Source organism: Pseudoalteromonas thalassia (assembly GCF_049257215.1).
Lineage (GTDB): Bacteria > Pseudomonadota > Gammaproteobacteria > Enterobacterales > Alteromonadaceae > Pseudoalteromonas > Pseudoalteromonas lipolytica_C.
Genome location: NZ_JBMMUE010000002.1, coordinates 57,672 through 288,357 on the forward strand (window position 1 = coordinate 57,672; position 230,686 = coordinate 288,357).

The following is a 230,686-nucleotide window of genomic DNA, read 5'->3' on the forward strand; positions in this document are numbered from 1 at the left end:
CCCAGCCATCTTCACCTTTGGTGAAATCATCAATAGATGGAAGGGGAACTAAAACTGTCTTATCTTCTCGAGCTAATGCTGTGTTATTAAAGGTAGTGTGTATGAACAATAAAACGGCTAAATATATGAATTTTTTCATGGTACTTATTCTGTTTATTAAATGGGTTGTTACATAAACAATTTTACGAATTCGCTTAGGATATGGTTCATAACTACTTTTACCTTTTTTCTTCTAACCCGGCAGCAAACTCGTAGCAGCACATTTACACCCCGTCATAACCTCTTTTATCGCATCTCGCTAATTGCTACCCACAAAAAAGCAGCCATAAGGCTGCTTTGAAGGGAAATCACATTTTAATGATGGGCATTAAATGTGGTTATTACACTTAAAGTGCTTTCCATACATCCGCGACACCTGGCTCGTCTCCTTGAGTCCACCATTTCGCTTCGTATTTATTGCCTTGGTGAGTGACTTGGTCGCCACCGTTGTAGATACCCGCCGCTTGCCACACAACATCACCATTACCGTCGGTTGGTTGTGAACTTGCTTCCCATGGGCCACCTAAATCAGGGCGATCACCTTGTGTCCACCACTTAGCTGTGTACTCTACGCCGTTGTACGTTACTTTATCACCACCTACATAGATTGCAGTATCACTCCAGCTGGTTTCACCATCTGGCGGAGTTGTTGTGCCAGAATCTGTCACGGTGACATTAAAGCTCACTGCTGTTGCAGTTTGACCATCACTTACCGAAATCGATACAACATAACTAGTATCAGCATCAACGCTGCCCGCTTGTAAACTCACATCAGCTCCTGAGCCCACTAACGTTAAGCCTGCAGGCACTGTCCAGCTGTATGAAAGCGCATCGCCATCAGCATCAGATGCCGAAACCGCTACAGCCACACTCGCCTCTTCTGCCACGGTTTTATCTGCAATTGCCGCAACCACTGGTGCTTGGTTCTCGCCTGTTGTTGGTGCTACAACATTCACTGTAACGTTACGGCTAACAGTTGCCTCGCCATCGCTCACAGTCACAGCAACCGTGTATTGCGTATCAGCAGTCACTGATGGCGCTGTGATAACAAGGGTATTTGAGCTTTCACCCGTTACTGTTAACGCGCTGTCAGCGGTCCAACTAAAGCTTAGCGGATCGTTATCCGCATCAGTTGCCGATGCACTAACAGATACACTTTCACCAGAGTTAACAGATACTGTGTTTGATACAGATAGCACTGGTGCTCTATTACTAGGCTCTGTCACTGTACCGCCTAACCCCTCGTGCATTGCGTTTAGGATATCACCATTATCAGCATCAATTTCCCACGCAAATAAGCCGCCTAAATTATGCTGATTCACATAATTACCTTTAGCAATAACTGATGCAGGGCTGTCATATGTTATGAGCTTACCTGTTGAACGGTTCCATACATACGCACCTTTTGCTTGCTGATCATAACCCACTTCAAAGCCATTAATCCCGGTACCTGACGCACCAATCATATTTGCTTTAATGCCTTTATAATCAATAACACCATCTTCCCAAACACCTTGCGCAGTGCTGCCTTTTAGTGGGCCGGTCCCTGTTGCTGTCATTGGATTCCCATCAATGCTTGTGCCTGTTGGATAAACGCCTTCCCAACCACGGCCATACATAGCAGCACCTACCACGATTTTCTTCGATGGTACGTTTTGCGCTAACAATAACTGAACTGCATTATCGGTTGTATAAGCAGGGCCTTTATATGGAACACCTTCTTCATCGACACCCGTGCCATCACACTGACCAACGCGGAAATGCGATGAACAATAAAGCGCTGTTTGGTGACCCGTCACACCACTCCATGCACCATAAAAGTCATATGTCATGGCAAAGATATAATCCATGTACTGACTTGCGGCTTGATAATCAACATCTTCAATTTTGTCGTAACCTGCACCAATCGCTGATGTTAACTCATACTCACGGCCTGTCTCGGCTTCGAGTTTATCAAGCATCGCGCGCAGCTCTTGCATTAACGCAACGTATGCAGGGCCATCAGCAACTGGGTCGCCTAGATTTGGATTAGCACCATCACCACCTGGGAACTCCCAGTCAATATCAACACCGTCGTAGAACTTCCACGTTCTTAAAAACTCTTCCATTGATGCCACAAACGTGTCGCGATTGGCTTTATCGGTAAAGTAAGCAAATGGATCTGATAAAGTCCAACCACCTACTGATGGTAAAATTTTCAGATCAGGATAACGCTGCTTTAACGCCATTAACTGCGAATACGTACCACGAATTGGGTCATTACTATCAACACCTGGTAGCGCTTTTTGAATCGCAGCCCATGGGTCGTGGATCACCACTTCAAAATCTTGCGAGCCTGCACAGGCAGTATTTAGCGCGTTTTTAGGACCGCCTGTTAACGAGTCATTAGGTCCACAAATTGGAATAAATCCATATAAGATATGACTGAGGTTTTGCGCTGGAATATTGGTTACATCATAGTCACGGCCATAAATACCCCACTCAACAAAGTAGGCACCGGTTACAAGACCGTCTTTGGTGCCAATATCTTGGTTATTTGGATCATAATCCATCGGTAATGGCGCTAAGTGACCGCCATCTGTATCGGCAATAACAATTGGCTTACCTTCACTGCGAGCACAGGTAGTACCGCCTTCACATAGTTCTAAATATAATGTGTGACGACCCGCTTTATCATACGGAAAGCTAATAACACCACTTTTAGTGCCTGCTGCAAGTGACCCTTCATTAACCAGCATATCATCGAAATACACTTTGTAGCTGTCGCCGCCATCCCCACTCCATGCGTTCCATTCAATGCTGATGGTGACTTCATCAACGCGGTTCACCAAACTCTTATATGAACCAGTACCCTCAAGATCAACCTCAACAAATGAGTACTCTTGTGGCTCCCAAATAATGGTTGGTGTTGAAGGTGCTGCATTCGCTGCACTTGCAAAGAGTGCAACACCAATAGCTGCGCTTAATTGTTTTATATTCATGATTCTCTCTTATCTGTTTTTATATAGCGTTACGCTGTTATTGATAAAGTTTGAACTATACAACTTTAGATTTCTGTCCATACTTGGCTGGCACCCGGTACATCTCCTTGGGTCCACCACTGCGCTCGATAGCGCTGTCCTTGATAGGTTACTTCGTCGCCGCCTTGATAGGCTTTGCCGCTGTTCCACTCGATTGATGCACTGCCAGATTCAAGCTGCCATGCATCACTACTGTCTGGTTGTGCGCCTTGGTTCCACCATTTCGCACTGTAGATTCCGCCGTTAAAACTCACTTTATCGCCCGTGTTGTATTGGCTTGTGCTATTCCAAACAGGCACGCTCGGATCAATGGGATCAGGCTCGATTACAGTGCTATTAAGTACAGTCACGGTAAAACTTACTTGGCTTGTAAGCTCGCCATCAGACACAGATACACTCACGGTGTAACTTGCATCAGCATCCACAGCAGGGGCAGTTAGCGTGATGTTGGCATCGCTGCCCGTAAAGCTCAGTGGTGCAGGAATATCCCAGCTATAAGTTAATGTGCTTTGTTGATCATCAAAGGTGTGCAGGTGTATCGCGGTGCTGCTGCCCTCTTCGACTTGAAGGTCATCTGGTTGATGAATAATCGGCGCGGTATTGTCAGGTGCAGCTTGTACGCTTAGTGCAAAGCTGTAATTTGTATTCGTTGTAAAGACTTGATTTATCAATAAATCTGTAGCATCAAAGGCAATATCTCCAGCGCTATTTTGCACGCCAATATTAACTAAGTGCGCGTAATTAAGGTTTAACAGCGCTGCAAATTCAGCCTGCCAATTAGCTTGATTATCAGTTGTGATCTGCATTTGTTGAGTAAGTAACTCTTGGCCATTTTCATCAAATAACCGAGCTGACACACTACCGCCAACCTCGCCGTTTTGCCCTTGACGAACAAAGTAGCTAATAGCTGTCCAATCGCTTGGCTCTGTCGGGGACGCATCGTTGACAATATTAATATCGCTACAGTTGTAGAAGCCTTCGCCACCGGCATCATCTCGTTGCCAGCGCGTGTATAAAATGGCATCGCCACTGCGTCCTTGTGGAATCGACACCCTCATTTCATAGTAACGGTCGTTGTTAGCATCAATGCTAAAATCAACATTGCCGTACTCTTCAACAAGCTCTAGGTCATCCCAAGTAAGCACTTGAGTCGCACTATCAAAGCCCGGTTTTGTTAAATAAAACTGCCAGAAACTTGGGTTATGCGGCGTACTCGCTAAAAAGCGCACTAAAATATCGCCATTTGTATTAGGAATAACCTCACTGCGTTGCCAATGCGCTGAAGGTAAATCCATACCGCGTTTTTCAGGGTCGCCTGCTGCACATAACCGGCCGTCAGGTACACTTTGTTTTACTGCATCAAGGTTTGTGTATTCAATGGTATTAGCTGAAAATTCAATGTCTTGCACAAATTGCACATGCCCTGCTTCAACAAACGCTGCGCGACAAGCAAGATTAGGGATCCCCGTGCCATCCGCAGGCCACCAGTAACCGCCATCGGCATTACAAAATGCTTGGCGTGCCTTCGGGCTTTCTAAGAATCCGTGGGCATTCACATGGCTTGATGCACAGGCAAGCAGCATGCTGGTTGCCACTGCCGATAAAGACAATGCCTTTGATTTCATTATTTTCATTGTTGTTCTCGCTGTAGAAATGCGGAGCAAAGTCCTTGCTCCGCTTAGTTGGTTAAAGCGTGCAACTCACCGTCCAGTCAGCCGATGTGCCTGGCTCTGTGCTCGTCCACCACTTTGCTTCGTAAATCACATTGTTGTGATTCATTAAGTCGCCGCCAACAGCATGGGTTGGGTTACCAGCCCAGTCAGTTTGCGGCCAATTTGGATACACAGGGATGCTTGCTACATCAACACCATTACAGCTTCCCTCGCCCCCCGTATCACCACCGGTGTCACCGCCAGTATCACCACTGCCTGCAGTGCCATCTGGTAGCATTGGGTATTCGTATTTAAAAGCGTAGGTTTTGCCATTTTTCTCAATGGTGAAGTTAGTTGGCCCCGTAATTGGCATGTAGTACATAACTTGGGCCTCAACGGTTTCACCTGTGTTAAATGACTTTTCGATACCGCCCCACTCATTCACTAAGGTGATTGAAAAACGATGGAACTCATTTTCAAAGCCGCCGATATTATCGCCAGCCGCATTAGAGCCATTCGCTTCAACAGCCATACCGAGCTTTTCTTGTGCATTCCAATTTGATTTGAAAATTGCAGAGGTAGAAACGGGCACATCAAAGCTGATTTTTGCGCCGCTTAAGTCGATATCTGAGTTATTGGTGAATGCGAATGTAGGTGAAATCGGGTAGTTATCATCACCAATTGGGAAGTCTTTCACCGTAAAGCTTACGTCAACCGCTTCGCTTGGAATGGTAAAATCGACATTACCTTGATGAGTGTTATAAGCCACACCACTTTGGTTAAATTTATCGTAAGCAAGTGTGGTTAAGCTTGAGCCCATGAAGTACTCACCTTTCGCTGAGTCATAATCATAGTCACCGGCAAGCTCCCAAAACATGATGCCGCCAAGGCCATTGTTGATAACATAATCAACTTTGGTTGCCATTGATTGCTCATCTTCAATTGATAAGAAAACCTTTTTCTCTGCATTCCAAAGCCATGGAGCAACCGCCACATCATCGTAGTAACGTGTGTAAGTACCCGTTAATACATCGTCTGCATCGGTTTCTGGCGTTAGACCATAGATTTCAAGGTAAGATGGATTAATACCATTTTCGAGGTTTTTCGCATGCCATAGCGGGTTTGAACCAGCTGGCATTTCTTCACCAACATCGTTCTTATCGTGCCATAGATTATCGATGCCAAGTGCGCCATTACCGCATTGGTTTTTCTCACCAACGCCGGTTCCTTTAGCACATTTTGATTGATCGGGTAGCGCTGCTTGGCCCCATAAACCATTGGTACCACCCGACACATCTTTAAAGCCACGGGTGTAGTATGGAATACCAATATTGATTCGACCTGCAGAGACCGCGCCACGGAAGTAACGCACAGCCCAATCCGTATTTAAATAACCAATTCCTTCAAACTCAGCAGTGGTATAAACGCCCCATTGCGCTAATTCAGAATCAAGACCAGTATCAAGCAAGGCTGCGTTGTGGCCAACATGTGAATTCCATGCACCGTGTAAGTCATAAGACATAATGTTAACGTAGTCGAGATACTTCACGCTTTGGAATGTTTCCATGCCACGTAATAAGTAACCTGAAGATGGCGAAGCAATCGTTAATAAGTAGTGCTTGCCTGCTTTTTCACCTGCAATATCAAGTTCTTCACGAAGTTTTTGCATCAATACGCGATACGAGGCATTAAGACCTGCACGACGTGCATTAGAGATAGGAAAATCATCAGGGTGGCCTGAGTCATTCATTGACGATGGGTATTCGTAATCAATATCGACACCATCAAAGCCGTAGGTTTCAATAAATTCAACGGCACTTTTCGCAAAGGCATCAATTCCCGCTTGATTCACGGAGCCATCGGCATTGGTTGTCATCGTGTAGAAACCACCGCTATTTACGCGAGTACCGTCTTCACCAAAATAACCGCCGGTTTCAGCCCAGCCACCTACAGAGATTAAGGTTTTTACATCTGGGTGTTGTTTTTTAAATTTATTGAGTAAGTTAAAGTGACCTGTGTAACTAAAGCTTGGATCCATTTCAGCGCCTGTAACGCCCGGCCAAGTCATGTTTGTCGCAGGGTTGCCAACTGCATTTGGATCACCAATCGAGACCTTGTTATTACCATCAACATGCGCAAAGGCATAGTTGATATGGGTGATCTTGTCCCAAGGAATATCATTCACTAAGTAGCTTGGCTGACCATTGGCACCATTTCGCCAACTCGTAAAATAACCAATAACTCGACGTGGATGATCGGCGCCCATTTTCTCACGGCCATTTTCATCATACACGCTACAGTATGGGGTATTCACACCCGGTGTTTGGTATAAGCCTTGCGGTTTACAATCGCTATCAGGTTCTGTAGCTTCAACAACATTCACAACTTTGCTTTGTGTACCTGTCGCGCCTTCGTTATCTGTCACCGTTAAGGTAAATGAAAATTGTCCAAGTGCTGGAGCCTGCCACGTATAACTTGAAGAAGCGGCACTGGCTTGATGAACTTCAGTGCTGTTTTCAGTTAAAGATAACGCAGTTACTTGGCCATCGCTATCAGTGCCAGAAAGCGCAAACACCACACTGTCACCCACCGTTACTTGTGATGGTAGTGAGCTAAATTCAATGCTCGCCACGGGCGCTTGGTTAACCGGCTCAACGTCATCAGATACACTCACTGAATGTGCGACCGCTGTAGAGGTTAGCCCTAAATCATCCGTTGCGACCGCACTTATCACATGGCTGCCTTGCGTTGCTTGCCAGCTCGCTGAATAAGGTGCGCTTGTCACAACACTCAGCGATGTACCATCAACAAAAAACTCAACACTTGCCACGCTACCATCCGGATCCGCAGCGACTGCATTTATGACAACGCTGTCACCAATAGTAAATAAAGAACCTTCTACTGGTGTTAAGCTGCTAATTTGAGGTGCTTGATTTTCGCTGACAACGCTGTCACAAGCGCCCAATAAACGCCACTCTTGATCGACACCAGAGGTCTCCACAGGATTGGTTTGCGTCCACCACTTCGCTTCATAAGCGCTACCTTGTGCTTGAACCTGATCACCACCAACATGAGTTTGCCCTTGTTGCCACACTTCTAAGTTGCTGCAATCAATCGCAGCCTGTGCTGTAAAGCCGTATAAACCTAGCGACAGCGCACTCAGTTTAAAGGCATTTTTTATTAATTTATGCGAGCTCATTCGCTCCCTCCGCCCAAAGTTTTGATAACATTTATTTTACAAATCCAACTTTAAAGTAACACAAAGCACTATCACGTCAAGCTCAAAATTACCTACAATCGGTAAATTACCAGTTATTTTTTATGTGTAATTTAATGAAAAACACTAAAAAAGAATTAATTATTTATATCAAACAGCAAAAAACAAACTGATTCTACAAGGCAAAAGTGAACATAAAATTAACAATAAATTAACCACAGGAAGTGCAGTACATCTGGATTGTATGAAAAACAAGCAAAGCTTGTGTGAGGAAAAACAAAAATAATTGAAGTATCTATTTTAGGTATATAACGAATAAATTAGTTTTTAGATAAAAATTTCTAAAAAAATTGACTTAAAATTATTCTTAACGCGAATTTTAGGCAAAAAAAAGCAAACACTGAGTGTTTGCTTTTCACAAAAATCCTATTTGATCACAACTTAATTAAGCAGCGATTAAATAGGACTCTCGTCCTGCATGTTTTGCCTTACGTTGATAAGCACCTTTACCTTTTTTTGGTTTCTCTACTTTTGCTGTAAACAGCTTAGATGTCACCATTGCGGCGTACACATTGTCGTTAATTACACCGCGACCAGTATCAACTTGGCCTTGTGTGCGTTGTTTCTTTTTGCTCATTTTTTGCTCCTATTAAATGTGTTGCGAGTATATACCTAGCCAAACTCTACGCAAGCGATTTTTAAGAAAAACAATGTTTTTTACCCCTCACTTTGTCTTAGGCGCTTTTACTAAACACCATGCCTTGTTGTCATTTTATAGACTAAATTCGCATTTTGATTGCATTCACTACCTAACTGCTGGCAAAACTAGCAAAAACAACCATAGTTAATTAAAAAAACAGGATTACGATGACTGACTTTCTCTTAATCGCCTACATTTTTCTTCTGGCCGGCATTATTGCCGTACCTATTGCAAGTAAATTAGGGCTTGGCTCTGTGCTTGGCTACTTACTCGCAGGTATTGTTATTGGGCCAACACTGACATTTTTAAATGTTGATGTGATTGCCATCCAGCATTTTGCTGAGTTTGGTGTGGTAATGATGCTATTTATTGTTGGTTTAGAGCTTGAACCCAAAGCACTTTGGTCTATGCGAAAACAGCTTATTGGTCTAGGTGGTGGACAAGTGATTTTATCTGCTGCCGCCTTTACAGGTATAGGCTTAGCGTTTGGCCATGCTTGGCAAACAGCTCTTACAATAGGCTTAATATTATCGCTTTCATCTACTGCGATTGTGCTGCAAACGCTTTCAGAGCGTGGGCTGTTAAAGTCAGATGGTGGCCAAGCCTCATTTAGCGTATTACTCACTCAAGACATAGCCGTTATTCCTATGCTTGCGTTTATTCCATTGCTTGCTTTACCAGAATTAGCACACGCCATTGCAGATACAGCCCATGCAAGCGAAGACGCGCATGCTGGTTTAAGTTTAGTGGCAAATCTTGAGGGCTGGCAAGCTGCGCTGGTAACCTTGGGTATGATTGCTCTAGTGATCTTTGGTGGTAACTACTTAACAGCACCGATTTTTAGATTTGTCGCACAAGCACGGCTTCGCGAACTATTTACCGCAACGGCTTTATTCTTCGTGATTGGTATCGCTTTGATGATGTCATTAGTTGGCTTATCACCTGCGCTTGGCACTTTTTTGGCAGGTGTTGTGCTTGCAAATTCACCTTATAAACATGAACTCGAAAGCAATATCGATCCCTTTAAAGGGCTATTACTAGGTCTATTTTTTATTACCGTTGGTGCCAGCATCAATTTTCAATTACTCGCTGATAACCTCGCTACTATTGTGCTATTAACTGGGGCACTGATTGTAACTAAAACAGTTGTGTTGTTAATTTTAGGCCGTATTTTTGGGCTTAGGGGCGCATCACTTTGGTTACTAGCGCTGGGGCTTGCGCAAGCTGGTGAATTTGGTTTTGTATTACTTGCTTACAGTGTATCTAACAATGTATTAGCAGCAGCCCTTGCCGACCAGTTATTACTAGTTGTGACCTTATCAATGCTGCTCTCACCGGGCTTATTCATTCTGTATCAACGTGTGATAGCACCTCGCTTTATTTGTGAGCAAGCCAAGCGAGATGAAGAAAAGTTTCCTGATGATAGCCATGTGATCATTGCAGGCTCAGGCAGAATGGGTGGCCTTGTTGACCGTATTTTGCAAGCAGGTGGATATAACACCACCGTAATTGATTATAATTATAAACAACTTGAAGCACTTGAACATGTTGGTATTCGTAACTTCTTTGGTGATGCAACTCGTCCAGATTTACTCAGTGCAGCTGGCATTGAGGATGCAAAATTACTGGTTGTAGCACTTGATGATGCCGAGCAAATAACTAAACTCGTGCGTTATGCTATGCAAAATTACCCGCATTTACATGTTGTTGCCCGTGCAGTATACCGTCACCATGTGTATGAATTATGGACATACGGTTGTCGCGATATTATTCGCGAAACGTACGACAGCACTATGCGGATGGGCCGTTCTGCTTTTGAAGCGCTTGGTATTGAGCGAGAAAAAGCCCAAGAAATGGTCGATATCTTCAGTGAATTTGATAAAGAGATGCTTAGAGAAGCAGCAGACGCTTACGAAATAGGCGTACCGTTTGAAGAGAACCAAGCCTATATCGATTGCATTAATAAGCTGTTTGAAGAAAAAGAGCCTAAAATTAAACAACAAATGCGCGAGATATGCGAGCGAGTTGTTAGTCGTTCGAAATAGCAAAAATATTACAATTATGGAGGAGGTGTTTTCACTTCCTCTTTTTCTTCTCATTAACTTCTCTTTGTGAAAATAATTTGACCCAAGAGAACACAGAGGCGCTTCGCGCTACACAGAGCAAACAAATACTCTCAAAGAGACTGCATTGAATAGGATAAAACGCGATATAAAATCGCTGCTACAAACTCGCATCTCGCAAACTTTACCCTTTACCCTCGCCAACTAACTTAAAGCTTTACAGCCAACCGATTTGGATAGAAAAAGTCTTTGCTATCAATGCATTTTATTTTGCTTATATCTGTGTGCAATGGATTAATTAAAAAATTGTATTCGTCGGGGCATAAACTAGAAGGAACTTGCAACACGGCTGCTTCCATCGATGCTAGCCAATCAGAACCTAATGCCTGAGTGTCTGTAATATAGGGGTGATCATCCCATGCTTTTGGCAGTTCGCTCGCTACTAGCCTAATAACCTTTAGATCATCAGGTATCTGTATAGTGGTGATACTCAAGTTTTTACTTAATATGTCGGTTGTGTCATTCACTAATCGCTCAAGCATTGCTAAAGAGCGCGAGCTCGCCGTATAAACAATGGGTTTACCAACAAAATGCCACCGCCCCTGTGCATATAAACCACCATGCCCAGATAACGCATTAGCCATGTCATTATGAACTTTCGGTGCTATTCGGTAGCAAATCATTAAGCTGTGAACCCGTACTCAAGCCCCATTATCACTCGCTTTATCAGTTCACGGCCACGGATAGTATGGATCACTGACTTTGGCTCTTGATTCGCAAATTGAATGTTGGGTGTATTAAGCCACTCATTCCAACGTTTAACGTCACCAAAGTAGGCAATGCCTTGCGATGAAATACGTGCAATCTCTAAAGCATTTTCGCTCAGCTTAGCACTTAAACGTTTTCGGTCTTTACTGTAGCGCTCAAGTGTACGGGTCGTGGTGCCAATGGAGGTTGCTAAAATGTTGGCATCCCAATTCAGCTCTTTAGCGAGTGATTTAATCGCACTGACAGTTACACCTTGTGTTGCAACATTAATCTCATCAATTGTATTAGAATGAATTGTTACCCTGCCATCAGTAACAACACCTAAATAATCAGTTTCTACAGCATTCATTTTACACCTCGTCGAATTCGACACTTGTCATTTATTATAGTGACAAATGTCGCATACTACAATTAAACAAAAAAATAGCGCCGTTAGGCGCTATTTAAGCTTCATTTCAACTTAGGAATTAAAAACTAAAGCTTAGTTTTGCGTAGTAAGTCATACCATCAAAACCATAAGGCAATGCACGTACAGGGTACTTAAATGCTTTATTAGTAATAAAATCAAGCGCTTCATCTTCGCCTAACTCGTCTGGTGTTACATCAAAGATATTATCAATACCTGCCGATAGCATCAGCTCGTCAGTTAGCTGATAACCAACATTAACATCAACTAATACTGCTGACTCAACCGTGCTTGTGTCTTTAAACTCACCAGTAGGCGATAACTCATCAGGTAAACCTATGTGGTCATTACCAAAGTATTTAACGTCTGTTTCGCCGTAGTAGTTAAAACGTAGCATGCTGTTGAAATCGCCACGATCGTATTCAAATGTTAGTGTTCCACGCTCACCTGGTTGACCATCCGTTAAGAAACTACGTTGTAAATCATCAAGAGCGATTGACTCAGGAACACCTTCTGGCGCATTCACATCATCAATTTCGGTTTCGTTAATGTTACCTGCAAAGGTTGCTGAGAAGTTACCGTCATACAAATCAGTGCGGTATGAGGCAATAATATCAACCCCTTTGGTGGTTGAATCAACCGAGTTTGAGAAGTAGTTAGCTTGCTGTGCACCTGTTGCATTAAGTGCCGCCACCGCTTCGGCGCTAAACGAAACATCGTCCGCCGACATTAAGCTGCCAAGGGTAATTCTGTCTTTAATTGCAACATGGTAAAAATCAACGGTCAGTGATAAATCGCTTGTTACATTATAAACAAAGCCCGCACTTAAGTTTTCTGAGCTCTCAAGTCCAAGACTATCAACGCCAAGGGCTGACGGGAAATCAGATCCCGCTGTTGCAGTGAATGATTGCAATAACACGCCACCAGCACCTAAGTTTGTGGTGTAAGCTGTATAGGCACTTTGTTGCAGTGATGGTGCTCTAAAGCCAGAAGAAATCGCACCACGAACAGCAAAATCATCGGTAATTTCATAGCGCGTTGCTAGCTTTCCAATGATGTCATCACCAGCATCAGAGAAGTCTTCATAACGAAGCGCTGTACTTACCTGCCATGCGTCCGTGATCAGTGTTTCGGCATTAACATAAAATGCATAGCTGTGACGGCTCTCTTTGTTTGACGCTTCAGGACGTAAACCGTTATAAGCTTGGAAGCCACACTCAGCAAATACGCTGCTGTCGTTAACCGCAGGGTAGGAGGTATCTGAATTTGCTAAGCCACACGCATAAGACGCTTCTTCGCCCGGCACGATTTCGTAATTTTCTTTACGATATTCAGCACCCACCGACACATAAACAGGTTCACTGCGACCAATATCAACAATACCATTTAAATCTACATTTACTGTTGTTTGATCAAATCTAAAACCACCTGAGTAACCACCTGAAGGGCCAGCATTTGCCGCAATATCAGCATCACTTGCACCTGGGTTATTCGCCACATATTCAGCAGCATACGAGGCATTAAGAGTATTTTTTGAGGTGAAATCATAGCTATTTTCACCATATACGGCTGATACATCATAGCTCCAATCTGGGTTTAGCTCACCGCGCAGCCCAAGTGAAAACGAAATATCTTCGGCTTCGTTGTCGATGCGAGGTAAAAAACCATCGCCATATACTTGCACCACGTTCTTCGCTGCTTGGTCAAAGTTACGGTAAAAACCATTGCCTAATGCCGTACGGTTTGAGTATCCGCCAAATGAGTAAAGTTCGCTCTCGCCAAGTGGTAACGCCATGTTATAAAACACAGACGTAAATTCGCTATCTGCGTTACCTTGCCCCCAACGAACTTCGTCAGACAGCGTGCCGGCTGGTACATCAACTGAGCCACCGATATCACGCTGTGCGCGGTTGGTGCCATCAGCATCACGGTATTCTAAAGAAAAGTTAATGAAGCCGCCTTCATCGCCTAAATCAAAGCCACGGTTTAAACCCATTGATAGGGTGTCACCATCGCCTTCACCTGTGCTACCTGCTTGCACATAACCCGTTGTAAAACCTGTTGAATCGTTTAGCGATAAGTTGATAACACCGGCTATCGCATCAGAGCCATACTGCGCCGCAGCACCATCACGAAGTACTTCAACGCCTTTTAAAGCGGTAAGCGGAATCGCGTTCATATCAGTACCCGCAGCACCGGCACCGACAGTACCATTTAAACCAAAAATAGATTGATTATGACGGCGCTTACCATTGATTAGAACTAACGTTTGGTCTGGCTGTAAGCCTCGAAGAGTTGCAGGTCTAAATAAGTCAGAGCCATCTGACACTTGCGTACGAGAAAAGTTAAATGAAGGAGCCGTCGCTTGCAGGCTTTGGCCAAGTTCAGTGAAACCACCTTTGTTTAAATCGTCAGCATCAATCAAATCAACCGGCGATGTTGATTCGGTAGCCGTACGATTGGCAACTCGTGAGCCTAATACAGAGATTTGTTCGATATTTTTATCTGCTTTTACGCCAGATGCTTGCTCAGCTGCCTGCACTGAAGTCGCAGAAACAGCCACACTGACCGCTACGGCCAGCATACTTAAAGAATGTGTTGTCATGTGTATCCTGTTGATATTCTGGCTTTTCTTAAATCAAAAAGACGCCCCTTTGGAGAAGTTAAGGAAAAGCACTAAGCACGTAATGTTGATTTTAAAAATCATAAAATTGAAAGCTAACTCAAGCCTGCGAGTTACCCCTTGGGAAACATCCTATCAACAAAAAAATGAAATGAAAGAAAAATTTGTTACGACTTAGGTATAATTTTTTCTATTTGTATGATTAATAGATTTTATAAGGGAGGAATTATTCAATAAATAGTAGAAATAAGCAAATTAATGCAACCATTTACTTATCTCTACCAACTAAATCTATTTATTGATCTTGCTCTAACATCGCCAGCTTTTCATCTTCGAGCATTAAGGCCATGGTGGCTATTTCGGCTAAACTCTCGTCTAATGCAGCAAAAAAAGTCGCAAACCCTTCACCCAATTTTTCTGGCTCTGGGTGATTAGCAAGTGCTTGATCCCACATTGCAAAAGTAGTTAATAAATCGAGTGTAGCTTCAAAGTTATCAATGAAAAGCTGCCCTTCTTCACTGGCTTCTTTTTGCTCATCAGCTTGCAGTAAAAACTGTAAGTCACTGTGCCAAATATCTTGATTAACTATGTATGCAGCAATGTAACCGCTGCAAAAGTCTTGTAATGCTTGGCTAGGTTCATTTGCATCAGCATCATTGGAATATAAATGAGCAAGTATTTTCTTTTGCTCAACTTGAGCTTCTGTCACATTATCAAGTAACTCAATCATTGCATCGCGCGGCTCTGAATCGGTCATTAATGTATTGAATATTGATTCATCGTTATCAGCGATATAATTTGCAAGCTCTGACTCACCAAAAAACTCAGAGCAGGCAAGCAGTCCAGCCATAAATCCAATGACCTGATCTAAACTAACTTGATTCGTCTCACTTTGACTTGCGAGATAGTTTTTCAATACTTCCGAGCTTTCTGTGTTAAACATAGTGTGCCTTTATATCTAATGTTGGTCAGTACTTAGTCTTACACTATCGAATCTACAGCGTTTTGCAACAACTTAAATTGTGTCAATTAGTTAACCACATCTCTAACGTGACTTTGCACTGGAAATACACAACTAATGCGCGTGCCCGTTCCCTCTGTGCTTTGTATTTCAATAGTGCCTTGATGATCATGCACAATCGCATAAACCATGGTCATTCCCATTCCAGTGCCTTCTCCTACCGGTTTGGTCGTGTAGAAAGGATCATATATTTTAGCGATAGTTTCTGCTGACATCCCCACGCCATTGTCTTCAACATCAATATAAATATGATGTTGAAGTTCATAGACCGACACAGTGATCTGCGCTTTTGAGCTACTCGCATCACAAGCTTGCTTTGCATTTATTAATACATTCACAATCACTTGACTGATAGCAGCTAAATTACACCAGCTCTCAGAAATCGTATGGTAGTCAGTTTGTAAATCGCATCCTTTAAGTTGATTCGCTAATAACTTAACTGCACTTTTTACCGCATCAGTCATATCAGCAAACTGTTTGTTATGGCCCTTTGGTCGAGAGAAATCGAGCAAATTTGCAACTATCTTGCTGATCCTTTGTAAACCTTGCGCTGTGTCATTTATTAAGTCAGGCAAATCATCTGCTAAATAACGAACAGAGTGTACTTTGTTTAAATCGGTTAATTGCTGACAAAACGCCGCTTTATCCATTTCACTACAGGCAAATTCATCACATTTAGCTAATAATGCACTGAAATAATTGCAATACTCCTTAAGGGTATCGACATTACTAATGCTATAAGCAAGGGGGTTGTTAATTTCATGGGCAACCCCAGCGCATAGTGTGCCCAAAGTCGCCATTTTTTCTGCTTGAATAAACATTGCTTGATGACGCTCTAAGTCTGCAATTTTTTGTTCAAGCTCACTGTTTAATGCAACAAGAATACGGCTCTTGTCTGCTAACAGTTGCTCTGCCTCTTCCCTAGCTGCTTTTTCTAGTAAATAAGCTTGCTTAAAGTCATTCATTTTTCTCTCAAACTTTAGCCTGTATCACTTAAAACCTAGCACAAGCCTAGATTTAAGGCTATGTTATTGATTAACGATGGTTCACTGTAAATCGCTATGGCAGAAAAAGTAAGCAAAGAGCATATTCAAGTATTATGCATTGATGATGACGAAATTGTTTTACGCACTTTATTAAGGTTGTTATCTGCACATAATATCTCAGCAAAAGCGACAGCAGATCCGACAGAGGGTCTTACGCTATTAGCGGCTTATAATTTTGATGTGATTATTTGTGACATGCGCATGCCACAGATGGATGGCGCGGAGTTTTTTGCTCAAGCACTTAGTATTGCACCAGACCCACAACGTATTTTATTGACCGGTTACTCAGACATCGACAACACTATTGCCGCAGTCAATAAAGGTAAGATCCATGCTTATATTCAAAAACCTTGGCAGAACGAGTTACTGCTTCGCAATATTAGTGATGGCATTGAAAAAACCTCTCTTAAACGAGAAAACAAACGCCTTGAACAGCAAATTAAAGCACAAAATGCGCAACTAAAAGAGCTCAACAATAACCTTGAGCAAATGGTCGAAAAGCGAACTCTACAAATTCGTAAAGTGCTTAAACAGCTCGAAGAAGTAAACGAGCGTGAAAAACACGAGCACCGCACAACCTTTGAGATTTTATACAACTTCATTAATGCAAACCCTTATCTAGACGGTATGCAAGCACAAAACATTGCCACTACCAGCAAGCAAATTGCAGAGCAACTTGGTTTAGATAAGCAACACATCGAAATGGCTGAAATGGCTGGATACCTTGCGCAGATAGGGCTGCTAGCAATGGAGCCAGAGCTTTACAAAAAGCCAACCAGAGAGCTTACAGAAAACCAAAAAAAGTTATTTTATACTCACCCAAGTACAGCCCAGTTAATGCTTATGCCTGCACCACATTTACATGATGTTTCTGAGGCTATTTATTATCAATTTGAACACTACAATGGCTCGGGCATACCCAAAGGCTTAAAAGGTAAAGAAATACCGATTACCGCAATGATTTTAGCGGTGGCTAGAGACTTTTGGCAAACAATCGCACATATAAATGTGCAAGACAACAGCAAGTTTGAAAGTGCGCTTGACCAATTGCAATTATACAGTGGCACCTACTACCACCCGAAGATTTTAGAAACCCTCGGCAGTTTAAAAATAACCTGTGCCAGTGATCAGCAAGTTGGCACTATGAAAATTATCTCTGCTCAACAACTAAAAAATGGCATGGTTTTAGGCCACGCACTAAGAAACTACGATGGAATTCTTTTACTACCAAAAGGGCATGTATTTGGCCCTAAATCAATTAGCAAGCTACAACAGCTTGAAGCTAAAAAACCAAGTCCTTTCAGGATCATGATCAAAAATTAGCGAATAAAGTGATCACATATTCAGGTTAGTTCGTTACAATACAATTTATATAACGTTTACTTCATAAAGGAGCGCTCAGTGTCGCGATTTTCCGCTATAACCGATAACCCGCATGACGGCCGATTCAATAAAAAAACGGGTATTTTATTGACCAACTTAGGGAGCCCAGAAGCACCAACAACAGCGGCACTTAGAACTTACTTACGCGAGTTTTTATCTGATCCACGTATCGTCGAGATCCCTCGCTTTATTTGGATGATTATCCTGTATTGCTTTGTTTTAACGCTGCGCCCGAAACGTTCAGCAGCACTTTACAAAAGCATCTGGACTGAAAACGGCTCACCACTAACACACATTACGCGAGAACAAAGTAAACGCCTTGCAGCACTATTAAAAGATAAAGGGCACCACGACACTGAAGTGGTTATGGCAATGCGCTATGGTAACCCATCGATTGAAGCAGGCCTTGAAGAGCTTCGCGACAAAGGCATCACTCGCGTTATCGTGCTGCCTATGTATCCGCAATATTCAAGCACCACCATAGGTTCAACGTTTGATGCAGTATCAAATGTGCTTCGTAAATGGCGCTGGGTGCCAGAGCTTCATTTTATTAATGGTTATCACAATAACCCAACTTATATTGATGCCCTCGCCGCTAGCATTAGTGAAGACTTAAATGCCCATGGCACACCACAAAAACTGGTGTTTTCGTACCACGGTACACCTAAGCAATTTTTAGAAAATGGTGACCCTTACTACTGCTTTTGTATGCAAACTACCCGATTAGTTGCTGAAAAGCTGGGTTTTGAGAAAGACTTTGCTGTAACAACTTTCCAAAGCCGCTTTGGTAAAGCTGAGTGGTTAAAACCTTACACCGATGCCACACTTGAAAGCTATCCAGAGCAAGGTATTAAGGATATAGCGATTATCAGCCCTGCATTTAGTGCCGATTGCCTAGAAACCTTAGAAGAAATTGAAGGCGAAAATCGTGAAATTTTTGAACATGCAGGTGGTGAAAAGTACCGATACATACCAGCACTCAATACCCGCAGTGATCACATCAATGCGATATTTGAAGTGATAAAACCATTACTGAAATAACAAAAGGCCCCAGTAAAACTGGGGCTTTTTTTGTTATACACTGCCTTGCGATTCGATAACCAAAATTCGCGCTTCTCCCTTGGGATGCGCAACATGCTCCGTGCCAACACTGGCAAAAAAGATATCCCCTGGATTAAGAAGCTCAGCACATACTTCACCATGCTGTTTATAAAGCATTTCAACCTGACCACTTAACACCACAAAAACCTCTTCGCCATTATTGATGTGCCATTTGTAAGGTTCATTCGTCCAGTGCAAACGAGTTGTAATACCATTCATATTGGCAATATCTAATGCTCCCCAAGCTCGTTCAGCTGTAAATTCGTGGCTTCGTATAACTTGCATCGTTTCAAGTCCTTCAATCTTTACGTGTCATAACCAAAGTCACCGTGCCAGCAACAATCCCCCAAAACGCAGAACCGACCGAGAATAAGGTTAGGTTAGAAGCTGTGACCAAAAAGGTCACTATAGCGGCTTCGGTATAATACGCCTCAGTTAAAGCTTGCTGTAAGCTACTAGCAATGGTGGCGAATAACGCAATACCCGCCAACGCTAAAATAAGAGCTTGCGGCAAACTTGCTACCAAACCAACTAGCGTTGCAGCAAGGAGCGCCATAATAATGTAAAACACACCACCCGCAATGCTTGCCCAATAACGCTTGCTTGGGTCTTTATCAGCCTCAGGGCTCATGCAAATTGCCGCAGTGATGGCAGCAAGATTAATTGCATAACCACCAAAAGGCGCAATAAACACATTTAAAAGTCCCGTTACATTTAACGCCGCCGACACAGGGGCTTTATATTTATGCGCTTTTAACACGGCGATGCCAGGTAAGTTTTGCGATGTCATCGTTACTATAAACAGCGGTAAACCAACACTGATCATGGCATTAATGTCGAACACTGGCGCTATATAAGCAAACTCGCTCATTTTCCACTGCCAGCTAGAGGTATCGATTTGCCCTGTTATGCCTGCCATTAAAAAGCCAGCCACAACAACCGCAAGCATTGCAAAGCGCGCAAAGTAACGTTTTCCGCATAAATACACCGCGACCATTAAGCCAATTACTAATGGCAGTTCGTTCATAAAATTAAATACATCAATGCCAAAATTCACCAGTACACCTGCAAGCATGGCACAAGCCAGTTGGCTTGGAATTTTGTTCATCATTTTTTCGAACACGCCGGTAATACCAGATAAAAACACCAGCGCTGCAGAGAACATAAACGCGCCAACAGCTTGGTTTAAGCTATACCCTTGAGCACTTGAAATAAGTAATGCCGCTCCGGTTGTTGACCACGCGATAAGAATGGGCACTTTGTAGTAATAAGACAAAGCAATTGAGCTCACGCCCATAGCAAGACCAAGCATTAACACCCAGCTGGCAACTAAATCGGGGGTGCCACCTAACACCATCACAACCTGATAAATAAGCGCGATTGAGCTGGTAAAGCCGATAATAACAGCCACTAAACCCGCAGTTGCTCGACTGATGAGCTGACTCATGTACACACACTCCTTGCCAATAAAAAAATCTACCTTATCCTATGATTTGCTAATTAGCACTGTACACTTTTGTAGTATTTGTAAGTTTATTTACTATACAGATGACACAAAAAAGGCGTGTTATATACACGCCTAACCTACTTTTAACTTACTGGATGCACATAATAAGTATTTTATTACTTCTGTTTTACAATAATAGATAACGCATCAGCGACTGCTCTCTCACCTTTATTATCAGACGGGATTCCTGTCAAACGGCCATTAACAACCATTGAAGTTGATCCACCACCATCCAAATTTATCGCATCAACCACACCTTTACTCTTCATGAAATCAGCTAGCTCTGTCAAACCCATTCCCTGACTTAAATACGGGTTTCTTCCGTAAACAGCAAAAATAAACATATTTCCTTTAGCATCAATACCGACAGAAGTTCTAGGGTGTTCCCCATATACCCAACTTGCATAAAAGCTACTACGATCTAAAGTTTCATCTGATTCAAAATCTGTTGTATCTTGCCCTTCGATTGCTGTTTTATGACTAGAGATATGCCAACCTTGCTTATACCAATTCGCTAAAGGAATTTGCGAATTCAGTAATAAAGTGGGGCCACCTCCAATAATAAAAAGACCTTCTCGTAATCTGATTTCATTTCCATCCGCATATACCTGATAACTAACAGATACATCCTCACCTTTTTGGCTGTTTATAAAGACATCAAACTTCCCTTTAGTGCTACCTGTTGCTAAAAATAAAGTTTCGTCATCCTTGAGTATATTTGGATAGCCACTAATTTTAGACAGGCTGCTATTATTGTCATTTAAAATATAGAATTCAGCTTCAATCTCATCTAAAAGATTGAGTGGACCAAATTCTTTTGTAAAAGCGACAATTTCATTGTTGTTTGTACAAACAACATCATGAGTAGGAAATTGAAATTCGCCATTTTGCAAATTACCACAATTGAGTATTTTATTAGGCAAGCGGTTTAATCCGTGAATGGCTAGCTCCTCACTCCCCTTTCGTAAAACTATTTTTGTATTTGTACTATGTGCAATAGTAGCCTTAATTTTACCTTTATTATCTATGATTAAAGCGGGTCTATCATTAACAGCTTCACTCAATAACTTCCCATTCTCAACTGCAATACCAGAAATATCTCCAGGTAAACCTAATTTAGGATGCATCACAAAAAAGTTACCATTCACACTCACTAAAGAATTATTTGACTCACTAATTTCACTAACCGTTGCTAACCCACTAACAGACTGAGTAGCTAAACTAGAGATTACCTTTCCACGAAAAAGGTTAGGATCAATTTTCACTACACTGATCAATTGATTTGTTTCACTTTTACACTTAGAGCATCTGAGTATTTCCTGAGCTTGAATACCCTGCTCTAAAAGTTGCATTAAAAATGATTTAGCATCATCAAGGCTGTAAATTGGCGTAATAGAGAACTTTTTAAAAGGTACTTGATTACCCAAATAATCAGGAAACTCTAATTCATGGGTGACCATTGATAGATGATGTTTAGCTGAAAAATCAGCGAGAATTTTTTCTACTTTTTTACTCCTTGCCAAATGATACGGCTGAGTTTCAATTAAAAAACTTACTTCATCAGATGTTCGAATAACTATCTCTTCAAAATACACACCTTTAGAGAGCTCAATCATTGAATTAGCATGTGAGGGTTGTAATGTTATTAACCCTAAAATGATGCAATTAAATAATTTAAACAAAGTTAACTCCACTTTTCATAAACCAATCAAACAAAAAAGTAGACTGGCGGGCAGGCCAGCCTACTTAAACTGATAATAGGGAAATCAATTATTATCAGTACTTCTAGAAGCTATATCGAACACCGAACAACACACGGCGATCAAGCTCACTAACTCCATATGGCAAGTAGCGAGAAGTTGCTTGATTTATCATTTGTTCATTAGTTAGATTCAAAATTTGCATTTGAAGTTGCAGATCATCATTCACTCGATAATTTGCAGACAAATCTAGCTGACCAAAATCGTCAATAAACCTTGGAACACCAAAGTCATCTGAGAACTGAGCAAGATAGCGTTCACGCCAAGCGTAAGAAAGTCGCATATCTAGCGCACCGTCATCATAATAAATAGATGCGTTATAACTTAACTTTGATAACCCTGGTAGACCGCTACTTCTCACATCGTCTTCAGTATTAAAATCTGCTGCGCTCTCAGTAATAGTTAAATTAAATAGTCCACCGAAATTTTGCCAAATACCTTCAGGTAAGAAAGTAAATGGTTTTTGGAAGGCAAATTCAGCACCTTTAACACTTGCATCAACACCGTTAGCAGGCTGGGTAAATATAATAGGTGCAGAGACAATTACACCGTCAGACTGCCTAGGGAATGAACGCACTTCTGTAAATGAAGTCGTATCTATAAGACCTTCTATGTCTTTATAGAATATATTGGCAGCTAGCAATGCTTCTTCTTCAAAATACCATTCCATACCGAGATCAAAATTTGAAGATGTGAAAGGTTGTAGCTCTGGGTTACCCTTTGCACCTGTACCACCCCCTTCGTCAATACCACGGATTGTCTCAGATGGTGCAAGTGCAGGTAAGTCTGGGCGCGTCAACGTAACAGAATAAGCAGCTCTTAAAAGTAAATTGTCGTTCAGTTCATGTCTTAAGTTTGCGCTGGGTAAGTACTCTGTATAACTATTTGATACAGTAATTGGCGTAATGCGCTCAGTAGGTTGGAATTGATTTTCAACTGTGTTACCGGAGGCTGTTTGATCTGTTTTAACCAACCTTAGCCCAACATTGAGTAGGGTGCTTTCAAAATCAAAGTTAGCTTGAACATAAGCATTGAAGGTATCTTCATTTACTTGCCAACTTTCTGATGCACCAAATCCAGGTAATGGCCTTATAAAAGCGCCTGAAACAGCATCACCTTGAGGATAAAAAACACTTCGTATTAAACGAGGGTCAGCAACTAGTTGTGAGTTTGGTGCCGATGAACCATCGACTTCAAAAGGCATCGTCATCGCAACACTCGCTAAACTAGGCATATCTTCAATGCCTGTTTCAGGTAAACGTTGAAGTCGCTCCTGAGTTTGAACTCGTGTTTTTTCACGTTCTGAATATCTAAAGCCAAAATCAATGCTGGTTAATGCCCCATCATCAAAGTATCGGCTGAAATCAAGTTTACCCGTTATTTCTTCATCCTCATCAACCGATGGACGTAAGATAAAAACATTGAATAAAAAATCTTCGGGGTTTGACGTAAAATCAGTGTGGGATGACTGAAAATCTACAAAGTCACCTCTAACATCATAAGAAACAGTACCAGGATCAAATTCACCATTCTCAGCTAATCGAAATGAATAAAGGTCAAACTGACGTTTAGCATCGCGTTTTGAATAACCAATAAATGGGCGGATTTGCCAATAATCGTTTAAGTCCCACTTTGTATCAAATGTAACTTGCGTGAACTCTTCATCAGTAGTTAAGTAGTTTGTTCCAACACGCTGCTGGACACCACTAAAAGATGCTGAATTTACGATACCGTTCTCAGAGCTAAAATTAACAGTCTCACCAGGGTTTTCTACTGGCATATCATTTCTATTTGCCAGCCTTTCACTGTCTGATGTTGCATAAAGCACAGAAAGCAACATTTCAAGACTATCTGTAGGGCGGTATTGTGCACTAAACGTCGAACCAAGTGTGTCTCTTTGTTCATCAAAAATATAATAGCGAGTGCCGTTAGCAATGAGATCATCCGAATCACCACGACCCACTACATTCATTGGTCGCCAGACACCACTTTCCACGGTATTAGACTGAAAATGAGTGTCTGAATATGCAAGACTTGCAGAAAAGCCAAGTGTATTGTCTATATTATGGCTAAAGAACACAGACCCTCTAGGATCAGCCTCTTCTAAAACTTCACTATAATTCCCTTGCGCTGATACAGTGAACTTAGTCCCTTCATAGCTCAGAGGTTTAGGTGTTTCTAGCGTTACAACACCTGCCATACCACCCTCAGTTTGTTTTGCAGTGGGAGTTTTCTTAACTGTCACATTAGAAAACAGTTCTGCTGCTAAAAGTTCGAAGTTAAACCCTCGTCCTCCAGAACTTGTAGCAAAACGTCCCCCACTACCATTTGAGGTACCCGACATTCCATTCACTTCAACACGTGTAAACTGTGGACCCAGTCCCCTTAAGTTAATTGCTTGACCTTCGCCATTACTGTTCCTATTTAAAGTTACTCCAGGAACACGTTGTAGAGATTCTGAAATATTTAAATCAGGAAACTTACCTAAGTCTTCAGCAGAGATTGAGTCTGTAACTTCTACAGATTCTCTTTTTTGACCTAACGCTCTATTAAGGCTTGCTCGTACCCCCTGGACCTCAATTACCTCTAATTCAGACTCACGCTCATCACTACTGGTGGATTGAGCGTGCGCATAATGCCCCACTAGCAAGCCAATTGAAGCAAGTGCAGTAGTGGATAAATTAAGATGAAACTTGTTTATTTTTTTCATTTTATCTCCTGTTGAATCATTAATTATGTACCCGTCAATTAAATCACATTATGTTATTTAATCCGATATTGGAAGTAAAAAGTCAAAAAACTTGCTACAAAAATGATCTGGTAATGACTAAAAAACGTCAATTCAAAGACTTAAATGTGAAGATAGTTAATCATTAAATTTATTAATTAACTTTTAGTTATTTAATGTGTAATATTACAGTCATATTTACTGTTAAGTTCAATGGTTTTACCTATGAGTCTGATTAATTTAAATAAAAATGAAAAATTTATTCTTAGCTACTTGAGACGCAAACATAAAGCGAGCCGAGTTGAACTTGCCAAAGTTATGGGTGTGTCAAACCAATCGCTGACAAGATTAACTAAGTCGCTATTAGAGCATGAGCTAATTGAACAACAATCAAAAACATTAGGTTCAAGAGGTCAGCCTGCTATCAATATCACCATCAAACCGAATAAACTTTATGCGGTTGGAGTCGTTTTCGCTAACAGCAAACTCATAATTAGATTAGATGACTTATGTGGCGACCATATTGCCGAAATTTCAAAAAAAATTGATTTATCAAACCCTAAAGAGTGTTTAGAAACAGCTGAAAGTACGCTAAAGAGTGTACTAGACAGTATGGCTATCGCCGATCAAATTATAGGTATTGGCGTCGCAATCTCTGGTTTTTTTGTATCATCTAACGCTGTTTGCAATAAATACAATGTTGATGAGTGGACAAAATTAGACTTAGCCTCTTTTTTTGAAGTCGCATTTAAAGTTCCCTGCTACATTGAAAACGATGGGAACGCAAACGCTGTTGGTTATTCACTATCAAATCGAGGCAGTGATCTAGAAAGTGCTTTTGTACTTACTTTAAGTGAAAACATTGGTGGTGGATTCATAACAAAACAGCAACTGTTAAAAGGACATTCAGGTAATGCTGGAGAGGTTGCGGCACTATTTAGCCCAGACCCAGAAGAAGTTCGTCCCTGTTTAAGCTCGCTGAGTTCTTACTTAAAAAAAAGCAATATAGAAAGTTGGCAAGATTCGCTGGATCCAAGTTCTGTCGATCACCAGCATTATTTGGATTGGCTTGATAGTGCTACTAATGCACTTGAACAACCTCTTCATTTTATCCAAGTCCTTTTTGACCCAAGCGCTATTGTTATTTCGGGAGATCTTCCCTATCAAGTTAGAAAGACAATTGCTGATACTGTGAAATTTAAAGCGTTAAATTATAAACATACAGAAGCTAAAAAAGCTGAGTTAATTATTGATAATGAGCCTTCACCATTAAGCAAAGGTGCAAGCACTTTGGCCATTTACCACTTTTTAGGCACCCTATACTAATAATGCAATATATATGAAATGATTTATATTTATCTTACCTAAAAAACTCAGGGCTCATTGTGCATTTGTGGCTTTTCTTGATTGGCTCTCTATTAGTTGTATTGTGGTTATGGCTAAAGAGCAACAAACAATCTTCAGACTCATTAATAACCGCCAATAAAAATGTACCATGGTATCTAGCGGGCTCATCAATGAGTGCTACAACACTCTCTAGTGATACGCCGATTATAGTAGCTGGACTAGTATATAGCTTTGGGATAAGCGGTAATTGGATATGGTGGGTTGGTATTCTAAGTTTGCTGTCTACTGCTTTTTTCTTCAGCAAATACTGGTATCGAAGTGGTATAAAGACAGAAGTTGAGCTGTACGAACTTCGCTATGGAGACTCCTCACACACACGTTTTTTAAGAAAAGTTAAAGCTATTTTTGAAGGGGGTATTCTTAATGCAATTGTCTTAGCAAGTCTGACGTATGCTTTTTCAATAATCTTGTCTGAAGTACTCATTCAGCATCCCATTTTGCACTTTACAGAACTTCAAATTCAGCTCTGCATCTTTGTCGTATTTCTTATTGTTGTAATGTACACAGCACTGTCTGGATTAAAAGGAGTAATAATTACCGATATTTTCCAGCTTTTCTTTGCTGTCGGTATTTCATGGGTCGCCTTGTATTTTATTCTTGAAAGCCAATCTTTAGCTTCGATAATTGCTGAAGTCCCTGAAGAGAAGAAGAATCTATTTTTAGATAATAGTACGTCTAAGAATGAATCAATTTATTTTTGGATTTTTTTAGTCATTGCATGGATATACAAAGCGCCAGGTTCCGGGCCTTTGATACAAAGAGTGATATCTTGTAAAAGTGAGTCAGACGCAAAAAAAGCGATTCTAATGCATTGTGTTATTCACTTTTTTGTCAGAAGTATTCCGTGGATATTAATTGGAGTCGTCGCGATAACCTTAACAAACACCTCCTTAAGCGCAGATCAAGTTTATGCTCATGTGATTATGAAAGTACTGCCGCCTGAACTAATAAATCTCTTTATTTTTTGCTTAATTGCTGCATACATATCGACCGTTGACTCTCATCTAAATTGGGGCGCATCACTCATTACTAATGATTTTTACATAGAGAAAAAGCCAAAACTAAGCAAAAAAAATGTCTATTTTTTATCAGTACTTGCTTTAAGTATAATTAGCTATTTAATCTACCTATTGGGTTTTATAGACAGCTTATTGTTTATTTATCAACTTCATATAGTAATATTTGCAGGGCTTGCACCATTTGCAATTGGTCGTTGGTTTTGGTGGAAAATCACTTTAAATGCAGAAATTTTAGGTTACCTATCTTCAATCACTCTTGGCGTAATATACTTCGTTATCATCCCTAAAGAAGCTATCTACTGGTTTTCAATGCCTATGCTTTTAAACCTATCAAGCTCCCTGATAATATTATTTTTGCTGAAAAGCAAAGCCCAACTACCTGATAAAATACATTTCGATTTTTTCAACAAAATTGGGCTGCCTTTACATAAAAACCACAACCACCGGTTTTCACTAAATAAAAAAGATATCATTAGCGCAGCAAAAGACTGGATAATTGCAGTTATTCTTTTTTCTACCTTAACGATTGGAGTCACAATTGTATTTATTAGCTAAGTCATCAATAAGCTGAATTAAACGGCCTCTAAACAAGGCTCTTCGAGTACTTCGGGCTTATCAAAAATACCCAGACGAATGCGAATAAAGTGCAAAATCTCTTTGGCTACATCAATCCCTAACGCCCCTTCTAAACCTTCAAAACCTGGGCTTGAGTTTGCTTCACAAATTTTAAAGTGCTGCTCGTCAAATAATAAGTCAATGCCCGCTACATCAAGGTTGAGTACGTTAGCAGTTTGAGTTGCAAGCCATTCGATTTCAGGTGTAATAGGAAATGACTTACCTGTTCCTCCGGCACTTACATTGGCTTTAAAGTTTTTACCCTGTGAGTTACGCTCCATACACGCAACAGCACGCCCACCGATAGTAAGCACTCGCAAATCTCGACCATGACTCGACTTAACAAACTGCTGTAAAATGATATTTGCCTGTGGATTTGCCGCTTCAATAAGTTGCATTAAGTCATCAAACTCATCTTTTGATTTTGATAAAAATACGCCACTACCCTGCGAGCCCGATAACGTCTTTATCACGACAGGAAAACCAATCTGTTTTTCCACTAAATCAATGTTCACCGGAAACTTAACCAACATGGTATTCGGGGTTGGCAAATTACATTCTGCTAAAATTTGCTGTGCAAATAATTTGTCTTTTACCGTTTCAATTGATTGCGAGCTATTTACACAATACACACCTAAACGTTCCAAGTGACGAATAATTGCCAACGCAAAATAGCTTGTGCTTGCACCCATTCGTGGAATAACGAAGTCTGGTAACGCAACTGATTGCCCATCGATTAAGATGCTTTTGCCATCTTCGCGAGTAATTGTTAAATCAAACTGATCAGGCGAGTAAACATGTAAGTCGATGCCTTCTTCTTTTGCAGCAGCAAGCAAGCGCTCTACCTCGTAGGTCTCTTGCTTTAGCAAACCTTGGCTATCTTTATAAATAATCCACCCGCGCATACTCGTTACCTCTAATCTTGGGTTTATGTGACAAAAAAACGCGGATTATGCTGAGCATTGCAAACTAAGTAAAATTAATTAATTTTATCGTCACGACAATTATTACCGCAACTTACTGATTATCTATTGACCAAGATGTTAACTTAAGGTAAAAATCAACATTAAGTTAACATTAAAACCCGTAAGAGAAACATGTGAACAGGACGCTTGCATTAATCTTCATTTTGCCACTCACTGCATTTGCATTGAATGAATGGCATATTCAAAGTGATGGTTTTACATCAAAACCAGACACACAACCGAATGTTGCAACTTACAATTCAGAGCAACAGGTGCTACCTCAGCAACCTACTGTTAATTTAACAGCACCGCTAAATCAGCTTTCAAACAAAGCCCATGAATTTCTCTACAAACAAGGTCGTTTGCCCGAGAAATTAAGTGACACAGCGTTTAGTGAATTCGATTTAGATACCCTAAAAACACTTCAAGCGGGTGATAACTTGATTTTAGCTGTTGATGAAAGCCGCACTTACACGCTAGAAATAAGCAATATTATTGAAGCGAGCAATGGTGATCGGAGCGTATTTGGTAAAGTCACTGATGATGACAAGACTAGCCATCAAGCAGTGATGACCGTAACAAAAAATACTCTGCAAGGGCAGCTTAACACTCACACTGACAGCTATAAATTTATAAGCCACGGAGAATACGGCTGGGTAACGAAGTTGTAAGAGTTACAAGGGGAAAGTGGAAGCTAGCGAGATACAAGATACAAGGGTAAAGTTACGAGATGCGAGTCTGTAGCGGCGATTTAACATCGCGTCCTAGTGCCTTTACTCTTTCTAACTTAACTCTTTTCCCTAGCAACTTTCCCCTCGCTAACTCAAAGCTTACTGCTTCCTAGCCGGCCATAAACTTGCGCCATCGCTATCGATTGGGCTTAAGATCTCAAGACCGAGTATTTTGGCGATGAGCGGGTACACATCTAAATTACTTACTTCGTCTAAGCGCGTGCCTTGTTTAAAAGCAGGGCCTTCGGCTATGAAGGTGGCGGCCATATCTTCGCTATAGGCATAACCATGAGTGCCTAAATAGCCTGCCATTTTACTATCGGTAAACACGCGGGGCGCTTCGGTTTGCAAAATAATATCGCCAACTCGCGGGCCTTTATCATAGTGATAATCGTGCTTTTGCTTCTCACTTAATACGATGTAACGACCTTCAGCGGCTTTAGCAAGCTTTTTGCTGAATCCGCTGATATCTGCTTTGCTATCTGGTTTTGCATAATATAAGACGCGAGGGCCTGTGTTTTGCACTATAAAGTTTTCGTCTTGTGGCAGGCTATCAATTTTGATGCTAAGGCTTGGATCAACAGACGCCATACCATGATCAGACACAATCACTAAGTTAATGTTTTCATCAAGTGCTTTTAAACGACTCGATAAATCAGCCATTAAACTGTCGAGCTTTTGTACTGCATCATAGGTTTCTTTGGCATCTGGGCCAAACTCATGTCCCATACTATCCACCAGCGAAAAATAACTAATCACCAAACGTGGTCGCTGTGCTTTTGGTAAGCTCAACCACTGAATAATTTGGTCAACGCGTCTTTGGTAATCACTGTGTTTTGAATAATGGTAAAAATAATCAGGTAACATACCGTTAAAACGCGCATCTGACTCTGGCCAAAAATAGGTGGCTGCTTTTAAGCCCTGCATTTGTGCTAAATTCCAAAGCGGAATGCCGTTAACCCAAGTGCTATCGTCTTTACCTTTTCCCATTTTGTAGCAGTCGTTGCGCTCAGTATCACAAAAGCGGTTCTCGACAATGCCATGATTAACAGGCAGCAAACCGGTAATAATCGAAATATGATTCGGAAAAGTTTTGGTTGGGTATACAGGGCGCATTTTGGTTGCTCTTACGCCCTGCTCACTGATTGCTTTTAAATGTTTCGCCTGATGTTTTTCAATGTAATCCCAACGAAACCCATCTATCGAAATAAGTACCACCGATTGCTCTTGGTCAGCTTTTACACCCGAACTGAAAAGCAATATCCAAGCTAAAACTAGTTGCCAAATACGCATAGAAAACCCTTTCGTTTAATTTTTAATTTGCTTAGAGACTTTAGCAAATAGTTTTGAAAATTTTGTGATAATGACTGCTAACTTTTTATATAACGTTTTACTAATTAGCTTTATGCATGCCACCGTAAAAATGGTTGCCAAACATCCAAAAGACCTTACTTTATATCCCAAGGTAGGAGATAAGTATGTAAAAGCAAATAATATATGAATAAGTGGCTTAATTTAAAGTAAGACATTAATAAAAAAAGGATATTTAAATTTTGGATACAAGCTGTTAGATTAAATTTAATTATGGCTAAGTTTTGCTAACAACTCTCAACTGCGCGGCTTATATTGCTTTGTGGGAAAAATAAATGATCGATTTTGGTAAGAAAATCACCCCTGCACGCGAAATGCGTTCAACCAATAACTTGCATACTGCGCTTGAAAGTGATCGAGGTCGTATTATTAATAGCGCTGCTATTCGTCGCTTACAACAAAAAACCCAAGTTTTTCCGCTTGAACGCAATGCTGCCGTGCGCTCAAGGCTTACTCACTCTCTTGAAGTACAACAAGTGGGTCGCTTTATTGTACAAACAATTTTTAATAAGTTGAGCGATGCCAAGCAAAAAGAATATGGTTTATTGGGGCTTGAACGGCCTTTAGAAAGCCTCGTCGAAATGGCGTGTTTAATGCACGACATAGGCAACCCACCCTTTGGCCACTTTGGCGAAGCAGCAATCAACCAATGGTTTGCTAAGCATCTAGATGCATTAACTCCTGAGCGCTGCAAAGGCATTGGTATAAGTGTTATTTTTAAACACCTCGCTGAGGATATTAAAAATTTTGAAGGTAATGCGCAGGGGATCCGCATTATCCATTCATTGCTATCACTTAATTTAACTTACAGCCAAAGTGCAGGTATTTTAAAGTACACACGCCCAGCCAGTATGCTCAAGTCAGATATTCCACAAGACAAAAACTACTTAATGAAAAAAGTCGGTTACTACTTCAGCGAAAAACCATTTGTTGAAGCACTACAAACCGAACTTGATATAGAGCAATATTGTCGCCATCCAATCAGCTATATTATGGAAGCAGCCGACGATATCTCATACTGTCTAGCCGACATAGAAGATGCCGTAGAAAAAGGCATTATTAGCGTAGAGTCGCTCTGTGAAAAACTCAAAGAGCAATACAGTCGCACACTTACTAACCTCACAATTGACGATACTAAGCATAGTGACTTTGCCGAAAAAGCCATTGATTATGCGCTAAGTAAGGCTCAAGAACAGCCTTACAATTTTAATAGTGAGTTTTTCATCTACTTACGTGTCACTTTATTGCACCCGTTAGTGAGTTATGCAGCTGAGCGCTTTATTAATAATATCGAAGCTATTTACCACGGCGACTTTAATCAAGCGTTATTAGAAGATCGTAGTCACTTACATGCTGTCACACTTACCTTAAAACAGGTTGCACTAAAACATGTTTTTTGCCACAAAGAAGTGGAGCGTTTAGAACTACAAGGTTACCGCATTATTAGTGGCCTGCTTGATTGCTATAAACCATTACTTGCTCTTGAAGCTGATGCGTTTAAGCGTGTGTTAAAAGGCGACCAAAATTACTTAATAGAAACACGACTAGTAAAAAAACTCTCAAATAAACATTTGAACAGCTATCAAAAGGCGATTGATGCGTTAAAAGCAGAGCCCGATCACTTTGCTGCCTATGAGTTTTATTATCGTTGTCGATTAATTCAAGATTATATTAGCGGTATGACAGACCAATTTGCCTATGACGAATACCGCGCACTCATGGTGATAGATTAAGCGATTGTGGATAAATTGCCGGTCTGAGCTTAAAATTAATTAACTACTTGGGTAACCAGATTAACCTTACTGGTCAGAGAACTATGCCAATAAAAAAACTATCTATTTTGCTGTTTCTTATAAGCATGAGCTTTGCAACTAAAGCACAATACAATGAAGCAATGTGTATTTTGTTAAAACAGCAAATGCATGAGTTTCGTTTTAACACCAGCAACAAAAATTATCGATCTGCTGCTAGAAGCTTTGAAAAAAATTGCCAGAATCCAACGCCAGTGCATAACGAAGCGGCGCTTGAAAACATTGCTGAGCAGACAATAGACTCCCCCCCCGTTTCGGTTAATAAAGTGAATCGCTCAAACGGCCACTCAGGTGCTATTTTAGGCACCCCTGAAGAAACTACAGCACCAGAAGCAAATGCTATTAACGAAAGCGAGCAAGCTGAAACAACAGCTGAACAAGCAATACTAACAAATAGAGTGAACGACGAGCCTGCTGCACCAGAAACTCCTCAGGTTGAGAGTATCCCTAGCAATGATTTAGCAACAACGACGGAACAACCTAAGCAAAGTGCTGCAGAGACTGTTGTTGAGCCGGTAATTGAGGCTATTAAAGAACCTACTGAAATCTCGCCTGAGTTCGAGCCACAAACACCAGTACAAGAGCCTGTTGCAACAGAAACAGATAATGCGCAAACAAATAACACTCCTATTCCCGAGCCAACACCAGCGCCGGTTCAGAATAATGAGGTTAGCTCATCAAGTTCACTGTTAGTGCCAAGTTTAATCGTTTTACTCATTTTGCTTATCGCAGGATTAGTTATTGTTCGAATTCGTCAAAGTAAACAAAACGATTCAGATTCAGAGTTAGCACAAGATTTACTCCATGCTCAGGCTATAAAAGCTGCAGCTGAGGCTAAAGCACAAAAAAATCAAAACGACTCAGACTTTTTAGCTCCTGAGCCAACACCAGAATTAAACAGCTCTTCAGCTTATGACAGTAATACTTCTGCGCCGTATGATTCATTTTCTGCCTCTGAAAATCAGCAACCAGAAAAACAAGAAGACGATTTCGCGAGCTTTAATGCAACAACAGAAGAGCAAGCTCCAACTGATGATACGTGGGCTGATCTAAATTACGCGCAAAACAAACAGAGCACGGCTTTAATAGATGATGAGCCAGAGCAACCTGAAGAAAGCGAGCCTGAAGAGCCACGCTTTAGCTCATCGTCATTTGGTTTTGATGAATACAAAGCACCAGTTACTGATGATGAGCCAGCACAAGAGCAACCTGAAGAAAGCGAGCCTGAAGAGCCAAGCTTTAGCTCGTCATCATTTGGTTTTGACGAATACAAAGCACCAACTACTGATGATGAGCCAGCACTAGAGCAACCTGAAGAAAGCGAGCCTGAAGAGCCACGCTTTAGCTCATCGTCATTTGGTTTTGACGAATACAAAGCACCAACTACTGATGATGAGCCAGCACTAGAGCAACCTGAAGCAAGCGAGCCTGAAGAGCCACGCTTTAGCTCATCGTCATTTGGTTTTGACGAATACAAAGCACCAGTTACTGATGATGAGCCAGCACTAGAGCAACCTGAAGAAAGCGAGCCTGAAGAGCCACGCTTTAGCTCATCGTCATTTGGTTTTGACGAATACAAAGCACCAGTTACTGATGATGAGCCAGCACTAGAGCAACCTGAAGAAAGCGAGCCTGAAGAGCCAAGCTTTAGCTCATCGTCATTTGGTTTTGATGAATACAAAACACCAAATGCCGAAGAAAAGCCTAAACATGATGACGTACCCGAGTACGACTTATCATCATTAGTCAATGAGGATCTTTCATTCACTGAAGATTTTAGTAAAACAGATCAAACACCTACACATGAAATCTCTGCAGATGATGATATTAGCGATGATGATTTAGCAAAAGCGTTGCAAGCACTTGAGTTAGAGTTGCAGGATGAGCCTGTAAGCTTTGACGATACCGAGCAAGACGACACCCCCACAATTTCACTAGATGAAAGCCATCAAGGTAAAGATGCTTATTCAGCTGATGAAGAAATGACAGATCAGCAAAAAGAAGATGTACTACCAGACGATGAGCAAACCGATGAAAAACCCAATAACCCATTTGCTAATTTGTCACTAGACCCAGCATGGGATCCAGAGTCAAACGAAAAGCCTGTTATTGAAAACAAAGCAAAACAGCCAAAATCACAAGCTTTAATTGACGCAGAAGAGCGCGCAAAAAAATTTAAAACTGACGATTAAGAACTTACCATGTAGCAAGGTAACAAGGCATCATTCCTTGCTACATGGAATTATTTAATTGACGCTCTTGATTGCATAAGCCAATGATAAACAAAAATTATTGAGAAAAAAGCTGTCAACGCAATGCAGCACAACACGATAATATTCGCTGGTAATATAGTTTCACTTGTACGGCTATATCGCTTTGACTCTTGCTGAGCAAGAATTTTTGCTCGCTCAGCTTTGCTTGGCAAAATAAACTCATGAAATGTGTCTGTTGGTTTTGCTTCTGAGCGGGTTGTTTGTACATTTTTTTGCTGCCATAGCATATCAAATTGCTGAAACTGAATTTGTTTGTTTTCGATACACCAATCTAAATTTTTAAGCTCTAACGCTTTTTCTATACACCGGGTGGGCATTACATAAAAACGCTCCCATGCCGCTTGTTTGCTGCTTAACGCTTGCGCTGTGAGGGGTTGAGATACTGAGCTTTCTAAATCAGAAAAATCTTTACGGTACAAAGCATTAGTTTTTTCAGCTATTTGCTCTTTGGTAAAACATGACTCAGAAATACGTGATGATAAATTATCAATACGTAATTTATAAACACTTATTTCATCAAGCAAATGGGCTTTACGAAGTGCAGATTGCAACTCTTTGCGTTCGGTTTGCATACGTTTACATTCATTCTGAGACTCAGTGGGCTGAGCTAACAAACATGCAGGAATAAACAGAAAAGCTGCAATTAAAATCCTTTTAAACATATATTTACGTCACTGTAAAAATTTAGAGGTACAGCGTATCATTTTGAATTAAAACTGCAACACTTCTTAGCCAATCATCCTAAAGAATTACTTTTTATTTCCCATTAACTTGGCTTGTCGTGATTTATAGTGTTGATCATCATATGCAAATTGCTTCTGCAGCCAGTCTTTAAATAATTGGACTTTTTGCCATTTAAAATGCTCTAAAGGTGCTGCAAGGTAATACTTGTACTGGCAATGGTATTCAAAATCAGGGTAAATCTCTAACTGCCCATGTAAAAGTTGAGACTCAATTAACCGCCGCCTAACCAAAGCAATTCCTTGTCCTGCAAGCGTAGCTTGAATCACCAATGCCGCGTTATCTATCTCAAGCGAGGGCAAAGCATCAGGGCTGACTGCAAGTTCATCAGCCAACTTTAGCCAACCGCGCTCTGCATCTGGACAAATATCTTTTATTAATTTTTGCTCTAACACCTGATTTTTTAGTGGCTTAGAAGTATCTAGTGCCCCTGGTTTATAAGCCAAAAATAAACTGTCGTCACTGATGAGCTCACTATGCAAACCCGGGTAACTGCCTTGACCAAAACGAATACCTAAATCGACCTGCCCCGCTGAAAAGTCAGCAAGCTGATCACTAGGTTCAATACGCACTTTGATATGGGGATATTTGTTTTGAAAGTCACTAATTCGGCCAAGCAACCAACCACTGGCGAACGAAGGTAGCACAGTTAAATTTAACGTATTGGGGTGGCTATCTTGGCTAACTGCCTGCACACCTGCCTGCAAATGGCTAAACCCCTTAAGTACATGGGGTAAAAGCTGTTCACCTTGACGGGTAAGCTCAACATAACGGGTATGACGAGTAAACAAATTACAATCAAGCTGTTGTTCTAACATGCGAATTTGTTGGCTAACCGCTGCTTGGCTAACAAATAATTGCTCTGCTGCAAGTTTAAAACTACCTAACTCTGCCGCGTGCTTAAAATACCAAAGGCTTTTTAATGGAGGTAACTGCATACGCACTTATGGTTAATAAAAACTTAAGTATAGGCAATTTTTAATCGTTTGTCAGTAGTGGTAACACGAGTAATACTCATACAGCCAACCGCGACAAGACAAGGACAACCATCATGAAATACTTAATTATTTTATTGCTTTTATGTGCTTCAAGCTTTAGTTATGCCAACCAGCCATTAATAACACAGCTTGATACCGATGAAGGCTACCCTTATAAAAACTTAATTCAAAAAGTAGAACGAGTAGAAATTCGTTATGTAGAACACCAGCATTCGGTGACCTGCAAAGTCAATGTACAAACACTGCGCAACCAATATATGGGCAAAGAACAAACAGTTTCAGCCAAGCTGTTTGCAAAACGCCCAATGGCCGCGTGTTTAACCCGCAAAAAGGCCAAGCAAATCCTGCATATGCTGTAACCATTTCAACCTTGTTAAACTAGGCTACGAATAGCAGTACTTCCCCAGTAGCCTAGTTTTTTCCTATCAAAGTAAAACGTGTTTCGTGCGTTTAAATGTAGAGACGAGCGGTTTGCTAGATCTTTTTCGAACCACAGAGGACATAGAGAGCACAGAGAAAGACAAGGAGTCTTCTAAAGCGCAGCGCCTCTTATCCTCTTTGTGCATTCAGTTTTCCTCTGTGCAGCGCCTCTGTGCCTTCAGTGGTTCAAATATCTTTATTCACAAAGAGAAGTGAATGAGAAGACAACGAGGAAACCCAAAAAACTTTATCTAGCCTTCTTCTCAGACACAGCCAAGTAACCTATTTATCGAGACTAACTGTTCGCTAGATCTTTTTTCGAACCACAGAGGACACAGAGAGCACAGAGAAAGACAAGGAGTTCTCTAAAGCGCAGCGCCTCTTATCCTCTTTGTGAAATCACCTTCTCTGTGCAGCGCGCAGCGCCTCGGTGCTCTCTGTGGTTCAAATATCTTTATTCACAAAGAGAAGTGAACAAGAAAACAACGAGATAATAGTTAAGCCAATTAGTTATTTTCCTCTAAAGCGCAGCGCCTCTTAACCTCTTTCTGAATATTAAACCTAAAGCTCCTCTACCTTCTCTACCTCAACTGGCTCCGCCAACGCATTTTCATAAAATGCGAACACAGCTTTGGTATAAGGCTGAGCATAATGCTCATCAAGGGCAGCTTGCGATTCAAACTGCTCAACTAAAAACAAACAACGCTGCTCTTTGCTTGCAAACAGCTCAAATCGATTACAACCTGGCTCTGCACGAGTGGCTGCTAATATGCCCTGTAAACGCCCTTTACAGTCATCAAATAATGCCGCCTTTGGGGTAATTTTTGCCACGATATTAATCATACTGACTCCTTATTATATAACTTTAAAACCAATGACCGAATTGGCGGGGCAACCGTAAAAGCCACCACGAAAGCAGCAGGCCATGCATTAGCAAACGCCTTCATCCAACTTAGAAAAAATGTATCGCTCAGCCCTAAGTTGACATAAGTGACCCATGCCGAAAGTAAAAACGACATTAAAAACGAAAATGCCGCAGTAAAAGTAAAATGAATTTTCATATGTCCTCCTTGGCGTTACTATATTTGCACAAGGCAAGTGGCAACAGTCACGAAAATGCAAACTAAGATTGAGGGAGTCGTATGCTGGATGATCTGCATTTATTTATTGAAATAGCGCGCCGTAAAAGCATGAGCCAAACAGCAAAAGATTTAGGACTGAATCTATCAACCCTATCAAGGCGCATTCAGGCATTAGAAGAGAAACTCGCCGAGCCATTACTGCAACGTACAGCCCGAGGCATTGTGTTAACCGCCAAAGGCGAATCACTGTATAACGAGTTAGGCGAGCAAGTGCTTGCTCTTAACAGCCAGCTTGAGCAATTAAATGACTCACCCGCCGCAAAAGAGTTTTACCTGTTGTGCCCACAAAACATCATTGCGGGCCCACTGATGGGGGCCGTTAATCAGTTTGCGATGGCAAACCCTGCGCTAAACCTCCACATTTACCCAAGTAATGCCAACAGCCAACTAAGCCAAAAACGTTTTGACTTAGCTATTCGCATCGGCGAACAACAAGACTCAAGCTACTTTCAAAAGCGCCTAGGCATGATCGCTATAAAGCTGATTAAAAAGAAAGATGCCCCAACATCAAGGCTGATATTGCCCTATTCAGAGTCACAACTACCCAGCGATTTACTTAACAAACTAAAAACCGAGTATGAACATATAAGCTTTTGCTTTGATATTACAATCGCCAGAAAAATGGTTGAAGCAGGCTATGGCATTGGCTTACTACCAATGAGCGAAATTTGCTGTATAGACGATACCAGCCACTTTAGCTATATCGAGTCACCCCAAAGTATTCCCGCAAGGCCAATTTACGCCCTCTGGCCACATTCACGCACACCATCAGCGAATGCCCAGTTGTTGATAGAACAACTCCAAACCAGTATTGCAAACTCACCAAGCTTGCAAGGAGAGGTGTTGGTGCTTTAGTTGCGAGATGCGAGATGCGAGATGCGAGATGCGAGATGCGAGATGCGAGATGCGAGGCATTGTAGGTCGGGCTTTAGCCCGTTTAACAACTCAATCTTTAAACAAACGATAAAGACCAAACACAAACAACATTGCCGCAATGCCAGCCAAGGCTAATTGCCAAATTTTAAGGCCATTGAACTTTGTAGATTGTGGACTAATACTCTCATTTAAAGGAGCCGAAGCTTGCTGAATTGTTGGCTCGGTTATCTGGCTTTTTATTGCAACTTGGCTTGTGGCTTTGTTTGTATTTATTTCTGTAATGGTTGGCTTTACTGAAATAACTACATCTTTGTATTCTGATTTTTGTTTACCGCTCCAAGCCGATTCAAATAGCGCCTTTTGCTCAGCTTTATTTTCGCTACACCATACAAAATCAGCTTGCTGAATATTTTTCGCTCTACAGCGATCCGGTAATTGATAAAATTGCCCCCAAGCATAGCGTTTTTTATCGTCATTATATGAATTTGAATACACCGTAGAGTTATGTACTTTGGTGTTTAAAAGTGCGCTAGGGTTCGAGCGATACGTATAATTACCGCCATTACCAGAACTTATTTTTGGGTGTTTGCAGTGTCTCGCCAGCAGCGTAAAAAGCTCATCTAAACGTTGATTCCAACGTTCACCTTGCTTAGCCGTATAGCTACGATTCATTCTTTTACGAATGCCCTTGCGCTCAGCCTCAATACTATCGCAGCGGCTTTTTGAATATTGCTCTTCAGCAACCGTGTTGAAACTCGCTAGCAAAGTAGCGAGTAATAAAATCCATTTATTCATAACATTACATCTATGTAATTTGGTAGGCCACATTGTACCAGTTTTAGGGTAAGGAAAAAGTGACCATTTAACTATTTATTTAGTTATGTCGCGTTGGTAACGGTAACCAAAGAGAAATAAACACCAAGCTATGAAATGCATTTAATTTCATTACCTAAAATCCATCATTAAGTTTAATATTTAAATTTTGCATTTCGATGGTACCCTATACGAATACATGACAGAACGGACTTCTCATGATTTTAAAAGATAAAGCACCTTCAACCTCACTATCAATCAAGATTAAAGCTGGGGACAAGCAAGAGCTAGATGTCGCATTTTATTTGCGCCGAGCATTCAAAGATCATCCACAAGTGTTCGTATTTAATGATGTTAAATTTAAGCACAATAACGAATCAGCACAGATAGACCACTTAATTGTTTATACATATGGGTTTATTTTAATCGAATCAAAAAGCATAACAGGCGAAGTTGCCATAAATGAGCATCAGGAATGGAGCCGTAGTTATCGAGGAAAATGGCAAGGAATGCCATCACCAATAAAGCAAGTTGAACTCCAACAAGCCTTATTAAAAAGTTTAGTGACGAGTAACGCAGAGCAGTTACTTCCCAAAATGTTTGGCAAATTACAGCAGAACTTCGGAGGACGAGAATGGCATAGTATCTGCGCAATTTCGAGTAATGCCATAATCAATCGAGATAGCATGCCAAAGTCACTTGAAGATCGATTAATTAAATCTGAATTTTTAGCTGATAAGCTTTTAGAGATAATGAAGTTGCCAGCATCAGCCCCTAACGCACTGCACTTTTTTTCAACTAACGTACGCCCATGGTTTAGTGAGGAAAGCCTATCTAAGATTTGTCAGTTTCTTTTAGCTCAAAATATTAAATCAACCGAGCAACCAGTAAACGACGAGTCACCCGTAACCCTTAATGAACCCGAATCAATTTACAAAAGCGAAGTTAAAGAAGAGGTTTTATTAAGTGCTGAGGAACCTAAAATCATACACTTAAAGTGTAAAAATTGTAGTAATGAACACACTCTTGAAGCCCGTTCAGGACGATATGGATACTATGTCAATTGCTCAAACTGTAATACGAATACTCCGATGAAAGCACCGTGTATTAAATGTAATGATCAAAATACGAAAGTTAGTAAGCGTAAAGATACTTACTCATTGATTTGTGATGGTTGTGGTAATAAAGCGCTAATAAAATTTGATAATAATGTCGCGTTGGCGACGGCAACCAAAGAGAAGTAAACGCCGACTTCTCTTTGGAATCTCTCGGCGCCCCGGGGTTCACACGGTCCCCTCAATTTGAATAAATTAAATGAACGTAACCAACATAGATAGGCACAATTACACATCCCTGTACGCACCCAAGCTCGGATATCCATACCCTCTCGTTCAAAGCTTCTCTTTTTCACAGCACTCGCCTGAAACCAAACAATGATCTATTGGTTTTTTCTTTTATTTCAATAAAATATATAAAATTAAAACCTAGACCTTTTAAAAATCATATAAGTGATTTGTCTGCGCGACTAAATCTAACGCGTGGACATTTTTACTTCCCGCCAACTCAAATCTATCTTTTGCAAGCCAGAGTTTTGCGCCATTGCTGCTGGCAACTTGATATGCCCAGTTGCTTACGGCGAGGGATTTATCTACATCACAATGAAAATAGAGAGTTAGTTCATCAGTGAGTAGCTGACTGTGGCGATCTAGGTTTTGATCTTGCCAACGTTCGCGGTGCAACTGGGCTGCTAAAAAGTCGCGCTTACTGTTATTACAACTTCGATGGGCGGCAACAAAATTATGCCCTAAATCGTTAGCGTAGCGAGCAAATGGAATAAAGTGATCAACTTCTATCGCGCTTGTGAGTGGCTTTTGACAATAAAAACACTGGCCTTTTTGTATTTCGACTAAAATTGGTTTTGCTTTGTTTAGTGCTGTACGGTCGAAACCAAATAAAAAGTCATGCAGTTGGCTTTGCGGGCCAATAAGTGCCTGATTGTGCTTGATGCTTTGAATCTTTTGTAGCCATGCATTTTTAGCTAAATAGACAACTAAATCGTAAAAGCGTCTAAAGCAAGCGGCTATGCCTGCGTTTAGAGTAATATAGCTTTTGCCTTTTGTGTGAGGGTACAAAAAGCATTCTTCTTGTTTGGCTAGAATTTGTAAGCGCCACAACGGGCCTGTTTTTAAAGTGTCTAAAGCTGCTTTGTAAGTAGTTTGCCAGTAAGGGCTTAATTTGAGTTGCCGTAAGCTACGAATATTGTTTTGCTGGCACTCATATAACACCGCAATTACTTTTGATTGCGCACCCGAATTTTGTTTTAGTAAAGCACTTTCACCACTATGAGCAGAAGAAAATGGCACTGCATGGTGCCAATAAAGCTCTATTAACTTTTCAGCTAGCTTAGCAAGATCAATGTTTAACTCGCTTGCTTCATACATCATTGGTTGTTCAACACAAACATCAGCCAACGCATGTAATAGTGCAAACTTATATGTCGCACTAAAATCACCTTCCACCAGCATGCGCTGAATGTAAGTAATGAAATCGAGTTGCTGCTGCATGGCCATCATCAATCAAGCCTTAAGTGTACTTTTGAAAGATGCTTTAAAGTTCATGAGCCGTTCCCTGTTTACGTAATCATATTTGCCACTTATGCTCATAACGCATTGTTGTAGCTTGAATATTGGCGATTTAGTTTAGGAACAATCTAGCATGAAAAGCTATTGAAAATATAGGATTTTAGGTAGAGCTATACTCTAAAACCCATACAATATTGGGAGAGTTGCGGTATAGCCTGCTATACCGCGTGTAAACTACTATATCGTTCTTCTATGCAAGATGGCGTTTAGCCATGTTTCTGTGGCGCGCTCTGGACGTTGGTCGGCGCTTTGCCACGACTTGAGGATAAATAGGTCTGTGCCTCTAATAATGCTCTCAAGGGCTTGTTCGTTTAGGTCGGTAAATTCGCGACCGTTGTGTTCGCGCTCGCCGTCGCCGTATTTAAACGATACATACACGATGCCTTGTGGCTTTAATGCGCGGGCAAGGTTGTTGAATGCTTCGGTTAAATCGTTTTTTGCTACGTGAATAAGGCTTGCGCAGCACCAAATGCCGTCGTATTTGGCAACGTGGTTTAGCTCTAGAAAGCTGCTTACAGCTACGTCTTGATTTAAGTATTCTGACGCCAGCTTTGCCATAACTGGGCTGATATCGAATGCATCTACGCTATAACCACGCTCTTTAAAGATGAAAGCGTCGCGGCCAGAGCCACATCCGGCATCGAGTAAAGCGCCTTTTTTTGGGATCAGCGGTAAGAATTCGTCGTAAAGTTCATTGAGGTCTACATCGAGTGTGGCATCTACAAATGCTTGCGCATTTTGGTTGTAGTATTCGACGGTTTTGGATGCCATTTTACTTCCTTTATAGGGGCAAGATTGCTTGGCGCTAAAATACCATTAAAGCTAGGTAACGCAAAGGATGAAATGTGATTTTAGATGCTAAAAATCAACGGTTTTGTAGTCGGTATTAGAAGTTAGTTGGAGGGAGATTAGAGGTAGTAGTTACGAGGTGCGAAGTGCGAGGTTCAAGGTGCGAGGGACGAGAAGAAAAAAGATGACCAATTTTAGTATTGCTTGATTAAAGGCTTTTTATTTTGTTTATAACTGTTTTCATTCGCTTGGCTAATGGTCTATTGCGATGATGGCATGCATATATGTCTTCACAAACGGGGTGCGTTAGCGTGTGTACTTGTATCTTTTCTTGATTATGAAACGCACGAACAGCATGAGCGGGGAGCACTGTAAAGCCTAGCCCTAAGCTTACTGGCTCTAAAATTAAGTTGATTTGATTCGAAAAACCACTGCATTCAAACTGAACTATCGATTCAAACTCAGTAAAGTTCACGCTTAATAACTGTTGTGCATGATGTTGTCCATCTGGGTGATTAATAAAGCCTAATTGGCACAGTTGCTGCCAATCTATGGTTTTGAACTGAGCTGGCGTTATCAATAACAAGGGTTCTCTTGCGATTTTTTGCCCTGTAACCTCATGCATTGTGGGTGCTTGGCTCATAAAGCCAATGTCTATTTGATGGCTCGCTATGGCCTTTTCGACCCCAGAATTAGGCGCAAATGCATACTCTATAAAAAGTTTAGAGTGCTTTGATTGCAAGCTTAATAATTCGTTATAAAACTTTAGCCCACAACTTCCCGGCGATTGTATTTTTACTCTACCTTCAAAAGGTGAATCATTTTTTACTTGTTGCTCCAAAAATTGCCACTCTTTTAATAACTGGCTACCTCTGTTGTATAAGCTTTGGCCCTGCGGAGTAAGTGTAAATTGTTTGCCGTGTCGCTCCAGTAATAAAGCCCCAACTTGCTGTTCTAGCTTTTTAATATGCTGGCTCACGCCTGACTGAGTCATAAACAGTCGCTCTGCTGTTTTTGTGAAGTGATTTACCTCGACTAGTTCACAAAATGTTTTTAACCAAACCGGGTTTATCATAACAAAATATACTTATTTACATGTTAAATGATAATTTAACTTAATAAATGGGTGCTCGTAAACTATAAACTCATTCTTACTGAGGAGAGTTAATTATGAGTAATTCATACCCACGCACTTTTTCGCATATTGGTATTTCTGTTCCAGACCTTGACGCGGCCGTTAAGTTTTATACCGAAGTATTAGGCTGGTATCTTATTATGGAGCCAACTGAGATTACCGAAGATGACAGCCCTATTGGCCAAATGTGTACTGATGTTTTCGGTGCTAACTGGGATAAGTTCCGAATTGCTCACCTATCAACGGGTGATCGAATTGGGGTTGAGATTTTTGAGTTTAAAAACCAACAAAATCCAGAAAATAACTTTGAGTACTGGAAAACCGGCATTTTTCACTTTTGTGTTCAAGATCCTAACGTTGAAGAGCTTGCAGAGCGCATTGTTGCTGCAGGTGGTAAAAAACGTATGGAAAAACCACGTTATTATTACCCAGGTGAAAAGCCATACCGTATGATTTATATGGAAGACCCGTTTGGTAATATTTTAGAAATTTACAGCCATAGCTACGAATTAACTTACAGTGAAGGCGCTTATTAATTTTGCCTATCAATTAGTAATAAGCTAGCCCTTGTAGAAAGTGACGATTTATTTATGCAAATCGTTACTTTTTTGAGCTTACCGGAACGATGAAAAACAAAACTTCGCTATTCTTTAATACTTTCACCGCCTTAACATTGCACAATTGGCAATTTACTAGCACTATTATATATTAAGAAGACTTTAGTCTGAGGTAAACATGCACGACAAGCAAACTCATTGCCAGCCAACAGGTTGCAATAACTGTAAAGACAAACTAGAACTTGGCTTTGATTTCACCATGGCTTTTCAGCCTATCATTGACTGCGCAGCAAAGCAGATCTTTGGTTATGAAGCATTAGTTCGCGGGCCTAATAATGAGTCGGCTTATTCTGTTATCTCACAAGTGAACGATGAGAACCGCTATACCTTCGACCAACTTTGTCGTATCAAAGCTATTTCGCTTGCAGCAAAGCTAAAGCTTGATTCTATTTTGAGTATCAACTTTTTACCTAACGCGATTTACAAACCTGAGCGCTGTATTAGAACAACCCTTGAAGCAGCTAAACAATATGACTTTCCGGTAGAGCAGATTATGTTTGAGTTTACCGAGGTTGAGCAAGTTGAAGACACGAATCACATTAAACGTGTTGTTGAATATTATCAGTCGTTGGGGTTTATTACGGCTACGGATGATTTTGGTTCTGGTTATTCGGGTTTAAATTTATTAGCTGACTTTCAAAGCAATATTATTAAGCTTGATATGGCACTAATTAGAGATATTCATTTAAATAAAACTCGTCAAGCAATTGTGAGCCATTGTATTGCGATGTTTGATGAATTAAATATCACTACGCTGGCTGAGGGTATTGAAACGATTGAGGAATATCAATGGTTATGCCAAGCTGGGGTGAGTTTAATGCAAGGTTATTTATTTGCACGTCCGGGTTTTGAGAGTTTGCCTGAGGTAGATTTTAGTCTGTTGCGTGAGGCTTAAAACTTGCGTCAGCCCGCATCAGATTTATATCAAAAACCTAATTTACAAAGAGATCATAAGACGCTGCGCTTTAGAGGATTCATATAAAGTAGCTGTCTATTTCAAATGCTCATTGTCTTCTCATTCACTTCTCTTTGTGAAATAAAGATTTGAACCACAGAGGTCACCGAGGCGCTTCGCTTTAGAGAAGTACACTTTAATACCTCCGTTTCTTCCTCTGTGCTCTCTATGTCCTCTGTGGTTCAAAAAAGATCTGGCAAACTGTTCTTCTCGATAAATAGGTTACTTGGCTGTGTCTTAGAAGAAGGTTGGTGAAGTTAATTTGGGTTTCCTCATTCACTTCTCTTTGTGAAAAACAATATAGGAACCACAGAGTACACCGAGGCGCTGCGCGCTACACTGAGACACCAAAATTCACAAAGAGGATAAGAGGCGCTTCGCTTAAGAGAACTTTTTGTCTTCCTCTGTGCTCTCTTTGTCCTCTGTGGTTAGAAAAAGATCTATCAAGCTAATATACAATTAACTGATTTACCCTTATTCGCTTCTCTGTGCGCATAAAAAATCCTACGGGCTGATTTAAGATTAAGAGCACTAACAGATGCTTTTAGGCCGCTTTCCAACTTTAATTTGTACCTTTTTCAATTTAAAAATAACAACTTACTGATTGCCGTAATTACAATTTATCTGTAACTTGTGTCGCCCATTTCGCTACGCACTACTATAATATTAAGCGAAATCAACATTTTCATACTAAATACTAGGGATACACAATGAAAAAACTTCCTATTGCATTGGCTCTATGTGCTGCTTTTGTGTCTGCAAACACAATGGCAGAGGTTCGCATAAATGGCTTTGCTTCTATTGTTGGCGGTAAAGCCCTTGACGACGACGCAACGCTTTATGGTTACGATGACGATATTTCGTTTAAAAACGAAAGTATGTTCGCATTACAGCTTTCTGCAGATTTACAAGAAAAACTAAGCGCTACGGCACAAATTGTAGCGCGTGGTAGCGATGATTTTGATGCTGAGTTTGAGTGGGCTTATTTAACCTATGAGTTCAGCGATGAGCTACAAGTGAGTGCTGGTAAAATGCGTGTGCCTTTTTACCGTTACTCAGACTTCTTAGACGTTGGTTATACTTACCGTTGGGTTCGTCCGCCGCAATCTGTTTATAACCTCCCGTTTTCAACGTATGAAGGCCTAAGCCTGTTACACAACACACAATTAGGTGATTGGGATTCAACCGTTCAAGTTATTTACGGTAGCTTCGATGGCAACATTGCTGTGGTATCGGTTAATGGCGATACAGAGCTTAATGATATTGCTGGTATCAACTGGACGATGAGCTACGACTGGTTCAGTGCTCGTGCTGCATACTTTGTAGCAGACACAACAATTGCAATCGAAAACGACACCGATGCAGGTGTTGCGCTTAATGGCCTTGAGCAAACGCTTAGAGCTGCGGGCTTTGTTGATCAAGCTGATGATATTGCTGTTAACAAAGATGATGGCTCTTTCTTCGCTGTGGGCTTTTCGATTGATTACAACGACATTCTATTTGATGCTGAATACACTGAGTTTGAAGTAGAAAACAGCGCCCTTGCTAAACAAACTCAATACTATACCTCTGTTGGTTACCGTATGGATGAGTGGATTGTGCACTTAACTTACGAAAATAACGACGACAAACACGATAGCAACCGCTACAACGCACTACCTGCAGTACCAGCTTTAAACGCAGGTATTAATCAGGTGCTTGAGGGCGTAAAAGCGAAGAGCAATGTGTATACCATTGGTACTCGTTATGACTTCCACCCATCAGCTGCTTTAAAAGTAGATTTCAGCCGCTTTAAAGATGATATTTCAGATACAGAAACCGACGTTGTTGCTGTTGCTGTTGATTTAGTTTTTTAATTGGAGTTTATGATGAAAAAATTATTAATCGCTACAGCACTCACCGTTTGTTCGCACGCTGCATTAGCTGATGTTGCTGTTATTGTAAACCCTGCAAATGGCAATGCTATTGATGAAGGAACAATCAAAAAGATTTACCTTGGCAAAGCAAAGTCGTTTGATGATGGCACCAAAGTAAATCCGGTAAACCAAGACGGTAACAGCGTAAGCGACGAGTTTAACGATAAGGTGGTTGGTAAGTCGAGCAGCCAGCTTAACGCTTATTGGTCAAAACTGGTATTTACAGGTAAAGGCACGCCACCTGAAAAACTAGCAAACGATCAAGCTGTTATTGATTTTGTTGCAGCCAATAGCGACGCCATTGGTTATATCGATGCAGCAAAAGTAACTGATAAAGTTAAAGTAGTAGGTACTTTTTAAGTGCTAGCTTAAATACTCACTACCGTTAATAAAAAACCAGGCGATGCCTGGTTTTTTATGCGCTTAAATTACTCAACTTTAAATTTTGCAGTGGCGTCGAGTAACGAATCAGAAAGGTAATGAAGGTTCTTCGCTACATCACGTACCGCCGAGAGTGAATCCATTGTTTCTTCAAACGACATATGCATATTCGACACGTTCTCAACCACCATACTTGCCACAGATGTTTGTTCTTCGGTGGCTGCGGCAATCTGAGAGTTCATGCCGTTAATTGATAATATCTGCTCAGAAATTTTATCAATAGATTGCCCTGTATTTTCAGCAGCTTCAGCATTGTTTGTAGCCATATCTCGGGCTGAGTTCATAGCAGTTACCGCATCGCTTGCTGCGGTGGTTAGTGTTGTAAGTAGCTCTCTGATCTCGTTAGTTGAGTGTGATGTTCTTGAAGCAAGCTCACGCACTTCGTCAGCAACAACCGCAAAACCACGGCCTTGTTCACCTGCACGCGCAGCTTCAATAGCCGCATTTAAAGCAAGTAAATTAGTTTGCTCAGCAATAGAGGTAATTACATTTAAAATTTGCGTTACATTTTTAGTGTCATTCGCCAGCTGGTTAATTGTCGAAGCAGCTTGGTTAATTTCATCACTTAATGTACGTGACTCACTTACAGAGCGTCGTATTTGCGTTCGGCTTTGCTCTACTTCCCGTTCAGCGGTTTGCGCAGCTTGCGATGCGTTTGCCGCTGAGTGAGAAATATCAGCAACACTTTGACGCATTTCTTCCATCGATTGCTTTACGATTTCGGCATCTGATGTTTGTTTGGTTGTTGCACGCTCTGCGCGTTCCATACCTTGCACAAGCCGAGTTGAGTTTTCCATTAATGGCTCACACACCGCTATTACTTCAAGTACAGCAGCCTTTAGTAGCTGTATAAAGGCATTAAAATTAATTGATACCTGACCTATTTCGTCTTTAGCGTGTACTTCAAGTTGAGTGCTCAGCGAGCCTTTCCCATCGGCTAACAAACGTAAGTTACTTGCCGCAGCACTGGCTGATGAGCCAATTCCACGGGCAATCCAAATCGATGTAGCAATTAGTAACAGTAATGAAACTCCCGAGACAATCAGCATTAAATTAAGCGCATTGTCTGAACGAGCTTTGGTTGCTTGTACAAGCTCAAAAAAGCGATCATCAGCGCGAGATTGAGCACGCTTAAAACCTTCAAGCACGGTTTCGTACTGTTTGGTTTTTTGCTGGGCTTGCTGCTGAATTTTGCTGAAGTCGGCAGTTCCTTCAATCATCGAGCTTGCAATACTCGAAGACGTTTGTGCATAAAGCTCTAACTGTTTTTTTGTATCGCTATTCACGTAGCCATCGTTAATGCTGATGATATCTTGTAGGTTTTCGTTAATCTTTTTATAGGTTTGTGCTGCGCTATCGACTAAATCTGATTCACCAAATGTCACTGCCTGTGTATATAGTTCGTCTAGTTTTTCGAGTAAGGCAACATTGGCGGTAGTAAGTTTTACGACTTGATAGGATGACTTTTCTAATTCATCGAGTGAAATTTTGTTATCGTTCATAGCGATAAAGTTGGTTACCACTATAATCACGAATGCCGTTATGGCAATGCATGTTATGGCATGTATCTTTTTTGAAATGCTTAAGTTGTTGAAAGAGAAACCTGCAGACATTTAATCCACCTTTGCTGTCATAGTCTTAATATTATCGCCCGATTTCCCTAAAGTATTAACTATATTTATATATTTTCAGGTTTTTTTCGTATTTTGTGCCGTTTTTTTAGGATCTGGATGAAGAGCGAGAAGATAATATTCAAAAAGACAAGAGCTTTCAGCCTTCAACTCTGAGATGCGCGAAACAAGTTTCACGCCTACGCGTAGCAGCCGGTTTATCCCGCGTCATCAGGTGCTAGATTTTGGGCACTAGGCGCTAGGACGCGATGTAAAATCGCTACTACCTCGAATCTCGCATCTCATAACTTTCCCCTTTCCCCTTGAAACTTTCTCTTTTTTAATGGCGTTCTTTAGGGCTGATCTGTATAATCCGCGGCCTATTATTTACCCTATTGCTTGTTTATTTTCGCAGTTTCTGCGCCCATAACCCTGTCAGTATTTTTCTAGGAATAATTCGTTGATTTCAACCGCAAATATCACCATGCAGTTTGGTGCAGAGCCTTTGTTTGAGAACATTTCAGCTAAGTTTGGTAATGGCAACCGCTATGGTTTAATTGGCGCGAATGGCTGCGGCAAATCGACCTTTATGAAAATTCTAAGTGGTGCGCTTGTGCCAACCTCTGGCAATGTGTCGATTGCACCGGGTTTAAAGCTAGGTACGCTTAGCCAAGACCAGTTTGCATTTGAGCAATACACTGTGGTTGATGCGGTTATCATGGGTGATGCCGAGCTTTGGAAAGTAAAACAAGAACGCGACCGTATTTATTCACTGCCAGAAATGAGTGAAGAAGATGGCATGAAAGTCGCTGAGCTTGAAAGCGTTTTTGCCGAAATGGATGGCTACACAGCAGAAAGCCGTGCAGAAGAAATTTTGATCCAAGCGGGTATTGAGCAAGAGTTTCATTACGGCTTAATGGCGAACGTTGCGCCGGGCTGGAAACTACGAGTGCTTTTAGCGCAGGCACTGTTTGCAAACCCTGATATTTTGCTACTTGATGAGCCAACCAATAACCTTGATATTCACACAATTACTTGGCTAGCTAACGAGCTTAACCAGCGAAAGTGTACGATGATTATTATCTCGCACGACCGTCACTTCTTAAACTCGGTGTGTACACACATGGCCGATATCGACTACGGCGAGCTAAGAATTTACCCAGGTAACTACGAAAAGTGGATCGAAGCTTCAAGCTTACAACGCGAACAACTGCTTGCTGAAAACGCTAAGAAGAGCGCTGAAATTGACGAGCTACAAGAGTTCGTAAACCGCTTTGGTGCTAACGCATCAAAAGCAAAACTAGCCAGCTCTCGTGCTAAGCGCATGGATAAAATTAAGCTTGATGAAGTAAAAGCATCAAGCCGTATTAGCCCATCACTTCGTTTTGACGAAGGTAAAAAGATGTATCGCCAAGCATTAGAGCTTACTAAACTAGGTCATGGCTTTGAGGGTGAAACCCTATTCAGTGGTGGTGACTTATTGCTAGAAGCCGGTGCTAAGCTTGCGGTTATTGGTGAAAACGGTGTAGGTAAAACCACCCTATTACGCTGCCTTGTTAACGAATTACAAAGTAACGAAGGTGTGGTTAAGTGGTCTGAAAATGCCAGCATTGGTTATTGCCCACAAGACAGCAGCAAAGAGTTTGATAATGACTTAACTCTGTTCGATTGGATGTCGCAGTGGCGCACCGCTAAGCACAACGATTTAATGGTTCGTGCTATGTTAGGCCGTTTATTATTCACTGCAGATGACGCTAACAAAAAAGCACGTAACTGCTCGGGTGGTGAAAAGAACCGTCTATTGTTTGGTAAGCTGATGATGCAAGACATCAATGTGCTAATTATGGATGAGCCAACTAACCACATGGATATGGAAGCCATTGAAGCGCTCAATAATGCTTTAAAAGATTACCAAGGCACGCTTATTTTTGTGAGCCACGACCGTGAGTTTGTATCGTCATTAGCGACTCGTATCATCGATATTAAAGATAAAAAGCTTATCGATTTTCAGGGCACGTTCGACGAATATATGGACCATGTTGCGCAACAAGCGCAGTAAGCTTAAACAGGTTTTATAGCTATTCCCTTTATTTGGTGGCTTTGGTGGTTCTGTTTAGATTTAAACATTGAACCACTAAGGCGCTAAGTGCTTCACAAAGAAACTAAATTCACAAAGAGGATAAGAGACGCTGCGCTTTAGAGGATTCTAATTAAGTAGCTGTCTATTTCGCATACTCATTGTCTTCTCGTTCTCTTCTCTTTGTGAGTAAAGACAATTGAACCACAGAGTACATAGAGGCGCTGCGCGCTACACAGAGAAAACAGTATTTACAAAGAGATTATGGTTTCTCCTTCTCTTACTCTGTGCTCTCTGTGTCCTCTGTGGTTAGAAAAAGATCCAGCAGACTAATATACATTTAATAATTATCTGAAGTACCCTCTTTCACTTCTCTTTGTGAAAAAGATATTGGAACCACAGAGGTCACCGAGGAGCTACGTGCTTCGCAGAGAAACTAAATTCACAAAGAGGATAAGAGACGCTGCGCTTTAGAGGATTTAAATTAAGTAGCTGTCTATTTCGCATACTCATTGTCTTCTCGTTCTCTTCTCTTTGTGAAAAAGATATTGGAACCACAGAGGTCACCGAGGCGCTGCGCGCTACACAGAGAAAACAATATTTACAAAGAGATTATGGTTTCTCCTTCTCTTACTCTGTGCTCTCTGTGTCCTCTGTGGTTAGAAAAAGATCCAGCAGACTAATATACATTTAATAATTATCTGAAGTACCCTCTTTCACTTCTCTTTGTGAAAAAGATATTGGAACCACAGAGGTCACCGAGGCGCTGCGCGCTTCACAGAGAAACTAAACTCACAAAGAGGATCAGAGACGCTGCGCTTTAGAGGATTTAAATTAAGTAGCTGTCTATTTCGCATACTCATTGTCTTCTCTTTGTGAAAAAATATTGGAACCACCGAGGCGCTACACAGAGAAAACAAAACCCAAGCCAGTCCTACGAATGAAAGCATTAGGTTCTGGGTTTTAGGCGCTAGGACGTGATATGAAATCGCTGTTACCTTGTCACTTTGCTCTTTTAACTCGCTAACTTCCCTAAACTAAAAAAGGCTACACATTGTGTAGCCTTTGTACTTAAAGGAATTTTAAATTAAATATCAAAGCGATCGGCATTCATTACTTTTACCCATGCGTCGACAAAGTCTTTCACAAAACGCTCTTTGTTGTCGTCTTGTGCGTAAAACTCTGCGTAAGAGCGTAGGATTGAGTTTGAACCAAACACTAAATCAACGCGTGTTGCTGTCCATTTAGTTACACCCGTGCTGCGATCAATTATGTCGTAATAGCCTTTACCCAGTGGTTTCCACGTATTAGCCATATCGGTTAGGTTAACGAAAAAGTCAGTACTAAGTGTGCCTACGTTATCTGTAAATACACCGTGTAAAGTGCCATTATGATTAGTACCAAGTACACGCATACCACCAACAAGAGCGGTCATTTCTGGTGCAGTTAAGCCCATTAATTGCGTACGCTCTAACATTAGCTCTTCTGCTGAAACAGCGTAATCTTCCTTGAGCCAGTTGCGGAAACCATCATGAATTGGCTCAAGTACGTCGAACGAGTCTGCATCTGTCATCTCGTCCGTGGCATCACCACGACCCGGCGCAAATGGTACAGTTACATCAACACCCGCGGCTTTTGCTGCTTGTTCAACCGCTGCTGTACCACCTAAAACAATTAAGTCAGCTAGGCTTACTGGTTTACTTAAACTCGCTTGTACTGACTCAAGTGCGCTTAATACTTTAGCTAAACGCTTTGGTTCATTACCCGGCCAATCTTTTTGCGGCGCTAGGCGAATACGAGCACCATTTGCACCACCACGATGATCTGAACCACGGTAAGTACGGGCGCTATCCCATGCTGTAGTGATTAAATCAGCTTGGCTTAAACCACAGTTAAGTAGCTTGGTTTTAAGCTCGCTAATTTCGCTGTCTGATAAGGTGTAATCCACCGCAGGGATCGGATCTTGCCAGATCAGATCTTCGCTTGGTACATCGGCACCCAAATAACGTGATTTAGGACCTAAGTCGCGGTGCGTCAGCTTGAACCATGCACGTGCAAACACATCACTAAAGTATTCAAAATCATCGTTAAAACGCTCGATAATCTTACGATAGGTTGGGTCCATCTTCATTGCCATATCGGCGTCGGTCATGATTGGATTTAAACGAATTGATGGATCTTCAACATCAACTGGTTTGTCTTCTTCTTTAATATCAATTGGCTCCCACTGCCATGCACCTGCTGGGCTCTTCTTAAGTTCCCACTCGTAGTTAAGCAGCAAGTAGCAATAACCGTTATCCCATTTGGTTGGGTGAGTAGTCCACGCGCCTTCGATGCCCGACGTCATGGTATCGCGACCAATACCCCGTGAATTGTGATTGTTCCAACCTAGGCCTTGCTCAAACACATCAGCCGCTTCTGGCTCAGGGCCAACGTTTTCTTCACTACCATTACCATGAGTTTTACCCACGGTATGACCACCCACTGTAAGTGCGGCAGTTTCTTCGTCATTCATTGCCATACGGGCAAATGTTTCGCGAACTTGTTCAGCCGTTTTAAGCGGATCAGGATTACCATTCACCCCTTCTGGGTTTACATAAATTAAGCCCATTTGTACTGCTGCTAATGGGTTTTCCATGGTGTCTGGTTTTTCTACATTTGAATAGCGCTCATCACTGGGTGCTAACCATTCTTTTTCAGCGCCCCAGTAAACGTCTTTTTCTGGATGCCAAATATCTTCGCGACCACCCGCAAAGCCAAAAGTTTTTAAACCCATTGATTCGTAAGCCATATTACCGGCTAAGATCATTAAATCAGCCCAAGAAAGTTTGTTACCGTATTTCTTTTTAATTGGCCAAAGTAAACGACGTGCTTTATCTAAGTTAGCGTTATCTGGCCATGAATTTAATGGTGCAAAGCGTTGGTTACCCGTACCACCGCCTCCGCGACCATCTTCTAGACGATATGAACCCGCTGAGTGCCACGCCATACGGATCATTAAACCCCCGTAATGGCCCCAGTCAGCTGGCCACCATTCTTGGCTTTCGGTCATTAAGTTTTTTAAATCGGTTTTAACAGCTTCAAGATCAAGAGATTTGAATGCTTCTGCGTAATTAAAGTCTTTGCCGTAAGGATTCGTTTTACTGTCGTGTTGATGAAGAATGTCGAAATTGAGTGCGTTTGGCCACCAGTCGGTATTTGATTGAGCGGTGACAGTGTTACTACCATGCATTACCGGGCACTGGCCCGTTTTTCCATTACTCATTATGTGCTCCTCATAAGCTAAAAATATGACGAAACGCTAAAAGCTCACTTTTATCCCTTTCGTCATAAAGAGAGATTTCTAATAGTTATGAATAACTAATAGCAAATAAGTTCCTGCTGTTTAAAACTATAGAAGTTGTACTTTGATAAAGCTAGATTAAGAACATGGATTTAAATCGATTGCACCGATAGAAAAATCTGATTTGATTCATTTTGCAAAACCGTCCATTTTATAAGGGTATTATTAAACAGCGAGTAGCCCTTATGAAAACCATTAATCCTGAAGTTGCTAGACAACTAAGCATTAACTTTTTTATTGCCAATTTACCTATCTTGATGTTAACGGGCCTTGTAGTCGCATCGCTTGTGGGATTAACTTTTCGAAGCTCGTTAATGTTTTGGCTTGCGCTACTAATAACACCTATAAGCTTTAATTATTTATATTCTAAAAAACGTATTAAGCAGTTTTGCAAAGACAACAAATGCACTGATATTTCTTGTCTTGCCAAGCAAACTGATTAATTTTTAATTTTATTACCCAGTCACCAGATTATTTAGCCTGCAACTTGTTTAAAAATTAATTAGTTATGCAAGTTTTTGCGGCAATTTGAAAGTGACGGTAACGCCGTTATTTGGCTTGCTATCGATGCTGACTTCGCCTTGCAGTGCTTGCGTTGCAAGGTTATAAACTATCGACATACCCAAACCACTACCTCCATTGCCACGTTTGGTGGTGAAGAATGGCTCAAACACTTTATGCATTACATCTTCACTCATGCCATGACCATTGTCTAAATAGCAAATAGAGTAGGTATCGCTTTGTTTATCAACGGTTACTGATATTGTTATTTTATTTTGATCTCTGCCCACAAACCCATGTACACAACTGTTGTTAACAAGATTCAGAAAAATTTGGCTTAATGCCCCAGGTACAGTTATTAGCTTAAGGTCGTCATTACATTGAATATCGACTTCGATATTATGGCTTCGGGTCAATGGCATTAAACTATGTAAAATATTTTCAAGGTAGTCTTTGATGTTTGTTTCAAGTAAGTTCAAAGATGATTGGTCAACAGCAGTTTGCTTAAAATCACTAATTAGCTTTGCCGCGCGCTCAAGATTTGCAAAAGAAATCTTAAAACATTCATTTAAGTGATTCATTCCTTCAAGTAATGCCGTTTTAGTTAACGTATTAGATTCTATTAATTTATTTAAGGTATTAAGTTTATCTTTGGCGGAGCTATTCGCGGTGACTGCAATGCCAATTGGGGTATTTACTTCATGTGCTATACCCGCTACAAGGTTACCAAGCGAAGCCATTTTTTCTGATTCGATCAACTTTTCTTGCATGGTCGTCAATTCAGATAAGGTCACTTCGAGCGTGCGAGTACGCTCTGCCACCCGTTGCTCTAATAATTGATTGGCACGTTCAAGCTTTGCATTGGTTCGTTCATTTTCTTGAGCCGACAGTGCTCTGCCATATAAATCTGCTAATGCACCGATAAATGAACACTCATCTTCACTCCAGTGCCTTGCTCCACCAATATGCTCACAACAAAATATTCCGATCATTTTACCTTTATAGCGAATCGGCGCATCGAGCATAGCGCCAATATTAAGCGGTTTCAGGTAGCTTTCACTAAACTCAAAAGTGGCTGGATCGGTATGGGCATCTTCTGCGGTGATCGTTCGCTGGGTATCGAGCGCTTTAAAATATGCTGGATATGCATCGCGTGGAAGAACCAGTGTCTGAATTTCCTGATTATTTTCTCTATCAAGTAATAATCGGCATTCAATGGCGGTGTTTTCGGCATTTAAAAGCCAGATCCCAGCTCTGCCTATTTCTAGGCCATCAAGAACAGCATTAAGGATTAAGCGTTCAGCTAATTCAACATTACCACTGTCAAGATCAGAGGAAATTGATACTCCATAGAGCAGTTGGACTAGTTGTTGGCGCATACCATCACCTTTTAGTTTTACATCAACTTAAGTCTAGACGAACATAGCCATTCTTAAAGACTGACTTTGAATTTTTAAAAAACCTTTTAGTATTAAGTGGTTGTTCAGATAGACACAGGTATATTTATACCTAACTCCTGTTGATACCCCTTACGACTTTATGTTGTTTAAGCAGTTTGGCCAGCTCTCCCCCGAGTTGGCTTTTTTTTGCCTAGTCCCCAGTGCTCACGCATGTTAAAGTGAACTTAGAATTCACTAAACATAAATAAGTTATGCGTTATATCTTAATTTTAATCACTTTTTTAATGAGCTTTCATACGCTAGCGGCAGCTCAAAATGAACCTGAAAACCGCCCAGCCCTTAGTGAAGCCGAACAACAACAAGCACTGAATAACCTTCAAGAACCAATGTATAAGCCTCTTTTAGAGCGTTATATTCTTGATGAGTTAAAAGCAGTTCGCCAAGATCAGCAAAAACTGAGAGAAGATGTCACTAAGCAAGTCACTCATACGCAGTTAGATACAGCCGATCGCGCGTTAACCTACACGACAGACACCATCAATAATGTATTTTTTATTATTACAATTACTGCCTCAATTTTGGTTTTAGTTGGTTGGAATTCACTGCGTGATGTGAAAAACAAAGTAGAAGATATTGTAAATACGCGTGTTAGTGCCATCACTAAAGAATACGAAGAGCGCTTAAAAGTTCTTGAAGAAAAACTACGTGAGCGATCTGAAGAGATCTTATTAAATCAGCAAAAAATCTCGATCACTAACGAAGTTCATTCACTGTGGATGCGTGCTAACTTAGAAAGTGATGTTGCAAATAAAGTAGAAATTTTTGACGAGATATTAAAACGTAAACCTGAAGACGTAGAAGCGATTGCTTACAAAGCAGATGCACTGTTAGAAATAAATGAAACGGGTGAGGCTATTGAGCTATGTAATCAAGCCCTCGAAATAGACAGTGACTATGGCTATGCATACTGGCAACGTGCGTGTGCTTATGCATTACTTCATAAACATGCTGATGCGATGGCCGATATTCGTATGGCACTTGAATACTCACCAAACCTTCGTAACGAGCTATTACACGAAAGCGCTTTTGCCAGCCTTCACGACAACGACAGCTTTAATTCGTTGTTAAATGAAACGGTTTAGCCTAACCCCATGTAGCAGCGGGTTTATCCCGCTGTAGGCAGTTTAATCATCAGATATTAGATTTCCGATTTGTGGGGTTATTTAGGTCGAGCGCTCTTCTCAGCATTCGACCTATTCACTTTCCAGGTCGGTTGGGTCGAGCGAAGCGATAACCAACATATAGAGGCTATCAGACACGCGAAACAAGTTTCACGCCTACGAATGAAACATTAAGCTTTAAGTTCTGGGACGCGATGTAAAATCGCTACTACCTCACATCTCGTTACTCGCACCTTTGCTCTTGAAACTCGCTAACTTGAAATTCACTGACTTTCAGCCCTCCAACAAAAAAGAGCAGCTGCGCTGCTCTTTTCTAATGCCTAACGAAAGAATAACACTTTGGTTATTTTGCCGTTTTCGACTTGATAACTAGTTACAAACTCGGCTCGCTTATCAACGACTTTGGGATCCTCAGAACAAGTCTCTGATAGTTCATGATCAATCACTATATTACCGTGCACAATGCGTTTTATCGGTGAAGACTTAATGCACTTTAATTTTTTAAACATAATACCGTATCGTGCAATTAGCTTTTCTTTACCGGTAAACATAAGCTCATTTGGAAACGTATAAAACTCTACATTTTCATCATACATTTTGATAAATGCATCGATATTACGAGCGTTGTACGCTGCAATAACTTGCTCGATTACAGCCATAGATTCTCGTGACTGACGAGCTTTTTCTTGCTGTTTGGCTGTTAAGGCTTCTTTAGCTTGGTTTACAGCTTTTGTTGCTTCAGCAACGGCTTCTTGCTTTTCAGCTGCGGTTTTAGGTTGCGCAGCAGGTGCCGGGTTAACAGAGCCTATTACCTTACTATCATCAGCTTCGGCAACCGTCGCCGTTGCAGCTTCTTTCTTTTCAGTGCCCTTATTAACGGCTTCTGGTTTAGTTACTTCAGTTTGGCTTTTAATTACCGCAGAGTTTTCGCTCTCTGTAGCTTTGTCTTCAATAAATTCTAAACGTGCAACATCTTTCTTTTCTGTTTTTTGTTCGGTTTGTTGCTGGCTTTGTTCACTAGTTTGGTCACTAGCAAAAACCTGCCATGTGAATAGTAAACTGATGGCAAAAAATAACGGTTTCATAATTTTCCTAAATGCATCATGCCTCAATAAAGGCGCTAAGGTAGCAAATTATAGCTGTTTGGCATAGTTTTTTACCAATATTGCTCTACTGTGATCTGCCCAGGTTCACGACGTCTATTGCGGCTAAAACCAAGCTCTAACAAAATAGCCGTAGTATCTTTTACCATTTCTGGATTACCGCAAATCATAAACTGTGTGGTGTCGGGAGCAACAGGACGGTCTATAACTTGAAATAAACGACGGTCTTTGATCACATCTGTGATCCGGCCATTAAATCCCACTGTGGCTGACTCTCGGCTGACTACAGGCGAATAGTAAAGGTTTGGGTACTGATGCTGGAGCGCTTTGATTCGCTCTTGATAACTTAAGTCCTCGTTGAAACGTACACCATGCACCAAATGAACATGCTCAAACTTTTGCCACACTTCGCCCTGCTCTAATATTGATATAAAAGGCCCAAGTGCTGTTCCTGTGCTCAGCATATATAGCTGTTCACTGCTTGGCACTTCATCAAGGGTAAAAAAGCCTGTAGCACGACGCTCAATTGTTACTGAGTCGCCCGGCTTTAATTGTGCAAGCTGTTGAGAAAGTTGTCCGTCTTTAACATTAATCAGATAAAACTCAAGATCAGGATTATTTGGTGCATTCACGTAAGAATATGCGCGTGCTACGCGTTTATCACCCACTTGCATTGCAAGCTTTGTAAACTGCCCAGCCGTGAATGGCTCTACATCGGCATTAACAATTAAGCTAAATAATGAGTCGGTCCACCATTTAACGTCTTTAACTTTTGCTTCAATCCAATTAGACATACAAACCCTCGAGTATTGTTCCTCTATTAAAGGTGGCAACAATTGCTTGAATTTTCAAGTTTTAAGAGGCGGTTGCAAGATGCAAACTGGATTTTACGCGAGATAAATACGCAGCTATAAAAAAAGCCGCATAAATGCGGCTTTGAGGTTAGTCTCACTTCACTTTGGGCGTGTTTCCAAATTTCAGTGAATACGTTACCAAGGAACTTATTTAAATTGATTCTAAAGCAATTTTAACCATTTCGTTAAAAGTGCTTTGACGCTCTTCACTTGGTGTTGCTTCACCAGTGATTACGTGGTCACTAACAGTAAATAGTGCCATCGCTTTTGCGCCGTACTCAGCGGCTACGCCGTACATGCCAGCTGTTTCCATATCAACAGCAAGTACGCCTAGCTTGTCTAATTCTTGATAGAATGTGTTATCTGCTTGATAGAACGTATCTGTAGTAAATACATTACCTACCTTTGCTTCAATGCCTAATTCTTTTGCTGCGTTTACACCATTAAGTAATAAACCAAAATCAGCAATAGCGGCAAAGTCGTAACCACGCACGCGTGCACGGTTTACATTTGAATCTGTGCTTGCACCTTGTGCAAAGATAACGTCACGGATTTTGATGTCGCTACCAATACCGCCACAGGTACCAATACGAATTAGATTTTTAACGCCGTAACTAACGATCAATTCACGGGCATAAATTGACATTGATGGAATACCCATCCCAGAGCCCATAATACTCACTGGTTTACCTTTGTAGGTACCGGTAAAACCATACATATTACGAACGCCTGTTACTTGTTTTGCGTCATCTAAAAAGTTTTCAGCAATGTATTGAGCGCGAAGCGGATCACCCGGCATTAATACCGTTTCTGCAAATTCGCCTACATTGGCACTGATATGAGGAGTACTCATTATTGGTTTCCTTTTTTGTTCGCTAATAGCTGGTCTTTAAAGCTATCACCGTATTCAAGTGCAGGAAGATTAAACCACTGGGCAAGGGTTTGACCTATGTCTGCAAAACTAGCTCGTTCTCCAAGCGGGGTGTTTGTCATTCCCGGTTGGTAAGCAAGTACTGGCACGTATTCACGTGTATGGTCAGTACCTGCTGCTGTTGGATCACATCCGTGATCGGCAGTGATGATTAACACATCATCGCTATTTAGCTGATTTAAGATGGTTGGTAGGTAATCATCAAACTCTTTTAATGCTTTAGCATAGCCAACTGCATTACGACGATGACCGTACTTTTCATCAAAATCAACTAAGTTTGTAAAAATCAAACTATGATCAGGTGCGCTTGCGATGACTTCTGAGGTTTTCTCAAGTAAGTTCATCAGTCCTGGCGCTTTGTGTTTTTGGGTGATGCCTTGATGCGCATAAATATCGGCAATTTTACCAATACTTATCACTTCACCGCCGTCTTGCGATAATTTATCAAGCAAGGTTGGCGACGGTGGTAGCACCGAATAGTCACGACGATTACCTGTGCGGGCAAAATCGTCACGGCTCGAACCCAAAAATGGCCGCGCAATCACTCTTCCTATGTTCATTTCATCAAGCAGCGCCCGTGCGATTTCGCAAACCTGATAAAGTTTCTCCAGTCCAAATGATTCTTCGTGCGCGGCTATTTGAAACACGCTATCAACTGAGGTGTAGCAAATCGGCATACCGGTTTGCATGTGCTCTTCACCTAGTTGTTCTAAAATGGTTGTTCCTGAGGCATAGCAGTTACCTAAAATGCCCGGAATACCAGCACGAGCAATTAGCTCGTCAACAAATTCTTGTGGAAAACACGGCTGTGTGTTTGGGAAGTAACCCCAATCAAATAACACAGGTACGCCAGCCATTTCCCAATGGCCTGAAGGCGTGTCTTTACCACTTGATAACTCTTTAGCGTAACCCCATGCGCCAATAGGTGCTTGGCGGTCACTGACTAAACAAGGTTCTTTACCTGCGGCTTCGCATGCATCAGCTAAACCTAAACGGGTAAGATTAGGTAGCGATAACTGCTCACCAGTTTCTTCTGCATAGGCTTTAAGTAAATGAGCAAAGGTATTTGCGCCTACATCACCAAACTTCTCTGCGTCGGGTGCTGCGCCAATTCCTAGGCTATCTGCCATTAAGATAAGTGCTCTTGCCATGGGTACCTCGTTATCAATATGTGGCTACTTTATATGCTCTTCGAATTTTTGGTACAGGACATAAGTCCTGTTTCATAAAACAGAAACATTATAAATTTGCATCTCTAAGCGAAGCAAAAGAGATTAATCGTGTCTTTTTTGCTATTGTGATCTACCTAACAATGTTTCCTTCTGTGTGGGCGAGAACTTTAGTGACACGAACAATTATAGCTATTGCTGGCGCATCTGCGTCGGGCAAGTCTCTTTTTAGCAAGACGATTTATAACGAATTAGTCAATGAGCTTGAACCGGGCGCGATCGCAGTGATCGAAGAAGATGCTTATTACAAAGATCAGTCGCATTTGCCGTTTGACCATCGAACGCAAACAAATTACGACCATCCTGATGCTTTCGAGCATGAGCTTTTGCATGAGCACTTACTTCAGTTGCGCGCTGGAAAATCAGTAGACGTACCAACTTATGACTATGCAATGCACACCCGCAGCGATGAATCGCGTCGAGTGGCACCTGCAAAAGTACTTATCGTTGAAGGTATTTTGCTACTGAGTGATCCGGCACTTCGAAAAGAATTTGATATTAAGGTGTTCATTGATACACCGCTAGATATCTGCCTTATGCGCCGTATGCAACGAGATATGGAGCAGCGTGGCAGAACATTACAGTCCGTTGTTGATCAATATCAAGCGACAGTGCGACCTATGTTTTATCAGTTTATTGAGCCATCAAAGCACAAAGCTGATCTCGTAGTCACACGCGGCGGTATGAATCGCGTTGCCATTGATATAATTAAAAGTAAAATAAAATATTTACTGCAACAATAACAACGGGAAATAGTCAGTATGACGACATTTATGAGCTTAGTAGGCATTGTTGTGCTACTAGCCATTGCTTTCGCGGCTTCAACGAACCGTAAAGCAATTAATTTAAGAACAGTAGGCATCGCCTTTTTACTTCAATTGCTAATTGGTGGCTTTGTCTTGTTCTTCGAAGTGGGTAAAAACGTACTGGCAAGTATGTCTCGAGGAGTGTCATCAGTTATTGGTTATGCCAATGACGGGATTAGCTTCTTATTTGGCTCACTGGCATCGCAAGATACCCTAGGGTTTATTTTTGCGATACAAGTATTGCCCGTTATTGTGTTCTTCTCAGCACTGGTTGCTGTGTTGTATCACATCGGGGTGATGGATTGGATAATCAAGATTCTAGGCGGTGGCTTACAAAAGCTATTGAAAACCTCGCGCCCTGAATCGCTTTCTGCAACCGCCAATATTTTCGTTGGCCAAACAGAAGCACCATTGATTGTTAAGCCATTCATTGCCAGCATGACAAAGTCAGAGCTATTTGCGGTAATGGTAGGTGGCCTTGCTACCGTAGCTGGTTCAGTTATGGCAGGTTACGTAACAATTGGTGTAGAGCTTAAATACTTAATTGCAGCCAGCTTTATGGCAGCACCGGGTGGCTTCTTAATGGCAAAAATGATTGTGCCAGAGACAGAAACACCAAAAGAAGATTTAGCAGATTTAGAGATACAAGAAGAAAAACCGGTTAACGTAATTGATGCAGCAGCATCAGGTGCCGCAAACGGGATGCAACTAGCACTAAATGTAGGTGCGATGTTACTTGCTTTCGTAGCACTTATTGCACTTCTAAATGGGCTATTAGGCGGTATTGGTGGTTGGTTTGATCACCCAACATTAACGCTACAAGAAATTTTAGGTTACGTATTCGCTCCAGTGGCATGGTTATTAGGTGTACCGTGGAACGAAGCAGTAATCGCAGGCAGTTTTATAGGTCAGAAGGTTGTAGTTAACGAATTTGTTGCTTACCTCGACTTTATTAATTATCGCGATACGTTAAGCGCGCACACACAAGCGATTGTCACATTCGCGTTATGTGGGTTTGCTAACTTATCATCGATAGCAATTTTACTAGGTGGATTGGGCGGTATGGCGCCTGGTCGGCGAAAGGATATCGCACGCTTAGGGCTCAGAGCAGTGTTAGCAGGATCTATGGCTAACCTCATGAGTGCAGCAATTGCAGGTTTTTTCCTCTCGCTAGCTTAGAAACTTAATGAGATGAGCCGTAGTTGCAAAACAATAGGATAGAACTTTAAGGGGTTAAAGGTCTATCTGACTTGAACGATACTTCACCAAGGGCCGCAAGGCCCTTTTATCGTTTTTATGTGCTAAGATTTATTTACTAAGTCTTTTTAAGTATCCGCATGAACCGTTTTCAACTTTTTATACTGATATTTTTTCTCAGTTGGCCTGCCTTCAGTACACCAACACTTACGGTTGTCACTGAGCTTTCTCCGCCAAATCAAACGTTAATTAATAATCAAGTAACAGGTGACAGCACCGAGTTAGTCAAAGCTATTTTTGCTAAAGCAAATTTACAGGCAAATATTGAGCTCTATCCGTGGGCACGTGCTTACAACATGGCACTAAAGAAACCGAACACACTTATTTTTAGCATGGCTAAAACTCCCGAACGAGAAGCTCTATTTCATTGGATTGGAGAAATAGCGACTTATCAAATGGGCTTTGTTAAATTAAGCTCTCGCAGCGATATAGACATCTCCTCAAACGAACAGGCTAAACAATACAAGATTGCCGTGCAACGACATGACCTAGCGGCTCAACGCTTAACTGAGCGAGGTTATGTCGTGGTATATACCTCAGACATCACTAAATCATATCAGTTATTAATGGCGGGCAAGGTCGATTTAATTATTGATGATAAAAATTATATAAGTGCAATGGCTGAGCAGCTAGCACTAGATGAGGCTCGCTTTAGCTTTGCTTACGCTATCGACTTTTTAACTATGAAAGGTTATTTAGCTGCGAGCCTAAATACGCAGCCAAGCTATATTAAGGCGCTTAAACAAGCGTTTGTTGAGGTTTCAAAAACAACCCAATACCAAAACGTGATGATGACAACAAACTAGCTTTACTCTATTGGGACAAAATAATCTGCAATATATTTTTCGAGTAAACCGCGCTGAATCAATCGATCATAACTTGTCTGTAGTTTTGATAAGATTTCATCAGGGATATCTTTATTAAGAGCTAAAAAGTTACCTTGTGTTCTCTCAAGCGGTAACTCAACCAGTTTGACAACCTCTTGCCCATAATGCCCGTATTGCATTAATAAATACCGAAATGACAACTCAGAGCCAACAATTAGTTCAACCTTGTTTTTTAAAAACAGATTTATACATTCATAGTAATGACTTACTTTTAATAAGTTCTTATCTGCTTTAAACCCTAAGCTCTCTAAAAAGTTTTCGTAAATACTCTCTCTAACAGTACATACGCTGTATTCTTTTACTTGAGCTAGGTCACGCGGGTTGATGTGCTCATTAGATTTGAGGCGATAAAAGAAGTTTTTTGATGACGCAAGCGGGCCTATCCAATTAAATAGTGCTTCTCTGTCGGTAATACGCGCAGTTGACACTAAACCAGACAATGGCTTTTTTTGCGCTAAATGATAGGCTCTAGGCCAAGGCAATAGCTCAAATTGACACTCAATCTCTGCATCCACACACATTGCCCTAACAAACTCTAGGTTAATACCCTCTAGGTGACCTTTGTTGGAAAAGTTATAGGGTGGAAATTGCTCTGTATAAATGGTGATAGTTTGTTTTGCCATCAAACTCGGAGCAAAGCTAAGACAAGCTAAAAACAAATACTTTATGATAATTCGTACATCCTCATTAGATAGCCGAATTAAATATAGAAATATTCATATCTTCAGTCAATTTTTAGGCACAAAAAAAGCAAGCCGTAGCTTGCTTCTTCTTAATATTTACTTTTCAGCAAATATTATAACGGAGTGATGTTATCCGCTTGTGGGCCTTTTTGACCTTGTGAAAGAGTGAACTCTACACGTTGGCCTTCAGCTAAAGTTTTGAAACCGTCGCTTTTGATAGCGCTGAAGTGTGCAAACACGTCTGGGCCATTTTCTTGCTCGATGAAACCAAAACCTTTAGATTCGTTAAACCACTTAACTGTACCTGATACGATGTTAGACATAGTATTATTCCTGATATAAAAAAATTAAACATGCCCTAATGGGCGGGTGTAGCAAAAAATGAGATGGTACTTAAAAACTTCAGGACGGTACTACAAGTATTACTTATACAACAACGAAATAAAGATTTATTAATTACACGCTTTCTTTCTAGCTGGTGCCTACTATATAGAGTTACTTGAATAAGTCAAACACTATCGAAATTAAAACTCAAACTCTAAAGCCAAGCGAAAGCTATGGTCGCGGCCTGATTGCGATAATTCGCTTATAAATCCTGCTTCCCATTTTAATTGACGCTTCGCACTAAAACGATGCAAACCAATAAAACCAGGGCCCACACCAAAAAAGTCCTCGCCAGCATAAACCTCTATTGATGGCTGAAATGCAGAGCGATAACGATAACGGTACTGCAAACGGAACTCACTTTCCCATTCATTTTCTATATCAGCCCCCCACTCATACACTAAAAATGCATTCATAGTCAGGCTAGTACGACCAAACTCTTTTTCCCATAAAAAGCCAGTCGTCGCTTCGTATGCATCTATAGTGTGCTGCTTTTCAAGTTCAAATAGTGCCCCCCAATCTGCCCATAAACGCCCTTGTTCTACAAGTTGCCAACGTAACTCCACCTCATATGAAGATAAGCCAAAGTCACCGTTATCATCGCGCTCGCCAACTAAATACCCTTCAAGGCTCATGGTGTCGTTAATTGCACCACCAAAACCTGCCCGCTGTGCAAGCACATTACCGTTATCGGTTTGCCTAGACACTAAACGCCACTCAACTTCACGTTCAAAAGGTAACACGTAAGGGTGATATACTTTATCAACGACCATGCCATCTGCATGGACAACGTGTGCAAAGCAAATTGCAAACAGATAGCTAAAACTGATTATTAAGAACCGCATACAGGCTCCTTTTTATGTTTAACTTTTAGAGCGCGAGCCAAGGCAATAAATACGGCGCTCGCAATTACATATACCCAAAGCGCGGTTTTACTTGGCGTGGCTTCGTAACCGACTAAGGCTTTTAGCACCCGGCCAAGTTCTGAATTTTCGGCTAAAAAGTTGCGCCAATCTAGATAGCTTGAGGTCACATCAATTAAATCGACCTGACTCGCTAAATCAAGAAATATTAATAACTTTGCTGTTGCATTTAAGGCAAGCAATACAATCAATGGCTGCATTTTTGCTCGTCTGGCAACACTTTCCAGCAAAAAGAACAATAAAATACCAAAGCTGACACAAATTCCTATTCCTAGAAAAGTGCCAAGCAGTAAAGGCTCAGCAGCATCTTTATTGTGCCAAAAACTCACTAGGTAAATCATGTAATGGCTCAAATATAGGGTCATTGTTGCAATAAGAGCAGCGGCGGCGGCTACAGTGTTTTGTTGACAACTGATTAATGCCGCAACAAAAATCATGATACATAGCAACATTTGAATGAACTCTAAACCACGATGTTCAAACAACTGGCTCATCGATGCCGCACCTTGTACAAATAGCAAACTAATAATGGTGCCAATAGCAGCATATAGACCTAATTGTCGCTGATTAAGAGGTACTATCAACCTGAGTAACACCGCTAAAATCACAACCGGTAAAAGCTGATTAATGCTCATTAATAAACTAGTTATCAGCATTATCTACCTCCGTAGCCACAACCGTTCCTCGGGCCGTATTAGGCGAAAATTCGCCAAAAAAGTCATAACGGCCAGGACTCAGTGGGCCGATATAAATCACACTTGTGCGCCCCGGGTAAAGCACTTTTTCGCGGTTTAAATCAAAGCTATCGAACTCTTCAGGAGTGTTATCTTGATTTTCGATGAGTAAACGTAGCTTTTTATTGGCAGGTACTTTTATTTCAGCGGGATAAAACAAATGATCTTTTAAGATCAGTTTGTATTCTTTGGCACAAGCAAGCCAAGATGACATACACAGCAACATAGACAGTGCAGCAATCCATTTATTCACTGACGTCTCCTTGCATAAAGGACACGCTCACTCGCAAGCCGCCAAGGTGGCTGTCTGCTAAAGCAATATCAGCGTTATAAATCGATACTATGTGTTCAACAATGGCCATACCAAGCCCTGCTCCTTGCTCACCCGATGGATGTTTATCACCACCCACGCGATAAAAGCGATTAAAAATGCGCTGTTTTTGAGCTTCATCAATACCGGGTCCCGAGTCATCTATTTGCCAGATAAAACGATTGTTTTCGGTTTTCAGGGTAATACAAATCTCTCCCACAGCTGGGGTGTATTTTATGGCGTTACTCAGTAAATTGCCAAACAAAGTAATCAAGGTAAATTCGTCACCAGCAATAATAAAATCATCGCCATCAATGCTGATGGTATGCTCTTTTTCGTCTATACGATCATAAAGTTGTGCAACAACTTGCTGGCTAATTTCTAACACCGACACTGAACTAAATTGCGCCTGCCATTGCTCTGGATAAGTCCGCCCTAAAATTAGCATCTGCTCGACGATATTGCTTAACTTATCAACGCCTTTTTCCATCGCATCAAGCTCAACACTATCGACACCTTGGGCAACTAAATTATGCACATTTATTTTTAAACTACTCAGCGGTGTGCGCAGTTCATGGGCTGCATCAGAGGCAAAAAAGCGCTCTCGTAAATAGGCACTTTCAACCCGTTTGAATAGATCATTTAAGCGGCTAATTACGGGTTTTATTTCTTGCTCTGGGGTTTGCCAAGGGATAGCCGTAAAGTCATTTGCTTGACGATGTTTAAGTTGATTCGACAACCGAGTTAGTGGCGCAAGCCCTTGTTTTACAAACACACTAATAAGGAGGGCAAGGATAGGCACACTCCATAACAGCGGCGTCATGGCCGATAAAATGACAGTTTCGGTTAGCGCCACTCGCTTACTCAAAGGCTCTGCAATAAGCACTCGCTTATTACCTTCGCTTAAGCGATACACTTTGACTCGTTGCCCGGCCAAGTTTTCAACGCTAAACCCACTTTGCCACTGACTTTGATTTATAGCGTTATTCTGCAATGACTTTGAGCTTGAGGCCAAGCTGTCATCAACCCAAACTTGAAATAATAACTGCGGTAAATCACTCGTATAAGCCGGGGTTTCATTACTGAGTGGTTGTTCGATTAACACATGCGCCAACGTTACCAGCTCGTTATCGAGCAGCGCTTCAGCCTGATTCATGCTTTCACGATAACCTTTTGTAAAAGCCAAAAAACAGGTTAGGATCACCATGGATAAGATAAGTAATGTCAGCCTTTTACGAATTGACACTATCGTTTACCCACCACATAACCAATACCACGCAAGGTTTTAATAAACTCTTTTGGGAATTTTTTACGCAAGTGATGAATGTGCACTTCGATGGTATTTGACCCCACCTCTTCGCCCCATTCGTAAAGTTTACTTTCTAACTGCTGTTTTGATTGCACGCGACCTTGGTTTTCTAGCAAGGCTTTAAGGAGCATAAACTCTTTGCGCGGCAAGTTTACCGGCTCATCTTGAAATCTTACGGTAAATGCGGCGGTGTCCATTTCAACATTGCCAACTTTTAAGGTGCTGGTTTGAGCTTGGGTCAATCGCCGACTAGCAACCCGAAGACGTGCAAATAACTCTGCGGGATCAAAGGGTTTTGCAAGATAATCATCAGCGCCTAAATCTAGGCCCATAACTTTATCATCAATACTACCGCGAGCGGTTAAAATCACCACCGGCAGGTTTTTACGATGCTTTTTGATGTGCTTTAGAATGTCGATGCCATCACCGTCTGGTAGTCCTAAATCAAGGACTACCAGCTCAATTTCATCATTTTGCAGCCATTGCATCGCTGACTTAACGGTTGCACTGTGTTCAACACTATAACCTTGTTGACGTAAAGAACGACACAGGCCTTCTGCCACTAAGTGGTCGTCTTCAACGAGCAATAAATGCATAGCTTATCTCTTTAATTTTTTCTCTACCTTAGCCAATAGTTTAGTAATTTCTTGTTGGCGGTAAAGGTCTGCCTTTGGTCTATCAGGGCGCGCTGGCGCTTGCTGAGCTACTAATAAAAATTCTTTAGCTGACTGATACTTATGCTCATCATATAAAAATGACGCATATAAATAATTACTATCGATTCCATAAGGATTTAGCTCAAGGGCTTTTTTAAACAGTTTTTTGGCTTCATCATCATCACCAAAGCCAATTGGCCAACCTGGCACTTTGCCGTATAAAGTTGCCAAACTTGTATAGGCCGAACCATTCAGTGCTTGTGGATCAAGCTTAAGCGCTTTTTCAAATTGTGCTTTGGCATCTTTAGCAAGACCCAGCGCACCTAATCCCCCTTTCGCACCTGCATAGCTCGATAACACGATACCGTACCAAATATGGCTTGCCGCTTGCTGATCGTTTGCTTTTGTAAACTCTGCGGTTTCATTCGCTAACTTTTCAAAGGCATCTAGCTGCGCATCGTCAACTAATTCGTAATTAACCACAGCCCATTGCTTTTGCACCGAACTTAAATCGCTATTAAAGTCGGCTTTTGCAGGCGCAGCCATGATAACAGCTATCATCATTAGAGCTTTAAAATTTAGTTTAGTCATAATCATTCACCTTAATCAATTTAGTTGGCAAAAAAACTTTTAATTTTAGGAAGTTGTTTTGCAATTGCGTTATCAACTAATGATGGAAATGCCCCGTTAATACGAGCAAATAATGTTTCTGGGAAGCCGATAAAACGGCGACGTTTTTTGGATTTAATTAAATCTATTAATGCATCAGCCACTTTTTCAGGCGGGTCCATGGTGTTACCCAACTCTTTGTTCATCGCACGTACCTGCGGCGAATTAATCGCGGTATCGGTGGCACGAGGTGCTAAGTACAATACTTTCACATCACTGTGACTAAGCTCTCTGGCAAGGGCTTCAGTCATTCCTCTAAGGCCAAACTTGCTGGCACAATACAAGGTTTGATATGGATATCCGATGCTGCCAAATGATGAACCTATATTCACAATCGTGCCTTTATTACGGGTAATTTGTGGTAAAAACAGCTGACACAATTTAATAGGTACATTTAGATTAATATTTAACAGATGATCAATTTGCTGCTCGCTTATTTCACTAAAGCCTTGCATCACATTAACGCCCGCGTTATTGATAAGCAGCGTTGCGCCGCCAATTTGCTGGGCAAACTTAGCAAGATCATTGCGAGATTCACTGTTACTAAGGTCGGCTTGAAAATACTCAGCGTCATTGCCGCACTCCAATTGCAATGCAGCAAGTTGCTTTATATTTCGGCCTACCAATAATACACGCCAACCTTCTTTTGCAAGGCGAAGGGCAATAGCACGGCCAATGCCCCCTGTTGCACCGGTTAGCACACACACTGGGCTACTCATGCGCTTTGCTCCAAGTCAGCCTCGCTAAAGAAAGGTTCTGAATCGAGGTCACGGAAAATATTGCCGTACAGTTTATAAAAACATTTTGCGGCGTGAATAATCGCTTGCTGATCGTCCTCGTTATCTATTTTGTTCATCAGATTTTCGAAAAACTTCACGTGTTCAATATCAAGAGCGCCATGCGAGGTAAGGTAGGTAAACGCCTTTTTAGGTAAACCTACAACCTCACGGATTTGCCCCGCTGCATTATCGGCTAAGGCAATCGAGGTGCCTTCAAGCACATGCACCATGCCAAAGAAGGCCAATGGGTTACCGCGATTAATTGTATCGTAGGCATACGACACCATTAATTCAGTCGAAAATTGTGGACGAGAATGACGCACTAACTCTTTATCAAAACCACAGGCTGCAATATCGTTTAGCACCCATTCTTGGTGGCCTAACTCTTCTTCGATGTATTCTGCAACAGCTTCGCGCAACCACTCTTGTTTATCGCTTAGCTTTGCGCCTACAGCCATTAGCAGTGGCACGGTGTGTTTAACATGATGATAAGCTTGCGTTAAGAACGATGCGTATTCACTCAGGCTGACTTCACCTTTAAAAACGCGGCTAATAATTGGCGCAGCTAAAAGGTAGTCGCGCTCTTTCTGTGTTTCGGCTTGTAATGTATTGAAAAATTGACTCATGCTCGTCGCCTCTTGATAAAATGCTGAAATCTCTGTAGCAAAAAATTGATTAATAACATCGCGTTTGGGGCGATTATTGCTGGTTAATAAACCTTGCGTGTGGCTCATAGGCTCTGCCATTCGATGCCACTTTTTGATCTGTGCGTATTCGGGTAGTTGCGCGTTTTGTGCCGCAATATGAGCAGCAAGTTCATCGTCACTCATCGCTTGGTTTGCATAGATAAGCGCAGCTAAAAATGCTTGGCCTTCGCCAATCACCACTGCTTGTTGTACCTGGCTGTGGCTAAGCAATAACGACTCTGGCCACTCGGCACTGATATTGCGCCCAAAGCTGGTGATCAGCTGATTTTTCAAGCGACCTTGAATAACCAAGCGGCCTGCTTGCTCAGTGACGAGATCGCCAGTTGCATACCAATCGTCGGCACTTTGCGCTGCTTGACCTAAGTACCCTAAAAACAATGAGCCTTTGATATAAAGCTGACCATTTTCAATTTTGTATTGGATATGTTTGAGAACTCGCCCTGCGGTGTCGATGTCGTCATCATCGCGCGTGTTTAGGCTCACCACCGATGAAGACTCAGACAAACCATAGCCTTGATAAACCGGTAAACCGAACTCTCGGGCTTGCTTAATAAGTGCTTGGCTTACAACCGCGCCACCCACTGCAATAAACTTTAAGCTTTTAGGTGCTTGCCAGCCTTGCTTTGCAAAAGCCACTAAACAAGTCAGCAACTCAGGCACTAAAATAAGGGTATTTGGCTCAGTGCGTTCAATGGCTGCTATTAATTTATGTGGCTCAAGTAACTGTGCGCCAGAAAACCCAAGTTCAGCTAAAGGCACTAAGTTAACTGTGCCACCCGCTAATAGCGGCGCATACACACCGGCTAAATTCTCAAGCAAAACCGGTAACGGCAGTAAACACAAATGGTTTGGTTTTTCTAAACCAATGCTTTGATAAAGTGATGTTGCCACCTGCAATTGACTCTCAAGCGATAAACACACACCTTTTGGTGTACCCGTTGAGCCCGACGTAAAGGTAATCTTTTGCGTGTTTGCAAAATAAGGAACTGGCTGTGTATTAGTCAATTGATAGACATATAAAGGGTAATGCTTACATACATCGACTAACGCCACTAACCTTACATGCTCACCTTCGTAAGCGCGGTCACATACAAATAGCCCTGCCCCACTGTTTTGCAAACCAAACGCTATTTGCTGAGCCGTAAAAAACGTTGGTAGCGGAATTGCCACTCTTTTAAGTTCGCTAAGCGCAGCTTCTAATACACACCAAGCAGGTGTGTTATCTAATTGATAGGCGACACCCTCAGCATTAAACTCAACCAAAGTAGCTAACAGACGAGTTACTTGTTCAGTAAAATCTTGTTTAGTTAGTGAGCGCACACCATTACTTTCATGGCAAACCATTAAGGTATCGCTATCTTTGTGTGGTAACTGTGTTAACCAGCTCATAGCGCCTCCAAATAAACAGCCAATTCAAGGGATGACTGTAAACACTGCTGTTTAATATTGAATAAAACTGGGGTGTTTAATACACGTTGATGTGCTTCGTTTAGGTCAACCACACAAATGGTTGGTTGGTTGTCGTAATAGCTACCCCAGCTTGCTGGATCTTGGAGTGCTTGTGCATTTGCAACACCGATTTCTTTGCAATTAACACCTAGCATTTTTAATAGCGCTCTGACTTTACGGGTTGCACAAAACACTAAATATTTTGCTCCCGCTTGGTAGAGTGCTTCGTTCATTAAAACAAAATGTGCCAAGGTGGCTTTTCGATGCGTTGAGCATAAATTACCTAACTCAAAAATGTGCTCACGCTTGGCACCGACAAAGTGCTCAATAGACACAGGGAGGTATTGTTCAATAAACAAAGGTTGTGATGCAGAGCGAAGACCTAACGTACATACTTCATCATCAACATTCAGCTCACAAAGAAGCGGCATGAACTGCGAAATTTTCGCATCATAAGCTGCAGCAAAACCTTGCTTAATATTACTCTCAAGACGGTCGCGGAACTGACCTCCTTCACGCGTGCAAACAAAGGCAGGCTCTTGAAATTGAGTTTGATGTGATTGTTGAACTGAAAGCATAATTGTTCGCTCCACTTAGGTTATGTGTAAAATTTATCGAGCGAAACTTAAATAAAACTTAAGAAAAATTAATTTTTATAAATATTTTTCAACCTCATGAAATTTAATGTTTTAATTTTTATAAAAACAAAAATGCCAGTCTAAACGACTGGCATTTTAATGCTTAAATTAACGTATACTTTGATTACTTAACGATGGTCATCTCTTTAAGTAGATTTTGAGCATTATCAACTTTATCCATCACCCACAACATGTATCGTGAATCAACGTGAATCGAGCGGTTTAAGTTTTCATCGTAATCCCAATCACCAATAATACTTTCGTAAACACCATCAAATAACAAACCAACTAGCTCAGCATTACCATTTAATGTTGGTGAACCTGAGTTACCACCTGTGGTATCTACATTTGATAAAAAGTTAACCGGAACCGTATTCATACCGCCTGTGTAATCGCCATAAAGCTTTTGCTTAATTAACTCATTTTGCTTTTCTGGTGAGTTGAATGGTTCAACACCGGTATTTTTAGCAAGCAGGCCTTCTAAAGATGTAAAGGGGGTTGCCACTAAGCCATCTTGCGGTGAATAGCCGCCTACCGTGCCGTAAGTTACACGCAAGGTGCTGTTAGCATCAGCATAAACAGGCTTATTAAGTGCCTTGTTATAAGCGATAATTGCTTCCATTAATGCAGGGCGAGCAGCTTGCTGTTTACCAGCCAGCTCTTTTTTCGCATCTTCAATGTCTTTAGTAACGGCAAAAACAGCCTGAGCGTATTGAATGAATGGATCGCTACTTTGCTTTAACTGAGCAAGGTCAAGTTCTGTCATCCATAAACGTTTGCTTTCATCTGCAAGAACCGATTTAGCATACATATCATCAAGTAACGCTTGTTGTTTTTGTTTATCAAAACCATTGGTTAAACCAAGCGCTTTATCTACCTCTGCAACTCGCTCATCGTTTGGTAAAGCTGCATATTGCTCAATAAAGTACAATAAAATGGCTTTATCAACGGTTTCATCATAACGACGACTCATGCTTTCTAGGCGTGATTTAATGCGCGGCATATCACGCTCTTGATAACCGCTTTCGCGCTCAGCATCTGGCTTTTGTTTTTCATAAGCTAAACGATACAGCATACGAGCCGATGACATCATTTGTGAGCGGTGTACGTAACCTAACATACGGTCACGTTGGTTGTGCTCTTGAGACTCAGCAACTAACGCCGTTAAATCAGCAAGTACATGTCCGTATTTAGCTTTGCGCTTACTATCTTCATTGATCCACGCAGTGAGATCTTTTTCAAATTGTTGCTTACGGCTATACATTGAACCTTTGTTAAAGCTCTCAATCATTGAGCCATAGTTTTTAATGTAGTTGTTGTAACCCGCAATCGTACTTTCATAAGCAATACGTGCCTCTGAACCATCAGGGGCATTTTCTTCAATTAATGAGACATATTTAGAATTATATTTACGCGCTAATGGGTAGGCTGTGTTAAACACGTAATCAACTTCAGGCGAAATACGGTAGCGGTTTGTGCTGCCCGGATAACCGGTAACCATCACAAAATCGCCTTCTTGTACGCCTTTAGCGCTTACTTTTAAAAACGCATCACTCTGGTACGGTACGTTATCTTCTGAATATTCAGCAGGCTTGCCATCTTTGCCAACATACGCGCGATAGAACGAGAAATCACCGGTGTGGCGCGGCCACATCCAGTTGTCAATATCGCCGCCGTATTTACCTACGCCCATAGCGGGTGCATAGGCTAAACGTACATCTTTAATTTCTAGCGCTTTAATTAAGTAATATTCAAGACCACCGTGGAAGGTATACACATTACAGCGGTAGCTTTGGTCTTGCTCACACTCACTAACAAGTGCTTTTTCATTTGCTTCAATGGCATCAAAGCGTGCTTTACCTGTTAGCTGTTCAGTACCTTTGTTTACTTTATCGGTAACTTCTGTCACTTGCTCTGTCACATAAACACGAGAACCCGGCGCTGCAGGTACTTCTTCGCCCGTTGTTTTAGCTAAAAAGCCATTTTCTAAAATGTTATTTTCGGTGGTTGAATTATATTGAATCGAACCATAGGCACAGTGATGGTTTGTTACAACTAAGCCTTTTGGTGAAACAAACGAAGCTGTACAACCACCAAGGCTAATTACTGCGTTCATCGGAAACTCGGTCAATTTTGAAATTGACTCAACATCAATGCTTAAGCCTTTCGCTTTTAGGATAGATTCAAGTTCTGGTAGCTGGTGAGGTTGCCACATGCCTTCGTCGGCAACAGCAACATTTGCTACAGCCAGACCCACTGCAGCAGCAATAAATTTAAAACGCATAGTCGTCCTTTATATTTGTTATGTTTATCTTTTTAGCGCTCTTATCATTATCATTGTGCTAGCCAATAGCAATAATTTGCGACCGCTAATGTCAAAGTTTGTAAACCAAATAAGGCTGTATGGCCTAATACTTAGACTCATAAACCACAGCATTGTGGCCGTGTAAGCTTTCTTGATGCTCTACTTTAAATTGGTAATCAGTAATACCTGGCATGGTTTCGAAGCACTGCTTTAGCCGCCTTGCTGCATCTTCGCAAAATAATAAGTTTTTTGCGTTAAGGGCGGCAAATGCTTGTTCATCTTCACGCTTAACGGCGGTTTGCACTGGGGTCCCTATGGCTTGCTCACAGACTGTGATAAAGCCACTAATATCCGGAAGCTTTTCGCTACTAAAAGTGACATCGATATACGCATATGAGCGCTGGCTATGAGGGGTTGCAATAGAGCCCTGTTCACTTGTGAGCCAATTGATTAAAGATGCTTTATCAATAGCGGCATCGCTAAACTGTTTATCGACCGCTTCGCCCAAAAGCTGCCTCGATAATGCCGCTGAACATGGGCACGTGCTGCTATAGGCAATATCGACTTTTAAGTTAATGGTAAGTGATTGCTGCTTCGTGATAGTTAAAACTACAGGGTAAGCATTGTAACCGCAATGGTCGCTCAGGAGCGCTGCTTTTAGCTCTGGTAAATCAAAATGCAGCACCAGTTTTACGCTTTTACTTAAGTCTTTTTGTGATGCTAAAACGGCATTCATAAACTCACTAACACGCTGACTGGTTAAGCTTTGTTTAGCCAATAGCTGATTAAGTAGTAAATAGAGACGCGACATATGAATACCTTTTGCATCGCTATCAAGGCTGACAAAAATATCTGCTTTGGCATTAAGGTGCGCATCAACATGAGGTTGTGCAAGTTTACAAGGTAATGCGATACCTTCCATGCCAACCCATTTTAAAGGTGATTGAAAATCTGTATTAGAGTGCGAGGTTATATCGGGTAATTGCATATCAACTTCTTGTATTATTTATATTTATTGCTAAAGCATCAATTCTGATGAACTGAATAAATGCTATCGCACCAAAGAAAGTGATACAATATAACATTATAAAACTTTATCAAGAGCTAATTTTTGGACCTTTCACACCATCATTGTCATGCAGCTATAAACGTAAGGACGAACTTGCATTATGAGTATTAATTTTAAACAGTATCTGATAACAATTTAGCTTGAGAAGTCGAAAAAGATACGCTGACATTTACGAAAATTAACCACTTATCGCAGCCAATAATCACCTTATCGCAACGAATGAGATTATTGCTATCGATACACAGTATGCTCTATATATTAACCGCAAAGTTATATCAGCCTCACTCATGCACACATTCGTGCCATCTTTGTGTAATCTCATACTAACAACCAACACTAGGATGACATAAAGTGCTGACATAACGTTATATCGGTACAATTACTTTAAAAAATGACAAGAGAAACACTATGAAACACCTATTCGCAACCGCGATCAGCTCAGCGTTATTACTAACGGCCTGTTCTGAGCCTCAAACTACAGCTGATACGCGTAAAACTGAACAAACAGCAGAAGTAACTGCAGCTGAACAAGCAAACCCACTATTTGTTAAAAGTGCACTGCAATACGAGGCGCCTGATTTTAGCCTTATTAAAGATGAACACTTTATGCCAGCTTTCAATAAAGGCATGGCAGAGCAAATGGCTGAAGTACAAGCTATCATCGACAACCCTGCAAAGCCTGATTTTGCCAATACTGTTGTTGCTCTTGAAAAAAGTGGTGAGCTGTTAACCCGTACTCGTAGCATTTTTTATAACTTAGCAGGCAGTGACTCAAACCCTGCTCGCCGTGAAATCCAAAAAGAATTAGCACCTAAGTTAGCATCACATAACGATAATATTTTTCTTAATAAAGCACTTTTTGAAAAAGTAGCAGCTGTTTATAACGATGCAGACAAACTAGCATTAACAGCCGAAGAAAAACGTTTACTTGATGTTTACTACAAGCGTTTTGTTCGCGCTGGTGCACAATTAAATGCCGAACAAAAACAGCAAATTCGTGATATCAATACTAAGCATTCAAGTTTAACGACGCAATTTTCGCAAAACTTATTAGCACTGACAAAAACAAATGTTGTTATTGTTGATGACAAAGCTGAGCTTGAAGGCTTACCTGCGGGTCAAATTGAACAGCTTGCTAATGCAGCAACGGAAGCTGGTCATGACGGCAAGTACTTAATTAAGATCACCAATACAACTCGCCAGCCTATATTAGCAACCCTTAAAAACCGTGAGTTGCGTGAAAAAGTATGGCGTGCATCGGCTGAGCGTGCGCTATCAGGTGAAAATAATAACCGCGATATCGTGGCAGAACTTGCTCATTTACGCGCTCAAAAAGCTAAATTATTAGGCTACGACAGCTGGGCTGATTTTGGTTTAGAGTCACAAATGGCGAAAAAACCTCAAGCAGTATTTGATATGTTTGCGAGCATGATCCCTGCATTAATGCAAAACGTTAATGCTGAAGCAGCGGCTATTCAAGCTAAGATCGATGAGTCTGGTGAACAATTTAAGCTACAGCCATGGGATTGGTTATTCTACGCAGAGCAAGTTCGCAAAGATAAATACAACCTAGACGAAAATGCAGTAAAAGAGTATTTCGAATTTAATCGTGTTCTTGAAGACGGTGTTTTTTATACAATGAACCGTTTATATGGGATTACTTTTAAACCACGTAGCGACTTACCAGTTTACCACCCTGATGTGAAAGCATATGAATTATTTGACGAAAATGGTAAAAGCCTAGCTATTTTCTATGCCGATTACTTTGCTCGTGAAGGTAAACGTGGTGGCGCTTGGATGAGCTCATTTGTGAAGCAGTCTGGTCTAAAAAATCAAAAGCCTGTAGTTGTGAATGTAATGAACATTCAAAAAGGCGCGAATGGTGAACCTACGCTTATCAGCTACGATGAAGCAACAACGATTTTCCACGAGCTAGGTCATGGCTTACACGGTATGTTCTCAAAAGTTAAATACCCAACACTTTCAGGTACTTCGGTATCACGTGACTTCGTTGAGTTTCCTTCTACCTTTGAAGAAGACTGGGCAATGTACCCTGAAGTTATCGCTAACTATGCGAAACATCATAAAACAGGTGAGCCAATTCCTGATGAGCTACTTGAAAAAGTCATTCAATCTCGTAGCTTTAACCAAGGTTTTGATACCTTAGAGTATGTTGCTGCTGCACTACTTGATATGGAATGGCACTCACTTTCTGCTGATGCGCCACTACAAGACATTGAAAAGTTTGAAGAGCAAGCTCTTGCTAAGCACGGTGTTAACGTACCATTTGTACCACCACGTTATAAATCTGCGTTCTTCTCACACTCAATGGGCGGCGGTTATTCAGCTGGTTACTATGCTTATATGTGGAGTGAAATCCTAGCGGCAGACGCGTTTGCTTATGTTCAAGAGCAAGGTGGTTTAACTCGCGAAATGGGTGAAAAATACCGCAAAGAAATTTTAGAAGTAGGTAACTCGCGTGACCTGATGGAATCGTTTAAAGCATTCCGTGGTCAAGAGCCTGATACGTCTGCGTTGTTAAAACGCCGCGGCTTAAAAGCAACCGTTCAATAGCTTTAAGCTCTAAGCCGAATTGTGGGGTTATCGAGTATTGATAACCCCACAACATTTAACCTCTTTACTCTTCACGTAGGTTGGGTCGAACGAAGCGATACCCAACGTAAAGAACCTTCCAGCTATCAGTCTTCAGACGCGCGAAACAAGTTTCACGCCTACAAAAAGGGGCTAGGTTCTAGGACGCGATGTAAAATCTGCTACCTTGTATCTCGTATCTTGTATCTCGTATCTCGTATCTCGTATCTTGTATCTCGTATCTTTTATCTCGTATCTCTAAACTCGAAACTCGCTAACTTTACTCTCGCTAACTTAAAAACAAAAAAGCCCTTACAGCGGGCTGTAAGGGCTTTGTTATCACTATTTAAAAGTATTATTTACGTTTACGGCGACGGCCGATAAGCGCTAATGGTGCAAGTAGAAGCGTTAAGAAACCAAAGCTACCATTGCTAGATTTAGTTACTTTTTTCTCTTCTACTGGCTCAGCTTCGTTAGTTACAGCAACAGTGAACTGCTCTGAAACAGAATCTGTACCATCGCTCACTGTTACTTCAAATACTAACTCGTCATCGCTTGAGATAGCACCTGGCTTGAAGCCTAAAGTAGCCGTATCAGCACCTGTAAGCGTTGCTGTAGTACCGCTCACTTGAGTCCATGTGTAGCTCAGTGTGTCGTTGTTACGGTCTGTCGCTGCAACAGACACAGTACCTGAAGCCGATTCAGAAACCGTTTCATCACCAGAAACACTAATAATAGGAAGTGCGTTATCACATGCTAACGTATCACCAGCAATTACGTTCGAGAAGATTGGTGACGTTACATTGCTTACAGTCACATTATCAATCCACCAGCCGAACTCACGTACTGCGCTGTCTGATGAGATACGGAAGCGTAATTTTGCACGGTTACCGTTTAGTTCAGTACCAAAACGAATAGTTTCGTAGTTACCATAAACACCATTATCAATATTGTTACCTGTGAAGGTATCGCGATCTTGTAGTGCTTGTGCGTCATTTTCGATTAGTGGGCCGTCGTAACCAACATCAAATGAACCGCCCATTTCAGTAACATCAACCCAGTTACCACCGTTTACGCTGATTTCTACAACACCACCATCCCACTCGTTTTCGATTAGGTAGAAGTGCCAGAATGAAACTTCAAATTCACCTGCAAAGCCAATGTCGAACTCTCTTGACTCAATAGCAACATCTGACTGGAAGTCATTGTTGTTCAAGTACATTGTTTGCTCGCCAAGACCAAAACCAAAGCTGTTGAAGAAGTTAACATTACCGCCAGTTGCCATGCTTTGCGTGCCAACAGCTAAGTCATCACCTGTCATTACGTGCTCTTTCCAGTCGCGTAATGATGTACCTGCTACTTCCATATCATCAGCAGTTTGTGAGCTAACAGGTGCCTTGTCTTCAAAGTCCATGTTTACAAGGTAAGATACTGTATCGCTTAGAGCTTCAACGATTTCATCATCAGCAGAAAGCTCAGGGAATGACACTTCGATTTCAAGTGTATCAGCAGTGCCAGCATCGTTTAATGTGAACTTAATTGGCGCACTTGTTTGCGAAGCATACGGTGTTGTATCGTCAAATGTGATTAAGCCATCATTTTCAAATGTAACATCGTGGCCACTCACAACTGTTAATTGTGCTTGTGTACCTGTTAGTACTTCACTACCTGTATTCATGATGCTAACAGTTAAAGTACCTGTTTCACCCTTATCAAGAATGTTGTCGTTTGAACAATAACCAAGCTCAACACCATTGTAGCTTGCATTCATTTCAACATCTTTTAGGGTAAAGCTTGCAAGTTGCATTTTGTCAGACTCAACAACACCTGTTAAATCTTCACTGAAACGATCTGGCGCTTGAGCACCTAAGCCCATACCACGCTTAGCAAATGCACCTAAGATTAGTTTGTAATCTTCAGGGTCAACTGCATATGCAGCTGCTAAGATTGCATCACGTGCTTCTGTGTATAATGGTGCAACTGGTGTTAACTTGTAACCAGCAACTAGGTAGTTAGCCATACGGTTTTGAGCATCTTCAAAGCCGTGCTTGTTGATAAGCGCTACGTAGCTTTCCCAAAGCATGGTTGCCCAAATTTCACCTGCAGCATGTGGTGAAGCAACACTCGTTGGCGCAATACCTACATCATCACCAGCATCTTCAGTAATGTGACGGAAAGACAGTGGGTTAACGTCCATATTTGTTGAATATGGAACACGACGGATACCATAATAGAAGTCTTCTACGAAAGTACCGCTACCGTATGCTTTTTGGAACTTGTCGTTACCTGGGATGTTGATGTCATCTGCTTTCGCAATGAACATTAGTGAGTGGAAATCACCCCAACCTTCGCCCATCGCGCGACCTTGGAAGTTGATAAGACCCGATGAGTTACCCACTAAACGGTTACTGATATAGTGACCCCATTCGTGAGCAATAATACCGTTATCTAACGTACCGTCTTTTAACGTAGCTTTATTGAACATGTTAACAGTAACAGTTTCGCCTGCATCGATACCATCGTAAAGTGCATGACCGTCAGCAAAGTTAAGACCCATGTTAGGAATAAGCACTGCATCATCTTCACCACCCATTGGCGCTGGCTCATCAGTATCTGGGTTGTTATTCACAACAATTGCACCAATTGCACCCGCTTCTTGAGCGTGTAGTACTTTTGCAGTGAAGTTACAAGAACCACGGTCTACTAGCGCAATTTTACCAGCTAGTTCTGCTGCGTTTGTTGCAGGTTCACAACCATCAGTTACGCTACCAGAATCAACGTTATTATCGTCCACTAGACGAACAACTTCGCCAGCGATATCAGCAAATTGCATTTGACCAAAGCTAGATACTTTTGACGAATCTAGAAGACCAATTGTCGCGTCAGATGTTACAACCACACCATAGTCAATGCCTACTTTTGCATCTTTACTATTGTATAAATACATTTGCATGCGAGGGCTTGCACCATCTGCAGGCGTAGACATGTTTGCGTTGTTTAAACCGCTATTATCTTGTGCTTGCGCTTCGATTGGGTCGCCTTCAACACCGCCACGGCCGTAGTTCGATACTTGCGCAACATTTGATGTTTCGTCAAAACCATGGTCGTAGAAGAAATCGTGTAAGAAGTTGTTCATGTAGAACAAGTTAACGATTGCCGCTTTACGGTTATCGTAGCTGTTTGCTACTTGGTCAACTTGATAAGGGTAATCGAATGTAAAGTCTGATGTAGTTTCAGCAGTGAAGTCACCTTCTGTGTAACCTTGAGGTGCGATTACATCGGCATAAGCAAATACGTTGTTACCTGAAGTGGTTGTAGCATCATCAGCAAGCCACGGATCCATCGTGCTTAGTTTTTTATAGTAAGACAAACTTACAAGTGGTGCATCTAGGATTTCAGTTTCATCGATTTGATCTGGACCATCAGCTGGGATCACGTCGCCATGAGGACCTTCCCACGGATAACCATCTTCATCAGCCCATACACGGTAGTTAAAGTCTGCCGCGTGTGCTTTTAAGTCTTTCTTGAAATAAACTTTGCTGTTTTGTGCGCCAATAACGTAGCTGAAATAATCGCTTTCTAGGCTGTTTTTATCAGCAACTTCTACTTCAACGTAGTATGCAGATTGCAACTCGCCTGCTACTTCAAAGAATACTTTCTTAGCACGTGGCTGGCCTAGTACAATTTTGTCACCAGTTTGGTTAGACACATTGTACTTAACATAGTCGCCTTGTTCAGTTGATTTAGTTAGCGATACGTCGATATCAGCAAGTTCTTTAATCGCACGTTTAATGCTTTGCTCCGCGCCAACAAATTCAGCAAGTGGTGCGAACGATTTGGTTGCACTAGCGCTTGTGTTTGCAAAGTAGCCAGAACCTGCAACTAGGTTATACTCTTTGTCCATGATCAGGTTGTATTCACGGTTGAATACTTCAATGTCATGTACTTTTTGCTTGTATTTAGCTGTGATTGAACCAAGCTTCTGCTCAGATAAATCAGTTAGTACGGCGCTTGATACACCTTTTTTCAGAGCGCTAACGCCCGTTAAAGCATTTAGATAAAAATCAGCAGCGTATGCATTGCGCTGCTCAGGAAGGATCATCGCCATGTCTGGCTTAGCTTGACCTACCGCATTCCAAAGGAACGTAGCTTTACCTAATTGCTCATCGAAAATTGATTTGTGTCCTGATACAGTACGACGCTCAGCTAATGCACGTTGCTGAGATACTTGAGGATTAAACTGTACTTGAGAACTAACACTTGATGCGTTGTAAAAGCGAGTTTGTTCACTTGCTTGTAATTGAGTTGATGCCAAGATAGCCGTTACCATAGTTGCAACAGCAGTTACTTTAAATTGAGACATTCCTTACGTTCCCTATTGTTATATTTTTATTTTCGGTTAACAATCATAACCAAAGCCAATGTACCTAATCTGGCAATCAAAAGACAGAATCAATTGTAAACAAAAGTAACGAACAAACAGGTCAATAATGAATAAAGCAATTAATATACAGTTAGTTACACTAGTGCTAATACTCTTATCAGGCTGTCAAAAAAGTGAAATATCCGCACAAGATAGCTCGCAACACTCAGCAAGCAGTTCACAAAAAGAACAAGTTTTAGATAAAGATGTTAAAAAAGTGGTCGAGATTAACAAACAAAAACCAATTAACGCTTTTAGCAATAATGGCGAAAAAATTACCTTTGCCGCGCCTACTTTAACCAAAGGCACTGAAGTATTTAATCACGCGATGAAAGAGCCTGGTATTGCTACCGGCGCTATCTATTTAACTCTCAAAGATAATAGCTTACCGGTAGAGCTTAGCAGCCAATACACGTTAAAAAAAATGACCAACAAAACATATCGATACCTTGCTGAAAAAGATACTGATTTATTAAAAGTGCAAGACGTTTTTAAACAAAATGCCAATGTCGATATTGTTGAAATTAAAGTTGATTATTCACCGATAAAAGAGGTGATGTAGAAGCTGTCAGCCTTCAGCTATCAGCCGTCAGACGCGCGAAACAAGTTTCACGCCTACTTGTAGCAGCGGGTTTATCCCGCGTCATCATGCGCTAGGTTCTAGAAGGAGCTGTCAGCCTTCAGCTATCAGCCGTCAGATGCGCGAAACAAGTTTCACGCCTACTTGTAGCAGCGGGTTTATCCCGCGTCATCATGCATTAGGTTCTAGAAGGAGCTGTCAGCCTTCAGCTATCAGCCGTCAGACGCGTGAAAGAAGTTTCACGCCTACTTGCCGCAGCGGGTTTACCCCGCGTCATCATGCGCTAAGTTCTAGAAGGAGCTCTCAGCCTTCAGCTATCAGCCGTCAGACGCGTGAAACAAGTTTCACGCCTACATCAAACCGTAGGCGTCATGCTTGCATGGCGTGTCTAACATTCAACGCCATTTAATCAAGCTAACTCAACATTCAAAAACAACACTTTTCGGCTTAAACTTACAGCTGAAAGCTTAAAGCTGTTTTACCTACTCCACCACAAAATCAAAATAGGTAGCGGGGTATGCTTGAGGTTGATAGGTAAAGTGCCACCACTCCATTGAATAAGGGGCGAAACCGGCATCAGTCATGAGGGTTTTTAGTTTATATCGATTGGCTTTTTGTTCTGCGCTTATGCGCGGGTCGTCGGTGTTTGACAGGGTGTCGAACATATCAAAGGGTGAGCCCATATCGAGCTCTTTGCCTTTTGCATCGACTAAAGTTAGATCAATTGTTGAGCCACGGCTGTGGCCCGATTTAGCGGCGATATAATCACCTAGTAGCTTATCTTTGCCTAGATTTGGATAAAACTCAGCTTTAGTGCGGGTATCCTCTAAATCGTTCACCCAACGCACAAAATGATCGACTGCTCGTTGTGGTCGATAGCAATCAAATACCTTTAAGCTTAGCCCTTCATTTTGAGCGGCATTTTGTACTTTTTTAAGGGCTGTAGCAGCACTATTATGTAATAAACATTTAGGTGCATTGTAGCCATCTATAGGTTTGCCAACAAAATTATGATGACCAAAATAACGAATATCCAACACTGCATTCGGTATCAATACGCCTACATCAATAAACTCGCTGCGCTTGTCGTCATCCGAGTTTGCGTAAACATTATTACCCCATGTCAGAGCAACGCTTGCAAACATAATTGGTTTTATTAATCGAGCGAGTAAAGTAAATGCCATATCGATTTGTCCGTAAATAACTTAATAACATTCACTATTGCATATAAAATAACTTATTCCAACACTGGAGTGTCAGAAATAGGGGTAAGTTCTTTATAGTAGCTGCCATCAACAACACAGCGATTGCGCCCGGTCTTTTTAGCTTTATATAAAGCTTGATCAGCCAATTTAAACACCTCTTCGAGGCTCAATTGTTCCAGAGGCCAGCCCGAAATACCAATTGATACATTAATGCAGCCCACTGGATCTATAAAGCTTTCTGAGACGCGCATACGTAAGCGCTCAGCGAGTTGATAAGCCCGTTTTGCCTCAACTTTTGGCATGATCACAATGAACTCTTCACCTCCTGTACGTGCAACAACATCGCCATCGCGCGTGACATCCAGCAAGATTTTAGCAAGTGATTGCAATACTACATCGCCAATATCATGCCCATATTCGTCATTTACCCGTTTAAAATGATCGATATCGATTGCCAGTATCGCAAATGGACAACGCTGCTCTATAAAGTGACTTAACTGCATATCGAGACTACGGCGGTTATGTAAACAGGTTAAAGGATCCGTTTGTGCTTCTTGACGTAACAAGCCAATTTTACTGTGTAATAAGCCAACACCTCTAAGCATGGCTTTTCTTAGCTCATTGCTTTCAAAGTACCATGAACGAATTTGTGTCAGCTCAAGCGAAGTAGATGGTCGATCGAGAGTATTGGCGGTTTCAGCTAATTGTCTCAAAGGTTGCGCAATTAAACGCGCAAGCACCCAAATAAATACAAAAGTGAGTAAACCAATTGGTGCCGTTTTTACAAATACTTGCCACATTAAGCTGTCGAGCGGTGCAAGGGTACTGTCGAGTGGACGCTGGGTTACTACTCCCCAAGGAGCTACTGTCATCGGTGCGTAGCCAGCAAGCATTGCAACGCCTTTGCTATTGGTAACAAGCTGAGTCCCTGAGTTCCCTTTTAGTACTTCTTCAATTACTTGGTTATCAAATACTTGCTCACCAATACGGTATTTATCGGGGTGGTAAAGTAAACGGTGGTTTTCATCAACCACATATAAGTAAGAGCCGTCTTGATAGAAATGAACTTGCAATAACTGATTTAAGATACTGGCGCGCTTTAAGTATAAAGTTCCGCCAACATAACCAATAAAACTGCTGCTCTTATCGAATAGAGGTTGCGAGATAAAAATGAGTAAATTACCCGCCATAGAAATGTAAGGCTCGCTTATCATAGGAATACGGTATGACAAAGCAGCCTTGGTGCCAAAACTATCTACTTTACGATTTTGAAGTTCAAGAGACTGCGGCGATACGCCAAGAATTTCGCCTTGTTTATTAACGATTATAATCGAGTTGAAACTATTAGTTTGTAATCTTAAGCGCTCTGCTTCAGCACTGATCAGCTTCTGATTATTAAAATCTTCTTCAAGGATTTTGCCTACATAAGCAAGCTGTTGCTGAGCAGCTAACAAAAAGTTATCAGTAGCCGAAACCAACTTAGCAGCATAGGCTTTGTGATTACTCATTGTTTTATCTATTAGTTGTTGTTTTTGAACTTGGTAGCTCGAGTAATAACTATTTAAAAAGGTAATAAGCGTTGCAGAAAACGCTAATAATAAAATTAAACGACGTAGGTTTAAGCGCTTGCTAAGACTATTAAGCACGATACTTCTCACATATGGGCCCCAAATTCCATATCGGGTACATCTAATACCTTTATACTAGCAATTTGTTCTGTGTACCTCTATAAAACTTTTATCAGAATTTGATTTAGCGCAAACAAATAAGTGTAATTACTCTAATTTCAAGTTACTGCTTTTTACAAAGGAAACATCCTTAATTTAAGTAAAAACATCTGTAAATAGATGGTTCAACCAAGTAATGGAAATTCATTTCTTATAATGTTCTTTCAATCAAATACTAAGCTAAGCGTTTAAAGCTTTGCGGGTCAGTAATTGAACAAAAAGTAACTTGCTTTGAAGTAATAATTTATTACAATGTTAAAACAAAATAAAAATAAAGTTTTCTTATGCGCCAACATTGTTCCGATATTATAAAGTCACTCCCCACACACCGCCTTATGGCATTAGACGTAATGCGGGGGCTAACTATCACCGCTATGATCTTAGTAAATAATCCGGGGAGTTGGGGAGCGATGTATTGGCCATTGAAACATGCACAGTGGCATGGCTGGACACCGACTGATTTAATTTTTCCGTTTTTTATTTTTATTGTCGGCATGTCTATCACGCTATCAGTAAATAACTTGCGCGCTAAAGGAGTGAGTGATCAGCAAATAATAAAAGCAGGTGTTATTCGCACCCTCAAGCTTATTGCTCTTGGTTGGTTTTTAGCCCTGTTTTATTACAATTTTCGAGATCCCTCTTTCAGCTGGGTTGATGACAAACTATTGCAGTTGCGTGTGTTGGGCGTGCTGCAACGTATTGGTTTAGTGTATTTAGTCGCTCTGTGTTGTTATCTCTATTTATCGCCTAAGAAAATAGCCATTACTTGCATCACTCTTTTATTATTTTATGGCGCCGCCATGCTTTATATCCCTTATACCTTGCCAAACGGCGAGGTAGTGAGTGGCTTATGGTTATATGGCAACAACTTAAGTGCCTTTATTGATAGTACGGTTTTAGGTAGTCACCATGTTTATTATGCGAATGCTAAGCCACTGCCATTTGATCCTGAGGGGCTTTTCTCTACACTTCCAGCCATTGCCAGTGCGCTAAGTGGCATCTTGGCTGCGGTTTACTTAACAAAACAACCCGACCTAAAAAAACAAGCCCGTACACTTATCCTATTGGGCACATTAGCTGTCATTGCCGGCTACTTAATTTCACCAATCACGCCTATCAACAAAGCATTATGGACACCAAGCTATGTGTTGCTCAGCTCTGGGCTTGCTATTATTACGTATGCCCTGTGCAGTGCCATTTTAGATATTTATAAAGTACGAAGCTGGGGCGCACCCTTTATTTTATTTGGCGCCAATGCGATACTCTTTTTTATGTTTGCAGGCGTATTTGCACGCCTATTAATAATGATTCCAATAGGCGATAGCAGCTTAAAAGGTAGTATTTATAGCCTAATACAATTAGTGATCAGCAATGATTACCTCGCTTCTTTTAGCTTTTCACTGCTGTTTTTAGTGGTGTCTTATGGTGTGATGTATGGCTGCTACCGCAAAGGCATTTTTTGGAAAGTGTAGGCTTTAAAATAGATGAGCCAGTCAGTAAGCTAAATATGGCTTAGACACTAAAGAACACCCTATAAAAGGAACTTAAATTCAATAAAAACAGTTGATTAGATTTAATTTTTAAAGTTAACATTTTTTAAAATCCCTCCAAAAAAAGGATAAATAATCAAATGAGGTACGTAAAATGAATTCTCCTATCAACCCTAATCACACTCACTTCACAAAGTGCGATAGCAAAAAATACTGATGGCTATCAAAATACAAACAGATTAACCAATTCGCTTGGCGCCAATCTGCAAATGCAATTAGCCTTGGAGATGAAGCGCGTCTTAAACAGCTAGTGCAATCGACCCCTAAAGTAATGACTTATTTCTCAAAAGTCGATAATTTAACTCTTATACATTTCATCTTAAACCAATCACAATTCACTATCGACAAAAGAAAATCATTACTGGAAGTTATGAAAAATGAGGGGACTGCTTTTTTTAATTCAAACATAGCTAACAGAATGACCCCTCTTCAAAGACTTCTAGATACTTACAATGCAGACTACGAAACAGCTGCAATGGCTGACTTATTGCTTGAGATTTCACCCAAATCTGTAAATCTTAAAGTGAAGACGGCTTAACCCCTCTTTTTGACTTTATAGATGAGAGCACAGCAAACCTACTCATTTTTGCGGGAGCAGACGTAAATGCAGTATCACCAAGAGGCTGGACACCTCTCATGTGGCAAGTTCGTCAGGCTAATACTGACGTTGTAAAACTACTTCTAAAAAAGGGTGCTAAATTAGATAGCAAAGATAATGAAGGTAATTCAATCTTACACGTTGCGGCTGATATAAGTATATACAGTGATGATTCGTTTGAAAACGGAACTCGACGCACAAAAATAATCAAAACATTACTCGAGCATGGCGCAGACGTAAACACAAAAAACAACCTTGGTGAAACTCCCTTAATGAGGATGGCGTATTGGGCAAAAATTGATGGCATCCGATTATTACTGAAACATGGCGCAGATGCTACGGTTGTTGATAACAGCGGTTCAACCGCTTTACACCACTTAGCTAAAAACATAGACGTTATGCCTGAGGATATTTTTTATAATAGTTATCCTGGCGAAGATGAAGGTGGTAACCAATTCATTGTTTACTTTAAAGCTGTTGCAAATGAAATGATCCAAAAAGGCGCGGATTTAAACATCAAGAACAATAACGGCGAAACTGCAACTGACGTAGCATCCAATCATAAAAGTGATATGGCCGAAGCGTTGAAGGCCGTTGCTAAAGGCTAAGACCTATCCACTAAAAAGGGCAATAAGTTCTTCTTACTGCCTTTTAAACCACACCACCAGCGTCTCAAACCTTCAAAACAAGCCTATCAAACACGTTTCGCATCACTTATCGCTTCTGAAATCACAGCGTCACACTTTTCTTGCAGCGCTTGAAAAAACAAATCCAGTCTTTCACCCTTAGCGGAGCGAGTATATTCTTTCGGGGAATAGGCGCTTTTTTGAGAGTCGATTGTTAGCCCCATAGAGGTCTTTGAGTCATACAGAAAAAACCCACACAAGTTAACCAGCTCGTTTGCTAACCTTTCGTTATTAATTAAAACTCTCGCGCTATCTTTAATAGAGTAAAGAAGCGTTTGATGTTCATCACAAACTTCACGTGCAATGAATTTTGAAAACAACTTTCCACTCTCGTTTTGATTACACAAATCTTTTAACTCATATAACTTTAAACAAAACTCATAATTGAGCTGCAACTTAGCAAACTTAACAGCTTCCTTTGACGTTTCATGAGATTTAACCGCCACCCTATAAGTTACAAAGGCAATAACCGCTGTAATGACAACAACCACCAAATTTAGAACTTCCGCAACACTCAGCGCCATATAAATCTTCCTGAAAATCGGTATATAAATTAAAAAAGCAAAAACAAGAACATCCCATACAGGGAGCTTTTCTTCTATTGCATCAAATACGCTAAACAAAACACATCCCTGAACAACCAGATAGATAAACCAGCACAAAAAACCACATCAAGTGCTAATAGGTCGCTACCTTTTTCTCTATTCGATACCCATCAAAGCTAATATCAACCAACAACTTTACCCCGGGGGTAATATAAACCCCGTCAGACTCATAAGAACCAAGCGCTACATACAGCTTACCTTCGCAAGCACGCTTTAATCGATGCACAGTCCCTGTCAGCTGCTCTTCTCTGCCGCAGTAATGCGCGACAAAAGGTTTATTGCCGGCATTTTCCTTTGTATAAATCAAAACATTTGATGAGGGACTAAAAGTAAGCCACCCCAAAAAAAGGCCTGTTAAAAACAGTGCACCAGCTAAAAAATGCTTTTTCATAAACCACCGTAATAAACATAGTAATTAAGTCATAGCGCTTAACTGACACAGACCTCAATAATGCGATCAATTAGCAAATTCAGCTTACTGAAATCGTAAGGCTCATCCATCGACTTAACTTTCTTAAACTGTTTAATGTAGTAATCTTTATTTTCTAGGGCGCCCTGATACACATTGGCATCCCCTTTACGAGAAGACCACCTGATAACAGGCTCCAACCTTTCTTTGAAAGCCAAATCTAGGAAACACTCTATAGCCACGGCTTTACCATTTACATCAGCATTATGCCTACCCGTTGGCCCTTCCGTGACAAAGTCAGAAAACGCGGCCAAGTCAGGCAACTTCATCACTTTAAGATTGCTAGGCGCTTTAATATCTACCGCCTTATGATACTTCTCTACGCCTTCAGCATCGTTATCGAAAATACAAAGACATTTGTTTTGCATGCCAATACTCGCCAAACCTTGAAAAAACTTATACTGGTTGCCGGTACCAGAAAACGGATAATTATCTTCCATATCAACATAAGTAAATAAGTCAGCCAGCTCAGGCCTAAGAAGTGAAATAGCGTGCTTTATAATGAATAAATCAGATGACCCTTCAGTGATTATCAAAAACTTATCTTTTTCATCGACACCGGTATAAAGGTCATCGTTACTCACCCACCCGGCCTCAACGATCTCGTGCGTTTGCCACATCACTTTTAGATGCTGGTTCTTAGGGTTTTCAGCAAACAATCGTAATAAAAAATATGGGTGAAGACGGCTATAGAGCGCCATAAAATCATCAATATTTGTCGTTACTTGGTCTTTTATATCTTCAAACCCACTTTGCGTTAAAACAGCCTCAGCGATATAGTCATGAAACGATAAATGAAAACTATCCTTAAAGGGATCAAGGTCTTCAATATTCACCGATGAGACCACTTTTCTAAAGTTTTCAAACGTAAATCCATCCAAAGACGTATCGTCAAAGTAGTGAGAAAGGACATTTTCATACGCCCTTTGGGCATCATTTATTGTGTAACCCAGCAGTTCCAAACGCAGTTTCATATCACCCAAGCTGCGCGCGTGACCCATTTCCTCTCGCAGAACCCCCTCATCCATTTCAGATTTGATAACGCCATAGTCAGACGGAATAAACAGTTTAGAGTGATTGTTATAGTACTCACCATTACTACACTCAAGCTCAAAAGAGCCAACATCTAACAAAGAAACAGAACCCACAAACAACTCCTAATAAGCACGCTTAAGTGCTCCTTTAAGCGATGGCGATAACCCTATGCTTTCCGCCAAAACCAAACTAAAAACTTAATTTCAACTATTCGGCCATTCCTAATAGTTAAAAAACAAACAGAACTAAATCAAAAAACCTAAAGCCCTACTTCAGCATGTAGAGCTCTTTCTCAAAATCATTCAACCCACCTAAATCAATGACTTTAAGAATACAGCTGGATAAGATGGATGACGCTTTATTAAGAACTTCCCGTGACGGTACCTTACTACCAACATCCCTTACCTTTTCAACTTCATCGACCATGGCATTGTGAACTGCCGACGATCGAATCTTATAAAAAGCTTTTAAGTAGTTATAATTCTTTTCGCGCTCTTTATAGTCATCTGAAGACAGCTTGGCACCCAGTAGGCGGACTTGTAAGGAAAGTTGATCTGAATTTTTACTCTGCGTGAGAATAGATTCGGCACACATCCCTAAATCAACCGCTTTATCAACTAAGTCAATCGCATTCATAGACGTTGTTTTGCGTTTAAGGGCGAGCTCAACAGCGCCTTTAGTGTTTGCATTTAACGCGCAGTAATGACCAAACATCTTCCTCAACGTGTCTTTTTCATCAAAATACAGGTCTTCATTATGAAAAGGACGCAACAACTGAAGAGTAGTTAAAATATTAGTATCTATAAAACCTGAACAAGGCACTGTATCGTCAAAAAGCATTCTGTTACGCGTGATAACCGCGCCACATTCTTTTGTGAAGAGCGACAAAAAATTTGCCTTTAAAGAATGCGAGTCTATTATGTCGTGAAGCGCTATTCCTTCATCACTAACCACATCATCATCTTCGTGCTCATTTAATACATTTTGTTTGACTGTGGTGACGATGAAAGCCGGTCTCGCCCCAGGGTAATCGCGACTTATGTCAACCCAATCAGCATTTATCCGGTATTTAACACCAACGGGGAGTGCATCAAACCCACATATATACGTGTCATTATCAAAATAATATGTTTGCCCGGGATAAACGCCTTCCACCAGCGAGATAAGGTGCAATGGAACCGTGTGGTTATTCGTAAAATCTAAAAAGTATTGAAATGCTTGCTCAGCACCAACACCATTGGCTTTAGTACAAAGCCACTTGGCCACATCAAACGGGGAAATTGCAGTGCGGCTTGATGACGACCCCCACGACCGATTTAGAAACTCAGAATAACGCGCTGCTAACGTATCCATCAATTTAAGAGGCTTCCTCGCCACGCCATCGCTAACAACCATACTGCGCCACTCAAAAAGTGGGCTCACCATTTTCAAAAACTTTTCATCTTTGCGACACTCATCAATAAGTTTGATGATGTCCTTTTGATACGCTTCCATACTTTGTCCATTACAATTTCAATTAACGTGTGCTCTTGCTAGCCTACAAACAGACCTACACACGCTCTTTGACTAATAAAAATTGTCACACCTAAAACAAGGGCTGATATGCAGCAACTGACAACCCTTACGAATACAGCAGATTTTCTTTTTGCTCATCATCCCCACCCAGCTCGATGACTTTAAATAAACATGCTGACAGTATTTCTGATGTTTTCATTATGTCTCTACGTTACCTAAAAACTTAACAGTATAGCTATTTTTTTACTTCACCGCTGAGGAGCAGATACCCTAAAACGCTTTTAAGTAAGATAATACTTAGCGCGTATAACCGGAACATCTATTGCCGACTTAGGGCCCCCTCACCTGCAGCGCCAGCTGCTCTGAATGGTCTTTTGGGGTCAACACAGATTCGGTATAAATACCTAAATCAATATTTGCTAATTTTACTGGATGGGAAAACAAACCCGCATTTTATAACTTTATCAAAGTACTTGATGATGCTTACATGGCTGAATAAAAGAACTACGTTTTAAGCTACATCCCAAACTGCTTAGAGATGACATGTTAAGTATCGGTGCACACGCTAACGCTATAGATAACGATAGCTACACCGCTTAATAGGTGTAGTAATCTATAAAAATGAAAGAACAAAAACTATTTTTAGATGCTGGCGCTAACTCGATGTTAACTAAAAATCAAGATGCTAACAGAACGGCCCTTAATAACGCTCTTACTGGATAATCTCGCTGTGCGAACGCAATATTATTTTTTATGTTTGCACGGGTATTAATTATGATCCCGCTCGGCGATAGCAGTTTAAAAGGCAATATTTATGGCCTAATACAATTAGTGATCAGCAATGATTACCTCGCTTCTTTTAGCTTTTCACTGCTGTTTTTAGTGGTGTCTTATGGTGTGATGTACAGCTGCTACCGCAAAGGCATTTTTTGGAAAGTGTAGGTTTTTAAAAAATGAGCTAGTCAGACTAGCCCATTAAATTAGCAGTTAAGTCTGTGGTATTGCATGACTTTGTTTATCGAGTAGATACAAAATTGACTGATAACTAATGCCACTGTGCTCGGTTAAACCAATTTCACAGCTACGGCTGTTAGACACACCGCGACTACAATTTTTTGGCACTTGTTGTTTAAGGGTTTTTAACGCGTTGCTATTTAGCTCTGGTAAGTTAAATCCTTTATCTCCGGCAAAACCACAACACTCAATATCAGCTGGAATAATCACTTCATTGCTACATGCCTTGGCAAGCGACACTAAGCTTTGCTCTTTACCTAATCGCTTTGAGCTACAAGTAACATGCAGCATCACAGGCTCATTCACTGGCGTTACTTGCAAATTAGGCAGTAAATGCTGGGCTGCAAAATCAGCACTTTCGTAAATTGAGAGTGATGCATTTTGCGCTGCATTGAGGGTGGTGAGCGCACAAGGGCTGGCATCAAAAACGATGGGATATTGGCCATTATTTGAAAGCGCCTCAAGCTCAGTAAGTAACTGCTCACCTTTGTTTAAAAACTCTTTATTCAAGCCTTTACTCGCAAATGGCATTCCACAACATAGTGAATCTACTTGTTTAGGTATTACAACCTCAAATCCCGCTTTTTGGGCTAATGAATGCATAACATCAATCAGTGGTCGTTTATCATCGGCAAGTTTATCTGCTGCAAAAACGCGAGTTGCACAGCTAGGCATATACACCAACTTTTTTGCCTGTTGGGGTTGTTTAGAATTATTATTTATTGGTTGCTCCCCTCTTGGCCAAGCCGAGTAATACAACGGCGTACCAAGCAACTTATGAGCAGGTTTACTAAGGCTTCTTAGGTTATTACTACCTATTGCTTTTTCGAGCACGTGCATCACGTTTAAGCCAAATCGAGCGCCAGATGCGACAACTGCAAAATGCTGACTAGCAAAGCGAGATAATGACCGTGTCACTTTGCTTGAAGAGGCTTGCTCTGCTCTGAGCGATTTTATAAATTCGCCCGTGTTTATTCCGACCGGGCATTTTAGCCCGCAAAGTCCCGTCGCCGCACACGAATCAATACCAAGATATTTAAAGTCAGCCTCGATAACACTGAGCTTTTGGTTTAATTTCTGCTTACTCGCTAAATCATCGGTTGTTAGCAATTGATTGTGTAGCTCAGTGCGGTGTCGCCACAAGGTGATACGCTGCCTTGGTGTTAAGGTAAGACCTTTTGATGGGCAAACAACTTCGCAAAAGCCACATTCGATACAGGTATCGATAATATCATCACTTTTTGGCATGACTTTTAAATGCTGAGTGTGGGCATTTTTATCATGATTAATAATGACACCAGGATTAAGAATGTTGTGTTGATCAAATAGCTGTTTTAGCTTAACCATTACAGCGAAACCATCATCGCCCCACTCTGTTGCTACAAAAGGTGCCATGTTACGCCCTGTGCCATGCTCTGCTTTTAAAGAGCCTTTTAGCTCAACCGCTACTAGGTTAGCCACATCGGCCATAAATTGCTCATAACGATTAACTTGATCTTGTGTATCAAACGCTTGGGTGAATACAAAATGCAAGTTACCTGCTAAAGCATGACCAAAAATAATGGCTTCATCATAGCCATATTTAATGAAGAGCTGATGAAGTGCGTTCACGCCTTGTGCTAATTTATCAAGCGTGAAGGCAACATCTTCAATAATTACGGTGGTGCCTGTTTCGCGCACAGCACCGACAGCAGGAAAGGTGCCTTTACGGATATTCCAAAGTGCCGCATTACGGGCACTATCAGCAGAAAAATCAATCGCAGCTAATTGGCTTTGGCTAAACTGTGCAATAAGTTGCTGCGTGGTTTGTGTTAGTAACGCAAGGGCATCTGTATTCTCTGCTCTTAACTCAATTAAAAGTGCCGCTGACTGCTCGGGATAGCTGGCCACTTCTTTTGGCATTATGGCATGCTCAGACACCGACATCAGGGCACGTTTATCTAGTAGCTCAACCGCAGCAACATCAAGCTCACTCAGCCTTTGCACCAGATCACACACCTTGCTGATATCATCAAAAATAAAGAAACCGGTATGTTTGTGTGCGTGCTCAATCACTGTGTGATAGGTAATATCAGCAATAAACGCAAGCGTTCCTTCAGAGCCAATAATTAAATGCTTAATGATTTCAATTGGATCTGAAAAATCCAGCAACGCATTTAAACCATAACCTGTAGTATTTTTTAAGCGATATTTATGGGCGATACGCTCACTTAAGCCGCTATTTTCTTTAACACTGTCAACAAGGCTCATTAACTCATCAACCCATGCCCCATGACTTTGTAAAAACTTTTCACAACTTTGACTATCTGCGGTATCAAGCACAGTACCATCAGCAAAAATAAGGGTCATATCTTTGACTGTGTGGTAGCTGTTTTGTGCCACCCCACAACACATTCCCGATGAATTATTTGCCGCCATGCCGGCTACTTTACAGCTGTTAATCGATGCGGGATCGGGGCCTATTTTCTTACCATAAGGTGCCAGTATTTGGTTTACTCGCGCTCCTATAATCGCAGGCTCTAGACGAATAGCTTCACCATCATCTAAAACTTCAAATTGACTCCAGCTATCACACAGCAACACTAATACTGAGTCAGTAATTGCTTGCCCAGACAAACTGGTTCCAGCTGCTCGAAAGGTAATAGCCACCTTATGTTGTTGTGCTGCACTTATCACATGCTTTGCTTGATTTTGGTTACTCACCAATACGATGAGCTCAGGCACCAAACGATAAAAACTGGCATCAGTGCCATAGGCATATCGACGTGAGTAATCTTCTATTAATGCTGACTCTGGTAAAAAAGGTGTAATTTGCTGTTTAAATGCGTGCAATTGAGTAAAAGCCATCTCGCCCCCTGGCCTGCCATATCTGCGCTGATAATTATGGAATATATTATTACTTTAATTTGCCTTAAAAAGCGACCAATTAAATTGATAAATTATCAATTCACTAGCACCTTTGCAGTAATAAAGACTTGGTTATTTAAGCTTAATAGCCCTATTTGGTGATCTAACTTAGCTTTTTGCAGTTAGACAAAAAAACCGCTAGGGTAGCAAAAAAATACTGTATTTATATTTAAAAACCCATTAACATCAAGAATAATTTATTCTAAAAATCAAATAAGCGTTTAGCTTTGGAGCTTGCTGTGTTAAATAAGTTTGCACTATCGTCACTGGTTATCGGATTAGGGTGTTTCATGCCATTACAATCATCATTTGCTGAATCTGCGTTAACTTTAAAACAACAGTTAGGGCAAAAGCTGATGCTCGACTTGCGCTATTACTGTGAGCAAGACACCGGCGAGCAAAAATGTCGAACGCCAGTCACCCGCTTACCTGCTGATTTAGCTAATATCATTAGCAAACACAACATTGGTGGTGTTATTTTATTTGCTGAAAATATCGATACCGTGCCCCAAGTAATCAAACTTAATAACGACTTACAACAAGCTGCTGCAAAGTCTGAACTTGGCTTACCGCTATTTATTTCAATAGACCAAGAAGGTGGCCGCGTTGCTCGTATACCACGTGATGTTGGCACTTCATTTACCGGTAATATGTCGATTGGCGCAACTTATAAAGAACACGGTACACACTTCGCAACAGAGTCTGCCCGTATAATCGCAGAAGAGCTGTTGGCACTTGGTGTAAATGTTAACTATGCGCCAACAGTTGATGTGAACATGAACCCAGATAACCCAGTTATTAATGTGCGCTCATACGGCGAAGATCCGCAGTTGGTTGCAAAACTAGGTGGCGCACAAGTGGCAGGGTTTGAAAATAATGGCGTTATTTCATCGTTAAAGCACTTTCCGGGTCATGGTGATACAAACGTCGATAGTCATACTGGCCTGCCAAAAGTAATGCATGACAAAGAGACCATTTGGCAGCAAGACTTACCGCCGTTTAAAGACATAATTAAAAATCAGCAACCGGGTATGATTATGACTGCGCATATCCAATACCCAGCCCTAGATGACAGCACCTTTGTTAGTAAAGAAGGGAAAACCATGATCAAGCCAGCGACCATGTCGCGTAAAATCATCACTGATTTACTACGTGATGAGCTTGGTTATCAAGGTGTTGTGATCACAGATGCACTAGACATGGCTGGTATCAGCCACTTCTTTGAGCCAATCGAAGCGGTTGTAAATACCTTCGCTGCAGGTGTTGATATTGCCCTTATGCCAATCGAAATCAGAAGTCCAAAAGATTTAGAGGTACTTGAAGCTCTTATAGACCGATTAGAGCAAGAAGTTCAGCGCGGTACTTTAAATGCCGATGAGATCACAGCTTCTGCAACACGTATTTTAAAGCTTAAAGAAAAGTTTAAGCTCACAACAAAGCTTGATGATGAAGCGGCCATCAAAAAAGCACAGCTTTTACTGGGTGACCAAAGTCACAGAAAAGTAGAGGCTGAGTTAGCCCTTGCAGCTATCACCGAAGTAAAAAACGAGAACAACACACTGCCACTGAACATTAAATCAGGTACAAAAGTACATATCATCATGCCTGATACGCGCAAATGTTTTGCCCTACAACAAGCACTGCTTGATAACACTAATACACTACTAAGCTTTAGCTGCACTAGCTTACAAGGCTACGAGCCAATTTCGACCTTAAAAGAAATGAATGAGGCCGATGTGATCATTGCTGCAAATGCATCACCAAAACAAAGTGCTGTTGAAGTAGGTGGAATGGATGATTTAGCTGATAATCCTGAATTTGCTATCGCTAAGGCAGATCAATCAGCAGCACTAGAGTCATTACTAAAGCAAGCTAAGCTAGCGAACAAGAAAACTGTTTTTGTTAGCTTACGAGCTCCATACGATATTTCACAATTTGGCAAATTTGCCGATGCAGTTCTTGCCACTTATGCTTACAATATTGATATAGACACCGAAGAAAAGATTGCTGGCCCTGCGTTTACTGCACTTGCAAAAGTGCTGATGGGTAAGGCCTCTGCAAATGGACAACTACCAGTAACTGTTAATGGCTTAAACTGAGTGCTATTGTAGCAGCATCAGTTGAGTGTTAATTTCAAGGAGAGACACATGCAAAAAGATGCATCATTAACCACCCCTGCCGCTATTCGTAAAATAGTGAGAGGGGGCGACTACAGCGGAAATACATCTGGCTTTGCGCCAGGGTTCGTACAGGCAAATTTGGTCATTTTACCCAAGCAATACGCGTTTGATTTTTTGCAATTTAGTCAGGCAAATCCGAAAGCTTGCCCAATCATTGCAACCAGTCGATTACCAGGCGTAACCGATATGCCTACGGTTGGGGAAGATATTGATATTCGTAGTGACTTACCACGTTATCGCGTTTTCAAAAATGGTCAAATGATTAAAGAAGTTACTAACATTACCGAGTATTGGCGTGATGACTTAGTCACTTTTTTAATTGGTTGTTCTTTCTCGTTTGAAGAAGCACTTATTGCAGCAGGACTTGAAATTCGTAACATTACTGAACAAAGAAATGTACCCATGTACCTTACAAATATCGCATGCCAAAAGGCGGGGATTTTTCATGCTAACATGGTAGTAAGCATGCGTCCGATGAAACCTGCCGATGCTATTCGGGCGATTCAAATTTGTAGTCGCTTTCCGGGGGTACATGGCGCTCCAGTACATTTTGGCGACCCTGCAGCAATTGGGATTAAGGATATTAATAAACCTGAATTTGGCGATCAGGTTAGCATTCGTGAAGGTGAGGTACCGGTATTTTGGGCCTGTGGTGTAACCCCACAAATAGCCATTGCCAATGCAGCACCTGACTTTTGTATAACCCACAGCCCAGGGCATATGCTGATCACCGATATTCCAAACAGCAAAATGGCAGCCTTTTAATATGACAATAAAACTCAATTGCGACCTTGGCGAAAGCTTTGGAATGTGGAAAATGGGCCTCGACGAGCAAGTAATGCCGCATATCGATATGGCTAATATTGCCTGCGGTTTTCATGCCGGAGATGCCGATGTAATGGCCGCAACCTTAGCTCTTGCCAAGCAGCATAATGTTACCATTGGTGCGCACCCAAGTTACCCTGATAAACAGGGATTTGGACGTCGCTCTATGGCAATGAGTGACAAAGAGCTGAGCAATTGTCTTTATTATCAAATTGCAGCCATTGATGGGATGGCTGCAGTACATGGTTTAACGCTTGAATATGTTAAACCTCATGGCGCGCTATATAACGATATGATGAGCGATGAGCGTATTTTAAATGTCGTTATGCGTGCTGTAGCTAGTTATCCTAAGCCATTAAAGTTAATGATTTTAGCAACTAATCTTTCTGCCAAACATCAAGCCATGGCAAACGAGCTTGAACTCGAGCTGATATTAGAGGCGTTTGCCGATCGGCAATACACTGATGAAGGAAAGCTCGTATCACGCTCTCTTGCAGGCAGTGTTCACGATAAATCAGCATTAATCGCACAAGTAAAGCAGCTATTGGAGCATGGCACAGTGACAACGCGAAGCGGTCAGCAACTGGCTCTTCATGCCGACAGCCTCTGTGTGCACGGCGATAATGAAGCGGGTATTGCGCTAATTCAAGAGATCAAAGCATTATGTCAGCAAGCCTAAGCGACGACTCGCTCAGCACACACATTGAAACCATGATGGTTGAACAAAACCCACGTGGAATGCAGCACTTGTACGCCAAGCAAGAGACTGGCACCTATTTACGTGCGGCAAAATCTCTTCATCAAGCGCAAGGAACTGTGTTGATTGGAACTGGCTTTGCGGTCAATAATACCTTCGAAACCGACGGCCCGGTAGGTGCTATAGCACTTTACAAAGTACTCGAAAAGCTTGGTAAACAGCCGATTTTGGTTACTGGCAACCCCCTTTACAGTGCTCTAAAAAACGATTTTAACTGTTTTGAGTTGCCGATTAACAGTATTGAAAATGCGCGCACCTTTAGCATTAAAGCCCTTGAGCAGTTAAAGCCTGATTGTGTTTTATCAATAGAACGACCAGGGCTTAACGAACATCAGCGTTATTACAATATGCGCGGTATTGATATTTCGGAGCATTGCGGCTGCTTTGATTTTTTTATAACAGAAGCACCTTGCCCCACCATAGCGATTGGTGATGGCGGTAACGAAATAGGTATGGGTAACCTTGCACAGCATATGCAAGCACTTAACATTACTCCTTGTATAACCCCTTGCGATGAACTTTTACTTGCCGATGTATCTAACTGGGCGGCATACGGGCTAATTGCTTTTTTAAGTCGCTGGCATAACATAGATTTGTTGGCTGATATTGAGCCACTCAACATTTTAAATTACCTAAGTGAGCGCGGTAGTGTCGATGGCGTCACCCATAAAAATGAGCTCACCGAAGACGGCTTGCACGCGATGCATGGCCAACAATTAATAACTCGGCTTCGCCAACTTGGCGGCTTTACGACAGAGAATGAGGTTTAACAATGGGCACGGTATACCTAAACGGTGAGTACCTTGGCGCTGATGAAGCAAAGATTTCACCAATGGATCGCGGTTTCTTATTTGGCGATGGTATCTATGAAGTGATCCCATCATACCACGGCAAAATGCTTGGTTTTGGTGCACATATTGAACGTATGAATAACGGTTTAAATGAGCTTGAAATTAAGCTCGATTACACTGCCGATACGTGGCGTAAAATCTGTAATGATTTATGCGAGAAAAACCAAGGTGATAACCTAGGGATTTATTTACACGTTAGTCGCGGCGCCGACACTAAACGTGCCCACGGCTACCCAACGAATATTAACCCAACCGTATTTGCGTTTGCTTTTGAAATTCCGGCAGAGCCAAAAAGCGACATAGATAGCGCAACAACTTACACCGTATCGCTTGAGCAAGACCGTCGCTGGCAACGTTGCCATATTAAATCAACAGCACTGCTTGGCAACGTGATCCATTACCAACACGGCGCAGCAGCGGGTAACAAAGAAACCATTCTATTTAATCGCTTAGAAGAAATTACCGAAGCAAGTTCAAGTAATGTGTTTATCGTAAAAGATGGCGTGATCAGTACTCCACCTCTTGATAACCAAATTTTACCGGGAATAACCCGCTGGTTAATAATCAACATTCTACACAGCCACAGTGACTTTAAAGTGCAAGAGCGCATTGTTAGTAAAGATGAGTTACTTGATGCCGACGAAGTATGGATCACCAGCGCCACTAAAGAAGTTGGCCCAGTCGTAAAAGTTAATGGTAAGTTAGTTGGCGATGGCAAACCTGGCGCAGTTTGGCAACAAGTACAAAGCTTGTTTACCAAGCATAAGTTTGATTACTAATTTAATCGTAATTTAAAACAAACGCCTACATAAAGTAGGCGTTTTTGTTTTAGCTTTTATTTGGTTTATAAGGCCAAGCTTGCAAAAGGCCGTCACTGGTTTCGGAATACAACTGCTTACCATCGTAAGCCACACTCAGTACTGATGTACGTTGGCGCTGTTGTTTAGCTTCGTATTCAGCAATGAGTTCACCATCTGCAACGCGATATAAACGCATCTTCATTTTTGGTGAGCCCGTTAATAGCCATTTATCTTGATTAATAAATTGCGATGCAGTGAATTCAATAAAGTTAGAGTATGAAGACACTTCAGATAGCTCTTTTTTATTGGATAAATCAAAAAATACACGCTCATCAACCGAGTCAATTGCAAAGCCCAAGCTCGCTGTTTTATTTAACGTAACGTGATTCACTCTAGTCGCTAAACGCTCTTCAAAGCGAGTACTGCCATCGCTCGTTGACCAAAGCTTAACGTACTTGTCGCTTGAGCCGGTAAACGCCCACTGACCATCGGCCGATAACGCCACGCTATTAATATCTAAACGATGAATATCAAAACGCTTAGTATCGCCTGTGCGAGTGTTTATTACCTCAGCCTTGCCGCTACGATAAGCAATAACCAACGTATCGCCTACGGCTGAAATAGCGATGTCTCTAGCGATTTCTTGTCCGGTGAGCCAAGTGCCAATACTACGCCCTGTGCGAGTATCGTATAAAGTCACTGATAACCGATTTGAAATGAAAAAAAGAGATTTGTTAGCGCTAAAGCCTGCCAGCTCAACATGTTCAGCGCCCTGCCCTGTTATACAATCGTATAGACGCGCTTTTAACTGATTATCCCAAACGCACACCTCAGATTGGCTTGCCACTAACGCGTGACTCGCATCCTCGGTTAGCGCCGTGGCACTTAGTAGCTCATTGCCATGGGCAAATTCACTACTAGCAGGGGCAGTAAACACCTCACCTCCACCACAGCCCACAAGGCTCAGTGCAAATACACAAGCAAGAGGTTTAAAAAGTTTCGACGTCATGATCATTCTCAATTTTTATAATTATTTTATATTGGAGCAGTGTAATGAAAATAAGCGGAAGTTGGTAGGGGAACTAGCCATCAGCTTTCAGCCGTCAGCCATCAGTTTTTGTAGGCGTGAAATTTATTTCGTGCGAAGCGCTGGCAGTTGTGCGATGCAGCGGCGCGCCATGCATGCATGGCGCCTACTCAAAACTATTACTGGTCTGTTCTGCTAACGATTTCGTAGCCTTCAGCTTCATAATCATTGATGCATTTTTGAAATTTATTTTGCAGTTTTATTTCATCAAAAAAGCCAAGTGAGTATGCATCACATTTTACTTTCATATGTTCACTGTTTTCTAAAACCGCATTAAGTTTGAGCTCAGCAAAACCAAATTTATAGGCTATTTCTGTGAACTGTGAATACAAAACCAAAAGCAGTACAGCAAGAAGGGTAATCGTTAGCGTATTTTTCATTTTTATTTCCTTTAAAAGTGTTGGTAAAAATACTGGAGCAATTATCGAACCAACAATATAACCTCATATAAATCAATACAATGAAGTATTCACGTAAAAAGCATAGTTGATATTTCCACCAATAAATAGTGAAAAAGACAACTTTTTCCTAAAATAAATACAACTGTATTGTGATGCGTGTTTTAAAGTGCGAGAAACGAGGTAGAAGGTGCTTTAGCGCCGAACAACACTTACAATGCGCTGCAAAAATGGATAATCCTTAACTATGAACAAAGATCTGAACAAATTATCAAATATTACAAAAAGTTGAAATTACTTTGCGATTGCTAAATGTTTTCTTTATCATTTTAGGTACAGACAACATTACAAGGAAGCAATATGTCTTGGTCAAAACTTAATAAAACTATCAATGCTAACTCTGTTATTCCACTTGACGCCCTTAGCTGTCGCGATTTTGGTGTTAAACTACCCGCTGATTTTCCATTCAATAAAGTAAAATTTACTTGCCAAGCACTGGCGATGCTATCCCAACTGAATGACTATGATATAAAAATGGTTTGCGCAGATATTAAGCAAATATGTGCCAACCCTAATGCGCAAAATTCAATCAAGCATAGTCGTAATCCGTTAAGACGCTTATGGCGAACTAAATACCCGTTTCGCAACTATCATTTTTTGATTGAGTATTCTCTAAAAAATGGTTTTATAAACGTAGAAGACATCTTATTTGATAAACAATTACAAGGTAAAAAGGAAATATTTTCGGCTGAGCGTACCATGCTTTATGAGGTAAAAAGGTTAAATAGCCGCACATATGATAGAGCTATGGGAGAAGAAGAAATTGAGGAAATTAAAGGAGCTTGGAGTTCAGTTCCCACCCCTACTACAAGAGTTAAGACAGTACATGCTGCAGTAAATGGTATGCAAAACGAACTGACTAAAGCAACTTGGTTAATGGGTACCCACCTAGATAGAGCCTATGAAAGCGATGGCATTAAAGCTTATACCTTGTTTCATAACCCAACTGATCGAGTCAAACTTGATTTAATTGAATGCGCATTTGATAAACGGTTAGGGACAAAGTCACATAATGCACAGCATTTAGCTGCGGTACTTGCGCAAAATAGTCAACAAGGTAAACAAGTTAAATGGCTTGCCCACAGCCAAGGTGCCATTATCTTTTGTGCTGCCCTTGAGCACTACCGTATTTATTACGGTAAGCCTCTTACGGGCCAGCAATTAGCAATTCATGGCTCAGGCTCTAATATAGAGCGCTTGAAACGCATGGCTAACAGCACTGGCTTAAAAGTAGTTACAATACGTAACAACCCATATGACTTAGTGCCTAACCTAGCTGGACGTAATGATTTATCGGCAAGTAGTTTTGTTCGCTCTATGAAGTTTAGGGGTCTTGTAACTGGTGAAGACGCAGGTGCAAGCCCACATACACTACCTTTTTTAGGTTTAGTGACCTATGCCGATCAGCTACAAATGTTAGGCTATAACGATAAAGCTGATATTGTTAGAAAGTTTATAAAAACCCTACCTATGACGGATGCAAGATTATGATAAAACTAGCCAAAGCATTTTACCGTGGCTTTATAGGTGGACCTAACTTTGATAATTGTGTACACCACCGCCTTATTTTAGAAGATAAGTTGCTTACGCTAGATATACCAAAAAGCAATGTTGCTGCTGTAAATACACCAGTAGATGTGTCATTTCCTTATAACTCAACAAGTTGGTTTAATCAGCAGAAGAAAAGTTATTTACAGCATGAATATGTTCATATGCTTACAAAGAATTGGATGTATCTCCCGCCAGTGAGTTATCTGCCAAGCAGCGAATATGGCATGCTTAGTTGCCAGTTACGTATAAAACAAACCCAGAATATCAATGTTCAAGATACTGAACAGTTAAAGCATTTTGTGATTAATGAATACGATGTTTTTCATTGGGGACCTGATGGTAGAAATACTGAAATCGAGAATGATACCACCTTAGAATCTAGTAAAAGAGCGAACCCTTGGATAGGAGATGCATTAAAAAAGGAGATACTAGAACGAGTGGAAATTTATGGCTACCCGCCACTACCTGCTGCAAAAGACATAGTTATCGATCAGCTAACTTGGGTTTTTTATCAAGAAATAAGAGATAATGATCGCTCTCACCAAGACTACTATTGCTTACCACTCAGTGAACATGCTTTTTTAGAGGTGAAGTTTAACCATCGCGTTGACCGCTCTGATAAACATAAAAAGTGGTCAGAACATGCTCTTGCATCGCAACAACGGATTATGGAATCAATTAAGCTCAATGACATACCCGCTGAGCATGATAACTTGATTGCTGATAATTCAAGGTATGTTTAAAATTTCCATTTTCCTCAAATGAATCAAAGAGGCTGCAAATAGCTTAATCTATTCTGCGTCATAAAGCCTCGGCTAAATAAGCTAGGCCCTGTTTCCTAGAGCCTAGCGCCTTTTAACTTTACTCTTTCTAACTTTCCCCTTGCTACCCCTTTTGAATTTCAACCTGATAGCTGACAGCTAACTTCCCTCACCCATGCGTAAAACAAAACACATTAAGTTTGTTACCGTCTAGGTCTCTGAAGTACCCCGCATAAAAGCCGGGCATTTCGCGTGGGCCGGGGGCGCCTTCGTCTGTGCCACCTAATTCTATGGCCTTCTTATAAAAGGCGTCTACTTGGGCAGGGGTTTCGACTGCCAGAGCAATCATGGTGCCGTTACCTACAGTGGCTTTTTCATCGTTATAAGGTTTGGTAACCGCAAAACCGGGCTTATCTTGGCCTGTACTCCATGCGACAAAGCGGTCAGTTTCTAAAAAGCGCTCGGCGTTTAGAGTGGCGAACAATTCATCGTAATACTTTACTGCTTTAGCTAGGTTGTTAGTGCCTAACATGATGTAACCTATCATTGTGTGCTCCTTACGTTTAAAAGTGTCTGTACTCAACATAAAAGGGAAATGACCATCTGTCTATTGATTTCTCCATTCATCGCAATGGACTATATTTCTGATGGTTGTTACTTTATAACAGGTTAAACACTGCTCACTAACAAGGAAATAAAATGAAGTTTAAAACGTCTTTAGCACTGCTTGCAGCAGCCAGCTTTTACAGCCATGCAGGAGCTAGCAATACCTTTGGGCTTGAAAATGTTTTTGATCTTGAATACGCCAACCAAATAGAAATGACAAAAAATGGCGATACAATTTACTTTGTGCGTAATCGCATGGATATCAAAAGCGACCGTAAAGTCAGCAATATTTGGTCAGTAAACCCAGATGGTAAAACCATGCTACCACTAACGTCTGGCGTGCATATGGATTACTCTCCGGTATTGTCACCAGATGAAACGCGTTTAGCGTTTATTTCTACCCGAGATGGTAGCAGCCAAATCTATGTGAAATGGTTAAAAACCGGTAACGTAGCAAAAATTAGTAACCTAACGCAAAGCCCCGGCGGATTAACTTGGACGCCAGATGGCAAACAATTGGTGTTTAGCCAGTTTGTGCCAGCAAAATCAGCAAGCCCTGTGTCTTTACCGGGTAAGCCTGAAGGCGCTAAGTGGGCAGAGCCAGCTAAATATATTGACGATACCTATTATCGTGCTGATGGCGGTGGTTACTCAGAAAAAGGTTATCGTCACTTTTTTATCATCAGTGCAACAGGCGGCAATGCACGTCAATTGAGCTCTGGTGATTTTGATCACGGCGGAGCTATTAGCTTTAACGAAAAAGGTGATGCATTTTATTTTTCTGCTAATCGCCATACAGATAATGAACTAAAACCAACAAATTCAGAAGTTTATAAACTAAGTTTAAGTGATTTATCGATCACACAAATCACTGACCGTGTTGGACCTGATTCACGCCCGAAAGTGTCACCTAATGGTCGTTACCTTGCTTATACAGGCTATGATGACAAAAAAACTAACTATGAAAACAACGACATTTATTTACTAGATTTGAAATCAGGAAAAACCTCGGTACTCACAGCAGATTTAGATCGTAGTGTCGAAGATATAAAATGGGATGATAGCGGCAGTGGTCTTTATTTTAGCTACGATAGCGAAGGTAAAACACATCTAGCTTACCAACCGCGTAGTGGTAAACATAAAGTAATTACCGACAAAATTGGCAGTGTCGCCTTTGGTCGCCCGTATTCAGGTGGTGACTTTGATGTCAGTGAAGATGGTGAAGTTGCATTCACACTCGCTGATACCCAGCGCCCAGCTGATGTCGCATTAATTAAGCGTGGTAAAACGGCCCGTTTAACGCAATTAAATGAAGATGCGCTGGGCGACAAAGAGCTTGCCAAAGTTGAAGAGATTTGGGTTAAATCAAGCCATGACGGCTTAGCAATCCAGGGATGGATTGCATACCCACCGGGCTTTGACAAAAACAAAAAGTACCCTCTTGTTTTAGAGATCCACGGTGGTCCAGTTGCAAACTATGGCCCTCATTTCAGCCCTGAAGTGCAATTATACGCAGCCAAAGGTAATGTTGTACTTTATATGAACCCGCGCGGCAGTGACTCATACGGTAAAGAATTTGCGCAAACAATTCATCATAACTACCCAAGTAATGACTTTGATGACTTGATGACAGGTGTAGATGCTGTCATCGCTAAGGGCTTTATTGATGAAAGCAAACTGTTTGTTACCGGCGGTTCAGGTGGCGGGGTATTAACAGCTTGGATTGTGGGTCATACAGACCGCTTTGCAGCAGCTGTTGTTGCTAAACCTGTTATCAATTGGATCAGCTTTGTACTAACTGCTGATTTCTACCCTTTCTTTGCTGATTATTGGTTCCCTGGTAAGCCATGGGACAATATTGAGCATTACATGAAGCGCTCACCTATTAGCTATGTGGGCAATGTAAAAACACCAACCATGCTGTTAACCGGTGAATCAGACTATCGCACGCCGATTTCTGAAACCGAGCAGTTTTACCAAGCGTTAAAGCTACAAGGTGTTGATACCGCCATGGTGCGTATTCCTAATGCATCACATGGTATTACCGCTCGCCCATCAAACCTGATGAGTAAAGTCGCGTATATTCAATGGTGGTTTGATAAACATAGTAAGTAGTTGCAAGTTAGCAAGGCATTGTAGGCGCGATTTTATATCGCGCCATTTCCGAAACATCATCTAATAAAACTATAACGCGGGGCAACCCCGCTGCTACTTGCTAACTTTACTCTTGCTAACTTTCTCCTTTCCAGCTTCCCCTTGTAAACCCCCTTTACAGTCAAAATGTGAGTAACTCCTTACATACCTTTTTTAAATATCGGACATTAATCCAAAAGCAGTTGGTAAAAAATCGGTTTATAGACAAAATCAGTAACTTGAGTTAGTAAAAAATCGGTTTGTGCCGCTAAAAACCTAGCCTCAGTTAGTAAAATTTTGGTTTATGAGGATATTGAGTTGGTAAAAAATCGGTTTATCAATGACGTGAGTTGATAAAAATTCGGTTTATAAATCGATAGAGTTTATAAAACAGCAGTATATTGCCGTTTATATGAGCCAATTTTAGCGATTCTAGAGGCAGTAATAAGGCAAAAACCCCTAAATTAAGGCTTATAAGGCGGAGCTAGTTAAATCCTGATCTAAAATTTTTAGGCTGGTAAATGCGTGATCTGTATTTTTATAAAGCTAGTAAATGGCTGATCCAAGACTTAGTTAAAGAGTGATCCGAACTACGAGGTGCGGGTTTGCCGGCTAACAGCTACAAATGAAAAAGGGCCCGAAGGCCCCTAACAACATTATTGAATAGCTATAAAGCAATATTACATTTTACAACTTGGTTAGAACTGGTTCATAGTATTTGCTTCACCACCGGCTTTAAGCGCATTTTCACCAGAGAAGTACTCTTTATGAGTATCACCAATGTTAGAACCTGCTAGGTCTTGGTGTTTCACTGATGCTTGCTCACGGCGAATTTCTTGACGTTGTACGTCGCGAACATACGCTAGCATGCCTAGGTCGCCGAAATAGCCTTCTGATAGAATATCAGTGCTTAGCGCCGCTGTATGGTAAGTTGGTAGCGTGATTAAGTGGTGGAAGATACCCGCTTCACGTGCACCATCTTTTTGGAAGTTTTGCACAAGTACGTCTGCTGCCGCTGCAAGCTCTGTGTCATCCATTTCTGGTGCCATTAATGCCTTATTGTCATCGATGCTTGGGTAAGCTGATAAGTCTTTACCTTGCTCTTGCCACTCAGCATATACTTGCTCACGGAATTTAAGTGTCCAGTTGAACGACGGAGAGTTGTTGTATACCAGCTTAGCATTAGGTACTTGCTCTTTAACGCGGTTAACAAGCTCAGCGATTTGTTTAACGTTTGGTTTTTCTGTTTCAATCCACAGTAAGTCAGCGCCTGATTGTAAGCTAGTTACACAGTCTAGAACTACGCGGTCTTTCTCTGTGCCTTCACGGAACTGGTATAAACCATTATCTAAACGTGTTGGTTTGCAAAGCTGGCCATTAAGCTTCATTGCTGTGTCGCCCTCGTTTAAGTCATCAACACTGTTTACTGGTGTTGTTTCAAGGAACGACGTGTATTGGCTAGCAAGGTCGCCAGGTGTTTTAGATACAGGCACTTTTTGAGTAAGGCTTGCACCTAATGAGTCTGTACGAGCAACGATAATGCCGTTATCAATACCCAGCTCTAAGAATGCGTAACGAACTGCGTTAATTTTTGCTAAGAAATCTTCATGCGGTACAGTTACTTTACCTGCTTGGTGACCACATTGTTTTGCGTCAGATACTTGGTTCTCGATTTGGATAGCACATGCACCCGCTTCAATCATCTTTTTAGCCAGTAGGTAAGTTGCTTCTTCGTTACCGAAACCCGCATCGATATCAGCAATAATTGGCACAACATGGCTTTCGAAATTATCAATTTTATCTAGCACAGCTTGAACGTCACCGCCGTTTGCTTTCGCTTGGTCTAGGTCTTTGTAAAGGTGGTCAAGCTCACGTGCATCTGCTTGCTTTAAGAAGGTATAGATTTCTTCGATTAGCGCTGGAACAGACGTTTTTTCATGCATACTTTGGTCAGGTAATGGACCAAACTCAGAGCGAAGTGCCGCAACCATCCAGCCACTTAGGTATACATAGCTACGTTTAGTTGTTTTGTTATGACGTTTAATTGCCATCATCATTTGCTGTGCAGTGAAACCATGCCAACAACCTAATGATTGTGTGTATTGGCTGTGGTCAGCATCGTAGGCTGCCATGTCTGCACGCATAATGTCTGCAGTGTATTGAGCAATGTCTAGACCCGTACGAAAACGGTTTTGTAAGCGCATACGGCTTGCGTATTCAGGGTTGATTGACTGCCACGTTTTGCCTTGTGTTTGACATAAAGTAGCTAGGTTATCGGTTTCGCGTTGATATGTTGTCATAATAAAAGTCCTTCGAACGGGTTATCTATTTTTTGTTAGTGAGAGTGGCTACTGGCGTTTGCTTCGTAGCGCTTAATTCAACATTAGGCGGATTTTTTGGATTTAGTAAATTTATAGTTGTTATTGCCACTATATTTTTAGTGAATGGCAAATAGCCTGCTTATTAGCCTTTTTTACGATATGGTTGAACCATGAATGATCAAATTACGCTCGTTTAAAGGACATTATTATGACCACTCTCTCACTTAACGGTTTAAGCGTTGATCAACAACTTGCACAGTTTGTTGAACAGCAACTTCTACCAGGAACAGGCATTAGCACAGATACTTTTTGGCAAGGTTTTGCTGATATCGTCAATGAATTAACGCCAATCAATCGCGCGCTTTTAGAAAAACGCGAACAACTACAAGCCAAGATTGATGACTATCACAAGCAGCAACCGGTATGGGATGCAGCTAACTATCAAGCATTTCTTGAAGATATTGGCTATCTCGTTCCTGAGCCAGCTAGTTTCAGCATCGAAACCGAGCAGGTTGAGCCTGAAATCGCCAGCACCGCGGGGCCGCAGCTTGTTGTGCCAGTGAGCAATGCACGCTTTGCCTTAAATGCAGCGAATGCTCGCTGGGGCTCATTATATGATGCGCTGTACGGCACTGATGTATTAAGTGAAGATGACGGCGCCGAAAAAGGCTCTACATACAACCCAGTACGTGGTTTTAAAGTAATGGCTTATGCCCGCCAGTTCCTCGATAAAGCATTACCTTTAGCAAATGGCTCACACATCGAAAGTACCAGCTATGCAGTGGTAAATAATGAGCTTTTAATCACATTACGTGACAGCAGTCAGGTTCGCCTAGCTAACCCTGAACAACTTATTGGCTACCAAGGTGAAGCGCAAAATCCTAGTGCTATCTTATTGAAAAATAATGGCTTACATATAGAGCTACAAATCGATCACCATCACCCAATAGGCCAAGCAGATAAAGCAGGCCTAAAAGATGTACTACTTGAAGCAGCCCTGACAACGATTATGGACTGTGAAGATTCCGTTGCTGCGGTTGATGCCGAAGACAAAGTAAACGTCTATCAAAACTGGCTTGGTTTAATGCAAGGAAACCTAGTAGAAGCATTTAACAAAGATGGCAAAACCATTGAGCGCCGTTTAGCACAAGACCGCCAATATCAAGGTGTAAATGGCGAAACAATCACGCTTAAAGGCCGTAGCATGATGTTTGTGCGTAACGTTGGGCATTTAATGACAAATCCAGCTATCCAAGATAGTGAAGGCAATGACGTGTATGAAGGCATTATGGATGCCATTATCACCAGCACCGCAGCGCTTCATGATTTAAAAGGCACAAGCACCCTTAAAAATTCAACGGCTAATAGCATTAACATTGTTAAACCAAAAATGCATGGCCCGGAAGAAGTGGCATTCACTAATACCCTATTTACCCGCGTTGAGCAGTTGCTAGGCTTGCCTGCAAACACCATTAAAATGGGTATTATGGATGAAGAACGCCGCACTTCAGCTAACTTAAAAGCCTGTATTTTCGAGGCTAAAAACCGTGTTGTATTCATCAATACCGGTTTCTTAGACCGTACTGGTGACGAAATTCATACTTCAATGCAAGCAGGTGTGGTATTGCCAAAAGGCGCAATTAAACTTGAGCCTTGGATCAGCGCATACGAAGATCGCAACGTTGATATTGGCTTAGCTACAGGTCTCAGTGGTAAAGCACAGATTGGTAAAGGTATGTGGCCAATGCCAGATAAAATGGCGTTAATGATGGAACAAAAAAGTGGTCACCCGAAAAGTGGTGCAAATACCGCGTGGGTGCCCTCTCCTACTGCTGCAACGCTGCATGCAATGCATTATCACGATATTGATGTATTTGCTTGTCAAAAAGCGCTTATGGACCGTAAAGAAGCAAGCCTTACCAGCTTACTCACTCCACCGCTTATGAAAGATGCCAGCAGCTTAAGCAAAGAAGATATTCAAGCCGAACTTGATAACAATGCACAGGGTATTTTAGGTTATGTTGTGCGTTGGATTGACCAAGGTATTGGCTGCTCAAAAGTACCAGACATCAACCATGTTGGCTTAATGGAAGACCGTGCCACACTGCGTATTTCAAGCCAACACATGGCCAACTGGCTGTATCATGGTGTTTGTTCTGAAGAGCAAATTAGAAAAACCATGGCACGCATGGCGAAAGTCGTTGATGGCCAAAATGAAGGTGATCCTGCTTACAAAAATATGGCTGATTCAGCCGAAACCTTAGCGCAAAGCGTTGCTTATCAAGCAGCGTTAGCCCTTGTTTTAGAGGGAGTTAAACAACCTAGTGGATATACTGAACCATTATTGCATGCGTTCCGTATAAAATATAAGTCGTTAAATTAGCCACTACACAACTCTCCTTCGAGTTTCATGTGTCGTTCATAGCAGCCTAAGGGCTGCTTTTTTTTTGACTAATATCAATTGAACTCATAACGACAGTGAATACTCATCATTCATGGCATAATAAAAATCTATTAAAAAAGGGGCATTTGTTACCAAATGCCCCTTTTTACGTACTAATACGTACTAATACGTACTAATACGTACTAATTTTTTACAAATTAGTTTTTGACAATCGCATTGTGATAAACGTTTTGCACGTCATCACAGTCATCAAGCATAGAAATAAACTTTTCAAAGTTTGCGATATCATCTGGATCTGTGATGTCTGTATGAACTTGTGGAACAAACGTGATCTCGTCTACTTCAAAGTTAATACCTTCAAATGCTTCTTCAAGGGCTGTTTTTGCTTTGTAGTACTCTGTGTGAGGAGCGAATACTGACACTTTACCATCTTCTACTTCTACATCCGTTACGTCTACATCAGCCATCATTAGCGCTTCTAGTACCACTTCGTCGTCATCACCGGCAAAGCCTAAAACAGCCAAGTGGTCGAACATATGCGCTACACAACCCGGTGTACCAATTTTTGAATCTGTTTTTGTAAACGGTAAACGTACATCTTTGATAGTACGGTTAGGGTTATCAGTTAAACAGTCAACAATAACCATACAGTTACCAGGGCCGTAGCCTTCATAACGTGCTGGAGAATAGTCTTCCCCTGCCCCACCGGCCGCTTTTTTAATTGCGTTATCGATTACGTGTGCTGGAACTTGGTCTCGTTTCGCACGCTCAATAATACGCTTTAGCGCTTGGTTAACTTCTGGATCAGGTTCGCCATTTTTAGCAACAACGTAGATTTCTTTACCGTACTTAGAATTTACTTTAGTTTTTGCATTGGCTGTTTTAGCCATGGCGTTTTTGCGGACTTCAAATGCTCTGCCCATCTTATGCCTCTATGAATACATTTGATAATTGCCGATATTTTAGCAACTCATGAACGCTTGGGCTAGTACTAGGGCATTTTGAAAAATAAAAAACTAACAATAAATCTCAGGAAAAATAAAAAACAAGGCTATTTAACATAACATCTTATTTTCTTGAAATGACCCAACCAATTTAGGTAAGTCTGAAAAATGATGCAGTACGTAGTCAGCCTGATTTGCGTATTCAGGAATTTCATCCGGAGCGTACAAACAAGCGCGCATATTTGCATTATGGGCAGCTTGAATATCAAATAAGTAATCACCAACATAAAGTAGCTCAGACTGATCAAGCTCCCATAATGTCGCAATAGCATTCAAGGCGCTTGGATCGGGCTTAGCAGGCGCATCAGAGCGAGTTAACACTGTTTCTATAGGTAAAGGGTTATTCTTTAATTTAATGGCAGCAGCACGGTCATAGTTTCGAGTAACAATTGCCATTGGGATATTGTTTTCTTTTAACCGTGTGATGGCATCTGCAACACCAGGAAGTAAATGTGAGTGCTGGGCATCTAACAATTCATGCTGATGTACTATGTTCATCGCTTCTTCACGCATATAAGGTGAAGGTAAAGAAGCGATATAAGCGAGTAAGTCTTTTTCTACAGGACAGCCAACCTGCGCTTTGATTAATGAAAAATCAAGTTCAGAAGAAACCAAGGTACCATCTAAGTCGAAGATTACACCGCGTATATTGTTGTCATGGATAGTCATATAAATCCCTGTATATGAGAATTGGGAAAGTTTTGGTGCCCATTAATAAGATAGTTTACGAAATCAGTTAATTAAAGGATCAAAGGATTAAAAAAGTAACTTTTTTAATCCTTTAGTATAAGAAAATTATGGTTCAACAGGCTCAAACCTTGCCTCAAGCCAAGTGTCATCTTGACTAAACGTAAGAGTTTTAACTTTACCTTTGCCTTCAATGTTTACCATATTAACTTGTGCTGGCCACAGGTCACGTAATGCTCCGTTGCTCATTCGAATACCATGAATTCCCTCAGGGATCGTGACTTCTTGATAAACCCAAAAGAATTTACCATCAACTTGCGCACCCACATCTTTGAGCTCTAGCGGCTTACCATCTAAAGTTTGTAGGGCAATATGTGACTCAACATAATCAGCAAAACGCTTTTGGTCGTCTTTATTACTTAAAATATCAGCATGACCGTCAAATAAGTGCTCTACCGCATGCTCAGTATCGTGTAAATAAAAGCGATGCATTAGCTCAATATTATTAGTGCGTTTATTAAAAAGTACCGTTGTTACAGACGCTTTTAACTGGTGCGCCATAGTTGGCGCACTCATTAATAAAGCAAAAATAATGGCGATTAAGCGCATTATTGTTGCTCCTCAGCATCTTTTTCGTCGTCTTTTTTCAGCTCAGTTTTAATATCTTGCATGATATCGCGGCTAACTTTCGCTTTACTCTTCTCACGTTTATAAACTTCGATACGTGATGGAATAATACGACGCGGATAGTTATTGTTTTCTACATCAACATCCGCAGTTTCCCAACGCGGGTCAACTGTGACAGACACTAGATTTTTACCCTTGTCTGTGACAATGAGCTTTTGAACATGCTTGTGATTACGACGCCAGATTTCAGCAGGAATGTACTGCTCTTCTTTCGTACCATCTTCATAAGTAAGCTCTAATAAGATAGGCATTACTAAACCACCTAAATTTGAGAACTCAAGTACGTAGTAGTTTTTATCTTCTTTGATTGCACGCTCAAACGTTTTACGTTCCCAAGGTTCTAAGCCTTTTAGGAATTTGTTATACGCGTTACGCTCTTTATTAGTTACCGTGAAGCGGTCATTTTCGTCATAGAAGTCAGTTACATCTGGGTTTTCTTCAACCCACAGTTTTTTACCTTCTTCTTTATTACGTTTTACGAATAACGGCATTGGCTTATCAGCTTCGATATCGCGTAAACGATTAAAGTCGATATCTGGGTTTTTCGTATCTAGACGTAGTTGGTAAACTTTATCTAGCGAGATATCAACGTGATCTGTGGTGTAGAACCAGCCACGCCAGAACCAATCTAAATCAACACCAGACGCTTCTTCCATAGTACGGAAAAAATCAGCCGGAGTAGGGCGTTTGTACTTCCAACGCTGTGCATATTCTTTAAATGCAAAGTCGAATAACTCACGGCCAAGGATCACTTCACGTAAAATGTTAAGTGCCGCCGCAGGCTTAGTGTAAGCATTTGGGCCTAAACGCAATACGCTGTCTGACTGAGTCATCACCGGTACTTGGTTTTCTGACTTCATATACTCAACGATATCGCGAGGCTCAACTCCCCACGGGATTGTGTGGTCCCATTCACGACCTGCAACTCCATCTAAGAAACTATTTAAACCTTCATCCATCCACGTCCACTGACGTTCATCAGAGTTAACGACCATAGGGAAGTAAATATGACCAACTTCGTGGATTACAACGCCAATTAAGAAGCGCTTTTCAGCTTGTGAGTATGTACGAGTACCATCGTCTTGTAGGTCAGTTCGCGGACCATTAAAGGTGATCATTGGGTACTCCATACCACCTACAGGGCCATTTACAGACTGAGCAACAGGGTAAGGGTAATCAAATGAGAAGCGCGAATACACTTCCATTGTATGAACGACAGCTTCAGTTGAATACTTCTTCCAAAGGTCGCCACCTTCTTTCGGGTAGAAAGACATCGCCATCACTAACGGCTGATCGTTACCACCTTGATGATAGCCTTTAGCATCCCACATAAATTTACGTGAAGAAGCCCATGCAAAGTCACGAACATTTTCAGCTTTGAAATGCCATGTTTTCGTTTTATCAGTGCCTTCTTTTTCGTTTTCTAGCGCTTCTTCTTCAGTCACGATGAAAACAGGTCGTTTAGCGTTTTCAGCTTCTTCTAAACGTTTACGCTGCGTGCTAGTCAGTACATTACGAGCATTATCAAGTTTACCGGTTGCCGATACAATGTGATCAGCTGGCACGGTGATCTCTACATCGTAGTTACCAAATTCAAGCGTAAACTCACCACTTCCTAAGAATGCTTTGTTTGTCCATGCTTCGTAGTCTGTGTATGCAGCAAGACGCGGGAACCACTGTGCTAGCAAAAAGATATCGTTACCATCTTCTTCAAAGTGCTCATAACCCGAACGAGCACCCACGGCATCTTCTTCAACAATGTTAAAGGCGAAGTCCATGCTGAACTCAACGTCTTTACCCGGTTTAAGTGGCTCATTTAGATCAATACGCATTAAGGTATCAACCACAGTTACTTTAAGCTCTTTTCCGTCTTCGTCTTTAACATTGGCGATTTGATAGCCCAGCTCATTGTCAGCCATAAACTGCTGACGACGTAACTGACCTAAGCTCAGTTTTGTCGCTTTTGGCTGAGGGTCACCTTGCAGCGTTTTACCATTGAAGGTTGATGTCATTTCTGCAATTGAGTCAGATTTAAAGATATTTTGGTCTAACTGTAACCAAAGATACTTTAATGTATGAGGTGAATTATTTTTGTACTCAATTTTCTGACTTGCCGTTAAACGACGTTTTTTCTCATCAAGCTTTACGTCGATGTCGTAGTTAACTTGTTGCTGCCAGTAATTTTCTGCAGGTGCTCCAGCGGCACTACGATAAACATTGGGAGTCGGGAGTGCTTCATCCAGTTGACGAAACTTGTCAACAAATGAACCTTTTGTTTGCTCAACTGATGATGCCATAACCGTAGACGATACAGCTAAAGGCAATACCAAAGCACTCAGCGTTAGAACTGCTTTTTTCATTGTTAATCCTGTAAATTTTGCGTGAGCGTACCTTCTCAAACTGCTAACAAAGTTGCAATAAAATAACGATAAAGTGCAGTATTTTTCAGGTAGTATTCATACTTTTAAAACTATTTATTTTTGTCCTGCCAAATAGCCTTTTAAGTACAAGTGTAAAGGGGGTTTACATTACACTTGCTCAATTTTAGTTCAGCACAAATTCATGCCAAAGTATTAATGTTAAATATAAAGGTTTTTGTTTAACTAGTTTAACTATCTAAAGAAAGATTAAATGGTCTGTTAAATGCATAAAATAGTGTGACTGAAGTGTAATAAAGATACCGTCAAATTTTGCACATAAGCTTAAAAATGAAGGGTGATTAGATGAAGTTTTATATTGTAAAGAAAGACTCTCGTTTAGCAGCCATTCCAGCTCAAGAAGCAATTCTTAACGAGTACGAAAATCGTGGTTTTGAATTTGTAGAAGTGATTGCCGCCTGTGATGAGTCAGATGCATTATCGCGCACAAACCCGGTGATAAAAAGGCCAAAAAAATGGCTGATTTACCCAACTGCCTTCATAATTTTATCCTTTGTTATATTTATTTTCGCAATAAATTAAATTTTATGGCATTTTCTATTGAAATTTACTGCCATTTATATTTAAAATCGCCCACTTTTTTGATTTTGGGGTCTGCGTAGTTCGTAATTGCGCCTCAAAATGTTTTGGTAATCAGCATAGAATTCGGTGAGCGTATGGATTTTTATATCCTAAAAAAACAACAAGAACTAATTGCAATTCCAGCGGACGAACAAAATTGTAAACAGTACCTAGATTCAGGGTATTTTTATATTGATAAAGTAGCAGCTTGTAATGAAAGTAATGCACTTAAAATATTACAAGCAAAGCAAACTAAAGCGCTTAAAGTACCATTAATTATGGCTCTACTGGCGTTACCTATGGTTGTATTTGCCTTGTATAGCTTAAGTTAGCAAGCCAGGCTGGGCATCTTGGCTCAGCTTAGGTATATTGACGCTCTTAATAAATAATAAGAGCGTTAAATGAAAGTCCTTCATACATCTGATTGGCATTTAGGCCAACAATTCTACGAGCACTCCCGATTCGATGAACATCAAGCGTTTTTAGCTTGGTTAACCGATACGCTTGTGTCAGAACAGATCGACTTACTGCTAGTTGCGGGTGACATTTATCATACGGCAACACCACCTGCCAGCGCAGAAAACCAACTCTACCAATTTATTAAAACCACCAAGCAGCATTGCCCTGACTTACACATAGTCATTATTGCTGGTAACCACGACTCAGCAAATCGAATAATGGCAGCAAAACCTTTATTAGCTCAGTTTGATACCCATGTTGTTGGCCGCTTTGATAGTAACGCCCCTCATGAAGTAGTACTGCCAATCAGCACCAAAAGCGGCGATGCGAATGTTGTTGCCATGCCATTTTTACGTAGCAGTGATTTAAGCAGCTATAACCGCCAACAAGAGCAACCGTTAAGTTACAACCAAGCCGTTGCTCTTGCCTACAAAGATGCATTACAAGCCGCAAGTGAATTACCAAATGCGCCATTAATTGCGATGGGCCACTTACATGCAAAAGGTGGAGACATCTCATCAGATTCTGAACGCAATTTAGTTATAGGTGGCGAAGATGCAATATCGGCTAGCATATTTACAGATCAACCTGATTATGTCGCGCTAGGACATCTTCATAAAGCACAAACCGTCGCCAAGAAAGACACCATTCGCTACAGTGGCACGCCAATGCCGATGTCATTTTCTGAAAGACGCTATCAGCATCAAGTTGTGATAGTTGAGCTTAGTGACTCAGGTACTACTGTAAACCCCCTTTACATTCCTAGCTTTTGTAAAGTCATGTTGTTGCCAGAAAAAGACTGTGTGCCACTAAACGAATTATGTGAGCTTATAAAACAACTCGATTTAACAGATGAAGATTTAGCGCCATACCTGCGGGTTAAATTGAGCGCCCATGACACTGACACCACTTTCAGAGAACAAATAGAACAAGCCCTTGAAGGTAAGCAAGTTAAGTTCTGTGGCATTGAAAGGGTTCGTCAACAGAGCAGCCAGCAAGACGATGAACAAACCCTATTTGAAGATGTCTCACAAATTGAAGCGCTGAACCCACACTCACTTTTAGAGCAGGCATTCGCAAATAATAAAGATATGGCAGGGCAGGCTGTGCCAAAAGAGCTAGAAAGCTTATTAAGCCAAGTAATCGATGAATTGAATGCGGAGGACCTACTATGAAAATTTTAGCGATTCGTGTTCATCAACTAGCCTCTATCTTAGACGCCGAAGTCGACTTTAGCGCTTCGCCTTTAAAAGAAGCGGGGTTGTTTGCCATCACGGGTGATACCGGGGCGGGTAAAAGTACTTTACTCGATGCCATTTGCTTAGCGCTTTATAACAAAACAGCAAGATTACGTGGTGATACAGGCAATAAAATTGACTTTAACGGCGACAATATCAAACTCAATGACTCGCGTAATTTATTACGCCGCGGGGCAGGGCAGGGCTTTGCCGAAGTCGACTTTATTGGCCAAGACAAACAATCATATCGCGCAAGATTAAGCTTTAGCCGAGCGCGTAATAAAGCCGATGGCAAATTACAACCCGCACAACATAGCCTGTACTCATTACCTGATGAAACCCTAATTGCTGATAGGAGTGCTGCTGGTAAAGAAATCGAGCGTATTATCGGCTTGAGCTTTGAGCAGTTCTCACGAGCAGTACTGCTTGCACAGCATGAATTTGCCGCTTTTTTAAAAGCAACTGGGGATGAGCGTGCGCAACTACTTGAATGCTTAACAGGCACCGATAAATTCAGCCGTATTGGTCAGCGAATTTTTGAGCGCCATCGTGAACAGCTGCAAGCTTTAGAGCAGTTAAAGCTAAGTTTAAGCAACTATCAGGTTTTAAGCCCTGAAGAAGTCAAAACTAAACAAGCAGAGCAAACGGCTCTTGAAGCTAAGCTCACTGAGTTGCAAAAACAAATAAAACAATTTGAACAGTACCAAGCGTGGTACAAACAAGCATCTCAGCAGAAGCAACAACTAAACCAAGCTGAGCAAGCCAAGCAAGAGTTACAGCAACAAATGCACGCGCTTGCTGAAAAAGCCACTGAAGCGAAACAAGCTCAGCAATGCCTAGAAATAAAAGATAACCGCGAACGTGTGGCGACTCTTAGCGTTCAACATGAGCAACTAATTAAAAACCGTAAGCAGCTTTTAAACGTTGATCATAAAACGCTGATCAAAGACGCTGAGCAAACCCTTGAAAAGCAAACCGCACAACTAAACCAAGCTAAGCAAGCACAAAAAGACGCGCAACCTATTATCAGTCAGGCCCGTGAGCTAGATAAGCAACTTGCTTTATTAAACCAGCAAACAGCGGCGCAAAAATTACAAGCAGAGAAAGCAAAGCACCATCATCAAGAGCTGAGTAATACACTTAATAGCCATAAAGCAGAGCAGCAAAAACAGCTAGAGCAACAAGCACAAATAAATAGCTATTTAGAAACACATGCACAATGGCAACCATTAGCAAAAGACTGGTCATTCTATAAAAGTGAGTTAAGCCGCTTTAGCCAGCAACAGCATACAATTAGCCAATCACAGCAAAATGTAAAAGCTCTTCAGCCTAAAATTGATGAGCAGCAAGCAGCCGCGCAGCAGTTTAAAACTCAATACCAAGCCCTTGAGCAAGAAATTAAGCGCTTAAACGAGCAAGATGCCGCCTTTAAATCGAGTTTAAATACTCAATCAATGGCCGATATCGACGCTAGACTTGATGCGATTAAGCACCTGATTGAAAAGCGCCAAGTATGGCAAACTAATCAGCAGCAGTTAAAAAATTGGCAAACCCAGCTAAATACATTAAGCCAAACTGAGCAGCAACTACAAACGGCATTGAAAGATGCGCAGCAAGGTGCAGAGCAAGCACAGCAGCAGGTTTCGCTTTGTGAGCAAAACTTACAGCAAGTGCAGTTAAGAGCCAGTGAAGGGGTCAGCCAGTTACGTGCCACTTTAAAAGCTGGGGAGCCGTGCGCGGTATGTGGCTCAAAAGAGCACCCGTTTATGCATGAAGAAATGGTAAACGAGCAATTTAGTCAACTTATTAACGACTTTACCAACCAACTAACTAACGCCAAACAGCACTTAAAAGCTCAGCAAGCATTACAGCAAGCTAAAAGTAATGAGCTGGCGGCATGCAGCCAACAGATAAGCTTGTTAACAGGGCAAATCTCAGAACTGAGCGCTCAACAACAGAACCTCAAAGAAACCATGGCGGCTAATCGTACTGAGCTAAATGATTTAACCGAAGATCAGTTGAACGAGCGTCAGCAACAGCTCAGCCTGCAAAAACAGCAATATTACAAAACCCTTGAGCAGCAACAGCAGTTGCAAAACACGCTTGCGGCTAAGCAAGCTGAGTACAATCAACAAGGACAAGCGCTTCATAGCAAAGAGCAGCAGTTAAACGAGTTGCAGCAACAACTAAATAATCTGCAAACACGTTTAAATGAGCTCAATGATGAGCATCAGCAGCTTTATACGACACTGAATCAACAGTTCACCAGTGCACCTTGGTGGCAGGCACTCAATACACAAAACACTTCTTTAGAGAACATTGCTGAGCACGTTGAGGCTTATCAAACTTCGCTGCAAACTGCGGATGAACTTAAAACGAACTTAAAAGCCATTGAGCAGCATCTTGCGCATGTAACGCCACAGCTTAACGAAGCACATACCTCTTTAACTCAGTACAACGAGCAACTAAGCCAAACTCAAAACGAATTAACGCAGATACAATCAAAGCGCGAGGGCTTATTGAGTAACGCAGCGATTTCGGTAGATGAGTTTATTGCAGAGCTTGAAAAAGCGATAGACTCAGCGCAGCAAGCACTGCAACTTGCCCAGACAAACCATAATAATGCGGTGAAGGCGCGTGACGAACAAGCCATTCAAATAGCTAACCTTGATGAGCGTGAAAAAGAACTCACCGCTGAGCAAGCAGCACTTAATGAGCGCTTTAGTCTTTGGTTTAACGATTTTAAAGCGCAGCACCCAAGCTTAGATGAGCAAACCGTTAGTCAGCTATTAACGATAAGCCCTGCTGAAATCAAACAAACTTTGGCTGATTATCACACCGCCGAGAGTAACTTAAAAGATGCTGAGGCTCTTTTAAAACAACGACAGCAGGCTTTGGATCAGCATCAAAAAGATAAGCCAGCTCTCGATGAAGATGAGCTGCAAATACAGCTTAATCAAGCCACAGAGCAACAAGTGCAAACAAATAACGCATTATTGCAAGTTGCGACGGAGCTTAAAACCCATCAACAAAATAGCCAAGCGCTTGAAGATAAACAAAAGCAATTGGTTGATCAGCAAAAAAGCTATGAGCACTGGCATCTACTCAATAAGGTGCTAGGGGATGCCAGCGGTAAAACCATGCGTAACTTAGCGCAAACACAAACCTTAAAAATACTGCTACATTACGCGAATAGTCACTTACAAACCCTAAATAAACGCTACAAATTAACAGCAATAGGGCAAACGCTCGATATCGCAATTATCGATAAAGACATGGCCGATGAGCAGCGCTCTGTTAATACATTATCGGGTGGTGAGTCATTTTTAGTGTCGTTAGCACTGGCACTAGGGCTTGCCTCGTTGTCGTCGAATAAAGTACAAATAAACTCTTTGTTTATCGACGAAGGGTTTGGTACGTTGGACAGTGAAACGTTAAGCATCGCGATGGATGCTCTTGATTCTCTGCAAGCACAAGGCCGCAAAGTCGGGGTTATTTCTCACGTATCTGAAATGACCGAACGCGTTGCCACCCAAGTGCATGTGGCGAAAAAACCAGGTGGTTATTCGACCATCTCAGTTATTTAAAGGATTAGCATGCCAACTTTTAATCACGAAGAAGCAAGTCACTACGACGAACGCATTTTGCGCCTAGTTCCAGGTTATGAGTTATTACATCAAGCAACCGCCGCCCAATTAGCAACCACGCTGAGCGATGATGCGCGCATTTTAGTTGTTGGTGCCGGAACAGGTAAAGAAATCATCGAATTAGCGGCGCTAAAACCAAGCTGGCAGTTTATTGCTCAAGATATTTCACAAGACATGCTCGATATTGCCGAGCAACAGTTTGGCCAGCACAACATCAGCGACCGCGTAACAGTACACTGCGGTGATATCAACGACATCGACACTCAATGTGACGCCGCACTGTGTTTACTGGTCATGCATTTTGTTGAAGATAACGGCGATAAAAAAGCGCTATTAAAAGCGATTCACAGCAAACTTAAAAAATCGAGCAACTTATACATTGCCGATTTAATGCGCCCAGAAACCACTTTTGAGCGCGAATCTCAACTACAGCTGTGTACACAGTTAGGTTTAACCGAAGTCGGCGTAGAACGCATGCGCCACAACCTAGAGCACGAGTTTTACCCATTAGACCGCATTCGTTTTTCAGAGTTAATGAATGAAACCCGCTTCAGCACTCCAAAACAGTATTTTAAAGTGCTTGGTTTTACAGGGTATGTGGTTGGGAGTTAGCTCCCAAGCCTAATACCCCGCGGCCTGTCCGTCTTTACGGGTTTCTGATGCGCCGTAATAAACGCCGGTTTTTGGGTCTTTCAATATTGCTTGATAACCACCATATGGGCCAACCGCGTCTTGTAAGGTGTGGCCTTTTTTCATTAACTCACGGCGGGTTTCCATCGAAAAACCTGACTCTAAGCTAACAAAACCACCGTCTTCCATGATCTCACCTGTCGGCTGCGATGAACCTGTGTGCAGAATACGCGGTGCATCACCGGCTTCTTGCAGGTTCATACCAAAATCGATCATGTTGATAAGTATTTGAGCATGCATTTGTGGCTGTGTCGCACCGCCCATTACGCCATAACTCATATATGGCTTACCATCTTTGGTGACAAATGCAGGAATGATTGTATGAAATGGTCGTTTGCCTGGCTCATATTGGTTCATGTGGCCTTTTTTAAGCGCGAACATTTCGCCACGGTTTTGCAATACAAAGCCTAATTTTGCCGGTGTCATACCTGAGCCCATGCCACGGTAATTACTTTGAATAAGCGAAACCATGTTGCCGTCTTTATCGGCAGTCGTCATATAAATGGTATCGCCTTCTACTGGGCCTGCATGGTCGCGTTTTGCGGCTTTATTAGGGTCTATCAGTTTGCGTCTTTGGTCAGCATATTGCTGCGAAATAAGTGTTTGCACGGGAATGGTGTTAAACGCTGGATCGGCGTAGTACTTTGCACGATCTGCAAACGCGAGCTTTTTCGCCTCAACAAAGGTGTGAACGTATTCAGGACTATCAAAGCCCATTGCTTTGATATCGTAACCCTCAAGAATATTGAGAATTTGCTGTGCGGCAATACCTTGGCCATTTGGTGGCAATTCCCAAAGCGTATACCCTCTATAATCGGCGCTCACAGGCTTAACCCATTCACTATAGTGCGCAGCTAAATCTTCATACGATAAGTAGCCGCCGTTTTCTTTCATATAGCGACCAATTTCTTTAGCAATCTCGCCTTTGTAAAAGGCATCGCGGCCGCCTTTGGCAATTTTACGATAGGTGTTTGCAAGGGCCAGGTTCTTAAAAATGTCACCCTTTTCTGGCATTGCCCCATCAGGCATATAAACATCTTTAAAACCTGGGTATTTACCTCGTGCAGCCACACTTTTTTGCATGTAATAGGCAATCAACTCAGACACAGGGAAGCCATTTTCAGCATAATCGATAGCAGGTTGGAGTAGCTTTTTCATTGGCGTTTTGCCAAACTTTTTATGTAACTCAAACCAGCCATCTACAGCACCGGGTACCGACACAGGCAAGGGTCCATAAGCAGGAATGTAGTCACCCTGCGCTTTTAAAGTGTCAAAAGACAAGCTTTGTGGTGAGCGGCCAGAAGCATTTAAACCATATAGTTGCTTAGTTTTGTTATCCCAAACAATGGCAAATAAATCGCCACCAATTCCACAGCCAGTCGGTTCAACAAGGCCAAGCACTGCATTTGCCGCAATGGCTGCATCAATAGCGTTACCACCGTCTTTTAATACCTGTAAGCCCACTTGCGTAGCTAATGGCTGTGAGGTTGCAACCATACCTGATTGCGCGATGACCTCAGAACGACTGGCAAAGTTATGGCCGGTGATGCGATCGTAAGCTTGAGAAGCGCCTGTTGTACCTAAGCATACTGCTAGTACTAAACTTTTAATAAGTGGAGTTGGTTTCATAGTTTTTGCCCTTTTTTTTACCACTATAAAAAGCAATTAAAGATCAGGCAATGGCTTTGCGATCGAGCGCGAGAAAACACGATTGACTTCAAAAAATACCAAAACCGCAGCTAATTTACCTAAAACAAAGCCAAATTAGTAAATAGCAGAACCATTCAGACATTGCTCTGCAACTGGTGAAGTTTCACCAGTTGAGTTTATGTTCCCAGCGACAAACTGATCAATAATCGCCGCAATTTGGTTTTCTTGCTTCATGCTATCAAGCGCCTTTTGCAGCGCGGTAACTACCTCGGGCGATGTGTTTTTGTTAAGCGCTAAATAATTACCCACTAAAGCAGGGTGCTTTAGCTCAAATACCGGGGTCACTTGCTGAGGACTCATACCTACATTCATCAGTTGCGATGTTAGGGTGAGTGACGAGCCAATCAGCAAGTCATGCTTACCCTGCTTAAACATCTTTAGCTCTTCAAACTTTTTTGAATAGGTTAAAAACTGTTGGCCCTCAGTAAGATTAAAATCAGCAAGAACTGTTTGATAAACATCACCACGCGATACGCCAATAGTATAGTTTTGCAACGACTTTGTACTACTTACTTTAATGTCGTTGCGCTCATTTAAACGATATAAACATGAGTGCCCTGACACCAGTGGCCCAACCCAATAAAATTGTTTCTCTCGTTTTGCGGTACGCGATGTTGAATATATTCCTGTATGCGGTTGGCTCATTGTCAGTGACATGCCTCGCTTCCAAGGCAATACATTGAACGTACAATTTAGCTTGGCTTTTTCGCACAAAGATTCCATGATTTTGGTGTTAATACCAGTGAGTTGGTTGTGCTGCATAAAGTTATAAGGAGGAAACACTTCGGTATATAAAGTCAGTTGTTCCGTGCTAGCCACTGCAGTGCTGACTGTGAATAAACTAAATAGTGTTAAATGCTTATACATCGCTCTTAACTCATTAATCAGGTTTAACAATTCGGCTCAGCTGCTTTTGCAATGTATTTAAACAAAAAGGTTTAATAATAAAGCCGTTAACTCTTGCGGTAATCATCTCATTGACGGTTTGCTTACTGTCTTCGCATGTCACCATTAGTACTGGCAAGTTAGCAAGCGTGGGCGTTTCTCTGATATGGTTCAGCAAACATCTGCCATCCATTTTAGGCATATGCAAATCAGTGATTACTAGATCAAAGGTTTGCTTCTCTAGTAAGTCAAATGCTTGTGCACCATCCGTTGCCTCAGTTATGTCATTATAATCAAGCCTACGTAACATGTTTATCAACACGTGACGCATAAGGGGCATATCATCTACAACCAATATTTTCATTAAGTGCACTATTAAAGTTTTGGTTTTTTAAGCTTAGTTTGCTAACCCAATAACGCAATAAAGTAGCAGCTAAGAGACAACATCAGCGACCAATTGACTTAAGCGCGCAATTTTAATGTTGCTCAATTGGCGATAGTCAAAATAAGGGCAAACAATCACTTTACTAGACTTGCTAATTGCAAACTCATCATCAAGCCAAGTTAATTGGCAATGCAAAAGTCCGTTATTAATAAGCTGCTTAGCATAAGTTCGACCAGCAATGATGTGTAATTGCTTTGATTTGTTTAATATCGGCGGGCTGAACAGTAACGTGGTTTGGCTATGTGCTTGCAGCAGTTGTTCATCACGAAAAGTTTGCCAATCAGGCGCCCTTTTAGCGAAATCATAAAACTCGCTTGGTAGGGCAAACAGTACTTTGCTGTATACATTAAAAACTTTACGCCAACCATTACCACAAGCTTGGTTTATTTCGTTTATCTGGCCGGGTTGCATTGCATGCAAATGGTCAAGCTTTTGCCAAGCAGGCATCGGCGGGCGCTTTTCAATATAAACAGCGACTTTAAACGCCTCATCACCAAACCCCTGTAGTGATGCACTATTAACTTCACTCATGGCTTTTTAGCTAGGATCCGATCTAGGTTATTTGCAAAGTTTTGACGGTCAGCTTGGCTTAATGGCGGCGGGCCACCGGCCATTTCAACGCCACTCGAACGCATTGTTTCCATAAAGTCGCGAACATTCAAACGGGAGCGAATATTTTCGGTTGTATATAATTCACCGCGAGGGTTAAGCGCTTGTGCGCCTTTTTCAATAACTTCAGCAGCTAGAGGAATATCACCAGTAATTACCAAATCATTCGGCTCGATACGTTTAACGATTTCGTTGTCAGCAATATCAAAACCCGAAGAAACTTGTAAACGGCTAATAAACTTACAAGGAGGTACTCGCATCGCGTGATTCGCAACCAATGTGGTAAACGTTTGCGTACGCTCAGCAGCGCGAAAAAGTATCTCTTTGATAACAACGGGACAGGCATCTGCATCAACCCAAATCTTCATGGTATTCTCAATATAACTATTCTAGACTGGCATAGTTTACCTCACTTGAACTTAATTACCGCTATTAACGTATTAATTTGTTTATTTAAAAGGAGTATAAGCGTGCAAAAATCATTAAAACTTTTATGGGTTATATTTATTACTGCGATTATTTCGGCCTGTACTGGCGTGCCGGATGACATCAAACCCGTCGATAATTTTGAACTAGAAAAATACACAGGAACTTGGTACGAAATTGCACGTCTGGATCACTCTTTTGAAAGAGGCTTAGAAGGTATTACTGCTCAATACTCGATTAATCCTGATGGCACTGTAAAAGTCATCAATAAAGGTTACAGCGTTGAAGATAAAGCATGGCAGCAAGCAGAAGGAAAGGCGAAGTTTGCAGAGCAGCAAGACATAGGCCACCTAGAAGTATCATTTTTTGGGCCATTTTACAGCTCTTACGTGGTGTTTGAATTAGACAAACAGGATTATCAATACGCTTATATCACAGGCTACAACAAAGACTATTTATGGTTTTTATCGCGTACACCTACAGTTACAGAACAGCAAATGCAGGATTTTATAAATACAGCTAAACAGTATGGCTTCAAAACAGATGAGCTTATCTATGTTGACCATAAAAACCTGTAAAGGGGCTTTACAACTGTCTTGGAAATATCACGAATGTGCAACACAACTGTAATGGACATTATGCAAACTATGCATCGTTAAATTGAAGCAACATGTGATCCCCCAATTTAATCCCCTGCTTGGGTAGGCAATGCCTACCCATTTTTTTTATATCATTTCGATTAATAAAATATTATTGCCGGTTGATATCAGATCAGCATTTTACTAACTAGACTATAAAATCATCACTGAAAAGCCACTTAACAGCAAAACAGACATAGTTAATACACTGACATACTTCACCCAAGAAACGGTAAAACTGTATAAAATCATGAGCATAACTACACTTAATGCCATATAACCACAAAACAGCAGAGCACCATAACCACCATCATTAAGCACACTAAGCAGCAAACTTAGTAAAATAGTGATCCAGCCACTCATCAAAAAGCTATGCCGCTGTTTTTCGGTTAATTTCTTTTTAAACACATCACGAAAATGATTGAACTTTGCAAGTGCAAAACAATTAAACCCCAAAAAGCAGAGACTAAATTGCAGTAACTCCATCATCCTTGTTGCTCCTTTAACAGCCTGTTTTTATTTGATTTAGCCTTATTTATCACGGTTTTATGGCTAGGTATTTTTTTGCTTTGTAGTAAAAACAGCAGCCCAGCACAAATAAACGCACTATCGATACCGAATAAAGCCCACTGTTTAGTTAGTAAATACGTGATCCAATTACCATCAGTCGTCAGTGCATTTACCACCGGCACTAAAAAGCAAGCTATGGCATTAAGCCATGCACTATAGCGCCAATGATGTTTTTCTCGGCCGCTCACAGCGATAATTAGCATCGCCAGCCAAGCTAAGAAAAACACGAGTATTTCTTTATCGGCACGCTCAGCTAACTCTAAAGGCAATAAACGGTTAGCAATAAAGAAAGCTGCTGTAGCAAAAGGTAAGCCCATCAGTGTGGCCAAATTTAGTGTCTCAACGAGCTTCAAGCCAAAACTTGGTTGTTGGTCAGATTTTTGTCTCTCACGAAGGCGTTTTGCCCACATAATGCAGCCTGTAGCAATCATGGCACAACCAGCTACGCCACAGAAAAAATACAACCAACGCAGCAAGGGTTTAGCTAAGCGACCACTATGCAATGCGGTCATTGAGTCATAAAACTGCGCTGAAGCGCTCCAATCCTCACCAGAACTTGCTTCTAGTTCACCTGTTACACCATTGAATAAGTAACGCGGTCCGTTATCTACAACATCTTTACCGGTTGCTAAATAAACCACTATTTGCGAGGTCGCTGTATTGGCATTTCTTACAAACACATAGCTAATGTCGGCATTTGGTGACTTAGTATAAATCTGATCTAACACGTCGTTAATTGCAATCAAGGGGCGCTGCTCTTCACTAGGCTTTGCACGTTTGTTGATGGGTAACGCTTCTTCAAACATTTGCTTCAAGCCATCTTCATATACAGTTTCAGCAGGGTAGGGGAACAACATAAATATGAGAGTGATAATCCCCGTATAAGTAATCATAATATGAAATGGTAGTGCCAGTACTGACGAAACATTATGTGCATCAAGCCAACTACGGCTACCTTTATTTGCTCTAAAACTAAACATATCTTTAAAGATACGCTTATGGATCACGATGCCAGTAACCAGTGCTACCAGCATAAATAATGAGGCTAAACAAACAATTATACGTGCAGTAAATACGTCTATGTAATGTAAATCAAAGTGCAAGCGATAAAAAAAGTTGCCTCCTTTTGTATCGCGAGGCGCTGGCAATTGCTCTAAGGTATTTGGGTCTAAATGCGTATAGTTAAAAGGCGCTCGGCGCTGGCCTGGCTGTTTAGGCTCAGCATACCCATAGCTTAAAATAGGATTACGCGGCTCAGGTAAGTTTATTCGCCAAGATAATGAATTAGGTGCCTGATGTTGTAATTGTGCAAACACATAATTAATTTGCTCGGCTTGAGACTGAACACGTTGCACTTGGTGCTTTACATGATGCGTTTCTGGCTCAGCCCAAATAGTGATTTCATCTTTGAAAAAGCTGATAGTGCCTGCAAAAAATATCAAGAATAATAACCAGCATACCAATAAGCCCACCCAGGTATGAAGCCATGTCATGGAGCGGAAAAAACTCTCTTTCATAGCCATCCCTTAATAAATGAAAGGGCCAGCAATTGCCCACTAGTAGTTAGTAAAATAGTGATCCAAACAGTCTTTAAAGACTTAACGGCAAACACCCAAATAAACACGCAACAGTAAAAAAATACCGAAAGAGTCGTGGTCAACAGCACGCTGTCGAGTTTATTAAGAGGTAGTAACACAGCTAATAATGAAATAAGTACACTGGTAAAAGCGTAACCCCCCATGATGGCTGCAACAAAACGCAAAAACACAGCGACACGATAAGAGAGGCTCACAGAGCGCTTTTTAGCTGTATTTTTAGGGCGATTGCCTGCCATTGCATCTAATGATTGAGAATGCATGATAATCCCTTAGAAAATAACACAAGAAGAAAAACCCGTATTATATCGCCGGCAAACAGAAAAGATAGTAGTTATCATTTGCATACACGTATTAAATACTGAAACAAAACCAACTAAGTCGTTATGTTAGTAAAATAATGATCTGCTAGCTTTGTTCTGTGCAATATCATATGGTGTTAAGTAAATAAAAAGGGAGTTGCAATGAAAACGATAGGCTTAATCGGAGGCATGAGTTGGGAGTCTACACAAAGTTACTACCAGCTTTTAAATCAAGGCATTAAAAATAAACTGGGGGGGCTGCACAGTGCAAAGATAGTGCTTGTCAGTCTCGATTTTGCCAGCATAGCAGCGCTACAACAGCAACAAGATTGGCCACAAATGGCCGAGATACTCATTAAAGCAGCCAAACAAGTTGAAGCTGCTGGCGCAGATTATTTATTAATTTGTACCAATACAATGCATAAACTAGCAGAGCAAGTACAAGCAGCCGTTGCAATTCCTTTGTTACACATCGCCGATGCAGTTGGTGAAAACCTGATCCAACACAACTTTAAAAAAGTGGCTTTGTTGGGTACCCAGTTCACTATGGAACAAGACTTTTACAAACAGCGTTTAGCAGATAAATTCGCAATAGACGTGTTAATCCCTGATGCACAGGGGCGTGAAACAGTGCACCGCATCATTTATGATGAACTATGTAAAGGCATAATCAAGCCAGAATCCAAAGCTGAGTATTTAACTATTATTGATAAGCTAACTCAGCAAGGTGCAGAAGCGGTTATTCTTGGCTGCACAGAAATAGGATTACTAGTACAACAATCCGATACCTCAATACCATTACTTGATAGTACAGCAGTTCATTGCGCTATGGCGCTTGAGAATAGTTTAAAATAGGAGCAGATTATGTCGAACCACCATAGCTTAAATTATGTTGAATTTGCCGCCAAAGATTTAGCTGCAACAAAAGCATTTTTTCATCAGGTTTTTAAATGGCAATTTACCGATTATGGCCCTGAGTACACGGCTTTTAGCGCTGGATCAGCGGGTCTTGATGGCGGTTTTTATCAAGCGCCATTAACTAGCTTAACCAGTAATGGTGGCGCGCTACTAGTGCTTTATTCAAATAATATTAAAGACACTCAAGCGCAGGTAGAAAAACATGGTGGCACGATTATTAAACCCTTGTTTGATTTTCCTGGAGGCTGTCGTTTTCACTTCATAGAGCCAAGTGGTAATGAGTTAGCTGTTTGGTCAAAACAAGCATAGATCATATTTTTACTAACTGATGAGTACTCAATCGTTATTACAACTAGTTAGTAAATGCGTGATCTGTGAACCGCATTTACCACTTGGGGCACGCCCTGTTATTCAATTTAACCCACAAGCTCGCATTTTAATTGCCGGTCAAGCCCCGGGGATTAAAGTACATGAAAGTGGCAAACCATTCGATGATGCAAGTGGCCAAAGGCTTCGCTCTTGGCTTGGTGTAACGAGCGATGAGTTTTATGATGACTGCAATTTTGCTATTTTACCGATGGGCTTTTGCTACCCAGGCAAAGGCAAGTCTGGCGATTTACCGCCAAGAAAAGAGTGCGCTGTAGCATGGCGCGAAAAACTTTTAGCGCAGCTCAATAATATTGAGCTCACGATTATCTTAGGTAAATACGCGCAGGCATATCATTTGCCTCACACTAAGCAGCTCCCCTTAACTGAGTTAGTAAAATCGTGGCGTGAATATTGGCCAAATTACTTGCCACTGCCTCACCCAAGCCCTCGCAATAATATCTGGCTGAAGAAAAATCCGTGGTTTGAGCAACAAGTATTGCCTGAGCTTGCTAGTAAAATACGTACAATTTTAGCAGGGTAAAAAATGAAAAATACCTTTTTTGCTGAACACGGCTATTACCATGTAAAGGCCCTTTACACAGAGAGTGAGTTTAGCAAAGTAAGGCCTATTCTCGATACATTTCATCATCATTGGTTGCAAGAAAACCAAGGCTTTTATCAATCCAAAGGGATTAATAGCTCAGGATTGACTGGCGCTGCATGTTTAAGTACTGAGGAAAAGTTTACTCTTTTTGAATTTATCTGTGCCGATACATTATTAGAACAGGTTAAAGGCATTGTTGCTGTTCCTCAGTTTATGAATACTCAATTATTCTTTAATCCTTACAACCCCAAACAAGCAAACTATTGGCATCGCGATATGCAATATCACTTAGAGCTTGAAGCGCAAAAGGCAGCACTTTGCGGCCCTGAAGTATTGCATTGCCGCGTTGCTTTTGAAGATGAACTGGGCATAGAGCTAATACCGGGTAGTCATAAAAATTGGGATTCAGATGAAGAGTTAGCAGTTAGATTAGAGCAGCAGGGTGCTCGCAATAGTGACTCATTGACTCGCGGTAAACGTGTAGCACTCAAAAAGGGTGACTTACTTATATTTTCGGCAAATATGATCCATCGTGGCTTATATGGCATGAATCGTTTTGCCCTTGATATTCTTTACTTTGAGCGGCACCCAAGTCTTAAAGAATTTGTACAAACTGGATTTTTACCAACTGCAGAACAAAAGCAGCAATTAAAAAACGCGATGGTATTTGAGTAAGCAAAAAAAAGCGGCTACTTAGCCGCTTTCTTTATTTTATTGTGCTGTTACTGCAACATTGCAAACAATTCTTTTAACTGCGGCATGTATTGCTTAACTAAGTTAACGTTACTTTCGCTTACATCCGCTGTTGCAGTACTTGCTTTAACACCTTCTAAAGCACCCACCATTGAGCGAGTCCCCGCATCTGATGATGATGCAGTTAAGCTCTGTAAACCACTCATTGCTTGATTTACACGTTGCTTGTTCTCTTCTGATATTCCCGCTTTAAGGTTTTCTAAATACGCCATTGATACCTCTGAGCCAACAGTAACTAACTGTTCTGGCGTAAACCCGTATTGCTTGGTTAACGCTTCAAACTCAGTATAAAGCTCATGCTCTTTAATGTGACCTAACGCATTCATAACTGACGAACTATCTACACTTCCTAGCATACCACTTAGGTCAACAGTATTCAGTTCTGGCTGGTTTTGTGACCAGTTAACTACAGCAGGTAATGCTTTAATGTAACGCTGTAATTGGTTCTCAGTTATATCTTCAGCGAGACTTGAAAAACTCATTGCAAGTAAACTGATTGAAAAAAGTAGGGCTTTCATGTGGATCTCCTTTCGTTCATATTTGTCGCAACTAGCATGAATCAAAGGGCAATTATACTCAGCTAATTACAAATGTTACACTTGCATTTTTATCACAGCTAACTGAACCTGATGTTAATTATTTCTAATACTGTCACTATCGATGAATGGGAGCTCGACTTTAGCGCAATTCGCTCACAGGGTGCGGGCGGACAAAATGTCAATAAGGTTGCCAGTGCTATTCATTTACGGTTTGATATAAAACGCTCTAAGCTACCTGACTTTTATAAACAACGTTTACTTAATTTAAATGACTCTCGAATCACCAAAGAAGGCGTTATAGTCATTAAGTCGCAAACACATCGAACTCAAGAATTAAATAAAGAAGACGCACTTAATCGATTAAAAGAATTGATCATCAGTGCTACTCAAGTACAAAAAAAGCGAAGGGCTACAAAACCCACCAAAAGTTCTCAGCGAAAACGCATGGATAGCAAAACAAAAAGGGGACAAACAAAAGCATTAAGGAAAAACATCGATATATAACTTTATTGTTAACAGACCGCTCAAAAAGCAAACAAAACTGTAAAGAAGTGTAACGTGTTAACAAAGTTAATTGATGGTTAACTCCACTAATACTATAATATTCATACTATCTCACTTATTTGCAAGGAGCCGCTGATGGGTCTCAAAACACACATTGTTGCGTCGTTAATGATAACGCTGTCAGCGCTGCCAATCACCAGCCACGCTGTTGATTCTTGGCAAGCCGGAAGCGCTTACCCGCAAGGAAGTGAAACTTGCTACAATGAAATTCTTTACAAAGCTAGATGGTGGGCAACACCAGGTGAAGAACCAGGTAGTTCACAATGGGGGGCATGGGTCGCTGATGTCGCTTCAAAAACATGTGTAGAGAGCGTCGTTAACAAACAAGAAAACCTACTAAAATCGTTACCGACTATTATTGAAAATAATCAGAAAAAAGAGAGCTCAAATTAGCTCTCTTTTTTAATGATTTACTAGTCAAATGTATGGTGACGAGTTACTTCAAAACGATTAAGTAAGTGATGCATTACATAGACCGCACAAAGACTTACTAAAATTGCCACTGACACCGACGAAAATCGATATAACGCGCTGTATACCAGATCTTGGCCCGGCCCTAATGATTGACCAAACAAAATGCCAAATGTGGTGATAATACCAAAACCAACACCCGGAATACCGCCAGCAATAATGTGATAACGACTAAAAATAAAAGTCAAAATCCATAAAATTAACGCCGGAAATATCAAAATATCGGTATGGTTATACAAAAATAACTGTGCAACTAACGCTAAGTTACATCCAATCAATGTGCCTATCGCACGTTGCCATGCAGCCATACCTGCCGCTTTCCAGCATAACGAAAACAAAATCAGTACCGACGCTGCTTGAGCTGAGATTGAATCTTGTAAGTCAAATACCTGAAATACAACAAATGATAAGGTTGCTACGGTTGAACAAAGTAATACTTCGTGGCGCACACTTTCTTTTGCTTTTTCTGGCATTACCCGACCTTGGCGTGGTGCAACATCAGGAAATAAACCATGCATTAGCATCGAGAACACCACAGTAACCACAACAGCAACGGCATTGCTAATGATCAACGGATAAATACTTACCCCACCACCAGTGTAAGTCGAAAAATGCAATTGAATAGACAAACTCACCACCGTTGTGGCACCAAATAAAAAGTTAGCGCCACGGCTCATTTGATAAAACAAAAAAGCAAATGCGATAAAGCTCATCATCGTCATAACAACAGGCAGGTGTGCAAATAGACCTTGCACAACTAGTACAAACAGTGCACTAAACACCGCGCCTGCGTAAAACTGACGAATAATATGCATGTTAAGCACGGGTACTAAGCCGAGCAATAACATAGGGTAAACTGTAAAAAAGATGCCATTAGGCCAGTTCATCAATTTTGCCAGTGCAAACCCTAATGCTGAGCCCGTGGCAATGCGAAGCGCTTGGCGCAAACCATTACCATCGAGTTGCAATCCTGACATAACTTACCCTGCCTTAGTAAATGAAATGCAGAACACTGATGAAGCGAATTTGCATGCTCGCAAACCAGCTGCCTATGCTTGAGTCAGGCAAAAGCTGAACAGTTGCACGCGCACCACTTGGAAATTTAGCTAACATCTGGTGCTCATCTAGTTGAATATGAATACGTTGGCGCTGTGCATCACGTACCCAACGATTACTACTTTCAGTAGCACTGAGCAAACCGTTTGCATTAAGCTGACCATCACTCACACCTGCTTCAAAGCTAATAATTTTGCCCGTAAACACTTTGCCCGGTAGCGCATCAAAGCTTACTTTTGCAGTGCTACCAATTTCTACATGAACCAAAGACTTTTCACGAAAATCTGCCACTAAATCAGCTTTATTAGCAACAATCGCCATTAGCGGCTGGCCCTTATTTGCATAGGTACCCGGTGTTACTTGTAGGTTGGCTGTTTTACCGTCGGTATCAGCTGTCACTGTGGTATACGACAGGTTTAGTTTCGCTTGCTCAAGCTGGTTTTGGGCATGGCGAAGCGCTAAATTGTCATCACCTATTTTACCGCGCGCTAATTTGGCCTCGCTAAGCTGGGCTTCAATTGCAGCTACATTGGCTTTGCTTGATTGATAGTTCGCATTGATTGTTTCGTACTCTTGCTCTGAAATAGAGCGCTTTTTCAATAACGACTCACCGCGCTCAAATAAAAGCCTTTGTTCATGCAGTTTTGCCTGTGCAGCCGCAAGCTGAGCTTCTATTGCCTTAACACTGCTATCTAAACGTTGGTTTTGTAGTTTCGCATCATCATAAGCGAGTTCTGCCTGCTGAACGGCAAGCTTAAAAGGCTCGTCGTTAATCTTAAACAAGGCTTGCTGCTTTTCGACTGCTTGATTGTTGGTGACTAATACGTCAGTCACGCGCCCACTTACTTGCGGGGTCACTTGCACAACAGGGTGATAAACACGGGCCTGCGGTGTGACAGGCATGTACAGATCAGCAATCACAAAATATAAAAATAAAACAATAAAACCCGCTAAAGAGATTTTTACGTAACGGGCAAATTTTTGATCCGGTGTCATAAGGTTACTTATCTCCTGAATAATGACGGATACACTGACGGGCATTTTGCTCCATCTGAATTAAACCATGCGCCATCGTATCGAGTTGCTCTGTGGTTAAGTCAGCATAAAGGTGCTCTTTCACATCAGCGATAATCACCTGTAATGTGTCTAACAATTGTAGACCTTGCTGTGTGAAGTACAGACGTTTACTGCGTTTATCTTCAGCGTCAGCTTTGCGAGCAATAATCTCTTGTTGCTCAAGCTGCTTAATAGTGCGAGTTAACGATGGCATTTCAATGCCCAAGCTATTTGCCAACTCTTGTTGGGTGCAACCTTGGTTTAGATGAAACAGGTGCATCATCGCGGTCCAACGAGATTGAGTAAGCCCCAAAGGCTCGACCGCCAAGGTGACAGCATCGCGACATAAACGATGCACACGGCCCATACTGCCGCACAGTGTTAAATCAAGAGTTTCGTGAAAAGGGGGAGTGGAAGACATAATGCGCTCCATTTACTTAGCATGCTAACTATTTTAATGTAGTTAGCATGCTAAGTAAATGTTGATGCAATTAATAAAACAGATAGCTATGTTCGATAAAAGCGAACAACCGCAAGAGTTATGCGACGAATAATACTATTTTGCAATTAACTCTTTGATATGGCTTTCATAGAGGTCTAATTTATCAGCAACAAATCCTGTATGTTGGAACCGTACTAAGCCCTCTTTATCGATTAAAAAACTACTAGGCATTCCTTTAAGTTGGTATTGCCTGCCAATAACAGCATCAGGGTCGTAAATAATAGTAAAGTTCACTGCAAACTCAGCTAAAAACGCATCGGCATCACTGCGTTCAACATCAATATTTACAGCTATCACTTCAAGTCCTTGCTGTTGATACTTGTTCTGCATCGCTATAAACCAAGGAAACGACCGTCGACATGGACTACACCAAGATGCCCAAAAATCGAGTAACACAACTTTCCCTTTATATTGGCTCAGTAGTTTAGACAATTGCTGCTGACTTGCAGTTAAAGGAGCAGTAGAAGATTGCTCTGCCATAGCAGCAGAGCCCGTTAATAAAAGAAGTGCAATTAAGATGTGTTTGATCATTGATAATTTAACAAGTTCGCAGGTGAATATTGGTCAGTGAGTACCTTGGTATCCGCGGGCCAATCTTGATTACCCTTAGTATAAAACAAATGTTCACGCAGTAACTGCAAATCAACATCGTAAGGGGTTAACTTATTTGCGAGTTTATTGGCGCGCTCGGCTAATTGTTGCTGGCTAGGCATAGTCTCGAAGCCTGCCAAAATAATGCGATTAGAGTTTTCATCGGTCACAACATTAACAAAGTCACCAAACACATCAAAGTAAGTTGCCGACTCATGCTGGTACAATTTACTCGATGAAAAAGTATTTGCTGCAACAATGCCGCCATCAGCCAGTATACTTTTTACTTCTGCAAAAAATTCCTTAGTGAGAAGGTGCTCAGGGATATAATCGCCATTAAAGGCATCAAGAATTATCCAATCGTACTTTTGCTTTTTCAGTGCAGCGCGTTTGATAAAAATACGCCCATCTTGCACTTTAGATGTCACATTATCGGTTTCTACAAAACTAAAATAATCACGGGCGACTTTTATTACCGCAGGGTCAATTTCGACATTTTCGATACTCGCTTCAGGATAAAGCTCATGTATAGTATTAGAGAGTGAGCCACCTCCCAAACCAATGATCAATACATTCAGCGGGTTATCAATAAATAGTAGGCTTGCAAAGGTCATTTTGGTGTAATTAAACACCAGCTTTTTAGGCTTACTTTCATACATACAACTTTGCGTACTTTTACGAGTTTTTTCGTTGAATTTTAAACACAGTAAGTCGCCAGACTTCTCAACTAAGATATTGCGATAAAGCGAGCGCTCTTTATGGATTACTTCAGCCAACCCGCTAAAAGGCAGCACTATGAGTAAACAAATCATTAAGACTCTAAACATACAGTACGCTCCTTTGTTTTTATTTGACTAACAGCAATTGCAAGCAAACCAAGCGCGCCTAGTACCGCTGCAAAGGTTTTAATAATGTCGTTAACATCAAAAGCTAGCACCATATAAAAAGAGGTAATAATCGTGCCAAGAGCGCTTCCTAGGGTGCTCACAAAATACAAACCACCGGCAACCTGACCACTTTTTTCATGATCGGTAACCAATAATCGCACTGAATAAGGAGAGATCATGCCCAATATTGTTGTAGGGATAAAAAACAACGCCGTTGATGCCAGTAACGAGCCATAACGGCTGTCTTCAACATAAGTGAAAATAAAGGTCATAATTGGCTCGGCAAATAGTACAATTGGCACCACCATAATGCTCGCAACAAAGAAAATAAGACCGTATTTAGTTAACGAAGGATTGCGAGTAGAGAGCTTGCCGCCAAGCAAATAACCGATTGATAAGCTCAGCATAAATACAGTGATAATACTGCCCCATATATGCACACTACTACCAAAGTAAGGCGCTAATATTCGCCCGCCTAAAAGCTCAATTCCCATAATACAAAAGCCGCTACTAAAGGCTAAAAAGTAGATAAGCGCATTGATTTTATTCATTAAACACCCGCTGATTTTGTTGTTATTTTACCCATCTTAACCTGATGCAGTTAAGGATGCCATGACTGTTTTTTAAGCTGTAAAGGCCGTTTACAAAATGATAGCTAATGAAATAAATAGTAAAAAAGGCTAGGTTAAAGCACATATGCTCTGGTATTTTAACGGGAACAAATAAGCAAGGATAAATGCAATGGATCAGCAAGTAACACACATCAATATCGACAACCCTACGACCTTATTTGGCCTCAAAGTTCGCACTAGCAATATAAACGAATTGAGCGGTGAAGGTGCCAAAATTGCAGGCTTATGGCAGCAGTTTTACACAGACATAGCGCCCAAATTAGCGCCATCTAGCCAAGTTTATGGCGTGTACACTCATTATGAATCAGATGTCACAGGGGAGTTTGATGTATTTGCTTGTACTGACCTGCAAGTCACTTTGCCAGAGATAGAACAAACTACACTCGCCACAGGTAACTACCTTCGCTTTAGCGGCAAAGGTGCAATGCCACAAACCGTTATCGATGTTTGGGGTCAAGTTTGGCAGTACTTTAGTAATGAACAGTGCCCGCATATTCGAGCATATAAAACTGACTTTGAGTTTTATAAAAGCAGTGAAGAAGTTGAAGTATTCATTTCGGTTGAATAACACTAAACCCTATTTTTAGTGTAAAGCCCCATTACAAAATAAAGCCGCTTATTGCGGCTTTGTTGTTTGCTTAATTGGCGTATCTCAGCGCTAATTGTTCTGCTTTAGCATAAGCATTAGTCAAAGAGCGTTGGTGTCTTTGGTCGTTAAATTCTTGATACTCACAGGCTATTTCATCAATATGCTGAACACCTAAATACTTACTCAAGGTTTTAATGTGCGGCACTAAATGGCTCATACTCTCGCGTATACCACCGGCCTCAAAGCCAAACTCACCCGTTGAGGTAATAACCAGCAAACGTTTACCAGTTAACAAGGGTTGCAAAGGGAAATCCCCCCGCTGCAAGTCAAAATCAAACGTTTTATTGATCCTAACGATTTGATCAAACCATGCTTTTAATTGCGCAGGCATGCCATAGTTATACATAGGCGTTGATATCACTATGGTGTCAGCCTTAACTAATTCATTTATCAATTCATCAGATTCGGCCAGTACTTCTTTTTGCTCTAGCGTTAACTTGTTGACTGGCGTAAACACAGCAGCAATCCAAGATTGATTAATAAATGAAGGTGGATTCATCCCAACATCACGATAAATGTACTCAGCTATAGCGTTGTATTGCTGTAAATGATTTACAAATTGTTTAGCAATATTTTTAGAGATTGAGTCGTGGTTAGGGTTTGCATTTTTAGCTGAACGCACACTAGCATCAATGTGTAGCAGAGTAGTCATAGTAAATACCTCATTAGTTAATGTGTTGGTATCATCATTAAATGAGGGCCATTTAACAAACGAGTTATAATTCACTATAAGTAAGTTATACTCATCTATAAATTTAGACGGGTTCAACTATGCATATATCATTACAAGCTTTAAAAGCCTTTGAGTCAGCTGCACGATTAGGTAGCTTTAAAGCAGCCGCCGCTGAACTTGCGATTACGCCTACAGCGGTATCGCACCATATTGCTAATCTAGAAAGCCGCTTAAATACTGACTTATTTCATCGCGAGGTGAGAAAGATTACCTTAACTGCATCAGGCGAGTACCTGAGTCAAAACACAACTAGCGGCTTTAAGCTTATTTTTGCGGCAATTGAACAATTGAGCCAAGCACATAACCAAGTACGCATCACCACAACATCATCTCTAGCAGCCCTAAGATTAATACCCGCTTTAGAAGAGCTAAATAACGAAAAACCGCATTTACAGCTTGATATATCAACCAGTGAAACTTTAGATAAGCAACTGCATACCTTGCCTGTTAGGCTAGGAAATAGTGAGGAAGTAAACAAAGCAGATATCATCAAATATGAGCGCTTTGATATGTATGCGGCAAACGCACAACAAAGCGCTCCTTGGCTTGATAAACAGGTTAATTTATACACCAGCCAATGGAAAAATAATGCCCTACCAGCCCCACCATTAATGCAGTGGCTCAAAGTAAATAACCTAAGTGATTCATGTTTCAAGGTAAAAACATTCGATCAAGAACTGTTTGGTATAAATCAGGTGCTCGCCAATAAAGGCGTGGTTTTTTGCTCAAAAACCTTAGTGCAACCTTACCTAGATGCAGGGTTACTAACATCGTTTAATAGCCAAGATGTTGAATCAAAACTGTGTTACTACATTCCCGAAAAATCTCGCTTCGAAACAGCAACGCATAACGTTGTGATTGAATGGCTTGAGCGGTTACTGAATGTTGAATGTTGAATGTTGAATTAAGTATAAGTTGACATAAATTTGAACAATAAATTGTCATAGCCTATTTTGTAGTCAGTACGCTAAAATGAAACTACTATGTACAGACGTCAACTCAAACACTCCATAGTAAAAACCCTTTTAATTCGCCAGTCAAAAGAGCAAGGATATTAGTCTCGTAGAGTCGGACTGAGTTCGATACTTGTTTCCACTTCGAATATTCCCCAACGATTGTCGCGTTTGAGGCTCAGCCTGTTGGCTTTAATACCAATTCGCTTAATTAAGTGATCTATTTTGAGGCAATAAAACCTCGTTGATAGCAAGGCAAAAATTTCGTTATTTAGTTGTTCTAAATCAGAAATTTTTAACGCAGATAGCGACAGGTTTAATCCCTCAAAATGATTAAGTATTATTGCGGATTGGTATAAATACGACTTTGAAAGCTGTACTTGCCCATACACACCTGATTCTCTTTTAACTCACAGCGATGGTACGCAAAGTATATTGAGTCAAAGTCAGTAAAAGAGCTTGCTAAATAAGAGTAATCTTCAGTGTGAGCTGCCGAGTAGGCAGCTGAAATAAGGTCAGGAAGTAATCAATCACAACATGTTACTTTTAACTTCCGAAAAGGTAGGGCTAACTATAAAACACCCAGGCAAATGCTGGGGTGTTTTCTTTAAAATACAGTGGTACGCCGAACAATATCTAATAGTATGCAATTTGTCTGAGAGCTTTGTTATGTATGACGTTCAAATATTTGGATTGCCAATGATATCACTAACAGTAGTGACCTTTGTTATCGGCATGTACATTCTGGCAAAGCGAGTGAAAAATAAGTGAGCTAACTTTAACTTGTTGTATTGTAATCGTAATATAAATACCAGTGTTATATCTAGGATACGGTATATGGAGACATAAGCTTTAGAGTCGCACATACAAAATTTTGTGTATGTTCAGGGTCGAATTCATCAATATTTATGGATTGAATTACCAGCCAACCGTCAACTAAAGCTGTTAATTGGTCACATAGCATTTTAGCACTAATATCCTTGCGAATTGCACCTTCCAATTGTCCTTGCTCGATGCTTAAAGTGAGAATTGACTTTAACTTTTCGTATTTTTTTAGTAGATATCTTGCAAAGTGGGGCTCATTTCTAGCGTAAATCAACAACTCAGAAAAAACAGGGGCTGTGCTTTCACTCTCATTCTGCGCGCGCTTTAACCAGTTATTTAATATGTCTCTTATATCAAGGTATCTACCATCGTTAATTAGTAACTGTTCATATTCTTCAAAAATAAAATCAGTAGCAGCGGTGATCATTTCTTCTTTGTTTTTGAAGTAATAGGTCATTGTTCCTGTTGAGCAGCCAACTTTCGCCGATACTTTACGCATAGAGGTTCCTCTATGGCCTTGTTCGCACAGTACCTCAATCACGGCTGACACCAATTGCTTTCGTTTGGAATCGTGATCTCCAGCCGGGCGTCCTCTTTTTGCTTTGCCTTTATTGTGACTGTACTCATTATTACTCATTTGGTGGTTAAACTCCTATGGATTAGTTGTTCTGCATAAATTCGGTATTAGAAGCGAAATTTTCAAGCTTGAACATGAACTACAAAAACACTCTGATTCGCTGTGCTTCGATACGCAATTTTTTCATAACGATATGTCTTGATGCAACACAATACGACTACGTAGTGGCCGTGACATATGAAGATATCCACAAGATTCACATGGAATAATTGCTATCAACCTAAAGTATCACTTCAGCAATCGCTATTTACACACCTTGGCCTAATTAACATAACACATGTTGTGTTAATTGTGGTGGTTATATTACAATCAGGTTTAAGGCAACTTGGCACAACTTCATTAACGGTTTAATTGTGCGGTATAGGGCCTGGTACTACGTTATTAAAATTACTCAAGTCTAATTTCTGGGAGTTCTCGATGAAAAATATAACAAAGGGCAGTATGGTTCTGATGACCTTAATGTTGGCGTCCACGTTGCTGGGGTGTGATCAAAAGCAGCCAGAAGAAAACACTCCTGTATCAAGACCTGTAAAAATTTATACGGTTGGTGGAGATAGTGTACAAAACTCATCTCGCTATCCGGGAAGTGTATCCGCCGCGCTTGAGTCAACACTCGCATTTGAGGTGCCTGGCAAGATTACTTCTCTTAAAATTAAAGAGGGTCAGACAGTTTCGGCTGGCCAAGTGTTAGCAAATCTAGATGCTCGAGACTATCAATCACAGCTTGATAGCACACAATCTAATAGGGATGCTGCGTTGGCTGATTTTGAGCGATATAAAAAAGCGCTCAAGGCGAATGCCGTCACCCCACAAGCATTTGATGAAGCTAAACGAAATTTAGAAGTAGCTCAGTCTGAATTCAGGCGCGCAAAGAAAGCCGTTGATGATACCACTCTAACAGCACCGTTTGCTGGTAGAGTGGTGAGTATTAATATTGACCAGTTTGACACGGTTCATGCAAAGCAACCTGTTCTTCAATTACACAGTGATTCCGCTTTCGAAATGATCGTTGATGTTCCAGAAGCTGACTGGGCACAGGGAAAAAAAGTCAGTTCAGCTTCGGAGATTGATTTAAAGGATCAATTGTTTGTAACAGTTAGTGCTGCACCTAATGAAAAATTTCCGGGTGTTATTACAGAGTTTTCTGGTGCTGCTGATGCGATCACCCGTACATACAAAGTCACTGTCGCCTTTTCAGTATCTGAGGATAGTATCGTCGGCTCAGGTATGACGGGCCATGTTTTATATGAGCCTCTTGAAAGCTCTTCCGGAAATAGAGGACTTCAGGTTCCCGTTGATGCAATTGTGGGTGATGTAGATAACCAGTCTTTTGTTTGGCTCTACAATGCTGATAAGGGCATCGTTACAAAGCAACCCGTTATATTAGGCAGTGTGAGTTCGAACTGGGTGCAAATTGAGAGCGGTCTAGCCAGAGGCGACCAAATCGCTGTATCAGGCGTGCACAGCATGTTTGATGGGTTTCTAGTTCACCCATTAGAGGATTAATCTCATGAATTTTGCCGCAGCCGCTATCGAAAAGAAAACCGTTACGCTCGTACTCACCATCGTTATGTTACTCGCCGGCTTAATGATATTTAGCCAAATGAGTCGACTGGAAGACCCTGAGTTTACAATTAAAGAAGCCTTAGTCGTCACCCCTTATAGCGGAGCATCCGCTGAAGAAGTTGAACAGGAAGTAACAGAACTTATTGAAAAAGCGATTCAACAGCTCGGAGAGTTAGATAAAGTTACATCCAAGTCAGAGCGTGGATTATCAACGATTACTGTTTCAATCAAAGAGCAGTACAACAGTGAGACTCTCCCCCAAGTATGGAATAAGCTCAGGCAAAAAGTAAGCGATGTTCAACGGTATCTCCCACCTGGAGCTGGAACATCGTTAGTTATGGACGATTATGGTGACGTGTACAGTGTATTTATGGTTGTAACTGGAGACGGTTACACCTACCGCGAACTAAAATCGTATGTTGATGAGCTGCAACAAAAATTACTGCAAGTGAAAGGGGTTGGCAAAATCAATACGTTTGGTGAGCGTAGTGAAGCAATCTACGTTGAGTTTAACAGAGATCGGTTAGCCCAGTTAGGTTTGTCCCCGGAGCGGATAACGCATCAACTAAGCAGTAAAGGCATTGTAGTTGATGCAGGTAATGTACAAGTAGGTAGAGCTAATGTTGCCATTACACCAACGGGTGGCTTTAGTCAGGTTGAAGATTTTAATTACCTGTTGATTTCTGACGGTTCGAGTAAACAGTTTTATCTACGAGACATTGCCAACGTGCGTCGTGGTTATGTTGAACCTGCTACACAACATATTCACTTCGATGGGAAAGAAGGGATAGGCCTTGGTATTTCTACTGTTTCTGGCGGCAATGTTGTTGATATGGGGGAAGCGATATTAGATAAACTGGATGAGCTTAAGGGGCAACGTCCTGCAGGAATAGAATTTGGTTATGTATCTTTGCAATCAAAAGCAGTTACAGAAGCGATTTCAGGCTTCGTTACAAGCCTTGTGGAGGCAGTGATTATCGTGATCGCTGTACTACTTCTGTTTATGGGGTTAAGGAGCGGTTTGCTGATTGGTTTTGTATTGGTTTTGACCATTGCGGGTTCATTTATTTTTCTTGAACCAATGGGAGTTGCGCTTGAGCGAATTTCTCTCGGAGCGCTCATTATCGCGCTAGGCATGCTAGTTGATAATGCAATAGTAGTTGTCGATGGTGTGCTTGTTCGAATGCAAAAGGGAGAAAAAGCATCTAGTGCTGCAGTTAAAGTTGTCAATCAGTCTGCTTGGCCTTTGCTCGCTGCAACTTTGATAGCAATTTTAGCTTTTGCAGCCATTGGTACCTCAAACGATGCTACAGGTGAATATTGCCGCTCTCTTTTTCAGGTCGTGTTGGTGTCATTGCTTCTTAGCTGGGTTACTGCAGTAACCGTCACCCCTGTTTTATGTGTTATGTTCTTAAAAGCACCAAAGGAGAGTGATAGAAAATCTGAGCCATATGGAGGAGCTTTTTATATCGGCTATAGAATGCTTCTGAGACGCTGTATTCGCCACCGTTATATTAGTTCGGCATCGGTAGTCGGTATATTTGCATTTGCGTTGTGGGGATTTTCATTCGTAGAGCAAAGTTTCTTTCCCAGCTCAACAAGAGCACAGTTTATGGTGGATATGTGGCTTCCACAAGGCAGTCATATTGTAGAAACCCAGAAGAGTGCCAAAAAGGTCGAGTCTTATTTAAATGCGCAGCCAAATGTAACACACGTTACAACGACAGTAGGCGAAGGTGCTCTGAGGTTTTTACTGACTTATCAGCCTGTGCAACCAAATAGTAGCTACGCCCAGTTTCTTGTAGATGTTGATGACTACAAAAAAATACCCGATCTTATGTCAACGGTAGAATCCCAGCTTTCTGAAAAGCATCCTGATGCATTGATTTACGCATCCCCCTTTGAATTGGGTACTGGCGGAACCGGTAAAATTCAAGCGCGTATAAGTGGGCCTGACTCAGACCAACTAAGGAGCATTGCTAATGAAGTAAAACAGGTGTTTTCATCCGACCCGAATACAAAGGCCATTCGAACTGACTGGCGACAAAAAGTGAAGGTAATTAAAGCTGTTTTAATAGAAGAGCAAGCTAACTTGAATGGCATTACGCGGCCTATGGTAGCGGAGGCAATTCGGGAATCATATGACGGGGTATTAACGGGGGTATTTCGTGATCAAGATCTGTTATTGCCGATCATTGTTAGGGCGGATGACAGTATTAGAGAAGATGCTAACAACCTAGGTAATATCCAAATATGGAGTCCTGTTGCGCAGAAAATGGTGCCTATCCGTCAAGTTGTACAGTCTTTTGAAACCGTTTTTGAAGATGGTTTAATCTACAGGCGAAATAGAGTACGTACGATCACTGTCATAGCAGACCCAAGTTCAGGAAATGCAGTCGAGCTCTTTAACCGGTTGAAACCAGAAGTAGAGAAAATACAGCTACCAAAAGGTTATAGTTTAGAATGGGGCGGTGAACATGAGGAATCTAAAAAAGCGGAGCAAGGCCTAGCAGTATCAATCCCTATTTTTGTTCTTGCAATGATTTTGCTTACCGTAGTGATGTTTAACTCTTTACGCCAAACGCTCGTGATATGGTTATGTGTTCCGTTGGCTGTTATAGGTGTAACTGTTGGTTTGTTGGTTACAAGTCAGCCTTTCGGGTTTATGGCCCTACTTGGCTTTTTAAGTCTAATTGGAATGTTGATCAAGAACGCGATCGTCCTAGTAGAGGAGATAAACCTTGAACAAAGCCAAGGTAAGGATTTATTAAATTCTATTGTAGATTCTGGTTGCAGTCGATTACGTCCAGTTGCTATGGCTGCATTAACGACCGCTTTAGGCATGATCCCATTGATATTCGATGCATTCTTCGTTTCAATGGCAATCACTATTATTGGCGGTTTAATATTTGCAACGATTTTGACAATGGTGGTTTTGCCAATCTTGTATTCTTTGATATTCAGAGCACCGAGTGAGAGCTAAAGCTTAATTAAGCCGCTTAGAAATGAGTCCAACTTTATGGGGTCACTTCAAACCTGCGGCTTTTTTTTGTGTAATAATTAAGCTGAAAGTTATGTAAATTACAACGGGAAGCAGTCCATTACCGGGACTTCACCGTCCGCTTTTAGCACTATTTGAACTGCGTCTGGGAGCAAAAACGGACTGGAGACAAACTCATTTTTGGACAAAAAAGTGTTGGAGTATTTATTCGGTTAACGCCTTTATCAGCGGCGAGCGTAGCGAGTCCAGCCGCAGTTCTTTGCGGGCGATGCTGGCTAAACTTGTTAAGTGCATTTAGCTGAAGCCCTTGAAGGTGAACATCCCATTTTCTTCAGAATATAGCGCGCTTTGCAATTCCGATTTTTCTTCTACAGAATGAAGGCTACGCTCAATAAACTCATCTACATCCCCTCCATAAGGCAACCTAAAGCCACCTACCACATGGTGTGAGTAATTGTTGGCTCTTTCATACTCGATAGAATTTTTAAACTCACGATACACTTTAGAGTCAACCTCTAAGCTGTTATTTTCGCTATATAGAAACAGCTGAACCCCAAAATTAAAAATGCATGGGTATATATCTACATATCTCTTGTAATAAATGCATGTATTTTTAATGGCAGTTTTACCTTCTGAATTTGTGTTTTCACAAATGGCATCAATGACACCTATTGGTATTAAACAAAGAATAATCAGATCAGCTTCTATAGGAACATCAGAGACAATTGGTAAGGCTTTGGCTTCGTTGTATATTTCAGCTTGGTGGATTGCATAGTTACGAATAGCTTTAATAGCCAAAAATTCATCACTATTAAAAAAATTAGGATACCCAGCTTTTCTTAGTTTGTCGTTGACACTGTAAACCGATGCTAACACCTCTCTCACTGAGTCAGGGTCTGGGCTTTGGCAGTAAGTATCGTAGTACTTAAAAAACCTTTTCATTTCTGCTAAGCAATCGGCTTTTGTCACTGCTCTTGCCATACCTGTGATGTCCTCAATGCCTTAACGCTTAGTTAACAGGCAAAATTAAATAAGCCAAAATCGAGCGAAGCTACCCGCTGCTTATTTAATTTTGTCCTAGTTTAGCGCCTTGTTATCAATTTGTTATGGTGGATGATTCACTTTTAGATAATTCTTCGTGTTCTTTGATTAAATCCTCCCAAGGCCAATTGATAGTAATGTACTTTCTATAAAAAAGGAATCTTCTATCGATTACAGTAACTTCATCATTTGCGTCATTAAAAGCAATGACTAGGCCACGGCCATCCGAGTCAACTTGCAACTCTTCAAGCTTTTGTAAAACGGTCCTAAGGTTAGTTTTAATAATTCTAGGCTGCCTAGCTGATGCGACCTTTAGAATTTCATCTAATTCATAGCCATCAATCAGAAGCTTATCTTCTGCCGCAACGATCGCCGCCATAGCATGAGCATAAATACCAGTAGAATCTTTTCGCTTTCTTATGCCTGAGGAAACATCTTTAGCAAACTGTTGATAAGCAGTATCCAGTTGTTGAGCATGTGACATTGCAGCTGAATCAAAAACATCTTCATTGTTTAACTCCAGTAAATTATCTTGCTCTTTTTCAACTTTAGACTCATCAAGATATGCAAGAACTAACTTTTGAAGTAAACCAACATTTTTATAACAATTTAGAGCTAAGAGATTCAAAAGATTCGAAGAAAAAGATACTTTTAGTGCTGAAGATCCTTTTTTTACAACCTCTTTTAATTCATGCTCAGTCCAATCAACTGAAAGCTCTACAATCCTATCCTCTAAATCCCTATTAAGTGCTATTAATAAATTGCTTCTAGACCAAACACCAATTAGAACAATAAAACATCCATAGTCCCATAGTGCTTTCAAATCAAATGATAGTAGTTTTCTTTCTTTTACAGATAAATAGTGAAAATCCTCAACTACTAACTTTTTCCCAGATTCTTTTATAAGGTCAGCAATAAAGCGTAAGTCATTTATATCATGACCGACAGCTTTACCTTTTTTTACATCTTCTTGATTTGTTTCCAGCCCCAATTTAACCTTTATTTTTGCTATTAATGCAATCCCGCCATCCGCTGTAGCCTCTACTTTTCCTTTAATCACATCTTTTTGGGATTCTTCTATTACAAGTTTTATACCTAATTGCGATAGAGCATCTGTATATATATCTAAAGTTGTAGTTTTAAAACGGCACTGTACAACTAGGGAATTAGTAATACACCTTTGACGAAGCCACGACTTACCTGATTTAGATGCCCCTCGTAGCGCAATATGGTTTTTACGTCGCAAATGACGGGCTATTTCCTCATCTAACTTTCCTCTGTCAATATAGGAATCTTCTAAAATAATATTGGATACACCAAAAACTTCGTCACTATATTTCATCTGATATATTTCCATAAATGAACTTGCGATTAAGAGTGCTAACAATTTTATAGTGCACTCGTCGCGCAGCTTTCTGCCGACATTACGCGCATGTATTAATAAATCTATTTTTAACAAATAACGTAATGCATTGCCAACTATAATATTTTTATTGACACTAAAGGTATTCATAAAAAGAAAATGCGCTCGTCGCTCATTTTCTTGAATATGGGAGCACAACAACAAAACAGGATTTTAATAGTGTTATTTATGTCATCACCAACATAAAAGTTAGTGGAATATCAGATTATGGAGTAGAGCCAATATCATTAGATGGATAAGACTGTATCTGATAGCTCAAAGCCGACCTATAGAGTAATAGTAATTATGTTAACTCATCTTGGGGCAGAAAGGAGTTACGTGTGAAGGTCCGCTTTTGGCACAAAAGGGATGCTCGAGGACCAATATTAGAAAAGCAAGGAACTTTTTGCCATCTTTTACTTCAAATTTATGTCAGTTTATACTTCCATAACATCTATATACAGCCAAGAAGTAGGGAGTGTACTATGACAACTTATACCTCAAACGGTTACTGAATTAATGATGTACAAATAACCATCATTTAAGTTACTGTGGTTTTGTAACTTTTAGTCACCAATAAGGATGTTGTTGTGTATAAATTACTCTTATCTACCTGCTTATCTCTCGCTGTTTTTTCTACCAGCGCAGCGAAAATTATCGATGATGAACACGTCACAAAAGAAACAGACTGCTTCACAGGCATCTTTGCTGACTATGATTCGTGGCACCAATTTATAGCGCAAAAGAATAAACGCAAAGCTAAAAACGAAGAAGCATACTTAAAGCGCATAAAAGCCTTTGAAGAAATCTTTCCACAAAGTATGTTCGATAACTTTAAAGCGAATTTAACCTGCCATATTTTTAAATATCAGGTCGATAATGTTGAGGTGCTTGGATATATCATCAAACCTAAAGTCACCAAGAACAAGCTCCCAGTATTAATTTATAACCGCGGCGGTAACGGTAATTTTGGCAATGTTTATTTTGCTGCAATGATGCGCAATTTATTTCCTTTAGCAGAGCAAGGCTTTGTGGTTATCGGCAGCCAATACCGCGGTACATTAACTAAAAATGATGATTTAGATGAGTTTGGTGGCAAAGATGTTAACGACGTACTTGCGCTTATTGATTTTATTCCGCACATAGCAAGTGCAGATGAAAACCGTATTGGCATGTTAGGAGTAAGTAGAGGCGGCATGCAAACCCACCTTGCGATGCAACACACAAACAAGGTTAAAGCCATTGCAACCATTGCAGGGCCGACTGATTTAGTCAAAGAGCTTTCTTAGACCTAACATGGAAAAACTCGTGTATGTGCGTCGTATCCCCAATTATAAAGAGAACAAACAAGCAGAGCTTGAAGCACGCTCTGTTATGAACTGGGTTGATAAGCTCTCGCCTAAAGTGCCTATTTTACTTATTCATGGCAGTGACGATAAACGAGTATCAGTCGAGAACTCAATTCAATTTGCCAAAGCGCTAGATAAGCATCAAATACCCCATAAACTCGTGGTGTATGACGGTGACAATCACTTTTTAATGGACCATAAAGAACAACTGGAAACAGAGCTAGTTAATTGGTTTAACACCTATTTGTAACTTTGTTTTAAAAGTAAGAAGGGCCAAATAAGGCCCTGTTTTGCCATTACTTAGCCATATCAAAATGATTAAAAGCCCCATCTAGTGCACTGCGAACGGATTGTTTTGCGTTTTGTTCATGGTCAGCTCCTTTGTTGATGTGGTGCTGCCAGGTAAGATCGTTTGGTGCATGCTTTTGAAGAGCATTCACTAAGCCATTAAATGCACCGGTTATGATTGGATTCTCATCACCACCTAATGTGACATAAAAATAGTGGGTGTTGCCTGCTGTATTAGGTAAGCTTTTACTGAACTGTTTTACGACAACATTATCGTCATACCAAGCCGCAGGGCTAAAAGCAAAGTATGCATTAAATAACTCTGGTTTAGTAACCCTGGTATATAACACAAAGCTACCTCCCGCCGAAAAACCTGTTAGCGTGCGCTGCCCGCTAATACGGTACTCTCCCTCTAAATAGGGGATTAGCTCTGTTTCAATAAACTTTAAAAACACATCAGCTTTACCAAATATTTCTCGTTGATTTTGATTGATTGGGCGCGCTTCTATCGCCACATCCTTACGGGCGTAAGGTGGCACTAAATCACGATTTCGTGTGTCATGCCAAAAAAGGTTCGGGATGGCCACAAGAATAACCTCATGCTTGTCATCGGTGCTTTCAAGAATACTTAGAGCGTCATCCCAAGTATCAAGGTTAAAATTGCCGTCAGTTTTAATTATGAGCGGATAAGCTTTGTTAGGGTTGTAGTTTTTTTGGGCAAGCGAATGAAAACTCGGCGCATTTCTGAAAGCGCATTCGACTTGATATCTATATCAATAAAGTGTGAGCTATAGTGCTGTTGGTATTTCACCGCGATATACAAGCCTGTAGCTAGCAAAACAAATGTAATAAACCAAGCTAGATACTGAAATCTAAATTTTAGTAATGCCATTTTATATCCTTAATCAATAACTTAATGACACTACTTCAATTATAAATATTAGTTAATAAGACAATTGTAACAGGGTATTAGTTAGCCTCTTTCACCGGCTTATCTGTGATAGAAGATATTCATTACACACTTCGCTCGATAATCCAATAGCTCGCAGCCGCCATTGCCAGCACTGATAATTTGCTTCAAACATTTGATAGCTTTCATCTAATCGCTTTCTTTGTGTAACGGGGGTTTACAGTTTGCATAAAAAACCGCAGCTTAACGTCTAAGCTGCGGTTTTTAACTAAAGCATATTTACTTATTGAGTAGATGCTTTTCGAAGAAGTTAGCCATCATAGTGTGATAGTGCAGGGTAGTGCCATCACCTTCACGTAGGCTGTGCGAACGGTTCGGGTAAGAGAAAAACTCGAACTGTTTATTGTGCTTAACTAATTCGTTAATTAAACGCTCTGAGCCTTGGTAGTGTACGTTATCATCTCCGGTACCGTGGATCAGTAGCAACTTACCTTGCAGGTCTTTTGCAAAGGTGATCGGAGAGGTGTTGTCGTAACTTTCAGGATCGGTATTTGGGTTACCCGCATAGCGCTCTTGATAGATGGTATCGTACAAGCGAATATCAGGCACTGGTGCTGAGGCAATACCCACTTTATATTTATCACCATGGCGGAATAACAAATTAAGTGTTGAACTACCGCCACCTGAGTGACCCCATACACCAACACGGTCGGTATCAATGACATCCCAACGTTTTGCCATTGCATCAAGGGCGTCAACTTGGTCACGCACGGTAATAGAGCCTATTTTTTTGTAGATAGACTTACGCCAATCTCTGCCTTTTGGTGCGCGCGTGCCGCGGTTATCAACTGAGGCAACAATAAAGCCTTGCTGAGTTAAATACGACTTGTATAAGTAACTGTCGCCTTCCCAGCGGTCTTGAACTGTTGAGCCCCATGGCTCACCGTAAACATAAAAGACGATTGGGTATTTTTTGCTTTTATCCATATTAGCTGGGAACATGATGTAGCCATCAAGCTCAACACCATCACGGGCATTAACTTTAAAGAACTCGTGAGTCGGTAATTGTTCAGTCGCTAATTTCTCTTTTAATGCTTTGTTCTCAACTAAGGTTTTCACATTACTGTGATCGCTTACTTTGATGATCTCTTTCATTGGTGGGGTGCCAAACTTAGAGAAGGTATGCATCGCCCAAGAGGTATCTTTAGACATGTAATAGCTGTTTGAACCATCAAATGACTCAGGCGTTACGCGCACCGGTTTAGAGCTGCCATCAAGCGAAGTACGGAATAAATAACGTTGGCCAGGATCATCCGGGGATGCAGTAAAGTACATAACGTTTTTATCTTCGTTGAGCGCTAACATATCAATGATGTCATACTCGCCCGGTGTTAAATCAACAACCGTTTTGCCATCGCGAGATACACGGTACAAATGGCGCCAGCCATCACGCTCACTGTGCCAAATAAAGAACTTACCGTCTTTTGACCAGTTTGCTTTATAAAACCACTCAATAAAGGCATCGTCTTTATCTTCAAGAATTTTAGTCAGCTGTTGTTTTTGCCAGTCGAATAACCAAACCTTGTTGTGGCTTTGCGGGCGGTTAAGATCTTGGATCATCAAAGATTCACCAGTACCTGCCCAGCTAATACGTGGGATATAACGATCGCGATTATCGCCACCTAGTTCAGCCCAACGGGTTTTCTTGTCGCTAAGACTGACCACACCCACTTTAACCGCAGAGTTCATCTCACCGGCTTTTGGATACGGGAATTCTTTAAGGGTAGGGTAGAGATCGTCGGTGTTATTGATCATGGTGAAGTATTTCACGCCACTGGTATCAAGCTGCCAATAGGCAATTGATTTGTTGTCTGGACTCCAGCGGAAACCATCACGAATGGTAAATTCTTCTTCGTATACCCAGTCAAAATTACCATTAACAATGGTGTCGTTACCGTCAGTGGTTAAAGCAGTCACAGCCTTGCTGCCGACTTTTTCCATGTAGATGTTGTTATCACGCACGTATGCTACTTTTGAGCTATCTGGTGAGAACTTAGCAAACATCAGCTTTTTCGCTTCGATGTTTTCGCCACCTAACTGATATAGCGAATCAGTTTCAAGGTTTAAAAGCCAAAAATCACCACGGCTACGTGAGCGCCACACTTGCTCGCCATTGGTAAAAACCATCAGCCATTTACCATCTTTAGACCATTGATAGCTTTCAACAGTGAGTGGCTCTTTATCACCTTTGGGAATTAATTTTTCGTAGCTAACAAGTACCTTACGACCCGTCCCATCGGCGTTATAAAACACAATATCATTGCCTTTTACGCCGTGCTCGTCGTCTTTAGCTTTATCGTCTTGGTTGTTTTTATCGCTTTCACGCTCTTCAAGTACCGTATAACCAGTACCATCATCGAGCCACGTAAAATAGGTGCTACGCTCAGCTTTAAAGTCTTTTTCTTTATAAATTTGTTCAAGCGAGAGCGGATTAGCCGTCGCGTTCACTGTTGCTGATGGCGTGCTTACTTGCTCTGTACTTGAGCATGCTTGCAAACCTAAAGCCGCAACCACAGCAAACGCAAGGGTTGATGTTTTTATTAAGTTCATTTTGTTGTTCCTAGGTTTTAACTTACCTAGCGTACCAAATTAGATGAATAAAATCTGAGCCTTTATCGTGTTATCTGGGGGGTTGAACTTAAACTCAATCCTCCCACAAGAACATACTGGCTTGCTTGTTGGCAATACGTAGTTCGTAGATACAACTACAAGGGCGCATCGACGCACCATAGCAAACATGTAATGGCAATAAGTGCTCTTCTCGAGGATGACTAAAACGCGCCGCAGGGGCCATTTGCCATTCTAATAACTTAGCTTGTCGCTGTTGTTCACTCAGCTCAGTATTACCACACACATCGACTAGCCATTGCTCAAAAGCTATATTTTGCGCTTTAATTTCAGCAGTTTCTGGCGTGAAAAATGCGCGCATATTATGAAAACTAAAGCCAGAGCCAATGATCAATAAATTATCGTAATCAAGCTGTTGTAAAGCCTCACCTATCGCTAGGTGTAAGCTTGGCTCAAGGCTTGGATGTAACGACAATTGCACACAAGGTATATCTGCTTCTGGATACATAATTTTCAAAGGCACATACATACCGTGATCAAAGCCACGAGATGGGTTTAATATGCTATCGATATTAGCCTTTGCCAATGCTTGATGTACTTTTTCGGCAAGGGCTGGTTCGCCAGGGCTTGGGTACTCAATACTGTAGGCAGGCTCAGGAAAACCATAGTAATCATAAATTAGCTCAGGAGCTGCGCTCGAAGTAATGCTAATAGGGTTCGCTTCCCAGTGCGCACTCACCATCAAAATAGCAGACGGCTTTTTAATTTTTGCAGCAATAGACTGCAAACAAGTGACCATATCAGCATGACTTGGATCGCCAAGTAAAGGCATAGGACCGCCGCCATGAGAAACAAATAAAACGCGTGGCTTTTGCATAAATGTGCTCCTTAAATATGCTTTTCATACCAATTCGCTTAATTAAGTAGTCTATTTTGAGGCAAAGAAACCTCGTTGATAGCAAGGCAAAAATTTCGTTATTTAGTTGTTCTAACTAAGAAATTTTTAACGCAGGTAGCGACAGGTTTAATCCCTCAAAATGATTAAGTATTATTGCGGATTGGTATCTCTATATTGCACGCACAGAGATACAATAACCAGCCACAAAAACGCACAACTAGTGTGAATTTACACACCATTAGTTTGTAAGTACTAACTTAGACTCCAAGCTACGTTCATGGAGGGGACTTGCCCTCTTAAGCCACCTTCTAGAGGTTCTTTGCACAGTAATGTTAGTTGATAAAAAGCATTGTAGTGCTGATGTAGCTCATCGGCTACCACACTAAACGGCGGGCCCGAAAACTCACTTTGCTGATACTCAAATACCACCACTAACTGCTTTGCCCTATTGGTCAACTCTAGTAAATGTTGGGTATATCGAATGCGTACTGGCTTTGGCAGAGCAACTAAAGCGGCACGGTCATAAACCGCGTTGATAGTGCCAAGTTCATTCGCTGAAAGCGCAAAAATATCACCTACCCAAACGGTTAGATTTGCACCTTGGTAACGTAATAGTTCGCCATGTTGGCTAATTTCGGGTTCAAGCTTTAACTCATCAAATAACTGCTTAATGGCAATTTCACTAAGCTCAGCCCCGACAACACGCATACCTTGCGCTAGCAAATAATGAATGTCGTGAGTTTTTCCGCACAGTGGCACAAAAACAGTATCGCCTTGCTGTAAATTTAAGTTAGTAAAATACTGATCTAGATAACGGTTAACGTCTCCCTCGTGAAAACCTATTTCGTTATTTTCCCAACGTTGATGCCAATGCGTTGCGTCCATTAGTTGCTCCTAAAATGTTTCAATAAAAACATGATAACTAATTACAAAAGTGATAAAAATAGCAAGATAAACAAACTATGATTGCATAAATGAGAACATGATTGACGATATCGCTCTATTCATACAGATTGTTAAACAAGGTGGCCTGAGTAGCGCAGCTGAAAGTTTGTCGCTACCTACCGCGACAGTATCAAGACGCTTACAACGACTTGAGCAACGCCTTGGGGAGCAGCTATTAAACCGCTCAGCAAGGCAATGCACGTTAACGCAAGCAGGGGAGGTGTATTTTCAAAGTTATGTTGAATTAATTGAGCAATTTGAACAAACCCATCGCCAGCTTAATGAGCAAAAAGCACAATTGTCAGGAAAGCTTAAAGTTTTAGCACCTCTGAATATTAGTCATGGTTTCTTAAAGCCAATGTGGCTCGCATTTACTAAACAGTACCCCGATATTCAACTTGAGCTGCTGCTTAATAATCAACTTGAGGATCTGAGTAAAAGCCAAGCTGATATAGCTATAAGAGTAGGGCCACAGGCAGATTCTATGCTTCATCAAAAAAAGTTAGGCAGTGTTGATACTTTATTTGTAAGCACTAAAGCATACCTTGATTCGGCACCTGCCTTAGAAGAGCCAGCTGATTTAAAACAGCATAGGTTAATTGGCACCACACTAAGAAGTAAATGGCAGTTGACCAATACACAAACGAATGCAACTTATAACCATATGTGCCGATTTGCGAGCACTTTTAACGACACTGGATTTGTAAAATACTTAGTTTGTGATGAGCAAGGTATCGCTTTGTTACCTCGGTTTGAGGTAATAGATGAATTAAAATCTCAGCAATTAGTTCAAGTATTGCCACACTGGCGAGGCGAAAACCGCGACATTTATGCGATTTGGCCAAGCGCACGTTTGCTGAGTAAAAAGGCTGCCTGTTTAAAACAGTTTATAACCGACTACATTGCTGAAAAATTATAAAGTCTGCCATTGATATTCCATCTGTTTGGCAGTCAACAAGGCGTGTTCGTAGCTAATAAACTCAGCGACTAAAGCTAAGCTCATATCAATGCCAGCAGAAATACCACCTGAGCAGGTAAACTTACCATCAGTGACCCAACGAGTATCTGCAATCACATTGAGATCAGAAAACATAGCAGCCAGCTCAGGTTGATCTTGCCAATGTGTCGTGACATTTTTACCACTTAAAAGCCCCGTTTTAGCAAGAAAAAACGCCCCTGTACAAACACTCGCAACACGCTTGGTGTTAGAGGCTGTGTTTTTTAACCAAGCAATAACCTCTGCTTTTTCTAGCTCTCGTGTATGATCACCTCCAACCACAACAAGTAGATCAAGCAAAGGGCAGTCAGCAAAGCTGTAATGGGGGTTTACACTATAACCACCGCGGGCAAGTACAGGCCTATCATTTTCAGCAATTAAACTCACTTGCCAGTCATTATCCGCTAGACGCTTGGCAGTACTAAATACCTCAAATGGGCCTGAGAAATCGAGTACTTCAGCATCATCATAAATGTAAATTCCAATATTCATACAATTGTTCCTAATAACTGGATTTATTTCTCAAGCAAAAAATCGTACTATGCGATTTTCGCAGTCCGTTAATAACATATTATTAAACTGAGCGCGGTATAGAAACAAAACTTTAAGGCATTGTTAATGCGTTTATTATTATTACTGACAGTATTGCTTGTTGGCTGTAAAACAACAGAGCATGCAGTGAATGAAATCAGTGAGATATCGCCGGGCACAATTTACTACAAAGGCGAAACTTCCAAAAAAAGTGTCGAAGAGTTTGAAAAACTATTAGTTAGTAGCCGTAACCAAATAGATACCTTAGTGATCAATAGTGAAGGCGGCGACGTTATGGCCGGCCTACATTTAGGTGGCTTAGTGCATGAGTATCAACTCAATGTTGTGGTACGCGAGCTTTGTGCATCGTCTTGCGCTAATTATGTACTTACCGCAAGTCCACATGTACTTGTTGAAGAGCAAGCCGTTATAGGCTGGCATGGCGGCTCATTACAGCCACTATACGTGCCTATGGAACAGCCTCCTGAAGTTGCTAGCTATATTGCAAAATGGCAAACCGCAGAGCGACAATTTTTCGATATCATCAATGTTGAACAAGCCGTTACTATCATAGGGATGATGCCAGGCATTACCGAGAAACGTGATTCAGCTATGTATAGTTATGATGCCCAAACTCTAAAACGTTTAGGGTTACATATAGAGTTTGCAGGTGCGCAAACGGGGATGTCAGCAAGTGGCGAAAAAGTAGCGCAAGTATTCGAACTTGAGGAGTCTGTTCTTAACCACTTTTTAATGCTCAACGATATTGTTTCAGCAGAACTAATTAACTAATACCATATATGGACTCTCTCCGATTACAAGACATTAATTGATAGAATTTCAAAGTTCATTGCTGCCATATATTCGGCTTTTTCATGAGCGGATTTATCCGCTCTAGCCCTGATGGATATCCGCCCCTATTACCTTATCAATCTCGACGGCTTTTAGCTGCCTTTGGTATTATCAGGTTTAAATAGGACGGCTATGAACCGTTTTCCGTCAATATATCTTTGCAATTTTTGCTCTTAAACTTATGCTCTTATTACGGTTAGTGTTTTTTATACGAACTTATACGTTTCTTGTTTTACTGTCATTGCCCATGCCATTCGCGCCATTTTATTCGCTAATGCAACCACCGCTTTATTAAATGGCAGCCGCTCACGCAGGCTTTTTGACCACAAGCTTACCTTGTCAGCTTTATTCCCCGACTTGACTAGCGCAGCTCTAGCGCCATTAATCAGTTGAGTTCGCAAATAAGTATTACCTCGTTTACTTATTCCCTTTAACTTGGGGTTATCACCTGTTGTATGTTGTTTGGCAACGAGTCCTAGCCAGGCAGCCATATGGCGCCCACTTTTAAAGGCTTTACCATCTCCTATTGCACTGTACAAAGCTGTTGCTATGATGGGGCCTATACCTGTCATCGTTTCTAATATCTGGCATTGCTCAACTTGGCCGCTTAGAGCCTTTATCTCACTATCCAAATCCGTGATTAACTTATCTACCGCGATTAACTCATCGTACAAACTGGCTATGTATCGACGAGACAATGGCGTTAACATATTGCTCGCGTCTTCTAAGATATTGGGGATAGCTTTTCTCACTTGATTTACACCTTGCGAGAGGCTAATGCCATACTCGGCTAATAGACCTCGAGTTTGATTCACTAGGGCCGTTCTACATTTTATTCGTCGCTCTCTTATACGATGCACTAGTTGAATGTCTTGTTGCTCTACACTTTTTATTGGTACAAAACGCATATTCACTCGTTGCGAAGCTTCAGCTATCGCTTCAGCTATCGCTTCTGCATCATTGAAATCATTTTTATTTCCTTTTCGGTAAGGAACTACATATTGTGGAGCGATAACTTTCACTTCATGACCATAGTTTTGAATACTTTGTGCCCAGTAGTTTGATGAGCCACACGCTTCCATAACAACAATTGCTGGTTCTAAATTACAAAAGTATTCTTTCATGTTAGCGCGTTTGAGCTTTTGCTTTTTAAGTACTTTTCCCGAGTTTGATAACCAAACTAAGTGAAAAATGTTCTTGGCGATATCTAAACCTATTGTTATTTTATTCATGTGACTCTCTCTACTTTGTTTACGCTAAAACTTCCCCATACTACTATGGCGCATTATGACGCCGGTGGGGAGTGGAGAGAGTCCATTCCATTAATCCGCTTAATTAAGCGAATTGGTATAACAAAAAAGCCAACATAATGTTGGCTTTTTTGTATCCCATTTAATCTAACTCTAATTGGGCTTTTTCAACACTTTCCGCGGGTAATTCTTTTTGAACAGAAACCCCTAATTCTTTGAACTCAGAGGCTTGCTTAATTAAGTTTCCTTTACCACGGTACAGCTGAGAAAACGCTTTATCGTAGCTTTCTTTGGCGCGGTCTAATTGCTTACCAACCCCTTCCATACTGGTTAGAAAACCATTGAGCTTGTTGTAAAAACGCTCTGCTCGGGCGGCTAGCTCTTTTGAGTATTTAGTTTGCTCTTCAAAACGCCACAGTTGTTTTACGATGTTCAAACTGGTTAATAACGTCGTTGGTGTTGCAACTAAGATATTTTTTTCGATAGCCTGCTGATATATATCACTTTGGTATTTAAGTGCTTCAACAAAAGCCGACTCTATCGGTACAAACATGATCACCACTTCAGGTGAGTTAATACCAGGTAGCCTATCGTAGGCTTTGCTTGCTAACTCGTTTATACGTGATTGCACCGCCGCTACATGCTCTTTAAGCGCTTGCTGTGCTTCAAGCTCAGTATCGGCGTTTACATAGCGTGTATAAGCGTTTAAAGAGGTTTTAGCATCAATAACTAAATGGCGTTGCTGGGGTAAATACACCACAACATCAGGGCGTAGACGACCATCTTCAGTGTTAAACGACACTTCACGTTGATAATCTACACCAGCACGCAGTCCGGCGCTGTCGAGTACATTTTCAAGCATTAACTCTCCCCAATTACCTTGGGTTTTCTTTTGTCCTTGTAGTGCTGTACTCAGCCTATCTGCTTGCTCAGTAATAGCTTGGCTTTTAGCCTGTAAATGCAATAACTCTGTTTTTAGCGCAGCACGTTGTTTAAGATCTTCAACGTGGATCAATTCCATCTTATCGCGAAAGCCTTTTAGCTCACCTTGAACCGGTTTTAATAATTGCTCAATACTTTCTTGGTTGAGAGTTTTAAAACGCTGAGACTTCTCTTCAAGGATTTGGTTAGCAAGGTTTTCAAACTCTTTCTTAAGTTGTTCTTTGCTCTCTTTGATATGACTAAGCTGCTCTTTAAAGTGCAGCTCTTTTTGCTCTATCGTGCTGCGTAAGGTACTTAATTCAACATCTCGCTGATTAAGAGCCGCTTTCGTCTCAGTGAGTTCGGCTTCAACTCTACGCCAAAATTGGTTGTATTGTTGCGCTTGTTTTTCTTGTTCTACAAAACGGGTTTTAAAATGTTGCGATTCATCACGCTGTTCAGCGTAATCTTGCTGTAACTGTGAAAGCGAAAGTTGGCTTTCTTGCAGTTGCAGCTGCTTTTGCTCTAAATTGCTTTGCTGAATTTGATAGCTATTTTGCAGCTCGGTTAACTGATTTTTTAAGCGACTTTTTTGCAAGGCAAAAATAACACCACTTGCAACTGCACCTACAGCACCACCAAGTACCACACTTTGCCAATTAATCTGTGCAATTAGCTCTGAAATCATAACGAAAACTCAATAACTTGAAGACACATCATCATAACGAATTAGTACTCGGCAGAGTAGGGGAGCAGGCATAAAAAAAGCCAGCTCAAGGTGAGCTGGCTCTAACATTACTAAAATTTAGTAACCAAATGGGAAATCAACATAATGCTTATGTAAACTGCAATTTAACAACAAGCATAATAATAGACGCCCTAAAATTTGATTAGTTCAAAAAAACTTTCAAAAAATTTAATTTTTTATCAAAGCAAGCATTTGATCTTCATCAAACTGAGTGAAACTCATTGATTTTTCAGTGAATAATGCATCAACAAGTGCTTGCTTATGCTGCTGCATTTTAAATACTTTTTGTTCAATTGAGTTGGCCATAATTAATTTATAAACAAACACAGGGTTAGTTTGGCCAATTCGATAGGCTCTATCTGTTGCTTGTTTTTCTACGGCAGGGTTCCACCAAGGATCAAAGTGAATCACTGTATCGGCCTGAGTTAAGTTCAAACCGGTTCCTCCGGCCTTTAAACTAATTAAGAATACAGAGGTATCACCCTGGGTAAACTCTGCAATTACTTTATCGCGATGGCGCGTTTGACCTGTGAGCATACTAAAGCTGATACCCAATTCATTTAATCGTTCAGCAATGACATCAAGCGCCATGGTAAATTGACTAAATATAATCACCTTACGACCTTCACTGAGCATAATTGGTAAATGCTTAGACAACCAATCAAGCTTGGCGCTGCCAGCTTGAGAGCTTGGATCAATCAGTTTTGGATGACAACAAATCTGGCGTAACTTTAATAACGCATCTAAAAACGCAAGTTTACTCTTTTGCACACCTTGCTGAGCAAATAAATCGACAAGCTTTTGCTCAAGAGATTCTGTAATTCCTGTATAGAGTTCTTTTTGTTTTGCCTCAAACTCAAACTCTTTAATGAGCTCAGTTTTTTCTGGTAGCTCTTGAGTAACCTGTGCTTTAGTGCGGCGTAAGATGAATGGCATGATCAAAGACTTCAATTCATCAGCACGCTGTACATCGTTATCACGCTCAATCGGCGTCTGGAAATAATCTTTGTAATGAGCTTGTGAGCCAAGTAAAGAAGGCATAGCAAAATCAAGTAACGACTTAAGCTCAAAGAGGTTGTTTTCGATAGGTGTGCCACTTAAACATAACTTAAAGTCAGCATTAAGTCGTTTAACTAAGCGCGAAACCTGCGCAGCATCATTTTTAATGTATTGCGCTTCATCAAGAATAATATTTTCAAAATACAGCGGTGAATAAAAAGCGATATCACGTTTAAGTAAAGGGTAGGTCGTTAAAATACAATCTGCCTGTGATAACTGTTGCAATTGCTCGCTGCGAGCAGCACCAAACACGGTAGTAATTTTAAGATGGCTGGCAAACTTATTAATTTCACTTTGCCAGTTTCCAACCAAACTGGTAGGGCAAATAATTAAAGTTGGCCCTGCCTGAGGTAATTGCTTTGCGTTTGCCAAAAAGGCAATAACTTGAAGGGTTTTCCCTAGCCCCATGTCATCAGCTAAAATACCACCTAGTTGGTGTCGTTTTAAAAAGTTGAGCCAATCAACACCGTGTTGCTGATATTCTCTTAACTGCACACCCTTGTTTAATCCTTGAATATCGGACTTTTTAATTAACTGTTGCGAATGACTTAATTCCGCTAAATAGGCATCAAGCGTATCATCAACAATATTCACTTTAATGGCTGTCTGCTCTATTAATTGTGGTAAAAATGACAGCGGCATTAAAATTTCATCACGTGTTTTTATGTGTTCAAAACGTTCACGGTATTCATTTAGTTGCGCTATGGCTGCTTTATTAATAACAGCGAAACGCTTGCCTACATTAAAATAGAAGAACTGCTCACTTTGCCTGTTAAGCGATTGAAAGTTTTTATCATCAGTAGTGAAAAGCTGCTGCGTCTTAACACCAGAGATCACTATTTTACTAACTATTTGGTGACCTTTGCCGCGCTGTACTTGAAGTGAAAGTTGCTTTAAAGCTTTACCTACATTTAGATCGTCGTTAATTTTCCAACCGCGTTTTGACAAGTTTGGAATAATTTCAAACTTTAACCAGTGTTCATGTATAACTGATTGTTTATTAAATATAAAATCAGTTTGTAAAGCCCCTTTACAAAGCTCAAAACCAAGGTTAATTAATTCATTTACAACGGTATTCTCGAATGATTGATTAATAATCTCTGCAGGAGCTTGGCTTAAATCATACAAAGAACGTTGGTAATTAAACTTAAGTGATAACCGAATAGTTCCTTCATCATTATTTAAGCTAATGACAGGAAAAACACTACGCGCATTACAAATTTTATTCTCTTTGTACGCATGAGGGATTACCCCTTCACCAAAATTATCACTGAGCTGCTGATAGACTCGATCAAAGTTTTCACTATGTATTGCAGGCATATTTGCTAATAAGGCAATTTCATCAGCAGTTAAAGGTGTTCTGATGCGACCAACTTTTAGCTTGTCAGGGTCAAGGTAAGTAGGCGGTGTTGTTTTTAATAATAACCAATTATCTTGACCTGCGAGTGTCATGCTCAATGAGGTTAGATCTTTATTTTGTTTCCAATCAAACTCTAGAGCTTGCATGGTATCTGCTTTAATAGCTTGGCGAGAACGACCTAAGAATAGACGCTGTGTGGCAATAAGTTGTTGCAGGGCCGCAAACCCCCATTGACCTTTAAGCTCTAACTTACCAAGGGCATTTTGCGAGCGGATCCAACTATAAAGTCGAAAGTCAGACTCTAGTAAATCTGTTGGTGTAACAAAGCTATTTAATTGTTGTTCAGTAAGATTGCGGCCAAGGGTATAGTTATGCTCGGGATCGAAATTAGCTATTTTAGGCGTTAATGTTACAACCGATTTTTCAACATCTAAAACAAAAAGTAGAACTTGTTTGGCTGTATCATTCGATGCTTGCTTTAATGTTTTAAGCTCACTAAACCAATCATTAATAATATAATCTTCGCCATAGTTGCCTGAATGTTCAATTTTTAACTTAAGTAAAACTGCAGCGATGTGGCGGCATTTTGTTTTTGAACCACATGTACAGTGTGAATCGACCGAAAAACCAGTTGGTAATTTACTGATCTCAATATGCTGGGTAAATGTATTTCCTTCATTACCAAACATAGATGCATCTATAACACTAAAATCACTATTGTGTTCTAACCAGTTGATTTGACCGTTCTGATGATACTCTTTAGCTTTACTTAACACATGCGGCTTAAATAGCTGTTTGATGAATCGTTCAGAAAGAGGAAACTGGGTTTCTTGCTCTTGTTTGATTTCCTCAAAGATAGCTAATAAGTCATTTTTGGATAAGTTAGCAGACATAAAGTTTTTGGCAGTAAAAACAAAAAATAATTCTGCCAGTATATGATCTATCGGCGATGAGCTAAAGCACTAATAAGCCATTTTGGACTGGTTGGAGCTGATAAGTTGGTAAAAAAGTGTTTTATAAAACAGCAAATCGACTTAAAACACAAAAAGCTGATTTAACAAACAGCAATCGCACAAGTTATGAACAACTTATAAACAACGAAGGGGCTTTACAGATCACTTTTTTACTAAGATATGTAAGGAAAACCAAAAAAGAGCTGTAAAGGGGCTATAAGTTAGTAAAATAGTGATCTGAGAGGGTAGGATCTTATGATTATTGCCAAATGAGATCATTATTTTACTAACTAAATAGGAAAACAGATCACGCTTTTACTAACATAAAAAGCGTGATAGATCGTTATTTTACTAACTAATTAAAGCTATTTAATAGCTTTGTTAATTGCTCTAAGCGTTTGTCAGTCATAACTTTATTATCTATTTTCACAGATAGATCACCGCTTTTAATATTGCGCTGTACAACAACAAATTCACTATCAAGTATTGCTTCACGGCGACTGGCCGATACTGGCTCTGCCGTTAAACGTTTAGTGATAGCTAAAGCGCGTTTGTCATCACTGCTAATAGCCACAAGCTCAGCATCAGAACTGATTTCGTCAACAAGCTGAGTAAACGCTTGCTCGTCTCGCTCTTTAGCTGCTATGAGCTTTTTAGCGACCTCACGACCTACGTGATTTGCAGTAGGGTAAAGGCTTAAAACTGTTGCTGGAAGATTCTCATAAGCTTTGATTGCATCAGCAATTGCAGTGTGAGACACGCCTTCAATAGCAGCAATTTCACGATAAGAGCCTTTTTTACCTTCAGCAATAAGCTCATCACGGGTCTGTTGATATGCTTGACCAAGCTCCCATAAACTCGGGGCAATGTATTGATCTGAAGAAACGGCAAGAATTTTTGCATCTTGATCTGTAAAGTCTGCAGAGCTTAATACTAAGTAATCAGAATTACTTAAAATACAGGCTTTACGACGACGTGAGCCTGCTAATACAAGCATTTCGTCACCTTTATCCCAACATAGGGCAGGGTGCTGGTTACGACCGTCTTCAGCAATTGCAGGTAGAATATCGGCAACTGACTTTTCGTTTAGAAGTGATTGTACTCGGCGGTTTTTACCGTATACCTTTGTTTTAGCTTCAATTTCAGAGCTAGGGATCACTTTACATACCAACGTGATTTGACGGATAGGATCACTAGGAGCAGGCATACTGATAACATCACCGGCAGATGCTTTTTCAAGCAATGCATCTAAACTGCTGCTTTCAATAGAGGTTGAAAAAGGATCTAAGCTGGTATCATTTTTACGTTTTTTAGCCATCTTTATTATTAACCTTACTTAGCTGTATTTAGTGTTGATTGAGTTGATTGCCAGTTAGATCTGATCAACATTTCAAGTTCATCAACCACATCTTTGATATTTTCTTGAGCACGTAATAGTGACTCGCGACTTGCTAAGCTGTCAGAAGTCTTTTGATCAAAAATAGTATTAAATGATGATGAGCTGGCTGTTATAGCAGAACTATGATTTATAGGGTAACTCATTACTTGACGACCGAACGCACTACGTACATCTTTTACGATATCACGCTGTGAGTGATTGCCTTTCACATAGTTAGTAACTAAGAACTGCATAAAATCCCATCCCTCGTGACCAAGGGCTGCAACTGTATGGTATATCTCACCTAATCGTTTTAAATATTTATTGTTGGCATCAAAGTCTACTGCTTCTGGATGTACAGGAATAAGCATTGATGTAGAAGCCATTAATGCATTATAAAACATAAAGTTAAGAGAAGGAGCGGTGTCAATTAGAATGATATCAAATTGATCTTTTACTGGCTCAATAACTTTCTCTAATAACTTGTGGTAATGACGCGTTTTATCATAGCTTGAGCTGTCTTTTAGTAAAGTAGCTGTTTCATGCTCAAAATAAAAGTCATCCATACCTGAAGGTAAGATACGGATATTAGGAATATGAGTAGGTAGAAATGCACTTGTAACTAATTCATCCCAGGTTTCATTATCTTCAAGTTCAATACAATCACGCATTAAGTCACCTACAGTGATTGGATCAGGTTCACTTGGTGGGAAAAAGCTTGAAGATGAGCCTTGAGGGTCAAGGTCAATGATACCAATGCGATAACGTTTAATATTGGTGGTAGCCAGAGCTGCGGCTATATTAACCATACTAGTTGTTTTACCACATCCACCCTTTAGTGAATTAATAACAATAACTTGTAATTTATCATCTAGAGTTCGGTGATCTGGCTTGATATCCATGATATCTGCCATAGCAAAAATATTGACTAACGTATAAGCATAGTGACCATTTGCGCCACGTTTGATATTCAATTCATCAAAGTCACCATTGTCATGGCGTCTTTTAAGGGTGCGATTATTACAACCTAGTAGATCAGCAGCGGCTTTTTGAGTGTAAGTGCGAAGTTCTTTTTCTTCAGACTTAAGATGGGCACGGTAATGTTGAATACGTCCTTCTAGCGATTTTTCAGCAACTTCTGATGTCGCTTTTAGTAACCTATAAGTGGCTAGCGCATTATTATTGATAGACATACTTTCTTCCTCAAAGTTATGCTTTAAGTATAATGTCCATTCAAATTGCTGTAAACAAGTATTTAAGACGACATGCCTTTTATTAATAAGACATTTAATAAAAATTTGTAACTTTACTTATGCTAAGTATAAATAAGTAAGTTTAATATCGGTTAAATATATAGGTATATAAGGTTAAGATGCTAAAATAGTGTAATATCTAAATGATTTTATTGAATATTTTATAAAATAGCAGATCATAGTTTTACTTGGTTAAGATCAGATCTCTTATTACTCACAGATCAGCTTATTACTAAGTAAAAAATGGGCTTTTTAGTTATGCACAGCTTAATCACCAAATTACTCACAATTATGTCTGTGTAGATCAAAATTTTACTAACTAAATTAGAAAGTTATACACTGGTACCCAGGTAAAATTAAGCATTTAGTTAGTATGGATCTGATCTATAGTTGGTACAGATCAGATCTATGCTAACTTAAACTTGGTTTATCCACATGCGATTTAAAAAATAGAGATTTATGTCGTGTAAATAAGCCTTAAAAAGTAGATTCACCGGACATAAATTGAACTGAGTTAGTAAAATCGCCACCTATGAACTATAACTTAGTAAAAATCTGATCTGAAAATTAGCAATTACGAGAGAGTTAGTATAAATCTGATCCTAAGAAATTAATTGAGATCGGATCAAGTTTTTACTAACTTAAACATTTAACTTTTTAAGTTTTATGTGTTGTTATTAACTGTCGAAGAAAAATTGGAAATAAGAACAATGAGCCGAAAGGTCAACATCTCGGTAGATAACTTACCCGACACATTACGCGGGCAGATCCACGGGGTGGAAAGTGCAATAGATAATGAAAGTCTTGCACTATTTACAGACAATAAAGATGTGCGCGTTTCAATTGAAAATGCTGCTCATGGTTTGAGAGCTTACTCAAATACATTTAATCATTATGATTTATGGGGACGTTTTGTCCGTTCTGGTCATAAAAAGCTTCCGGTTGAAGAAGCACCAAAGAAAACAATCGTTACACGCAGAATCTCTGAAAAAGTAGACGGCATTCTTTATGATGGCGAAATAAAAATTACACCTGCGGTAGTAAGCACTCGTAAAGATGGTGAAGATGTTGAATATCTTGTTTGGCCATCTGACCGAGAAGAAAAAGTCGAGCGAGCTCTGATCCGCTTAGCTTCTAAAGGTAAAATTGTAAAAATTAATTTTAAATCGGGTATTCAATACGCGGTTGTTTTTTCAATGAATGAATTGGCGCAAGAGCTGAAAGCTGTTGGCCAGTCGATGCCATATCCTCAAATTAAAGAATCTTTAGAAGCATTACAAGGTTCTAAACTTTCATTTAGATATTCAGCAACCGACACCCGCAATTCTGATATTGATGATTCATTTTACGAATCGAATATGAACTTTTTATCGTCACTGCACTTTAGTGGCAAGAAAGGTCAAGGTGGTAACGTAAAATGTGTTGCATGTTTAAATGCGTTCGTACATAACATGATCGATAATCTTGAATATAAAGGTTATTACTTTAATAGTGCACAAGAATTAAAGCGTGGTTTATCACGTTGGATGATGCTGCGTTTGTATCATTTATGGCGTTATGCTGCACCGGGTAAAACCTACCATTTTCGACTTTTATCAATTATGGAAAAGTACGGCTCAATCTACTCGACAGATGAAATAACAGAAAACAAATTGAAAGCATTGCGTCGTGATATGACGACAACAATGAAAGATTTGATCGAGAAAGGTGCAATTTCAGAATATAACATTACCAACGTTAAAGATGATAAAACAGGTAATATTATTGATTACACTTACGAGATGCATCCGTCTGACCAATTTTGTGATGAGATTCTTACACTAAATAAGCATAATAAACGAATCGAAATACAAGGTGGCAAACGCATTGTTGAGAATGCAGTTTTAATTGATGAAGATAAAATTGAAGAAATAGTAGAAGATTAATTTTTTTAATACTACTAACTACAAAAAAAAGGCCACATAAGTGGCCTTTTTAACATAATCAATCTGTTACTTGTTCTAAGTAAAGTCTATCAACTAAGAAATCATATTCTCTTTTACGAGGGTGGCTTTGTGGTTTTTGATAATCAGATAACGTACCAAGTTTTACATCTGGTTCAGGGTTTATCAATATAAATGGTAAAGCAGCACTAACATGATATCTGTTCTGAGCAGTGTATCTCACATTAACTTGTGGGCTTACCCTTGTTGGTCTACGAATTCGTAATTTCTCTTTATCACCTAAACTTGCAACACGACTTTGTTCTTGTGCAACAAGTGCTTGCCAAGAATGTTGATCGATCATTCTTGGATTTGAATAACTTGCAGACTTTTCTAACATAGCGAGTGCCATTTTTTTCGTTAGTGTTTTAGTTGCATGTTTGTGCATCCAAGTAAAACGGACAGAGTAGGGTGACTCAGTTTCATAGTGAATTTTACGATAGGCAGCTAAAGTAATTAAGTTTGGCACAGCATTATGAACTGCTTCAAAGCGTGCATCGTTATTATCGATAGCCAACACACAATTTTTAAAATCAGCTTTGGCTTTGTTTATTTGATTGATTCTGGCAGTAATATTTTGTTTATCAACATCTTTAAGAACTAATAAGCCAGGATGCCTTTTAAGTACTCGACTACTTAATCCCGTCTTTTTATAAAAATCACCAAACGAATTAATGATTTGTTTTTGTGCATCAGCACCTTCAACTTTTATGACAGGTATTGCCGAAGGGACTTTTTTCTCATCGTTTATATCAATATCAGGTAATTGATAATATGACGCTTTATGAAAATCAAGCTGTTTTAATTCATCACAAAATAGGTGGGTTAACTCATTAACTAAATCAAACTGACTGCGAATTTCAAGTTTAGTACTCATAGGAACACATCTTACACACACACATTCCTTAAGTTTAACCATATCCCTTGTTTTTTAAAATACTTATTTCACTCAATTGTTGACCTTACTTAAGATTTAATTTAAGCATGATGTGTTCTTTATTATTAGTACATAGCATGTATTTTTATTATTTCAACTTAGTGATAAAAAAGTCTTTTTAACTATCGTAAAGATGAGGTTACACTAGTGCTATCTAATAGTAAGATGTGTTCTTATATTTCTGTAATATCATAAAGCAGGTAACTTACTGTTCTATAATGTTTAAATTGTAATTTTTTAATTATTCATAGCAAAAGTATTTATCAAATAACTAAATAATTACAAATAGCTGAATATTGTCCTTGAACTTAGTACCTGCATTAAGTTAGTTTTCGTTAACGGTCTATGTTAGGAATGAGGAAAGAACATGCAATCGTGGAACCCAGACAGCTGGAGAAAACTGCCGATACTTCAGCAGCCAGAGTACCCAGATCAAGAAGCCCTAAAATCAGTTGAGGGGCAATTAAAAAGTGCACCACCTTTAGTTTTTGCTGAAGAGACGCGTAGCTTATATAAACAACTAGAAGCTGTATGTGAGGGCAGAGCCTTCTTATTACAAGGTGGTGATTGTGCAGAGTCATTCAGTGACTTTAACGCAGCGAATATCCGCGACACTTTTAAAACACTTTTACAAATGGCCGTCGTTTTAACTTATGGTGGTAAATGCCCTGTTGTTAAAATTGCACGTATGGCAGGTCAGTATGCTAAGCCACGCTCATCAGATTACGAAACGATTGACGGTGTTTCATTGCCTTCATACCGTGGTGATATCATCAATAACTTTGAATTTACAGAACAAGCGCGTATTCCAGATCCACAGCGCTTAATGACGGCGTACCATCACAGTGCAGCAACGTTGAATTTATTACGTGCATTTGCCCAAGGTGGTTTAGCAGATTTACATCAAGTAAACCGCTGGAACATGGGTTTTGTTGCTGCAAATCCACTTAAAGAGAAATACCAACAGTTAGCAGACAGAATTCAAGATGCCCTTGAATTTATGGAAGTGTGCGGTATCGACTCAACAGTTGCACCAAGCTTAAAAGAAACAGACTTATTTACATCACACGAAGCATTATTATTAGGCTACGAAGAAGCATTAACACGTCGTGACCATCTATCAGGTGACTGGTACGATTGTTCTGCACACTTTGTTTGGATTGGTGAGCGTACACGCCAGTTAGATCACGCACATATCGAGTTCTTTAAAGGTATTAAAAACCCAATCGGTGTGAAAGTTGGCCCTGGTATGGACCCAGACGAGCTTATTAAATTAATTGATGCTGTTAACCCAGATAACATTCCTGGGCGCTTAACATTAATTACCAGAATGGGTGCTGATGTACTTCCAGAGAAACTGCCGGCACTGGTACGCAAAGTACAACAAGAAGGCCGTAAAGTAATTTGGAGTTCTGATCCAATGCACGGTAATACAGAAAAAGCGAGCTCAGGCTACAAAACAAGAAGCTTTAATAATATCCTTCGTGAAATTAGCCAGTTCTTCGCAGTTCATAAAGCTGAGGGTTCATACCCAGGCGGTGTTCACCTTGAAATGACTGGCCAACACGTAACTGAATGTACCGGTGGTGCGTATGGTTTATCTGATGAAGACTTAGCACAACGTTATCGCACACAGTGCGACCCGCGTTTAAATGCTGATCAAGTTTTAGAACTTGGTTTCTTAGTCGCAGATTTATTAAAAGACGCACGTAAGTAACTTATAAGTTATACAAAAAAGGCTGCTATTTGCAGCCTTTTTTAATGTCCGATACTAAAGAAAGTTAGTACTTACGTCTTTCAAGACCTGTATCAGATATAATCTTTGCAGATATTTCTTCAACCGAATGATGTGTTGAATTTAAATATTGAATCTTTTGTTTTTTATAAAGCATTTCTACTTCACGAACTTCAATTCGACACTGTTTTAAAGACGCATATTTAGAGTTCGCCATACGACGTTGGCGAATATCAGCAAGGCGAACAGGATCAATTGTTAAACCAAATAGCTTATGTTTGTAGGCCTTTAAACATTCAGGAAGGGTGCCACGCTCTAAATCATCTTCTGTAAGTGGGTAGTTGGCTGCTTTTATGCCGTACTGCAAAGCTAGATATAAACTAGTGGGTGTTTTACCACTTCGGCTAACGCCGACAAGAATAATGTCTGCCTCAGAATAATTTTTTATATTAGCGCCATCATCATTGGTCAGTGCATAGTTCACCGCATCAATTCTAAAGTCATAGCTTTTCTCATGCATTGAGTGTGTTCTATGTACTTTTGGTACAGGGGCAACATTGAGTTCTTGAGCGATTTTATCACTGTATTGCGATAAAAAGTCATAACATATTGCACATGACGATTTTATAATTTCACTTAATTCATGGTTCACAAAAGTGAAAAATACCAAAGGTTGCTCACCATCTCGTTGAGCTGTTGAGTTAATTAAGTTCCTAACTTCGTTTGCTTTTTTTTCTGTTTCAACAAAAGGAATTGTTTTGTGATTAAACTCCACAGGAAACATAGATAAGGTCGCATGACCAAAGACTTCGGAGGTGATAGCTGTTCCATCAGAGATATAAAATGCAGTTCTCATATTTAACCTTTTTATTACCTTTATCTGCAAAATAGGGGCTTCACGGTTTACGTGAGGTCTGTTGCCAGTGTAGAATGACTACGACCTTTTTAGAAGGTTTTCTTTCTTAACTCTCACAGTTAGTACTACAATTTGTTTATGGAGAAAGATCCGTGCAAGAATACGTTCTCTGGTATCAAGAGCTTGGTATGCAAGATGTTCCACGTGTTGGCGGTAAAAACGCTTCACTGGGTGAAATGATCTCAAACCTAGCTAACGCTGGTGTTCAAGTGCCAGGTGGTTTCGCTACAACCGCTGATGCATTCAATGAGTTTCTAGAGCAATCTGGTTTAAACTCAAAAATCCACGATATTTTAGACACATTGGATGTGGATGATGTAAATACACTCGCTAAAGTCGGTGCCGAAATCCGCCAATGGATTATCGACACACCATTCCAACCTAACCTAGACCAAGCCATTCGCGAAGCATACAGCCAATTACATGGCGACGCATCTCAAGATGTATCATTTGCAGTTCGCTCATCTGCAACAGCAGAAGACATGCCAGACGCTTCATTTGCAGGACAACAAGAAACGTTTTTAAACGTACGTGGTATTGATTCAGTTATGACTGCAATCAAACACGTGTTTGCCTCACTATTTAATGACCGCGCTATTTCTTACCGTGTTCACCAAGGTTATGATCACCGTGGTGTTGCATTATCAGCTGGTATCCAACGCATGGTTCGTTCAGATAAAGCAGCTTCAGGTGTTATGTTCAGTATTGATACTGAGTCTGGCTTTGAAGATGTAGTATTTGTAACGTCAAGCTATGGTCTTGGGGAAATGGTTGTACAGGGTGCTGTAAACCCAGATGAATTCTATGTTCACAAACCAACACTTGCCAACGGTAAACCTGCTGTAGTTCGCCGTAACATTGGTTCTAAAGCAATCCAAATGATTTACTCTGCAGATGAATCACACGGCAAGCAAGTTGAAATTGTTGATGTAGATTCTGCACTATCAAACAAATTCTCAATCACAGATGCTGAAGTTCAAGAACTTGCAAAGCAAGCTGTGATCATTGAAAAACACTACGGTCGTCCAATGGACATCGAGTGGGCAAAAGATGGTAATGACGGCAAGCTTTATATTGTTCAAGCACGTCCAGAAACTGTTCGTTCAAATGAAGACGCAAACGTAATGGAACGTTTCCAACTAAACGGCACAAGTGCTGTTGTAGTTGAAGGCCGTGCTATTGGTCACAAAATTGGTTCAGGTACTGTTCGTGTACTTAATTCAATTGACGAAATGGACAAAGTACAACAAGGTGACATCCTAGTTACTGACATGACTGACCCAGATTGGGAGCCAATCATGAAACGTGCCGCTGCGATTGTAACAAACCGTGGTGGCCGTACTTGTCACGCTGCAATCATTGCTCGTGAACTTGGTATTCCTGCAGTTGTTGGTTGTGGCAATGCAACTGATTTAATTAAAGCAGGTCAGGATGTAACAGTATCGTGTGCCGAAGGTGACACAGGTTATATCTACGAAGGTATTTTAGATTACGAAGTACTTACTTCACGTGTTGATGAAATGCCAGAATTACCAATGAAAATTATGATGAACGTGGGTAACCCAGATCGTGCATTCGACTTCGCGCGTTTACCACATGCTGGTGTTGGTCTTGCTCGTGTAGAATTCGTAATCAACCGTATGATCGGTGTTCATCCTAAAGCACTTCTTAACTTTGATGCGCAATCTGATGAGCTTAAAGCTGAAATTTCAGAAATGATGGCAGGTTATGAATCGCCAGTTGAATTCTATATTTCTAAGCTTGTTGAAGGTATTGCAACACTAGGTTGTGCATTTGCACCTGAGCGTGTAATCGTTCGTATGTCTGACTTTAAGTCTAACGAATATGCAAACCTTGTTGGCGGCCAGCAATATGAGCCGGAAGAAGAAAACCCAATGATTGGTTTCCGTGGTGCAGCGCGTTATATCTCTGAAGATTTCCGTGACTGTTTCGCGTTAGAGTGTGAAGCAATTAAACGTGTTCGCAACGAAATGGGTATGACTAACATCGAAATCATGATCCCATTTGTTCGTACACTTGAAGAAGGTAAACGCGTTATTGAATTACTTGAAGAGCACGGTCTTAAACGTGGCGAAAATGGTCTTAAAGTAATCATGATGTGTGAATTACCATCAAACGCTTTACTAGCAGATGAGTTCTTAGAGTATTTCGATGGTTTCTCTATCGGTTCAAACGACTTAACTCAGTTAACATTAGGTCTTGACCGTGATTCAGGTTTAATTGCACATCTATTTGATGAGCGTAACCCTGCAATCAAGAAACTATTATCAATGGCTATTCAAACAGCTAAAGCAAAAGGCAAATACGTAGGTATTTGTGGTCAGGGTCCTTCAGATCATGAAGACTTTGCAGCTTGGTTAGTTGAGCAGGGCATTGATTCTGTTTCTCTAAACCCAGATACAGTATTAGAAACTTGGTTATATCTTGCTAAAAAATTAGCCGACTAAGTACTTTATTTAGCTATAATAAAGAACCTAATATAAAAAATGCCAGCAATTAGCTGGCATTTTTGTTACTTCGAAGGACAACACGCCCTTTAAATCAGCGAGCAAGTTTTTTATCAATATAAGCACATGACCTAGTGAGTGCCTTTTGACACAAGGTTAAATAATCACGCGCTTTAGGGTAATAAAATGATAAACAAAAAAGCCCAGCAATAAAAAAAATAAGCGAAGGTCCAGGTACAACAATAAAAACTAAGCCCAGTAGTAAACTTAGTAAACCCAAACTGATTAATGCAATTTTCTTCATATCCATATCTCTTTGATGCTTTTATAAACAGTATAAAAGTAATGCTTTCAAAATCGATAAAAAGAGTGTTACAAACTGTAAAATCTTCAATTTAACTTAGCTACTAGCATGATATAATTTACAAAATGTCTTAATTTGTCACCGTCATGATAGCAACAATAAGTCAACAACAAGTCGCATCTGAATTAGTCGCTAATTATTTAGAAACGATTAAAAAGCAAGGTTTTAACGGCGATACTGATGCAAGTTTTTCAACGCGTTTGAGCTTATCGACCGATAACAGTGTGTATCAACAAGTACCGCAGGGTGTTATCTTTCCAAAGTCAGCGAAAGATATACAACTGGCTATGCAAATTGCCTCTCGTGATCCTTTTTTATCACTGACTTTTGGCCCTCGTGGCGGTGGTACAGGTACTAATGGTCAATCACTAACTCCTGGCATTGTTGTTGATTTATCACGATACATGCGTGAAATATTAGAAATCAATGTCGAAGAAAACTGGGTTAGAGTACAAACAGGTGTAATAAAAGATCAACTAAACGACTTTTTACGGCCTTATGGTTTTTTCTTTGCGCCCGATTTATCTACTAGTAACCGCGCAACAATTGGCGGAATGATAAATACAGATGCATCAGGTCAAGGCTCTTTGGTTTATGGCAAGACCAGTGATCATGTTTTAGGTCTTACAACTTATCTTGTTGATGGCACTGAAATGTCAACAACCCCTATGCCTATAGAAAAAGCTAAAGTAATTGCTGAACAAAACACCACGGTAGGTAAATTATATAAAACAGTTATCGATATTGGCCTTGATAATCGAGACGCAATTTTAGAAAAATTTCCGCGCTTAAATCGCTTTTTAACCGGTTATGATTTAGAACATATTTTTTCTGATGATTTACAAACCTTTGATATGAGCCGATTAATTACTGGTTCTGAAGGTTCGTTGGGTATTGTTACCGAAGCAAAATTAAACATTACGCCAATTGCTGAATTTAAGACATTAATCAACATTAAATACGATAGCTTTGATTCTGCTCTTCGTCATTCGCCATTCTTAGTCGCAGCAAATGCGACTTCTGTAGAAACAGTCGATAGCAAAGTACTTAATCTTGCTCGAGAAGATATTATTTGGCATTCAGTATCGGACTTAATAACCGATGTTGAAAACAAAGATATGCAAGGCCTCAACATGGTTGAGTTCAATGCGGTTTCACCAGAAGATATTAAAGATAAAGTTGAGTCCCTATGTAAGTTACTTGATAAATGTGTCGAAGAGCAAACTAATGGGGTGATCGGTTATCAGTTAACCAATGATAAAGCTGATATTTTAAAAATTTATGCAATGCGTAAGAAATCAGTGGGACTTTTAGGCAATGTAAAAGGCAGTCAAAAACCGTTAGCTTTTGCCGAAGATACCGCTGTACCACCTGAAAACTTAGCCGATTTTATTGTAGAGTTTCGCGAACTACTTGATAGCCATAATTTGCAATATGGTATGTTTGGTCATGTTGATGCTGGTGTACTACACGTACGACCGGCACTTGATATGTGTGATCCTGAACAAGAAAAATTGCTTCGCCATATTTCAGATGAAGTCGTTAAACTGACTGCCAAATATGGCGGCTTAATGTGGGGCGAGCACGGTAAAGGATATCGTAGTGAGTATGGCCCTGAATTTTTCGGCGAGCATTTATTTACACAACTAAGAAAAATCAAAGCGGCATTTGATCCAAATAATAGAGTAAACCCAGGAAAAATATGTACGCCAATTGAAAGTAAAGACTCACTAGTTTCTGTTGACGATCAAAAGCGTGCCTGGTTCGACAAAGAAATTTCTATCGATGTTAAAACAGAATTTAATAACGCTATGACCTGTAACGGTAATGGCCTGTGTTTTAATTACGATGAAAAATCACCAATGTGTCCATCTTATAAAGTAACAGGTGACCGCCGTTATTCGCCAAAAGGTCGCGCAAGTTTAATGCGCGAATGGTTACGACTGCAAGAGTCTGAAAATATTGATTTACTCAATGTTGAAAAAGAATTGATGAATGGTGAAGTAATCACTTGGTGGGAGCGCTATCAACATAGTCGCGATAAGAAAAAAGGCGTTTATGATTTCTCTCACGAAGTGAAAGAATCAATGGACGAATGCTTAGCTTGTAAAGCATGTACTACTGCATGTCCTATCAAAGTTGATGTTCCGACATTTCGTTCACGCTTTTTAAATTTCTACCATAGTTATTATGCACGTCCAGCAAAAGATTACCTTGTTGCGGGTATCGAACAAACAGCACCGGTTATGGCAAAGTTTGCAAAAGTTATTAATCCGATAGTAAATAGCAAACTTGTATCTGGACTAATTAAAAATACCATCGGTTATGTTGATACGCCAAGTTTAAGCGTACCGCAACTTTCAAAACGTATTTCAAAAGATCAGCAATTCAATTTTGAATTACTAAATTCGCTCACAAAAGAACAACAAGCCGAATATGTACTGATAGTACAAGATCCATTTACTAGTTATTACGAAGCAGAATTAGTCGAAAGCTTTATTAAAGTAATTAAAGCGTTAGGCAAAAAACCGATGCTATTACCCTTTAAGCCAAATGGTAAAGCACAGCATGTTAAAGGTTTTCTAAATGAATTTAAAACGACAGCAAAAAATGCAGCAGAGTTTTTAAATTCACTCAGTGAAATTAATGCGCCACTTGTCGGACTCGATGCGTCTTTAGTTATGTGTTATCGAGATGAGTATGTATCAATTTTAAAAGAAGACCGTGGTGATTTTAAAGTTGAGCTTGCACATGAATGGCTTCAAACACAAAACTTCAATCAACTTTCACTTACCACTAAGTCGAATTCTACTTTTAAATTATTAAGTCATTGTACTGAAACAACAGCAATGCCAAATGCGTCTAAAATTTGGCAAACAATTTTTGCTGATTTAAATTTATATCTAGACACAACGAGTACGGGTTGTTGTGGTATGGCAGGAACGTATGGCCACGAAAAACAAAACCAAGAAAATTCACGCGCACTTTATGAAATGAGTTGGCAACCAATTATTTCTAATAATGAGCCTGAAACTATTTTAGCAACAGGTTTCTCATGCCGTAGCCAAGTGAAGCGGTATGAAAAATTCAAACCAAAGCATCCATTGCAATTAATTGCAGAGCTACTTTAAAAAATAGATTTTAATTTAAAGTAAAAAAATTAAAGGCGCTTAATGCGCCTTTATTATTGGTAACTTTTTGCGATGGGCTTGGTGCTCATACCATGAATGAACACGCTAAATAAAATTGTTGTTAAAGTTACTGTAGCAATTTGCTCTTTGTTCGCAATTGCAGTGTCCATCACCATTAAAGTGAATACGATAGATGCTAATCCTCGCGGACCAAACCAAGCAAACGTGAGCTTGTCTTTTAAATTTAAATTAGTAAACATCAGCGAAAGTAATACCGGCATAATTCTAAAAATTGTCACACTTAATAATGCATAAAATACAATTGGCCAAGTAATATCATTCACAATTAAGTGACCACAAACAAAACCGAATAAACACCATATAAGTAGTGCTACAAATTCAGCGATATGTTCAGAATCTTTAATTAATGTTGAACGAATTTTTTTAGGTGCTAAGTAATCAAATAAAAGCCCCGCTACAAATACGGCTATAAACCCACTGCCATGCAGGTTTTGTGTTAAAGAAAAAATGGCCATGACCAAGCCAATTAATAAAAATGGGCTGCTATTATTTGCAAAATAATGACGTGCTAATGCTATTTTTAATAATGGAATAAATATGGCCATTGACACGCCGGCAATAACAAGCGCCACGCCTAACTCTCGTGTAAAAACAAATAGAGTATCAAGCGTTGTTACAGCACTTTCTGGATTTTGAGCTAACAAAAGAAGAACTAAAAATATTGGAACACAAAGCCCGTCGTTTAAACCGCTTTCTGTATTTATTCCTTCTCGAACTTTTTCAGGTACAGAAGTACACTCCAAAATGCCTTTACTAAGTGCCGCATCAGTGGGCGTTAAAATAATAGCGATCAAGGCAGATTGAAAAAGTGACAACTCAGAAAAGAAAAATAATCCACCGGCAACACCTAACATTAGTGTCATCGGCAAAGCCACAAAAAGTAGCAGGCTAGGGTACTGATAACTATGTTTCAAAACAGGCAGTTTTGATTTGGCTGCATCGGTAAATAAAAAAATGCTTAAGGTTAATTCTACCAAAGGCAATATGTCACTGAGTCCTGCTTCTCCTAACTTAAATTCGCTCGGCAAAAAGTAAGACATTGCAATTCCAACCAACACAAAAAACATCGGCCCAGTAATTTCAGTTCGCTCTAGCTGACGAATTGTCAGAGAATAAAATAACAGGGCTAAACCAACAATCGCTAGTATTGTATATTCCATTAAACTTTCCTTTTTATTCCAGACTTTGCGCGTTCTTTTATATTTGTTTGAATATAAATTTGGTCTGTTGTGGCAATTTTGGCATGGCCTAAATCTTCAGATAAATGTTTAAGTGGCCTTGTTTGTGCATCGTGTGTTGCACCGGTATGTCGTAACCAATGTGCCGTCGCCGCTTCAAGTTGCTCAGCATCATCTTTAAAGCCATCATCTAATAAAGATTGTTTTGCTAAATCAAAACTTTGTTGAACTAAACGACGAATTTGCCGAACAGTCATACCACCTTTACCACGAATTTTATGAACAAGCGGCTCCGATTCATCAACGCGGGGCAGGGCAGGTAAACCACGGTAAAGCCTATAACGTTTTAAATAAGTGATAAAATCTTCACTTAAAGTTACATCACGTAATTTATTACCTTTACCCATAATTCTTAAAAACCAAAAGCCATCATTGTCTTGCCAAAAATGCGACATAACCGGCGACCACTGTGGTCTTTCTGATAACTCAGAAATTCGTAAATACAATCCTTTTAAGCAAGCGAGTGTGAATAAATTTCTTTCTAAATCAGGTTGTTGTTCACATAAATCCCGGGTAACACCAAATACATACTCCCATTGAATATCACTGAGTGTATCGGGAATTTTAATCTGTGATTGCACAACTAAGTAAGGGCTGTTCTTTTTTACTACCGGTACAAAATTAGCAAAGGTTTTTTCTTCTAAAATCGCAAATTTATAAAATACATTTAGTGCAGTAAACATTGCAGCAAGTGTTTGTTGGCTAGCAATATTTTCTTTATTTATAAAAGGGCGCCAATTTGAATTTAATCGCCTGATACCTTGCTCATCTTTATAACGCCATTGCACCGAATCTGATAACCAAGCAGAGTCGGGATCAACCATAAAATCTACATAAGCTTCGATATCATCTCGTTTCAGATCAAATACTGATTTTTCAGCAACTAACCATGACCATAAACAAAAACGTTCAAGCTCATTTCGAAAGCGATTAAACGTTGCTTCAGATTTCCTGCCATAAACGTATAAGAATTGATAAACGAAACTTAAGTCATTTTTTGATTCAGCAACAGTCAATCCAACCTGATGTATAAATGTATCAAGTTCAGGATATTCTGTTGCGAGAGTATCATCTTCAAGATGGGCAATTTGGTAGCGAAGTTGTTTGAGTGTATCAACGAGAGCAACGAGCATAATATATAAATATCTTGTAAAATAACTAGTTATAAGATTACCATAAAGTCCGATACTGTCTAGTATTGGACTTAACTTATCTGAAAATTAGCCTATTATATAGGTATCATTTTGCCATACGAGTATTCAAGGAATTAAGTATGAAAAAGTTATTAATCATTACCTCTGTTATTTTAACAACGCTTTTAACGGGTTGTGCCACAACAGGTAGTGCATCACCACAAGAAAAACGTGCATTAGTTCAAAGCATGAGAACTAATACACTTAACAAATTATATGCTGAAAAACCTGATGTTAAACAACAAATTGCAAATTCTGCAGGTTATGCTGTTTTTGATAACGCAAATGTAAATGTTGTTTTAGCGAGTTTCGGTGGCGGCTATGGTGTTGTAAAAAATAACCTAACAGGCCAATCAACTTACATGAATATGGGCGAAGCTGGTTTAGGGCTTGGTTTAGGAGTAAAAGACTTTAATGTAGTAATGGTCTTTCATAACCAGTCTGCATTAAATCGCTTCATTGAACATGGCTGGACCTTTGGTGGTAACGCTGATGCAGCCGCAAAATATGAAGATAAAGGTGGAGCATTAGTTGCGGAAGCCATTGCTGATCAAGTTACTGTCTACTCATTAACCGAAAATGGCCTTGCTTTGCAAGCTGTACTAAAAGGCACAAAATTTTGGGTAGATTCTGAACTGAATTAACGAAGTAAAGACCCTTCTAAAAGTGGGCTAGTTAGTAACCTAACGTCCACTTTTTATTATTTCAGCTAATTTAACATAACGTAATTTATGAGCTATCTACGATACCGCAAAGGCGGGGTCGCTACTTGACCAGTAAGACTCGCAGCTGCAAGGATTCCCGCAATACACGCAGCGCTAATCTTTTTTACAATATCAGACCAGATCTTACCTTCTTCCTTCGATTTTGATTTTTCGATAGCAAGTTTTAGTAAAGCTTCTTTTTGATCCATACCAACAGCATTGGCCATTGCGATGCACTGGTTCGCAGTTAAATGACGGTTACCTTTTTTAATTTGAGACATATTACCTGAGTTAAATTCAGTAAAATCTGAAATAACTTGTTTATCCTGAGTGTAACCTTTAACTTCTTTATATTTTTCAATTAGTTCGTAACTAAAATTCATAGCGTTCTCCTCACTTACTTAATTATAACTGTCATTCTTGATAAATAAAAAGTTGACGACTGTCAAAAGTGAATGTTAGATTTACCAACATTCAAGATTGACAGTTTGTCATTTTAACAAGGAATACGGATATGAGTTTCTCAAAATCACAATTCATCTCAGTTTTGGGGATCTTTGCCGTATATTTCCTTTCTATGGGTTTCACTTCATTTGAAACCATCAATACCGTTTCATTTATTTTATTAATTATCTCTATTTGTTTTGTAGTTGTTTGGCAAGTACTTAGGTTTTGGGTAAACAAAACTTCAAATATCGGAGATAAAAAGTAATGAAATTCTATCTCCAATACATAGCTGGCATTGAGGAATACGCGTTAGGTTTCAATAAAATTGAACACCCGCTTATGTATTCGTCACGCGCTGAAGCTATGGCTTTTTGCATAGACTATGCAAGTGGAGAACCTTTCGAAATCATCGACGTTGATGATTCAAACTGGCAAGAACTGTTCGACTCTGGAGCATTTGACTATGAACCAGACTTCTAACCAGTTAACCAAAATCGACTACTTAACCGTTGTTTTCTGCCCTGACGAAATCGCCCGTCTTCGCTTTGACGCTAAAATTGCATTCGGTAAAGGTGACTTTGCATCCTACAAAGAAGCCTATAATGCGATGCTTTGTGCTGAATTATTCGACCAACAAGCCACTGATGATTTAGACCTAGAAGTTAATGAATCGGTTGTATATGACTCTGATTATTACTATGACCAGCTGTTTGAAAACAATCCTCGTTACCGTAATTATGGCTCTGTTGATGCTATTCCAAGTGAAGAACGGGCGCATTTTTTCAAGAACGTTGTACGTAAAACCAAACGTTACAAAACACTTAACTCATTGATTGAAGGTGATATTACTAAGTTCATGCACCTTCTAAATACTGAAGTTGCAACGGCTGCTGACCGCTTAACATCGGATGACTTAAGCTGGTCTTATCGCCATAACTCAGGCGGTATGTTCACCTATGAAAAGTCAGCCACCCTTTACCGTCATGATGTAAATTCGGGAGTTGTTGCGTGGGGTGCGAACAATGGCGGCGTGATGATTTCATTTTCTGGTGCAGGTTGTGCAGGTCTTGATATACCAAAACTTCACGCCATGCTTAAGAAAATGCCGAACGTAAAAATCACACGTTTAGATATTGCTTATGATGATTACGAAGGTGAAAAATCTGTTCTAAATTACTTCCAAAACTTAGAAGAAGGTGGCTTTTGTAAAACCAACCAAGCGCCCTCTTTTTCATGGATTCAAACTGGCGAACTGCAAAAATTATCTAATGAGCAACAAGCTCTTTGGAAGAAAAAACACGGCTGGCAAAAGCGTTATGACTGCGTAGCCAATGGCGGAAATACCCTTTATGTAGGAAGTCGTAAAAATGGAAAAATGGCGCGTATCTACGAAAAAGGCAAGCAAATGCAAAGTGAATCTCAACCTAATTGGGTGCGTGCTGAGCTTGAGCTTAGGTCTATTGACCGTGTTATCTCCTTGGATGCACTTCTCAATACCGATGCCGTTTTTGCTGCTGCATACCCTGCTTTTGAGTTTGTTAGCGCTAAACGTCTTGAGATTAAAACCACCACTCGCAAACCAAAACACAACGGAATCTTAGTTGCTGAAAGACTAGAACGATACTGCGCACAGTCTTACGGCAAGTACTTAAATTTCTTACGTCACGTTAAAGAACTGACTGATAACGAAATCATTAATCAATTAACTAAAGGCCTTAATCCGTGGGATATCCCCGACTCTATTCATCAGGCCTGTATATCACCACCAAATCAAATGGAGTTAACCCCATGAAAGTAACATTATTATCTGCCGCAAATGGTAAAGGTATTTCTCAAAAAACTGGCGCACCTAAGCATTATGCTTTTTCGTCTATTAGCTACTTAGTACCTGAAAAGGACTTTATACAAGGTGATCACCAAATCCAGAAATGCGGCTTTGAACCAAAGTCTTTAAACATCCTTGATGAACAGTCTTTGTATCAAAAGTTTAAAAACATCTTAGACCAACACGGTATTTGTCAGGTTGATTTAACTCTACAACCTGACCCAGAAAACATGTCTCGAAACGTTGTATCAGATGTGAAATACGCAGGCTAATCATGGGTGAAAACAAATACATTGCTATTTGTCCCGTTGCGCCTGTAGAGAAACAGTGTCCGGTGGAATTGGAAGTTGTGGAAACACCCCTTCCCGTTCCGCTTGATTGGGACACCTTCAAGACTGAAGTTGCCCCGTCAATCATCGTCGTTCTTCTTACCGCTTATGGTTGGAAGAAATTAAACAAAATGGTTTGGAATAGATAAGGAACTTAACCATGAAAAACATTTTTAAAAATAAACTATTAAAAGCGGGTGTTATCACTTCGCTTGTCGCTGCATCTGGCTCTGCCTTTGCTGAAGCTGCACCAGAGGTAACTGCTGCAACAACACAGTTTCAAACATTCTTCACTGATAACGCAAACTTAATCGGCGGTGTATTTCTAACTGCTGGTTTCGTGGCTATCGGCTGGAAATGGTTGAAAGGCACAATCTTTAGCTAATGTTCATCACATTAGACACAGTGCTAATTGTCTCAGGACTTTTAGCACTTTATATCCTTTTCGATGATTAAAAATTAAGGCGCAATGATGCGAATACTAATATTTATATTGGCGCTAATGAGCGCCTTTTTTGTCTCTGCTGAAGAACCAGATTTAACAGATTTAAAAGAACCATCTTATAAATCACGCTATTTGTTGCAATGTGGTTATGGCGGTTCAGGCGAACACCCTACAGTTTGGTCTGATGTAAATTCTGGCACTGCCTGTCAGAGTATTTGGAATCAAAATATAAATTCAACTATACAAACTCATATTTCTTCGGGTTTCTATAAATCTGCTGGTGATATTACATGGACTTCTGACACGCATTATCAATATGAGTATGTTAGATGTAAATATGGTGATTGCGCTACCTATGGCGATGGCGATTCAGGTACTCAAAACGGATCATTTATTTTCATAGTAAAGGATGAAGAAAAAGCGTATCAATGTCCGCCTGATGGTTTTGGTGAATACACTATTCAAGTTCCAAAAGAGAATGCAACCCAAGAACCTACTTTCTCATGCGCTAAGCCATCAACCCTAAAAGATTGTCCTGCTGGTTATCATTCTAAAGGTGCATCTCAACAATTAGGTTCTACTGAATGTGTACCAAAAGAATGCCCTCCAGCTGGTAGTAGTGAAAGTTTATTCTCTTCACCAACAATTGGTGGTGCGCCTTTCGATGGTGGTGGTCTTTATTGCAATGATGGCTGTGCTTATAACGTTAACGAATCACAAATCTCATTAGGTAAATATGCAATTGGTGTCAGTCAAGGTGTGGCCTGTGGTGATAAACCTTATGACAATAAAAAATTAGCAGATGATGCCGATGCAGATAAATGCACTACTTCTACTGATGGAACTGTAAACGTCTTACAATGTCCTGACCACCATCAACCAGACCCTGAAGATGATCCTTTAGATAATTCAGATTCTAAAGTAGATGCTTCAAAAACACCTGATAAATCAAAAGAAACATGTGCCGAAGGTGATACCAGTTGTAACCTTAAAAATGTAGAAACTGAAATCGAAAACAGTATTAATAGCCTGATAGATAACGATAAAGAACTACATAACAAAAAAATAGATGCCGATACCAAAAACGCTAAAGCTTTTCTGAATGTAATGGAAAGTATTGATACGGCAATTCTTCTACAAACTAGTCAAGATGAACGTTTACATGCTGTAACGGTTGGTAAATTCAATGAGTTAATTGATGCTGTTAATGGTATCGAAACTGGCGGTGGCGGCGGTGGTGGTAATGGCACTGGTAACGGCAATATAGGCGGTCAAGATTGTGAGGGTACTATTGAAGAATGTGCAGGTATTGGCTCTGGTGATGGTGTCGAACTTCCCCAAGAAACTAGAAACCTTGAACAGTACGCACAAAAGTATAACAACTGGTTACCTAATGCAGAGTTGCCACCTGAAAAATGTATCACGCTAACGAACGGCAAATCGCTGTGTTTTAGTTTTGAGTATTTCATTGTTTTCTTCCAAGCAATCTCTGGGTTAATCGTTCTTAGCTCTTTAATTCATAGCGCTTCAATTATTGTGAGGTCTGTATAATGCCGTTTCTAATTCAAGCTTTTTTTACCGCACTTGCAACCCTACTCCCTAGCCTTGTTTCAAATGTTCTTGTTGGTCTTGGTTTTGGATATGTTACTTACGAGCTAGGTTCTTTTGGCATCGATTACATATTTAATTTGATAGTAACTAATGCGGCCACCTTGCCAATTGAAGTAATTGCCGTTTTTAACTATGCAAAATTAGATCAAGCAATCGGCTTTATGCTTGGTGCTTATGCAGCTGCACTCACTATTCGTGGTTTAACATCGGGTGGTTCAGTAACTAAGATGAAATTGGGAGCACCTAACTCATGATTTATTTAAGAACAGGTGTGCCAGGTGCAGGCAAAACATTAAATACGCTTAAAGAAATTTGCCAAGACCCAGCCGTCACGCAAAAAGAGAAATTCTATAACAACATTAAGTGTTTTTTACTCGACTTAGATTTCTTAAACAGTTTTGCGGGTTGGTTCTATGGTTCGTTCTATCCAACCGTTCAACAAACCAAAAAAGGATCGCGTTATTCTAAGATAATTAAAAAAGCCCATGAGCAAGATAGATTAGTCGAGTTAACGGACGTTCCTTGGTTAGCACCTTCCTTTAAACAATATGATGAACAGGCTGCAATTTCTCTTTTCGTTAATTGGTGTCGTCGTTGCTACCCTAAACAAAACTTATCAGGGCTAAACACCTATTTAGAAGAAGCCGAACAACCAACTATTGAATCAATTAAACTACTTAACTACCACTGGACAAAAGTAGACGACCCTACACAATGGTTTGATTTACCCAATGGCTCGATTAGTGTGTTTGATGAATGTCAGGATCACTTTTCACCAATGGCCAATAGTGCAAAGCGCCCTATCCATTACACGAAGTTTCAAACGCATAGACATTCAGGTGTTGATATTCACCTAATAACCCAGCACTACACATTTTTAGATAACGTTATCCAGAAGTGCACTAACTCACACATTCATTATTTTAGGCCAATGGGCGGCTCTGCGATTACGCGCTTTCAAAGAGATAAACAATTTAATACCGATTACAAAGGCGACTTAGATAAATGTGCATCTAAGCTAATGCGCCGTGATGCTAACTTTTACGGTGTCTATTGGTCTGCGGATGAACACACAGCAAAGTTTAAACTACCGCCGAAGGCGGGTTTATTTCTTCTAGCCATACCACTGTTTATTTATGTCTTTTATAGCTTACTCGGTAGTTTAGGGCTTACTGACTCTGACGAACCTGACACGGCCAGTACACCAGAAGCAAAAACAGTCGAAGTAAAACAACAACCAATAGTAAAACCAAAATTAGATTTAACGTATAAGCCACAGAAGTTTGAACACCCACTAAACGAAATATGTGATGACTATGAATATGGTGGATATGTTCTAAAGAAAAATCACGGTGTAGTGACTGTTGAACATTACATTAACTGCGTTACTGGTAAGAACGTCGAAAGACAAAACACTACCATTTTGGGTGACGATGAAAATCAAACCGAGAAATCAGAAATTATTAACGAGCCTGAAGTAATAACACTTAGCTCGAACTACTTAGAAAAAATCGGTTACTCAATTTACCTAACAGAAGATTTACCAATCTTAAAATTTTCTGACAAAAACATTTTCCTAAGACAGTTTTAACTAAGCAACACAAAGGCAGAAAGGCGAGCTTCGAGCCTCTGCCTTGTGTGCTTAAAACTTAGATCTAATACTTGTCACTGGTGACACTATGACTAGAAACCAAAAATACGAACAGAAACAAAAAGCTAAAGGATTAAAGAAAGTAACCCTTTGGATACCTGATGAATCAGAAGTTGAAATTAAACAAATGATTGAATTTCTGATTGATAATCCTGATCACATTCCTTTTATGGCAAGGAACGTTAAAACAGGCCGTATGAAAAAGGCAATTTAGTGGTACGTAATTTTTTACGTAATATTCGTATCGGTACGTAATAATGAACAAAATTATTACGTACCACTCACCTTTGTATCTCCAGTTCTTGGAGGATGGCGAAGCCATGTCATACATTCCAGAAAATCATCATTTTATCGAGAATCTGTTTCCATTTTACAAACGGTTTATTAGGGTCGGGTATCAATTCAGTGAGAAAGCTAATCGCACTCACTGCCCTTGTCTGTCTTTGAAAAAAGTTGATTGCCTTCTGATAAACCAAGCTGAGTTAAGGACGGCACAGCAGCCGAGGGAAACACCCTCCCCCCATATACTAATAGGGGGGGAGCGAAACCACTTACACCGAAACCGAGTGTGCATTGTGATTTTAACAAAAAGGAGTAAATCACAATGAGCAACTTTAAATTGCAGTTCGTTACGCTATTCGGATATGACTACGCAAAAGGAGCTAAAGAACTCGGAGTAAGTGAACGACAAGTAAGGAGATATGTAAAAGCCAATAAAGCGAGTAAACCAGTCGAAAAGTTACTTTGGATAATGTATCGCGGCTACTTACCAGACACTGGCCCTTGGGCGGAATGTAGCATTTCATATCATAACAACGTGATGACTACGCCTTGGGGTAAAGTTAAACCATCAGACGTACAGTTTGTTCATCGTTACAAATGGTCTGCAAAGGAGCATGAATCAATGTATAAAAAACTGAAATCAGAGACAAAAATTCAAGATAGTTATTTATTTGATTTACAAGAACAGCTATTAGATATCATTGGAAATATTTCGAAAAGGAAAAGTTACTGACATTTACTTAGAATTTCTCTTTAATGACACTCACTTGTTTATAGATATGATGAATGTAGCTAAAGCGGAGGTTCTCTATCTGCTATGGAATTTTAAAAACATTATATTTAGCAATACATTAGATAATATGTAAAAATACTGTTTCAAACAATCGACCCAATTTTTTAAAATATGTTTGGGTCGAATCTAGCCTATCATTTAATTAACATACCATAGAGAAAGTGAATGGATTCTGAAAAGAAAATTGAGTTTTTAACTACTGAAATTTTGAACATAAAACAATCAATTAAAGATGGAAGTAAGATTTCTGATGATTCAAGAAAAGCAATTATTCACGATATAACTCTAATTCAGAACGAGAGCAGGAATAAAAGATTTGGCGTATTCACGGCAATCATGGCAATTGTCATTTCTTTTTTGTCGTATATTGGCTACCAATCCATAAAACAAGCTGTGTCTGAGGAAGTTACAAAATCTGAATTAAAAGAAAAAATCTTATTAGAATTAACCAAAGAGAGAAAAGAGTTATCTCTTGATATTAGGTCTATATCAAGCAGCCTAGAAGAGATAAGTAATTATGAAAAATCCCTTCAGCTTAAATATGAAAAACTTCAGCAAAATTTGGAAATTAGAGAAAAGAAAGTTCACCACTTAATCAATGTCTTATCTAAATCTGAAATTGATACGTTAGACTTCGAACAATTAATAGATCGTAATTTCAAGTATGTTTTACCCAGCATTAAAACATTTGATTTCATTAAGGCTCTTGGTATTTCAGAGCATTCTGTTATTAAAGTACTAACTGTTTATGTTTATGATTTTGAACCTTCAAACATAACTAGAGAGTCTCTAAAAAATGCTATTATTACTTTGCAAAATCGTTTTTCTTTAACTAATGATGGGGAACTAGGGCCGTGCACTTCATTGGTAATTGGTGCATTGTTAATTTCTGATTTTCCTTTTGTTGCAAATGAAGAATTAAGTAATTCTAAATTCATAAGCCAGCCTTGGTTAACTAATTCTTTTCAAGCTTGTTCAAGAAAAGACAAAGAATATATTAGTCGATACTTAGAATATCCTGACTTACCATTACATAAACAGTTAAACAATTTTGTAGATGCCACAAAAATTGATAGAGAAATCTTAATTAAAAGTCTAAGAAATTTCCATGTTGATAATCAAGGATATAAAGCATTAGAGTACTTGGGATATGGAACATCAATTGAGTAATTTACTAAAGGATATCATATGCCACTCAATTACTTAAAGTTATACGCCTGTTTAACATTGTCAGGGCTTACAATCTGGTTTATCGACCAAGCTTGGACTATGTATCAACTGAAACTTGTTTCAGATGCTACTACTAAAGCCTTGAGCCAAGTTTCACAACCTAAAAAGATTCAGGTTCCTGCATACAAGCCTAATTATCAAAAAAGGTTAACTAGAGAAGAGCGTGAAAAAGAAATTGAAGATGCTAGGGTATGTGATTTTTTCATAAAAGAATATCGCCAGAACCCTACAGAAGATAACCGTTTAAATATGCGAAAATTCTGTCCAGTCAAATCTTCCAACTGACACGCTGTCAACATTGACAGTTTAAATAACTGGTTAATAAAAAAGGGCTTTTCGCCCTTTTCTTTATTATTACGTACCGTAATTTATGGGTAGTTAATGGCATTTTAATTTTTATGTATAATTATTCCATAACCAAGTAATCAACATCATCTACATTTTTGATGTGTTGGTCATTTCATCTCTGTTCATAGATGAAATAGCTATGTCTCTACCTAACGTTAAAAACCTCAATTTTAAGCAATCTATTATCTCGCTTTAGTTCAGGTAAGAATGCCTTTGCTGTGCAATCAAGTTTCTTTGCTGTTTATTACACTGTATTGATTTTTTTAAAGCAATACAGATTTAAAAATACTACAAAAATAGCGCTGAATGTCAGCGACGCTTTCAAAGTTTTCACCAATCCTTTTAAGGGATTAATTATATAAATCATGATAGTAATGTATAAACAAAGATCAAAAACAAAATAAATACTATAAGAAAGTTCATATTTTATAAATTTCCAACCTTTTACATTTCTGATTTATCACCCTATTTTTAAAGTTTTATTGATTTTAATACTTGCTATAAATGAAAGTATATATATCCGATTTCTAAGATATTTCAGATTTTCTAATTTTCAGCGAATACCCATTAAAAACTCACTCGTTTGCTTTTAATATGTATTACAACCTTAATCTCGATTTTATAAATATTACTATCCATTTTTTAGTATCTTCAACAGGAGCTCATATGAGAAAAATTTTCTTACTAATTGTAATTGCTTTTGGAGCTTGGGCATTCTATGCAAATAATTACGGGGAAACTTCTGCTGTCGACACCATACAGCAGCAAATCATTGAGCCAATTCAAAATAAATATACGCATAAAAGACAAACTGATATTTCACAAGAACCTATCTATGCATGTGATGGTAGGAAATACTGCAGTCAAATGAACTCTCTAGAAGAAGCTGTTTTTTTTATGCGTAACTGCCCTGATACAAATTTAGATAACAATTTTGATGGCATTCCATGTCAGGATGAACCAAGGTTACATAACCGCTAGTATTTAAATATAATTAATCTTTCTACACCAACGGCTCTTGTTGGTGTAGTTAAACAACCATCTCTGAGCATTTAAATTCTAGTCATTTAATCTACCAAAAATTCCAAAATTCAACTTTAAATAAAGCCAAAATTTACTTAAACACGCTTGACGACTTTGATTTAAGTAAATCACTTTTCAATTTGTAATTTTTTAATGTTGTGTGATTTATATTAATCTAAATAATTCAACAAATGAGAAATTTCCTACTTCTTTCGAATCAATTTACCGCTACATTATGTAATTAAATTCAAAAACTTGCTTCAAATTGAGTTTTTAGTAATTAATTAAAATCTCAAATCTTAGTGTAGTTTCTTGTACAAATACCTCCTCTATTTCTGATTTGGATAATTTAAACGTGAAAATTGATAAAACAAACAATAAAGAAGTTAAATTTTCAGATTCTGACATTTTGCTTTCAACTACCGATTTAGATAGTTACATAACATATGCAAACCAAGAATTTTGTAATATTTCTGGTTTTACATTAGCTGAAATGGTTAATCAGCCTCATAACCTAGTACGCCACTGCGACATGCCTAAACTTGCATTTGCTGATTTATGGCAACACCTACATAACGGTAGATCTTGGATGGGCCCTGTTAAAAATCGTTGTAAAGATGGTAATTATTATTGGGTAAATGCATTTGTTACCCCCATCAAAGACGCGAGCGGCCAAACTGTAGAATACCAATCTGTACGTACAAAGCTTAATGATGACGTTTTAACTAGAGCAACTGAAGAATACGAAAAGATTAATAAGGTTTCTAGCTCAAAAGCACTGAAACAGCCTTTTGATTCAACTTTATATTTATCATGGTCTTTATTTTTAACTTTAATTTTTTCTTTTGTGCTTTTATTTACAAGTGGAGTTTCTGCAGTTACTTTATTATTACTTGGCTGTTTAGTTTCTATAAATCTAGGTTTGTTTTTATGGCGAATTAAATATAAAGCGCTCATACAAAAAGCAAAAAGCATTTATGATAACCCTCTCATGGCTTATTTATATTCTGGTAGTAATGATGAAATTGGTTTTTTACATTTAGCTCTTGAAATGCAACAAGCAAAGTTAAAAGCTGTTGTTGGTCGAGTTAACGATGTGACCATGGGTGTAAATAACAATGCCCAGCAATGTGCTGATTCTGGGTTAGCTGTAACAGAACTTTTGACCAAACAAACAGATGAAGTTGCGCAAATTGTTGTCGCTACAGAGCAAATGACCGCTTCAATCAATGAACTTTCATCGAGTACAATGCAATCAAATCAAGCTGCCGAAGAGTCACACCAAGCAACCGAACAAGGCTCTCTTGCGGTCAAGCAAACGATAACTTCAATCAGTGAACTTGATGAAAAACTCAAGGCGGCGAGTAGTCAAGTTGAAAACCTAATTGAAGGCAACCAGCACATTGTGGCAATTTTATCTGAGATAAATGCGATTGCTGATCAAACTAATTTACTTGCTTTAAATGCGGCTATCGAAGCTGCCCGAGCAGGCGACCATGGTCGTGGCTTTGCCGTTGTTGCGGGTGAAGTACGTGCATTGGCATCGCGTACACAGCAATCAACTGAAGAAATAAATAATGTGTTAAATCAACTGACACATGTCTCAAAACAAGCACAACTTGCCATGAAAGACGGACTTAACTTGTCGGCTAAAAGTGTTGAGCTTGCACATCAAAGCGGCGATAGTTTAGACCATATTAAAGCCCAGTCTATCAAACTAAGCGAGCTTAATAGCATTATAGCGCATGCAATGAATGAGCAACTCACAGCAAGCCAAGTTATTGCTACCAACTTAACTTCGGCGCAAGACTTTGCTCGTGAGTGTACTGAACTTGGCCATACCTCACAGCAACTTTGCGAAGCGTTACTGAGTAAAGTAACTGAGCAAACATCCTTGATTAATCAGTTTAAATAGCCAAAGCAAATCCAATACTATTTTATAAGGTTTATTTTCGGTGTGTGCTTATTAGTACACACCGCATCAAATGCTTCTGCTAGCCGTTCTGTTTCTTTAAATACATGTTGCCAATACTTAATTCGTGTATCAGCATCAAGTTCAGTAAAGTCTTTACGATCAGGGATCTTGCCATAAGGTAATGACGCAACAAACTCAGCTGATGGGGTGATCATAACCACTTTGTCATAGTTTTTTGGTGTAATTCCGCGCTTTAAACTTTTATCAAACCACCCTGCTTTTGGTTTGTTATTAAAGTGCGGATACAAGATGAGCCCATCATTATGAATATTTAAATCAAAGTGATAATCGATGATACCACCATCACGATACATCCCTGGTGGTGTTCCTGTTATATTTTTAATACCTTGCATCACTAACGGAATAGAGCCTGAAGCAAGTAAAGCATCTGCTAAATTATCTTCGCTTAGCTCAATAGTATGAGTATTGAAGGTATTGTTATCTGAAAATGATAACTGGCTATCTGAAGGTTGAAACACATAACGCTCATACTGTTTGTTTAAAAAGCGTCTGTTTAACCTATTTGCTAAGTAACTTTTAGATAAGCCCATTAACTGCATCAGTTTGTTTTCTGAGGCTACAAACCCATTCGATTTTGCAACAATAAAGTGGGCTTTAAAAACGGGGTTATCTATGATTTCTTGAATGCCGTTTTCAGCAAAAACAGTGCTTAATAACTCTCGTGCTTTTGTCGTTATTTCTTCAGGCTTTGCTTTATTTGATGAATAACGTGTTTCAGAGTATGACTTTGCTAATCGCGATATCGCTGCAACGGGGTCATTTTGAGCAAAACACGCAGCTCTAAATGCGCCAGCGCTTGACCCTAATAAGTTTAATGTTGTGTTTCGTTCTTTAAAAAACTCACCAAACAAATATTTATCAAGACCAAATAATGTAAACCATTTTGGACCACCACTCGCTCCTAAAAATGTGCTAAATAGGTCTGGTGTCATTCCTTGTTCTTTAATCGCTTTTGCTGCGCTTGGGCCTGCGTAAATATCTATCATGTGCAACTGCTTTTTGGTTATTGTTATCGGTTATTTTCGCCAAATGCCCATTTCCGTTTGTCCTTGTACTTTTACTTTTTCAGAATCAAAACTAGGCTCTTGTCCTGCTTCTCGTTGACTATGGTAGTCTTTAGTAACAGATAAGATAGTTGGCGTTAAGCGTATGATAGCGATAACGTTCACCACTGTCATTAGGCCAAGTGCTATATCAGCGAGATCCCATACTTGTTTAATGGTCGCCGAGGCGCCCCAAATCATCATTGATAAATATAAACTGGTATAAATACCTCGACCAAGTTTATTATCTAGCTTAAATAAGTGCAGGTTACTCTCTGCATAGGCATAGTTTGCAACCACTGAAGTAAACGCAAATAAACAAATCGCAGCCGCTACAAAGTAAATGCCACCAGCGGCCATGTGTGCTGTCATCGCAGATTGAGTTAAACGTATTCCTTCCATTTCGCCGCTTATATCAATATCAGCTAATAGAATAATGACGGCTGTACAACTACACAGCACAATAGTGTCGAAAAACACCCCTAGCATTTGAATGTAGCCTTGAGTGACCGGGTGATTGGGTACTGGCGATGCACAGCCTGATGCGTGTGGCACACTACCGGCACCCGCTTCATTCGAATAAAGCCCGCGCTGAATACCGTTTTTAATTGCCGCGCCCATAGCTCCTGCGCCCGCTTCTTGTAAGCCAAAAGCCGACAGTAAAATATCTTCAATCATGGCAGGGACTTTGCCGATATTTAGTAAAGTAATTATGATGGCGGCTAGAACAAATAAAATCCCCATCACTGGTACGATACGTTCAGCAAAACGGGCTATAGCTTTAAAGCCACCTAAAATAATTGAGCCTGCCAGTATTGTGATCACAATACCTGAATACAATGTTGGAATTTCGAATGCGTAATTGAGGGCATCAGTTATGGTATTTGTTTGCATGGCACTAAACGTAAAGCCATAACCAAGAAACAAGCAAAAAGCAAAACAAACCGCCAGCGCTCTGCTGCCTAGCCCTTGCTGGATATAATAAGCAGGTCCACCCCTAAACTCACCATTGGCATCCCTTACTTTATACACTTGCCCGAGTACGCTTTCTGCAAAGCCAGTGGCCATGCCCAAAATGGCAATGACCCACATCCAAAATATTGCGCCACTACCACCTAACGAAATTGCTACGGCAACGCCTGCAAGGTTTCCTGTGCCTACTCGTGCAGAAAGGCCAGTACATAAAGCTTGAAATGAACTGATTGAGTTTTTATCGGTGCTGCTACTCGACTTTAACAAGCTAAACATATGGCGAAACTTAACCAATTGAATTGCTTTTAAGCGTACCGAAAACCAAATTCCAGCAAACAGTAGAATATAAATAAGAATTTGGCCTTCTCCCCAGAGAAGACCATTTATTGTCGATACCGCAGTGTTAAACATGGCAAGCCTTTATTGTTCTTTTAAATAAAAAATCACAAAAAGTGAATAGCTAACCACTTTAACTTTATTTACGAATATCTCAAGTAGGCAATGGGATTAATTAACTGTGCATGCTACCGACTAATTTAGCAGTTGCTGCTGTAAAAAGGCACGACCTGCCGCTAATCCTAATTTGTGATCAAAGCGCAGATCTGAATCTGTACTACCCAGCAACTTACTGCGTAGTTTATCACCTGCAAAAATTTGCGTGATCCGCGCATCACTTGGTGGGTTAGCGATAAAGTCGAGTTCGTCTTGATAAGCTTGTTCATGCTGAACTAAGTAATCGATTGTTTTAGGGCAATAGCCAGAAACGCGAACAAATGATTTAAATTTATTCACCCACTCCGACTGAATTTGAAAATCTTGGTCAACGGTACGAATTACTACAATGTCCCGTGCACCACGATTATAAGCTTCTTTAACTGGCAAAGGTGCTGCTAAGCCGCCATCTAAATACATATCATGAACTAAATCAGTATTCGAACTTTGAATAATAGCATCATTAGCCGCTTTGGTTGTCATCCAAGGCGTTAAGTTCACACCATCTTTATACAAAAACGGTAAAGCACTTGATGCCTTTAACAGTGCTAACCATTGCGTATCTTCTCCATTTGGGCTCAAGTAATACGGTTTACGATCTGCTGCATTTGTGGTTGTGATCAACAGTTCGCGATTACCTAAACTTTGAGTCGCGGTTTTAAAATCAAGGGCACGGTTTACTTCTTTGGTTTTTTCAAAATACCAATCAAGATCAACGATGCTTTTTCCGATAAGACCTCGGCCAAGTTGAAAGAAACGCTTATGGCGCGAAAGACCTCTAATTAAACGCTTTGCGTAGCCTTTTTGACGCGCTAAATAACTCGTTAAATTTTGTGAACCAGCTGATGTACCAATGAATAAATCGAATGGATCGTAATTATTTTCTAACCATGCATCGAGTACACCTGCGGTAAAAATCCCACGTTGCCCACCACCCTCAGCGATTAATGCTGTTTTTGTTTGTGGCTCTACTGCGGCAATTGTTTGAGATTTCACGGTGCACCTTCCTAGGGTTATGATTAATAAATGTATTGTATTAAGTTAAATCCAATCCTTAAAACGGAATAATTAAATCAATTCAATCTAAAAAACCGTTTATTAAATAAGTAACAAGTTTTTTTAAAGGCGCGTAATCGACTAATCACGCGCTCAAGTAGTGCAATAGCTGTTTATTTCATAATACTTGCTAGTATTTCCAGCGCATGCTGCCTGTCACTCAATTCATACAGGTCATTAGTAAAAATGAACTCATCAACCTGTAGCGTTTGTTTAATCATACTCAACTTATGCTTAACGCTCGCTTGACCGCCAACAACTGAAAGCCCTAAAAAGCTCTCTACTTGCATTTTTTCTTGTGCTGTCCATAACCCTTCCATAGTTTGAACAGGCTCTTTTAGCCAAAGTGGCTTGCCACGCATAAGTGCCAAAATACGTTGTTTTGCTGTGGTTGCTAAAAACTGTGCTTGTTCGTCTGTGTCTGCTGCAACAACAGGTAAGCCAAGCATCACATATGGCTTATCTAACACGTCAGATGGTTGAAATTCTCTGCGATACAACGCTATGGCCTCTTCAACAAAGCGCGGTGCAAAATGTCCGGCAAATGCATATGGCAAGCCTTTTTTAGCTGCAAGCTGTGCACTATAAAGGCTTGAGCCTAGTAACCAGATTGGTACATTAGTGTCTTCACCTGGGATTGCGCGTACTGGAGAGTCACCTTTATATGGGCCAAGTAAACCTTGCAGCTCTGTCACTTCATTTGCAAAATGTTCTGCCCTTTGCTCGTCTCTGCGCAGTGCACGGCTGGTAATTGGATCACTACCAGGAGCACGGCCTAGACCTAAATCAATCCTTCCCGGATATAAGCTTTCAAGGGTGCCAAATTGCTCAGCGACCACCAGCGGCGGATGGTTAGGTAGCATCACCCCACCCGCACCTACGCGGATATTCTGAGTTTTACCTGCTATATGGCCGATCAGTACTGAGGTGGCGGCACACACAATACCACGCATATTATGGTGCTCTGCCATCCAAAACCGATTAAAACCAAGCTTATCGGCTGTTTGCGCATAGGTAACACTATTAGCGAGTGTTTGCGAAACTGTTTCGTGCTCTTTCATTGGGCTTAATTCAAGCAATGAAAAAGGTGTATTTGTAAGGTCTGACATCCGCTCTCCAAAATTTAACTCTTTATAGTTAGTTAATGAGAGCGAATAGCTATTTTTCAAATGCTAATTAGGCACGGCTTTGTTGCTGTTTTTCCACCTTTAGGCCATCGGCATCAATTCCATGCTTCCAATAGGCAGATGCAACAATGTGCTCACGGTTAATTTCAATACTGCTTGTTACTAAACGGCGAATTGCTTTTACCAAGCTTGCTTCTAGTGCCATAAACACTATTGGTTGCGTGTTATAACCTGCACATAAGCGTGTTACTTGGTCGAGTAAATCTGTTTCTGGTTCATCTGTAACTAGCCATTCAACACTATGTTGAGTGTGTGCTTTAATTTGTTCAAGCTCAATAATGTCGGCTTTATCAGCAACATGAATAATGACATCGACAGTGGCATCTTGCGGCAGTGCTTGTAAATAGCCATTGATTGTATTTACTGAGGTTAAATCTGCCAGCATTAAATAATGTGTTTGCGTGAAGTCTGTGAGTTTTTTAGGGCCCGGGCCTGCAATACCCACCTCGTCGCCAACTCTCGCATTTTGTGCCCAGTTAGTTGCCACACCTTGATGTTGGTTAACCACAAAGTCGAGAGTAATTGCACCGTTAACAGGGTTAATTTCGCGAATCGTGTAAGAGCGCATTAATGCTGGGTGTTCAGCGTGTAAATCAAGTTCAACCTTAGATTCACCGGCATGAGGTAGTAGTACCTTTACGTACGCACCTTTTGCGTCTTGTGGAAAATCGGCAAACTCGTCTGAGCCAACGACAATCCTTTGTAGATGTGGGGAAATACGTGTAGTACTTATTACGTTTGCACGACGAACTTTTCTAGCCATGTTGGTCTCCTAGCTGGTTAAATTGCACAACGCCCCAATAGTTGATATAGTCAACTATACGCTTTTGATTGACTTTGTCAACTAATGCTAACTAGCTTAATTTAGGTGAACCATGCCACAAACCTCTCTTTCTTCTGCTTTATTCACACTGGCACAAAGTTATCGCGTCACTGTACGCAAAGCCATTAACGCCAACGAGCTGGGTCTTAATGCACTACATGTCCGCTGCTTACATATTATTGCCGAAACACAGCACTGTACCGCGAATGATATTGTTGCCAAAACGGGTCGTGATAAAGCACAAATAGCACGCTTATTAAAAGAGCTTATAAAACTTGAACTGGTTTCTAAATGTGCTGACGAAAATGATAAGCGCTGTTTAATTTTATCGTTTACTGAACAAGGTAACGCTCTGTTCTCGCGCTTAGAAGTTGCTGAGCAAGAGGTTGATGCCAAACTTTGCCAAGGTTTAACTGATCAGCAAGTACGTGATTTTATCGATATAGCCACAACCATGATCAAAAATATCAATAACAACACCCCGTGATCTTATTGGCAAGATAACCACAAACCACTATACTGTACAAACATACAGTGTAGTGGTTTTGTTATGCGCGTTATTCCTATTTATATCGAAGCTGGCGTGTGTGGTTTTGAATCACCAGCAGCACAATACAAAGAGCTTGGCCTATCATTAGATCAGCTGTTGATTAAACACCCTGATGCAACCTTTATTGGTATTGCCTCTGGCGAATCAATGCAAGGTGTGGGGATTTTTGATGGCGACTTATTACTGGTTGATCGCGCCGAAGACGTTAAAAATGGCGATGTCATCGTGGCGAATCTAAATGGTTTATTTGTTTGTAAACTACTAGATAAACACAATGCACAGTTATTATCAGCCTCGCCTAAATACCCTGCAGTGCAACTACGTCAATCTGATGAATTTCAATTAGAAGGCGTGGTCACCCGCTCAATTCGCTTACATCGCAGTAGTAAAGAGCTATTAGCATGTACGCCTTAGTCGATGCGGTGGCCTTTTATGCCAGTGCCGAAAAAGTATTTGATCCAGCTATTCGCAGTAAACCTGTAGTGGTACTCACCAACAATGATGGCTGTATTTGTGCTGTGTGTCCTATTGCACGAAAGCTTGCTATTCCAAAGTTTCAGCCCTATTTTCAGGTAAAACAGTTACTCGAAGATAACCAGGTGGTGATCCGCTCATCTAACTATGAGCTGTATGCGGATTTAAGCGAACGGATGATGAACGTGATTGGCCGCTTTTGCGATAATCAGCACATATACTCTATTGATGAGTCGTTTTTAAACTTTACAGGTTTCAACAAGCTTGTTAATGATTGGCATAGTTATGGTCATCATATTCGCCGTACCGTATGGCGCGAAACAAAACTGCCTGTTGGAGTGGGTTTTGGCCCAACGGCAACCCTTGCCAAAGCCGCCAATCATGCAGCAAAAAAACTATCGGGCTTTGATGGCGTAGCAGTGATTGATTCAGAAGCGTCACGAATAGCCATTTTAAAAGCCATGGATGTACAAGATGTTTGGGGGGTTGGTCGACGCTTAGCTAAAAAGCTCAAAGCGATGAATATCAATACTGCTTTTGATTTAGCCGAACAAGAGCCTCGAAAAATGAAACGCCTGTTCAGTATTGTACTCGAGCGTACAGTAAACGAGTTACGTGGTAAAAGCTGTTTAGCATGGGATGACGTGCGCCAAGATAAAAAAGAGATATTTTCGACCCGTAGCTTTGGGGAACGTATCACCGATACCACAGCGCTAAAAACCGCACTTATTAATCACGCCGTTATTGTTGCCCGTAAGTTACGCACACAAGGGTCACTCACACAACGTTTATTAATGTTTGTCGCCAGCTCACCTCATCAAGATGGCTATTATAAAAAGTCCTATATTTATGAGTTTAGTGTTGCCACAGCCGACAGCCGTGTATTTGCTAACGCTATCAGCGAAGTCTTTAAACATTTATATAAACCCGGCGTACCCTTTTACAAATGTGGTGTCGGTGCGCTAGAGTTATCGAGCCAAATGTTTCAGCAACCTGATTTATTTCAAGCACCTATCGATAACCCAAGCCTAATGAAATGTTTAGACAAAATAAATGCTCGTTACGGTGTTGGTACGCTTGCCCTTGCAAGCGAAACCACAACCACTCGTTGGCATATGAAGCGAGAGTATTTATCACCGCACTACACTACTCGCTGGCATAACCTACCAAAAATACACTGCTAAAAGTAATGGAAAAGCTGCAATTTAAATTGCTGTTCAGAACGTTGCCAATCTTGATAAATAGCTGAGCTTCTAAGCCCCCAATTCTGAGCCAACGCTATTTGCCAATGAGCAGAAAACGTCAGCTGATAATCAACACTTGGTTCATTCATCAGCCAAAAAGCCTGACCACTCAAAGCAAGCTTTTGTGAATCGGTAACTTGCCAAATAACACCTGCTTCGCTTCCTAGCCCAAACGACACAGAATCTATCAAATCACCTGATTGAACAACTGATGAGCCAAGCAAATAACTTTGCAAGTGTGATGCATCACCAAAAGACTTGCCATAGCCGCCTTGTAAAAATAGACGACCTTCTCGCTTCGTCTGTGTTGGTTGACGGTCAAACCCAGCACGAACATTCCATGACCAAGAATTAAATAAGCCATTGTCAGGTGCTAATGACATTGCATCAATTAAAAGCAAACGCTCGAGATGAAGATTCTCGTTACTATCTTGGTTTACCTCTAAGTCAAAAAAACTAATTTGCGCACCAGGAATAAAACCACCGGGATTATCAAGTAAATCATGATAAGCAACACGATATGTTAAACCAAACCGACTAGCTGTATGCTCATAATCATTAAATATTACACCAACACGACTAGATCCATGACCATTATCAGGACTCACTCGAGGCTTTGGCGCAGGCTTGAAAGGCGAAACCACATGGAATTGACTGCGTTGATGCAACAGCTTTGTTAATCGAGGAGCAATTGCATCACGTGCTAATCCTTGATCATAATATTGGTAATTTAACCACTCATACGCCATCTCAAGGACAGGCACAGCCTGCTCAGGTGCGAGCGATAATTCATCTAGCGCTACTCCATCACGCAGTAAACGAGCAAGGTAAACCTGCTGCTCTGTGAGTTGGCTTTCATAATTGATCAATTTCGTGCCCGATGCAGCACGGTATCGAGGCGGCTGTAATAATCCATGTTGCTTAAGAGCTGCAACCGTATCTGATGGGATCGCATGCGAAGAAAATGGAGCAGTTAAAGATAAATCATCTCGTGCAAGTTGCAGTAATGCTAACAGCTGATACGAGCAGTTTTCATCAACAAAAAAATAATCAAACGTGGCCCACTGCATTTCCCATAAATGTAATAACACACGCTGAATTTCTTGATCAGATAATGAGAGTTTATATTCCCATATATCACGAGATTCTAAGTCATTATATTCACGGACTTTGCGATAATACGGCATTAAAGTGAACTTACCTGGATATTGACCAATAATACCTTTTAAAGCATATAAAGCGGCATTATCAGTAACATCAGGCTCTGCAGCAAAGTTAACAGCAAAAGCAATGAGCTCTCTACTGCGGGTTTGGTCCTTCGCATCAATACGTAATAGAGTATGACCAAACATCGAGGACGGATCATTCATAAACGCGGTCGGGAAGACTAGAGTCATACCTTTTGGGTTGATAAGCTGTTGCCATGTTTCAATTTCAGGGCAAGAAAGTGCAGGCCAATTTGTAAAGAAATGTTCTTTTAGCCAGTTATAGCGAGCAGGAAAACGGCACTTTGCCTGGTTATCATCATCGCTTTTAAACGCCGCTATAGTCGCTAAAAGCTCTGCATGAGGGTCTGTTTTTCCCACCTCAGAAAAGAAAAATTCTGAGCTATCCACTTCACTTTCATACATAGAAAGAAAAGGCTGATTATAATGACCGAGCTTAAGCCAATAAGGATGATGAGCTATTTCGAGTGTCGGTGTTGTTGAATATGCTAAACAGCTGAATAACAAACAAGAAGAAAGTAAAATACCACGCATAATAGAATAAAAGCCCATTAAGGGCTTTATATTTAAAAAGTACACGCTAGATTAAGATAGTGTGTAAGTAGCAAGTTGCGCATCACTAGCAACAAGCGTATTAAGGTTCTCTAAAACTAATTGAGATGTCACATTTTCTGATGTGAATACGTTAGTAAACTGTGTCTGTACTAACTTATTAAATGCTGCTTTATCTTGCGCTTGAACGCCCCATACTTCAGCCAGCGTATCAAGAGTTTCACCTTCGCCACGTGACATATCACGTGCAAGTTGTTCCATATTGCCATCAATGAATGTCGCAACTTTAGTTGAAGCTGTCACTGTACCATTACCGTTACAGCCTAAAGTACCAAATGTAATACCAAATGTTTGGTTACCTGAAATACCATTTGTCGTTGCACCAAGAACTTTAACAACTTTACCTTGTTGACCAGCAAATAACATTGAACCTAAACCACAACCGATGTCTTGATCAGCCATTGCATTTGAAAGTGGAAGTAGAGAAAGTGCAGAAATAGCAATAATTTTTTTCATATCCTGAATCCTTTAAGATAAATCGTTATTCGAATTAATAACGCATTATTAGCTTAGCTAGATTCAGATTAAGGACAAACTCTTTTTTAAAAAAAAGTTAAATTAGTTACATTAGATGTTCAAAAATCAACCAATCTAGCATTTAATAGACTACACAAGTCATGGGGCTTAAGCGCAATTTCAAGGCCTCGCTTACCGGCTGAAACATAGATAGTATCGAAATTTATTGCAGATTGATGAATAAAAGTAGGTAAACGCTTCTTTTGGCCAAGCGGGCTGACTCCCCCCAAAATATAACCAGTTGTGTTTTCTACTTTCTGCTGAGGGGCCATAGTTACTTTCTTTACTTTTGCTGCCTTAGCAAGCATCTTCATATTTACCTGTTGACTCACAGGGACTACTGCAACCAAAAGCTGTTGTTCGGCATCTTCAAGGACTAAAGTTTTAAACACTTGCTCAGCGGGCAAGTTAAGCTTTTCAACCGCTTCAAGGCCAAATTGGGTATGTGCAGGATCGTGATGATAACTCAGCACATCATAAAAAATACCTTTGTTTTTTAATAAATTGATTGCAGGTGTCATTAAAAGTTCCTTTAACAAAAAAGCGCCTGAACTTTATCAAAGTTTTGGGCACTTGGCATAGTAAGAAAATACAGGCTTTGCATAGTAAATATCCCGAAAAACCACACTGATAAGCTACACTAAAAGTATGAGCAATAGATAAAGCGTGGCAACTATGTCAAAACACATTAGTCTCTATTTGGCGAAACAATGTTTTATCATCATCACACTCTTGTATTCAATTAATTTTGTTTGCAATGAATACGTAGCATGGACCGCGTTTATAGATTGCCAAAGTAAATGCAAAACACTAGGAATAGAAAAAGGTCAGATCCAAGAAACAACCTTTAAGGACGATGTCATATTATGCCGATGCCTAGCTGAAAATGATTACTACGTAGTACTAAACTGAATCTGAAAATACCCACTAGGAATTAAAAAAATATAACGTATTATGAATTCAGTATTAGTTAAGGAAAGGAAACTACATGTTTTTAGACTACTTTGCACTAGCCATGCTAGTGTTTGTGACCGTCGTAATATTTTATGGTGTGATAGCCATTCACGATATTCCCTACGAAATTGCCAAAAAACGTAATCACCCCCACCAAGATGCCATCCATTATGCAGGCTGGGTTAGCCTATTTACCCTACACGTACTATGGCCATTTTTATGGGTTTGGGCCACCTTGTGGCGTGATGACCGCGGCTGGGGTTTTAACCAAATTCAAAAGGAACAAGAAGACTTAGCTGAGAAAGTGGCTAGCCTGACAGCCACAGTGGCAGCACTACAAGCACAAATTAATGCTCAATCGAATAATAAAGAGAAATAGAATATGGATTTGTTATTAATACTTACATATACCGCATTGTGCATTGGCATCTTCAAAATCTTTAAAATCCCGCTTAACAAATGGACAGTGCCAACCGCTGTTCTTGGTGGTGTAGTACTGATCGGCACATTAATTCTATTAATGAACTATAACCACCCACATTCAAATATGGCGAGTAGTGCGTATGTTACAACGCCGATTGTGCCAAATGTGCGTGGTACAGTAGAAGAAGTTGCGGTAAAGCCGAATCAACCAGTTAAAAAGGGCGACTTATTGTTTCGCCTAGACGACACCTTATATCGAGCAAAACTAAATCAAGCTATTGCAGCTTTACAAGATGCAAAACAATCGGTACTTGGTTTAGAAGCTGCCTATAAATCAGCACAAGCCAGTGCGCTGATGGCTAAAGCTGAATATGACCGTAGTAAGAAAGAATACGAACGCTATGAAAAAGGCGCAAAAAGTGGCGCCTATTCAAAAGGCCAAGTTGATAATAAATTAGGGGTGTATTTAGCGGCAAAAGCAAGTTACGAAGCAGCGCAGGCCGAAGAGTTACGTCAGAAACTAGCATTTGAGTCAGAAATTAACGGCGAACAAACAAAAATAGCCGCTGCTCGCGCTAATTTAGAGCAAGCCCAATTTAACTTAGACAGCACTAGCGTGCATGCACCCACCGACGGCTATGTCACACAACTGACATTACGTCCGGGGATGATTGCCGTGCCAATGCCACTGCGACCAGTGATGACCTTTGTGCATAAAGAAGACACTGTTTATGTTGCGGCATTTCGACAAAATTCATTATTAAGACTCGAACCTGGTTATAAAGCTGACTTTATCTTTAAAGCAATTCCAGGCAAAACCTTCGCTGGCGAAGTAATCGATGTGTTACCCGCAATTGGTGAGGGACAAGTACAAGCACAAGGAACACTGATGGGCACTGAATTTTTTGCCCGTCAAGGCCGCGCAATTGTTACTTTAAAAATCACTGACGACATGAGTGAATATCATCTGCCACAAGGAACAAGCACTGAAGTAGCTGTTTATTCAGAACATTTTGAACATGTTTCTGTGATGCGTAAGGTGTTGATCAGAATGAAAAGCTGGCAAAACTACTTATTCTTAGATCACTAAACTCAAAATTGAAGCGTAAAAAAAGGCGCTGAATAGCGCCTTTTTACTATCTAACTCAAGTTACTTAACTAGGAGTTACTTAGTTAGATCATCGAAGAATTTCTTCACACCGTCAAAGAAACCTTTTTCTTTTGGACGGTTTTTAGACCCATCTTTACCCATGCTTTGCTCAAGCTCTTCAAGTAATTCACGTTGACGGTCATTTAAGTTCACCGGTGTTTCAATAACCACTTTACAGATTAAGTCGCCTTGTGCGCCGCTGCGAACAGACTTAACGCCTTTACCGCGCATACGGAACATTTTGCCTGTTTGGCTTTCTGAAGGGATCTTCAGTTTTGCGCGACCATCCAAAGTCGGCACTTCGATTTCGCCACCCAGTGCAGCTGTTGTAAAGCCAATAGGTACTTCACAGTACAGATTGTTACCATCACGTTGGAAGATTGGGTGCTCACGTACTGACACTTGTACATATAAGTCACCTGCCGGTGCGCCATGCATCCCCGCTTCACCTTCACCTGATAAGCGAATACGGTCACCTGTATCAACGCCTGCTGGGATCTTAACTGATAAGGTCTTCGTTTTTTCTACGCGACCTTGACCATGACAGCTGTCACATGGGTCAGAAATAATTTGACCCGTGCCCTGACACGTAGGACATGTTTGCTGAACCGCGAAGAAACCTTGGCGCATTTGTACTTGGCCAGCACCGTGACACGTAGTACAGGTTTTTGGCTTAGAGCCCGCTTTTGCACCGCTACCGTCACATGGTTTACAGCTAACCCAGGTTGGCACTTTAATTTCAACATCTTTACCACGAACCGCCTCTTCCAGGCTTAAGTCCATGTTGTAACGTAAGTCAGACCCACGTTGTTGGCGCGATTGTCGACGACCACCGCCACCAAAGATATCTCCAAACACATCACCAAAAATATCGCCAAAATCACCATGACCGCCGCCGAAGCCACCGCCATGACCACCACCACCTTGTTCAAAGGCTGCATGGCCGTATTGATCATACATCTGACGTTTTTGTGGATCAGTTAGTACTTCATAGGCATCTTTTACTTCCTTGAATTTAGTTTCAAGGTCTTTATCCCCTGCGGTACGGTCTGGATGATATTTCATCGCTAAGCGCTTATACGCTTTTTTTATGTCTCGTTCGCTGGCATCTTTGCTCACGCCGAGAACTTCATAATAATCGCTTTTTGACATATCTATCACACTACTCTTTTTACTGCAGTTACACTGCGTAAGGTAAGTCGAACGACTTTACCGTTCATATACATGCAAAAGGCGCGTCAAGCGAAATCGCTGGCGCGCCTCAATCATTTCATCCTAACTTAATTGGCTAAACAAAGCAGCCATTATCGCGTTAGGCAGAAGCGAAACGAGCAATTACTTGTCGTCTTTCACTTCTTCGAACTCTGCATCAACAACATCGTCGTCTTGTTTTGCAGAAGATTGCTGTGCACCTGCATCAGCACTACCTTGCTGTTGTGCTTTCGCTTGCGCAATTTCCATTAGCTTTTGTGATTTTTCAGCAAGAGCTTGTGTTTTCGCTTCAATCTCTTCTTTCTTATCACTCTTAATCGCCGCTTCTAGCTCAGTAAGCGCAGCTTCGATTGCTTCTTTATCTTCTGCTGGTAATGCATCACCCGCTTCTTCGATTTGCTTACGTGTACCGTGAACCATTGCATCAGCTTGGTTACGAGTAGCTACTAGCTCTTCGAACTTTTTATCTTCTTCAGCGTGTGCTTCAGCATCACGAACCATTTTTTCTACTTCTTCATCACTTAGACCTGAAGAAGCTTGAATCGTGATCTTCTGCTCTTTACCTGTATCTTTATCTTTAGCAGATACGTGTAAGATACCATCCGCGTCTACGTCGAATGTTACTTCGATTTGTGGTGTACCACGTTGCGCTGGGCGGATACCTTCTAGGTTAAATTGACCTAGAGATTTGTTATCGCTTGCACGCTTACGCTCACCTTGTAGTACGTGAATCGTTACCGCTGATTGGTTGTCTTCAGCTGTTGAGAATACTTGCGATTTCTTAGTAGGAATCGTCGTGTTTTTCTCAATTAGTGCTGTCATTACTTGACCCATAGTCTCGATACCTAGTGATAACGGAGATACGTCAAGTAGTAGTACGTCTTTAACGTCACCAGCTAGTACACCACCTTGAATCGCTGCACCTACTGCAACTGCTTCATCTGGGTTAACATCTTTACGTGGTTCTTTACCAAAGAACTCAGCAACTGTTTTTTGTACTAGAGGCATACGTGTTTGACCACCAACAAGGATGATGTCATTTACGTCGCTTACTGATAAATCAGCATCAGCTAGTGCACGCTTAAGTGGCTCGATTGACTTAGTTACTAAGTCTTCAACAAGAGACTCAAGTTTTGCACGAGTAACTTTAACGTTCATGTGCTTAGGACCAGTTGCGTCAGCAGTCACGTACGGTAAGTTAACTTCTGTTTGCTGTGCAGAAGACAGTTCAATCTTCGCTTTTTCAGCAGCTTCTTTAACACGTTGCATTGCAAGTGGGTCGTTCTTAAGGTCGATACCTTGATCTTTCTTGAACTCTTCAACTAAGTAGTTGATAACACGGTTATCGAAGTCTTCACCACCTAAGTGAGTGTCACCGTTAGTTGCAAGAACTTCAAACGTGTGCTCGCCTTCTACTTCGTCAATCTCGATGATAGAGATATCGAAAGTACCACCACCTAAGTCGTAAACAGCAACAACGTTTTCACCTTTGTTTTTGTCCATACCGTATGCAAGTGCAGCGGCTGTTGGCTCATTGATGATACGTTTAACTTCAAGACCAGCAATACGACCAGCATCTTTAGTAGCTTGACGTTGTGAGTCATTGAAATAAGCAGGTACTGTGATTACTGCTTCTGTTACTGGCTCACCTAAGAAGTCTTCTGCTGTTTTCTTCATTTTCTTCAGCACTTCTGCTGAAATTTGTGGTGCAGCACGTTTTTCGCCACGCGCTTCAACCCATGCATCACCGTTATCAGCTTTTACAATTTTAAAAGGCATGATACCGATATCGCGTTGTACTTCTTCGTCTTCAAAACGACGACCAATTAGACGCTTGATGGCAAATAATGTGTTAGTTGGGTTAGTTACTGCTTGGCGTTTTGCAGGTTGACCAACTAATGTTTCACCGTCTTGCGTGTATGCAATGATCGATGGTGTTGTGCGATCGCCTTCCGCGTTTTCGATAACGCGTGCTTTATCACCGTCTAGTACTGCTACACAAGAGTTAGTAGTACCTAAATCGATTCCAATAATTCTACCCATGAATCTTCTCCAACTTCAAAATTCGTTAAAACGTTCGATGACTAGTAAATAGGGGTGCAGGAAACTGAATTCAACTGTAAAAATGAAAAAAATTTACTTTTTTTTGAAATATTTTCCAAATGGGTATTTTTTCCTCAAAAAGAGGGGTTTTTTAACACTTCTAGTAATACAAACAAACTGGTCTGATGACTTTAGCTGTGCTATAACCTTGTCCATAGCAATAAATGTTAAGGAAAATTATGCATTTTGATCAATTACTCGCCATGGCAACAGAACTTGGCAAAGACAAAACAAAAGTAATGCAGTTTCCAGAAAACTGGTGCCAAGGTCGCACTGCGTTTGGTGGTTTATCAGCAGCTTTATTATATCAAGCAATTCGTCAACATATCGACAACTCTCGTCGTTTACTATCTTTAAGCACTAACTTTGTTGGTCCGTTAATCGCTGACTGCGACTTTTCAATTGATGTTGAAGTTTTGCGCGAAGGTAAAAACAGTGCGCAAGTACTTGCTAAAGTAATTCAAAATGGCGATGTTTGTGTTATCACACAAGCCTGTTTTGGCGCTAATCGAGAATCAGCAGTACGCGTAGATGTGTCAAAAAGCATGCAGCTTAAACCAGTAGACGAACGTTTTACTCTGCCTTATAAAGAAGGTTTAATGCCGGCATTTTTCCAGCACGTCGCACTATGCTTACAAGACGGAAATATGCCATTTTCTGGCGCTGAGACATCACATTTAGGCGGCTGGATGAAATTTAAACATAAACCAGAACACATGAGCGAAGCGCATATCATTGCCCTTACGGATGCATGGCCGCCTACCTTGTTACAAATGTATAAACAGCCAGCCCCAGCCAGTAGCATGTCGTGGTATATCGAGTTTGTTGGAGAGCCAAACATCGCTGATGATGCTTGGATTGGCTATGAAGCTGTTACACATCATAGTAAAGATGGTTACGGTCTTGAAGATGGCTGTATTTGGAGTGATGATGGCAAGCTCATCGCACTAAGCCGCCAAACTGTTGCTTTATTTGCGTAATTCATTGCTGCTTATTTGCGCATATTCAGTGCCATCAAGGCGAATTATCGCTTGATATTCGCCAGATTCTACAATTTGGCCTAGACCTGTATTAAAGGTATCCTTTAAAACCTCACTGTTGAAAAATGCAGGTCGAGGTGCTTCATTAAATATTGGATGCACAACGAAAGGTTTTAGTTCGGCTGTCTGCTTATATTGCTCAAGATAATATAAAAAAACACGTCTTTCGAGAATGATAACGTCAACCCATCCCTTCATTAAATGGTCAACTTGTGCCTCTTGGTTTACTACCTCATCATAAGAACGCAGTATGCGTGTCACCGATTTGAAAGGTGCTTCAATAAAATTGGTCGCATTTTGAAAACCCAGCACACTTTTACCAGCTAAATCATAAATGCTGTCTATTTTAAAATTTTGTTCAGCCAAACTTATCGCTACATTTTGATAGCGTAATAGTGGTTCACTTTGGTATATATTTGTACTCGATCCAGAAGCGAAATTTAAAGCTATATCAACTTTTCCTTGCAGCAACTGCTGCTCTACACGCTTGTTTGGCATGTATTGCACAACAATGTTACTGATCCCTTGAGATTTAAACGCTGCTTTTAATATTTCTAATTGAATACCACTGTCGTTATCTTTAATAACATAAGGAGGGAGATAAGAACTGGCTGCAACAACAATAGGGTCTTCTCCAGCTTTCTCTGATAAACATAGGCCCTTACAACTTACAAACAACAAAAGGATAAAAAAATGTTTCACTACACACCTTAATAGACAGTTGCATAGTTAATCTATGCGCCTTTGCGTAAATACTAGCCTATTTTAGGAAAGGGTGCATTTGAATTTATCGAGTTATTGATGCAAACTAAACTAAGTTCTTGTTTATGAGACCCTAAGTTTGCAAACAGCCTGTCCTAGCTGCGACCTTGTCGTTGAGATCCCACATTTAAGTGCGAAACAAGTAGCGGTTTGTCCTCATTGCAAAACCAAACTGTCTTCTTCGCAAGCAAATCAAGATAGTGCTGTCGTAGCGCTGAGCTTAAGTGCGATCTTAATGCTGTTAAGTAGCATGTTTTACCCGTTTTTATCTTTTTCAAGCAGTGGCATCACCCAAACTATAACCTTACCTGATGCGGCACGTATTCTGTTTAACTACGACAATGACTTTTTAGGATTATTCATAGATATCAGCATTATAGGCTTACCTATGTTACTGCTTGTGCTGATAATCCCATTACATTTAGGGTTACTTAAGATACTCCCTTATCAATGGGGGAAAAGGCTATTAAAAACAACATTTGCACTGCAGCCTTGGATTATGTCAGAAATATTTTTAATTGGTGTCATGGTCAGCATGGTAAAAATAATGTCGATGGCTGACATTGAATTTGGTGTGAGCTTTTGGGCTTATGGCGCATTTGTTATTAGTTATATTGCCACCACTGCTAAGCTCAATAAACAAAATCTATGGTATCAACTCAAAGAGCCTGTTTTTATAGAGCAAATCAAGCCGAATACTCGTGCAATCGACCAAGGCCTTAGGGCTTGTCATGTATGTGGTCAACTATGCGACAGTGAAATCTGTTCTCGGTGTGAATCAAAAACATACACTCGTAACCCTTTTAGTGTACAAAAAGCGGCTGCATGGCTGATCACTTCCGTAGCCTGCTATATACCTGCAAATATTTACCCAATCATGTACACCACTAGCCTAGGTGATGAAACCCCCTCTACAATAATTGGTGGGGTGATGATCTTGTGGAATAGTGGTTCTTACCCTATCGCAATGATCATCTTTTTAGCGAGTGTTGTCGTACCACTTGCAAAAGCTCTCATTTTGAGTTTTTTATGCTTTATGGTGATGCAGCCGGCAAACAGACAAACCAAAAGCTACACACGAATTTATCAATTAACTGAATTTATTGGAAAATGGTCAATGATCGATGTATTTGTTGTGGCAATTTTAGTAGCCTTAGTACAGTTAGGAAATTTGATGTCAGTAACGCCTGGTATAGGTACTATATTCTTTACAACAATGGTGATTTGCCAGATGCTGGCAGCCCATGCATTTGATCCACGTTTATTGTGGGATTCCCCTAATAACTTAAATAAAGTAAAACAAGAGACCTTGGCATGAGCGAAAAAGCAAATATAAAAACAGCGCCAAACATATCGGCAATCTGGATTATTCCTGTAATCGCTTTATTCATCGGCGCATGGATGCTGTATCAATACCAAGCAAATAAAGGTACAACAATCTTTATCAAAATGCCCCATGCTGAAGGTATTATCGCAGGCAAAACAGAAATAAAGGTACGCAGTGTAAAAATTGGTCAAATTGACCATGTAAGACTCTCAGATGAACAAGATAGTGTAATTGCACGAGCACAAATAGATAAACACTATGAAGACCTTTTAACGGATGATGCGAAAATTTGGGTTGTTAAACCTCGCATTGATGATACCGGTATTAGTGGGATGAGTACCCTATTGTCGGGTGTTTATCTGGAGTTTGCTCCAGGCGAAAGTAAAGAAACATCCGAGCGATTTGAACTACAAGATGAACCTGCGCTAATTGCCAATGATGTAAAAGGAGGTCGCTTTATCCTCCACGGCTATAACGCTGAAGTGCTCGATGTGAGTACAGGTATCTATTTTAAGGATTACAAAATAGGGCAAATAGAAACGGCTACTTTTGATTGGAAAAATCAAGCCATGAAATATGGTATTTTCATTAATGAGCCTTATCAAAACCTGATCACGCTTAATTCTATCTTTTGGGTTAACTCAGGTATACAAATTGATTTGTCTGCCGATGGTATTAATGTCAATACGGGCTCTTTGAGTAAGTTACTTAAAGGAGGGATTTCTGTTGGTATTCCTGAGCAACAGAAACCGGGGGAAATTGCCACAAATGGCCATAGCTTCTCACTAAGTAATAGCTACAAAGCTGCTCTTGAAGAGCGATTTTATGACTTTGATTATTATCTAATTGACTTTGAACAATCAATTCGTGGATTACGTCCTGGTGCGCCAGTTGAATATCGAGGGATGCGCATCGGTACTGTTGTTGAAGCACCTGCAAATGTCATTATAAATGGGAAACCCGCCCACTTTAGGGTCGATAACACTGCAGTGCCAGCACTGATTAAAATTGAGTATGGAAGACTCTACCATGACAATGTTGCAGCCAGAGAGTTCTGGCAGTCAAGTTTAGATGGCTGGATTAAAAGTGGTTTAAGAGCTTCATTAAAGCCAGGAAACTTATTAACAGGTGCAGTGTATGTGGACTTGGACATTTATGATAATGCTGAACCTGCAGAATTAACAACTATTGCTGACTATACAGTATTCCCGAGTGTTTCAAGTGGAATTACCGTCATTGCTGATCAAGTCTCTGATGTATTAAATAAAGTCAATAATCTCAAAATCGAAGACAGTTTGGCACAAATGCAAACGACCTTTGCAGAATACCAAGCACTTGCACATGACATGCGTGAATTGCTTAATAAACAAGATACTCAAGACTTACCGGGTGATATTAATCGCAACTTTGCTGAGATGACCAAAAGCATGCAACAGTTCGATAAGACAATGAAGCAATTTGAAAAAACTATGGCAAGTTACGAACAAGGATCAACATTCCATGAGCAATTACAAACAACCTTGTCTGAATTTAAACGTTTAAGTGAAGAGCTACAACCACTTACACGTGGTTTAAACCAGCAACCGAATATGTTGATCTTTGATAAAGAGCTACCTGCAGATCCAACGCCGAGGAAACAATAATGAACTTTAAACTCTGTGCTTCAATTGCATCAGTGCTGTTACTTTCGGCCTGTAGCCAAACTTCATTCTCAACCATTGAGTATTATCAATTTTCGCAGCCGATAGTGGCAATGCAACGCTTAGCGGAGAATACCCAAGCTCAGCTCAGAATTAACACAGTAAAGTTACGTGGTGCGCTAAATAATCGTGGTATCGCCATGGTGCTTGATAACAACAGAGTGAATGCTGCTAACTATCATTTATGGAGTGAATCTCCTGATTTGATGTTAACTGCCAGTGCTCATCAACAACTTTACACTGAGCTTGATAATTGGATGGTTATAAAAGGCTTACCTGTGATCACCGATTTAGACCAGCAAAGCTTTTATGAATTAGAGTATGAGCTACATCACTTTAATGGTGATGAGCAAGGTAATGCCAACATTGCAGGGCTTTGGCGCTTGTACTATACAACTCCTGAATCTGGCAGAAAGTTGAAGGCGGTCAATTACTTCAATGAGCTTACACCTTTACAAGCAAGTGATTACGAGGGACTTGTAGCCACGCTTGAGTCAACTTGGCTAAAGGTTAACAAACAAGTTGCAAACGAAGTGTCAAAGCTTGCTATTTAATAAGAGTTTAAGTGGCTGATTGTCATCGTTAATGATGACATCGCCTATAAACTCAAAGCCTAGTTTTTGTAGTACCTTTTGCGAGCCAATATTTGTTTGCGAGGTTATTGCTGCAAGCACTCCAAGATCTAATACGTGTTTTTTGGCCATCAACAACCTAGCTGCCGATGTAATAATGCCCTTGCCTTCATAGTTGGCTAACAACGCGAACCCTAAATCAGGAATAGCTAATGCATCACGCTGAAACAGCCCCACCATACCAACCGGTGTACCATCAGCTAAACAGACAATATAACTACCAAAGCCATATTGCTGGTGACTATTTATAAAGGTTTGTTGAATATAATGCTCTGCTTGTGCTGGTGTATTTATATTTTTATTTCCGATATGCTCTAAAAATGTTGCTTGGTTCAAAAGCTCAACAATAAATGCCGCATCATCAGGCAGGCCAGCACGTAAATATATATCTGTCATATATTAAAATACCTTACTTACCACATCATTGGTAAAATTAAGACAATCTAAAACACGCTCTTTTTGCACTGCTGAGAGCTCGTCAATGGCGAAATAAGCATACTCAGTATGCTCATTACTCAACACAATCTGGGCATCATTAGACAGATATGCTCGAAAAATAAACGCATGAGAATTAAATGCAGCGTGATAATAAACACCACTTAAATAAGCGATATCTACCTCACAATTAAGCTCTTCTTGGCATTCGCGAAGTAACGCTTGATGAATTGTTTCGCCTTTATCTAAAGCGCCGCCAGGTAATCCCCAACTTTTTTGACCATAATTAGCTTTAAGTAATAGCACTTGACCTTGGTTGTTAGTTATAACCGCGTGACTACTGAGTCTGTATGTATCTGAAAATGCCATAAACCCTTGCTTAATTGAATTAAAAAAGTAACACCGTTGAAGAGTGTAAAATAATTATCATCGCAATAAAAATTCTTATTGACTAAATTTATATTCAAGATTATTTTTCTTTCGATGTTTTGGGCAAAACAAAAGCAGTATACCCTCTATACTGTCTGGCGCCAGCCAACGCAGGCACTTTCCCTACTGGGTCCATAAAAGTGTGTTCGCGTAAAGCAGTTACTTGAGTCGATAGACTTCGGATTTCTGTAAGCAATCTCGCATTGCTTAACTGTGTGAAAAATATAATGCAAGAACCTTCTGCGTTAAGTTTACTACCGCCAGTATTGGTGGTTGTTTTGGCCGTGTTTTTACGCCGCCCTATTTTATCTTTACTTGTTGGAGCTTTGTTTGGTTTAGCCATGCTTGGGCCAACAGCTATACTGTCAAACTTTGCTGATATATCGTTAAAAGTGATGCAGGATGAAACCATTGCCTGGCTAATTTTAGTCTGTGGCGGGTTTGGTGCCTTGATTGCCTTATTGGTAAGAACCGGTGGAGCAAGTGCATTTGCTGAATTAGCGTTGAAGTTTGCCAAAGGTCAACGCTCATCTTTGCTAATGACCTTTGTGTTAGGTGTGATTATTTTTATCGATGATTACCTCAATGCATTAACGGTTGGTGAAACCATGAAGCGTATCACCGATAAGTTTAAAATTAGCCGCGAAATGCTAGCTTATGTTGTTGACTCAACTGCCGCACCTATCTGTGTACTTGTACCACTCTCTACATGGGCGGTATTTTTTGGTGGCCTATTAGTCGATAATAATGTTGCAGCAGAAGGCCAAGGTATTGCCGTATACATCGAAGCAATCCCTTATATGTTGTACGCATGGTTTGCAGTACTTGTTGTATTGCTTGTCAGCTTAAATGTGATCCCTGCTTTTGGGCCGATGAAAAAGGCACAACTACGTGCAATGAATAATCAAATCGAGATCTCAAATAGCCAATACACCGATGTACAAACAGCGGATGAATACGCTGTTAAAGCCGCAGAAGAGAACTTTGAAACAGCAGCATCCAATGGCAAACTCTATAACTTTTTAGTGCCGATTATTTTACTTGTTGCGTTTACTGTTTATTTCGACATTGACGTATATAAAGGATTGCTTGCAACCTTTGCTGCAGTGTTACCGTTCTATATGTTGCAAAAACTAATGACATTGTCAGAACTAGTAGAGCGTATGCTAGATGGTTTTAAAAGTATGATCCCAGCAATTGGTACTGTCGTTGCGGCCTTTATATTTAAAGATGTGTGTGACCAATTAATGCTTCCGCAATATGTCATTAATACTTTAAGCCCTTATATGACAGCACAATACCTACCTGCCGTGGTGTTTTTAGCAATGGCAGTACTTGCTTTTGCAACGGGTTCTAGCTGGGGGATTTTCGCAGTAACTATTCCAATTGTGATGCCACTGGCTTATGCAATTGATGCCAACATTCCTCTAGTAATTGGTGCTTTGTTGTCGGCGTCATCGTTTGGTAGTCAAGCATGCTTTTATTCTGACTCCACAGTACTTGCTGCACAAGGCTCAGGGTGTGACTTAGTCAGCCATGCGGTTACTCAATTACCTTACACCTTACTGGCGGCAACCGCTGCATTTATAGGGTTTTTGCTCATCGCCTAAATTAAAAAGCCCAAGCAATTGCTTGGGCTTTTGTTTATCAACTAATAAGTTACTTTTGGAATTTAATTCCTTTGTAATAAGTTTCTAAGTTTTCAACTTTTGTTTGGTTTTTAAGATCTGCAAATGGCTTATCAGCGAACTTGCTACCACGCATTTGAATGTTCAAGCGTGGTGCTTCACTGTTCAGCATGGTTTTCTTGTAATAATCTTTCAAATCAGCCAAGGTTACTTTTTCAACTTCAGCAATAAGCTTTTCTTTAGAGTCAAAGTTAAAGTTTTCACGATACCAATCTGTGATAAGTGGTGACATTTCATCACTTAGATTCTTAGGTTGCTCTTTTAAAGATACCAGCGTTGCATTTTTAAGTTGTGAAAATGTTTCTTCTGTCATGTTATCAAGCTCTACTGCGTATTGCTTTTTAAACTCATCAAAGCGTTCTTGCATTTCTTTAGGGCCTTTAACTGGTGTTTGGATATAAAGACCTAGTGCAGAGTAATCTTCAATCGGACGGGCTAACGCACCAACAGCATAAGCAAGCTGCTCTTCGGTACGAAGCTTATCAAAAGCAATCGTTCTGAAGTGGCTTTGTAACACTTGCGCTTGAGCCTTTTGTTTATAACCCGGCGTTGGATGAACAACCATATCGATAATCGCTACATCAGCTACATCAATATCCTTTTGCAATACAATACGTTCACCTATTTGTGGCAACCACGCTTTGCTGCGAGCAAACTCAGTAGATTTATGAGCCTTAGGTAATATAGCTGTTAGCTTATTAGCAATAGATTCAACATCATTTTGGTTGTAGTTACCAAACGTGAATACACGTAAATCATTTGCTGCAAGAGTTGATTGCTTAATAGCAGTAAAATCAGCAAGAGTTAGCGTATCTGCCGCCGCAATTAAGGTTTCGGTATCAAATTTACCACTTCGTGTTAGCTTAGAATATTCACCAAATGCTTGATAGAAAGGAAATTGCTTTTGTTGATTTAGTAAATCACGCTTATAACGGTCAATCGCTTGTGCAAAACCATCTTCTGATACATTTAAAGTCAGATTTTCAAGCGCCTGAGCCAATAATACGTCCTGCTTATCAGTAAAACCACTCAGTGATAATATAAGACCATTGCTTGGCTGTAACCCCAAACTCATACCTGCTACAGCCGCTTCAGTGCTTAATTTACTTTGCTCTAAGTTATACAGATCAGCCCAAATTGAGTAAAGCACCTGTGCTTTTACATCAACTAATGCATCAGGTGTGTTAATGTAAACTTCAACAAGCCCTTTAGGTTGCTCAGCAAATTGCTGACTTGCTTGGCGCCAAACTTTGACACCTTGCTTATCAAAGACCAGTTTAGGATGTGCTTGCTGTTTAAATTCCGCGGTCTTAATAGCAAAACTTTCTGGCAGTAAGCGGTTTACAGTAGGTAAAGCTAAAGCATATTCGCTTGGTTTATTCCAGCTTGCAACTTCTTCGTCGCTGATATCTTCAATACGATATTTACCATCGTAAAAATGTAGCTGCGAGTCTGTCTCTTCTTGCTTTGAAATATACCAAATACGTAGCGTCTCTTCGTTTAACTGTGAAAGCACGTTTTGCACAGCGTCAGCATCAAACTTTGCATAATAGTAAGGTGCATTAATTGCGTTGTTCACTGGGAACTTTTGCATACTATCAGTAAGGTTACTTACGTAGCCAAACTCATCGCCTTTTTCAAGAAATTGAAACTCATTGTTTAACGAAGTACGAATTTCATTAAAATACTTGCTATCAACACCCTGCTCTTTAATTAACGCAATATACTGCATTACCATAGCAACAATTTCTTCACGGTTTTGCATGCCGGCATCAGTTAGTTCAATACTCACTGTTAAGCTGCCGTAGTTACCATATTGTGTAGGTGCATCAGAAGCAGATAAACGTGATACCCAGCCTTTATCGCGTAATATTTGTGCCGGGCTGCCTTGCATTTCATTACTTAACAAGTAAGACACAAAGCGATTAGGTTTAACTGCAAACTGTGAACTGTTATCGGTGATCGTAAATTCAAGTTGTAATTGTTTTACGTCTTCATTTGGTGAATAGTAAACACGTTTGCCACCGGCTTTATCAAAATCAAGTTTATCTGTTACTGTTGGTTTTTCGATATGTTTATTTTCGATATCCGCAAAATACTGTTTAGCTTTTGCTTCCATTTCAGCTAGCGGACGGTTAGAAATCATCGCCACTTTCATGATATTAGATGAATAGTATTTATTATAAAAAGCAACTGTTTCTTTATGTAAATCACTGCCTTCTTTATCACCTAGCGTTTCTAGGTTACCAATTAAGAAACGGTTTGCAGGATGGTCTCCCATCATCTTGCGTGCTAATTTAAATTGTCCAAAAAAGTCCATTTCACGGCGCATTGACCATTCAGCATTAACCGCATTTTTTTCTTTATCAGTGTATTCAGGGTAAAGCTTAGGTGCTTTAAAAAAATCAGAAAAGCGGTCTAATGCTTCATCATAGGCATCGTTATTTACTTTAAACATATAATTAGTGATATCTAACCAAGTGTAAGCGTTGTGCGCACCACCGTTTTTGGTCATAAAATCACTATAACCTTTGGTATCAGGATAGCGGTCTGTACCTAAGAAAAGCATATGTTCTAGATAATGTGCCATACCTTGTTGCGACATAGGGTCGTGTAGTAAACCGACACCAACACTAAGTGCAGCTGCTGACTTTTCTACACTCGGATCTGAGATTAAAATAACATCAATCTCATTATCTAGTTTTAGTGTTTTATATTCTCGGGCATCATTTGGACTGACAACCAAAGAATCAGGTATAAGGCTGCTATTAGCTGTAGATGAAGTCATAGTAGATGTTGAAGAACACCCAGCTAATACAGCAAATGCGATTGCACTAAGGCCCATTATTTTTTTCATTATTATGTATCCATTAGATATTGAATCAATTTTTATTTATGATGAGTTTTCATCAGCCGCAATTCAATGCTTTTTAACAGACTAACACTAAAAGTTTGTAACACATTGTGAAAAAGCAATGCAAAAGGCTAATAATCATAATAATTACAATATAAAAGGATGAGTTATGGAAAAGTGGCTAATCGTAGCGATGTTTACTCAGGTATTACTTACATTCATAGTAATGTACATTATGGGCAAGCGCCGCTTTAGCGCGGCTAAGAAAAAAACCATAGAAATGAAAGACTTTCTTACAATGGATTTAGAAAAAGCAGGTGCGCACGTGCGTGTTGCAGATCGTAACTTTATAAATCAGTTCGAAATGCCTGTACTGTTTTTTATTGCGTGTTTAACTGCACTACAACTAAATGCTGTAGGTACTGTTTTTGTTGGCTTTGCTTGGGCTTATGTCGTTTTGCGCATAATCCATAGCTTTATACATTTAACCTCTAATACGTTAAAAGCTAGATATTATAGCTTTGTTATCAGTAGCTTTATTATGCTGATTATGTGGGTACTGATATTAATAACAATCTTTTAATACTCAGTAATACTAAGAGATAAGGCGCTTTTAAGCGCCTTATATATACCCAAGCCACCTCAAGATGCAGAATTCAGCGTTTCACAGGAGCTTAATATCAAGGCGTTACTTTGCAAGAATGGCATCCCCTTTTAAGAAGTAACAACGATGAGAGTAAGTGCCTGTAAAGCGCCCAAAGGGTTGGTTTAAAAGCGATTTATACTGCGTTATTGATTTTAACAATAGAACCACTATTACTTGCAATCAATGCCTTGCCTAAATCGCTTTTAATTCCAACTGAAACTCGCATCTTGAGGTGGTTTGGGTATACTTTGTTGGTTGGAATTATTTACGACGACAAAAGCCAAACAAAGCTAGTAAAGACAGCATCCACGCCATACTACCACCTGAGCCACTGTCTAAATCACCTGAAGGCTTATCTTGTTTGATCAGCGTGTTTTCTTTTGGTTTTAATAATTGAGAAGAGTTCGGATCATCGTCAAGAATTACCACACTATTAATAGTTACTAAATTCTCACCATTAAAGCCTGAGGTATCTGTTGGACATTGATCGTTATTTAAACCAACAACAGGAATATCACCACAGTGTGTGAGTTCAGTGATTTTATCTAACACCATTTGGCTTTCAGCTGTAATTTGGCCGAACACAGTAAAACCACCATTTTGAAGATCTAAATTAGCGCTATTGTCTTTTAAATTGAAAAACCATTGGCTAGTTGCACTATTTGCATTACCACCTTGCTTAGCCATCGCAATGGTGCCTTTCACATTAGATAGTTTAGGCTCATTTTTTATCGCATCATTTGTTTCAATAGCTTTAAAATCAGAATCAAATTTAAATCCTCCGCCTTGTAAAACAAAATTCTCAACAGAGCGATGAATGACACTACTATTATAAGTGCCCTCTTCTACATAATTTAAAAAGTTTTCTACAGTTATTGGGGTGTGTTGATCAAATAGATTAACTGTAATCGTGCCTTGGTTAGTTTGCATTTCAATGATAGTTGAGTTGGCGCTGTAGCTTGCTGCACAAAGCACAGAGGCAATTAAATATTTTTTCATTTTTATCTTTCCTGATATTTTTATTCTAAAACTGCAGCAAGACTAAACAAAAACGCTAGGCGCTTAAATAGCAAACAAAATAGTTACACAAAACGCGCCAAATCAATTACAAGTTAGTTACATTTATTTACACCGCGTATTCATTATGGTTATAAAAAATATAAATCTTAAATCAAAATCGTCTTATCAAATAGACTGAGTTTGTTAGTATTTGCATGACAACAAAGAACACACAGGAATAAACCATGGCGAATGAAGAAAACGCAATATGCGATTTTGGCTTACACCAAGGTGAGCCGTATAGTAAATTACCAGCGAGCTTCTTAAATTGGATGGTTGGTAATAACCATCAAAAATCACATTATGCAGAACAAGAGTTAATTCGTAGGCAACTCGCTGCGACTGGACAATTGAATACCGAAAATAGCAATAAAAATCTATAAAAGACATTTAATTTAAATATAAGTCGTTTAAACTAAGCGCTTAATTAACTACTGCTTTTAACAGGCAAACAATTATGCGCTTTTTTTTATCTTCTTTTTTACTGCTTACCTTAGCGGCTTGCAGCTCTTCTACACACACTGATTCAGTACAATACCTCACATTACTCCATACAAACGATAACCATGGTCGCTTTTGGCACAATGAGCAAGGTGAGTATGGTATGGCAGCTCGTAAGACCTTAATTGATCAATTAAGAGCTGATGCTAAAGCAAAAGGTCATGCAGTATTATTACTCTCAGGTGGCGACATCAATACAGGTATTCCTGAATCTGACTTACAGCATGCAGAACCTGATTTTAAAGGTATGTCTATCATTGGTTATGATGCCATGGCTATAGGTAATCATGAATTTGATAACCCACTGGCAGTACTTGATCAACAACAAAAATGGTCTAACTTCCCATTTTTATCTGCCAATATTATAGATAAGGCAACTGGCGAGACACGTTATCAAGGATATAAGATCTTTGAGAAGAATGGCCTAAAAATAGCTGTAATCGGTTTAACAACTACAGATACAGCTAAAATAGGTAACCCTCAATATATTGGCAACCTCGAGTTTAAAGACCCAACAGCAGTTACAGCAAAGTTAGCTCCTGAAATCGATAAACAATACAACCCTGATATCACTATTGCAGTTACACACATGGGCCATTATATTGATGCAAACTTTGGTATTAATGCACCGGGTGATGTAACAATGGCTCGTAACCTACCAAAGGGTACACTTGACATAATTGTTGGTGGGCATTCACAAGAACCGGTCTGTATGAAAGAGGCCAACGTCGCAGATGAGAGTTTTATACCAGGCAAAGAGTGTAAGCCAGATCAACAAAATGGTACTTGGATCATGCAAGCACATGAGTGGGGTAAATATGTTGGTAAAGCTGAATTCAAATTAGAAAATGGTCAACTAACACTACTTAATTACGCGCTTATTCCGGTAAATCTTTATATCAATGATGAAAACGGCAATAAAAAGTTGGCAGCTGATTACATCGAACCAAACAAAAACTTACAAGATGTACTTGCTGTTTATCAAGCAAAAGGGGCAGCGCAAATTGCTGGAAAGATTGGTGCAGTTGATGAAAAGCTAGAGGGTGACCGTAACAAAGTTCGTTACGAGCAAGTAAACCTAGCACGGGTAATAATTGCTGCACAAATGCAATCTGTTGGTGCTGATTTTGGTATAATAAGTGGCGGTGGTATTCGTGATAGCATTCAAGCTGGCGATGTGAGCTATAAGGACATTTTAAAAGTTCACCCTTTTAAAAACCGTATCACCTATATTGATATGACCGGGAAGGCATTATTTGATTACCTATCTGTTGTGACTTCTTTTCCACCTGATTCAGGTGCTTACTTACAATATTATAAATTAAGCTTTAAGCGTGAAAACGACACATTATCAGATGTTAAAATTGCTGGTATACCACTTGATATGACTAAAACATATCGTATGAGTATTAACAGCTACAACGCCTCAGGTGGTGATGGCTACCCTACTCTTACAAACAAAGAAGGCTTTGTCAGTACAGATGATACTGACGCACAGGCGTTAAAACGTTTCTTTGAGCAAAATAGTCCTGTTAAAGCGGCCGATTTCGAGCCTAAATAAACAAATTAAAAGTAAAAAGGGAAGTCAATGACTTCCCTTTTTTAGTTTTACTTACCTATCACTTCAATATTTTCTAACGTTATGTTCTTTAATCCATAATGATGTAAACGTGAACGCGAACCTTCACCATGCGCTTTCGGTGGGTAATAAACATCTTTAACTTCTGGTTGATCTTGCCAAACATCATCAAGCGCAGCGCGGATTTCACTCAAGGTTTTTTCTAAACTATTGGTAAAATTTGGTCTTTTACGGACTGTATGACCTAATTCAACTAACCGGTAAAAATACTTATTAGCAAGTGTAAGTAACTCTTCAGGAACATCCTTATTCTGATTGAGGACTACATCAGGATTTTCAGTACAAAACTCAACCAAAGCCAAATAAAAACATAACGGCTTATTGGCTAATGCAACAGGTTTATCAGGGCTACAATTCGCTGCCAATGTTTTATTTTGAAGATCGACAATCAAAATAGGTTTTG

The 230,686-nt window shown here is 40.4% G+C and carries 200 protein-coding genes and 1 pseudogene (2 of these 201 only partly in view); 88 read left to right on the plus strand and 113 right to left on the minus strand.

The genetic code is table 11. The features are described from left to right. The 5 genes from AAEU31_RS02690 to arfA form a co-directional block, all read right to left on the minus strand. Positions 1–139, minus strand: the start of a protein-coding gene (locus AAEU31_RS02690; protein ID WP_421966345.1) for a MipA/OmpV family protein. It extends 689 nt beyond the left edge of the window; the window shows 139 of its 828 coding nt (coding positions 1–139); it begins with the start codon at positions 137–139; its stop codon lies beyond the left edge, outside the window. Positions 140–386: 247 nt separating this feature from the next. After that, a complete protein-coding gene (locus tag AAEU31_RS02695) occupies positions 387–3,020 on the minus strand; it encodes a glycosyl hydrolase family 18 protein (RefSeq protein ID WP_421966346.1) in 2,634 nt (877 codons plus the stop codon). Between the two features lie 65 nt (positions 3,021–3,085). Continuing rightward, positions 3,086–4,693, minus strand: a complete 1,608-nt coding sequence (locus AAEU31_RS02700) for a lytic polysaccharide monooxygenase (protein ID WP_421966347.1) — start codon at positions 4,691–4,693, stop codon at positions 3,086–3,088. Positions 4,694–4,745: 52 nt separating this feature from the next. Continuing rightward, positions 4,746–7,910: a glycosyl hydrolase family 18 protein gene (locus tag AAEU31_RS02705; protein ID WP_421966348.1), complete on the minus strand. Its 3,165-nt coding sequence runs from the start codon at positions 7,908–7,910 to the stop codon at positions 4,746–4,748. 463 nt (positions 7,911–8,373) lie between these two features. Then, positions 8,374–8,565, minus strand: coding sequence for an alternative ribosome rescue factor ArfA (gene arfA / locus AAEU31_RS02710; protein ID WP_054563243.1), 192 nt, complete (start codon positions 8,563–8,565; stop codon positions 8,374–8,376). 230 nt (positions 8,566–8,795) lie between these two features. Here arfA and AAEU31_RS02715 point away from each other — a divergent pair, with 230 nt between their 5' ends. Further along, positions 8,796–10,673, plus strand: a complete 1,878-nt coding sequence (locus tag AAEU31_RS02715; RefSeq protein ID WP_421966349.1) for a monovalent cation:proton antiporter-2 (CPA2) family protein — start codon at positions 8,796–8,798, stop codon at positions 10,671–10,673. A 227-nt stretch (positions 10,674–10,900) separates the two neighbouring features. Here AAEU31_RS02715 and AAEU31_RS02720 read toward each other — a convergent pair whose 3' ends face one another. The 5 genes from AAEU31_RS02720 to AAEU31_RS02740 all read right to left on the minus strand — a co-directional run bounded on the left by AAEU31_RS02720 (position 10,901) and on the right by AAEU31_RS02740 (position 16,474). After that, on the minus strand, positions 10,901–11,374 hold the full coding sequence (locus AAEU31_RS02720; RefSeq protein WP_421966350.1) for an RES family NAD+ phosphorylase: 474 nt from the start codon (positions 11,372–11,374) through the stop codon (positions 10,901–10,903). After that, a complete protein-coding gene (locus tag AAEU31_RS02725; protein ID WP_135926736.1) occupies positions 11,374–11,808 on the minus strand; it encodes an Xre family toxin-antitoxin system antitoxin in 435 nt (144 codons plus the stop codon). The genes AAEU31_RS02720 and AAEU31_RS02725 overlap by 1 nt, the downstream gene beginning before the upstream one ends. 118 nt (positions 11,809–11,926) lie before the next feature. Further along, a complete protein-coding gene (locus AAEU31_RS02730; protein WP_421966351.1) occupies positions 11,927–14,470 on the minus strand; it encodes a TonB-dependent receptor plug domain-containing protein in 2,544 nt (847 codons plus the stop codon). A 313-nt stretch (positions 14,471–14,783) separates the two neighbouring features. Continuing rightward, positions 14,784–15,431 (minus strand): UPF0149 family protein, encoded by a 648-nt coding sequence (locus AAEU31_RS02735; RefSeq protein WP_135926734.1) that lies wholly within the window; start codon positions 15,429–15,431, stop codon positions 14,784–14,786. An 86-nt stretch (positions 15,432–15,517) separates the two neighbouring features. Beyond that, the gene (locus AAEU31_RS02740) at positions 15,518–16,474 is read right to left on the minus strand and encodes a sensor histidine kinase (RefSeq protein WP_281547339.1); all 957 of its coding nucleotides are present in this window, start codon (positions 16,472–16,474) and stop codon (positions 15,518–15,520) included. 96 nt (positions 16,475–16,570) lie between these two features. Between AAEU31_RS02740 and nosR the strand changes: the two genes are divergently transcribed. Beyond that, on the plus strand, positions 16,571–17,878 hold the full coding sequence (gene nosR / locus AAEU31_RS02745) for a response regulator c-di-GMP phosphodiesterase, NosR family (RefSeq protein WP_138558201.1): 1,308 nt from the start codon (positions 16,571–16,573) through the stop codon (positions 17,876–17,878). Between the two features lie 78 nt (positions 17,879–17,956). Then, positions 17,957–18,979, plus strand: a complete 1,023-nt coding sequence (gene hemH, locus AAEU31_RS02750; RefSeq protein ID WP_421966352.1) for a ferrochelatase — start codon at positions 17,957–17,959, stop codon at positions 18,977–18,979. A 33-nt stretch (positions 18,980–19,012) separates the two neighbouring features. On the opposite strand, the gene AAEU31_RS02755 is transcribed toward hemH, so the two are convergent. The 4 genes from AAEU31_RS02755 to AAEU31_RS02770 form a co-directional block, all read right to left on the minus strand. Then, positions 19,013–19,324, minus strand: a complete 312-nt coding sequence (locus AAEU31_RS02755) for a cupin domain-containing protein (protein WP_138558202.1) — start codon at positions 19,322–19,324, stop codon at positions 19,013–19,015. A gap of 13 nt (positions 19,325–19,337) precedes the next feature. After that, entirely contained in the window at positions 19,338–20,486 is a 1,149-nt protein-coding gene (locus AAEU31_RS02760; protein ID WP_138558203.1) for a benzoate/H(+) symporter BenE family transporter, read from the minus strand. Positions 20,487–20,662: 176 nt separating this feature from the next. Beyond that, entirely contained in the window at positions 20,663–22,228 is a 1,566-nt protein-coding gene (locus AAEU31_RS02765) for a phosphodiester glycosidase family protein (protein WP_421966353.1), read from the minus strand. A 103-nt stretch (positions 22,229–22,331) separates the two neighbouring features. Then, on the minus strand, positions 22,332–25,016 hold the full coding sequence (locus AAEU31_RS02770; protein ID WP_421966354.1) for a TonB-dependent receptor: 2,685 nt from the start codon (positions 25,014–25,016) through the stop codon (positions 22,332–22,334). 243 nt (positions 25,017–25,259) lie between these two features. Between AAEU31_RS02770 and AAEU31_RS02775 the strand changes: the two genes are divergently transcribed. Both AAEU31_RS02775 and AAEU31_RS02780 read left to right on the plus strand, forming a co-directional pair. Further along, positions 25,260–26,360 carry an ROK family transcriptional regulator gene (locus AAEU31_RS02775; RefSeq protein ID WP_421966355.1) on the plus strand — a complete coding sequence of 367 codons (1,101 nt, stop codon included), beginning with the start codon at positions 25,260–25,262 and terminating at the stop codon, positions 26,358–26,360. Between the two features lie 59 nt (positions 26,361–26,419). Continuing rightward, the gene (locus AAEU31_RS02780) at positions 26,420–28,015 is read left to right on the plus strand and encodes a sodium:solute symporter family transporter (protein ID WP_421966356.1); all 1,596 of its coding nucleotides are present in this window, start codon (positions 26,420–26,422) and stop codon (positions 28,013–28,015) included. A 17-nt stretch (positions 28,016–28,032) separates the two neighbouring features. On the opposite strand, the gene AAEU31_RS02785 is transcribed toward AAEU31_RS02780, so the two are convergent. Next, entirely contained in the window at positions 28,033–28,980 is a 948-nt protein-coding gene (locus AAEU31_RS02785; RefSeq protein WP_421966357.1) for an ATP-grasp domain-containing protein, read from the minus strand. Positions 28,981–29,174: 194 nt separating this feature from the next. On the opposite strand from AAEU31_RS02785, the gene AAEU31_RS02790 reads away from it, so the two are divergent. Continuing rightward, positions 29,175–29,711: a protease inhibitor BamI-like protein gene (locus tag AAEU31_RS02790; RefSeq protein ID WP_199527453.1), complete on the plus strand. Its 537-nt coding sequence runs from the start codon at positions 29,175–29,177 to the stop codon at positions 29,709–29,711. A 159-nt stretch (positions 29,712–29,870) separates the two neighbouring features. Here AAEU31_RS02790 and AAEU31_RS02795 read toward each other — a convergent pair whose 3' ends face one another. Further along, the gene (locus tag AAEU31_RS02795; RefSeq protein ID WP_421966358.1) at positions 29,871–31,064 is read right to left on the minus strand and encodes an alkaline phosphatase family protein; all 1,194 of its coding nucleotides are present in this window, start codon (positions 31,062–31,064) and stop codon (positions 29,871–29,873) included. 353 nt (positions 31,065–31,417) lie between these two features. On the opposite strand from AAEU31_RS02795, the gene dgt reads away from it, so the two are divergent. Beyond that, a complete protein-coding gene (gene dgt / locus AAEU31_RS02800) occupies positions 31,418–32,875 on the plus strand; it encodes a dGTPase (protein ID WP_421966359.1) in 1,458 nt (485 codons plus the stop codon). A gap of 83 nt (positions 32,876–32,958) precedes the next feature. After that, on the plus strand, positions 32,959–35,145 hold the full coding sequence (locus tag AAEU31_RS02805) for a hypothetical protein (RefSeq protein ID WP_421966360.1): 2,187 nt from the start codon (positions 32,959–32,961) through the stop codon (positions 35,143–35,145). Positions 35,146–35,195: 50 nt separating this feature from the next. On the opposite strand, the gene AAEU31_RS02810 is transcribed toward AAEU31_RS02805, so the two are convergent. Beyond that, positions 35,196–35,888 carry a hypothetical protein gene (locus AAEU31_RS02810; RefSeq protein ID WP_135926723.1) on the minus strand — a complete coding sequence of 231 codons (693 nt, stop codon included), beginning with the start codon at positions 35,886–35,888 and terminating at the stop codon, positions 35,196–35,198. A gap of 87 nt (positions 35,889–35,975) precedes the next feature. Then, positions 35,976–36,905 (minus strand): LysR substrate-binding domain-containing protein, encoded by a 930-nt coding sequence (locus AAEU31_RS02815; RefSeq protein ID WP_421966361.1) that lies wholly within the window; start codon positions 36,903–36,905, stop codon positions 35,976–35,978. A 113-nt stretch (positions 36,906–37,018) separates the two neighbouring features. Between AAEU31_RS02815 and AAEU31_RS02820 the strand changes: the two genes are divergently transcribed. Further along, a complete protein-coding gene (locus AAEU31_RS02820; RefSeq protein ID WP_421966362.1) occupies positions 37,019–37,324 on the plus strand; it encodes a hypothetical protein in 306 nt (101 codons plus the stop codon). Positions 37,325–37,946: 622 nt separating this feature from the next. Here the strand turns inward: AAEU31_RS02820 and AAEU31_RS02825 are convergent. Together AAEU31_RS02825 and AAEU31_RS02830 are read right to left on the minus strand one after the other, a co-directional pair. Further along, on the minus strand, positions 37,947–38,228 hold the full coding sequence (locus AAEU31_RS02825; RefSeq protein ID WP_138558633.1) for a putative quinol monooxygenase: 282 nt from the start codon (positions 38,226–38,228) through the stop codon (positions 37,947–37,949). Further along, a complete protein-coding gene (locus AAEU31_RS02830) occupies positions 38,225–38,446 on the minus strand; it encodes a DUF2798 domain-containing protein (protein WP_421966363.1) in 222 nt (73 codons plus the stop codon). Before AAEU31_RS02830 ends, AAEU31_RS02825 begins: the two co-directional genes overlap by 4 nt. 81 nt (positions 38,447–38,527) lie before the next feature. Here AAEU31_RS02830 and AAEU31_RS02835 point away from each other — a divergent pair, with 81 nt between their 5' ends. Beyond that, positions 38,528–39,382, plus strand: a complete 855-nt coding sequence (locus tag AAEU31_RS02835; RefSeq protein WP_421966364.1) for a LysR family transcriptional regulator — start codon at positions 38,528–38,530, stop codon at positions 39,380–39,382. 90 nt (positions 39,383–39,472) lie between these two features. Here AAEU31_RS02835 and AAEU31_RS02840 read toward each other — a convergent pair whose 3' ends face one another. Beyond that, entirely contained in the window at positions 39,473–40,198 is a 726-nt protein-coding gene (locus AAEU31_RS02840) for a hypothetical protein (protein ID WP_421966365.1), read from the minus strand. Between the two features lie 236 nt (positions 40,199–40,434). On the opposite strand from AAEU31_RS02840, the gene AAEU31_RS02845 reads away from it, so the two are divergent. Continuing rightward, complete coding sequence (locus tag AAEU31_RS02845) at positions 40,435–41,460, plus strand: nuclease-related domain-containing protein (RefSeq protein ID WP_421966366.1); 1,026 nt, start codon at positions 40,435–40,437, stop codon at positions 41,458–41,460. A gap of 249 nt (positions 41,461–41,709) precedes the next feature. On the opposite strand, the gene AAEU31_RS02850 is transcribed toward AAEU31_RS02845, so the two are convergent. From AAEU31_RS02850 to AAEU31_RS02860, 3 genes are all read right to left on the minus strand, one after another. Further along, complete coding sequence (locus AAEU31_RS02850) at positions 41,710–42,792, minus strand: HNH endonuclease (protein WP_421966367.1); 1,083 nt, start codon at positions 42,790–42,792, stop codon at positions 41,710–41,712. A gap of 243 nt (positions 42,793–43,035) precedes the next feature. Beyond that, positions 43,036–43,629, minus strand: coding sequence for a class I SAM-dependent methyltransferase (locus tag AAEU31_RS02855; RefSeq protein WP_421966368.1), 594 nt, complete (start codon positions 43,627–43,629; stop codon positions 43,036–43,038). 226 nt (positions 43,630–43,855) lie between these two features. Then, positions 43,856–44,722: a LysR family transcriptional regulator gene (locus AAEU31_RS02860; protein ID WP_421966369.1), complete on the minus strand. Its 867-nt coding sequence runs from the start codon at positions 44,720–44,722 to the stop codon at positions 43,856–43,858. Positions 44,723–44,817: 95 nt separating this feature from the next. On the opposite strand from AAEU31_RS02860, the gene AAEU31_RS02865 reads away from it, so the two are divergent. From AAEU31_RS02865 to AAEU31_RS02880, 4 genes are all read left to right on the plus strand, one after another. After that, positions 44,818–45,318, plus strand: coding sequence for a lactoylglutathione lyase family protein (locus AAEU31_RS02865; RefSeq protein ID WP_421966370.1), 501 nt, complete (start codon positions 44,818–44,820; stop codon positions 45,316–45,318). A gap of 199 nt (positions 45,319–45,517) precedes the next feature. Then, the gene (locus AAEU31_RS02870) at positions 45,518–46,294 is read left to right on the plus strand and encodes an EAL domain-containing protein (protein WP_421966371.1); all 777 of its coding nucleotides are present in this window, start codon (positions 45,518–45,520) and stop codon (positions 46,292–46,294) included. Positions 46,295–47,064: 770 nt separating this feature from the next. Further along, positions 47,065–48,210: a porin gene (locus AAEU31_RS02875; protein ID WP_421966372.1), complete on the plus strand. Its 1,146-nt coding sequence runs from the start codon at positions 47,065–47,067 to the stop codon at positions 48,208–48,210. A gap of 12 nt (positions 48,211–48,222) precedes the next feature. Further along, positions 48,223–48,630: a type 2 periplasmic-binding domain-containing protein gene (locus AAEU31_RS02880; RefSeq protein WP_421966373.1), complete on the plus strand. Its 408-nt coding sequence runs from the start codon at positions 48,223–48,225 to the stop codon at positions 48,628–48,630. A 68-nt stretch (positions 48,631–48,698) separates the two neighbouring features. Here the strand turns inward: AAEU31_RS02880 and AAEU31_RS02885 are convergent, their stop codons facing one another. Continuing rightward, positions 48,699–50,324, minus strand: coding sequence for a methyl-accepting chemotaxis protein (locus tag AAEU31_RS02885; RefSeq protein WP_421966374.1), 1,626 nt, complete (start codon positions 50,322–50,324; stop codon positions 48,699–48,701). A 457-nt stretch (positions 50,325–50,781) separates the two neighbouring features. On the opposite strand from AAEU31_RS02885, the gene AAEU31_RS02890 reads away from it, so the two are divergent. After that, on the plus strand, positions 50,782–52,380 hold the full coding sequence (locus AAEU31_RS02890) for an ABC-F family ATPase (protein ID WP_138558813.1): 1,599 nt from the start codon (positions 50,782–50,784) through the stop codon (positions 52,378–52,380). Between the two features lie 1,105 nt (positions 52,381–53,485). On the opposite strand, the gene katG is transcribed toward AAEU31_RS02890, so the two are convergent. After that, positions 53,486–55,663, minus strand: a complete 2,178-nt coding sequence (katG, locus tag AAEU31_RS02895) for a catalase/peroxidase HPI (RefSeq protein ID WP_421966375.1) — start codon at positions 55,661–55,663, stop codon at positions 53,486–53,488. 263 nt (positions 55,664–55,926) lie between these two features. On the opposite strand from katG, the gene AAEU31_RS02900 reads away from it, so the two are divergent. Then, positions 55,927–56,184, plus strand: coding sequence for a hypothetical protein (locus AAEU31_RS02900; RefSeq protein ID WP_421966376.1), 258 nt, complete (start codon positions 55,927–55,929; stop codon positions 56,182–56,184). A gap of 63 nt (positions 56,185–56,247) precedes the next feature. Here the strand turns inward: AAEU31_RS02900 and AAEU31_RS02905 are convergent, their stop codons facing one another. After that, on the minus strand, positions 56,248–57,621 hold the full coding sequence (locus tag AAEU31_RS02905; protein WP_135926706.1) for a GAF domain-containing sensor histidine kinase: 1,374 nt from the start codon (positions 57,619–57,621) through the stop codon (positions 56,248–56,250). 272 nt (positions 57,622–57,893) lie between these two features. Here AAEU31_RS02905 and AAEU31_RS02910 point away from each other — a divergent pair, with 272 nt between their 5' ends. After that, the gene (locus tag AAEU31_RS02910) at positions 57,894–58,784 is read left to right on the plus strand and encodes a tetratricopeptide repeat protein (RefSeq protein WP_135926705.1); all 891 of its coding nucleotides are present in this window, start codon (positions 57,894–57,896) and stop codon (positions 58,782–58,784) included. 359 nt (positions 58,785–59,143) lie between these two features. Here the strand turns inward: AAEU31_RS02910 and AAEU31_RS02915 are convergent, their stop codons facing one another. The 4 genes from AAEU31_RS02915 to AAEU31_RS02930 form a co-directional block, all read right to left on the minus strand. Continuing rightward, positions 59,144–59,908 carry a nuclear transport factor 2 family protein gene (locus AAEU31_RS02915; protein ID WP_421966377.1) on the minus strand — a complete coding sequence of 255 codons (765 nt, stop codon included), beginning with the start codon at positions 59,906–59,908 and terminating at the stop codon, positions 59,144–59,146. Between the two features lie 71 nt (positions 59,909–59,979). Beyond that, the gene (locus tag AAEU31_RS02920) at positions 59,980–60,720 is read right to left on the minus strand and encodes a ferredoxin--NADP reductase (protein ID WP_135926703.1); all 741 of its coding nucleotides are present in this window, start codon (positions 60,718–60,720) and stop codon (positions 59,980–59,982) included. Positions 60,721–60,931: 211 nt separating this feature from the next. Then, on the minus strand, positions 60,932–61,633 hold the full coding sequence (gene deoD / locus AAEU31_RS02925; RefSeq protein WP_036972525.1) for a purine-nucleoside phosphorylase: 702 nt from the start codon (positions 61,631–61,633) through the stop codon (positions 60,932–60,934). After that, the gene (locus AAEU31_RS02930; RefSeq protein WP_421966378.1) at positions 61,633–62,862 is read right to left on the minus strand and encodes a phosphopentomutase; all 1,230 of its coding nucleotides are present in this window, start codon (positions 62,860–62,862) and stop codon (positions 61,633–61,635) included. The genes deoD and AAEU31_RS02930 overlap by 1 nt, the downstream gene beginning before the upstream one ends. 191 nt (positions 62,863–63,053) lie before the next feature. On the opposite strand from AAEU31_RS02930, the gene udk reads away from it, so the two are divergent. The 3 genes from udk to AAEU31_RS02945 all read left to right on the plus strand — a co-directional run bounded on the left by udk (position 63,054) and on the right by AAEU31_RS02945 (position 65,809). Then, entirely contained in the window at positions 63,054–63,683 is a 630-nt protein-coding gene (gene udk / locus AAEU31_RS02935; RefSeq protein WP_135926701.1) for a uridine kinase, read from the plus strand. A gap of 18 nt (positions 63,684–63,701) precedes the next feature. Continuing rightward, on the plus strand, positions 63,702–64,925 hold the full coding sequence (locus AAEU31_RS02940; RefSeq protein ID WP_421966379.1) for a NupC/NupG family nucleoside CNT transporter: 1,224 nt from the start codon (positions 63,702–63,704) through the stop codon (positions 64,923–64,925). A gap of 158 nt (positions 64,926–65,083) precedes the next feature. Beyond that, entirely contained in the window at positions 65,084–65,809 is a 726-nt protein-coding gene (locus AAEU31_RS02945; RefSeq protein ID WP_421966380.1) for a substrate-binding periplasmic protein, read from the plus strand. A gap of 2 nt (positions 65,810–65,811) precedes the next feature. On the opposite strand, the gene AAEU31_RS02950 is transcribed toward AAEU31_RS02945, so the two are convergent. The 14 genes and pseudogenes from AAEU31_RS02950 to folE2 form a co-directional block, all read right to left on the minus strand. Next, positions 65,812–66,513, minus strand: coding sequence for a substrate-binding periplasmic protein (locus AAEU31_RS02950; protein ID WP_135926698.1), 702 nt, complete (start codon positions 66,511–66,513; stop codon positions 65,812–65,814). 173 nt (positions 66,514–66,686) lie between these two features. After that, positions 66,687–66,896, minus strand: a complete 210-nt coding sequence (locus AAEU31_RS02955) for a cold-shock protein (protein WP_036972536.1) — start codon at positions 66,894–66,896, stop codon at positions 66,687–66,689. A 201-nt stretch (positions 66,897–67,097) separates the two neighbouring features. After that, positions 67,098–67,802 carry a hypothetical protein gene (locus tag AAEU31_RS02960; protein WP_135926697.1) on the minus strand — a complete coding sequence of 235 codons (705 nt, stop codon included), beginning with the start codon at positions 67,800–67,802 and terminating at the stop codon, positions 67,098–67,100. Beyond that, the gene (locus AAEU31_RS02965) at positions 67,790–68,536 is read right to left on the minus strand and encodes an iron transporter (protein ID WP_421966381.1); all 747 of its coding nucleotides are present in this window, start codon (positions 68,534–68,536) and stop codon (positions 67,790–67,792) included. The genes AAEU31_RS02960 and AAEU31_RS02965 overlap by 13 nt, the downstream gene beginning before the upstream one ends. Continuing rightward, positions 68,523–68,840, minus strand: coding sequence for a cupredoxin domain-containing protein (locus AAEU31_RS02970; protein ID WP_199527545.1), 318 nt, complete (start codon positions 68,838–68,840; stop codon positions 68,523–68,525). The genes AAEU31_RS02965 and AAEU31_RS02970 overlap by 14 nt, the downstream gene beginning before the upstream one ends. Positions 68,841–68,859: 19 nt before the next feature. Beyond that, complete coding sequence (locus AAEU31_RS02975; RefSeq protein ID WP_421966382.1) at positions 68,860–70,080, minus strand: ATP-binding protein; 1,221 nt, start codon at positions 70,078–70,080, stop codon at positions 68,860–68,862. 89 nt (positions 70,081–70,169) lie between these two features. Continuing rightward, a complete protein-coding gene (locus tag AAEU31_RS02980; protein WP_421966383.1) occupies positions 70,170–70,829 on the minus strand; it encodes a response regulator transcription factor in 660 nt (219 codons plus the stop codon). Positions 70,830–70,832: 3 nt separating this feature from the next. Further along, positions 70,833–71,480: a tetratricopeptide repeat protein gene (locus AAEU31_RS02985; protein WP_138558404.1), complete on the minus strand. Its 648-nt coding sequence runs from the start codon at positions 71,478–71,480 to the stop codon at positions 70,833–70,835. A 20-nt stretch (positions 71,481–71,500) separates the two neighbouring features. Then, positions 71,501–72,277, minus strand: coding sequence for an SDR family oxidoreductase (locus AAEU31_RS02990; RefSeq protein ID WP_135926692.1), 777 nt, complete (start codon positions 72,275–72,277; stop codon positions 71,501–71,503). Beyond that, entirely contained in the window at positions 72,274–72,963 is a 690-nt protein-coding gene (locus AAEU31_RS02995) for an iron-containing redox enzyme family protein (RefSeq protein ID WP_212748200.1), read from the minus strand. Before AAEU31_RS02995 ends, AAEU31_RS02990 begins: the two co-directional genes overlap by 4 nt. A gap of 12 nt (positions 72,964–72,975) precedes the next feature. Then, positions 72,976–74,433: pseudogene (locus AAEU31_RS03000) on the minus strand (AMP-binding protein); the annotation flags it as partial. Then, complete coding sequence (locus AAEU31_RS03005) at positions 74,430–75,071, minus strand: thermostable hemolysin (RefSeq protein ID WP_135926691.1); 642 nt, start codon at positions 75,069–75,071, stop codon at positions 74,430–74,432. The gene AAEU31_RS03005 and the pseudogene AAEU31_RS03000, both read right to left, overlap by 4 nt. Before the next feature lie 184 nt (positions 75,072–75,255). Beyond that, complete coding sequence (locus AAEU31_RS03010) at positions 75,256–77,415, minus strand: S46 family peptidase (RefSeq protein WP_421966384.1); 2,160 nt, start codon at positions 77,413–77,415, stop codon at positions 75,256–75,258. A 124-nt stretch (positions 77,416–77,539) separates the two neighbouring features. Continuing rightward, positions 77,540–78,424, minus strand: coding sequence for a GTP cyclohydrolase FolE2 (gene folE2 / locus AAEU31_RS03015; protein ID WP_421966385.1), 885 nt, complete (start codon positions 78,422–78,424; stop codon positions 77,540–77,542). A gap of 489 nt (positions 78,425–78,913) precedes the next feature. On the opposite strand from folE2, the gene AAEU31_RS03020 reads away from it, so the two are divergent. After that, complete coding sequence (locus tag AAEU31_RS03020) at positions 78,914–81,079, plus strand: M3 family metallopeptidase (protein ID WP_421966386.1); 2,166 nt, start codon at positions 78,914–78,916, stop codon at positions 81,077–81,079. A gap of 373 nt (positions 81,080–81,452) precedes the next feature. Here the strand turns inward: AAEU31_RS03020 and AAEU31_RS03025 are convergent, their stop codons facing one another. Continuing rightward, positions 81,453–85,460: a rhombosortase-dependent M36 family metallopeptidase gene (locus AAEU31_RS03025; RefSeq protein ID WP_421966387.1), complete on the minus strand. Its 4,008-nt coding sequence runs from the start codon at positions 85,458–85,460 to the stop codon at positions 81,453–81,455. A gap of 127 nt (positions 85,461–85,587) precedes the next feature. On the opposite strand from AAEU31_RS03025, the gene AAEU31_RS03030 reads away from it, so the two are divergent. Further along, on the plus strand, positions 85,588–86,082 hold the full coding sequence (locus AAEU31_RS03030; RefSeq protein WP_421966388.1) for a serine protease external chaperone: 495 nt from the start codon (positions 85,588–85,590) through the stop codon (positions 86,080–86,082). Positions 86,083–86,582: 500 nt separating this feature from the next. Here the strand turns inward: AAEU31_RS03030 and AAEU31_RS03035 are convergent, their stop codons facing one another. Then, the gene (locus AAEU31_RS03035; protein ID WP_421966389.1) at positions 86,583–87,284 is read right to left on the minus strand and encodes a M15 family metallopeptidase; all 702 of its coding nucleotides are present in this window, start codon (positions 87,282–87,284) and stop codon (positions 86,583–86,585) included. 53 nt (positions 87,285–87,337) lie between these two features. Then, positions 87,338–88,963: a sensor domain-containing diguanylate cyclase gene (locus AAEU31_RS03040; RefSeq protein ID WP_421966390.1), complete on the minus strand. Its 1,626-nt coding sequence runs from the start codon at positions 88,961–88,963 to the stop codon at positions 87,338–87,340. A gap of 353 nt (positions 88,964–89,316) precedes the next feature. Here AAEU31_RS03040 and AAEU31_RS03045 point away from each other — a divergent pair, with 353 nt between their 5' ends. Together AAEU31_RS03045 and AAEU31_RS03050 are read left to right on the plus strand one after the other, a co-directional pair. Continuing rightward, positions 89,317–90,504, plus strand: a complete 1,188-nt coding sequence (locus AAEU31_RS03045) for an acyltransferase family protein (RefSeq protein ID WP_421966391.1) — start codon at positions 89,317–89,319, stop codon at positions 90,502–90,504. Positions 90,505–91,137: 633 nt separating this feature from the next. Beyond that, complete coding sequence (locus AAEU31_RS03050; RefSeq protein WP_421966604.1) at positions 91,138–91,788, plus strand: ankyrin repeat domain-containing protein; 651 nt, start codon at positions 91,138–91,140, stop codon at positions 91,786–91,788. Between the two features lie 86 nt (positions 91,789–91,874). Here the strand turns inward: AAEU31_RS03050 and AAEU31_RS03055 are convergent, their stop codons facing one another. The 4 genes from AAEU31_RS03055 to AAEU31_RS03070 all read right to left on the minus strand — a co-directional run bounded on the left by AAEU31_RS03055 (position 91,875) and on the right by AAEU31_RS03070 (position 95,469). Further along, positions 91,875–92,489: a hypothetical protein gene (locus AAEU31_RS03055; protein ID WP_421966392.1), complete on the minus strand. Its 615-nt coding sequence runs from the start codon at positions 92,487–92,489 to the stop codon at positions 91,875–91,877. 55 nt (positions 92,490–92,544) lie between these two features. Beyond that, on the minus strand, positions 92,545–92,862 hold the full coding sequence (locus AAEU31_RS03060; protein WP_421966393.1) for a hypothetical protein: 318 nt from the start codon (positions 92,860–92,862) through the stop codon (positions 92,545–92,547). Between the two features lie 38 nt (positions 92,863–92,900). Then, entirely contained in the window at positions 92,901–94,088 is a 1,188-nt protein-coding gene (locus AAEU31_RS03065; RefSeq protein WP_421966394.1) for a HEPN/Toprim-associated domain-containing protein, read from the minus strand. A gap of 154 nt (positions 94,089–94,242) precedes the next feature. Continuing rightward, positions 94,243–95,469, minus strand: a complete 1,227-nt coding sequence (locus AAEU31_RS03070; RefSeq protein ID WP_421966395.1) for a hypothetical protein — start codon at positions 95,467–95,469, stop codon at positions 94,243–94,245. Positions 95,470–96,264: 795 nt separating this feature from the next. Here AAEU31_RS03070 and AAEU31_RS03075 point away from each other — a divergent pair. Then, on the plus strand, positions 96,265–96,432 hold the full coding sequence (locus tag AAEU31_RS03075) for a hypothetical protein (protein ID WP_421966396.1): 168 nt from the start codon (positions 96,265–96,267) through the stop codon (positions 96,430–96,432). Between the two features lie 45 nt (positions 96,433–96,477). On the opposite strand, the gene AAEU31_RS03080 is transcribed toward AAEU31_RS03075, so the two are convergent. Beyond that, positions 96,478–99,351 (minus strand): FAD-binding and (Fe-S)-binding domain-containing protein, encoded by a 2,874-nt coding sequence (locus AAEU31_RS03080; protein ID WP_421966397.1) that lies wholly within the window; start codon positions 99,349–99,351, stop codon positions 96,478–96,480. Between the two features lie 350 nt (positions 99,352–99,701). On the opposite strand from AAEU31_RS03080, the gene AAEU31_RS03085 reads away from it, so the two are divergent. Genes AAEU31_RS03085 through AAEU31_RS03105 form a run of 5 tightly spaced genes read left to right on the plus strand, consistent with a single transcriptional unit; the run spans position 99,702 to position 104,803 of the window. After that, positions 99,702–101,510 (plus strand): glycoside hydrolase family 3 protein, encoded by a 1,809-nt coding sequence (locus tag AAEU31_RS03085; RefSeq protein WP_199527541.1) that lies wholly within the window; start codon positions 99,702–99,704, stop codon positions 101,508–101,510. A 48-nt stretch (positions 101,511–101,558) separates the two neighbouring features. After that, positions 101,559–102,356: a putative hydro-lyase gene (locus AAEU31_RS03090; protein ID WP_135926682.1), complete on the plus strand. Its 798-nt coding sequence runs from the start codon at positions 101,559–101,561 to the stop codon at positions 102,354–102,356. 7 nt (positions 102,357–102,363) lie between these two features. After that, the gene (locus AAEU31_RS03095; protein ID WP_253039986.1) at positions 102,364–103,095 is read left to right on the plus strand and encodes a 5-oxoprolinase subunit PxpA; all 732 of its coding nucleotides are present in this window, start codon (positions 102,364–102,366) and stop codon (positions 103,093–103,095) included. After that, a complete protein-coding gene (locus tag AAEU31_RS03100) occupies positions 103,080–103,943 on the plus strand; it encodes a DUF4392 domain-containing protein (RefSeq protein ID WP_421966398.1) in 864 nt (287 codons plus the stop codon). Before AAEU31_RS03095 ends, AAEU31_RS03100 begins: the two co-directional genes overlap by 16 nt. 2 nt (positions 103,944–103,945) lie before the next feature. Further along, positions 103,946–104,803 carry an aminotransferase class IV gene (locus AAEU31_RS03105; protein ID WP_421966399.1) on the plus strand — a complete coding sequence of 286 codons (858 nt, stop codon included), beginning with the start codon at positions 103,946–103,948 and terminating at the stop codon, positions 104,801–104,803. A gap of 49 nt (positions 104,804–104,852) precedes the next feature. On the opposite strand, the gene AAEU31_RS03110 is transcribed toward AAEU31_RS03105, so the two are convergent. Then, complete coding sequence (locus AAEU31_RS03110) at positions 104,853–105,833, minus strand: WD40 repeat domain-containing protein (protein WP_421966400.1); 981 nt, start codon at positions 105,831–105,833, stop codon at positions 104,853–104,855. Positions 105,834–106,030: 197 nt separating this feature from the next. Then, positions 106,031–106,291 carry a hypothetical protein gene (locus AAEU31_RS03115; protein ID WP_421966401.1) on the minus strand — a complete coding sequence of 87 codons (261 nt, stop codon included), beginning with the start codon at positions 106,289–106,291 and terminating at the stop codon, positions 106,031–106,033. Positions 106,292–106,669: 378 nt separating this feature from the next. Here AAEU31_RS03115 and AAEU31_RS03120 point away from each other — a divergent pair, with 378 nt between their 5' ends. Next, entirely contained in the window at positions 106,670–107,860 is a 1,191-nt protein-coding gene (locus AAEU31_RS03120; RefSeq protein ID WP_421966402.1) for a hypothetical protein, read from the plus strand. After that, positions 107,857–108,663, plus strand: a complete 807-nt coding sequence (locus tag AAEU31_RS03125) for a hypothetical protein (RefSeq protein WP_421966403.1) — start codon at positions 107,857–107,859, stop codon at positions 108,661–108,663. The genes AAEU31_RS03120 and AAEU31_RS03125 overlap by 4 nt, the downstream gene beginning before the upstream one ends. A gap of 187 nt (positions 108,664–108,850) precedes the next feature. On the opposite strand, the gene AAEU31_RS03130 is transcribed toward AAEU31_RS03125, so the two are convergent. Then, on the minus strand, positions 108,851–109,228 hold the full coding sequence (locus AAEU31_RS03130) for a VOC family protein (protein WP_054563159.1): 378 nt from the start codon (positions 109,226–109,228) through the stop codon (positions 108,851–108,853). A gap of 152 nt (positions 109,229–109,380) precedes the next feature. Between AAEU31_RS03130 and AAEU31_RS03135 the strand changes: the two genes are divergently transcribed. Beyond that, positions 109,381–111,402, plus strand: a complete 2,022-nt coding sequence (locus AAEU31_RS03135; RefSeq protein WP_421966404.1) for a S9 family peptidase — start codon at positions 109,381–109,383, stop codon at positions 111,400–111,402. Between the two features lie 716 nt (positions 111,403–112,118). Here the strand turns inward: AAEU31_RS03135 and AAEU31_RS03140 are convergent. After that, complete coding sequence (locus tag AAEU31_RS03140; protein WP_199526123.1) at positions 112,119–113,720, minus strand: isocitrate lyase; 1,602 nt, start codon at positions 113,718–113,720, stop codon at positions 112,119–112,121. A gap of 229 nt (positions 113,721–113,949) precedes the next feature. On the opposite strand from AAEU31_RS03140, the gene AAEU31_RS03145 reads away from it, so the two are divergent. Further along, positions 113,950–116,124, plus strand: coding sequence for a malate synthase G (locus AAEU31_RS03145; RefSeq protein WP_421966405.1), 2,175 nt, complete (start codon positions 113,950–113,952; stop codon positions 116,122–116,124). A 218-nt stretch (positions 116,125–116,342) separates the two neighbouring features. On the opposite strand, the gene AAEU31_RS03150 is transcribed toward AAEU31_RS03145, so the two are convergent. From AAEU31_RS03150 to AAEU31_RS03165, 4 genes are all read right to left on the minus strand, one after another. Next, a complete protein-coding gene (locus AAEU31_RS03150) occupies positions 116,343–117,068 on the minus strand; it encodes a YebC/PmpR family DNA-binding transcriptional regulator (protein ID WP_105180590.1) in 726 nt (241 codons plus the stop codon). 132 nt (positions 117,069–117,200) lie between these two features. Then, complete coding sequence (locus AAEU31_RS03155; RefSeq protein ID WP_135926674.1) at positions 117,201–117,818, minus strand: HAD family hydrolase; 618 nt, start codon at positions 117,816–117,818, stop codon at positions 117,201–117,203. A 126-nt stretch (positions 117,819–117,944) separates the two neighbouring features. Next, positions 117,945–118,445 carry a DUF6702 family protein gene (locus AAEU31_RS03160; protein ID WP_421966406.1) on the minus strand — a complete coding sequence of 167 codons (501 nt, stop codon included), beginning with the start codon at positions 118,443–118,445 and terminating at the stop codon, positions 117,945–117,947. Next, the gene (locus AAEU31_RS03165) at positions 118,445–120,883 is read right to left on the minus strand and encodes a M1 family metallopeptidase (RefSeq protein WP_138558807.1); all 2,439 of its coding nucleotides are present in this window, start codon (positions 120,881–120,883) and stop codon (positions 118,445–118,447) included. The genes AAEU31_RS03160 and AAEU31_RS03165 overlap by 1 nt, the downstream gene beginning before the upstream one ends. Positions 120,884–121,246: 363 nt before the next feature. Between AAEU31_RS03165 and AAEU31_RS03170 the strand changes: the two genes are divergently transcribed. From AAEU31_RS03170 to AAEU31_RS03190, 5 genes are all read left to right on the plus strand, one after another. Next, positions 121,247–121,483: a hypothetical protein gene (locus AAEU31_RS03170; protein ID WP_135926671.1), complete on the plus strand. Its 237-nt coding sequence runs from the start codon at positions 121,247–121,249 to the stop codon at positions 121,481–121,483. 134 nt (positions 121,484–121,617) lie between these two features. Then, positions 121,618–121,854, plus strand: a complete 237-nt coding sequence (locus tag AAEU31_RS03175) for a hypothetical protein (protein WP_421966407.1) — start codon at positions 121,618–121,620, stop codon at positions 121,852–121,854. A gap of 69 nt (positions 121,855–121,923) precedes the next feature. Beyond that, positions 121,924–123,156 carry an exonuclease SbcCD subunit D C-terminal domain-containing protein gene (locus AAEU31_RS03180; RefSeq protein WP_295510618.1) on the plus strand — a complete coding sequence of 411 codons (1,233 nt, stop codon included), beginning with the start codon at positions 121,924–121,926 and terminating at the stop codon, positions 123,154–123,156. After that, a complete protein-coding gene (locus AAEU31_RS03185; RefSeq protein ID WP_421966408.1) occupies positions 123,153–126,806 on the plus strand; it encodes an AAA family ATPase in 3,654 nt (1,217 codons plus the stop codon). The genes AAEU31_RS03180 and AAEU31_RS03185 overlap by 4 nt, the downstream gene beginning before the upstream one ends. Before the next feature lie 9 nt (positions 126,807–126,815). Next, positions 126,816–127,478: a class I SAM-dependent methyltransferase gene (locus AAEU31_RS03190; RefSeq protein WP_421966409.1), complete on the plus strand. Its 663-nt coding sequence runs from the start codon at positions 126,816–126,818 to the stop codon at positions 127,476–127,478. Positions 127,479–127,487: 9 nt separating this feature from the next. Here AAEU31_RS03190 and ggt read toward each other — a convergent pair whose 3' ends face one another. The 5 genes from ggt to AAEU31_RS03215 all read right to left on the minus strand — a co-directional run bounded on the left by ggt (position 127,488) and on the right by AAEU31_RS03215 (position 131,573). After that, positions 127,488–129,185 carry a gamma-glutamyltransferase gene (ggt, locus tag AAEU31_RS03195; protein WP_421966410.1) on the minus strand — a complete coding sequence of 566 codons (1,698 nt, stop codon included), beginning with the start codon at positions 129,183–129,185 and terminating at the stop codon, positions 127,488–127,490. 135 nt (positions 129,186–129,320) lie between these two features. Beyond that, the gene (locus AAEU31_RS03200; protein WP_421966411.1) at positions 129,321–130,133 is read right to left on the minus strand and encodes a substrate-binding periplasmic protein; all 813 of its coding nucleotides are present in this window, start codon (positions 130,131–130,133) and stop codon (positions 129,321–129,323) included. 13 nt (positions 130,134–130,146) lie between these two features. Then, entirely contained in the window at positions 130,147–130,515 is a 369-nt protein-coding gene (locus AAEU31_RS03205; protein WP_135926663.1) for a response regulator, read from the minus strand. Positions 130,516–130,584: 69 nt separating this feature from the next. Continuing rightward, the gene (locus AAEU31_RS03210) at positions 130,585–131,127 is read right to left on the minus strand and encodes a DUF6942 family protein (RefSeq protein WP_421966412.1); all 543 of its coding nucleotides are present in this window, start codon (positions 131,125–131,127) and stop codon (positions 130,585–130,587) included. Next, on the minus strand, positions 131,124–131,573 hold the full coding sequence (locus tag AAEU31_RS03215; RefSeq protein ID WP_421966413.1) for a YaiI/YqxD family protein: 450 nt from the start codon (positions 131,571–131,573) through the stop codon (positions 131,124–131,126). The genes AAEU31_RS03210 and AAEU31_RS03215 overlap by 4 nt, the downstream gene beginning before the upstream one ends. A 102-nt stretch (positions 131,574–131,675) precedes the next feature. Between AAEU31_RS03215 and AAEU31_RS03220 the strand changes: the two genes are divergently transcribed. Further along, positions 131,676–132,209: a lipocalin family protein gene (locus AAEU31_RS03220; protein WP_421966414.1), complete on the plus strand. Its 534-nt coding sequence runs from the start codon at positions 131,676–131,678 to the stop codon at positions 132,207–132,209. 213 nt (positions 132,210–132,422) lie between these two features. On the opposite strand, the gene AAEU31_RS03225 is transcribed toward AAEU31_RS03220, so the two are convergent. From AAEU31_RS03225 to AAEU31_RS03235, 3 genes are read right to left on the minus strand one after another with little or no spacing between them, the layout of a single operon-like run. Beyond that, the gene (locus AAEU31_RS03225; RefSeq protein WP_135926659.1) at positions 132,423–132,758 is read right to left on the minus strand and encodes a DUF3325 domain-containing protein; all 336 of its coding nucleotides are present in this window, start codon (positions 132,756–132,758) and stop codon (positions 132,423–132,425) included. After that, positions 132,755–134,356, minus strand: a complete 1,602-nt coding sequence (locus tag AAEU31_RS03230; RefSeq protein ID WP_421966415.1) for a PepSY-associated TM helix domain-containing protein — start codon at positions 134,354–134,356, stop codon at positions 132,755–132,757. The genes AAEU31_RS03225 and AAEU31_RS03230 overlap by 4 nt, the downstream gene beginning before the upstream one ends. Continuing rightward, positions 134,353–134,697 (minus strand): hypothetical protein, encoded by a 345-nt coding sequence (locus tag AAEU31_RS03235; protein WP_235382006.1) that lies wholly within the window; start codon positions 134,695–134,697, stop codon positions 134,353–134,355. Before AAEU31_RS03235 ends, AAEU31_RS03230 begins: the two co-directional genes overlap by 4 nt. Before the next feature lie 201 nt (positions 134,698–134,898). Here AAEU31_RS03235 and AAEU31_RS03240 point away from each other — a divergent pair, with 201 nt between their 5' ends. Genes AAEU31_RS03240 through AAEU31_RS03255 form a run of 4 tightly spaced genes read left to right on the plus strand, consistent with a single transcriptional unit; the run spans position 134,899 to position 137,302 of the window. Beyond that, positions 134,899–135,591: an aspartate/glutamate racemase family protein gene (locus tag AAEU31_RS03240; protein ID WP_421966416.1), complete on the plus strand. Its 693-nt coding sequence runs from the start codon at positions 134,899–134,901 to the stop codon at positions 135,589–135,591. Between the two features lie 9 nt (positions 135,592–135,600). Continuing rightward, the gene (locus tag AAEU31_RS03245; RefSeq protein WP_135926656.1) at positions 135,601–135,963 is read left to right on the plus strand and encodes a VOC family protein; all 363 of its coding nucleotides are present in this window, start codon (positions 135,601–135,603) and stop codon (positions 135,961–135,963) included. A 19-nt stretch (positions 135,964–135,982) separates the two neighbouring features. Continuing rightward, positions 135,983–136,564 (plus strand): uracil-DNA glycosylase family protein, encoded by a 582-nt coding sequence (locus AAEU31_RS03250; RefSeq protein ID WP_421966417.1) that lies wholly within the window; start codon positions 135,983–135,985, stop codon positions 136,562–136,564. A 3-nt stretch (positions 136,565–136,567) separates the two neighbouring features. Continuing rightward, on the plus strand, positions 136,568–137,302 hold the full coding sequence (locus tag AAEU31_RS03255) for a phytanoyl-CoA dioxygenase family protein (protein WP_421966418.1): 735 nt from the start codon (positions 136,568–136,570) through the stop codon (positions 137,300–137,302). Positions 137,303–137,349: 47 nt separating this feature from the next. Here the strand turns inward: AAEU31_RS03255 and AAEU31_RS03260 are convergent, their stop codons facing one another. Further along, positions 137,350–137,898, minus strand: a complete 549-nt coding sequence (locus tag AAEU31_RS03260) for a short-chain dehydrogenase (protein ID WP_421966419.1) — start codon at positions 137,896–137,898, stop codon at positions 137,350–137,352. Positions 137,899–138,009: 111 nt separating this feature from the next. Between AAEU31_RS03260 and arfB the strand changes: the two genes are divergently transcribed. Further along, positions 138,010–138,423 (plus strand): alternative ribosome rescue aminoacyl-tRNA hydrolase ArfB, encoded by a 414-nt coding sequence (arfB, locus tag AAEU31_RS03265; RefSeq protein ID WP_135926652.1) that lies wholly within the window; start codon positions 138,010–138,012, stop codon positions 138,421–138,423. A gap of 135 nt (positions 138,424–138,558) precedes the next feature. After that, positions 138,559–138,876 carry a hypothetical protein gene (locus tag AAEU31_RS03270; RefSeq protein ID WP_135926651.1) on the plus strand — a complete coding sequence of 106 codons (318 nt, stop codon included), beginning with the start codon at positions 138,559–138,561 and terminating at the stop codon, positions 138,874–138,876. Positions 138,877–138,896: 20 nt separating this feature from the next. Here AAEU31_RS03270 and AAEU31_RS03275 read toward each other — a convergent pair whose 3' ends face one another. The 6 genes from AAEU31_RS03275 to AAEU31_RS03300 form a co-directional block, all read right to left on the minus strand. Continuing rightward, positions 138,897–139,931, minus strand: coding sequence for a DUF2955 domain-containing protein (locus tag AAEU31_RS03275; RefSeq protein WP_421966420.1), 1,035 nt, complete (start codon positions 139,929–139,931; stop codon positions 138,897–138,899). A gap of 13 nt (positions 139,932–139,944) precedes the next feature. Beyond that, positions 139,945–141,006, minus strand: coding sequence for an HlyD family secretion protein (locus tag AAEU31_RS03280; RefSeq protein WP_421966421.1), 1,062 nt, complete (start codon positions 141,004–141,006; stop codon positions 139,945–139,947). A 4-nt stretch (positions 141,007–141,010) separates the two neighbouring features. Further along, positions 141,011–141,487, minus strand: a complete 477-nt coding sequence (locus tag AAEU31_RS03285; RefSeq protein WP_421966422.1) for a MarR family winged helix-turn-helix transcriptional regulator — start codon at positions 141,485–141,487, stop codon at positions 141,011–141,013. Positions 141,488–141,622: 135 nt separating this feature from the next. After that, on the minus strand, positions 141,623–142,099 hold the full coding sequence (locus tag AAEU31_RS03290) for a TlpA disulfide reductase family protein (protein WP_199526137.1): 477 nt from the start codon (positions 142,097–142,099) through the stop codon (positions 141,623–141,625). Further along, the gene (locus AAEU31_RS03295) at positions 142,096–142,986 is read right to left on the minus strand and encodes a spermidine synthase (protein ID WP_421966423.1); all 891 of its coding nucleotides are present in this window, start codon (positions 142,984–142,986) and stop codon (positions 142,096–142,098) included. Before AAEU31_RS03295 ends, AAEU31_RS03290 begins: the two co-directional genes overlap by 4 nt. Then, on the minus strand, positions 142,971–143,597 hold the full coding sequence (locus AAEU31_RS03300) for a fused MFS/spermidine synthase (RefSeq protein ID WP_421966424.1): 627 nt from the start codon (positions 143,595–143,597) through the stop codon (positions 142,971–142,973). The genes AAEU31_RS03295 and AAEU31_RS03300 overlap by 16 nt, the downstream gene beginning before the upstream one ends. Before the next feature lie 190 nt (positions 143,598–143,787). Here AAEU31_RS03300 and AAEU31_RS03305 point away from each other — a divergent pair, with 190 nt between their 5' ends. Next, entirely contained in the window at positions 143,788–144,246 is a 459-nt protein-coding gene (locus AAEU31_RS03305; protein ID WP_135926644.1) for a GyrI-like domain-containing protein, read from the plus strand. 70 nt (positions 144,247–144,316) lie between these two features. On the opposite strand, the gene AAEU31_RS03310 is transcribed toward AAEU31_RS03305, so the two are convergent. Further along, the gene (locus AAEU31_RS03310) at positions 144,317–144,979 is read right to left on the minus strand and encodes an FMN-dependent NADH-azoreductase (RefSeq protein ID WP_421966425.1); all 663 of its coding nucleotides are present in this window, start codon (positions 144,977–144,979) and stop codon (positions 144,317–144,319) included. Positions 144,980–145,098: 119 nt separating this feature from the next. On the opposite strand from AAEU31_RS03310, the gene AAEU31_RS03315 reads away from it, so the two are divergent. Further along, entirely contained in the window at positions 145,099–145,956 is an 858-nt protein-coding gene (locus AAEU31_RS03315) for a LysR family transcriptional regulator (RefSeq protein WP_421966426.1), read from the plus strand. Between the two features lie 880 nt (positions 145,957–146,836). Here the strand turns inward: AAEU31_RS03315 and AAEU31_RS03320 are convergent. Next, positions 146,837–147,475, minus strand: coding sequence for a TetR/AcrR family transcriptional regulator (locus AAEU31_RS03320; protein WP_421966427.1), 639 nt, complete (start codon positions 147,473–147,475; stop codon positions 146,837–146,839). A 417-nt stretch (positions 147,476–147,892) separates the two neighbouring features. On the opposite strand from AAEU31_RS03320, the gene AAEU31_RS03325 reads away from it, so the two are divergent. Beyond that, the gene (locus tag AAEU31_RS03325) at positions 147,893–148,981 is read left to right on the plus strand and encodes an efflux RND transporter periplasmic adaptor subunit (protein ID WP_421966428.1); all 1,089 of its coding nucleotides are present in this window, start codon (positions 147,893–147,895) and stop codon (positions 148,979–148,981) included. A 4-nt stretch (positions 148,982–148,985) separates the two neighbouring features. Continuing rightward, the gene (locus AAEU31_RS03330) at positions 148,986–152,024 is read left to right on the plus strand and encodes an efflux RND transporter permease subunit (protein ID WP_421966429.1); all 3,039 of its coding nucleotides are present in this window, start codon (positions 148,986–148,988) and stop codon (positions 152,022–152,024) included. Positions 152,025–152,336: 312 nt separating this feature from the next. On the opposite strand, the gene AAEU31_RS03335 is transcribed toward AAEU31_RS03330, so the two are convergent. Together AAEU31_RS03335 and AAEU31_RS03340 are read right to left on the minus strand one after the other, a co-directional pair. After that, positions 152,337–153,023, minus strand: coding sequence for a hypothetical protein (locus AAEU31_RS03335; protein WP_421966430.1), 687 nt, complete (start codon positions 153,021–153,023; stop codon positions 152,337–152,339). A gap of 115 nt (positions 153,024–153,138) precedes the next feature. Continuing rightward, positions 153,139–154,596 (minus strand): hypothetical protein, encoded by a 1,458-nt coding sequence (locus AAEU31_RS03340; protein ID WP_421966431.1) that lies wholly within the window; start codon positions 154,594–154,596, stop codon positions 153,139–153,141. A gap of 479 nt (positions 154,597–155,075) precedes the next feature. On the opposite strand from AAEU31_RS03340, the gene AAEU31_RS03345 reads away from it, so the two are divergent. Both AAEU31_RS03345 and AAEU31_RS03350 read left to right on the plus strand, forming a co-directional pair. Further along, positions 155,076–155,774 (plus strand): alpha/beta hydrolase family protein, encoded by a 699-nt coding sequence (locus AAEU31_RS03345; RefSeq protein ID WP_421966432.1) that lies wholly within the window; start codon positions 155,076–155,078, stop codon positions 155,772–155,774. A 7-nt stretch (positions 155,775–155,781) separates the two neighbouring features. Then, complete coding sequence (locus AAEU31_RS03350; protein ID WP_421966433.1) at positions 155,782–156,084, plus strand: alpha/beta hydrolase family protein; 303 nt, start codon at positions 155,782–155,784, stop codon at positions 156,082–156,084. Positions 156,085–156,130: 46 nt separating this feature from the next. On the opposite strand, the gene AAEU31_RS03355 is transcribed toward AAEU31_RS03350, so the two are convergent. From AAEU31_RS03355 to tmpT, 5 genes are all read right to left on the minus strand, one after another. After that, on the minus strand, positions 156,131–156,802 hold the full coding sequence (locus AAEU31_RS03355; protein WP_421966605.1) for an alpha/beta hydrolase: 672 nt from the start codon (positions 156,800–156,802) through the stop codon (positions 156,131–156,133). Beyond that, a complete protein-coding gene (locus AAEU31_RS03360) occupies positions 156,799–157,014 on the minus strand; it encodes a hypothetical protein (protein WP_421966434.1) in 216 nt (71 codons plus the stop codon). Before AAEU31_RS03360 ends, AAEU31_RS03355 begins: the two co-directional genes overlap by 4 nt. A 297-nt stretch (positions 157,015–157,311) precedes the next feature. Then, positions 157,312–159,642, minus strand: a complete 2,331-nt coding sequence (locus AAEU31_RS03365) for a S9 family peptidase (RefSeq protein WP_421966435.1) — start codon at positions 159,640–159,642, stop codon at positions 157,312–157,314. A gap of 94 nt (positions 159,643–159,736) precedes the next feature. After that, on the minus strand, positions 159,737–160,537 hold the full coding sequence (locus AAEU31_RS03370) for a DODA-type extradiol aromatic ring-opening family dioxygenase (protein WP_421966436.1): 801 nt from the start codon (positions 160,535–160,537) through the stop codon (positions 159,737–159,739). A gap of 273 nt (positions 160,538–160,810) precedes the next feature. Beyond that, positions 160,811–161,443, minus strand: a complete 633-nt coding sequence (tmpT, locus tag AAEU31_RS03375; RefSeq protein ID WP_421966437.1) for a thiopurine S-methyltransferase — start codon at positions 161,441–161,443, stop codon at positions 160,811–160,813. 97 nt (positions 161,444–161,540) lie between these two features. Here tmpT and AAEU31_RS03380 point away from each other — a divergent pair, with 97 nt between their 5' ends. Next, positions 161,541–162,422, plus strand: a complete 882-nt coding sequence (locus AAEU31_RS03380; RefSeq protein WP_135926637.1) for a LysR family transcriptional regulator — start codon at positions 161,541–161,543, stop codon at positions 162,420–162,422. On the opposite strand, the gene AAEU31_RS03385 is transcribed toward AAEU31_RS03380, so the two are convergent. Next, positions 162,417–162,992 (minus strand): DJ-1/PfpI family protein, encoded by a 576-nt coding sequence (locus AAEU31_RS03385; protein WP_421966438.1) that lies wholly within the window; start codon positions 162,990–162,992, stop codon positions 162,417–162,419. The genes AAEU31_RS03380 and AAEU31_RS03385 overlap by 6 nt on opposite strands. Positions 162,993–163,118: 126 nt before the next feature. Between AAEU31_RS03385 and AAEU31_RS03390 the strand changes: the two genes are divergently transcribed. Then, positions 163,119–163,823 carry a hypothetical protein gene (locus AAEU31_RS03390; protein WP_135926635.1) on the plus strand — a complete coding sequence of 235 codons (705 nt, stop codon included), beginning with the start codon at positions 163,119–163,121 and terminating at the stop codon, positions 163,821–163,823. A 266-nt stretch (positions 163,824–164,089) separates the two neighbouring features. Here AAEU31_RS03390 and AAEU31_RS03395 read toward each other — a convergent pair whose 3' ends face one another. From AAEU31_RS03395 to AAEU31_RS03415, 5 genes are all read right to left on the minus strand, one after another. Then, positions 164,090–165,115, minus strand: a complete 1,026-nt coding sequence (locus AAEU31_RS03395; protein WP_421966439.1) for an IS110 family RNA-guided transposase — start codon at positions 165,113–165,115, stop codon at positions 164,090–164,092. Positions 165,116–165,275: 160 nt separating this feature from the next. Next, positions 165,276–166,742: a DNA recombination protein RmuC gene (locus AAEU31_RS03400; RefSeq protein ID WP_421966440.1), complete on the minus strand. Its 1,467-nt coding sequence runs from the start codon at positions 166,740–166,742 to the stop codon at positions 165,276–165,278. Positions 166,743–166,970: 228 nt separating this feature from the next. Next, complete coding sequence (locus AAEU31_RS03405; protein WP_421966441.1) at positions 166,971–170,114, minus strand: DEAD/DEAH box helicase; 3,144 nt, start codon at positions 170,112–170,114, stop codon at positions 166,971–166,973. Positions 170,115–170,529: 415 nt separating this feature from the next. Beyond that, positions 170,530–171,492, minus strand: coding sequence for a transcriptional regulator (locus AAEU31_RS03410; protein ID WP_421966442.1), 963 nt, complete (start codon positions 171,490–171,492; stop codon positions 170,530–170,532). Positions 171,493–171,506: 14 nt separating this feature from the next. After that, on the minus strand, positions 171,507–172,745 hold the full coding sequence (locus AAEU31_RS03415; protein WP_421966443.1) for an AAA family ATPase: 1,239 nt from the start codon (positions 172,743–172,745) through the stop codon (positions 171,507–171,509). A 770-nt stretch (positions 172,746–173,515) separates the two neighbouring features. On the opposite strand from AAEU31_RS03415, the gene AAEU31_RS03420 reads away from it, so the two are divergent. Next, a complete protein-coding gene (locus AAEU31_RS03420) occupies positions 173,516–174,730 on the plus strand; it encodes a hypothetical protein (RefSeq protein WP_063703764.1) in 1,215 nt (404 codons plus the stop codon). Positions 174,731–174,788: 58 nt separating this feature from the next. Here the strand turns inward: AAEU31_RS03420 and AAEU31_RS03425 are convergent, their stop codons facing one another. Further along, the gene (locus tag AAEU31_RS03425) at positions 174,789–175,664 is read right to left on the minus strand and encodes a DNA replication terminus site-binding protein (protein WP_138556532.1); all 876 of its coding nucleotides are present in this window, start codon (positions 175,662–175,664) and stop codon (positions 174,789–174,791) included. Between the two features lie 427 nt (positions 175,665–176,091). On the opposite strand from AAEU31_RS03425, the gene AAEU31_RS03430 reads away from it, so the two are divergent. Next, positions 176,092–177,441, plus strand: coding sequence for a class II 3-deoxy-7-phosphoheptulonate synthase (locus tag AAEU31_RS03430; RefSeq protein WP_135926629.1), 1,350 nt, complete (start codon positions 176,092–176,094; stop codon positions 177,439–177,441). 64 nt (positions 177,442–177,505) lie between these two features. Here the strand turns inward: AAEU31_RS03430 and ppsR are convergent, their stop codons facing one another. Beyond that, positions 177,506–178,315, minus strand: a complete 810-nt coding sequence (gene ppsR / locus AAEU31_RS03435) for a posphoenolpyruvate synthetase regulatory kinase/phosphorylase PpsR (protein WP_421966444.1) — start codon at positions 178,313–178,315, stop codon at positions 177,506–177,508. Positions 178,316–178,467: 152 nt separating this feature from the next. Between ppsR and ppsA the strand changes: the two genes are divergently transcribed. Then, positions 178,468–180,843 carry a phosphoenolpyruvate synthase gene (ppsA, locus tag AAEU31_RS03440; RefSeq protein WP_421966445.1) on the plus strand — a complete coding sequence of 792 codons (2,376 nt, stop codon included), beginning with the start codon at positions 178,468–178,470 and terminating at the stop codon, positions 180,841–180,843. A 94-nt stretch (positions 180,844–180,937) separates the two neighbouring features. On the opposite strand, the gene AAEU31_RS03445 is transcribed toward ppsA, so the two are convergent. Further along, positions 180,938–181,147 (minus strand): PGPGW domain-containing protein, encoded by a 210-nt coding sequence (locus AAEU31_RS03445; protein WP_135926626.1) that lies wholly within the window; start codon positions 181,145–181,147, stop codon positions 180,938–180,940. 146 nt (positions 181,148–181,293) lie between these two features. Between AAEU31_RS03445 and ydiJ the strand changes: the two genes are divergently transcribed. Further along, complete coding sequence (ydiJ, locus tag AAEU31_RS03450) at positions 181,294–184,338, plus strand: D-2-hydroxyglutarate dehydrogenase YdiJ (protein ID WP_421966446.1); 3,045 nt, start codon at positions 181,294–181,296, stop codon at positions 184,336–184,338. A 53-nt stretch (positions 184,339–184,391) separates the two neighbouring features. Here the strand turns inward: ydiJ and AAEU31_RS03455 are convergent, their stop codons facing one another. Further along, complete coding sequence (locus AAEU31_RS03455; RefSeq protein ID WP_421966447.1) at positions 184,392–185,579, minus strand: cation:proton antiporter; 1,188 nt, start codon at positions 185,577–185,579, stop codon at positions 184,392–184,394. Further along, positions 185,579–186,790, minus strand: a complete 1,212-nt coding sequence (locus AAEU31_RS03460; protein WP_135926623.1) for a tyrosine-type recombinase/integrase — start codon at positions 186,788–186,790, stop codon at positions 185,579–185,581. The genes AAEU31_RS03455 and AAEU31_RS03460 overlap by 1 nt, the downstream gene beginning before the upstream one ends. A gap of 140 nt (positions 186,791–186,930) precedes the next feature. Between AAEU31_RS03460 and AAEU31_RS03465 the strand changes: the two genes are divergently transcribed. Beyond that, positions 186,931–187,494 carry a lipid-binding SYLF domain-containing protein gene (locus AAEU31_RS03465; RefSeq protein WP_135926622.1) on the plus strand — a complete coding sequence of 188 codons (564 nt, stop codon included), beginning with the start codon at positions 186,931–186,933 and terminating at the stop codon, positions 187,492–187,494. Positions 187,495–187,586: 92 nt separating this feature from the next. Here the strand turns inward: AAEU31_RS03465 and AAEU31_RS03470 are convergent, their stop codons facing one another. Further along, a complete protein-coding gene (locus AAEU31_RS03470; protein ID WP_281547098.1) occupies positions 187,587–187,937 on the minus strand; it encodes a DUF3693 domain-containing protein in 351 nt (116 codons plus the stop codon). A 131-nt stretch (positions 187,938–188,068) separates the two neighbouring features. Here AAEU31_RS03470 and AAEU31_RS03475 point away from each other — a divergent pair, with 131 nt between their 5' ends. The 15 genes from AAEU31_RS03475 (at position 188,069) to AAEU31_RS03545 (ending at position 199,453) form a co-directional block, all read left to right on the plus strand. Further along, positions 188,069–188,266: a hypothetical protein gene (locus AAEU31_RS03475; protein WP_421966448.1), complete on the plus strand. Its 198-nt coding sequence runs from the start codon at positions 188,069–188,071 to the stop codon at positions 188,264–188,266. Then, the gene (locus tag AAEU31_RS03480; protein ID WP_235373181.1) at positions 188,266–188,481 is read left to right on the plus strand and encodes a hypothetical protein; all 216 of its coding nucleotides are present in this window, start codon (positions 188,266–188,268) and stop codon (positions 188,479–188,481) included. Before AAEU31_RS03475 ends, AAEU31_RS03480 begins: the two co-directional genes overlap by 1 nt. After that, entirely contained in the window at positions 188,465–189,793 is a 1,329-nt protein-coding gene (locus AAEU31_RS03485; protein ID WP_421966449.1) for a replication initiation factor domain-containing protein, read from the plus strand. The genes AAEU31_RS03480 and AAEU31_RS03485 overlap by 17 nt, the downstream gene beginning before the upstream one ends. After that, positions 189,790–190,098: a CTX-RstB family phage integration protein gene (locus AAEU31_RS03490; protein WP_421966450.1), complete on the plus strand. Its 309-nt coding sequence runs from the start codon at positions 189,790–189,792 to the stop codon at positions 190,096–190,098. The genes AAEU31_RS03485 and AAEU31_RS03490 overlap by 4 nt, the downstream gene beginning before the upstream one ends. Before the next feature lie 2 nt (positions 190,099–190,100). Further along, on the plus strand, positions 190,101–190,304 hold the full coding sequence (locus AAEU31_RS03495; protein WP_281547095.1) for a hypothetical protein: 204 nt from the start codon (positions 190,101–190,103) through the stop codon (positions 190,302–190,304). 11 nt (positions 190,305–190,315) lie between these two features. Continuing rightward, entirely contained in the window at positions 190,316–190,540 is a 225-nt protein-coding gene (locus AAEU31_RS03500) for a hypothetical protein (protein ID WP_421966451.1), read from the plus strand. A 117-nt stretch (positions 190,541–190,657) separates the two neighbouring features. After that, positions 190,658–192,151, plus strand: a complete 1,494-nt coding sequence (locus AAEU31_RS03505; protein WP_421966452.1) for a hypothetical protein — start codon at positions 190,658–190,660, stop codon at positions 192,149–192,151. Next, positions 192,151–192,465, plus strand: a complete 315-nt coding sequence (locus AAEU31_RS03510) for a DUF2523 family protein (RefSeq protein ID WP_421966453.1) — start codon at positions 192,151–192,153, stop codon at positions 192,463–192,465. Before AAEU31_RS03505 ends, AAEU31_RS03510 begins: the two co-directional genes overlap by 1 nt. Continuing rightward, positions 192,462–193,802 (plus strand): zonular occludens toxin domain-containing protein, encoded by a 1,341-nt coding sequence (locus AAEU31_RS03515; protein WP_421966454.1) that lies wholly within the window; start codon positions 192,462–192,464, stop codon positions 193,800–193,802. The genes AAEU31_RS03510 and AAEU31_RS03515 overlap by 4 nt, the downstream gene beginning before the upstream one ends. A gap of 88 nt (positions 193,803–193,890) precedes the next feature. Further along, entirely contained in the window at positions 193,891–194,076 is a 186-nt protein-coding gene (locus AAEU31_RS03520; RefSeq protein WP_421966455.1) for a hypothetical protein, read from the plus strand. A gap of 390 nt (positions 194,077–194,466) precedes the next feature. Continuing rightward, positions 194,467–194,877 carry a hypothetical protein gene (locus AAEU31_RS03525; protein ID WP_421966456.1) on the plus strand — a complete coding sequence of 137 codons (411 nt, stop codon included), beginning with the start codon at positions 194,467–194,469 and terminating at the stop codon, positions 194,875–194,877. A 225-nt stretch (positions 194,878–195,102) separates the two neighbouring features. Then, positions 195,103–196,107, plus strand: coding sequence for a hypothetical protein (locus AAEU31_RS03530; RefSeq protein ID WP_421966457.1), 1,005 nt, complete (start codon positions 195,103–195,105; stop codon positions 196,105–196,107). An 18-nt stretch (positions 196,108–196,125) separates the two neighbouring features. After that, the gene (locus AAEU31_RS03535; RefSeq protein WP_421966458.1) at positions 196,126–196,452 is read left to right on the plus strand and encodes a hypothetical protein; all 327 of its coding nucleotides are present in this window, start codon (positions 196,126–196,128) and stop codon (positions 196,450–196,452) included. Between the two features lie 729 nt (positions 196,453–197,181). Further along, positions 197,182–197,496, plus strand: a complete 315-nt coding sequence (locus AAEU31_RS03540; protein WP_421966459.1) for an excalibur calcium-binding domain-containing protein — start codon at positions 197,182–197,184, stop codon at positions 197,494–197,496. Positions 197,497–197,893: 397 nt separating this feature from the next. Then, positions 197,894–199,453: a methyl-accepting chemotaxis protein gene (locus AAEU31_RS03545; protein WP_421966460.1), complete on the plus strand. Its 1,560-nt coding sequence runs from the start codon at positions 197,894–197,896 to the stop codon at positions 199,451–199,453. A 17-nt stretch (positions 199,454–199,470) separates the two neighbouring features. Here AAEU31_RS03545 and AAEU31_RS03550 read toward each other — a convergent pair whose 3' ends face one another. The 5 genes from AAEU31_RS03550 to AAEU31_RS03570 form a co-directional block, all read right to left on the minus strand. Continuing rightward, on the minus strand, positions 199,471–200,520 hold the full coding sequence (locus AAEU31_RS03550) for a patatin-like phospholipase family protein (RefSeq protein WP_421966461.1): 1,050 nt from the start codon (positions 200,518–200,520) through the stop codon (positions 199,471–199,473). 30 nt (positions 200,521–200,550) lie between these two features. Next, positions 200,551–201,960 carry an alanine/glycine:cation symporter family protein gene (locus AAEU31_RS03555; protein ID WP_421966462.1) on the minus strand — a complete coding sequence of 470 codons (1,410 nt, stop codon included), beginning with the start codon at positions 201,958–201,960 and terminating at the stop codon, positions 200,551–200,553. A 120-nt stretch (positions 201,961–202,080) separates the two neighbouring features. Then, on the minus strand, positions 202,081–203,037 hold the full coding sequence (locus tag AAEU31_RS03560; protein WP_135926606.1) for a patatin-like phospholipase family protein: 957 nt from the start codon (positions 203,035–203,037) through the stop codon (positions 202,081–202,083). A 173-nt stretch (positions 203,038–203,210) separates the two neighbouring features. Beyond that, a complete protein-coding gene (locus AAEU31_RS03565) occupies positions 203,211–204,206 on the minus strand; it encodes an LLM class flavin-dependent oxidoreductase (protein WP_421966463.1) in 996 nt (331 codons plus the stop codon). 67 nt (positions 204,207–204,273) lie between these two features. Continuing rightward, on the minus strand, positions 204,274–205,047 hold the full coding sequence (locus AAEU31_RS03570; RefSeq protein WP_421966464.1) for a siderophore-interacting protein: 774 nt from the start codon (positions 205,045–205,047) through the stop codon (positions 204,274–204,276). 112 nt (positions 205,048–205,159) lie between these two features. On the opposite strand from AAEU31_RS03570, the gene AAEU31_RS03575 reads away from it, so the two are divergent. From AAEU31_RS03575 to AAEU31_RS03585, 3 genes are all read left to right on the plus strand, one after another. Then, positions 205,160–205,594 carry a MarR family winged helix-turn-helix transcriptional regulator gene (locus tag AAEU31_RS03575; RefSeq protein ID WP_421966465.1) on the plus strand — a complete coding sequence of 145 codons (435 nt, stop codon included), beginning with the start codon at positions 205,160–205,162 and terminating at the stop codon, positions 205,592–205,594. Positions 205,595–205,657: 63 nt separating this feature from the next. Beyond that, entirely contained in the window at positions 205,658–206,071 is a 414-nt protein-coding gene (locus tag AAEU31_RS03580) for a LexA family protein (protein WP_054552219.1), read from the plus strand. Then, positions 206,059–207,315, plus strand: a complete 1,257-nt coding sequence (locus AAEU31_RS03585; protein WP_421966466.1) for a Y-family DNA polymerase — start codon at positions 206,059–206,061, stop codon at positions 207,313–207,315. The genes AAEU31_RS03580 and AAEU31_RS03585 overlap by 13 nt, the downstream gene beginning before the upstream one ends. Here AAEU31_RS03585 and AAEU31_RS03590 read toward each other — a convergent pair. The 3 genes from AAEU31_RS03590 to ybaK form a co-directional block, all read right to left on the minus strand. After that, positions 207,312–209,153, minus strand: a complete 1,842-nt coding sequence (locus AAEU31_RS03590) for an Lnb N-terminal periplasmic domain-containing protein (RefSeq protein WP_421966467.1) — start codon at positions 209,151–209,153, stop codon at positions 207,312–207,314. The two genes, AAEU31_RS03585 and AAEU31_RS03590, sit on opposite strands and share 4 nt — an antisense overlap. A gap of 33 nt (positions 209,154–209,186) precedes the next feature. Then, positions 209,187–209,669, minus strand: a complete 483-nt coding sequence (locus tag AAEU31_RS03595) for a DUF3015 domain-containing protein (RefSeq protein ID WP_135926601.1) — start codon at positions 209,667–209,669, stop codon at positions 209,187–209,189. A gap of 119 nt (positions 209,670–209,788) precedes the next feature. Then, complete coding sequence (gene ybaK, locus AAEU31_RS03600; RefSeq protein ID WP_199526161.1) at positions 209,789–210,250, minus strand: Cys-tRNA(Pro) deacylase; 462 nt, start codon at positions 210,248–210,250, stop codon at positions 209,789–209,791. 467 nt (positions 210,251–210,717) lie between these two features. Here ybaK and AAEU31_RS03605 point away from each other — a divergent pair, with 467 nt between their 5' ends. Both AAEU31_RS03605 and AAEU31_RS03610 read left to right on the plus strand, forming a co-directional pair. After that, positions 210,718–211,062, plus strand: coding sequence for a DUF3302 domain-containing protein (locus tag AAEU31_RS03605; RefSeq protein ID WP_135926599.1), 345 nt, complete (start codon positions 210,718–210,720; stop codon positions 211,060–211,062). A 3-nt stretch (positions 211,063–211,065) separates the two neighbouring features. After that, positions 211,066–212,196, plus strand: coding sequence for an HlyD family secretion protein (locus tag AAEU31_RS03610; protein ID WP_421966468.1), 1,131 nt, complete (start codon positions 211,066–211,068; stop codon positions 212,194–212,196). A 75-nt stretch (positions 212,197–212,271) separates the two neighbouring features. Here AAEU31_RS03610 and dnaJ read toward each other — a convergent pair whose 3' ends face one another. Both dnaJ and dnaK read right to left on the minus strand, forming a co-directional pair. Further along, complete coding sequence (gene dnaJ / locus AAEU31_RS03615; RefSeq protein WP_135926597.1) at positions 212,272–213,408, minus strand: molecular chaperone DnaJ; 1,137 nt, start codon at positions 213,406–213,408, stop codon at positions 212,272–212,274. 183 nt (positions 213,409–213,591) lie between these two features. Further along, positions 213,592–215,511 carry a molecular chaperone DnaK gene (dnaK, locus tag AAEU31_RS03620; protein ID WP_421966469.1) on the minus strand — a complete coding sequence of 640 codons (1,920 nt, stop codon included), beginning with the start codon at positions 215,509–215,511 and terminating at the stop codon, positions 213,592–213,594. A 239-nt stretch (positions 215,512–215,750) separates the two neighbouring features. Here dnaK and AAEU31_RS03625 point away from each other — a divergent pair, with 239 nt between their 5' ends. Then, positions 215,751–216,551, plus strand: coding sequence for a thioesterase family protein (locus tag AAEU31_RS03625; protein ID WP_421966470.1), 801 nt, complete (start codon positions 215,751–215,753; stop codon positions 216,549–216,551). Here the strand turns inward: AAEU31_RS03625 and AAEU31_RS03630 are convergent. Continuing rightward, on the minus strand, positions 216,540–217,313 hold the full coding sequence (locus AAEU31_RS03630; RefSeq protein WP_421966471.1) for a substrate-binding periplasmic protein: 774 nt from the start codon (positions 217,311–217,313) through the stop codon (positions 216,540–216,542). The two genes, AAEU31_RS03625 and AAEU31_RS03630, sit on opposite strands and share 12 nt — an antisense overlap. A 139-nt stretch (positions 217,314–217,452) precedes the next feature. On the opposite strand from AAEU31_RS03630, the gene AAEU31_RS03635 reads away from it, so the two are divergent. The 3 genes from AAEU31_RS03635 to AAEU31_RS03645 are packed head-to-tail and all read left to right on the plus strand — an operon-like array spanning position 217,453 to position 220,954. Further along, positions 217,453–218,691 (plus strand): paraquat-inducible protein A, encoded by a 1,239-nt coding sequence (locus AAEU31_RS03635; RefSeq protein ID WP_135926594.1) that lies wholly within the window; start codon positions 217,453–217,455, stop codon positions 218,689–218,691. Next, positions 218,688–220,343, plus strand: a complete 1,656-nt coding sequence (pqiB, locus tag AAEU31_RS03640) for an intermembrane transport protein PqiB (protein WP_135926593.1) — start codon at positions 218,688–218,690, stop codon at positions 220,341–220,343. Before AAEU31_RS03635 ends, pqiB begins: the two co-directional genes overlap by 4 nt. After that, positions 220,343–220,954 carry a PqiC family protein gene (locus tag AAEU31_RS03645; protein ID WP_135926592.1) on the plus strand — a complete coding sequence of 204 codons (612 nt, stop codon included), beginning with the start codon at positions 220,343–220,345 and terminating at the stop codon, positions 220,952–220,954. The genes pqiB and AAEU31_RS03645 overlap by 1 nt, the downstream gene beginning before the upstream one ends. Here the strand turns inward: AAEU31_RS03645 and AAEU31_RS03650 are convergent. After that, positions 220,937–221,428 (minus strand): GNAT family N-acetyltransferase, encoded by a 492-nt coding sequence (locus tag AAEU31_RS03650; protein ID WP_421966472.1) that lies wholly within the window; start codon positions 221,426–221,428, stop codon positions 220,937–220,939. The genes AAEU31_RS03645 and AAEU31_RS03650 overlap by 18 nt on opposite strands. Before the next feature lie 3 nt (positions 221,429–221,431). Continuing rightward, positions 221,432–221,836, minus strand: a complete 405-nt coding sequence (locus AAEU31_RS03655; protein WP_421966473.1) for an NUDIX hydrolase — start codon at positions 221,834–221,836, stop codon at positions 221,432–221,434. A 287-nt stretch (positions 221,837–222,123) separates the two neighbouring features. Between AAEU31_RS03655 and AAEU31_RS03660 the strand changes: the two genes are divergently transcribed. Then, positions 222,124–223,506, plus strand: coding sequence for a Na+/H+ antiporter NhaC family protein (locus AAEU31_RS03660; protein WP_421966474.1), 1,383 nt, complete (start codon positions 222,124–222,126; stop codon positions 223,504–223,506). A gap of 49 nt (positions 223,507–223,555) precedes the next feature. Here the strand turns inward: AAEU31_RS03660 and AAEU31_RS03665 are convergent, their stop codons facing one another. Continuing rightward, positions 223,556–226,441 (minus strand): insulinase family protein, encoded by a 2,886-nt coding sequence (locus AAEU31_RS03665; protein WP_421966475.1) that lies wholly within the window; start codon positions 226,439–226,441, stop codon positions 223,556–223,558. Positions 226,442–226,607: 166 nt separating this feature from the next. Between AAEU31_RS03665 and AAEU31_RS03670 the strand changes: the two genes are divergently transcribed. Beyond that, the gene (locus AAEU31_RS03670) at positions 226,608–227,021 is read left to right on the plus strand and encodes an MAPEG family protein (protein ID WP_135926587.1); all 414 of its coding nucleotides are present in this window, start codon (positions 226,608–226,610) and stop codon (positions 227,019–227,021) included. Positions 227,022–227,345: 324 nt separating this feature from the next. Here AAEU31_RS03670 and AAEU31_RS03675 read toward each other — a convergent pair whose 3' ends face one another. Beyond that, complete coding sequence (locus AAEU31_RS03675; RefSeq protein ID WP_135926586.1) at positions 227,346–228,083, minus strand: peptidylprolyl isomerase; 738 nt, start codon at positions 228,081–228,083, stop codon at positions 227,346–227,348. 245 nt (positions 228,084–228,328) lie between these two features. Between AAEU31_RS03675 and AAEU31_RS03680 the strand changes: the two genes are divergently transcribed. Together AAEU31_RS03680 and ushA are read left to right on the plus strand one after the other, a co-directional pair. Continuing rightward, on the plus strand, positions 228,329–228,526 hold the full coding sequence (locus AAEU31_RS03680; protein WP_135926585.1) for a hypothetical protein: 198 nt from the start codon (positions 228,329–228,331) through the stop codon (positions 228,524–228,526). A 74-nt stretch (positions 228,527–228,600) separates the two neighbouring features. Then, the gene (gene ushA, locus AAEU31_RS03685) at positions 228,601–230,205 is read left to right on the plus strand and encodes a bifunctional UDP-sugar hydrolase/5'-nucleotidase UshA (protein WP_421966476.1); all 1,605 of its coding nucleotides are present in this window, start codon (positions 228,601–228,603) and stop codon (positions 230,203–230,205) included. Between the two features lie 47 nt (positions 230,206–230,252). On the opposite strand, the gene AAEU31_RS03690 is transcribed toward ushA, so the two are convergent. Then, on the minus strand, positions 230,253–230,686 hold the 3' end of the coding sequence (locus AAEU31_RS03690) for a hypothetical protein (RefSeq protein ID WP_421966477.1). 514 nt of this gene lie beyond the right edge of the window; only the last 434 of its 948 coding nucleotides appear in the window; its start codon lies beyond the right edge, outside the window — the gene reads right to left on this strand; its stop codon occupies positions 230,253–230,255.

Coding starts and splice junctions, on each gene's coding strand:
- AAEU31_RS02695 (WP_421966346.1), bottom strand. CDS start 3,020: ATGAATATAAAACAATTAAGCGCAGCTATTGGTGTTGCACTCTTTGCA.
- AAEU31_RS02700 (WP_421966347.1), bottom strand. CDS start 4,693: ATGAAAATAATGAAATCAAAGGCATTGTCTTTATCGGCAGTGGCAACC.
- AAEU31_RS02705 (WP_421966348.1), bottom strand. CDS start 7,910: ATGAGCTCGCATAAATTAATAAAAAATGCCTTTAAACTGAGTGCGCTG.
- arfA (WP_054563243.1), bottom strand. CDS start 8,565: ATGAGCAAAAAGAAACAACGCACACAAGGCCAAGTTGATACTGGTCGC.
- AAEU31_RS02715 (WP_421966349.1), top strand. CDS start 8,796: ATGACTGACTTTCTCTTAATCGCCTACATTTTTCTTCTGGCCGGCATT.
- AAEU31_RS02720 (WP_421966350.1), bottom strand. CDS start 11,374: ATGATTTGCTACCGAATAGCACCGAAAGTTCATAATGACATGGCTAAT.
- AAEU31_RS02725 (WP_135926736.1), bottom strand. CDS start 11,808: ATGAATGCTGTAGAAACTGATTATTTAGGTGTTGTTACTGATGGCAGG.
- AAEU31_RS02730 (WP_421966351.1), bottom strand. CDS start 14,470: ATGACAACACATTCTTTAAGTATGCTGGCCGTAGCGGTCAGTGTGGCT.
- AAEU31_RS02735 (WP_135926734.1), bottom strand. CDS start 15,431: ATGTTTAACACAGAAAGCTCGGAAGTATTGAAAAACTATCTCGCAAGT.
- AAEU31_RS02740 (WP_281547339.1), bottom strand. CDS start 16,474: ATGAATGACTTTAAGCAAGCTTATTTACTAGAAAAAGCAGCTAGGGAA.
- nosR (WP_138558201.1), top strand. CDS start 16,571: ATGGCAGAAAAAGTAAGCAAAGAGCATATTCAAGTATTATGCATTGAT.
- AAEU31_RS02755 (WP_138558202.1), bottom strand. CDS start 19,324: ATGCAAGTTATACGAAGCCACGAATTTACAGCTGAACGAGCTTGGGGA.
- AAEU31_RS02760 (WP_138558203.1), bottom strand. CDS start 20,486: ATGAGTCAGCTCATCAGTCGAGCAACTGCGGGTTTAGTGGCTGTTATT.
- AAEU31_RS02770 (WP_421966354.1), bottom strand. CDS start 25,016: ATGAAAAAAATAAACAAGTTTCATCTTAATTTATCCACTACTGCACTT.
- AAEU31_RS02775 (WP_421966355.1), top strand. CDS start 25,260: ATGAGTCTGATTAATTTAAATAAAAATGAAAAATTTATTCTTAGCTAC.
- AAEU31_RS02785 (WP_421966357.1), bottom strand. CDS start 28,980: ATGCGCGGGTGGATTATTTATAAAGATAGCCAAGGTTTGCTAAAGCAA.
- AAEU31_RS02795 (WP_421966358.1), bottom strand. CDS start 31,064: ATGCGTATTTGGCAACTAGTTTTAGCTTGGATATTGCTTTTCAGTTCG.
- dgt (WP_421966359.1), top strand. CDS start 31,418: ATGATCGATTTTGGTAAGAAAATCACCCCTGCACGCGAAATGCGTTCA.
- AAEU31_RS02805 (WP_421966360.1), top strand. CDS start 32,959: ATGCCAATAAAAAAACTATCTATTTTGCTGTTTCTTATAAGCATGAGC.
- AAEU31_RS02810 (WP_135926723.1), bottom strand. CDS start 35,888: ATGTTTAAAAGGATTTTAATTGCAGCTTTTCTGTTTATTCCTGCATGT.
- AAEU31_RS02815 (WP_421966361.1), bottom strand. CDS start 36,905: ATGCAGTTACCTCCATTAAAAAGCCTTTGGTATTTTAAGCACGCGGCA.
- AAEU31_RS02820 (WP_421966362.1), top strand. CDS start 37,019: ATGAAATACTTAATTATTTTATTGCTTTTATGTGCTTCAAGCTTTAGT.
- AAEU31_RS02825 (WP_138558633.1), bottom strand. CDS start 38,228: ATGATTAATATCGTGGCAAAAATTACCCCAAAGGCGGCATTATTTGAT.
- AAEU31_RS02830 (WP_421966363.1), bottom strand. CDS start 38,446: ATGAAAATTCATTTTACTTTTACTGCGGCATTTTCGTTTTTAATGTCG.
- AAEU31_RS02835 (WP_421966364.1), top strand. CDS start 38,528: ATGCTGGATGATCTGCATTTATTTATTGAAATAGCGCGCCGTAAAAGC.
- AAEU31_RS02840 (WP_421966365.1), bottom strand. CDS start 40,198: ATGAATAAATGGATTTTATTACTCGCTACTTTGCTAGCGAGTTTCAAC.
- AAEU31_RS02845 (WP_421966366.1), top strand. CDS start 40,435: ATGATTTTAAAAGATAAAGCACCTTCAACCTCACTATCAATCAAGATT.
- AAEU31_RS02855 (WP_421966368.1), bottom strand. CDS start 43,629: ATGGCATCCAAAACCGTCGAATACTACAACCAAAATGCGCAAGCATTT.
- AAEU31_RS02860 (WP_421966369.1), bottom strand. CDS start 44,722: ATGATAAACCCGGTTTGGTTAAAAACATTTTGTGAACTAGTCGAGGTA.
- AAEU31_RS02865 (WP_421966370.1), top strand. CDS start 44,818: ATGAGTAATTCATACCCACGCACTTTTTCGCATATTGGTATTTCTGTT.
- AAEU31_RS02870 (WP_421966371.1), top strand. CDS start 45,518: ATGCACGACAAGCAAACTCATTGCCAGCCAACAGGTTGCAATAACTGT.
- AAEU31_RS02875 (WP_421966372.1), top strand. CDS start 47,065: ATGAAAAAACTTCCTATTGCATTGGCTCTATGTGCTGCTTTTGTGTCT.
- AAEU31_RS02880 (WP_421966373.1), top strand. CDS start 48,223: ATGAAAAAATTATTAATCGCTACAGCACTCACCGTTTGTTCGCACGCT.
- AAEU31_RS02885 (WP_421966374.1), bottom strand. CDS start 50,324: ATGTCTGCAGGTTTCTCTTTCAACAACTTAAGCATTTCAAAAAAGATA.
- katG (WP_421966375.1), bottom strand. CDS start 55,663: ATGAGTAATGGAAAAACGGGCCAGTGCCCGGTAATGCATGGTAGTAAC.
- AAEU31_RS02900 (WP_421966376.1), top strand. CDS start 55,927: ATGAAAACCATTAATCCTGAAGTTGCTAGACAACTAAGCATTAACTTT.
- AAEU31_RS02905 (WP_135926706.1), bottom strand. CDS start 57,621: ATGCGCCAACAACTAGTCCAACTGCTCTATGGAGTATCAATTTCCTCT.
- AAEU31_RS02910 (WP_135926705.1), top strand. CDS start 57,894: ATGCGTTATATCTTAATTTTAATCACTTTTTTAATGAGCTTTCATACG.
- AAEU31_RS02915 (WP_421966377.1), bottom strand. CDS start 59,908: ATGAAACCGTTATTTTTTGCCATCAGTTTACTATTCACATGGCAGGTT.
- AAEU31_RS02920 (WP_135926703.1), bottom strand. CDS start 60,720: ATGTCTAATTGGATTGAAGCAAAAGTTAAAGACGTTAAATGGTGGACC.
- deoD (WP_036972525.1), bottom strand. CDS start 61,633: ATGAGTACTCCTCATATCAGTGCCAATGTAGGCGAATTTGCAGAAACG.
- AAEU31_RS02930 (WP_421966378.1), bottom strand. CDS start 62,862: ATGGCAAGAGCACTTATCTTAATGGCAGATAGCCTAGGAATTGGCGCA.
- AAEU31_RS02940 (WP_421966379.1), top strand. CDS start 63,702: ATGACGACATTTATGAGCTTAGTAGGCATTGTTGTGCTACTAGCCATT.
- AAEU31_RS02945 (WP_421966380.1), top strand. CDS start 65,084: ATGAACCGTTTTCAACTTTTTATACTGATATTTTTTCTCAGTTGGCCT.
- AAEU31_RS02950 (WP_135926698.1), bottom strand. CDS start 66,513: ATGGCAAAACAAACTATCACCATTTATACAGAGCAATTTCCACCCTAT.
- AAEU31_RS02955 (WP_036972536.1), bottom strand. CDS start 66,896: ATGTCTAACATCGTATCAGGTACAGTTAAGTGGTTTAACGAATCTAAA.
- AAEU31_RS02960 (WP_135926697.1), bottom strand. CDS start 67,802: ATGCGGTTCTTAATAATCAGTTTTAGCTATCTGTTTGCAATTTGCTTT.
- AAEU31_RS02965 (WP_421966381.1), bottom strand. CDS start 68,536: ATGCTGATAACTAGTTTATTAATGAGCATTAATCAGCTTTTACCGGTT.
- AAEU31_RS02970 (WP_199527545.1), bottom strand. CDS start 68,840: ATGTTGCTGTGTATGTCATCTTGGCTTGCTTGTGCCAAAGAATACAAA.
- AAEU31_RS02975 (WP_421966382.1), bottom strand. CDS start 70,080: ATGAATCAGGCTGAAGCGCTGCTCGATAACGAGCTGGTAACGTTGGCG.
- AAEU31_RS02980 (WP_421966383.1), bottom strand. CDS start 70,829: ATGCATTTATTGCTCGTTGAAGACGACCACTTAGTGGCAGAAGGCCTG.
- AAEU31_RS02985 (WP_138558404.1), bottom strand. CDS start 71,480: ATGACTAAACTAAATTTTAAAGCTCTAATGATGATAGCTGTTATCATG.
- AAEU31_RS02990 (WP_135926692.1), bottom strand. CDS start 72,277: ATGAGTAGCCCAGTGTGTGTGCTAACCGGTGCAACAGGGGGCATTGGC.
- AAEU31_RS02995 (WP_212748200.1), bottom strand. CDS start 72,963: ATGAGTCAATTTTTCAATACATTACAAGCCGAAACACAGAAAGAGCGC.
- AAEU31_RS03005 (WP_135926691.1), bottom strand. CDS start 75,071: ATGCTTTCAGTTCAACAATCACATCAAACTCAATTTCAAGAGCCTGCC.
- AAEU31_RS03010 (WP_421966384.1), bottom strand. CDS start 77,415: ATGCGTTTTAAATTTATTGCTGCTGCAGTGGGTCTGGCTGTAGCAAAT.
- folE2 (WP_421966385.1), bottom strand. CDS start 78,424: ATGCAATTACCCGATATAACCTCGCACTCTAATACAGATTTTCAATCA.
- AAEU31_RS03020 (WP_421966386.1), top strand. CDS start 78,914: ATGAAACACCTATTCGCAACCGCGATCAGCTCAGCGTTATTACTAACG.
- AAEU31_RS03025 (WP_421966387.1), bottom strand. CDS start 85,460: ATGTCTCAATTTAAAGTAACTGCTGTTGCAACTATGGTAACGGCTATC.
- AAEU31_RS03030 (WP_421966388.1), top strand. CDS start 85,588: ATGAATAAAGCAATTAATATACAGTTAGTTACACTAGTGCTAATACTC.
- AAEU31_RS03035 (WP_421966389.1), bottom strand. CDS start 87,284: ATGGCATTTACTTTACTCGCTCGATTAATAAAACCAATTATGTTTGCA.
- AAEU31_RS03045 (WP_421966391.1), top strand. CDS start 89,317: ATGCGCCAACATTGTTCCGATATTATAAAGTCACTCCCCACACACCGC.
- AAEU31_RS03060 (WP_421966393.1), bottom strand. CDS start 92,862: ATGAAAAAGCATTTTTTAGCTGGTGCACTGTTTTTAACAGGCCTTTTT.
- AAEU31_RS03070 (WP_421966395.1), bottom strand. CDS start 95,469: ATGGAAGCGTATCAAAAGGACATCATCAAACTTATTGATGAGTGTCGC.
- AAEU31_RS03075 (WP_421966396.1), top strand. CDS start 96,265: ATGATCCCGCTCGGCGATAGCAGTTTAAAAGGCAATATTTATGGCCTA.
- AAEU31_RS03080 (WP_421966397.1), bottom strand. CDS start 99,351: ATGGCTTTTACTCAATTGCACGCATTTAAACAGCAAATTACACCTTTT.
- AAEU31_RS03085 (WP_199527541.1), top strand. CDS start 99,702: ATGCCATTACAATCATCATTTGCTGAATCTGCGTTAACTTTAAAACAA.
- AAEU31_RS03090 (WP_135926682.1), top strand. CDS start 101,559: ATGCAAAAAGATGCATCATTAACCACCCCTGCCGCTATTCGTAAAATA.
- AAEU31_RS03100 (WP_421966398.1), top strand. CDS start 103,080: ATGTCAGCAAGCCTAAGCGACGACTCGCTCAGCACACACATTGAAACC.
- AAEU31_RS03105 (WP_421966399.1), top strand. CDS start 103,946: ATGGGCACGGTATACCTAAACGGTGAGTACCTTGGCGCTGATGAAGCA.
- AAEU31_RS03110 (WP_421966400.1), bottom strand. CDS start 105,833: ATGACGTCGAAACTTTTTAAACCTCTTGCTTGTGTATTTGCACTGAGC.
- AAEU31_RS03115 (WP_421966401.1), bottom strand. CDS start 106,291: ATGAAAAATACGCTAACGATTACCCTTCTTGCTGTACTGCTTTTGGTT.
- AAEU31_RS03120 (WP_421966402.1), top strand. CDS start 106,670: ATGTCTTGGTCAAAACTTAATAAAACTATCAATGCTAACTCTGTTATT.
- AAEU31_RS03125 (WP_421966403.1), top strand. CDS start 107,857: ATGATAAAACTAGCCAAAGCATTTTACCGTGGCTTTATAGGTGGACCT.
- AAEU31_RS03130 (WP_054563159.1), bottom strand. CDS start 109,228: ATGATAGGTTACATCATGTTAGGCACTAACAACCTAGCTAAAGCAGTA.
- AAEU31_RS03135 (WP_421966404.1), top strand. CDS start 109,381: ATGAAGTTTAAAACGTCTTTAGCACTGCTTGCAGCAGCCAGCTTTTAC.
- AAEU31_RS03140 (WP_199526123.1), bottom strand. CDS start 113,720: ATGACAACATATCAACGCGAAACCGATAACCTAGCTACTTTATGTCAA.
- AAEU31_RS03145 (WP_421966405.1), top strand. CDS start 113,950: ATGACCACTCTCTCACTTAACGGTTTAAGCGTTGATCAACAACTTGCA.
- AAEU31_RS03150 (WP_105180590.1), bottom strand. CDS start 117,068: ATGGGCAGAGCATTTGAAGTCCGCAAAAACGCCATGGCTAAAACAGCC.
- AAEU31_RS03155 (WP_135926674.1), bottom strand. CDS start 117,818: ATGACTATCCATGACAACAATATACGCGGTGTAATCTTCGACTTAGAT.
- AAEU31_RS03160 (WP_421966406.1), bottom strand. CDS start 118,445: ATGCGCTTAATCGCCATTATTTTTGCTTTATTAATGAGTGCGCCAACT.
- AAEU31_RS03165 (WP_138558807.1), bottom strand. CDS start 120,883: ATGAAAAAAGCAGTTCTAACGCTGAGTGCTTTGGTATTGCCTTTAGCT.
- AAEU31_RS03170 (WP_135926671.1), top strand. CDS start 121,247: ATGAAGTTTTATATTGTAAAGAAAGACTCTCGTTTAGCAGCCATTCCA.
- AAEU31_RS03175 (WP_421966407.1), top strand. CDS start 121,618: ATGGATTTTTATATCCTAAAAAAACAACAAGAACTAATTGCAATTCCA.
- AAEU31_RS03180 (WP_295510618.1), top strand. CDS start 121,924: ATGAAAGTCCTTCATACATCTGATTGGCATTTAGGCCAACAATTCTAC.
- AAEU31_RS03185 (WP_421966408.1), top strand. CDS start 123,153: ATGAAAATTTTAGCGATTCGTGTTCATCAACTAGCCTCTATCTTAGAC.
- AAEU31_RS03190 (WP_421966409.1), top strand. CDS start 126,816: ATGCCAACTTTTAATCACGAAGAAGCAAGTCACTACGACGAACGCATT.
- ggt (WP_421966410.1), bottom strand. CDS start 129,185: ATGAAACCAACTCCACTTATTAAAAGTTTAGTACTAGCAGTATGCTTA.
- AAEU31_RS03200 (WP_421966411.1), bottom strand. CDS start 130,133: ATGTATAAGCATTTAACACTATTTAGTTTATTCACAGTCAGCACTGCA.
- AAEU31_RS03205 (WP_135926663.1), bottom strand. CDS start 130,515: ATGAAAATATTGGTTGTAGATGATATGCCCCTTATGCGTCACGTGTTG.
- AAEU31_RS03210 (WP_421966412.1), bottom strand. CDS start 131,127: ATGAGTGAAGTTAATAGTGCATCACTACAGGGGTTTGGTGATGAGGCG.
- AAEU31_RS03215 (WP_421966413.1), bottom strand. CDS start 131,573: ATGAAGATTTGGGTTGATGCAGATGCCTGTCCCGTTGTTATCAAAGAG.
- AAEU31_RS03225 (WP_135926659.1), bottom strand. CDS start 132,758: ATGATGGAGTTACTGCAATTTAGTCTCTGCTTTTTGGGGTTTAATTGT.
- AAEU31_RS03230 (WP_421966415.1), bottom strand. CDS start 134,356: ATGAAAGAGAGTTTTTTCCGCTCCATGACATGGCTTCATACCTGGGTG.
- AAEU31_RS03235 (WP_235382006.1), bottom strand. CDS start 134,697: ATGCATTCTCAATCATTAGATGCAATGGCAGGCAATCGCCCTAAAAAT.
- AAEU31_RS03240 (WP_421966416.1), top strand. CDS start 134,899: ATGAAAACGATAGGCTTAATCGGAGGCATGAGTTGGGAGTCTACACAA.
- AAEU31_RS03245 (WP_135926656.1), top strand. CDS start 135,601: ATGTCGAACCACCATAGCTTAAATTATGTTGAATTTGCCGCCAAAGAT.
- AAEU31_RS03250 (WP_421966417.1), top strand. CDS start 135,983: ATGAGTACTCAATCGTTATTACAACTAGTTAGTAAATGCGTGATCTGT.
- AAEU31_RS03255 (WP_421966418.1), top strand. CDS start 136,568: ATGAAAAATACCTTTTTTGCTGAACACGGCTATTACCATGTAAAGGCC.
- AAEU31_RS03260 (WP_421966419.1), bottom strand. CDS start 137,898: ATGAAAGCCCTACTTTTTTCAATCAGTTTACTTGCAATGAGTTTTTCA.
- arfB (WP_135926652.1), top strand. CDS start 138,010: ATGTTAATTATTTCTAATACTGTCACTATCGATGAATGGGAGCTCGAC.
- AAEU31_RS03270 (WP_135926651.1), top strand. CDS start 138,559: ATGGGTCTCAAAACACACATTGTTGCGTCGTTAATGATAACGCTGTCA.
- AAEU31_RS03275 (WP_421966420.1), bottom strand. CDS start 139,931: ATGTCAGGATTGCAACTCGATGGTAATGGTTTGCGCCAAGCGCTTCGC.
- AAEU31_RS03280 (WP_421966421.1), bottom strand. CDS start 141,006: ATGACACCGGATCAAAAATTTGCCCGTTACGTAAAAATCTCTTTAGCG.
- AAEU31_RS03285 (WP_421966422.1), bottom strand. CDS start 141,487: ATGTCTTCCACTCCCCCTTTTCACGAAACTCTTGATTTAACACTGTGC.
- AAEU31_RS03290 (WP_199526137.1), bottom strand. CDS start 142,099: ATGATCAAACACATCTTAATTGCACTTCTTTTATTAACGGGCTCTGCT.
- AAEU31_RS03295 (WP_421966423.1), bottom strand. CDS start 142,986: ATGTTTAGAGTCTTAATGATTTGTTTACTCATAGTGCTGCCTTTTAGC.
- AAEU31_RS03300 (WP_421966424.1), bottom strand. CDS start 143,597: ATGAATAAAATCAATGCGCTTATCTACTTTTTAGCCTTTAGTAGCGGC.
- AAEU31_RS03305 (WP_135926644.1), top strand. CDS start 143,788: ATGGATCAGCAAGTAACACACATCAATATCGACAACCCTACGACCTTA.
- AAEU31_RS03310 (WP_421966425.1), bottom strand. CDS start 144,979: ATGACTACTCTGCTACACATTGATGCTAGTGTGCGTTCAGCTAAAAAT.
- AAEU31_RS03315 (WP_421966426.1), top strand. CDS start 145,099: ATGCATATATCATTACAAGCTTTAAAAGCCTTTGAGTCAGCTGCACGA.
- AAEU31_RS03320 (WP_421966427.1), bottom strand. CDS start 147,475: ATGAGTAATAATGAGTACAGTCACAATAAAGGCAAAGCAAAAAGAGGA.
- AAEU31_RS03325 (WP_421966428.1), top strand. CDS start 147,893: ATGAAAAATATAACAAAGGGCAGTATGGTTCTGATGACCTTAATGTTG.
- AAEU31_RS03330 (WP_421966429.1), top strand. CDS start 148,986: ATGAATTTTGCCGCAGCCGCTATCGAAAAGAAAACCGTTACGCTCGTA.
- AAEU31_RS03335 (WP_421966430.1), bottom strand. CDS start 153,023: ATGGCAAGAGCAGTGACAAAAGCCGATTGCTTAGCAGAAATGAAAAGG.
- AAEU31_RS03340 (WP_421966431.1), bottom strand. CDS start 154,596: ATGAATACCTTTAGTGTCAATAAAAATATTATAGTTGGCAATGCATTA.
- AAEU31_RS03350 (WP_421966433.1), top strand. CDS start 155,782: ATGGAAAAACTCGTGTATGTGCGTCGTATCCCCAATTATAAAGAGAAC.
- AAEU31_RS03360 (WP_421966434.1), bottom strand. CDS start 157,014: ATGGCATTACTAAAATTTAGATTTCAGTATCTAGCTTGGTTTATTACA.
- AAEU31_RS03365 (WP_421966435.1), bottom strand. CDS start 159,642: ATGAACTTAATAAAAACATCAACCCTTGCGTTTGCTGTGGTTGCGGCT.
- AAEU31_RS03370 (WP_421966436.1), bottom strand. CDS start 160,537: ATGCAAAAGCCACGCGTTTTATTTGTTTCTCATGGCGGCGGTCCTATG.
- tmpT (WP_421966437.1), bottom strand. CDS start 161,443: ATGGACGCAACGCATTGGCATCAACGTTGGGAAAATAACGAAATAGGT.
- AAEU31_RS03380 (WP_135926637.1), top strand. CDS start 161,541: ATGATTGACGATATCGCTCTATTCATACAGATTGTTAAACAAGGTGGC.
- AAEU31_RS03385 (WP_421966438.1), bottom strand. CDS start 162,992: ATGAATATTGGAATTTACATTTATGATGATGCTGAAGTACTCGATTTC.
- AAEU31_RS03390 (WP_135926635.1), top strand. CDS start 163,119: ATGCGTTTATTATTATTACTGACAGTATTGCTTGTTGGCTGTAAAACA.
- AAEU31_RS03395 (WP_421966439.1), bottom strand. CDS start 165,115: ATGAATAAAATAACAATAGGTTTAGATATCGCCAAGAACATTTTTCAC.
- AAEU31_RS03400 (WP_421966440.1), bottom strand. CDS start 166,742: ATGATTTCAGAGCTAATTGCACAGATTAATTGGCAAAGTGTGGTACTT.
- AAEU31_RS03405 (WP_421966441.1), bottom strand. CDS start 170,114: ATGTCTGCTAACTTATCCAAAAATGACTTATTAGCTATCTTTGAGGAA.
- AAEU31_RS03410 (WP_421966442.1), bottom strand. CDS start 171,492: ATGGCTAAAAAACGTAAAAATGATACCAGCTTAGATCCTTTTTCAACC.
- AAEU31_RS03415 (WP_421966443.1), bottom strand. CDS start 172,745: ATGTCTATCAATAATAATGCGCTAGCCACTTATAGGTTACTAAAAGCG.
- AAEU31_RS03420 (WP_063703764.1), top strand. CDS start 173,516: ATGAGCCGAAAGGTCAACATCTCGGTAGATAACTTACCCGACACATTA.
- AAEU31_RS03425 (WP_138556532.1), bottom strand. CDS start 175,664: ATGAGTACTAAACTTGAAATTCGCAGTCAGTTTGATTTAGTTAATGAG.
- AAEU31_RS03430 (WP_135926629.1), top strand. CDS start 176,092: ATGCAATCGTGGAACCCAGACAGCTGGAGAAAACTGCCGATACTTCAG.
- ppsR (WP_421966444.1), bottom strand. CDS start 178,315: ATGAGAACTGCATTTTATATCTCTGATGGAACAGCTATCACCTCCGAA.
- AAEU31_RS03445 (WP_135926626.1), bottom strand. CDS start 181,147: ATGAAGAAAATTGCATTAATCAGTTTGGGTTTACTAAGTTTACTACTG.
- ydiJ (WP_421966446.1), top strand. CDS start 181,294: ATGATAGCAACAATAAGTCAACAACAAGTCGCATCTGAATTAGTCGCT.
- AAEU31_RS03455 (WP_421966447.1), bottom strand. CDS start 185,579: ATGGAATATACAATACTAGCGATTGTTGGTTTAGCCCTGTTATTTTAT.
- AAEU31_RS03460 (WP_135926623.1), bottom strand. CDS start 186,790: ATGCTCGTTGCTCTCGTTGATACACTCAAACAACTTCGCTACCAAATT.
- AAEU31_RS03465 (WP_135926622.1), top strand. CDS start 186,931: ATGAAAAAGTTATTAATCATTACCTCTGTTATTTTAACAACGCTTTTA.
- AAEU31_RS03470 (WP_281547098.1), bottom strand. CDS start 187,937: ATGAATTTTAGTTACGAACTAATTGAAAAATATAAAGAAGTTAAAGGT.
- AAEU31_RS03475 (WP_421966448.1), top strand. CDS start 188,069: ATGAGTTTCTCAAAATCACAATTCATCTCAGTTTTGGGGATCTTTGCC.
- AAEU31_RS03480 (WP_235373181.1), top strand. CDS start 188,266: ATGAAATTCTATCTCCAATACATAGCTGGCATTGAGGAATACGCGTTA.
- AAEU31_RS03485 (WP_421966449.1), top strand. CDS start 188,465: ATGAACCAGACTTCTAACCAGTTAACCAAAATCGACTACTTAACCGTT.
- AAEU31_RS03490 (WP_421966450.1), top strand. CDS start 189,790: ATGAAAGTAACATTATTATCTGCCGCAAATGGTAAAGGTATTTCTCAA.
- AAEU31_RS03495 (WP_281547095.1), top strand. CDS start 190,101: ATGGGTGAAAACAAATACATTGCTATTTGTCCCGTTGCGCCTGTAGAG.
- AAEU31_RS03500 (WP_421966451.1), top strand. CDS start 190,316: ATGAAAAACATTTTTAAAAATAAACTATTAAAAGCGGGTGTTATCACT.
- AAEU31_RS03505 (WP_421966452.1), top strand. CDS start 190,658: ATGAGCGCCTTTTTTGTCTCTGCTGAAGAACCAGATTTAACAGATTTA.
- AAEU31_RS03510 (WP_421966453.1), top strand. CDS start 192,151: ATGCCGTTTCTAATTCAAGCTTTTTTTACCGCACTTGCAACCCTACTC.
- AAEU31_RS03515 (WP_421966454.1), top strand. CDS start 192,462: ATGATTTATTTAAGAACAGGTGTGCCAGGTGCAGGCAAAACATTAAAT.
- AAEU31_RS03520 (WP_421966455.1), top strand. CDS start 193,891: ATGACTAGAAACCAAAAATACGAACAGAAACAAAAAGCTAAAGGATTA.
- AAEU31_RS03525 (WP_421966456.1), top strand. CDS start 194,467: ATGAGCAACTTTAAATTGCAGTTCGTTACGCTATTCGGATATGACTAC.
- AAEU31_RS03530 (WP_421966457.1), top strand. CDS start 195,103: ATGGATTCTGAAAAGAAAATTGAGTTTTTAACTACTGAAATTTTGAAC.
- AAEU31_RS03535 (WP_421966458.1), top strand. CDS start 196,126: ATGCCACTCAATTACTTAAAGTTATACGCCTGTTTAACATTGTCAGGG.
- AAEU31_RS03540 (WP_421966459.1), top strand. CDS start 197,182: ATGAGAAAAATTTTCTTACTAATTGTAATTGCTTTTGGAGCTTGGGCA.
- AAEU31_RS03550 (WP_421966461.1), bottom strand. CDS start 200,520: ATGATAGATATTTACGCAGGCCCAAGCGCAGCAAAAGCGATTAAAGAA.
- AAEU31_RS03555 (WP_421966462.1), bottom strand. CDS start 201,960: ATGTTTAACACTGCGGTATCGACAATAAATGGTCTTCTCTGGGGAGAA.
- AAEU31_RS03565 (WP_421966463.1), bottom strand. CDS start 204,206: ATGTCAGACCTTACAAATACACCTTTTTCATTGCTTGAATTAAGCCCA.
- AAEU31_RS03570 (WP_421966464.1), bottom strand. CDS start 205,047: ATGGCTAGAAAAGTTCGTCGTGCAAACGTAATAAGTACTACACGTATT.
- AAEU31_RS03575 (WP_421966465.1), top strand. CDS start 205,160: ATGCCACAAACCTCTCTTTCTTCTGCTTTATTCACACTGGCACAAAGT.
- AAEU31_RS03580 (WP_054552219.1), top strand. CDS start 205,658: ATGCGCGTTATTCCTATTTATATCGAAGCTGGCGTGTGTGGTTTTGAA.
- AAEU31_RS03585 (WP_421966466.1), top strand. CDS start 206,059: ATGTACGCCTTAGTCGATGCGGTGGCCTTTTATGCCAGTGCCGAAAAA.
- AAEU31_RS03590 (WP_421966467.1), bottom strand. CDS start 209,153: ATGGGCTTTTATTCTATTATGCGTGGTATTTTACTTTCTTCTTGTTTG.
- AAEU31_RS03595 (WP_135926601.1), bottom strand. CDS start 209,669: ATGAAAAAAATTATTGCTATTTCTGCACTTTCTCTACTTCCACTTTCA.
- ybaK (WP_199526161.1), bottom strand. CDS start 210,250: ATGACACCTGCAATCAATTTATTAAAAAACAAAGGTATTTTTTATGAT.
- AAEU31_RS03605 (WP_135926599.1), top strand. CDS start 210,718: ATGTTTTTAGACTACTTTGCACTAGCCATGCTAGTGTTTGTGACCGTC.
- AAEU31_RS03610 (WP_421966468.1), top strand. CDS start 211,066: ATGGATTTGTTATTAATACTTACATATACCGCATTGTGCATTGGCATC.
- dnaJ (WP_135926597.1), bottom strand. CDS start 213,408: ATGTCAAAAAGCGATTATTATGAAGTTCTCGGCGTGAGCAAAGATGCC.
- dnaK (WP_421966469.1), bottom strand. CDS start 215,511: ATGGGTAGAATTATTGGAATCGATTTAGGTACTACTAACTCTTGTGTA.
- AAEU31_RS03625 (WP_421966470.1), top strand. CDS start 215,751: ATGCATTTTGATCAATTACTCGCCATGGCAACAGAACTTGGCAAAGAC.
- pqiB (WP_135926593.1), top strand. CDS start 218,688: ATGAGCGAAAAAGCAAATATAAAAACAGCGCCAAACATATCGGCAATC.
- AAEU31_RS03645 (WP_135926592.1), top strand. CDS start 220,343: ATGAACTTTAAACTCTGTGCTTCAATTGCATCAGTGCTGTTACTTTCG.
- AAEU31_RS03650 (WP_421966472.1), bottom strand. CDS start 221,428: ATGACAGATATATATTTACGTGCTGGCCTGCCTGATGATGCGGCATTT.
- AAEU31_RS03655 (WP_421966473.1), bottom strand. CDS start 221,836: ATGGCATTTTCAGATACATACAGACTCAGTAGTCACGCGGTTATAACT.
- AAEU31_RS03660 (WP_421966474.1), top strand. CDS start 222,124: ATGCAAGAACCTTCTGCGTTAAGTTTACTACCGCCAGTATTGGTGGTT.
- AAEU31_RS03665 (WP_421966475.1), bottom strand. CDS start 226,441: ATGAAAAAAATAATGGGCCTTAGTGCAATCGCATTTGCTGTATTAGCT.
- AAEU31_RS03670 (WP_135926587.1), top strand. CDS start 226,608: ATGGAAAAGTGGCTAATCGTAGCGATGTTTACTCAGGTATTACTTACA.
- AAEU31_RS03675 (WP_135926586.1), bottom strand. CDS start 228,083: ATGAAAAAATATTTAATTGCCTCTGTGCTTTGTGCAGCAAGCTACAGC.
- AAEU31_RS03680 (WP_135926585.1), top strand. CDS start 228,329: ATGGCGAATGAAGAAAACGCAATATGCGATTTTGGCTTACACCAAGGT.
- ushA (WP_421966476.1), top strand. CDS start 228,601: ATGCGCTTTTTTTTATCTTCTTTTTTACTGCTTACCTTAGCGGCTTGC.